The organism is Ohtaekwangia koreensis (genome assembly GCF_900167975.1).
Classification (GTDB): domain Bacteria; phylum Bacteroidota; class Bacteroidia; order Cytophagales; family Cyclobacteriaceae; genus Ohtaekwangia; species Ohtaekwangia koreensis.
In genome coordinates this window covers 5,001-235,686 of sequence record NZ_FUZU01000001.1, presented here as the reverse complement: position 1 = coordinate 235,686, position 230,686 = coordinate 5,001, and the positions used below count along the sequence as shown (strand labels likewise).

At 41.3% G+C, this 230,686-nt stretch carries 192 protein-coding genes and 2 rRNA genes (2 of these 194 only partly in view); 121 read left to right on the top strand and 73 right to left on the bottom strand.

Features of this window, described 5'->3' with window-relative positions:
• From B5Y40_RS00985 to B5Y40_RS00975, 3 genes are all read right to left on the bottom strand, one after another.
• A protein-coding gene (locus B5Y40_RS00985) for a SusC/RagA family TonB-linked outer membrane protein (RefSeq protein WP_159453575.1) crosses the window boundary here: on the bottom strand, positions 1 to 3,111 show its 5' portion. 240 nt of this gene lie to the left of the window's left edge; 3,111 of the gene's 3,351 nt are visible here — the first part of the coding sequence; it begins with the start codon at positions 3,109 to 3,111; its stop codon lies beyond the left edge, outside the window.
• A 189-nt stretch (positions 3,112 to 3,300) separates the two neighbouring features.
• On the bottom strand, positions 3,301 to 4,413 hold the full coding sequence (locus B5Y40_RS00980; RefSeq protein WP_079684845.1) for a FecR family protein: 1,113 nt from the start codon (positions 4,411 to 4,413) through the stop codon (positions 3,301 to 3,303).
• A gap of 288 nt (positions 4,414 to 4,701) precedes the next feature.
• A complete protein-coding gene (locus tag B5Y40_RS00975; protein ID WP_079684844.1) occupies positions 4,702 to 5,319 on the bottom strand; it encodes an RNA polymerase sigma factor in 618 nt (205 codons plus the stop codon).
• Positions 5,320 to 6,121: 802 nt separating this feature from the next.
• Between B5Y40_RS00975 and B5Y40_RS00970 the strand changes: the two genes are divergently transcribed.
• From B5Y40_RS00970 to B5Y40_RS00940, 7 genes are all read left to right on the top strand, one after another.
• Complete coding sequence (locus B5Y40_RS00970) at positions 6,122 to 7,186, top strand: LacI family DNA-binding transcriptional regulator (protein WP_143785555.1); 1,065 nt, start codon at positions 6,122 to 6,124, stop codon at positions 7,184 to 7,186.
• 98 nt (positions 7,187 to 7,284) lie between these two features.
• Positions 7,285 to 8,415, top strand: a complete 1,131-nt coding sequence (gene tgt, locus B5Y40_RS00965) for a tRNA guanosine(34) transglycosylase Tgt (RefSeq protein ID WP_079684842.1) — start codon at positions 7,285 to 7,287, stop codon at positions 8,413 to 8,415.
• 74 nt (positions 8,416 to 8,489) lie between these two features.
• Positions 8,490 to 9,626 carry an LptF/LptG family permease gene (locus tag B5Y40_RS00960; protein WP_079684841.1) on the top strand — a complete coding sequence of 379 codons (1,137 nt, stop codon included), beginning with the start codon at positions 8,490 to 8,492 and terminating at the stop codon, positions 9,624 to 9,626.
• Positions 9,626 to 10,528, top strand: a complete 903-nt coding sequence (locus tag B5Y40_RS00955; protein WP_079684840.1) for a DMT family transporter — start codon at positions 9,626 to 9,628, stop codon at positions 10,526 to 10,528. The genes B5Y40_RS00960 and B5Y40_RS00955 overlap by 1 nt, the downstream gene beginning before the upstream one ends.
• A 41-nt stretch (positions 10,529 to 10,569) precedes the next feature.
• Complete coding sequence (locus B5Y40_RS00950) at positions 10,570 to 11,784, top strand: porin (protein WP_079684839.1); 1,215 nt, start codon at positions 10,570 to 10,572, stop codon at positions 11,782 to 11,784.
• A gap of 211 nt (positions 11,785 to 11,995) precedes the next feature.
• Positions 11,996 to 12,385, top strand: coding sequence for a BlaI/MecI/CopY family transcriptional regulator (locus B5Y40_RS00945; protein WP_079684838.1), 390 nt, complete (start codon positions 11,996 to 11,998; stop codon positions 12,383 to 12,385).
• Complete coding sequence (locus tag B5Y40_RS00940) at positions 12,382 to 14,355, top strand: M56 family metallopeptidase (protein ID WP_079684837.1); 1,974 nt, start codon at positions 12,382 to 12,384, stop codon at positions 14,353 to 14,355. The genes B5Y40_RS00945 and B5Y40_RS00940 overlap by 4 nt, the downstream gene beginning before the upstream one ends.
• Before the next feature lie 53 nt (positions 14,356 to 14,408).
• Here the strand turns inward: B5Y40_RS00940 and B5Y40_RS00935 are convergent, their stop codons facing one another.
• Together B5Y40_RS00935 and B5Y40_RS00930 are read right to left on the bottom strand one after the other, a co-directional pair.
• Positions 14,409 to 15,479 (bottom strand): mandelate racemase/muconate lactonizing enzyme family protein, encoded by a 1,071-nt coding sequence (locus tag B5Y40_RS00935; RefSeq protein ID WP_079684836.1) that lies wholly within the window; start codon positions 15,477 to 15,479, stop codon positions 14,409 to 14,411.
• Between the two features lie 26 nt (positions 15,480 to 15,505).
• Positions 15,506 to 16,585, bottom strand: a complete 1,080-nt coding sequence (locus B5Y40_RS00930; RefSeq protein WP_079687039.1) for an N-acetyltransferase DgcN family protein — start codon at positions 16,583 to 16,585, stop codon at positions 15,506 to 15,508.
• A gap of 120 nt (positions 16,586 to 16,705) precedes the next feature.
• Between B5Y40_RS00930 and B5Y40_RS00925 the strand changes: the two genes are divergently transcribed.
• From B5Y40_RS00925 to B5Y40_RS00895, 7 genes are all read left to right on the top strand, one after another.
• Positions 16,706 to 17,149 carry a DUF2147 domain-containing protein gene (locus tag B5Y40_RS00925; protein ID WP_079684835.1) on the top strand — a complete coding sequence of 148 codons (444 nt, stop codon included), beginning with the start codon at positions 16,706 to 16,708 and terminating at the stop codon, positions 17,147 to 17,149.
• Between the two features lie 12 nt (positions 17,150 to 17,161).
• Positions 17,162 to 17,395: a hypothetical protein gene (locus tag B5Y40_RS00920; RefSeq protein WP_079684834.1), complete on the top strand. Its 234-nt coding sequence runs from the start codon at positions 17,162 to 17,164 to the stop codon at positions 17,393 to 17,395.
• Positions 17,396 to 17,632 carry a hypothetical protein gene (locus B5Y40_RS00915; protein ID WP_079684833.1) on the top strand — a complete coding sequence of 79 codons (237 nt, stop codon included), beginning with the start codon at positions 17,396 to 17,398 and terminating at the stop codon, positions 17,630 to 17,632.
• Positions 17,633 to 17,727: 95 nt separating this feature from the next.
• Positions 17,728 to 18,774 (top strand): dual-specificity RNA methyltransferase RlmN, encoded by a 1,047-nt coding sequence (gene rlmN, locus B5Y40_RS00910; RefSeq protein ID WP_394333173.1) that lies wholly within the window; start codon positions 17,728 to 17,730, stop codon positions 18,772 to 18,774.
• A gap of 60 nt (positions 18,775 to 18,834) precedes the next feature.
• The gene (locus tag B5Y40_RS00905; RefSeq protein WP_079684832.1) at positions 18,835 to 20,730 is read left to right on the top strand and encodes an OmpA family protein; all 1,896 of its coding nucleotides are present in this window, start codon (positions 18,835 to 18,837) and stop codon (positions 20,728 to 20,730) included.
• 128 nt (positions 20,731 to 20,858) lie between these two features.
• Entirely contained in the window at positions 20,859 to 22,181 is a 1,323-nt protein-coding gene (locus tag B5Y40_RS00900; RefSeq protein ID WP_079684831.1) for an ATP-binding protein, read from the top strand.
• A complete protein-coding gene (locus tag B5Y40_RS00895) occupies positions 22,178 to 23,422 on the top strand; it encodes a tetratricopeptide repeat protein (RefSeq protein WP_079684830.1) in 1,245 nt (414 codons plus the stop codon). Before B5Y40_RS00900 ends, B5Y40_RS00895 begins: the two co-directional genes overlap by 4 nt.
• Positions 23,423 to 23,432: 10 nt before the next feature.
• Here B5Y40_RS00895 and B5Y40_RS00890 read toward each other — a convergent pair whose 3' ends face one another.
• From B5Y40_RS00890 to mutL, 3 genes are read right to left on the bottom strand one after another with little or no spacing between them, the layout of a single operon-like run.
• Positions 23,433 to 24,341 (bottom strand): rhomboid family intramembrane serine protease, encoded by a 909-nt coding sequence (locus tag B5Y40_RS00890; RefSeq protein ID WP_079684829.1) that lies wholly within the window; start codon positions 24,339 to 24,341, stop codon positions 23,433 to 23,435.
• 37 nt (positions 24,342 to 24,378) lie between these two features.
• Positions 24,379 to 25,020 (bottom strand): rhomboid family intramembrane serine protease, encoded by a 642-nt coding sequence (locus B5Y40_RS00885; RefSeq protein WP_079684828.1) that lies wholly within the window; start codon positions 25,018 to 25,020, stop codon positions 24,379 to 24,381.
• 43 nt (positions 25,021 to 25,063) lie between these two features.
• Positions 25,064 to 26,872: a DNA mismatch repair endonuclease MutL gene (gene mutL, locus B5Y40_RS00880; protein ID WP_079684827.1), complete on the bottom strand. Its 1,809-nt coding sequence runs from the start codon at positions 26,870 to 26,872 to the stop codon at positions 25,064 to 25,066.
• Positions 26,873 to 27,049: 177 nt separating this feature from the next.
• On the opposite strand from mutL, the gene B5Y40_RS00875 reads away from it, so the two are divergent.
• From B5Y40_RS00875 to B5Y40_RS00840, 8 genes are all read left to right on the top strand, one after another.
• Positions 27,050 to 29,941 (top strand): serine hydrolase, encoded by a 2,892-nt coding sequence (locus B5Y40_RS00875; RefSeq protein ID WP_079684826.1) that lies wholly within the window; start codon positions 27,050 to 27,052, stop codon positions 29,939 to 29,941.
• A 77-nt stretch (positions 29,942 to 30,018) separates the two neighbouring features.
• Positions 30,019 to 31,161: an N-acetyl-alpha-D-glucosaminyl L-malate synthase BshA gene (gene bshA, locus B5Y40_RS00870; RefSeq protein ID WP_079687037.1), complete on the top strand. Its 1,143-nt coding sequence runs from the start codon at positions 30,019 to 30,021 to the stop codon at positions 31,159 to 31,161.
• Between the two features lie 60 nt (positions 31,162 to 31,221).
• Positions 31,222 to 31,845 (top strand): sterol desaturase family protein, encoded by a 624-nt coding sequence (locus B5Y40_RS00865; RefSeq protein WP_079684825.1) that lies wholly within the window; start codon positions 31,222 to 31,224, stop codon positions 31,843 to 31,845.
• Between the two features lie 369 nt (positions 31,846 to 32,214).
• Entirely contained in the window at positions 32,215 to 33,312 is a 1,098-nt protein-coding gene (locus B5Y40_RS00860) for a vWA domain-containing protein (protein WP_079684824.1), read from the top strand.
• Between the two features lie 55 nt (positions 33,313 to 33,367).
• Positions 33,368 to 34,882, top strand: coding sequence for a magnesium chelatase (locus B5Y40_RS00855; RefSeq protein ID WP_079684823.1), 1,515 nt, complete (start codon positions 33,368 to 33,370; stop codon positions 34,880 to 34,882).
• A gap of 223 nt (positions 34,883 to 35,105) precedes the next feature.
• Positions 35,106 to 35,789 carry an AlbA family DNA-binding domain-containing protein gene (locus B5Y40_RS00850; RefSeq protein WP_079684822.1) on the top strand — a complete coding sequence of 228 codons (684 nt, stop codon included), beginning with the start codon at positions 35,106 to 35,108 and terminating at the stop codon, positions 35,787 to 35,789.
• 219 nt (positions 35,790 to 36,008) lie between these two features.
• Positions 36,009 to 37,346 carry a PhoH family protein gene (locus tag B5Y40_RS00845; RefSeq protein WP_079684821.1) on the top strand — a complete coding sequence of 446 codons (1,338 nt, stop codon included), beginning with the start codon at positions 36,009 to 36,011 and terminating at the stop codon, positions 37,344 to 37,346.
• A gap of 128 nt (positions 37,347 to 37,474) precedes the next feature.
• Positions 37,475 to 37,747 (top strand): hypothetical protein, encoded by a 273-nt coding sequence (locus B5Y40_RS00840; protein ID WP_079684820.1) that lies wholly within the window; start codon positions 37,475 to 37,477, stop codon positions 37,745 to 37,747.
• Between the two features lie 26 nt (positions 37,748 to 37,773).
• Here B5Y40_RS00840 and sucD read toward each other — a convergent pair whose 3' ends face one another.
• The 4 genes from sucD to B5Y40_RS00820 all read right to left on the bottom strand — a co-directional run bounded on the left by sucD (position 37,774) and on the right by B5Y40_RS00820 (position 41,987).
• The gene (gene sucD / locus B5Y40_RS00835) at positions 37,774 to 38,652 is read right to left on the bottom strand and encodes a succinate--CoA ligase subunit alpha (RefSeq protein WP_079684819.1); all 879 of its coding nucleotides are present in this window, start codon (positions 38,650 to 38,652) and stop codon (positions 37,774 to 37,776) included.
• Between the two features lie 100 nt (positions 38,653 to 38,752).
• Complete coding sequence (locus B5Y40_RS00830; RefSeq protein ID WP_079684818.1) at positions 38,753 to 39,655, bottom strand: hypothetical protein; 903 nt, start codon at positions 39,653 to 39,655, stop codon at positions 38,753 to 38,755.
• A 120-nt stretch (positions 39,656 to 39,775) separates the two neighbouring features.
• Positions 39,776 to 40,672 (bottom strand): hypothetical protein, encoded by an 897-nt coding sequence (locus B5Y40_RS00825; protein ID WP_079684817.1) that lies wholly within the window; start codon positions 40,670 to 40,672, stop codon positions 39,776 to 39,778.
• A gap of 31 nt (positions 40,673 to 40,703) precedes the next feature.
• The gene (locus B5Y40_RS00820; protein ID WP_159453573.1) at positions 40,704 to 41,987 is read right to left on the bottom strand and encodes a CHASE2 domain-containing protein; all 1,284 of its coding nucleotides are present in this window, start codon (positions 41,985 to 41,987) and stop codon (positions 40,704 to 40,706) included.
• On the opposite strand from B5Y40_RS00820, the gene meaB reads away from it, so the two are divergent.
• Positions 41,986 to 43,110 carry a methylmalonyl Co-A mutase-associated GTPase MeaB gene (gene meaB, locus B5Y40_RS00815; protein ID WP_079684815.1) on the top strand — a complete coding sequence of 375 codons (1,125 nt, stop codon included), beginning with the start codon at positions 41,986 to 41,988 and terminating at the stop codon, positions 43,108 to 43,110. The genes B5Y40_RS00820 and meaB overlap by 2 nt on opposite strands.
• A gap of 1 nt (position 43,111) precedes the next feature.
• Here the strand turns inward: meaB and B5Y40_RS00810 are convergent, their stop codons facing one another.
• Positions 43,112 to 43,300 carry a C1orf53 family protein gene (locus B5Y40_RS00810; RefSeq protein ID WP_079684814.1) on the bottom strand — a complete coding sequence of 63 codons (189 nt, stop codon included), beginning with the start codon at positions 43,298 to 43,300 and terminating at the stop codon, positions 43,112 to 43,114.
• Between the two features lie 103 nt (positions 43,301 to 43,403).
• On the opposite strand from B5Y40_RS00810, the gene B5Y40_RS00805 reads away from it, so the two are divergent.
• Complete coding sequence (locus B5Y40_RS00805; protein WP_079684813.1) at positions 43,404 to 44,540, top strand: ABC transporter substrate-binding protein; 1,137 nt, start codon at positions 43,404 to 43,406, stop codon at positions 44,538 to 44,540.
• Positions 44,541 to 44,591: 51 nt separating this feature from the next.
• Positions 44,592 to 46,709, top strand: coding sequence for a WG repeat-containing protein (locus B5Y40_RS00800; protein WP_079684812.1), 2,118 nt, complete (start codon positions 44,592 to 44,594; stop codon positions 46,707 to 46,709).
• 70 nt (positions 46,710 to 46,779) lie between these two features.
• Here B5Y40_RS00800 and floA read toward each other — a convergent pair whose 3' ends face one another.
• The 3 genes from floA to proS form a co-directional block, all read right to left on the bottom strand.
• Entirely contained in the window at positions 46,780 to 47,787 is a 1,008-nt protein-coding gene (gene floA, locus B5Y40_RS00795) for a flotillin-like protein FloA (RefSeq protein WP_079684811.1), read from the bottom strand.
• 10 nt (positions 47,788 to 47,797) lie between these two features.
• The gene (locus tag B5Y40_RS00790) at positions 47,798 to 48,268 is read right to left on the bottom strand and encodes an NfeD family protein (RefSeq protein ID WP_079684810.1); all 471 of its coding nucleotides are present in this window, start codon (positions 48,266 to 48,268) and stop codon (positions 47,798 to 47,800) included.
• 93 nt (positions 48,269 to 48,361) lie between these two features.
• Entirely contained in the window at positions 48,362 to 49,840 is a 1,479-nt protein-coding gene (proS, locus tag B5Y40_RS00785) for a proline--tRNA ligase (protein WP_079687036.1), read from the bottom strand.
• Between the two features lie 153 nt (positions 49,841 to 49,993).
• Here proS and B5Y40_RS00780 point away from each other — a divergent pair, with 153 nt between their 5' ends.
• Both B5Y40_RS00780 and B5Y40_RS00775 read left to right on the top strand, forming a co-directional pair.
• Positions 49,994 to 51,118, top strand: coding sequence for a hypothetical protein (locus tag B5Y40_RS00780; protein ID WP_143785554.1), 1,125 nt, complete (start codon positions 49,994 to 49,996; stop codon positions 51,116 to 51,118).
• 27 nt (positions 51,119 to 51,145) lie between these two features.
• Complete coding sequence (locus B5Y40_RS00775) at positions 51,146 to 52,657, top strand: OmpP1/FadL family transporter (RefSeq protein ID WP_079684808.1); 1,512 nt, start codon at positions 51,146 to 51,148, stop codon at positions 52,655 to 52,657.
• On the opposite strand, the gene B5Y40_RS00770 is transcribed toward B5Y40_RS00775, so the two are convergent.
• The 3 genes from B5Y40_RS00770 to B5Y40_RS00760 form a co-directional block, all read right to left on the bottom strand.
• Positions 52,647 to 53,147: a shikimate kinase gene (locus B5Y40_RS00770; protein WP_079684807.1), complete on the bottom strand. Its 501-nt coding sequence runs from the start codon at positions 53,145 to 53,147 to the stop codon at positions 52,647 to 52,649. The two genes, B5Y40_RS00775 and B5Y40_RS00770, sit on opposite strands and share 11 nt — an antisense overlap.
• Before the next feature lie 69 nt (positions 53,148 to 53,216).
• Positions 53,217 to 54,326: a BT_3928 family protein gene (locus tag B5Y40_RS00765; protein ID WP_079687035.1), complete on the bottom strand. Its 1,110-nt coding sequence runs from the start codon at positions 54,324 to 54,326 to the stop codon at positions 53,217 to 53,219.
• Between the two features lie 60 nt (positions 54,327 to 54,386).
• Complete coding sequence (locus B5Y40_RS00760) at positions 54,387 to 54,926, bottom strand: DUF1599 domain-containing protein (RefSeq protein ID WP_079684806.1); 540 nt, start codon at positions 54,924 to 54,926, stop codon at positions 54,387 to 54,389.
• 60 nt (positions 54,927 to 54,986) lie between these two features.
• Between B5Y40_RS00760 and folP the strand changes: the two genes are divergently transcribed.
• From folP to B5Y40_RS00740, 4 genes are all read left to right on the top strand, one after another.
• Positions 54,987 to 55,886 (top strand): dihydropteroate synthase, encoded by a 900-nt coding sequence (gene folP / locus B5Y40_RS00755; RefSeq protein ID WP_079684805.1) that lies wholly within the window; start codon positions 54,987 to 54,989, stop codon positions 55,884 to 55,886.
• 52 nt (positions 55,887 to 55,938) lie between these two features.
• The gene (gene cdaA / locus B5Y40_RS00750; protein WP_079684804.1) at positions 55,939 to 56,805 is read left to right on the top strand and encodes a diadenylate cyclase CdaA; all 867 of its coding nucleotides are present in this window, start codon (positions 55,939 to 55,941) and stop codon (positions 56,803 to 56,805) included.
• Between the two features lie 36 nt (positions 56,806 to 56,841).
• On the top strand, positions 56,842 to 60,066 hold the full coding sequence (locus B5Y40_RS00745; protein WP_079684803.1) for a caspase family protein: 3,225 nt from the start codon (positions 56,842 to 56,844) through the stop codon (positions 60,064 to 60,066).
• A 97-nt stretch (positions 60,067 to 60,163) separates the two neighbouring features.
• Positions 60,164 to 60,616 carry a hypothetical protein gene (locus B5Y40_RS00740; protein ID WP_079684802.1) on the top strand — a complete coding sequence of 151 codons (453 nt, stop codon included), beginning with the start codon at positions 60,164 to 60,166 and terminating at the stop codon, positions 60,614 to 60,616.
• Between the two features lie 80 nt (positions 60,617 to 60,696).
• Here B5Y40_RS00740 and kbl read toward each other — a convergent pair whose 3' ends face one another.
• Both kbl and B5Y40_RS00730 read right to left on the bottom strand, forming a co-directional pair.
• Positions 60,697 to 61,893 (bottom strand): glycine C-acetyltransferase, encoded by a 1,197-nt coding sequence (kbl, locus tag B5Y40_RS00735; protein WP_079684801.1) that lies wholly within the window; start codon positions 61,891 to 61,893, stop codon positions 60,697 to 60,699.
• Between the two features lie 2 nt (positions 61,894 to 61,895).
• Positions 61,896 to 62,660 carry a hypothetical protein gene (locus tag B5Y40_RS00730; protein ID WP_079684800.1) on the bottom strand — a complete coding sequence of 255 codons (765 nt, stop codon included), beginning with the start codon at positions 62,658 to 62,660 and terminating at the stop codon, positions 61,896 to 61,898.
• 158 nt (positions 62,661 to 62,818) lie between these two features.
• On the opposite strand from B5Y40_RS00730, the gene B5Y40_RS00725 reads away from it, so the two are divergent.
• Positions 62,819 to 63,766 (top strand): NAD-dependent epimerase/dehydratase family protein, encoded by a 948-nt coding sequence (locus B5Y40_RS00725; protein WP_079684799.1) that lies wholly within the window; start codon positions 62,819 to 62,821, stop codon positions 63,764 to 63,766.
• A 78-nt stretch (positions 63,767 to 63,844) separates the two neighbouring features.
• On the opposite strand, the gene B5Y40_RS00720 is transcribed toward B5Y40_RS00725, so the two are convergent.
• A complete protein-coding gene (locus tag B5Y40_RS00720) occupies positions 63,845 to 65,521 on the bottom strand; it encodes a T9SS type A sorting domain-containing protein (RefSeq protein ID WP_079684798.1) in 1,677 nt (558 codons plus the stop codon).
• 57 nt (positions 65,522 to 65,578) lie between these two features.
• Here B5Y40_RS00720 and B5Y40_RS00715 point away from each other — a divergent pair, with 57 nt between their 5' ends.
• The 9 genes from B5Y40_RS00715 (at position 65,579) to B5Y40_RS00675 (ending at position 76,060) form a co-directional block, all read left to right on the top strand.
• Positions 65,579 to 66,355 (top strand): enoyl-CoA hydratase-related protein, encoded by a 777-nt coding sequence (locus B5Y40_RS00715; protein WP_079684797.1) that lies wholly within the window; start codon positions 65,579 to 65,581, stop codon positions 66,353 to 66,355.
• Positions 66,356 to 66,422: 67 nt separating this feature from the next.
• Positions 66,423 to 67,865: a lipopolysaccharide biosynthesis protein gene (locus B5Y40_RS00710; protein ID WP_079684796.1), complete on the top strand. Its 1,443-nt coding sequence runs from the start codon at positions 66,423 to 66,425 to the stop codon at positions 67,863 to 67,865.
• A 75-nt stretch (positions 67,866 to 67,940) separates the two neighbouring features.
• Complete coding sequence (locus B5Y40_RS00705; RefSeq protein ID WP_079684795.1) at positions 67,941 to 68,945, top strand: sugar nucleotidyltransferase; 1,005 nt, start codon at positions 67,941 to 67,943, stop codon at positions 68,943 to 68,945.
• Positions 68,942 to 70,711 carry a tetratricopeptide repeat protein gene (locus B5Y40_RS00700; protein ID WP_079684794.1) on the top strand — a complete coding sequence of 590 codons (1,770 nt, stop codon included), beginning with the start codon at positions 68,942 to 68,944 and terminating at the stop codon, positions 70,709 to 70,711. Before B5Y40_RS00705 ends, B5Y40_RS00700 begins: the two co-directional genes overlap by 4 nt.
• Positions 70,704 to 71,468, top strand: a complete 765-nt coding sequence (locus B5Y40_RS00695; RefSeq protein ID WP_079684793.1) for a lipoprotein insertase outer membrane protein LolB1 — start codon at positions 70,704 to 70,706, stop codon at positions 71,466 to 71,468. The genes B5Y40_RS00700 and B5Y40_RS00695 overlap by 8 nt, the downstream gene beginning before the upstream one ends.
• The gene (locus B5Y40_RS00690) at positions 71,455 to 72,645 is read left to right on the top strand and encodes a murein hydrolase activator EnvC family protein (RefSeq protein WP_079684792.1); all 1,191 of its coding nucleotides are present in this window, start codon (positions 71,455 to 71,457) and stop codon (positions 72,643 to 72,645) included. Before B5Y40_RS00695 ends, B5Y40_RS00690 begins: the two co-directional genes overlap by 14 nt.
• A 312-nt stretch (positions 72,646 to 72,957) precedes the next feature.
• Positions 72,958 to 73,170, top strand: a complete 213-nt coding sequence (locus tag B5Y40_RS00685) for a Sec-independent protein translocase subunit TatA/TatB (protein WP_079684791.1) — start codon at positions 72,958 to 72,960, stop codon at positions 73,168 to 73,170.
• A 2-nt stretch (positions 73,171 to 73,172) separates the two neighbouring features.
• Positions 73,173 to 74,609: an Asp-tRNA(Asn)/Glu-tRNA(Gln) amidotransferase subunit GatA gene (gatA, locus tag B5Y40_RS00680; RefSeq protein WP_079687034.1), complete on the top strand. Its 1,437-nt coding sequence runs from the start codon at positions 73,173 to 73,175 to the stop codon at positions 74,607 to 74,609.
• Positions 74,606 to 76,060 carry a lytic transglycosylase domain-containing protein gene (locus B5Y40_RS00675; RefSeq protein ID WP_245840449.1) on the top strand — a complete coding sequence of 485 codons (1,455 nt, stop codon included), beginning with the start codon at positions 74,606 to 74,608 and terminating at the stop codon, positions 76,058 to 76,060. Before gatA ends, B5Y40_RS00675 begins: the two co-directional genes overlap by 4 nt.
• Positions 76,061 to 76,153: 93 nt before the next feature.
• On the opposite strand, the gene B5Y40_RS00670 is transcribed toward B5Y40_RS00675, so the two are convergent.
• Entirely contained in the window at positions 76,154 to 77,290 is a 1,137-nt protein-coding gene (locus B5Y40_RS00670; RefSeq protein ID WP_079684790.1) for a GWxTD domain-containing protein, read from the bottom strand.
• Positions 77,291 to 77,412: 122 nt separating this feature from the next.
• Here B5Y40_RS00670 and B5Y40_RS00665 point away from each other — a divergent pair, with 122 nt between their 5' ends.
• From B5Y40_RS00665 to B5Y40_RS00645, 5 genes are all read left to right on the top strand, one after another.
• Complete coding sequence (locus B5Y40_RS00665) at positions 77,413 to 78,189, top strand: class I SAM-dependent methyltransferase (protein ID WP_079684789.1); 777 nt, start codon at positions 77,413 to 77,415, stop codon at positions 78,187 to 78,189.
• Positions 78,190 to 78,288: 99 nt separating this feature from the next.
• Positions 78,289 to 78,879, top strand: coding sequence for an RNA polymerase sigma factor (locus B5Y40_RS00660; RefSeq protein WP_317043552.1), 591 nt, complete (start codon positions 78,289 to 78,291; stop codon positions 78,877 to 78,879).
• Position 78,880: 1 nt separating this feature from the next.
• Complete coding sequence (locus tag B5Y40_RS00655) at positions 78,881 to 79,690, top strand: anti-sigma factor (RefSeq protein WP_079684787.1); 810 nt, start codon at positions 78,881 to 78,883, stop codon at positions 79,688 to 79,690.
• 119 nt (positions 79,691 to 79,809) lie between these two features.
• Positions 79,810 to 83,286, top strand: coding sequence for a tetratricopeptide repeat protein (locus B5Y40_RS00650; RefSeq protein ID WP_079684786.1), 3,477 nt, complete (start codon positions 79,810 to 79,812; stop codon positions 83,284 to 83,286).
• A gap of 218 nt (positions 83,287 to 83,504) precedes the next feature.
• The gene (locus B5Y40_RS00645) at positions 83,505 to 83,996 is read left to right on the top strand and encodes a thermonuclease family protein (protein WP_079684785.1); all 492 of its coding nucleotides are present in this window, start codon (positions 83,505 to 83,507) and stop codon (positions 83,994 to 83,996) included.
• Between the two features lie 340 nt (positions 83,997 to 84,336).
• Here B5Y40_RS00645 and B5Y40_RS00640 read toward each other — a convergent pair whose 3' ends face one another.
• Positions 84,337 to 87,606, bottom strand: a complete 3,270-nt coding sequence (locus B5Y40_RS00640; protein ID WP_079684784.1) for a S41 family peptidase — start codon at positions 87,604 to 87,606, stop codon at positions 84,337 to 84,339.
• Between the two features lie 95 nt (positions 87,607 to 87,701).
• Between B5Y40_RS00640 and B5Y40_RS00635 the strand changes: the two genes are divergently transcribed.
• From B5Y40_RS00635 to B5Y40_RS00620, 4 genes are all read left to right on the top strand, one after another.
• On the top strand, positions 87,702 to 88,076 hold the full coding sequence (locus B5Y40_RS00635) for a co-chaperone GroES (protein WP_079684783.1): 375 nt from the start codon (positions 87,702 to 87,704) through the stop codon (positions 88,074 to 88,076).
• Between the two features lie 66 nt (positions 88,077 to 88,142).
• Positions 88,143 to 88,349: a hypothetical protein gene (locus tag B5Y40_RS00630; RefSeq protein WP_079684782.1), complete on the top strand. Its 207-nt coding sequence runs from the start codon at positions 88,143 to 88,145 to the stop codon at positions 88,347 to 88,349.
• A gap of 101 nt (positions 88,350 to 88,450) precedes the next feature.
• On the top strand, positions 88,451 to 89,914 hold the full coding sequence (locus tag B5Y40_RS00625; protein WP_079684781.1) for an aminopeptidase P family protein: 1,464 nt from the start codon (positions 88,451 to 88,453) through the stop codon (positions 89,912 to 89,914).
• Between the two features lie 160 nt (positions 89,915 to 90,074).
• Entirely contained in the window at positions 90,075 to 91,307 is a 1,233-nt protein-coding gene (locus B5Y40_RS00620; RefSeq protein WP_079684780.1) for a Bcr/CflA family multidrug efflux MFS transporter, read from the top strand.
• Between the two features lie 6 nt (positions 91,308 to 91,313).
• On the opposite strand, the gene B5Y40_RS00615 is transcribed toward B5Y40_RS00620, so the two are convergent.
• Positions 91,314 to 92,450 (bottom strand): helix-turn-helix domain-containing protein, encoded by a 1,137-nt coding sequence (locus tag B5Y40_RS00615; RefSeq protein WP_079684779.1) that lies wholly within the window; start codon positions 92,448 to 92,450, stop codon positions 91,314 to 91,316.
• 51 nt (positions 92,451 to 92,501) lie between these two features.
• A complete protein-coding gene (locus B5Y40_RS00610) occupies positions 92,502 to 92,774 on the bottom strand; it encodes an acylphosphatase (RefSeq protein ID WP_079684778.1) in 273 nt (90 codons plus the stop codon).
• Between the two features lie 166 nt (positions 92,775 to 92,940).
• Here B5Y40_RS00610 and B5Y40_RS00605 point away from each other — a divergent pair, with 166 nt between their 5' ends.
• From B5Y40_RS00605 to B5Y40_RS00595, 3 genes are all read left to right on the top strand, one after another.
• A complete protein-coding gene (locus B5Y40_RS00605) occupies positions 92,941 to 93,282 on the top strand; it encodes a YciI family protein (protein WP_079684777.1) in 342 nt (113 codons plus the stop codon).
• A gap of 92 nt (positions 93,283 to 93,374) precedes the next feature.
• On the top strand, positions 93,375 to 93,806 hold the full coding sequence (locus B5Y40_RS00600) for a nuclear transport factor 2 family protein (RefSeq protein WP_079684776.1): 432 nt from the start codon (positions 93,375 to 93,377) through the stop codon (positions 93,804 to 93,806).
• An 8-nt stretch (positions 93,807 to 93,814) separates the two neighbouring features.
• On the top strand, positions 93,815 to 95,089 hold the full coding sequence (locus B5Y40_RS00595) for an RNA polymerase sigma factor (RefSeq protein ID WP_079684775.1): 1,275 nt from the start codon (positions 93,815 to 93,817) through the stop codon (positions 95,087 to 95,089).
• Here the strand turns inward: B5Y40_RS00595 and B5Y40_RS00590 are convergent.
• Together B5Y40_RS00590 and pnuC are read right to left on the bottom strand one after the other, a co-directional pair.
• Complete coding sequence (locus tag B5Y40_RS00590; RefSeq protein WP_079687032.1) at positions 95,074 to 96,039, bottom strand: AAA family ATPase; 966 nt, start codon at positions 96,037 to 96,039, stop codon at positions 95,074 to 95,076. The two genes, B5Y40_RS00595 and B5Y40_RS00590, sit on opposite strands and share 16 nt — an antisense overlap.
• Positions 96,036 to 96,704, bottom strand: coding sequence for a nicotinamide riboside transporter PnuC (gene pnuC, locus B5Y40_RS00585; protein WP_079684774.1), 669 nt, complete (start codon positions 96,702 to 96,704; stop codon positions 96,036 to 96,038). Before pnuC ends, B5Y40_RS00590 begins: the two co-directional genes overlap by 4 nt.
• A 113-nt stretch (positions 96,705 to 96,817) precedes the next feature.
• Here pnuC and B5Y40_RS00580 point away from each other — a divergent pair, with 113 nt between their 5' ends.
• Positions 96,818 to 97,549, top strand: a complete 732-nt coding sequence (locus B5Y40_RS00580; RefSeq protein ID WP_079684773.1) for a hypothetical protein — start codon at positions 96,818 to 96,820, stop codon at positions 97,547 to 97,549.
• A 13-nt stretch (positions 97,550 to 97,562) separates the two neighbouring features.
• Here B5Y40_RS00580 and B5Y40_RS00575 read toward each other — a convergent pair whose 3' ends face one another.
• Complete coding sequence (locus tag B5Y40_RS00575; RefSeq protein WP_079684772.1) at positions 97,563 to 99,005, bottom strand: aldehyde dehydrogenase; 1,443 nt, start codon at positions 99,003 to 99,005, stop codon at positions 97,563 to 97,565.
• Between the two features lie 3 nt (positions 99,006 to 99,008).
• Entirely contained in the window at positions 99,009 to 99,794 is a 786-nt protein-coding gene (locus tag B5Y40_RS00570) for an SDR family oxidoreductase (RefSeq protein ID WP_079684771.1), read from the bottom strand.
• An 88-nt stretch (positions 99,795 to 99,882) separates the two neighbouring features.
• On the opposite strand from B5Y40_RS00570, the gene B5Y40_RS00565 reads away from it, so the two are divergent.
• The 4 genes from B5Y40_RS00565 (at position 99,883) to B5Y40_RS00550 (ending at position 103,682) form a co-directional block, all read left to right on the top strand.
• Complete coding sequence (locus B5Y40_RS00565; protein ID WP_079684770.1) at positions 99,883 to 100,413, top strand: 3-hydroxyanthranilate 3,4-dioxygenase; 531 nt, start codon at positions 99,883 to 99,885, stop codon at positions 100,411 to 100,413.
• A gap of 91 nt (positions 100,414 to 100,504) precedes the next feature.
• A complete protein-coding gene (locus tag B5Y40_RS29860) occupies positions 100,505 to 100,981 on the top strand; it encodes a methylated-DNA--[protein]-cysteine S-methyltransferase (protein ID WP_079684769.1) in 477 nt (158 codons plus the stop codon).
• A gap of 86 nt (positions 100,982 to 101,067) precedes the next feature.
• Positions 101,068 to 102,333: a kynureninase gene (gene kynU, locus B5Y40_RS00555; protein WP_079684768.1), complete on the top strand. Its 1,266-nt coding sequence runs from the start codon at positions 101,068 to 101,070 to the stop codon at positions 102,331 to 102,333.
• Entirely contained in the window at positions 102,333 to 103,682 is a 1,350-nt protein-coding gene (locus B5Y40_RS00550) for an FAD-dependent oxidoreductase (RefSeq protein ID WP_079684767.1), read from the top strand. The genes kynU and B5Y40_RS00550 overlap by 1 nt, the downstream gene beginning before the upstream one ends.
• 17 nt (positions 103,683 to 103,699) lie before the next feature.
• Here the strand turns inward: B5Y40_RS00550 and B5Y40_RS00545 are convergent, their stop codons facing one another.
• From B5Y40_RS00545 to B5Y40_RS00530, 4 genes are all read right to left on the bottom strand, one after another.
• Positions 103,700 to 104,536, bottom strand: coding sequence for a hypothetical protein (locus B5Y40_RS00545; protein ID WP_079684766.1), 837 nt, complete (start codon positions 104,534 to 104,536; stop codon positions 103,700 to 103,702).
• Positions 104,537 to 104,646: 110 nt separating this feature from the next.
• The gene (locus tag B5Y40_RS00540) at positions 104,647 to 106,086 is read right to left on the bottom strand and encodes an MltF family protein (RefSeq protein ID WP_159453572.1); all 1,440 of its coding nucleotides are present in this window, start codon (positions 106,084 to 106,086) and stop codon (positions 104,647 to 104,649) included.
• 159 nt (positions 106,087 to 106,245) lie between these two features.
• Complete coding sequence (locus B5Y40_RS00535; RefSeq protein ID WP_079684764.1) at positions 106,246 to 107,079, bottom strand: glycerophosphodiester phosphodiesterase family protein; 834 nt, start codon at positions 107,077 to 107,079, stop codon at positions 106,246 to 106,248.
• A gap of 108 nt (positions 107,080 to 107,187) precedes the next feature.
• Entirely contained in the window at positions 107,188 to 110,565 is a 3,378-nt protein-coding gene (locus B5Y40_RS00530) for a TonB-dependent receptor (protein ID WP_079684763.1), read from the bottom strand.
• A gap of 529 nt (positions 110,566 to 111,094) precedes the next feature.
• Between B5Y40_RS00530 and ruvA the strand changes: the two genes are divergently transcribed.
• The 4 genes from ruvA (at position 111,095) to lipA (ending at position 120,375) form a co-directional block, all read left to right on the top strand.
• The gene (ruvA, locus tag B5Y40_RS00525; protein WP_079684762.1) at positions 111,095 to 111,688 is read left to right on the top strand and encodes a Holliday junction branch migration protein RuvA; all 594 of its coding nucleotides are present in this window, start codon (positions 111,095 to 111,097) and stop codon (positions 111,686 to 111,688) included.
• Positions 111,689 to 111,692: 4 nt separating this feature from the next.
• Positions 111,693 to 118,925 carry a T9SS outer membrane translocon Sov/SprA gene (gene sov, locus B5Y40_RS00520; RefSeq protein ID WP_245840448.1) on the top strand — a complete coding sequence of 2,411 codons (7,233 nt, stop codon included), beginning with the start codon at positions 111,693 to 111,695 and terminating at the stop codon, positions 118,923 to 118,925.
• 110 nt (positions 118,926 to 119,035) lie between these two features.
• Positions 119,036 to 119,410, top strand: coding sequence for a glycine cleavage system protein GcvH (gene gcvH / locus B5Y40_RS00515; RefSeq protein WP_079684760.1), 375 nt, complete (start codon positions 119,036 to 119,038; stop codon positions 119,408 to 119,410).
• Between the two features lie 77 nt (positions 119,411 to 119,487).
• On the top strand, positions 119,488 to 120,375 hold the full coding sequence (gene lipA / locus B5Y40_RS00510) for a lipoyl synthase (RefSeq protein ID WP_079684759.1): 888 nt from the start codon (positions 119,488 to 119,490) through the stop codon (positions 120,373 to 120,375).
• A gap of 64 nt (positions 120,376 to 120,439) precedes the next feature.
• Here the strand turns inward: lipA and B5Y40_RS00505 are convergent, their stop codons facing one another.
• Positions 120,440 to 121,024, bottom strand: a complete 585-nt coding sequence (locus B5Y40_RS00505) for a hypothetical protein (protein WP_143785553.1) — start codon at positions 121,022 to 121,024, stop codon at positions 120,440 to 120,442.
• Between the two features lie 78 nt (positions 121,025 to 121,102).
• Positions 121,103 to 122,590, bottom strand: a complete 1,488-nt coding sequence (locus B5Y40_RS00500; RefSeq protein ID WP_079684757.1) for a M28 family peptidase — start codon at positions 122,588 to 122,590, stop codon at positions 121,103 to 121,105.
• 306 nt (positions 122,591 to 122,896) lie between these two features.
• On the opposite strand from B5Y40_RS00500, the gene gcvP reads away from it, so the two are divergent.
• From gcvP to B5Y40_RS00485, 3 genes are all read left to right on the top strand, one after another.
• On the top strand, positions 122,897 to 125,788 hold the full coding sequence (gcvP, locus tag B5Y40_RS00495; protein ID WP_079684756.1) for an aminomethyl-transferring glycine dehydrogenase: 2,892 nt from the start codon (positions 122,897 to 122,899) through the stop codon (positions 125,786 to 125,788).
• 181 nt (positions 125,789 to 125,969) lie between these two features.
• Positions 125,970 to 126,452 carry a DUF3299 domain-containing protein gene (locus B5Y40_RS00490; RefSeq protein ID WP_079684755.1) on the top strand — a complete coding sequence of 161 codons (483 nt, stop codon included), beginning with the start codon at positions 125,970 to 125,972 and terminating at the stop codon, positions 126,450 to 126,452.
• A gap of 60 nt (positions 126,453 to 126,512) precedes the next feature.
• Positions 126,513 to 127,322, top strand: coding sequence for a Cif family virulence factor (locus B5Y40_RS00485; RefSeq protein ID WP_079684754.1), 810 nt, complete (start codon positions 126,513 to 126,515; stop codon positions 127,320 to 127,322).
• 16 nt (positions 127,323 to 127,338) lie between these two features.
• Here the strand turns inward: B5Y40_RS00485 and B5Y40_RS00480 are convergent, their stop codons facing one another.
• From B5Y40_RS00480 to B5Y40_RS00470, 3 genes are read right to left on the bottom strand one after another with little or no spacing between them, the layout of a single operon-like run.
• Positions 127,339 to 128,259, bottom strand: coding sequence for a transporter (locus tag B5Y40_RS00480; protein ID WP_079684753.1), 921 nt, complete (start codon positions 128,257 to 128,259; stop codon positions 127,339 to 127,341).
• Positions 128,256 to 130,703, bottom strand: a complete 2,448-nt coding sequence (locus B5Y40_RS00475; protein WP_079684752.1) for a beta strand repeat-containing protein — start codon at positions 130,701 to 130,703, stop codon at positions 128,256 to 128,258. Before B5Y40_RS00475 ends, B5Y40_RS00480 begins: the two co-directional genes overlap by 4 nt.
• Positions 130,704 to 130,714: 11 nt before the next feature.
• Positions 130,715 to 131,578 (bottom strand): hypothetical protein, encoded by an 864-nt coding sequence (locus B5Y40_RS00470; protein ID WP_079684751.1) that lies wholly within the window; start codon positions 131,576 to 131,578, stop codon positions 130,715 to 130,717.
• Between the two features lie 99 nt (positions 131,579 to 131,677).
• On the opposite strand from B5Y40_RS00470, the gene B5Y40_RS00465 reads away from it, so the two are divergent.
• Positions 131,678 to 132,535, top strand: coding sequence for a caspase family protein (locus tag B5Y40_RS00465; RefSeq protein WP_079684750.1), 858 nt, complete (start codon positions 131,678 to 131,680; stop codon positions 132,533 to 132,535).
• Here B5Y40_RS00465 and B5Y40_RS00460 read toward each other — a convergent pair whose 3' ends face one another.
• A complete protein-coding gene (locus B5Y40_RS00460; RefSeq protein WP_079684749.1) occupies positions 132,536 to 133,903 on the bottom strand; it encodes a M28 family peptidase in 1,368 nt (455 codons plus the stop codon).
• A gap of 8 nt (positions 133,904 to 133,911) precedes the next feature.
• Positions 133,912 to 134,337, bottom strand: coding sequence for a hypothetical protein (locus B5Y40_RS00455; RefSeq protein ID WP_079684748.1), 426 nt, complete (start codon positions 134,335 to 134,337; stop codon positions 133,912 to 133,914).
• Between the two features lie 149 nt (positions 134,338 to 134,486).
• Here B5Y40_RS00455 and sdaAA point away from each other — a divergent pair, with 149 nt between their 5' ends.
• A complete protein-coding gene (gene sdaAA / locus B5Y40_RS00450) occupies positions 134,487 to 135,398 on the top strand; it encodes an L-serine ammonia-lyase, iron-sulfur-dependent, subunit alpha (protein WP_079684747.1) in 912 nt (303 codons plus the stop codon).
• Positions 135,399 to 135,536: 138 nt separating this feature from the next.
• Here the strand turns inward: sdaAA and B5Y40_RS00445 are convergent, their stop codons facing one another.
• The 4 genes from B5Y40_RS00445 to upp form a co-directional block, all read right to left on the bottom strand.
• On the bottom strand, positions 135,537 to 136,490 hold the full coding sequence (locus tag B5Y40_RS00445; RefSeq protein WP_079684746.1) for a phosphatase domain-containing protein: 954 nt from the start codon (positions 136,488 to 136,490) through the stop codon (positions 135,537 to 135,539).
• Positions 136,483 to 137,370: a diacylglycerol/lipid kinase family protein gene (locus B5Y40_RS00440; protein WP_079684745.1), complete on the bottom strand. Its 888-nt coding sequence runs from the start codon at positions 137,368 to 137,370 to the stop codon at positions 136,483 to 136,485. Before B5Y40_RS00440 ends, B5Y40_RS00445 begins: the two co-directional genes overlap by 8 nt.
• Positions 137,371 to 137,436: 66 nt before the next feature.
• Positions 137,437 to 137,847, bottom strand: a complete 411-nt coding sequence (locus B5Y40_RS00435) for a hypothetical protein (protein WP_245840447.1) — start codon at positions 137,845 to 137,847, stop codon at positions 137,437 to 137,439.
• Between the two features lie 95 nt (positions 137,848 to 137,942).
• Positions 137,943 to 138,587, bottom strand: coding sequence for a uracil phosphoribosyltransferase (gene upp / locus B5Y40_RS00430; protein WP_079684743.1), 645 nt, complete (start codon positions 138,585 to 138,587; stop codon positions 137,943 to 137,945).
• A gap of 135 nt (positions 138,588 to 138,722) precedes the next feature.
• On the opposite strand from upp, the gene B5Y40_RS00425 reads away from it, so the two are divergent.
• The 14 genes from B5Y40_RS00425 to atpC all read left to right on the top strand — a co-directional run bounded on the left by B5Y40_RS00425 (position 138,723) and on the right by atpC (position 152,588).
• Positions 138,723 to 139,634 carry a M20/M25/M40 family metallo-hydrolase gene (locus B5Y40_RS00425; protein ID WP_079684742.1) on the top strand — a complete coding sequence of 304 codons (912 nt, stop codon included), beginning with the start codon at positions 138,723 to 138,725 and terminating at the stop codon, positions 139,632 to 139,634.
• 118 nt (positions 139,635 to 139,752) lie between these two features.
• Positions 139,753 to 141,105 (top strand): Gfo/Idh/MocA family protein, encoded by a 1,353-nt coding sequence (locus tag B5Y40_RS00420; protein ID WP_079684741.1) that lies wholly within the window; start codon positions 139,753 to 139,755, stop codon positions 141,103 to 141,105.
• Positions 141,095 to 141,697 carry a DUF1287 domain-containing protein gene (locus B5Y40_RS00415; protein WP_079684740.1) on the top strand — a complete coding sequence of 201 codons (603 nt, stop codon included), beginning with the start codon at positions 141,095 to 141,097 and terminating at the stop codon, positions 141,695 to 141,697. Before B5Y40_RS00420 ends, B5Y40_RS00415 begins: the two co-directional genes overlap by 11 nt.
• 77 nt (positions 141,698 to 141,774) lie before the next feature.
• Complete coding sequence (hpt, locus tag B5Y40_RS00410) at positions 141,775 to 142,338, top strand: hypoxanthine phosphoribosyltransferase (protein WP_079684739.1); 564 nt, start codon at positions 141,775 to 141,777, stop codon at positions 142,336 to 142,338.
• A 102-nt stretch (positions 142,339 to 142,440) separates the two neighbouring features.
• Positions 142,441 to 143,022: an adenylate kinase gene (locus B5Y40_RS00405; protein WP_079684738.1), complete on the top strand. Its 582-nt coding sequence runs from the start codon at positions 142,441 to 142,443 to the stop codon at positions 143,020 to 143,022.
• Positions 143,023 to 143,034: 12 nt separating this feature from the next.
• Complete coding sequence (obgE, locus tag B5Y40_RS00400) at positions 143,035 to 144,024, top strand: GTPase ObgE (RefSeq protein ID WP_079684737.1); 990 nt, start codon at positions 143,035 to 143,037, stop codon at positions 144,022 to 144,024.
• Positions 144,025 to 144,192: 168 nt separating this feature from the next.
• The gene (locus B5Y40_RS00395; RefSeq protein ID WP_079684736.1) at positions 144,193 to 144,771 is read left to right on the top strand and encodes a nucleotide exchange factor GrpE; all 579 of its coding nucleotides are present in this window, start codon (positions 144,193 to 144,195) and stop codon (positions 144,769 to 144,771) included.
• A gap of 43 nt (positions 144,772 to 144,814) precedes the next feature.
• Positions 144,815 to 145,939, top strand: a complete 1,125-nt coding sequence (gene dnaJ / locus B5Y40_RS00390; protein WP_079684735.1) for a molecular chaperone DnaJ — start codon at positions 144,815 to 144,817, stop codon at positions 145,937 to 145,939.
• Between the two features lie 125 nt (positions 145,940 to 146,064).
• Entirely contained in the window at positions 146,065 to 146,964 is a 900-nt protein-coding gene (locus B5Y40_RS00385; protein WP_079684734.1) for a hypothetical protein, read from the top strand.
• Between the two features lie 113 nt (positions 146,965 to 147,077).
• The gene (locus B5Y40_RS00380; RefSeq protein ID WP_079684733.1) at positions 147,078 to 147,989 is read left to right on the top strand and encodes an ABC transporter ATP-binding protein; all 912 of its coding nucleotides are present in this window, start codon (positions 147,078 to 147,080) and stop codon (positions 147,987 to 147,989) included.
• The gene (locus B5Y40_RS00375) at positions 147,982 to 149,283 is read left to right on the top strand and encodes an ABC transporter permease (protein WP_079684732.1); all 1,302 of its coding nucleotides are present in this window, start codon (positions 147,982 to 147,984) and stop codon (positions 149,281 to 149,283) included. The genes B5Y40_RS00380 and B5Y40_RS00375 overlap by 8 nt, the downstream gene beginning before the upstream one ends.
• Positions 149,284 to 149,369: 86 nt before the next feature.
• On the top strand, positions 149,370 to 150,590 hold the full coding sequence (locus B5Y40_RS00370) for a sensor histidine kinase (protein WP_079684731.1): 1,221 nt from the start codon (positions 149,370 to 149,372) through the stop codon (positions 150,588 to 150,590).
• Positions 150,591 to 150,743: 153 nt separating this feature from the next.
• Entirely contained in the window at positions 150,744 to 152,252 is a 1,509-nt protein-coding gene (gene atpD, locus B5Y40_RS00365) for a F0F1 ATP synthase subunit beta (RefSeq protein ID WP_079684730.1), read from the top strand.
• A 90-nt stretch (positions 152,253 to 152,342) separates the two neighbouring features.
• Entirely contained in the window at positions 152,343 to 152,588 is a 246-nt protein-coding gene (gene atpC / locus B5Y40_RS00360) for an ATP synthase F1 subunit epsilon (RefSeq protein ID WP_079684729.1), read from the top strand.
• A gap of 92 nt (positions 152,589 to 152,680) precedes the next feature.
• Here atpC and B5Y40_RS00355 read toward each other — a convergent pair whose 3' ends face one another.
• The 3 genes from B5Y40_RS00355 to B5Y40_RS00345 are packed head-to-tail and all read right to left on the bottom strand — an operon-like array spanning position 152,681 to position 154,321.
• Positions 152,681 to 153,298, bottom strand: coding sequence for a hypothetical protein (locus B5Y40_RS00355; RefSeq protein WP_079684728.1), 618 nt, complete (start codon positions 153,296 to 153,298; stop codon positions 152,681 to 152,683).
• A 6-nt stretch (positions 153,299 to 153,304) separates the two neighbouring features.
• Complete coding sequence (locus B5Y40_RS00350; protein WP_245840446.1) at positions 153,305 to 153,607, bottom strand: DUF6787 family protein; 303 nt, start codon at positions 153,605 to 153,607, stop codon at positions 153,305 to 153,307.
• 21 nt (positions 153,608 to 153,628) lie between these two features.
• Positions 153,629 to 154,321, bottom strand: coding sequence for an RluA family pseudouridine synthase (locus B5Y40_RS00345; RefSeq protein ID WP_079684726.1), 693 nt, complete (start codon positions 154,319 to 154,321; stop codon positions 153,629 to 153,631).
• Positions 154,322 to 154,386: 65 nt separating this feature from the next.
• On the opposite strand from B5Y40_RS00345, the gene B5Y40_RS00340 reads away from it, so the two are divergent.
• Positions 154,387 to 154,956 (top strand): Uma2 family endonuclease, encoded by a 570-nt coding sequence (locus B5Y40_RS00340; RefSeq protein ID WP_079684725.1) that lies wholly within the window; start codon positions 154,387 to 154,389, stop codon positions 154,954 to 154,956.
• Here the strand turns inward: B5Y40_RS00340 and B5Y40_RS00335 are convergent.
• Positions 154,953 to 156,530, bottom strand: a complete 1,578-nt coding sequence (locus tag B5Y40_RS00335; RefSeq protein ID WP_079684724.1) for a peptide chain release factor 3 — start codon at positions 156,528 to 156,530, stop codon at positions 154,953 to 154,955. The genes B5Y40_RS00340 and B5Y40_RS00335 overlap by 4 nt on opposite strands.
• 183 nt (positions 156,531 to 156,713) lie before the next feature.
• Here B5Y40_RS00335 and B5Y40_RS00330 point away from each other — a divergent pair, with 183 nt between their 5' ends.
• From B5Y40_RS00330 to B5Y40_RS00305, 6 genes are all read left to right on the top strand, one after another.
• Positions 156,714 to 157,685 carry an aldo/keto reductase gene (locus tag B5Y40_RS00330; protein ID WP_079684723.1) on the top strand — a complete coding sequence of 324 codons (972 nt, stop codon included), beginning with the start codon at positions 156,714 to 156,716 and terminating at the stop codon, positions 157,683 to 157,685.
• A gap of 22 nt (positions 157,686 to 157,707) precedes the next feature.
• Complete coding sequence (locus B5Y40_RS00325) at positions 157,708 to 158,517, top strand: tetratricopeptide repeat protein (RefSeq protein WP_079684722.1); 810 nt, start codon at positions 157,708 to 157,710, stop codon at positions 158,515 to 158,517.
• Positions 158,518 to 158,570: 53 nt separating this feature from the next.
• The gene (locus B5Y40_RS00320; RefSeq protein ID WP_079684721.1) at positions 158,571 to 159,659 is read left to right on the top strand and encodes a tetratricopeptide repeat protein; all 1,089 of its coding nucleotides are present in this window, start codon (positions 158,571 to 158,573) and stop codon (positions 159,657 to 159,659) included.
• A 210-nt stretch (positions 159,660 to 159,869) separates the two neighbouring features.
• The gene (gene dnaK / locus B5Y40_RS00315; RefSeq protein ID WP_079684720.1) at positions 159,870 to 161,792 is read left to right on the top strand and encodes a molecular chaperone DnaK; all 1,923 of its coding nucleotides are present in this window, start codon (positions 159,870 to 159,872) and stop codon (positions 161,790 to 161,792) included.
• A gap of 248 nt (positions 161,793 to 162,040) precedes the next feature.
• Positions 162,041 to 163,363 carry an aspartate kinase gene (locus tag B5Y40_RS00310; RefSeq protein ID WP_079684719.1) on the top strand — a complete coding sequence of 441 codons (1,323 nt, stop codon included), beginning with the start codon at positions 162,041 to 162,043 and terminating at the stop codon, positions 163,361 to 163,363.
• A gap of 194 nt (positions 163,364 to 163,557) precedes the next feature.
• Positions 163,558 to 164,865, top strand: coding sequence for a hemolysin family protein (locus B5Y40_RS00305; RefSeq protein ID WP_079684718.1), 1,308 nt, complete (start codon positions 163,558 to 163,560; stop codon positions 164,863 to 164,865).
• 26 nt (positions 164,866 to 164,891) lie between these two features.
• Here B5Y40_RS00305 and B5Y40_RS00300 read toward each other — a convergent pair whose 3' ends face one another.
• Together B5Y40_RS00300 and B5Y40_RS00295 are read right to left on the bottom strand one after the other, a co-directional pair.
• Entirely contained in the window at positions 164,892 to 166,118 is a 1,227-nt protein-coding gene (locus B5Y40_RS00300) for a Glu/Leu/Phe/Val dehydrogenase dimerization domain-containing protein (protein ID WP_079684717.1), read from the bottom strand.
• A gap of 45 nt (positions 166,119 to 166,163) precedes the next feature.
• Positions 166,164 to 167,240 (bottom strand): anhydro-N-acetylmuramic acid kinase, encoded by a 1,077-nt coding sequence (locus B5Y40_RS00295; protein ID WP_079684716.1) that lies wholly within the window; start codon positions 167,238 to 167,240, stop codon positions 166,164 to 166,166.
• Between the two features lie 103 nt (positions 167,241 to 167,343).
• On the opposite strand from B5Y40_RS00295, the gene B5Y40_RS00290 reads away from it, so the two are divergent.
• From B5Y40_RS00290 to lptC, 3 genes are all read left to right on the top strand, one after another.
• Entirely contained in the window at positions 167,344 to 168,060 is a 717-nt protein-coding gene (locus tag B5Y40_RS00290; RefSeq protein ID WP_079684715.1) for a type III pantothenate kinase, read from the top strand.
• Positions 168,047 to 169,312: a BamG family beta-barrel-assembly machinery protein gene (locus B5Y40_RS00285; protein ID WP_079684714.1), complete on the top strand. Its 1,266-nt coding sequence runs from the start codon at positions 168,047 to 168,049 to the stop codon at positions 169,310 to 169,312. The genes B5Y40_RS00290 and B5Y40_RS00285 overlap by 14 nt, the downstream gene beginning before the upstream one ends.
• 63 nt (positions 169,313 to 169,375) lie before the next feature.
• Complete coding sequence (gene lptC / locus B5Y40_RS00280) at positions 169,376 to 169,894, top strand: LPS export ABC transporter periplasmic protein LptC (RefSeq protein WP_079684713.1); 519 nt, start codon at positions 169,376 to 169,378, stop codon at positions 169,892 to 169,894.
• Between the two features lie 74 nt (positions 169,895 to 169,968).
• Here the strand turns inward: lptC and B5Y40_RS00275 are convergent, their stop codons facing one another.
• The 3 genes from B5Y40_RS00275 to B5Y40_RS00265 form a co-directional block, all read right to left on the bottom strand.
• The gene (locus tag B5Y40_RS00275) at positions 169,969 to 170,847 is read right to left on the bottom strand and encodes a YicC/YloC family endoribonuclease (protein ID WP_079684712.1); all 879 of its coding nucleotides are present in this window, start codon (positions 170,845 to 170,847) and stop codon (positions 169,969 to 169,971) included.
• A 91-nt stretch (positions 170,848 to 170,938) separates the two neighbouring features.
• Positions 170,939 to 174,229 carry a PD40 domain-containing protein gene (locus B5Y40_RS00270; protein ID WP_159453571.1) on the bottom strand — a complete coding sequence of 1,097 codons (3,291 nt, stop codon included), beginning with the start codon at positions 174,227 to 174,229 and terminating at the stop codon, positions 170,939 to 170,941.
• A gap of 2 nt (positions 174,230 to 174,231) precedes the next feature.
• The gene (locus tag B5Y40_RS00265; RefSeq protein WP_079684710.1) at positions 174,232 to 175,296 is read right to left on the bottom strand and encodes an NAD(P)/FAD-dependent oxidoreductase; all 1,065 of its coding nucleotides are present in this window, start codon (positions 175,294 to 175,296) and stop codon (positions 174,232 to 174,234) included.
• 74 nt (positions 175,297 to 175,370) lie between these two features.
• Here B5Y40_RS00265 and B5Y40_RS00260 point away from each other — a divergent pair, with 74 nt between their 5' ends.
• The 5 genes from B5Y40_RS00260 to B5Y40_RS00240 all read left to right on the top strand — a co-directional run bounded on the left by B5Y40_RS00260 (position 175,371) and on the right by B5Y40_RS00240 (position 182,658).
• Complete coding sequence (locus B5Y40_RS00260; protein ID WP_079684709.1) at positions 175,371 to 176,015, top strand: MBL fold metallo-hydrolase; 645 nt, start codon at positions 175,371 to 175,373, stop codon at positions 176,013 to 176,015.
• Between the two features lie 94 nt (positions 176,016 to 176,109).
• Positions 176,110 to 176,784 (top strand): CDP-diacylglycerol--serine O-phosphatidyltransferase, encoded by a 675-nt coding sequence (pssA, locus tag B5Y40_RS00255; protein ID WP_079684708.1) that lies wholly within the window; start codon positions 176,110 to 176,112, stop codon positions 176,782 to 176,784.
• 12 nt (positions 176,785 to 176,796) lie between these two features.
• Positions 176,797 to 180,195, top strand: a complete 3,399-nt coding sequence (porU, locus tag B5Y40_RS00250; RefSeq protein ID WP_079684707.1) for a type IX secretion system sortase PorU — start codon at positions 176,797 to 176,799, stop codon at positions 180,193 to 180,195.
• A 30-nt stretch (positions 180,196 to 180,225) separates the two neighbouring features.
• Positions 180,226 to 181,392: a type IX secretion system outer membrane channel protein PorV gene (gene porV / locus B5Y40_RS00245; protein WP_079684706.1), complete on the top strand. Its 1,167-nt coding sequence runs from the start codon at positions 180,226 to 180,228 to the stop codon at positions 181,390 to 181,392.
• A gap of 6 nt (positions 181,393 to 181,398) precedes the next feature.
• Entirely contained in the window at positions 181,399 to 182,658 is a 1,260-nt protein-coding gene (locus B5Y40_RS00240) for a M16 family metallopeptidase (RefSeq protein ID WP_079684705.1), read from the top strand.
• 47 nt (positions 182,659 to 182,705) lie between these two features.
• Here the strand turns inward: B5Y40_RS00240 and B5Y40_RS00235 are convergent, their stop codons facing one another.
• Positions 182,706 to 184,436 (bottom strand): MASE1 domain-containing protein, encoded by a 1,731-nt coding sequence (locus B5Y40_RS00235; protein ID WP_143785551.1) that lies wholly within the window; start codon positions 184,434 to 184,436, stop codon positions 182,706 to 182,708.
• Between the two features lie 262 nt (positions 184,437 to 184,698).
• Here B5Y40_RS00235 and B5Y40_RS00225 point away from each other — a divergent pair, with 262 nt between their 5' ends.
• The 9 genes from B5Y40_RS00225 (at position 184,699) to B5Y40_RS00190 (ending at position 195,754) form a co-directional block, all read left to right on the top strand.
• Entirely contained in the window at positions 184,699 to 185,856 is a 1,158-nt protein-coding gene (locus B5Y40_RS00225; protein ID WP_079684702.1) for a formimidoylglutamase, read from the top strand.
• A 39-nt stretch (positions 185,857 to 185,895) separates the two neighbouring features.
• Entirely contained in the window at positions 185,896 to 186,057 is a 162-nt protein-coding gene (locus B5Y40_RS29505) for a hypothetical protein (protein ID WP_159453570.1), read from the top strand.
• Positions 186,058 to 186,246: 189 nt separating this feature from the next.
• The gene (locus B5Y40_RS00220) at positions 186,247 to 188,355 is read left to right on the top strand and encodes a peptidylprolyl isomerase (protein WP_079684701.1); all 2,109 of its coding nucleotides are present in this window, start codon (positions 186,247 to 186,249) and stop codon (positions 188,353 to 188,355) included.
• A 62-nt stretch (positions 188,356 to 188,417) separates the two neighbouring features.
• Positions 188,418 to 188,684 (top strand): DUF493 family protein, encoded by a 267-nt coding sequence (locus tag B5Y40_RS00215; protein WP_079684700.1) that lies wholly within the window; start codon positions 188,418 to 188,420, stop codon positions 188,682 to 188,684.
• A gap of 132 nt (positions 188,685 to 188,816) precedes the next feature.
• Positions 188,817 to 190,814, top strand: a complete 1,998-nt coding sequence (locus tag B5Y40_RS00210; protein ID WP_079684699.1) for a S9 family peptidase — start codon at positions 188,817 to 188,819, stop codon at positions 190,812 to 190,814.
• 43 nt (positions 190,815 to 190,857) lie between these two features.
• Positions 190,858 to 191,094 carry a 4a-hydroxytetrahydrobiopterin dehydratase gene (locus B5Y40_RS00205; protein ID WP_079684698.1) on the top strand — a complete coding sequence of 79 codons (237 nt, stop codon included), beginning with the start codon at positions 190,858 to 190,860 and terminating at the stop codon, positions 191,092 to 191,094.
• A 78-nt stretch (positions 191,095 to 191,172) separates the two neighbouring features.
• A complete protein-coding gene (gene rsmI / locus B5Y40_RS00200) occupies positions 191,173 to 191,853 on the top strand; it encodes a 16S rRNA (cytidine(1402)-2'-O)-methyltransferase (protein WP_079684697.1) in 681 nt (226 codons plus the stop codon).
• A gap of 146 nt (positions 191,854 to 191,999) precedes the next feature.
• Positions 192,000 to 192,797: an inositol monophosphatase family protein gene (locus B5Y40_RS00195; protein ID WP_079687031.1), complete on the top strand. Its 798-nt coding sequence runs from the start codon at positions 192,000 to 192,002 to the stop codon at positions 192,795 to 192,797.
• A gap of 125 nt (positions 192,798 to 192,922) precedes the next feature.
• Positions 192,923 to 195,754: a M16 family metallopeptidase gene (locus tag B5Y40_RS00190; protein WP_079684696.1), complete on the top strand. Its 2,832-nt coding sequence runs from the start codon at positions 192,923 to 192,925 to the stop codon at positions 195,752 to 195,754.
• 85 nt (positions 195,755 to 195,839) lie between these two features.
• Here B5Y40_RS00190 and B5Y40_RS00185 read toward each other — a convergent pair whose 3' ends face one another.
• The 13 genes from B5Y40_RS00185 to B5Y40_RS00125 all read right to left on the bottom strand — a co-directional run bounded on the left by B5Y40_RS00185 (position 195,840) and on the right by B5Y40_RS00125 (position 209,609).
• Positions 195,840 to 196,772 carry a hypothetical protein gene (locus B5Y40_RS00185; RefSeq protein WP_143785550.1) on the bottom strand — a complete coding sequence of 311 codons (933 nt, stop codon included), beginning with the start codon at positions 196,770 to 196,772 and terminating at the stop codon, positions 195,840 to 195,842.
• A 30-nt stretch (positions 196,773 to 196,802) separates the two neighbouring features.
• Positions 196,803 to 197,246, bottom strand: coding sequence for a hypothetical protein (locus tag B5Y40_RS00180; RefSeq protein WP_079684694.1), 444 nt, complete (start codon positions 197,244 to 197,246; stop codon positions 196,803 to 196,805).
• Between the two features lie 342 nt (positions 197,247 to 197,588).
• On the bottom strand, positions 197,589 to 198,446 hold the full coding sequence (gene ypfJ / locus B5Y40_RS00175; RefSeq protein WP_079684693.1) for a KPN_02809 family neutral zinc metallopeptidase: 858 nt from the start codon (positions 198,444 to 198,446) through the stop codon (positions 197,589 to 197,591).
• A gap of 136 nt (positions 198,447 to 198,582) precedes the next feature.
• Positions 198,583 to 199,056 (bottom strand): heme-binding domain-containing protein, encoded by a 474-nt coding sequence (locus B5Y40_RS00170; RefSeq protein ID WP_079684692.1) that lies wholly within the window; start codon positions 199,054 to 199,056, stop codon positions 198,583 to 198,585.
• A gap of 78 nt (positions 199,057 to 199,134) precedes the next feature.
• Positions 199,135 to 201,210 (bottom strand): hypothetical protein, encoded by a 2,076-nt coding sequence (locus tag B5Y40_RS00165; RefSeq protein ID WP_079684691.1) that lies wholly within the window; start codon positions 201,208 to 201,210, stop codon positions 199,135 to 199,137.
• 63 nt (positions 201,211 to 201,273) lie between these two features.
• Positions 201,274 to 202,506 carry a replication-associated recombination protein A gene (locus B5Y40_RS00160; protein ID WP_159453569.1) on the bottom strand — a complete coding sequence of 411 codons (1,233 nt, stop codon included), beginning with the start codon at positions 202,504 to 202,506 and terminating at the stop codon, positions 201,274 to 201,276.
• Positions 202,507 to 202,599: 93 nt separating this feature from the next.
• The gene (locus B5Y40_RS00155; protein WP_079684690.1) at positions 202,600 to 203,931 is read right to left on the bottom strand and encodes a sensor histidine kinase; all 1,332 of its coding nucleotides are present in this window, start codon (positions 203,929 to 203,931) and stop codon (positions 202,600 to 202,602) included.
• A 173-nt stretch (positions 203,932 to 204,104) separates the two neighbouring features.
• Positions 204,105 to 206,639 (bottom strand): cytochrome c biogenesis protein CcsA, encoded by a 2,535-nt coding sequence (gene ccsA, locus B5Y40_RS00150; protein ID WP_079684689.1) that lies wholly within the window; start codon positions 206,637 to 206,639, stop codon positions 204,105 to 204,107.
• A gap of 78 nt (positions 206,640 to 206,717) precedes the next feature.
• On the bottom strand, positions 206,718 to 207,122 hold the full coding sequence (locus B5Y40_RS00145; RefSeq protein WP_079684688.1) for a cytochrome c maturation protein CcmE domain-containing protein: 405 nt from the start codon (positions 207,120 to 207,122) through the stop codon (positions 206,718 to 206,720).
• Between the two features lie 100 nt (positions 207,123 to 207,222).
• A complete protein-coding gene (locus B5Y40_RS00140; protein WP_245840445.1) occupies positions 207,223 to 207,450 on the bottom strand; it encodes a CcmD family protein in 228 nt (75 codons plus the stop codon).
• The gene (ccsA, locus tag B5Y40_RS00135) at positions 207,434 to 208,114 is read right to left on the bottom strand and encodes a cytochrome c biogenesis protein CcsA (RefSeq protein ID WP_221408916.1); all 681 of its coding nucleotides are present in this window, start codon (positions 208,112 to 208,114) and stop codon (positions 207,434 to 207,436) included. Before ccsA (B5Y40_RS00135) ends, B5Y40_RS00140 begins: the two co-directional genes overlap by 17 nt.
• Before the next feature lie 38 nt (positions 208,115 to 208,152).
• The gene (locus B5Y40_RS00130) at positions 208,153 to 208,809 is read right to left on the bottom strand and encodes a heme exporter protein CcmB (protein WP_317043539.1); all 657 of its coding nucleotides are present in this window, start codon (positions 208,807 to 208,809) and stop codon (positions 208,153 to 208,155) included.
• An 8-nt stretch (positions 208,810 to 208,817) separates the two neighbouring features.
• Positions 208,818 to 209,609 carry a hypothetical protein gene (locus B5Y40_RS00125; protein ID WP_079684685.1) on the bottom strand — a complete coding sequence of 264 codons (792 nt, stop codon included), beginning with the start codon at positions 209,607 to 209,609 and terminating at the stop codon, positions 208,818 to 208,820.
• A 73-nt stretch (positions 209,610 to 209,682) separates the two neighbouring features.
• Between B5Y40_RS00125 and B5Y40_RS00120 the strand changes: the two genes are divergently transcribed.
• Genes B5Y40_RS00120 through B5Y40_RS00095 form a run of 6 tightly spaced genes read left to right on the top strand, consistent with a single transcriptional unit; the run spans position 209,683 to position 216,071 of the window.
• Positions 209,683 to 210,708, top strand: a complete 1,026-nt coding sequence (locus tag B5Y40_RS00120; protein WP_079684684.1) for an NAD-dependent epimerase — start codon at positions 209,683 to 209,685, stop codon at positions 210,706 to 210,708.
• Positions 210,709 to 210,710: 2 nt separating this feature from the next.
• Positions 210,711 to 211,961: a nucleotide sugar dehydrogenase gene (locus B5Y40_RS00115; RefSeq protein ID WP_079684683.1), complete on the top strand. Its 1,251-nt coding sequence runs from the start codon at positions 210,711 to 210,713 to the stop codon at positions 211,959 to 211,961.
• A 2-nt stretch (positions 211,962 to 211,963) separates the two neighbouring features.
• Positions 211,964 to 213,094, top strand: a complete 1,131-nt coding sequence (locus B5Y40_RS00110) for a DegT/DnrJ/EryC1/StrS family aminotransferase (protein ID WP_079684682.1) — start codon at positions 211,964 to 211,966, stop codon at positions 213,092 to 213,094.
• Entirely contained in the window at positions 213,087 to 213,671 is a 585-nt protein-coding gene (locus tag B5Y40_RS00105; RefSeq protein WP_079684681.1) for an acyltransferase, read from the top strand. Before B5Y40_RS00110 ends, B5Y40_RS00105 begins: the two co-directional genes overlap by 8 nt.
• 12 nt (positions 213,672 to 213,683) lie before the next feature.
• Positions 213,684 to 214,580, top strand: coding sequence for a Gfo/Idh/MocA family protein (locus B5Y40_RS00100; RefSeq protein ID WP_079684680.1), 897 nt, complete (start codon positions 213,684 to 213,686; stop codon positions 214,578 to 214,580).
• Between the two features lie 45 nt (positions 214,581 to 214,625).
• Complete coding sequence (locus tag B5Y40_RS00095; RefSeq protein WP_159453568.1) at positions 214,626 to 216,071, top strand: flippase; 1,446 nt, start codon at positions 214,626 to 214,628, stop codon at positions 216,069 to 216,071.
• 4 nt (positions 216,072 to 216,075) lie between these two features.
• Here the strand turns inward: B5Y40_RS00095 and B5Y40_RS00090 are convergent, their stop codons facing one another.
• Entirely contained in the window at positions 216,076 to 216,966 is an 891-nt protein-coding gene (locus B5Y40_RS00090; protein WP_079684678.1) for a class I SAM-dependent methyltransferase, read from the bottom strand.
• A 129-nt stretch (positions 216,967 to 217,095) separates the two neighbouring features.
• Between B5Y40_RS00090 and B5Y40_RS00085 the strand changes: the two genes are divergently transcribed.
• The 3 genes from B5Y40_RS00085 (at position 217,096) to B5Y40_RS00075 (ending at position 220,166) form a co-directional block, all read left to right on the top strand.
• Positions 217,096 to 218,289 (top strand): glycosyltransferase family 4 protein, encoded by a 1,194-nt coding sequence (locus B5Y40_RS00085; RefSeq protein ID WP_143785549.1) that lies wholly within the window; start codon positions 217,096 to 217,098, stop codon positions 218,287 to 218,289.
• Positions 218,290 to 218,334: 45 nt separating this feature from the next.
• Positions 218,335 to 219,354, top strand: a complete 1,020-nt coding sequence (locus B5Y40_RS00080) for a glycosyltransferase family 2 protein (protein WP_079684676.1) — start codon at positions 218,335 to 218,337, stop codon at positions 219,352 to 219,354.
• An 89-nt stretch (positions 219,355 to 219,443) separates the two neighbouring features.
• A complete protein-coding gene (locus B5Y40_RS00075) occupies positions 219,444 to 220,166 on the top strand; it encodes an FkbM family methyltransferase (protein WP_159453567.1) in 723 nt (240 codons plus the stop codon).
• Positions 220,167 to 220,175: 9 nt separating this feature from the next.
• Here B5Y40_RS00075 and B5Y40_RS00070 read toward each other — a convergent pair whose 3' ends face one another.
• Positions 220,176 to 221,012, bottom strand: a complete 837-nt coding sequence (locus B5Y40_RS00070) for a hypothetical protein (RefSeq protein ID WP_079684674.1) — start codon at positions 221,010 to 221,012, stop codon at positions 220,176 to 220,178.
• Between the two features lie 411 nt (positions 221,013 to 221,423).
• Between B5Y40_RS00070 and B5Y40_RS00065 the strand changes: the two genes are divergently transcribed.
• The gene (locus B5Y40_RS00065; RefSeq protein ID WP_143785548.1) at positions 221,424 to 222,332 is read left to right on the top strand and encodes a hypothetical protein; all 909 of its coding nucleotides are present in this window, start codon (positions 221,424 to 221,426) and stop codon (positions 222,330 to 222,332) included.
• Between the two features lie 35 nt (positions 222,333 to 222,367).
• On the top strand, positions 222,368 to 223,486 hold the full coding sequence (locus tag B5Y40_RS00060; RefSeq protein WP_079684672.1) for a glycosyltransferase family 4 protein: 1,119 nt from the start codon (positions 222,368 to 222,370) through the stop codon (positions 223,484 to 223,486).
• A 1-nt stretch (position 223,487) separates the two neighbouring features.
• Here the strand turns inward: B5Y40_RS00060 and B5Y40_RS00055 are convergent, their stop codons facing one another.
• The gene (locus B5Y40_RS00055) at positions 223,488 to 224,768 is read right to left on the bottom strand and encodes an O-antigen ligase family protein (RefSeq protein WP_079684671.1); all 1,281 of its coding nucleotides are present in this window, start codon (positions 224,766 to 224,768) and stop codon (positions 223,488 to 223,490) included.
• A gap of 47 nt (positions 224,769 to 224,815) precedes the next feature.
• Between B5Y40_RS00055 and B5Y40_RS00050 the strand changes: the two genes are divergently transcribed.
• The 5 genes from B5Y40_RS00050 to B5Y40_RS00030 all read left to right on the top strand — a co-directional run bounded on the left by B5Y40_RS00050 (position 224,816) and on the right by B5Y40_RS00030 (position 229,498).
• Positions 224,816 to 225,958: a DUF1972 domain-containing protein gene (locus B5Y40_RS00050; RefSeq protein ID WP_079684670.1), complete on the top strand. Its 1,143-nt coding sequence runs from the start codon at positions 224,816 to 224,818 to the stop codon at positions 225,956 to 225,958.
• A gap of 88 nt (positions 225,959 to 226,046) precedes the next feature.
• Complete coding sequence (locus B5Y40_RS00045) at positions 226,047 to 227,111, top strand: glycosyltransferase family 4 protein (protein WP_079684669.1); 1,065 nt, start codon at positions 226,047 to 226,049, stop codon at positions 227,109 to 227,111.
• 57 nt (positions 227,112 to 227,168) lie between these two features.
• The gene (pheS, locus tag B5Y40_RS00040; RefSeq protein ID WP_079687028.1) at positions 227,169 to 228,209 is read left to right on the top strand and encodes a phenylalanine--tRNA ligase subunit alpha; all 1,041 of its coding nucleotides are present in this window, start codon (positions 227,169 to 227,171) and stop codon (positions 228,207 to 228,209) included.
• Complete coding sequence (locus tag B5Y40_RS00035; protein ID WP_079684668.1) at positions 228,206 to 229,066, top strand: 3-hydroxyacyl-CoA dehydrogenase NAD-binding domain-containing protein; 861 nt, start codon at positions 228,206 to 228,208, stop codon at positions 229,064 to 229,066. The genes pheS and B5Y40_RS00035 overlap by 4 nt, the downstream gene beginning before the upstream one ends.
• A gap of 12 nt (positions 229,067 to 229,078) precedes the next feature.
• The gene (locus B5Y40_RS00030) at positions 229,079 to 229,498 is read left to right on the top strand and encodes a hypothetical protein (RefSeq protein WP_079684667.1); all 420 of its coding nucleotides are present in this window, start codon (positions 229,079 to 229,081) and stop codon (positions 229,496 to 229,498) included.
• Between the two features lie 282 nt (positions 229,499 to 229,780).
• Here the strand turns inward: B5Y40_RS00030 and rrf are convergent.
• Positions 229,781 to 229,892, bottom strand: a 5S ribosomal RNA gene (rrf, locus tag B5Y40_RS00025).
• A gap of 154 nt (positions 229,893 to 230,046) precedes the next feature.
• A 23S ribosomal RNA gene (locus B5Y40_RS00020) occupies positions 230,047 to 230,686 on the bottom strand (it continues 2,246 nt past the right edge of the window).

The following is a 230,686-nucleotide window of genomic DNA, read 5'->3' as shown; positions in this document are numbered from 1 at the left end:
GTTCACAAAAATAGAAGATACGTTATTGGAAAGATCGCCATAGTAACGTTGTGATGAAGCATTGTTCTCACCGAAAGTTTCTTCTCTTCCTACAAGTGTAGCTTTATGCAATCCGAATTGATAGCCATAGTAGTCTGTGGCAGAGAATAATTTACCACCGAATTTACCATCGATCAGAAACGACATTGAAAATTGCTTGTATGAAAATTCGTTGTTCCAGCCTGCTGTCCATTTATGATACGCTGAACCGTAAGATTGCAACTCTCCTCTTTGTGGTACACCATTGGCATTTACTACAATTTCTCCATCAGCATCACGCAAATAATCGAACGCCATAATCTGATGCGCTGCCTTTCCTACAATGTGCTGAGTGAAACCATTACCACTGCGCGATTCACCTACTGCCAACGACTCTTGCCCGTCTGCAAGCTTAACAACTTCATTTTTATTAACCGATCCATTCAGTGATGTAATCCATTTGAAATCTGTTTTTTGAACAGGCACTGTTGTTAACAACATTTCAAGTCCGGTATTTTTCAATTCACCTATATTCAGTACAACCGAAGTATAGCCTGATGTAATGGATGCAGGAGCTTTTACAATTTCATCGGTAGATTTTTTATTATACCAGGTGAGGTCTAACCGTACACGATTAGCCAAAAAGCCTAACTCTGTTCCTATTTCAACTTCACTTGCCTGTGAAGGTTTCAGCTCGCTGTTCGGAATCGCGGTGTTGATAATGGTACCAATCGGATAACCATTTACAGTACGTCCATCAATTCCATAGTTCAATACGGTCTGATATGGATCTGTAGCTTGTCCTACTTTAGCATACCCTGCACGAATTTTACCGAAAGTAAATGTTTGTCCAAAGTTCATTAACTCAGAAAACACAAATGATCCACTTACTGAAGGATAGAAAATATCCAATGCAGAAGCTGATAAATTTACACCCGGCACTGCCAATGTAGAGAACCAGTCGTTACGTCCTGTTACGGTTAGATACAGATAATTCTTATAGGCTAATTCCAATGTTCCATATACCGATTGTATCTCCTGATTAAAGTCGGTATAGTTTATAGTTTTATTTTTTGCATTGGTTATACTATAGGTAAACGGAACAGCAAGATCATTACCAATCAATGTTGATGTCTCAGCATCCTGTTTACGCAAGTTCGCCCCTATATTAGGTGTGATCGTTAAATCTTCGTTTACCTTAAATTGTTTACCAATTAAAACATCAGCGTTCAATTCATAGAATTTTGTTGTAGTCTCTGTTATTCTTCCTATAGGAAGGTAGGCTGTTCCGGAAGGTAAAATATTCGTTATACGATCGGTATAAGAATCACGTCCTGCACGGCCTTGAATAAAGAAACCGTTATCAAATGTATAGCGCATCGTCATCGAACCGATGAATCGTTCACGCTTGGTATCATTTACAAATTTCTCTGCTGCAAACCATGGGTTTGTTGCATAGGTGTTATTCGAGAAGACCAGCTCTGTACCATCAGCCTTTGTTCCGGGCTTCAGATCATTAATATCCATACTTGTAGGAAGGAACATTGCCTGGAAATTAGCATTGCCTGCACCATCCGAAAGCAATGGTCTGTTTTCTACATCATCAAGAACATAATTTGCGCGTGCATCTACTGTAAATCTTTTCACCGGAGAGTAATTCACCGATACGTTGAAAGAATTTCTTTTCAGTCCGGCATTTGGCAAGATAGAAGTGTTACGAAGATCACTTGCGGATAAACGAATTCCTCCGTTATCAAATCCTTTACTAAAAGATAGTGTATTTGTAAATGTACTTCCTGTACGATAGAAATCTTCCAGGTTATTTTTGTGTGCAGTGTACGGACGAGATACTCCGTCAAAATTAATTACAGGGGTACCATCAAGTTTTGCTCCCCAACTGCTGTTACCTGCGTCAAGTGCGGCTGTTTGCGTTGCGGGTTTAGTTCCGTTAGAGCCTAAACCATATACATATTGCCAGTCAGTCATATCCATTACCGACTCTGCTACATAGTTTGAATTCAGCTCTATACTACCAGCACCTTTACCACTCTTCGTAGTGATCAGAATAACTCCGGCTTTTGCACGCGATCCGTATAGTGCAGCAGCGGCAGCGCCTTTCAAAACAGAAATCGTCTCAATGTCATCCGGGTTTATATTCCCTATACCATCGCCACGGTCCGCTTCATTTACCCAGCGCCCAACCAACTGTGCACTCTCATTACTCATCGGTACACCGTTTATAACATAGAGTGGTTGATTACTTCCTGTAAGTGTTGAAGCGCCACGGATTACTACACTTGTAGAAGCACCAGGACCACCCGCAACGGAGCTAACATTTACGCCTGCTATTTTTCCAACCAGTGAGTTTGCTACGTTTACTTCACGAGCCTGTGTAAGTTGCTCACCTTTTACTTCTGTAACAGAATATCCAAGTGATTTTCTTTCTTTCTCAATACCCAATGCAGTAACGACAACTTCATTTAATTCTGTAACATCTTCTTGCAATACTATATCTATGGTAGTTCTGTTTTGAACAGAAACTTCTTGTGTAGCATAACCAATAAATGAAATTACCAATACATCACTCTCTGAATTTACATTGATTGTAAATTTACCTTCAGTATCTGTAGATGTACCAATAGATGTACCTTTTAGTAATATAGATACTCCCGGGAGCGGTTGCCCCGTGGCATCTTTAACCGTACCAGACACAGCCACGGGAATGGGAGTGGAACGTGGTGCAGAATCTTTTCCATTTTCGTTTCCGCCTTCCTGACTTACAGGACGAAGCACTATGCGTTTTCCTACGACTTTATAGTTTACTTCGGGGCCAAGCAATGTAGCGAGTACTTCCGTAAGCTTTGCATCTTTAACATGCAGCGTTACGCGTTTCTGATCTTGAACCAGCTCGGGGCTATAGGCAAATTTTACTTTAGCCTGCTCGCTGATCTTGATCAATGCCTGTTGAAAATCTTCACCTTCAACATCCAGAGTGATCTTTCTGTTAAGTACCTCCTGCCCCATGGTATCTACCGCGTAGGCAAATGCCATTGAAAAGGTTGTCAGGAGAATATGGATTAATGTAACTCTCATAAGAAACAGTAATGTTTCTTGAACCGGTTTAGGTTTATTCATAAATTGAAATGTTTTTGTTTTGAAAAGGGCAAAAACTATGGTGCATGATTTTATCATGCTTACCTGAAAGGCTGGTGATGCTCGTAACATCATCGGCCTGTTTTTTTATAGGTATATCTGTAAGCTTTATCTCATAGGCTTCTCAGGTTAAGGTTTAACATCAATTTGGTTGCAACCACCCGCTTCAATTACAATGGCAGTACCTTCTATCGAGTACCTGCCACCGAGTGCGTGACATATAACTTCGAGTTGGTCATAAAGACCTTCGCCATCCATTACATCGGATACCAGCGTACAATTCGCCAGTGCTTCTTTATCATATTTAATCTCTACACCGTAGCTTTTTCCCAATTCACTCAGGATCTGTACCACCTGCGTATTGGTATAGTAATCTTTAGGTAAAGATTGTGGTGCTATAACTTTAGGACTTTCAACAATTTGTTTTACTACACTTTGATCACTGCGACTATAAATAGCCTGAAGGTTTGGTGTGAGTGTTACTTCCTGTACGCTTTTACTCAGGAATCCAGCACCAGCAGGCTTCGCATATACTGAAACTTTGCCAGTGGTTACTGCTACAACAATCTCTTTTGATTGTTGACGCGCCTTTATTCTGAAACTTGTACCCAATACTTTTGTGGTGACTTCATTGGTATATACCAGGAACGGATGCGCAGCATCCTTTGCTATTTCAAAAAACGCTTCCCCTGAAAGATATACTTCGCGTTTTGCATCAAACTTTTCAGGATAACGCACTTCACTTCCCGGCTCCAGAGAGATGACGCTTCCATCATTCAAAGCTATTTTTTGCAATGCGGTGCCTGAATTCGAAATCTTTATCCATTGTTCGGAAGGCTGATCAATAAATGCTGTGGGCTGTTGGGTTTGTTTATACTGTGTATAGAGCAATACGCTCGCCGTGGTGAGCACCACGAAAGATGCCGCTGCATACCAAACACGTTTTAGATATTTACCTGTTGAAGGTGCTTCTATCTGACTTTCGCGCTCCACCCACATTTTCTCAGCTTCACTTTGCGCGCGGGTCGCCAGAATTCGCTGGTATATTGCTTCTGATCTGATTTGTGATTCCAAATCTGGTAATCGCTTTTGCAGCATTTCTACCCGCAGATCTTCAGATATAGTATTCTTTATTTGCGCTTCACATTCTTCTGACTGAATCATCGCCTTCAGTGCAGCACGGTCTTCATCAGACGCAGTATTATTGAGGTAACGTTGTATCAGGTCGTCTAGGTTGCTCATGGGCGATTCGTAATAAAGTTTCCCTTTGGGACATCTATAGGTTCAAATCAAGTTGACTGCGCCTACATTACTAAAGAGTACTTGAGGATGGGCGAAGGTGTAGTGAGGAAGAAAATATTTTTAAGAAATTTCGAAAAAGGATGCCTGACCGAAAATTTATGGATAAGCACAGAGGTATATATCCTTATGTAACAGATCACAAGGGTGCCATCAGATGAAAAAAATGTCATCCGCTGGATACTATATCTTTAGTAGCTACTTACAAGTCGCGCTGAAAGTAATCTACTGCTATGAAATTAAAATCCGGAACAAAACAAACTGTAGTACATACGTACCCACGTGTGGCTGCAGGTAATGGCGAATAAATTGCAATGCCTTTGCCATGTGAGTTTTTACAGTCAGTCTTGAAATATTCAACTGCTTGGCAATTGCTTCATGACTCAGCCCCTCAACCTTAGCAAGTTGAAAAACCTGCTTTTGCTGCGAAGGCAATAGTCCTACAGCTTGCTGCAAGAGTTGTTCATATTGTTTTTCGAGTAACAAATCATCCATCGTATTATCAACGAGAATGCTCTCCTCAGTAAATTTACTTTTCGCGAGTTCTTCAAAAGCCAGCTTACGAAGCGTTTTATAGGTCAGGTTTCGTGCCATGGTCATCAGGTAATATTCCAGATGTAGCACTTCAGTAAACTCAGATCGTTTGTTCCACAACGTGGAAAAGATCTCCTGAACTATATCTTCCGCCAATACAGACGACTTCGTATAACGCTTCGTTACTTTATATATACTTTGCCAGTAACGATCGTATAGCTGTTTAAAAGCAGACTCACTCCCGAGTGCCAGTTCGTGTAGCACACTATTTTCTTGATATGGTGGAAGATGCGCAAGCACAGTTCTTGGATTCACTCAATTTTACATCAAGACATCAGTAGATTATGTATATCACAATCCGACAAACGCCTTTATATATAATTGACTATTAAAGAAAAGAAAACCAGAGAGAAAAATTATAGCGATACAATGCACTATATAATCGTACTGCAATAGCAATATTGCCATACATCATCAATCCATCATAACACAATAAATTTCCTGTTTCCTTCATCGATAACACCTTACGGTGTTTACTACTTCTGTAGAATAGATCACAGCGATTCAAATCCCGAACATAAAACAGGTTGAGCGACTTTAAAAAGTAGGGCAGGAACCACCCTACCCTACTGACTCAACCAAACCAAATGTACTCTAACCTATAAAGTACATCGAGTATTTTTTTTATACCCTGCAAGGGGTTATTGAAGGTATTGTTTCAATTATTATCGGATAGAAAGCTTGTGGATTAATCGATGAAGTACCGTGAACCTCTTTTTTTTGAGAAAATCTGAATCACTAAGGAGAATCCGATACCCCCAAGAAGGCGATGCCTGCGAGGTTATTGGTCATACTGCCTGGAAAGGCAGCATAACTGAGTTTGTAAACGTTTTTCATTTTGGTTTGGGTTTGGGTAAAAAAACTTTCTTCTGCCGGAATTCATGTCTTCAGAATATTCCAACAGTGAATTCGTACATCCAAAGTATAATATGAAAGAAATAAAAGCAAGAAAATTTTTAAAATGTGTGCGCACACATTTAATTTGTGTTCGAAAACATAGAAAAAGCGTATTTTGGTAACGTTTTCGAGTAAAACTTAAAATGAGAGTTTTTTGAATATGGTCGACAAAAATATCCGCATTAAAGACATTGCCAAGCTGGCGGGTGTCTCCGTAGGTACGGTAGATCGTGTATTGCATAACCGTGGCAGAGTTTCACCGGAGGCTTTGAAAAAGGTCACTGAGGTGATGGAGCAAATTGATTACAAGCCTAACCTGATTGCACGTACACTCGGCTCTAATAAAAATTATAGAATCGCGGCATTGCTTCCGGATCCCAAACAAGATCCATATTGGGCGCAATCAAACCTGGGTATCACGCAAGCACAAACCGAGTGGGCACAATACGGTATACAAGTAGAATTATTTTTATTTGACCTTCTTGATAAAAGCTCATTTCAGAAAACGGCTCACCAGGTATATTTAGCAAAGCCTGATGGAATACTGATCGCTCCTATATTCTATCATGAAGCACTCCCTATATTTGAGCTCTTCCGCGAGACAGATATACCGTACGTTCTTTTTAACACCAATATAGCAGAAGCTGCCCCGCTAAGTTTTATCGGCCAGAATTTATACCAGAGCGGACGTGTGGGAGCTGAACTTCTTCACTTCGGTCAACATGAACCGGGTACATTGGCAGTGCTCCATATTGATGAAGATATACATGACTCTGTCCATTTGTTAGAAAAAGAAAAAGGGTTCCGCGAATACTTTCAGGATAAGGGCAAAATCAACTTTACGATCATCGACTTTATTCTGAATCCAAAAGATCCTTCCTTCAACAATCAGCTTGAGCAATTATTGCAAGACAATTCGCTGCGTGGAATTTTTGTAAGCACATCAAAAGGCACTGCCGTGACAGCTTCGTTTTTAGAGAAGCTGGGCAAGAGAGATATTCGATTGGTGGGATATGATATTCTGGAAGAGAACATGAAGTACCTGAAAAGCGGCATCATTGATTTTCTGATCAACCAGAATCCTAAACGCCAGGCATCGTTGGGGATCAGTCACCTCGTAAATCACCTGATGTTTAAGAAGGGAACTCCAGGTACCGATCTTTTCCCGTTGGAAGTCATTACACAGCAAAACGTTGATTCTTATCTCGGATCAGGCATTCATTAACTGAAGGTTTCAGGTTCACGGCTGAAATCAAAGTCGTAAACCTGAAACTTGTGTAGCTAGTCGGACTGATTATTCTATTTTTGCAGCGCAATTGCGCTATGAAATTTCAACTTACAGCAACCGACCCCAAGTCATCTGCACGGGCAGGCGTTCTTCAAACCGATCACGGGGAAATCCAAACACCTATTTTCATGCCCGTTGGTACAGCAGGATCTGTTAAAGCAGTCCACCAACGTGAACTTGAACTGGATATACAAGCACAGATCATTTTAGGAAATACATATCATCTTTATTTAAGACCAGGCCTCGGCATACTCGAAAAAGCTGGTGGTCTTCACAAATTCAATGGGTGGTCGAGGCCTATACTTACCGATAGCGGTGGATACCAGGTATACTCTCTTGCAGCGAACCGGAAAATTGTTGATGAAGGTGTTACGTTTAAATCACACATTGACGGATCAAAGCATCACTTCACACCTGAAAATGTGATGGACATTCAGCGAACTATAGGAGCGGACATCATCATGGCGTTTGATGAATGTACTCCGTATCCATGTGAATATGCTTACGCAAAAAGTTCAATGCAATTAACCCATCAGTGGTTGAAACGTTGTGTAGACCGCATTCAATCTACAGAGCCAAAATATGGTTATGAACAAGCATTGTTTCCCATCGTACAAGGAAGTGTATACAAAGATTTACGCGAACAGTCAGCCGGATTTATAGCATCACAAAATCAGCAAGGCAATGCTATAGGAGGATTGTCGGTTGGTGAGCCTCATGAAGACATGTATGCCATGACGAGTTTGGTGTGCAGCATTCTTCCTAAAGAAAAACCGCGTTACCTGATGGGTGTCGGCACACCTGAAAATATTCTTGAATGTATAGCCTTGGGTATCGATATGTTTGACTGTGTAATGCCCACACGCAATGCACGCAATGGCATGCTTTTTACAACGGAAGGCATTATAAATATCCGGAATGAAAAGTGGAAGGATGATCTTTCACCTATCGATGCGGCCTTGGGTGGTTACGTGAGCACGTTCCATTCAAAAGCATATTTACGCCACTTAATTATCAACAAAGAAATTTTGGGCGCACAAATTGCTTCTATCCACAATCTTACATTCTACCTTTGGCTGGTAAAGGAAGCGAGAAAACAAATTGAGGCAGGAACCTTTGCTGCATGGAAGAATAAAATGGTTAAAACGGTTTCTCAACGACTGTAGTAAAATCTATAGTCTGGGTTAACATGACGTTTATTATATAGCTACTGACTGCAGACTATCGATTATCATTATACATGAAGTTACTCGACAAATATATTCTCAAGCAATTCTTAAGCACGTTCTTCTTCGTGGTGTTGATTTTGCTTGCCGTTATTTCGGTTATCGATATGACCGACAAGATGGATAAGTTTGCAAAAGCGCAACTTACCTCCGGACAAATTTTTGGGTACTACCTTGATTTTATTCCGTGGATCGGAAGTCTTGTAACACCAATCACCATTTTTATAGCCACGGTATATGTATGCTCGCGCATGGCGGGGCGCACGGAAGTAATTGCCATTTTAAGTGCCGGTATAAGTTTCAGAAGAATGATGCTTCCGTATTTCATGGGCTCATTCGTGATTGCGATTTTAAGCTTCGTATTGAACGGATGGATTATACCAAACTCAAACAAATCGAAACTCGCTTTTGAAGTACAATACCTGAAGAATAAATATTACTACGACAAACAAAATATACATATACAGGTTGGCCCGGATGTATACCTCTACATGAAGAGCTACAACAACACAAATAACACAGGCTATCAGTTTACCTTAGAGCGGTTTGAAGACAATAAGATGATCGAGAAGCTTACCGCGAACCGTGTGGAGTGGGACACTACAAAAAAGAAATGGACCTTGCGTGATTGGCGCCTTCATAAAATACAGAGTATATTCGAAAAGACCAGTGGGCCGGAGTCAACTCCGGGATTAGAGACATCGAAGCGCGTAACAGTCGCTGACTCAACAAAAAGCGGAGCAACCATGGATACGGCATTGGTAATTCATCCCAAAGAATTTGAGAGTGACTATCGTAAATACGATGGCATGACGTTGAATGAGCTGAATAAATATATCAAGACACTCCGCTCCCGTGGCTCAACCGGAATTGAAGTATATGAAGTTGAACGCTATACACGCTATACTTCGCCCTTCACTATTTTTATATTGGTATTCATGGGAGTTATAGTGTCTTCGCGTAAAAGCCGTGGTGGAACAGGATTACAAATTGCACTAGGATTCCTGCTGTCCTTTATCTTCATTTTATTTTTTACACTCTTCCGGACGTTTGCGGAAAATGGTTCACTGCCTCCTCAGATCTCTGTGTGGATACCGAACATTATCTTCGGTATAATATCGCTTGTCATGTATAAATACGTTCCGCGTTAATGGCTTCCCGTAACGATTATTTCAAACTTCATTTTATAGTTTTTCTTTGGGGCTTCACTGCTATACTCGGTAAGCTCGTTACAATTCCTGCAGTGGAAATGATTTTATACCGCGCGCTGCTCGCAGCGATCGGCATGTGTATCGTTATCGCTGTCACGAAGGGAACTTTCGCAGTAACCCGCGTTGAATTGATAAAACTTTTGTTGATCGGAGCTATAGTAGCCATCCATTGGGTTGCGTTCTTTGGCTCGGCTCGTGTTTCGAATGTATCTGTGAGTCTTGTTGGGTTTGCAACGAACTCGCTATGGGCCGCGTTGCTTGAGCCATTATTCAATCGCACGCGCATTAAAAAATTTGAACTGCTGCTTGGCCTTGTCGTCATCGCCGGACTATATATTATATTCTCATTCGATTTTCACTATAAGTTTGGATTGCTGCTCGGCATACTCGCTGGCTTTACGTCTGCGTTGTTCTCCGTTTTCAACGCTAAATTTGTGCGCAGTATCCCTGCTTTCACAATTACACTTTATGAAATGATCGGGGTGTTCCTAACCTTGGCGCTGTTCCTTCCTGTGTATAAGAATACATGGGCTCCCGATCACACGCTACATCTCGTTCCTTCGCTAACTGATTTCCTGTATATAGCTATACTCGCAGGGGTATGCTCGGTGTATGCATATTCCGTTGCTGTTGAGCTGATGAAAAAAATCAGCGTGTTCATGATGCAGCTGTCACTAAATCTCGAGCCTCTGTACGGCATCGCGATGGCGATGATCATTTTTAAAGACAAGGAAAAGATGGGCATCAATTTTTATCTGGGCACGTTGATTATTCTTGCAGCCGTAGCTTTATATCCACTCCTAAAGAGAAGATACGATCACCTTTACACAGAGAAAAAGTAGTTATTTTCTTTTCTATTATCTTCGCGCCAAAGTTTACTCTCATGAAACAACGAAGAGAAGGTGCGCTGCTCGTCACGATCATATTTTTTATAGTTTCCACATCCTGCTTCAGCCAGACTAATCCTCCGGTAATTTCTCCGTCACCTTATTTTACATATGGTAAAGGACTTGGCATAACCTCACCCGATAGTCTCTTCATGCTGAACATCCGTTTCAGAATGCAGAACAGGCTCGCGCTTGTTTCTGAAAGTGAAAGTGATCTGGACATTGCCAGTGTGGAAGCGAGAACACGGAGACTTCGTCTTCGTCTGGATGGATTTATATATACCACCAGGCTCACCTATCTGATTCAACTTGCATTTACGCGCTCAGATATGGATTACGATGACACCGGCTTTCCAAATGTGATTCGTGATGCCATGATCCAATATAGTGTGAACGAACATTTTTCGATCGGCCTGGGTCAAACCAAACTCCCCGGAAATCGTCAACGTGTTAATTCATCCGGAGATTTACAACTTCCGGATCGCTCTATCGTAAATTCAACGTTCAACATCGATCGTGATTTCGGTCTTCAGCTATACTATAACAACGCATTCAAAGGACTCGCGTATGTTGTGCGTGGTGCTATATCTTCCGGTGATGGAAGAAATATAACCTCTTCAGATCGCGGGCTTGCCTATACCGGCAGGCTTGAGCTTCTTCCGTTTGGTAAATTCACCAATGGTGGCGATTACTTTGAAGGTGACCTTGCACGCGAACCAAAACCGAAAGTATCTTTTGGCCTTACATATTCCAACAATCAAAACGCCATCCGTACAGGTGGACAACTTGGAAAATTTTTATATGAGTCACGTGATATTCAAACCAACATGTTTGACTTTCTTATCAAATATAATGGCTGGGCTTTTGCCGCGGAATACTTAAGACGCACAACACCGAATCCCATCACTACAAATGAAGATGGTGATCAACGCTTTGTATACGTGGGACACGGACAAAACTTTCAGGGAAGTTATTTATTCAAGAATAATTTCGAACTCGTTGGACGTTACTCACAGGTACGACCTGATACCGATATACAATTACTGGAAGAAAAGATACAGCAGTATACTATGGGGGTAAGTAAATATATACGTGGTCATCGTCTGAAACTGCAAAGCGATCTTACCTATGAAACCAACACCTGGCTATCTGGCACCAACGCAGATCACAATAACTGGCAACTGCGTTTTCAAATCGAAGCCGGGATTTAATCTACACGTTGATCTTTTGTACGAGTCTTTATCTATAATATATAGACAACGACAGTCGCGCTTTTCGTGATTATCTTTTTCTTGAGAGCTTACCATATAGGAGCGTTAAGGTCTCCGAAAAAAAATTTCGAACCTATCTACGAATTTTTTCGTAAAACACTTGCGGGAGTGAATAATCATTCCTAAACTTGTCTACGAAAATATTCGTATCATGTCAAAGAAAAACATTAAACCAACCGAAAAAGAGCTTGAAATCTTGCAGATCATGTGGGAAAAGGGCTCTGTTGTTTCGGTACGAGACGTTCATGAAGCCATGGGTGGCGAAGATTCAAATGGATATACTACCATTTTGAAACTTATGCAGATCATGCACGAAAAAGGTCTGGTGACACGCCAAAAGAATGGCAAGCTGCATCTATATAGTGCAGTGCCTTCACTTGAGAATACGCGGCAGCAGATTCTTGACAAAATGATTAGTACTGTCTTTCAGGGCTCTGCAGCACAACTTGTGATGAGTGCCCTGGGGAATAAAAAATCTTCCAAAGAGGAACTACGCGAGATCAAAAAATATCTTGAAAAATTAGAAGGAGGTGATGTATGAATCTATCTGACTTTCTTTCGTCTTCACTTATAGAAGCTCTAGGGTGGACACTGGTACACTCGCTCTGGCAAGGGCTGATTATTACGGGTATAGTGGTGCTTTCATTAAAGATAGTCCCTTCAAAATTATCAGGCTATAGATATGGGATTGCCCTCACGGGGCTTTTATGCATTGTGTTGGCAACGGCTGTAACTTTTACAAAGCTATATGTATATACTGCTGATGCACCTATCGCGGCACCTTATACATTCTCGTTCACTTCCTTTCAAAGCAGTGTAAGTCAATCACCGGATAGTTTTATAGCCACCACACTATATTTCATGGAAGCGAACATGAAATGGTTTGTTGCCGCCTGGATTGCCGGTGCGTTGCTCTTTATGATGCGTGTTGTTGGCGGCAGTATATATGTATCGGTATTGCGGAAAGAATCTTTACCGATTCACACCGATTGGAATGTTCGCTTGCAAGAAATGGCCAGTGCACTAAACATCCGATATACTATAGCACTCTCCGAATCTGCGCGTGTACATGCACCGGTTGTGTTGGGCTATATTAAGCCACTCATCATTCTGCCAACCGGAATGTTAACAGGCCTTACTACAGAACAACTTGAAACAATCTTTCTGCATGAGCTCATTCACATAAAAAGACATGATTATATCGTGAATCTAATACAGATGTTTATTGAAGCACTTCTCTTCTTCAATCCATTTGTATGGATGATCTCTTCGATCATTCGCGATGAGCGCGAGCACTGCTGCGATGATGCCGTAGTAACCAGAACAGGTAACGTGCGTGCCTATACTTCAGCCTTGGTACAATTGGAAGAAGCCAGACTTAACCAGGCAGGTGTAGCCTTATCACTTGCTGAAAATAAAACTCAGTTATTGAACCGAATCAAAAGACTTATGGAAAAATCAGTAAAAAATTATTCAGGCCGCGACCGCGTTATTCCCATCGCATTAGTAGCCATCGGACTTGTATGCGCATCGTGGATTACGATGACACGTGCCTATAGAGATGAAACCATTCAGGACTCTCCGAATGAAAAAATTACACAGGCAGACACAACGATCAAGAACAAAAATAAGACAGCCCGCTATTCCAAAAAAACAATCACTACAGTTGATGAGAATGGAGAACCACATGAAGAAGCCGAAGAGATTTTCGAAGGAGATGAAGAGCTTCGCCCAGTAGTTGAACCTGTTGATGTAACGCTTACTATACCACCTGTTCCCGATTTCCCGGATTTTCCAGACTTTCCGGATTTTCCAGACTTTCCAGCATTCGCTGCTTTCCCAGATCCAGTTGTAGCACCATTTGATTTCACCTTTCACATGGATAGTATACCGGTACCTGTAATTACCTGGGGAGATAATAACTGGGATCAATTTGCTAAAGAGTTCGAAAACTCTTTCAAAGAAAATTTTGGTGACTTTTATAAATCCCATGAGAAGGATTTTGAGAAAATGATGAAGGATATCAAAGTAAAATATGAATTTGAAAATGAAGCTGAGTTTCGTGCTGAAGCAGAACGGATGCAACATGAAATGAAAAAAAGTGTAATGGAAAGTCAACAAGCGCTTCGTGAACAACAACAAGCCCACGTTGTCAAACAAGAAGCGCTTCGTGAAATGGACCAGGCTTTAGCTATGCAAGGAGAAAATATGAAACGTTGGAATGAAGATATGCAGCGTTGGGAAGAGGCACAGGCAAAACAAATGAAGGAACTTGAAGCGAACATGAAAGTTCTTGAAAATAATATGAAGCACTTTGAAGAAGAACTTCAACAGCAATTAATAAAAGATGGCTATCTCAAGAAAGGTGAAAAGATCAAGAACTTGAATTGGAATGATGATGGTACAATCGAGATTAACGGCAAAGAAATAAAGCCAGCCGACAAGGAAAAGTATCAGAAGCTACACAAGAAATATTTCAAAGAGGACGGCAACATTCACTATGTGAAGTAATCATTAAAGCTATAGCCGATGATTTATATACCAATCATCGGCTATAGCTTTTCCTAAATTCTCTCGACTCCGAGGCCCGGCTTATCCGAGCAATACATATACCCGTCTTTCAATATAAAGCCGCCCTTCACAACATCGCGTGCCAGGTCAAGGCTTCCATCCAGATCTATATACTTGGTGTTTGAGCACGAATAGGCAGCGTGTAATGCAGCGGTTATACTCACGATACTTTCATCGTTACATCCCCAGAAAAGATCGATGTTTTCGTGAAGCCCTATATCTGCAATTTTTAATGCCTGACTTATACCTCCACACTTCATCAACTTAATATTAAAAATGGCAGCTGCCTTGGGAGGCTTTACCAGTTCAATAGCATCCGCTGGTGTGATTAACGATTCATCTGCTGCCAATACATTTCTTACTTCTTTCGGCAGACCTTTCATTTCAGCAATGTCGTGTGCAGGCAAAGGTTGCTCGATCAATTCAATGTTCAAATCGTAAGCACGCCCGTATAGCTCTATAGTCTGGTGTACAGTATATCCCTGGTTTGCATCCACACGAATAACAACAGCATTGCCGAGTTGCTCACGCAGCTTCATCAATCGCTCTACATCTTCGTCCAGGCTATGTCCGAGTTTTACTTTCAATACTTTAAAACCACGCTTGATATAGTCTTGCGCTTCCTTTAAAGTTTCCTCCACATTCTTGATACCAATGGTATTGGATGTAGGAAGCTTCTTTATTTTTTGTCCTAAGAATTTAACAAGTGGTATATCAAGGTATTTTGTAAAAGCATCGTGCAGAGCTATATCCAGCGCAGCGCGCGCAGAAGGATTCTCCGGAAATTTCTTCCATACCTCAAACGTCAGCTGATTGAATTCACGGATATCACGACCGATGAGGAACTCCAGGTTTTTTTCTTCCAATGCTTCCAGACATTGATCCAGTGTTTCGCCTACAACGTATTCACTAGGGTTACCCGAACCAATGCCTGTTAAGCCATTGTCAAGCGTAATCTCAACGAATGCATTTCGCACTTCATCTACTGTTTTAAAAGCAATGGTATAGGGCTTGGTGTTGCCCAGATCTACGCTCCAAACTTTTACATCTTTAATCTTCGTCATTATAATTATTTTTGAATGGATCGTTGTTATAAAACCTGCGCAAGACTTTTCTTGATCAGTTCTTCAAATACAGGTACTAAACTTTCTACACCATCTTCGAGTGGAAGCACTGCTGGTATACCCAGTTGTGTTTCATACTCGCGGGCATATGCACGAGCTTCCTGTTCGCTCATCTTCGCGGTATTGATCGTGAGTGCAACAGTAGGTGCTCCATAAATTCTGATCAATGCAATTTCATCTTTCGGATCAGCAATATAGGCAGGGTAATACTCCATATCTTTATATTGTTTGCGAGCCGGATTATGTTGCAATACAACGGCATCGGCATTGGCCGATACAATCCACTCCGCTCCTGCTGGTCCGCTGGGATTACGAAGAGAAGATTGTCCTTCAATAAAAATGATATCTGGCTTTTCTTCCTGGTAACAGGTAACAACAGCGTGTTCCATTTCACCGGAGATAAAATCATTTAATGTTGAATCGAAAACAAAACCATATTTAGCACCTTGCATCCAACCTGTTTGGCCGGTATAAATCATCTCTGCTTTATACCCAGCCTTACGCATTGCTTCTACCAGGAAGCGCGTAGTAGTACGTTTACCCAAAGCACAGTCTGTTCCGAGCACAGCAATTTTCGGACACTTCACTTCTTTAATTTTGCCAGTCCAGAAATGCAGGTCCTTAAATTTCTTAGGCTTGCGCACATCGATAATCTCTAAACCTTTTTGTCGGGCAAGTTCTGCCAACTCCGGTATATCTGATATATATTCATGCAAACCATTTACAAGATTATATCCACTCTCCAATGCCTCTTTCAGTACGACACGAAGTGAATCTGGAATAACACCACCTTTTGTAGCAACACCCACTACGCAATGTGTAGCTTTCACAGGCGCTGTCGTCATAAAATCGGTGAGTGAAGCATAGACCGGAATATTTCGTTTTCGCCCGTCCAGCACTTCACCGGCATCTTTACCCGGATGTTTACTGTCGATGACGCCAACAATATTAAATCGATCTGTGCCACGGATGAGCCCGTGAGCGGTTTTTGTGCTACCCGTGTCGAGGAATCCACCGGTAATTACAATTGCATTACTTTTTGCCATATTGATATTTGCTTTCTGAAGGGGCGGAATTTCGCGCAATAAAGTGAGTTTTCAAAAGCTGTTGAATGATGAAAGTTAGTGGCTTGAATTTTGAGTATTTTTGATATAAACCTGACGCTTATGAAATCGCCCATAATTCTTTTTATGCTGATGTTCGCACTGTGTTCCATTCATGGTATGGGGCGGGCGCAATCCATTGTTGGTAAATGGCAATTGGTAAAACAAACCAGTTGCCTGGAGGATGATGTTGATGCCAGTGACGACAATACCGGCATGCAGGAAGTGGCAGATGAAATGAAAAGTATGTCGGGTGCTATACCGCAGGTAATTCAATTCAAGGAAAAGAACATGGCGGAAGAGAGTACCAAGATTGTGAGCAGGCGCAAATCCTATAACTCGAAATCGTTTATGTATAAGTTCAATAGCGATGCTCTACATTTCCTGGATAAAAAATCGCATACTATACTGGAGAGCTTTACGGTAGAAAAATTCAGTGCCGATTCACTGATCATTTCAAATGCATCGCGCGTATGCGAAACAAAAATTTTTGTTCGAATTAAGTAATACCTTTATACTATGAAAGTCGCAGAAATTAAAAGTGAGATTCAGAAATTGGTGGAGGTACAGAATGATCCGGATATTCTGAACAATGTGTATGAGATTCTGGAAAAAGCACAAAAGGAAGCAGAGATAAAGGCGACCATGACTGCGCGTGCATTAAAAGCAGAAGAAGATATTAAAGAAGGCAGAGTATATACGATGGATGAATTTCGAGACTTTATAAAAGGTTATATAAAACAAAAACGTTAGGTGAAGATTGTTTTTACGTTACAGGCAAGAGAAAATTTTAAACGTTCAATTGACTTCCTCAAATTTCAGGGAGTTCCCGAAGAAAAGATAGAAGAGATAGCGGAAGGTATTTTAGCGAAGATAGATTCACTTAAGACGCGGCAATTTTTAGGGCAGGCAGAAGACTATCTCACCCATCTCTCAAAACATCATCGCAGATTGATCGAAGGTCCCTATAAAATCATTTTATTATATTGAAAATGAATCGGTTTACATAACCGATATTTTTGATTCACGACAGCACCCTTCGGGCATGAAAGGTTAAAACTTTCTTCCGTACCTTTGCTCTTGTTATGGTGGAGACGGTTTCAAAACGCGATATACGGAAGCTTAAACTGGACGAATTAAAGGAATTTTTCGTGCAGCATGGGGAGAAAGCATTCAGGGCTCAGCAGGTCTATGAATGGCTCTGGAATAAATCTGCCAAGAGCTTTGACCAGATGACGAATCTTTCCATTGGCTTACGCGATATGCTGAAGGAACATTTCACGATCAACCACATCAAGGTTGACAACATGCAGCGTAGCTCGGATGGAACAATCAAGAATGCCGTTACGCTCTTTGACGGCATGGTAGTGGAGTCGGTTCTAATTCCTACAGAAAAAAGAATCACTGCATGCGTTTCCTCTCAAGTAGGATGTAGTCTCGCCTGCAAATTCTGCGCTACGGCAAGATTAAAGCGTCAACGTAATTTAACTCCTGACGAAATATATGATCAGGTAGTGGCTATCAAGGAACAATCGGAATTGTTTTTTGGTCGTCCGCTTACAAATATAGTTTTCATGGGTATGGGCGAACCGTTGCTCAATTACTCGAACGTAATTTCTGCGATTGAAAAAATTACTTCGCAGAAAGGCTTGAACATGGCATCGAAGCGAATCACAGTTTCTACCGTGGGTATAGCAAAGATGATTATGAAGATGGCAGACGATGGTGTGAAGTTTAACCTAGCTGTATCACTTCACTCGGCCCTTGATAAAACTCGTTCGTCTATCATGCCTATAAATGATACAAACCCGTTGGATGAATTAGCCGATGCACTTCGCTATTGGTATGACAAAACAAAACGCAAAGTAACCTACGAGTACGTTGTGTGGAGAGGTATTAACGATACGGAAGAACATGCGCGGGCGCTGTTAAAATTCAGTAAAGTCATTCCTTCCAAAGTAAATCTTATTGAATACAATCCAATCGATGACGGAGAGTTTCAGCAAGCTTCAACAGAGGCACTTGAAATGTATATGCATCTGCTGGAAAGTCATGGCGTGACCACACGCATCCGTAAAAGCCGTGGTAAAGATATAGATGCCGCCTGCGGGCAGTTGGCGAATAAATCGTAAAGATTACATTTGGTTTACTGTTACTAAATAGCATTCCGGCTATTATACTTTTAAAGTCGTATGAAGAAATTTGCACTGGCCTTTTCTCTCACACTGGCCACTATGATTGGCTATGCCCAGATTACCAATCGTGAAAATTACGACATCAAACGTCCGAAGAATATCAATAAAGATTGCAAAAGACTTTATGATGTATTGAAGAACGCTCCTGAAGATGTTCGTTTTGGTACTGTCTTTTCTGGTGATAGTATATTTCTAATCTATAATGACTTCGAATGGTTTTCTAAAATCATTGAATCAAAAAATGATGGCATTGCCGTTGATATCATGCAGAGTAGCCAATACCAATGTGATAATATAAGTCGGTTTGCAGGAAGCTGGTCGCACCGAGGCTTGCTCCTACCTCCTCTTTATCGGGAGGGTATCAAGAAACGAATGACAACCCCTTCCGGCAATGTTAAAATTTTCGCAGGAATGATACCTTCCACTATAAACAAAGAAAATATAGAAGTTAACTACATCCTGTTGAACAATAAAAATCTATGTTATTCATCCAGCATCATCAACCTGGATGTTAACGGATGGAAGTTATTGGAGATGGGAATGTATTACGACACACTTACGCCCGAGAAAATTCAGGAGAAATATAAAGAGCTCAGTAAAACTCTTCATTTCACAATACCTTTTGAAAGGAGCAAATCAGAGTATAAACCGGAGGACATAAAACCTTTGTACGACTCGCTGCAAATCACTGACTATGCCATAAAGACTATTTCAATAAAGGCCTATACATCTGTGGAAGGATCTTATGAAAGAAATCTTAAACTCCAGAATCAACGCGCCCAGAGTATTGTTGCAGCATTGCAATCTTTCCAATCTGAAACAATAGAATCAAGCATTGAAGCTTCAGAGAACTGGGTGGAATTTCTGAATGATATTGCCGCGACCGGATATACCAGTTGGATGACGTTAAATAAAGATGAGATCAAAGAAAAACTTAAGTCACCTACCCTGCTATCAACACTAGAACCTGTTTTGCGTAAGCACAGAAAAGCATTGATTCAGATTACACTTGAGAAACGACTGTCGTATAGGGAAAGCAATCAGGAAGAATTAAAAAAATATTTTCAACAGACTATAGCACAAAAAAATATTGATGAAGCACTTTACCTGCAGCAAATCATATTTTATAAAATTCAAAGGCAGGAAATTCCAGAGCATTTTATTCAGGAGCTAGAAGTACCACCTTCACTGGAGTATGGAAGTTTGCTAATCAATAATGCTTCATTTCTATACGAGAACAATTCTTATGAAGTATTCGAAGCAATCAAAACGTTTGAAGAACTGGACCGCATCATTCCCAGGAATCCAAAAATAAAATACAACCTCTGTGCATTGAAGCTTCAGTCCTGGCTTCAATCAAAAATTCTCGTTGATCCTCCGGTGCTAATGAAAGAAATTGAATCGTTACGAAAAATAGGTATACATGATAATCTCGTCAGAAGATTACTCATCAATTATCATATTATTCTTTCGGAGTCGCATATCCGAAATCGCCATTATGTCGAAAAAGATAAGGCTGTTAAATTCAACTATGAATCATACAAACCATTGCAACTCAAAGATCAGGACTTAGTTAACCTGGCCAAGTATTTTTCTTACTACAGCAAGTTTGATTGGGCTCGAAAAACCCTTGAGCCCCGAATAAAATCGTTGAATGTTTCTGAAGATCTGGTCTTTTACTATTTATCACTTACCATCTATGATAAGCACTACACTTCAGGGCCATCCTACAGAACTATCATGCTTAATGCTATAGACCAAAACAAAGATCGCTTCTGTCACTTGTTTGATCCAGTTGGAAAGGGTGGCATTTCATTTCAACTGCTAGACGATAACTTCATTAAAAAAACGTTTTGCGAGAATTGTCAGGATCTTATGAGAAACAGTCATTAAAATCTATAAACACGAAACAAAAAAAGACTATATCCAGATACAGGAAGTGCTAAGTCTGTAAGGATATCGTGTAAATCGTATTGCGAGAGCTAATCAATCTTTGCATCTTTCAGTCAAATTGTGTCATTATGCAGGACGAACTCATCCAGAATTTACGCGAGGCGCTCAAGCTTTCTCCGCAGAATATTCCATTACGATTAACACTGGCAGAAGCATTGCTTAACAACAAACTGATTCAGGAAGCAGAAGCAGAGTATAAGGTTGTGCTGGAAGCTGAGCCTCAAAATATACAGGCTAAAGCTGGTCTTGCTAAAATTTACTTCGCACAGGAAAAATACTCCACGGCAATTGTTATCCTGGAAGACGTCATCGAACTAAAGCCGAATGATGTCAGTCTACTGATGCTTTTAAGCAAAGCGCTCCTGCGAAATGAAGAAAGTAGTAAAGCGATTGATTATTACAAGCAAGCGCTGCAACTGAATCCTTCCTTACTCGATGATGAGCTCGATCAATACTTCCGCAAGCCTGCCATGCCGCAAGGTGAAGTAGAAGAATTATTGAATTCCATAGAACAAGAAGTTCGTGATATGGAACGACCTACTATCAACTTTGATGATGTAGGGGGAATGACAAAAGTTAAAGAAGAGATCAGAATAAAAATTATACAGCCGCTGCTTCACCCGGAGCTATATAAAGCATATGGAAAAAAAGTAGGCGGAGGTATTTTACTATATGGACCTCCCGGATGTGGCAAGACTCATTTAGCGCGTGCTACTGCCGGGCAAATCAATGCAAGTTTTATATCGGTAGGTATACATGATGTACTCGATATGTGGAGTGGACAAAGTGAGCGAAAGCTCCATGAACTTTTTGAGCTTGCACGCAGAAGAACGCCTTGTGTTTTGTTCTTCGATGAGATCGATGCATTGGGAGCAAGTCGTTCGGACATGCGTCATTCTTCTAGTAAAACATTGATCAATCAATTCCTTACGGAGATGGATGGGTTAGATTCTTCCAATGATGGTGTATTGATCCTGGGAGCAACCAATGCTCCATGGCATCTCGATGCTGCATTTCGAAGACCCGGAAGATTCGACCGTATTGTATTCGTTCAACCTCCGGATGTAGAGGGAAGAAATTCTATCCTGAAAATATTACTAAAGGAGAAGCCGGTTGATAACATTGATTACAACGCACTGGCAAAGCAGACTTCTGATTTTTCAGGAGCAGATCTCCGTGCTGTGATCGATGTTACCATTGAAGAAAAATTAAGAGAGTCATTTGAGAAAGGTATACCTCAACCTATACGTACCAAGGATCTGTTAGCTTCTCTTAAACAAGTTAAGCCGTCAACAAAAGAATGGTTTAATACGGCCCGTAACTATGCGTTGTATGCAAACGACTCGGGACTATACGATGAAATTCTGGAGTATTTAAAAATCAAGAAATGATTCAATCACAATTGGAAAGAGCTCAGCAGCTGGTAACTCAACAACGTTACAAGGATGCCGAGACAGAGCTACGTTCTATACTTGCACAAGATCCCAACAACACGCAGGCGTTGGCGTTGTTTGCTATCTGTCTTTCTGAATTGGACAGGCAACCTGAAGCGATCCAGATAATTCAGAGTGCAATTGGCCAGGAACCGGACAACGACTACTTGCTATACCTGCAGTCTCTGTTTTACTTCAAGGCTGATAAGCTGAAAGATTCCGAGAAATTTATCAGGAATGCTATAGCGTATGATCCTCACAATGCCGATTACCTGGGCTTGCTTGCTGCCATCAAGCTCAACCAAAAAGAATGGAAGGAAGCGCTTGAGTATGCCAACAACGGATTAGAAAATGATCCCGATAATTTGCAGTGTCTTAACGCACGCTCTACAGCACTCTATAAACTTGACAAAAAAGAAGAAGCATATTCTACTATACAGGAAGCCCTTAATAAAAATCCTGAGAATGAATTAACGCATACAAATCTTGGCTGGAGCTTGCTTGAGAAAGGTGAGCACAAAAAAGCGTTGGAGCATTTTCGTGAAGCCTTAAAGATCAATCCGAACTATACATATGCAAAAGCGGGATTGGTAGAAGGACTGAAAGCACGATATTGGTTCTACAGGATTTTCCTGAAGTATTCTTTCTGGATATCAAATTTTAAGGGACAGCAGCAGTGGATCATTATCATCGGACTATATATAGGTGTACGGGTTTTGCGAAATGTTGCAGAGAGTAATCCTGCACTAGCACCTCTTCTTTACCCAATTGTATATCTATATATGGCTTTCGCTATATCTACCTGGGTGATCACTCCGCTTTCCAATTTATTTCTCCGTCTCAATGTTTATGGTCGCTATGCGCTTAGAGAGGAGGAGATCAGTTCATCCAACCTGGTGGGTATATCGCTACTCGTGAGTATTGCCGGTTTTGCAGGATTATTACTTACAGGCAATTTCCTGTTTATGATGCTCGGCATTTTCGGTATCGCCATGATGATTCCATTGTCGTCCATGTATAATCCTGTTAAGAAAAGTTCAAGAACTATACTCATGGTATATACAGGTTTCCTGGCATTGACAGGCATTGGCGCGATGTACGAATTTATGAACACAGGAGAAATAGGAATGCTGTCGAATGTATTCATATTCGGAGTGCTGATCTACCAATGGGTAGCCAACGCTCTGATTGTACGATAAAGAATTAAGATTATTGCTTTTTGCTGGCGTTGAAGAGTTTATCTTTTTCCTCCTTGGTTAAACTCTCATAGCCGCCATCAGAAATTTTATCCAGGATGGCATCAATCTCTGCTTGCGATATGGAGGAGCCCTTTGGCTTGGCGTTTTTGAAAGACGAAGTATCTTCATTGCGATAGGATACTTTTACTTTCAAACGCGGCTTGAAAAGTCCTTTGATCCAATCCAGCGTAGCGGTGATCCAGCCTCCCCAGTTCGAACCTGCCTGCAGTTGCTTAATGTATATAAAGCCAATCAGTGCTCCACCAAGATGGGCAATGTTGCCACCGGCATTTGAACCAACCGACAAAAGGAAAGAAATTGCTATATAAAAAGCTGCTATATACTTTATACGAATTGGCCCGATAAACAAAAGGAAGAAAGTGTACTCCGGAAGTAAGGTTGCTGCTGCTGTAACAACAGCATAGACCGCTGCTGATGAACCTACCAGTAAACTTGGCTGCTGTATAAAAAATGGGACAGTATTATATAGCAGCAAGTATAATGCACCGCCGCTTAATCCGCCTAATATATAAACTGCAATTAGCTTATCACTCCCCAAGTACTCCACAAACAACTTGGCAAACCAATAAAATACCAGCAGGTTAAAGAATATATGAGAAATGCCCACTTCATTAAACTCGTAACTGAAATGGTGAGCGAATGCATATGTTATTAACGTCCACGGCTTCGTAACAAATTCTGAAAGTACAGATGGTAATGTAAATTGATCATATACTATCTGAAAAATTGGTTGAGTCTGAGAAATTTTTGCAACTACATATAAAATCCCCAAAGCCAAAAACACTACCACGTTGATGATGATCAACTGTACATGAGCGTTGTTATACCGGTTAAATGCGTTCTTGAATTCGTCAAACATAGTTCAATCCTATAACAGTCCTTTACAAACTATTTTTTTAACTCCAATCGTTACCACCTTGTTTCCTCCACGCGGAAATTAAAAGAAAAGCAAAAATCACCCCTCCTAAATGAGCAAAATGGGCAACATTTCCGCTTCTATCCATAAAAAAGTTCAAGCCTCCAAGTATCAATACAAGATACTTTGCCTTGATAGGTATAGGAGGAATTAACAACATAATTTCCATGTTCGGAAATATCATTCCAAAGCCCATCAAAATACCATATATAGCTCCTGATGCTCCCATCATTATACCGAAAGTGCCTACTCCAAAAAACAGATCTACTATAATATTGAATACTCCGGCTCCAATACCCGTTACCATATAGAACATCGTAAAACGCTTTGTTCCCCAATGTGATTCAAGCATCGGCCCCATGAACGCAAGACTTAGCATATTAAAGAATATGTGCGTAAACCCGCCATGCACAAACATATAGGTAAAGAGCTGATAGGGTTTAAAACAATCGGTGCGTGTATTCCACATGGATAAAAAACCAGTGATTACATCATTTTGATATGCATATTCAAGACCTCCGAAGCATGCGCTAAAATCCATTCTGGGCGCAATCATTTGAGCAACAAAAACAATTACATTTATAATAATGATACTCCTTACAACCGGTGTGAGTCTAAACATAGTACAGTAGATTAATCTTTGTTACGCTAGCTTTCGCCAGAGGTTATCGAAAATAACTTTCTATTTTATTCAATTCAAAAATAAAAAATGTCGGCTTGCCGTCTGGTGAATAGTTGGATGTTGAACACGCAAACAAACTATCAACCAACGCCTGCATTTCTTCCCGCACCAGCGGCTGCCCTGCTTTCAGAGAAGCGCGCCTTGCAAGTGCCCGCGACAGGTTCTCCTGCAACGGCAATGCAAGCTCCGACTGGTTTGCTTTAAACTGTTCAATTAAACCTTCGAACAGTTCTTTTTCGTTCCCCACATTTACAGAAGCCGGCACACCATTTACAACCAATGTATTCTTGCCGAATACATCAAAGCGAAATCCCAACGCTTCTATCTCCTGCTGCATCTCGAGAGCTAACGCAAAATCTGCTGCGCTAAATGTAATCGCTTGCGGAAATAAACTTTGCTGGCTTTGACCTGATTTATTTTTAAGCTGGTTCAAAAACTTCTCAAAAAGTATCCGCTCATGTGCAGCTTGCTGATCTATAATCATCATGCCCGACCGCACCTGTTTAACGATATAGCGGGCATGAAGTTGGAACAAGGTCTTCTCCTCGGTTGAAGTCGTTTGGGCCGGTTGATTTATTGCACTTTCAAAACGCAACGTATGCACTGCAGGCATTTCATCCTGTTGGCTGACATCAGGCTTTACTTCACGTGCTTCGAAAAGTTTTTCCCAGTTGTCTCCATTGGAGCGGTGAAGTGCTGTACTAAAACGTTCTTCAAAATAAACCTGGTTCGATTGGTTGCTCGCATTATTAAGCTTTGTGATAAAATTAACATCGGCATTAAAATCTATAGCCGGTGTTAAGTTATGGGAGCCGATTGCCTGCCGCACAGCTGCGCGAACTACAGCATATACCGCGCGTTCGTCATCAAACTTGATTTCCGTTTTTGTAGGATGAACGTTAACATCTATATGCTTCGGATCGATCTCAATGAAGAGTACATAAAAAGGAAAACTATTTTCGGTAATCAATCCTTCAAAGGCATTCATCACAGCATGATTCAAATAGTTGCTGCGAATAAATCTGCGATTAACAAACAAGAATTGCTCGCCTCTTGTTTTCCGAGCAAAATCCGGCTTACCAACATAACCCGATACTTTTACATTTTCCGTTTCTTCCTGGCACGTGGCAAGTTGTTCTTTATACGACTTACCAAAAAGACCAACGATACGCTGACTTAATTTTGTTGCAGGCAAATCATATACTAGCTCATCGCCCTGTATAAATGAAAATGATATTTCCGGATGAGCCAGTGCCAGACGCTGAAACTCATCGATGATATGTTTCAGCTCGACAGGATTTGACTTTAAGAAATTTCTGCGAGCCGGTATATTAAAGAATAAATTTTTAACACAGATGTTCGTTCCTTTTTCGCAGGCAACGGGCTCTTGTTTTTTTATGTCTGATCCTTCCACCACGATGCACGTTCCAAGCTCCTGGTCAGCGGGACGTGTTTTCAATTCCACTTGCGCTACGGCTGCAATAGAAGCAAGAGCTTCACCGCGAAAACCCATTGTAAAAAGAGAGAAGAGATCTTCCGCCTTCCGGATCTTCGAAGTAGCATGACGCTCCAGACTCATGCGGGCATCTGTTTCAGACATACCGATGCCGTCATCAATAATTTGCAGCAATGTTTTTCCAGCTTCTTTAATGATGAGTTTTATATTTTTTGCTCCGGCATCAATGGAATTTTCCATCAACTCCTTTACAGCAGAAGCCGGACGCTGCACAACCTCACCAGCAGCAATCTGGTTAGCAATCGAATCGGGTAAGAGCTGGATGATGTCGGGCATGAATGCAAACTTGCAAATTAATGGAAGTACAAAGGTGGCAAATTTTACAGAAGGATTCGCCAGATTTTTAAATCCGGCAGGTGAAATGTTATATGAAATTTACCGTTAAAAATTTAACCGTTAACTTCGCTCATTAAAGTTGGCGCAATCGTTCATTTTTTAAACTTTAATTACCGGATGATTAAGAAGACCCTCAGTCTGTTTGTTTTTATATGTTGTATGGTTCCTGTATTCGCTCAGCTTAAAAAAGAAGCATGGGTGGATAGCGTTTTTAATTCATTGAATACCAATCGAAAAATTGGTCAGTTGTTTATGATTCAAGTGCCTGCGCAGAATGATGCGGCATCGATGAATGAGATCCGTGCAAAAATAAAAAATGAACAAGTCGGTGGTTTGATTTTAACAGGCGGTAATCCTATAGGTCTCGCAAAACTTGTTCGCGAATTTCAGGATAACTCTGATATTCCCTTGCTGGTTTCTCATGATGCTGAAGGTGGTTTAGGGATGAGCATTGATAGTACAGTTGCATATCCATCACCGTTGGTATTAGGAGCCATTCGTAATGACTCATTGCTCTATGAGCTTGGTAAAAGTATAGCGCTGCAACTTAAAATGGTTGGTGTAAATCTGAACTTTGCGTCCACGGTAGAACTGAATTCATCACCAACGCTTCGGTATCAATCTTTTGGAGAAAATAAATACCGGATCACCGGAAAAGCTATTGCCTTCATGAAGGGTATGACGGACCAGCATGTGCTGACCTGCGTGAAGAATTTTCCGGTTCAAAGTATAACTGTATCGGATGTTCAAAAAGACTGGCCGGTTATTGTGCCTACAATCGACACAGCACAGGTATATACTTTCAGAAGACTTTTTGAGAATGGCCTTACGGGATTTATACCCGGCAATAAAGAACTGCCTTTGTTCTACACCAACATGAACCTGGCACGTAAAAATAATTTCTCATCGCAGATGCTTTCATCGCTTTTTATTGGCAAGTGGGTGAAGCAGAACATGAATTACCAGGGGTTGGCTTTCGCTGATCTGCGGAACATCCCTCCTATCAACGAAAAAAACAGCGAAGGTCTCCCTTCCCTATATGCATTGCAGGCAGGCAACGATATTATACTATATCCGGAAGATATCAACATTGCCATTCGTAAGATCAGAAGACAAGTGCGTAGAGATAAACAGTTGGAAGCGCAGCTCGACAACAGCGTAAAAAAAATTCTGGCCGCTAAGTATGATGCCGGGTTATCGCAAAAGACAACGATTGACACAGACAATCTTTTGCTGCGATTGAATTCTCCTCAGGCGCAGTTATTAAATAAAAAACTTCAGGAAGCTGCCATTACTATTCTAAAGAATAGTAACAACGTATTGCCGGTATCTATACTTGACAACAAGCGATTCGTCTATATAACCAGTGACACTACACAGAAGCCGGATGTATTCTTTCATTACCTCTCACGGTATACACATGCAGATCGTTTTACATTACATGATTTGAACGAACTCACCAGACTTGCCGCGACATCACAACGCCTTACGTTCATTATTGGTATATACCCACAGGCTACACTTGAAAGGCTCACGGTATTACAAAAATTATTGGAGCTCTTGAAAAAGCACGAAGTGGTTTTGTGTGATTTTGGCAATGAAGAATTTTTACGAATAGCAGCACAATACCCTACCGTTGTTACAGCCTATACCAATACTCCGGAAATGCTGGAAGCGATGCCACAGATTGTTTTCGGAGCGCTTCCGGCAGATGCGATTTTACCTATGAAGATTAGCGATCAGTTGCAGACAGGGGCAGGTAGCGCTACACCACAAATCAGCAGGTTGACGTATTCTATACCGGAAGATGCAGGTATGGACAGCCGCCTGCTCTGCAAGATCGATAGTATAGCAAAAGAAGCGATTAAAAATATGGCGACACCGGGGTGCCAGGTGCTGGTTGCACGCAACGGAAAAGTGGTCTACGATAAATCGTTTGGATACCTCACCTATGATAAACACTCACCGGTAACAGAGCAGACTATATATGACCTTGCTTCGCTTACCAAAGTATCGGCTACGTTGCAAGCCACGATGTTTATGTATGAGAAAGGCTTGATCGACATCAACAAAAAAGCATCCGTCTATTTGCCGGAACTTCGTAACAGCAATAAGAAAGATATAACCATCATCGATATGCTTACGCACCAGTCGGGGCTGGCACCGTTCATTCCGCTCTGGCCACAAACGATGAAAGACACTACGTTCCTTCCGCAGTTTTATAGTCGTAAACGCGATGCTATACATCCTTTTCCTGTAGCACCTGGTCTATACGGTTCTCAAGCTATGAAAGATTCGGTATGGTCGTGGATCATTCAATCGAAGATGGCCGACAAACCTCCTCGCACTCCATACCCGTACCGTTATAGTGACCTTGGGCTAATGATCATGCAGCATATAGCTGAGAAAGTATTGAACCAACCGCTGGATGATTTCCTCGCACAAAATTTCTATGAACCGTTGGGAGCCTATACCACCCGCTTTAATCCGTTGGATAATTTTTCAACGCAAACTATTGCGCCTACAGAGTTCGATAAGATATATAGAAAAAAAATGATCATCGGAACGGTGCACGATGAACGAGCCGCGATGATGGGCGGTGTAAGCGGACATGCCGGGTTGTTCAGCAATGCTATAGATCTCGCCAAGCTCGGACAAATGCTTTTGCAGGAAGGGTATTATGGTGGCTATCAATACTACAAACCCGAAACCGTACGATTTTTTTCTACTAAAATATATAAAGGTAGAAGAGCCATTGGTTGGGACAGGCCTGTGCAAAGCGAATGGAACAGCCCGACATCTTTGCTGGCGTCACCCCTTACCTTCGGTCACACCGGATTTACGGGAACGTGTATGTGGATTGATCCGGAATTCGACCTTGTATATATCTTCTTATCCAATAGAGTATATCCCGACCGGAGCACCCGGCTAAATAGCGCCAACATCCGTTCACGCATACAAGATGTCATTTATCAGTCCATCTTTGATTATTGTACCCATTCACAATAAATTAACAAAACGTAACGAAACTTACGGAATGTGAATCGGGTTTATGCATGTAACAAAACCAACCACCAGTGGAACAAATTAAAATTGGCATTGTATGCTACCCTACCTTCGGAGGAAGCGGTGTAGTCGCTACGGAACTCGGAAAAGCGCTTGCCCAGGAAGGTCACAAAGTTCACTTCATAACATACTCTCAGCCAACACGGTTAGATTTCCTGAATGAAAATCTTTACTATCACGAAGTTGACTTCCGGTCGTATCCACTGTTTGAATTTCAACCTTACGAATTAGCACTCGCCAGTAAAATGGTAAGTGTGGTAAAAAATGAAAAGCTGGATCTGCTCCATGTACACTATGCTATACCGCATGCTTCGGCTGCCTATATGGCAAAACAGATTTTGCGTTCACAGGGAATTTACATTCCGGTAGTAACAACACTGCACGGCACAGACATTACGCTTGTAGGTAGAGATCCATCGTATGAGCCGGTTGTTACCTTCAGTATAAATCAGTCCGATGGAGTTACGGCTGTATCAGAAGATCTGAAGCGCGAGACCTTTGATTATTTCAAAATACTGAATGATATAGAGGTGATCCCTAACTTTATTGATCTTGAAAAATTCAAGAAGCAAAAGAAAGATCATTTCAAAAAAGCAATTTGTCCGAATGGAGAATCGCTTATCGTTCACACTTCTAACTTCCGGAAAGTGAAACGTATACCGGATGTTATACATGTCTTCGCGAATGTTCGCAGAGAGATTCCTGCAAAGTTGTTAATGATCGGTGACGGACCGGAACGAAACCACGCAGAAAAAATGTGTCGTGAACTGGGCATCTGTGATGATATACGTTTCCTTGGAAAGCTTGAAGCAGTAGAAGAAGTGCTTTCAGTAGCCGATCTTTTCATTATGCCGTCTGAAAAAGAAAGCTTCGGTTTGGCCGCTCTTGAAGCCATGGCATGTGAAGTTCCTGTTATTTCTACCAATACGGGCGGGCTACCTGAATTGAATGTTCAAGGCGTTACCGGATTTATGAGTGCTGTTGGAGATGTGGAAGATATGACACGAAAATCGCTATTTGTATTGGACCCTAACAACCTTCCGCGTTTTAAAGAGAGCGCTTTGAAGCGGGCACAAGAATTTGATATCACAAAAATATTGCCCTTGTACGAAAACTATTATCAAAAAATACTGGTAAAATCGGCAGCAAAAACCGCAGTGTAATCGTTAATAAATTTTGTATGAGGATATTATTTTTTATTCACACAAAGTTTGATTTACGGTATGGAGGCAGACGTACTACCTAAAAACAAGGGAACCAAACAGCTTTTTGAAAATCCTATACTCGAAAAGCTGTCACGAACACACATTTCTATTCCATTGTCTATTTTCTTTTTGTATGCATCTATACTTCTGTACTGGAGTATCACGCATACATCACTTCATCCTATGACAACAACCGGAGTCTTTTTTATAGGACTCATTGCTTTCACCTGGGTGGAGTATATGACGCACCGTCATATTTTTCACATGCGCACCTATACGCAGTTGAGGGTTAAACTTCAATATACTATGCATGGTGTGCATCATGAATTTCCAAAGGATAAAGACAGGCTCGCCATGCCGCCACTGTTAAGTATAACAATTGCTACTATACTTCTTTTGCTTTTCAGATTGGTAATGGGAGATCTTGTATTTGCGTTCTTGCCTGGATTCCTGGTTGGATACGCGGCATACTTATCAGTTCATTATATGGTGCATGCGTTTCAACCTCCCAAGAATTTTTTTAAAGTTCTCTGGGTTAACCACAGTGTACACCACTATAAAGATGGAGAGTTTATCTTCGGAGTGTCCTCTCCGCTTTGGGATTATATATATGGTACGATGCGGGAGAAAAAGACTTCCTGATCTTGAGGTACAGGTACAAAATAGGTAGCCATCCCAATTGGGATGGCTTATTTGTTTAGGTAAATGAGACTATGTGAACTAAATTCGGTTTTTCTTCACTACCTCTTTTTTCTGAGGATTTTTTGCGTAGGTAGCGCAAGTATGAAATCCGCAGGAAGAAAGAATAACGGCTAACAGGGCAATAACAATTACAGATTTTTTCATAAGGTTAGTGATTAACTGTTATTCAAAGATATAATAGTCGTTTTATCGGCACTTTCCGATTCTGACAGAATTCTTACACGTACTCAGAATCTTTTCGGAAATTAAATTTTGAAGCCGAAACAGAAAGTCGAAATTAATGGTTAGAGAGTTATACAAGTAATTTCTATGCTCGGATACAGATTTTCCAAATTCACACCCCTTCAGGACAAAGCGAAAAGCGATTTCGAAAAGTTGCTCAAAATATTCATGCAACTAATCTTAATCACGGCCGGAAACGTTTCTGAGGCATTACAGTGGCTTACAGAAGTAGACCGTCAATACGGTCTGACGAATGATAAATATGGTATCGGTGATTTTATTGACGACCTGAAACGTGACGGGTATATCACCGATGAAGGTCCCAAAGGCGAGTTTAAGCTCAAAGCCAAAAGTGAACAGAGTCTAAGACAGTCGGCTCTCGAAGAGATCTTTGGCAAACTAAAAAAGACAAAACAGGGCGAACATAATACATCGCATAGCGGCCGTGGAGATGAACAGACCACCGAGAAACGCGATTATCAGTTTGGAGATACGGTCGAACAGATTTCTGTAACGGACTCTCTTCGTAATGCACAGATCAATCATGGTCTCGATAATTTCTTCATGACAGAGGAAGACCTTGAGGTAATGGAGAGTGAGTATAAAACACAGACCTCCACTGTACTCATGATTGATATATCTCACTCCATGATACTATATGGAGAAGATCGTATTACTCCTGCCAAAAAAGTAGCGATGGCGCTCGCAGAACTTATCACGAAGAAATATCCAAAAGACACACTCGACATTTTAGTGTTTGGTGATGATGCGTGGCAAATCGAAATTAAAGATTTACCGTATCTTCAAGTAGGGCCGTATCATACCAACACTGTTGCCGGCCTTGAGTTGGCAATGGATATTTTACGCAGGCGAAAAAATGCCAACAAGCAGGTGTTCATGATTACGGATGGTAAGCCGACTTGCATCAAGCAAGGAATCAAGTATTATAAAAACGCATTTGGACTTGATCAGAAAATTTTAAGTACTACCTTAAATCTTGCCGGACAGTTACGAAAATTAAAAATCCCCGTTACTACTTTTATGATCGCTACTGATCCATACCTGAAATCATTTGTGCGCGATTTTACAAAAGCCAATAATGGCAATGCTTATTACAGCAGTCTCGAGGGGCTAGGAAATCTTGTATTTGAAGATTTCAAAAGAAACAGAACCAAGAATTTATAATCACTGCCGATCTTTTTCGGCTCATACTTTTCAGAACTAATATATAGTTATAGCTATGCACCATACATCTATTAAAACCCTCGGAGAATTAAAAACGGCAGGATATACATCGCGATCGATAAAAGAAGAGCTTCGCGAAAATCTGATACAGCGACTTAGTCGCAAGGAAACTGTATTTGAAGGTATATGGGGTTATGAAGAAACCGTGATACCAGATCTTGAAAGAGCTGTACTCGCGGGCCACGATGTAAACCTCTTGGGTTTACGCGGGCAAGCCAAAACAAGGTTGGCGCGACTAATGGTAAAGTTACTCGATGAATATATACCTTTCATTGCGGGCTCGGAGTTAAACGATGATCCATTCAATCCTATATCCAGATACGGAAAAGATAAAGTACATGAATTGGGAGATGCTACTCCTATTGCGTGGTTGCATCGCGATGAACGCTACTCTGAAAAACTGGCAACACCCGATGTATCTATAGCCGATCTTATCGGTGATGTAGATCCTATAAAAGCAGCAACGCTGAAACTGCCATATTCTGATGAGCGCGTAATTCACTTCGGATTAATTCCCCGTTCGAACAGAAGCATTTTTGTGATCAATGAATTACCCGATTTGCAAGCCAGGATACAGGTTGCACTTTTTAACATTTTACAAGAAGGGGACATTCAAATTCGTGGATTCAAAATCAGAATGCCATTAGATATACAATTTGTCTTTACTGCAAATCCGGAAGACTATACCAATCGCGGAAGTATAGTTACGCCATTGAAAGACAGGATCGACAGCCAGATCATTACGCACTATCCGAAGACATTAGATATAAGCAAACGCATTACGCAACAGGAAGCGCGTATTAAACAAGCACAGCGTGCCGCAGTATCTGTAAATGAAATTGCAAAAGACCTGGTTGAGCAGATTGCATTCGAGGCACGCAAAAGTGAATATGTAGATGCGAAGAGCGGTGTATCAGCGCGTCTTACCATTTCAGCATATGAGAATTTAGTCGCTGCTGCCGAACGTAGAAGTATCATTAATGGAGAGAAGAATACCGATATACGGATCGCTGATTTTATTGGTGTAGTGCCGGCTATAACTGGCAAAGTCGAATTGGTATATGAAGGTGAGCAGGAAGGTCCAGGCATTGTAGCACAGAACCTGATCGGCAAAGCACTGCGTACACAGTTCATACATTACTTTCCGGATCCTGATAAATTCAGAAAACAAAAGGAGAAGAGTCCGTATAAAAAAGTATCCGACTGGTTTGGAGAAGGGAATACCGTTGACCTCCTTCATACTATGCCGCAGGCAGAATTTGAAAAAGCATTAAAAGCTATACCGGGCTTGAGTGAACTTATTAACGAATTCCATAAGAATAAAGACCAGGCAACGAAACTATTCATGATGGAATTCGCGCTTCATGGCCTCGCAGAATATAGTTTGATCAGCAAACATAATTTAACAGCGGGTCTTCAATTCAAAGATCTACTTAGCAGCATGTTTACGCTGCCGCGTCCTGGAGAAGAAGAGGATGACGATGATGAGATCGCAGGCGGAAAATTTTAGATAAGCTCAAAACTGGTTTGCTAAGAATAAGCATCCTATATACCTGTCGTTATTGCATGAGGAATGACGGCAGGTATATGTATATCTGACTCAACGTAATTGGCCACACTGCAATCATAACAAACCGTTCTGTCTGCTGGCATACATTTTACCGACATAACCAATAGCTTTACATTCAAAATTTCAAACTTCAAGCATCGGGCTTTAAGTATCCTCTTCTACTATGAAACCTCAGGAATCAGTCACCTTTAATTTACAACAAGTACAGAAGCTTAAGAAGCTTGTTGCAAATGGCGAAGGACTGACGCTTGAATTCAAGCGCAAGGCTGCGTTCCCTGAAAAAATCATTCGAGAGATGATTGCCTTCGCGAATACGAAAGGTGGAATTCTATTAATCGGTATTGGCGATGATCTGAGCATTCCTGGCTTAAAACATCCGGAAGACGAATCGCATGTTATCAAGCAGGCACTAAAGATGTGCAAGCCTCCTCTCCTATACGAGGAGATATATATCCAGGTAAGCAACGGGCGAGCAGTTATTCAGTATGAGATCATGGAGAGTAACAGAAAGCCGCACTATATACTTCACGCTGATCAGTCGAAAGAGTTCTTTGTTCGTGTTGATGACAAAAGCATTAAGGCGAGTCGTGAAGTAAGAGAGATTGCTAAACGTTCTCAGTATAAAAAAGACATCAAGTTCAGCTATGGAGAATATGAACACCTTCTCATGCAATATCTCGATGTGAACAATACGATCACATTAAAAAAATTCATGGAGATCAGCGGACTGAAAAAATTTTATGCTTCTAAAAAGCTAATCTTACTGGTATTGGCAGATGTACTTCGTGTATCTCCGAATGAACGAGGTGATGTTTTCTCGTTAGCGTTTCGATCGGGCAATCGTTAATCGTTAACAGAGATTGTTAACATTGATAACATAACATTCTCAAACGGGTCGTAAAGTTATAAAAAAAGTTTTCTTCTCCACATGCTCACAAATCATAACCTTTTTTTTAGCTTTCATTTAAAACATTGAAGGTTTAATAACGATATCGCATGAAGGTTTTTGATTCTGAAAAATTCACATGTGATCTACTCAAGTCTCACCCTAAGTTCTTTGTGAAGCATGACTAAACTCAAGAAGGAGAAGAAGATCTTCGTACTCGACACATCCGTAATTATTTATGAACACAATTCCATCCTCAACTTTGATGAACATGATGTCGGTATACCGATAACGGTTTTAGAGGAACTTGATAATTTTAAAAAGGGCAACGACACTAAAAACTTTGAAGCTCGCGAATTCATTCGACTGATCGACAAGCTTGCGAAAGATCGCATGCTTCAGGAATGGAACCCTATCAACGGAAAGGGTAAGGGTAACTTTAAGGTATTGATGGACATGCATAGCGCTGTCGATGCCAACAAAGTATTCAATGAAGTGAAGGCTGATCACCGGATCTTAAACGCAGCCCTTCAATTACAAAAAGATGAAAAAGGGAAACGTGTTATCCTGGTTTCCAAAGACGTTAACCTTCGGTTAAAAGCGAAATCATTAGGCCTGCAGGCCGAAGATTATACTACGGGTAAAGTTCAGAATATATCTTCACTATATACCGGCCGTACCGTTGTGGAAGATATAGATGCTAACCTGATCAACCTGCTTTACGAAAAAGGATATTGCCAACCTCAGGAGCTTCTCGGCAAACTCAATCCGCTTAAGAATCATTACTATATATTAAAGAGCGGAAAAAAATCAGCGCTAGCATATTACAATCCCTTCAATGGAATGCTGGAGCATGTGGAGAAGCGCTCGGTATATGGTGTGAAGCCTAGAAATGCGGAACAGACCTTTGCTATACATGCGGCGTTGAAGCCGGATATTAAATTGGTTTCTATTCAAGGAGTAGCGGGTACCGGAAAAACTTTACTCGCACTGGCCGCGGCACTTGAACAAAAACGGGAATATAAACAGATATACCTCGCCCGTCCGATTGTTCCTCTCAGCAATAAAGATATAGGCTATCTGCCCGGAGATATTAAATCGAAGGTAAATCCCTATATGGAACCACTGTGGGACAACCTGAAGTTTATACAGAATCAGTATAGTGAAACAGATAAGGAATATTCCAAAATCACTGAAATGGTGGGTCAGGAAAAATTGGTGATCACACCGCTGGCCTATATCCGCGGGCGGAGTTTATCAAACATCTGTTTTATTGTAGATGAAGCACAGAACCTGACACCGCATGAGGTGAAAACAATTATTACCCGTGCTGGGGAAAATACCAAGATCATTTTTACAGGAGATATATACCAGATCGATACACCCTATCTTGATTCACAAAGTAATGGTTTATCTACGCTGATAGACCGGTTACAGGATCACGAATTGTATGCCCACATTACACTGGAGAAAGGTGAGCGATCAGAGTTGGCAAACCTGGCAAACGAGCTTTTATAAAAGGATATTCTCTGAAGATTTTCAAATTCAGAAATTTTCCATCCCATTCTAGGACTCATACAGAATAAACCCTTGAAATTTCAGCAATTTCAAGGGTTTATAGTTTTGGCCCACTATTAGCCACTGCTATGCAAACTGGAAAGCGTTTTATGATACTTCGTTTTATTTTCAGGCAGATGTCACTTCAAAAGCAAGCAAACTATTTGAAGAAGAAAGGTATTATGCTTGGAACACGCCTTAAGAACGGACGCAGAATTCACATCTATATGCTCCGTGACCTCTTCATTGAGGTACTATATAAGAATGATAATGTGAATGAAGAAGCTGAGCATTTGAATATGCTCCGCGGATTGAATAATCTGAATGACTATCTCGAGAGAGAATTTAAGGCCAGCTTCTAAAGTTTTTTAAAAACTGGCCTTTTATATTATTTCTTGCCAAGAACTTTCAACATAGTTTCGCCAATTTCTGCTGGCGATTCTACTACATGAATTCCACACTCCTGTAGTACACTCATTTTAGCAGCAGCAGTATCCTCTGCGCCACCAATGATAGCACCGGCATGTCCCATTCTTCTTCCGGCAGGAGCTGTCTGACCAGCGATGAACCCTACAACAGGTTTCTTGTTTCCGTTTTCTTTGATCCAGCGCGCAGCAACAGGCTCGTAGTTTCCACCGATCTCACCAATCATTACGATCGCATCCGTTTCAGGATCATTCATTAATAACTCTACTGCATCTTTTGTAGGCGTTCCAATAATAGGATCGCCACCTATACCTATAGCAGTTGATATACCCAGACCAGCTTTTACAATTTGGTCAGCGGCTTCATATGTAAGTGTTCCTGATTTTGATACTATACCGATTCTTCCTTTTTTGAAAACGAAACCTGGCATAATACCAACTTTTGCTTCACCCGGTGTAATAACGCCTGGGCAATTAGGGCCGATCAGCGTTGCGCCTTTATCTACGATATAGCTTTTAGCAACCATCATATCCTTTACAGGGATACCTTCTGTGATCGCGATAATTACTTTGATACCAGCATCTGCTGCTTCCATAATTGCATCTGCTGCAAAAGCAGGAGGAACAAAAATGATAGACACATCTGCACCGGTTTTATCAACAGCTTCTTTCACTGTGTTAAATACTGGTCGTCCCAAATGTTCAGTTCCGCCTTTTGCCGGAGTAACTCCTCCTACCACATTGGTTCCGTACTCAATCATTTGCCCGGCATGGAAAGTACCTTCCGAGCCAGTGAAACCTTGAACAATTATCCTTGAATTTTTATTAACCAGTACACTCATGAACGTTGATTTTTAAGCAGCACAAAAATAGGATAATAAAGCTATCAACCAAACCAACATGAAATACAAAAGGCTGTCTCGCGACAGCCTTTTGTATTGGTTATTTAGAATTTAACGGCTTGTCTTTTAGCTTATTACGTATTAAAAAGTCGTTATATAAATCTCTGTACATCTGTACATCCGGAGCAAGTTTTATGGCTTCCTGGAGTGCTGTTGCTGCATCGATCAGCAAAGAATTCTGCTCGAAGAAACCTGCCAGGATAAGTTTGTTAATCGCTGTGTTATCTTCCGTTTGAGCCGAGATCTCGCTTAACGCATTTTTGATTCTGGCTTTATCGGCTTTCGATAACCGCTTCAATGTATACTTTTCGGATACTTTGTTCTTGTCCGTTTTAGATTCAACAGTGACCAGAATGTTATCTTCATTTGTAAAGCTTGGATCAGAAAGATCTATGCGAAGACTGCTCTCGTTCGCGTCAAGCTTCGCGAGCTCTTCATCAAACAGACTTTTGAACTTCACCGTATAGGGCCCGGGAATCTTTTCAGCATCCCAGTTGATGATTATTACATCATTATAGATCGCAGGATTTTGGGTAGCTGATGGTAAGTATAGCGGAATGATCGAACCGCGATGAACCGCTCCCGTTGCCTGGAGACCATTTGCCTTTTGTGTATTCGAACTCAATATAAAATCTGCATACTTGTTCAATACATTGGCTCCTCCACTCACCTTCGCAGCAAGGTCAGCAACTTTATACTTGCCTGCTTGCTTTACTTCCAGGGGTTTACCGCTGACGTGAACCAACCCTATATATGAGTTTTCAGCGACCTTCAGTTCGTCTGCCGAGTTAAGACTTGAGCCGACTTTTATAGTCTGCCAATCTTTGCCTGCCTTTACTTCGTTTTTTCCTTTGTTTACCAGAACCTTAAACGTATAGTTCTGTGCCATTGCCTGTGCAAATCCAATTAGAATAAATACTACTAGCGCCAACTTCGTTTTCATGACAAATTATGATTAAGGGTTTTTATCGATTCAAAATTAGAACATCTTCCTGATATTTCTTTCCTGAAACGAAGAAGCCGCTTCCACAGCGGCTTCTTCTTATATTTTTTTTCAAAAAATTTAACGTTTCATACCGTTTCTGATTAAAAAATCATCGTACGATTCTTTATAAAAAGCTACATCAGGGGCTAGGCGAATGGCATCTTCGTATGCTGCAACAGCATCGATATATAGATGATGCTCTTCATAAAAGCCTGCCAGCAAGAGTTTATTCAGTGCCGTTTGTTCAGATACATTATTCTGGATTTCACCAAGTGAGATTTTAATTTTATCCTTTTGAGGTTGCGTCAATTTCTTGATCAGTTTTTCTGCAGACTTTTTATTAGGATCTGCTTTGGCAGCAACCTGCACAAGCACCGCATTTTCAGTCGCATATTTTGCATCGCTAAGATCTACGCGAATCGATGATTCAGGAGTTTCTATTTTAGCCAGTTCTTCTCCAAACATGTTATTGATCACAACAATATAGGGCCCTTCAACTTTGCTTGCTTCCCAGGAAATAGCAACCGATGAATTATATATATCTGCATGTTGATTTTCCGGTAATAAAATTTGAATAGCAGTTGCTTCACCGCGGTGTACTGCTCCGGTTGCACTCAATCTGTTTTTCTTAGCTTCTGTTGAATTACTACTGAGTATGAAGTCGGTATATTTATTCAGGACACTGGAACCTCCACTTATTTTCGATGAAAGATCCGCTACCTTATAACTACCAGCTTGTTTCAATTCGATAGGCTTACCTGTTACGTGCATGAGCCCTATATAGGAATTGTCGGATAATTTCAGTTCATCTCCAGACTTTAGAGATGCACCCGTTTTTATAGGTTGCCAGGCATCGCCTGTTTTTAATTCATTGGTTCCTTTTATCACCAGTACTTTAAAAGCATAATCCTGGGCAATGGTAGAGAAGGCTAAAAGGAGAGCGAATAATAAGATGGGTAGGGATTTAGTTTTCATATTTTTGCATTCACGTAAATCAATTTGACTGTTAATACTCCCGGCTGGTTTTAGGTAATCTTTTTTCTATGTTTAGCCAAAGCCGTGCCATCCCAGGCCTTAAAACGTTGAAGTAAAATTCAAAAGAAGGCCCCACAGCCGCGATAGTCGCCAGTGTTAACGTAAGATCGAGTTTGAAGTTCGACTCCGCGAACAACCAAATTGTAAAACCCATCAGCAGCCCGATCTGCAATACCTGGATAAGCAATGACACGCTATCAAACCACAATGGATACCGCTGGTTAAGAACATAAAACAGTGCCACGTTCAGAAAACATAAAATGAAAGCGGTTAAATATGTGGCCCAGTCAGGCAACTCGTTAATATAGTCTTCATTTAAAATGGTAGCGAGAATATTTGCATGTACTACCAATCCAAACATATCCGGATTAGCACGGCCGGCAACTTTATTATTCAAGGGGGTAAAGAACTTATCGCTCCATGAAGGATCACCAAAATAATTCCCTAAAAAACCGAAGATTACAATTTTATCTTTGATCATCTCCGGGAGAAATTCTCCTGTAAAAGGCTGATGTACATCCAGTGCATAAAACATTACCGGATACTTCGTTGTGCCTAAATCTTTTTTCCGAAGCGATTGTATTCGTACGTCCTGAATATCAATATTGCCTCTATAGTTAACGATCTCTTCATACTTATCGCGCATTAATAATTTCACGGCTTTTGAAGAATCATACTTCATTGCCATGCGTACAGCAAAAGCATATTCATTTTTTCCATTTACCTCAACCTTCGGAAAGAATGAACGGCATATCTTCACGTCTTCCTGGTACCGCGCTCCCGTAGGCAAACTTGCATAGCCATGCGCAGCAAAATCCTGAAAAGCCGGATCCGATATTTCTATAGAATCATATACATCAAGGTCCTGCGTTTGAGCCAATGAGTGTGACTGAAGCAACTTTGAAACAAGTACAACATTTCCGGCTTGTTGTATTGCGTTGCTTAGCATGAGGTTGCCCAACGTATCCAATAGCTGCGGACAGTTTACAGTATCGCGAAGCCCCCCCTCACAATCAAAAAAACTATCGACTCCTATTACTCTGGGTTTATGCTGCGCTATAATTGAGATTTGCTGTGCGATCTGCCCGCGCGATAGCCCCCCTATATTTACCAATACAATTCGTTCGTCCACAAGAGGATCAGGGCGAAGGTTTGAGAATGCATAATCGGTAAGTTCAAAATCAGAGAGCGCTTGAGCAATCGGGTCAAAAGCATTGAAGAGTTCAAGTTTGGTTATTTTCGAAATACCCCACATGACTCCAAATACAAAAAAGGTAGCAAGCAAACTGTTAATCAGGAATTTCCACATACAGGTAGCCGTAGTATCTAGTAAATTTAGAAATTTAAATGGTCAATTCTATACTACGTTGAAAGGCTCTCTTAAATCAAAACTTACCATCGATCAGTTGGCGGCAGGCATTCTGCAGGGCGATCGCGTAATCCTCGGTCAGGCTATAACGCTTATCGAAAGCACACGTGCTGCAGACCAGATAACAGGCGCAGCATTATTGGAGAGAATTATTTCGAAAACAGGCCATGCAATTCGCATTGGAATTACAGGTGTGCCCGGTGTAGGGAAAAGTACTTTTATTGAAGCCTTCGGCAAGCATATAATCAGTCAGGAAAAAAAACTTGCTGTGCTTACAATTGATCCGAGCAGCCAACTCACCAAAGGAAGTATACTTGGAGACAAAACGCGAATGGAAGAACTCTCCAAAAATCCAAATGCATTTATTCGTCCTACTGCTTCCGGAAATACATTGGGAGGCGTAGCGCATAAAACGCGAGAGGTGATGTTGCTATGCGAAGCCGCTGGGTATGATGTGATCATCGTTGAAACTGTGGGAGTTGGACAGTCTGAAGTATCCGTTAAAAATATGGTTGACTTTTTTTTACTGCTGATGCTGGCAGGGGCCGGTGATGAACTTCAGGGTATAAAAAAAGGAATCATGGAAATGGCCGATGGTCTGGTAATCACGAAAGCGGATGGCGACAATACAAAAAAAGCAACAGAAGCTATGGCCGAATACCAGCATGCCTTTCACCTCTTTGCTGCAGCTGAATCAGGTTGGACTCCCCGCGTGTTAACGTCCTCCGCTGTTACGGGTGAGGGTATAGAAGAAACCTGGAAAATGATTTTAATATATAGAGATCAGACCATGGCGTCCGGTTTTTTTGATGCTAATCGCAGCCAGCAAAATATAGCGTGGTTTCAGGAATACTTTGACCAGCTCTTAAAAGATGATCTTCAAAAATTTGATTCGCTGCAGAGTATAAATAAAGAATTAATAAAGTCAGTAGGCAATCGCACACTTTCATCGAGGCAGGCTGCGCTTCAATATTTAGCAGCTTATCATGAAGCGATCAGAAATAAATGACTTACTCCTTCTCTGCTTTATCACCCTTTCCTTTTTTAAATCCATAGGGGCAATGCCGGCAACCACTTTTGCAGCAATAGCCACGCTTGAGATGAAAAGCTTCGGTAAAGACAATCAATCCATTTTCCATATAGTGATATATAGAGTCTTTAAAATCATCTTCCCGTTCACTCTTATCTGTGTTGGCCATAATATTCCCGACAAAGAAAACTTAAAATTTATTCTTCTGAAACTTTCGCAGTAGCATACGGAATGAAGTCGTTACCTTGCTTCGTGATTCGAACATCCATCTCATGAAAAAAATTTCATATATAGCCTTTGTACTCCTTACAGGCTGGGCTTGTACACAGAAGAAAGCGGCCGAAAAACAAACTACACGTGAGCAAGATTCATTGCACCTCGAATACGCTGAAGGATTCAAAGTACATTACGATGGTAACTTAAAAATCATAGAAGTGCTTCATCCTTTTCAAGGGGCTACTACAGGGTATACATATTTACTAGTTCCGAAAGGGGAAGATATACCCGCGTATGCGCAAGGCATGAAAGTTATACGAACCCCCATCGCTTCGATCGCCTGCACGTCAACAACCCATATACCATTACTGGATTACATTGGGGAAACGGATAAGCTTACCGGTTTTTCTACTACAGATTTTATAAGCTCTGAAAAAATGAGGGCACGTGTTGATTCCGGAAAAGTAACAGAGCTTGGTATCGACAAAGGTATAAACCTGGAACGTTTAGCCATGCTAAAACCGGATATGCTTATGGGCTATACCATGAGCAGTGATTATGGACAGTTTAAAAAGATAGAAGAACTTGGAGTTCCGGTTGTAATCAATTCTGAATACCTCGAAAAGCATCCGCTGGGTCGCGCGGAGTGGATCAAATTCGTGGCTGTCTTTTTCAACAAAGAGAAAGAAGCAGATTCCATTTTTCAGTTCGTTAAGAAAAGTTACCTAGAGGCAAAGGCTATCGCAGATAAAGCACAGAGCCAGCCTTCCGTTCTTTGTGGTGTAGTATATGGCGATGCCTGGTTTTTACCCGGGGGACAAAATTATGCTTCGAAGATTTTAAATGACGCGCACTGCAAATACCTGTGGAGCGAAGATGCTTCCAACGGATACCTGGAGTTAAGTTTCGAAGCTGTGTATGAAAAAGCAAATCAGGCCGACCTGTGGATTGGCACCGGATCCTATACCAACCTCGCTGAAATAAAAACTGCAGATGAACGCTATAGCCGCTTCAAGCCTTTTCAACAAAAGCAAGTATACACCTACGATGCACGCAAGGGAGCTAAAGGTGGAAGTGAATTTATGGAACTGGGATATTTACGCCCCGATATTATTTTACGCGACCTATTGAAAATAGCACACCCCGAATTGTTGCCTGATCACACTTTATATTTTCATAAGAGGCTCGAATAATAGGAGAAAAAAATCGCCTGTTTCCGTTTATGCTTTCTAACTTTGTATGTGATGAAGGCAGCGAGTTGTACTCTTTGGTTTTTGCTGATCGCATTTTTTTCAGCAGCCAATAATTTCAGTGTTTTTACAGAAAATGGTAAGGCAGGCTTAAAAGATAGTCAAGGGAAGGTTGTTATTCCTGCCCAATACGATGCGTTGGGATGGAGCCATGGCAATTTTTCTGTAGTAGAAAATGCAACGGGTTATAAACTTAACGGACGCTGGGGCCTGATCAGCACGAATAATCGCCGAATCACTAAAAATGATTATGATGAACTTATACCGGGCAACGGGTCACTGTTCATCGCGAAGAAAAATTCCTCATATTCACTTCGCGTCCTTACGGGATGTGTAAGTCTTTCCGGCAGAGAAGTAATTCCATTTGAATATGACGGCATCAGGGTATATCCTCTCCGTGCCGTAGTGTTCACCAAGATCGGCAATCAGTATAAATATGGATTGATCGACTTTGATAATCGCACGATTATTCCACAACAATATCAAAATATATACCCTATCGGAAACCTGCGTTTTGCTGTTGAGAACTTTGAAAACAAACTCGCACTCTTTACGGATGGAGGCAAACAGGTTTTAGGATTCACGATTGATAAAATTTCTCCCTTCACAAAAAATCATGCTGTAATCTATCAGGGAACACAACAAGGAGTGATTGATCTGGATGGCAATCTCAGCGTTCCGCTTAAATATCAATCTATAGCTATACTTGACGATGGCAAGGTAAAGGTTCGCGAACCACATGTATGGGAATTTTTGGATGGGAAGAACAAGCTACTCCAAAAACACCTCGCAGATTCTATAGCACCTGTCGATAAAGACCTTTTAAAAATTACCAAGGGAGAATTGGTAGAGCTAACCGATCAACAACTAAAACCTATTGCCTCCACCGCTTTTTCAAGCATTGGAAATTTTATACGCGACAAAGCTATTGTTACACTCAATAGAAAATCGGGTGTAATTAACAGGCAAGGTAAACTTCTTGTGCAACCGGCTTATGATACAGTGTTGCTCGATGGTAAATTCATTTTAGCAAACCAACGTCAAGGGTTTAAAAACAACTGGGCATTACTGGACAGCATGGGCACACGCCTCACTACTAAAGTATATGAAGACCTGAAGCCACTTCATGAACAGTATTTCGCTGTTCGCAGTAAAGGATCTGCTGGTGCTATAGATGCTAAAGGCAAGGAAATAATTTCATGTGTATACGACTCTTTGCTCCAGATAAAATATGATCTTGCTGTTGTTAAGTTTCATGGACAACAGGGTATTATTAACATGAAGGAAGAATGGATTGTATCTCCACGTTCCAGTAGACTTACCGTTATAACTCCTGACAAATTCGTTGAAGCATCTCCACAACGAAAATCACTTCGATCAATAACCGGGAATACCATTTACTTTACAGAAAATCGAATCGAAGTATTTCCAGACTATATACTTGAATATCTCCCCTCCGGCACTATTTGGAAAATTGGTCTGGATGGAAGAATTGTAGATCGCCAGATATACCCTGATGATATTGAAAAGATCTACGAAGAGAGTGAAGGATTTCGTGCGATCCGCAAAAATGGCAAGTATGGTTTTATCGATTCACAAGGAAGGCTTCGGATCGCAAACCGGTATGAAGGTGTTGCTAAATATAGCGAGGGATTGGCGCCTGCCATGATTCGCGGACGGTGGGGCTATATTAATCGCCAGGATCAAATCGCTATTCAGCCGGTATATGATGAAGTGACTTCTTTTAAGGATGGCATCGCGCTCGTACGTCAGCAACAAGCGTGGGGCATAATTGATAAGACTGGCAAAGTTTTACTCCCCATACGATATCAGCATGTTGAACTACTGCCCACTAAAAACTTTCTTATCCAGGCGAATGGTTTACAGGGCTTGGCTGAAAGCACGGGAAGAATACTTATTCAACCTAAATATAGGACACTGCAAGATGCAGGAAAGGGATTCGCCATTGTAGAACGTGATGGTAAATATGGTGTAATCACCGTGCAGGGTATCAGCACGATTCCATTGATGTATGACTATATCCAATACGACTCGTTCAATGACTTTTTCATTGCTCAGAAAAAATCACTTTGGACAGACTTCAAAAATTAAAATTCAATCCATAAAAAATGCCTGGCTATAAAATATAGCCAGGCATTTTTTACATGAAGTATATATAAGATTACTCTTTCTTCGGACCACCTGTACCAGCACCTGAAGGCTGAGTGCCTTTACCTGAACCAGAAATAGCCTGGCGCATTTCAGTATCAGATTGTACGTTTTGCATTTTGTAATAATCCATAACACCAAGATTACCTCTCACAAAAGCTTCTGCTATTGCTTTTGGAATTTCAGCTTCTGCCTCGATTACTTTCGCACGTGCTTCCTGTCCTTTCGCTTTCATTTCCTGTTCAAGGGCTACGGCCATAGCTCTGCGTTCTTCAGCTTTTGCTTCAGCAACTTTTAAATCGGCTGTTGCCTGATCGATCTGAAGTTTAGCGCCAATGTTAGCTCCTACATCTACATCCGCTATATCGATAGAGAGAATTTCAAATGCTGTACCTGCATCCAATCCACGCGACAATACGAGTTTTGAAATTTTATCAGGACTCTCCAATACTTCCTTGTGAGATTTTGCAGAACCTATAGATGAAACTATACCTTCGCCTACACGTGCAAGAATTGTATCTTCACCAGCACCACCTACCAATTGCGCTATACTTGCACGAACTGTTACCCGCGCTACTGCGATCAATTGTATACCATCGGATGCCACTGCCGCTACCTTTGGTGTTGTAATTACTTTTGGATTTACAGAGATCTGCACAGCCTGAAAAACATCGCGACCAGCAAGATCAATTGCCGTAGCTTGTTTAAAGCTCAGGCTGATATTTGCTTTGTCTGCAGAGATTAACGCACGAATTACATTGGGTACATTTCCACCTGCCAGAAAGTGTGTTTCAAGTTCAGAGGTTGTGAGTTGAAGTCCGGCTTTTGTTGATGTAATCATGGACTCAACAATGATTCTTGGTGGCACTTTCCGGATGCGCATAAAGACGAGCTCAAGCAACCCGACTTTAACATTCGAAAATATTGCTGTGATCCAAAGATTTACCGGCACAAAATACAGAAACAAAAAGAACAGGATAATCCCGCCAAAAACTAAAATGAGTAAAGCAGCTGCTTCCATAGGGTATATATTAATTAATAGGTTCTACAACAATTTGGTTGGAATATATCTGCGTGATCTTTACGCGTTGACCTTGTTCAACATAATTTCCCAACGTTTTTACTTCGAAAGTTTCAGTACCAAATTCGGCTTTTCCAATCGGACGAAGGGTTGAAATGGTGATACCTTCATCGCCAATGTGAAGGCCATTCAATATTCCTTCGTTTACTTTGCTATCACTCGATGACTTCAGGGAAAATCTTGTCCACGCTCCTGTTCGGAAGCTATAGAATAGCGCAATCAATGTAGTGACCAATGTACTTATCAGCACATAGAAACCAACATCACTTCCAAAATGGTTATAGCTAATGATAACTCCGGTTCCGGTGAAAATTAATCCGAGGAGTCCCACCACGGTTGTTCCGGGAATGAATACGAGCTCAACAATAATAAGACCGAGCCCTATCAGCAGGAGCGCCAGTATAATAATCCACATTAACATAAAGCGGGAGAGTCTGAGTATAATCTCAGATGCTAATGTGCGGATTATTTAGCAAACAATTGCACATCAACACCTGAGTATTTAGTCTTTCAATCAATAAGCGCGCGCAAACAACACACGTCTGGTAGAAGGTTTTCCGGAATACATACATACGCCAGCCTCTTCTTTGGCATCCAACGGAATGCAGCGAATGGTTGCTTTTGTTTCTTCTTTTATAGCTGCTTCCGTCTCCTTCGTGCCATCCCAATGAGCGGATATAAACCCACCTTTTTCGTCCAGCACTTTTTTGAAATCAGCATATGTATCAACCTGCGTTGTTACTTCACCTTTAAATTTGAGGGCACGTTGGTATATGTTGCTTTGAATATCATCCAGCAGTTTCGGAATCTGTGCAGCTACTTCGTCAAGCTTCATTACTTGCTTTTCTTTTGTATCTCTGCGAGCAACCTCCACTGTACCATTTTCCATATCGCGTGGCCCGATAGCCAGACGAACCGGTACGCCTTTCAATTCCCATTCGGCAAACTTGAAACCAGGCTTATGTGTATCCCGATTATCAAACTTCACAGTATACCCTTGCTTACGAAGCTCTGAAGAAATCTCCTGAACCTTGTCAGAAATTTTATTCAGTTCATCTTCGGTTTTGAAGATCGGAACAATCACGACATGTATAGGCGCCAGTTTAGGAGGCAACACGAGGCCATCATCATCGGAGTGCGCCATAATCAGTGCACCCATCAGACGTGTACTTACACCCCATGAAGTTCCCCACACATAATCCAGTTTGCCGTCACGATTTGTAAACTGCACGTTGAATGCCTTCGCGAAGTTCTGTCCGAGAAAATGTGATGTGCCCGCTTGCAATGCTTTGCCATCCTGCATCATCGCTTCGATGCAATATGTATCTATAGCTCCCGGAAATTTTTCACCTTCTGATTTTCTTCCTTTCACTACAGGCAGTGCCATAAAGTTTTCAGCGAACTCTGCGTAAACATCCAGCATCTGCGTTGTTTCTTTTACAGCTTCGTTTGCTGTAGCGTGTGCCGTATGGCCTTCTTGCCACAGAAATTCTGTAGTACGAAGGAAAAGGCGTGTACGCATTTCCCAGCGAACAACGTTGGCCCACTGATTGACAAGTATAGGAAGATCACGGTAGGATTGAATCCATTTTTTATAAGTACTCCAGATGATCGCTTCACTCGTAGGACGAACTACCAATTCTTCATCGAGCTGAGCATCCGGATCGACAATCAATTTTCCTTTATTCTGTGGGTCAGCTTTCAGGCGATAATGTGTTACGATGGCACATTCTTTCGCAAAGCCTTCAGCATTTTGTTCCTCTGCCTCGAATAAATGTTTTGGGACGAACAGCGGAAAGTAAGCGTTAGAATGGCCGGTATCCTTGAACATTTTATCAAGCGCCTGCTGCATCTTTTCCCAGATGGAATAGCCATACGGTTTGATCACCATGCATCCCTTAACATCTGAGTGTTCAGCCAGATCTGCCTTCTTCACGAGTTCGTTGTACCACGCGGAGTAATCTTCATTTCGGCTTGTGAGTTCTTTCGCCATGCTGGTATAATTATTGTTTATTTTTGTATCGAACGGCAAATATAATTTTACCGGATTAAATACTGGCTAATTTTTGTAGCTTTATCAACACAAATCCGAACTGTTTTCCGTTTAATGATTGTTAGGATTGTAGACACAAACTCAAAAGGCGCTATGAAAACCAAGATATTATTAAGCTTAGGATTAGTAGTTTTCGCCTCCGCAGCTTTTGCGCAGGTCGAAAATGACGATATGTACTTTAACAGCAAGGATCGCGCGAAGCTGAAAGAACAAAAAGCAGCAGAGCAACAAGCCTATGCGGCTACTGTGAAGAAAACTAAAAAAATGGAAGAAGTGTCGGATGCGAATGACAGTTATGTCAATCCTACTGACAGCTATTCTGCACGCAACGTGAATCCGGAATTCGCGGCACGTTCCAATGCAGAAGTAGCACAAGAAGATAACCAGGATTATTATCTGAATGATTATCAATACCAGACTACCAGCAACTTAAACAACTGGAATAATAATTTTAATTCCTGGTATTCTAACCCATGGTATAACTCAGCATATTTTGGTCCTTCCATCAATAACTGGAATAGCCCATATTACGGATATAACAACGCTGCTTACAGCCCATGGTATGATCCATACTGGAATAACAGTGGTTGGTCTACATCCTTCAGCTACTACTGGGGAAGTTCATGGAATTACGGATGGGGAGGAAACTATAATTACTGGAACAGACCTTATTGTGGTGGTTCATGGGCTTCTGCCTGGGGACCTTCTTATTACGGTTCGGGTTATTATGGAGGATATCCTTCGACAGTCGTGATTGTTAACAACGGAGAGGGTAGTGGCCGCAACGTATCCTATGGCAAACGTGGAGGTGCAGGACGTAGCAATACAATGGTATCCAGCGAACGCTACAATACATCACGTACACGCTCGACAGAAGCAGGACGTAGCACTGCTAATACTACAACGAGTACAAGCGGAAGAACTCCATCGTTATCAACAAACAACAGCAACTCTTCAAACAACAACGAGTACTATAACAGATCATGGAGAAGCAGAAGCTCTTCATCAGGCTCTGGTACAACGCAGAACAGTTCTAACAATACTACGAACTGGAGTACTCCGTCAAGAAGTGGCAATTCATTTGATAACAATCGCTCGAACAACACCTATACTCCTCCATCCAGAAGCAGTTCTTCTTTCGATGGTGGTGGTAGAAGCAGTGGCTCTTCATCTGGTGGTTCATCCTCTGGTGGATCACGCGGCAGAACCAGAAACTGATTTGTAAAAACTGAATCCTTTTTTGTAATGAAAAAAAATATTGGGATAATCCTGAGTGTTATTCTTTTGTCTATAAATTTTGCCTGGGCGCAGAGCTATTCTGAGTCTGCGCTGCTTTTCAGCAGAACACAACCAGCCGGAAGTGCACGTATACTCGGCCTTGGCGGAACACAAACTGCGTTGGGTGGTGACTATAGTTCTGCCTTGTCAAATCCTGCGGGATTGGGAATGTATAACCGTTCCGAATTCACGTTTACACCTGCGCTTACGTTTTATGATACAAAATCTCAATTCAATAATACACCAACGAACGAAAGCACTTCGAAATTTAACATCCCGGGAATAAGCTATGTGATGCACATGGGCCGTGATGATGATAGCCGGGATTACCGGGGCGGATCGTTGGGGATAAGCTTTTCGCGCGTGAATGATTTTAATCGATCAACTATATACCGCGGTCGAAATGAACAAAATTCTATCATCGATTATTTTATCGAACAAGCGAATGGCGACACACCCGATCAGTTCAACGAGGGTGACTATCAATATAATACACCAACCGGATTAGCATACTATAATTACCTTATCGGACCAACTTCCATTCTCGACTCTAACAATCCTGATGATCGATACTTTACCGATGCACCCATCGCATCGGATCAACAGGAAGAAATTTTAACAAAGGGAACTTCCTATCAATGGAATTTTTCGTATGGAGCAAACTTTAAAGACAAGATCTTTTTTGGCGGAGGCTTAGGTATATCAACGCTTCGCTATAAATCACAAAAGACTTTTAGCGAGTCATACGTTGACTCCGATACTATTCAAAGTATGCAGCTTTCCGAAAATCTGAACATCCGCGGATCTGGTGTTAACGTTACTATAGGTGCTATTGCACGGCCTTTCGATTTTTTACAAGTCGGATTGTCATTCACCTCTCCAACATACTATCAGATCACTGAAAATTATGATGCTTCCATGAATACGAGCTGGAATGATTATGATTATTGGGATGGGCAAAAGTACACTAACCTCAACAATGAAAGTGCTTCTACTGATATCGTAACTTCTGAGTACAACCTTACCACACCTTTAAAGCTAAGTGCAGGGGTTGCGTTTATATCGAAGTATGGATTCATTACTGCTGATATCGAGCGGACGAATCCTGCCAAAGCACGCTATAGTTCAGATATATCCGGGATTTCATTCACAAATGAGAACGATGAGATCAAGGCCGCCTATAGCACAGTATATAATTATCGCTTCGGTGCTGAATTCAGATATAATATATTCCGTTTGCGTGGAGGGTATAACGTTCAAGGCAGCACGTTTAAAAACGACAACCTTGACAATAAAATAACAACTGTAAGTGGCGGCGTGGGTGTAAGACTGAAAAAATTCTCTGCAGACTTTGCGCTCATCAGTCGCTCTGCAGATAATTTCTATAGTCCCTATACATTAAATGACTCTACTGAACCGATCGTAAAGATTGAAAACAAGACGCTTACGTCTATGATCACATTCGGTTTTACTTTCTAAGCTGAATAACTTCCAACAGACTTTTTAGTGTTGGATGATGAAGTATAACATGCGCCTGCTGATAGATCGGCAGGCGTTTTTCATATAGGCCTGCAAGGCGCTCTTCTTTTTCTTTTAAATCATTGGCATGTAACAACGGGCGATCTTTATTTGCTCCTACCCGTTTTAAAAGTTCTGCAACGGACACATCTATAAATATACTCAACCCCGATTGACGGATTATCTCTATACCATTATAAAAACATGGCGATCCTCCACCCGTTGCCATTACAAAACTTTTTTCAGATCCGGCCCACTCACGCAACACCTGCGCTTCCGTTTGCCTGAAATGATCTTCACCCAAAGAAGCAAAAATTTCCTTTACAGTCTTACCTTCACGATCTTCAATCTCCTTGTCCTGATCGACGAAAGGAATACCTAATTCACTTGCCAGAGGTTTACCCAGCGTTGATTTACCAGAACCCGGCATTCCTATAAGATATATCTTCATTCTATTATGGGCACTGGAAAGTATATGTATAAAACGCCTATATATACTCCAGTTCTTGTTCTTTGGGGATTACTTCAATAAATCTAACACCTCCGAAGCGGTTGGTGTATCGTTGTGGTGCCACATGCCTTTTACTGTTCCGTCTTGCCACAACGTAATGCCTGGATTAGAGCGCACGATGGTTTTAAGCACGGTAGCATCAACAAAATAATACGGCACCGCCAATTGATATTCGTGACGGAAACTTTCGAATTGCTCCGAACTTGAAGCGGTCAACACCATCATTTCAACTTTGCCATCAAGGTCTTTTACAAGCTGGCGAATCTTATCCATATTTTCTCCCGATGCTTTGGTGGCATCATAGATTACAAAGAATAGTTTCTTTCCTTCGAAAGTACTTTGCGTTACATCTTCACCTTCCAGACTTGAAACAGAATAGTCGGTGATCTTCGCTTTTGTTTTATCTTCATTGGTCTGGCGAACACTTATATACTTATAGACCAGCGTATCGGTAAGGTACTTTTCTGAATGAACTTCTTCTCCATTACCCTTCCGTTGAAATACATATTCAAATACAGGCTGCTCTTGCGGCTGCATCTGCTGTGGAATGTTATTTCCAATTCTATAAGGTCTGAAATCAATAAAAGGTAAATGTTTAATCGCGTAAATTCCTAATACTATACATATAATGGTTGAGGCCAATATAACGGCGTGTCCTTCCTTCGTATGAAGCACAGGTTTATACTTATCGCGAAACCAAAATATATGCAAGATGAATACGATAAGAATAACATCTTTGGTAAACGATTGCCAAGGAGTAAGTTTAATAGCATCACCAAAGCAACCGCAGTCTGTTACTTTATTAAAGTATGCCGAGTAGAATGTCAGGAACGTAAAGAAGATGATGAGCGCCAACAAAATGACAGAGGTTATTCTCACCCTATAGTTGATCAGTAAAGCTATGCCCAGCACTACTTCAAGCACGATCATAATAAAGCCGATCTCCATGGCGTATGACTTGAAGAACAGGAAGAAAGAACCAAAGTCTTCGGCGAATACTTCGAAGTACTCCTCCATCTTTATTTCAGTACCAATCGGATCGTTCAGCTTGATCAATCCTGAAAAAATAAATAATGCCCCTACAAAAAATCGCGAAAACTGATCTATATACTTTCTCATGATATATTCTTTAAGCCTCTCTTCTGTCACTCTTTACAAAGTAGTTTTACGATATATATTTTACGCTGATAATTTAATCAGTGCGAACACCGAGTAATTAATCATATCCTGGTAATTCGCTTTTACACCTTCACTCACCAACGTCTTTCCCTGGTTGTCTTCAATTTGCTTTACACGCAACAGCTTCATTAAAATTATATCGGTGATAGACGTTACACGCATCTCGCGCCACGCTTCCCCATAGTCATGATTTTTATTCTGAAGCAGATCAAACGTTTCAGTCGCAGCTTCATCGTAGAGCGGCTCAAGGTCTTCAAATTTCACATCCAGCGCAGAAGATTTTTCAAGTTTGATTTGTATCAATGCAATGATGCAATAGTTGATGATGCCTACAAATTCATCGCGGATAGGATCATCTACTTTTTGCACGCCTTTTTCCTGTATGCTGCGGATGCGTTGTGCTTTAATATAGATCTGGTCGGTAATCGATGACAGCCTCAGAATTCTCCAGGCAGTACCGTAGTCGCGCGTCTTCTTTTCAAACAGCGATTTGCAACTTGCAATTACCGCTTTGTATTCCTGGGATGTTTTTTCAATCAAGGGTATAATAATTTAGCTCGCAAACTTCTTAATTTGAACGACAATTCCATCATGACGAGCATGAAATCAACTTTCGAAAATAATTTATTTTCCACAAACAAAACACTGAACCTCCACGGACGGCTTGTAGACCTGCGCACACCTAAGGTTATGGGGATTCTGAATGTTACTCCAGATAGCTTTTATGATGGAAACCAGCATTCTACTGAAGCCGCTATCTTAGCACACGCTGAAAAAATGGTGAGGGAAGGCGCTACGTTTATTGATGTTGGCGGCTACTCCACACGACCCGGGGCTGAAGAAATTCCAGTCGCAGAAGAATTGAAAAGAGTGCTGAGCGTAATCAAAGGCATCCGTAGAAATTTCCCGGAAACGTTTATCTCGATCGATACATTTCGTAGCGAAGTGGCGCGCGCTGCCATTGAAGAAGGCGCACATCTCATCAACGATGTATCCGGAGGATCCTTGGATGAAAAAATGTTTGAAACCGTTGCCAGCTTGCGTGTGCCCTATATATTAATGCATATGCGTGGCACCCCGGCAACCATGACGCAACAAACTAACTATGAAAATCTTTTAAAAGACATCATCGATTTCTTCCATCAAAAAATTAACATGCTTCATCAGTTAGGTGTTAAAGATATAGTGGTGGATCCCGGGTTTGGTTTTGCAAAAACGGTCGATCAGAATTTTGAAATACTGAACCACCTTGAGCATTTCAAAATACTCGGCAAGCCTATCCTGGCAGGTCTCTCACGCAAGTCGATGATCTGGCGATCGCTTTCCGTTACGCCCGATGAAGCACTCAATGGAACGACATCGCTCAATACCATTGCATTATTAAAAGGAGCCGGCATACTACGCGTGCATGATGTGAAAGAAGCGATGGAAGCTGTAACCCTGACGAATAAGGTACTGGATCATAAATCCGTTTCCTCTCCGCTAACAACATATCACTAAAACCACCAGCATATAGTCCGGGCCAATTAGTTTTACTTACTTTTGTTACGGAATGATCTTTCTGTTTAAAATAGGATTTCTGGAAGTCAGCTGGGTTGATTTGATCGATATAGCACTCGTGAGTGTTCTGTTGTATCAAATCTATAAACTCATTCGAGGTAGTATCGCAGTAAATATATTCCTGGGAATACTCGCCCTATACCTGGTATACCTGATCGTGCGCGCAGCACAAATGGAATTACTCTCGACTATCCTCGGACAATTCATGGGTGTTGGCGTACTCGCAATGATCATTCTTTTTCAACCGGAGATCCGGAAATTTTTATTAGTCATAGGACGGAGTACAGAATTCCGGGAGAATATATTCAAGACGGTAGCAAACTGGCGTCATCAATATCATGATGATTTTGATATTCTACAGGTAGTAGAGGCTGTTAAAACTTTAAAGGCCACGAAGACTGGTGCACTGATTGTTTTCTCGCGCGATACAGAATTGAAATTCTACGCTCAAACCGGTGATGCACTGGATTCTGAAGTGAATAAACGTTTGCTCATTTCTATCTTCAATAAAAATTCTCCATTGCACGATGGTGCCGTTATTATTCACAAAGGACGCATACGTGCTGCACGTTGTGTGTTGCCGGTAAGCGAAAATGATCACCTCCCTCCTAACTTCGGGTTGCGTCATCGCGCAGCGGTGGGAATGTCGGAAAGTACAGATACGCTGGTGCTCGCTATTTCAGAAGAGACCGGCAGATTGATACTCGCGCGCAACGGAAAATATTTACGCGCGCTGAAACTTAAACAGGTAGAACAAAAGGTATTGGAATACCTGCGCAACGATGAACCCGGCAACTGGGAAGAAATGAAAGAGGAAGAAGAACACGAGTCTACGGAAACATCAACAACGAAAGCATAAATCTTCATACCTTCATGCCACAATATACCTGCAGGCATGAGACTCACCCTTACCACCCTACTTTTAATCGTATCGTTTTTTTCATTTTCACAATCGCTGGAGACCATCGTTCAGAAAGGTCATGAACTCGCGGTTTTTGCTATAGCAACAAGTCCGGATAGTAATTATGTAGCGACCGCGAGCAAGGATAAATCTGCTAAGCTGTGGGACCTGAGTACCGGAAGAGAAGTACGAAGTTTCCTCGGCCACGAAGCATCCGTTACAAGCCTTGAGTTTACCCGCGATGGCAAGACTTTAATCTCTGGAAGTTCCGATAAAACGGTACGGCTATGGGACGTTCTTACAGGAAAAGAACTATACTCTATTACAACACCTGACTATATTACAGATATAGCGATCGATCCGCTGATGCGCTTCTTTGTTCACGCAGGCTATAGCGACTCCGGTTATGGCGATTCCGCCACTGTATATGATTTCAAAACGCGTAAAGCAATTGCCCGGTTTTTGATCGATGCAGATAAAGGTTTGGGAAGTGGTGTTGACGTTGCGATCAGCACGGATGGCAAATGGATTGCATTTGGACAAGACAACCGCAAGGCAAGTCTCTATGAAGTCAACGGATGGAAACTCGCGAAAGATTTTGAATACGAAAAAGATGGTTTCTGTGGAGGATGCGGAACCCGTGTAATGTTTAGCCCGGACAGCAAGGCTATTTATGTTATACCACAGAACGGTAAAGGCAGGAAATATACCCTCGCAAACTTTTCACTTGAACGTGAATATATAAAGGACGATGAAGATCTGAAAGGTATAGCGATTAGTACCGATGGGAAGAGACTCGCGTTTGCCACTGAAAAAAATGTTGCCGTGTGGGACGAGACGGGTAAATCTATAGCTACGCTTCCGGCAACCGAAGGTGAGTTTCACGAAATTGCTTTTACCAACAACAGCAAGCACGTTCTTGGTACCTGTGACAACAACACCGCATTTGCATGGAATTTCCTGAAGCAGAAAAAAGATATAGTACTTACCGGTTTTTTGAATTCTAGAGACCAGGGAGGATTGAATTACGATCCTAATTTTTATTGGGAGTCGGCTATCGCGAAGTTTGTTCGGTTCAAAAACTCCATACTGATTTCAAAGGATGGGAAGACCTTGATTAAAGGCAAATTCGGCACGAAGGTAAAGCGTTGGGATATAGCCACAGGTAAAGCTGTGATGGAATATGTAGGACACAAGAAGGGGGTGTTGTGTTATGATCTTTCAAAAGACGGGCGTAAACTTCTTACCGGTGGTGGCGATGGAAAAATTATGTTATGGGATTTGCAAACCGGAGATTCACTCAAGGTAATTGAAAGTTATCGCGAGCCCATTTTTGATATACACTTCAACAGTGATGAAACCAAAGTGGTGACTTCAAGCTGGGATGCTTCCATGAAGGTTCACGACCTGGAGACAGGAAAGATGCTCACCTATTTTGACTTTCAAAGTTACTCAGCCTATAACATTTTGTTTCACCCCACAGACTTGTATCTAATTTCAGCGCGTCTGGATAATTCTTTGCAGATGTGGGAGATCGATACACGAAAAGAAGTACGGAACTTCATAGGCCACACCGATGTGATCTCATCTATACACTTGAGCAATGACCAAAAAACATTGATGAGTTCAAGTTGGGATGGAAGCATTCGCCTCTGGGATGTTGGCACCGGGTTGATGACGAAAAAACTGAAGGGGCATCGCGGAGCTATACACGTAGCGATCTATAGCACGGATAATAAGCAAATATACTCTGCGGGAGCAGACCGCATCATTCGCGTGTGGGACGTTGCGTCTTCCCAAACTATAAAAACCTTTGAAGGTCACCGTGCAGAAATAACTGCATTGCTTTTTAGCCCTGACAATAAAATGCTGATCAGCCATAGCGTTGATGGCGTTACCAAATTCTGGGACTTGGATAGTGGCAAAGAATTCTTTGAGCACATTCATATTGGAGAAAAAGACTGGATGGTAAAAAATCCGGACGGCTATTTCAACGGTACTGACGATGCGCGGAAATATATACACTTCGTGAGCGGCATGAAGACCTATTCTGTCGATCAATTTTTCAACGAGTTTTATCGCCCCGATCTACTCCCTAAAATTTTTCAGAACCGTGGCAGTGAGAAGAAAGGTATCCAGGGAAAATTAAATAACTCTCCTCCGCCAACCGTAAAAGTAGCGGTGCTTCCCGCTACGCAAGGTAAAGCGGAGCTATATATCAAGATCACCGACAATGGAGCAGGTGCTGAGAACCTGCGCCTTCTTCACAATGGAAAAAGTATCGGTATCAATCGCGGTGAATTGAAATTTCCATCTGCAAAAGGACAATCGACAACCTATAAACAAGTGATCGATCTTGTGGGCGGCCCTAATACATTTTCTGTAGTAGCGAGCAATAAAGACAATGTAGAATCAGATCAACACACCACAGAGATTTTTTCTGAGCATCCTTCAAAAAGCAGCACATGCTATATTTTATCTGTGGGAATCAATGAATATAAAAACGCCAAGCTCAACCTGAATTACGCAAAGCCTGACGCTGAATCATTCAGTAAAATAGTAGATGAGAAGAGTACACAACTTTTTAAGAATATTGAGCTTCATACCCTATACGACAACAATGCCACCCGCCAACATATACTCGACAAGCTTGATGAGTTGAGCACCAAGATTCACCAGGAGGATGTCTTTATATTCTACTATGCAGGCCACGGCAGCATGGTTGACGATAAGTTTTATTTTATACCCACAGAAAACCTGCGATTGTATGATCAATCGTCTCTACAAAAAGAAGCAATTGAAGCAAGCATTCTCCAGGACAAACTCAAGCAGATTAAAGCGTTGAAGCAACTCATTATAATGGACGCATGTCAGTCAGGCGGCTCTGTCGAGTTACTGGCAACACGAGGCGCGGGCGAAGAGAAAGCGATTGCCCAACTTTCGCGAAGTGCAGGTATACATGTGATGGCCTCTGCCGGAAGTGAGCAGTTTGCCACAGAGTTCGCAGAACTCGGGCACGGTCTATTTACATATGTGCTGCTCAAAGCACTTCGGGGCGAAGCCGATGGTGCACCAAAGGATGGCAAGGTTACTATATATGAATTGAAATCATATATAGATGATCAGGTCCCAGAGATGACGCGACAGCTAAAAGGTAAACCGCAGTATCCCTATACCTTTAGTCGAGGTCAGGATTTTCCGGTGGTCATTGAGGAGTAGAAAAAGTATGGGCGTAAGGAAAATTTTCTATTCGGAAACTTTTGTTTAACTTCTGTCGTAATTTTGTCTAGTTCAGTCCTTATTAATTGTAGTAACGATGGTAGAAGCTAGTCCCGTTAAATTTTACTTAGCCAAGTATTTCTTCCTGGCACTTACACTTATTCAGTGGACCGTTGGCGGTATAATTATCATCAACCAGGAATTTAATGCCAAGAGCTTTTTCGTGGCGATGATCTTCTTCACGATCGGGTTGATCTCTCTTTTTATATTCTCCTTCATCAATGATAAGATCAGACGCGTAGCCATTGGAAAAAACAAGATTGTCATTTTAGAAGGGCATCGCAATGTACGCTTCGAGTGGCCTGAAGTTAAATCACTGAAGATCGTTCCCTATCTCAATCTGTATAAACTCCGCGTGAAGGGAAAAAAAGGAAGCATCTATTTCTTTCCGTCCAGCAACATCGACCCTGCTTTTGGATTGCTGAGCAAAGACACTTCGAAGATGGGTGAGATTGTAGAGAAACGGAAGAAGGAATTTGGGATCAAGTAGCAGATATATACTTAGCAGAAATAAAAAACCGCGAGATGGCCGATCAGCCACTCGCGATTTTCATTATAAGGTTATTCTAATTATTTCAACACACCAAGTTCTTTTCCGACTTCAGTAAATGCCTTGATTGCTTTATCGAGGTGATGTTGATCGTGTGCTGCGGAAATTTGTACGCGAATACGTGCCTGTCCTTTTGCTACTACCGGATAGAAAAATCCTATGACATAAATTCCTTTCTCCAATAACCTGTCGGCAAACTTTTGCGCCAGAGGCGCTTCATATAGCATAATCGGAACTATAGGATGCTCGCCAGGTTTTATATCGAAACCTGCCTTGGTCATCTCAGTTCTGAAATATTTTGTGTTCTGCTCGAGCTTATCGCGTAAAGTAGTTGTCTCCGAAAGCATATTGAACACCTCTATAGATGCACCTACAATAGATGGTGCTAATGTATTGGAGAATAAATATGGACGTGAGCGCTGACGCAGCAACGCTATAATTTCTTTTCTTCCGGAAGTAAATCCACCGGATGCTCCACCCAACGCCTTGCCTAGTGTACCGGTAATGATATCAACTCTGCCCGTTACTCCACGATACTCGGGTACTCCCCTTCCTGTTTTCCCTATAAATCCTGAAGAGTGACATTCATCTGTCATTACCAGTGCTTCATATTTATCAGTTAGATCGCAGATCTTATCAAGCTGCGCGATGGTTCCGTCCATCGAGAATGCACCGTCAGTAACAACAACAATTTGTTTTGCACCGGCTGCTCTGGCATCCTGCAATTGCTTTTCGAGATCAGCCATATCATTATGTTTATAGCGGTAGCGCATGGCTTTACACAGGCGAACGCCATCGATAATGGAAGCATGATTTAATTCATCCGAAATGATTGCATCGTCTGCACCGAGCAGCGGTTCAAATACACCACCGTTGGCATCGAAAGCTGCTGCATATAAAATAGTATCTTCTGTCCCCAAAAAATCAGAGATCTTTTTTTCAAGTTCTATATGTATATCCTGTGTTCCGCAAATAAACCTCACAGACGACATTCCAAAACCATGCGTATCTATAGCTCGCTTGGCAGCTTCAATAACCCGTGGGTGTGAAGACAAGCCGAGATAATTGTTTGCACAAAAATTAATAACTTCTTTATTGTCGCTGGTTTTTATATCGGCTCCCTGAGGAGTAGTAATGATTCGCTCTCTTTTAAAAAGTCCTGCCTCACGGATACTCTGTAATTCTTGTTCTAAAACAGGTTGAATTTTTTTATACATGCTTAATCGATTTTTGGTTTTGGGGGTTTAATGACCGGACGCGGTATAGCAGGCTTTGATGCCTTCGCGGGAGGTGTAGTTTCAGCTTGGTTTACATCTGGTGGCTTTGTGTTGTCGGGTAGAGGTACCGTTGTTTCCTCAGTCGGGGTAGCCGGCTCTGCAGAAATTTGCTTGGGCTTTATTACCGGGCGCGCCATCACAGGTTTAGCGGGTGTTGGTTTCGGTGCTGGTAATACTTCCTCTTGTTTCACCTCGGTGCTGTTTACATCCGAAGTTTTTTCAGATGACGATTCCTCTGCTTTGATCGGATTATCCGACACTGGTTTAGGCTTGATAACGGGTCGCGCGATAACCGGCTTGGCCGTTGGCTTCGCGGGTGTCTTCTCTTCTATAGGAGGAGTTTGTTCAGCCGCTGGTGTATCGGAGACTATAGATGGAGGAGGTGATGGCAATTTTGGTTTCACTACCGGGCGAGCGACCACAGGTTTAGGCTTCGCGATTTCCGTGTCCGTGTTTTCATTTGCTATAGGTATATCTTTCGGCTCGGGTAGTTTTGCCTCCACATATTTTAGTACTTCCGGTAGAGCAACGATAGCCTGCAGATATTTTCTCCGGAGTGGATTTATCAGATAAAGCTTTTGTGCCGTGAAGCTGTTCGGATGAACCTGTTCAAACTCTTTCCTCCACGAATCCCAAAGCAAAGGCTCTGCTTTTTTAAAAGCATCCGAATCAATTTTTTTAGAAGATAAATACGCCTCAAAATTCACGGGTGCTAAGTTAATGTAAAACCATTCCTAACGTAAGATAGGCGATTGCTAAATTTTGGTAATTTCGCCCCGCGCATCGAAAGCTGGTTCAGGATACTCGATGAATCCAGGTCAGTTATAATGCGCATGGAAAGGAGTGATACATTACACAATTAACAATGGGCAAACAGCAAATTCTTGTTATTGGAGCGGGAGGACAATTAGGATCTGAATTAACGCAAGGTCTTTGGAATTTACATGGAAAGGAAAACGTAATTGCGACAGACATCAAAGCTCCTCAGGGAATTCTGGCAACTGGCAATTTCGAAATTCTTGATGTATTAAAAGAGGAAGCGTTTTCAGAGTTTATCCGGAAGAACAAATTCACACAGATATATCATCTTGCCGCTGTGCTCTCGGCAACCGGTGAAAAAAATCCGAAGTTCGCCTGGAACCTCAACATGAATAGTCTCATCCAGGTGCTTGACATTGCTGTTGAGTATAAAATAGAGAAAGTATACTGGCCCAGTTCCATTGCTGCATTTGGTCCTACAACTCCAAAAATTAAAACTCCGCAGGATACTGTGATGGATCCCACAACAATTTACGGGATCAGCAAGCAAGCCGGAGAGCGTTGGTGCGAATGGTACTATAAAAATCGTGGACTCGATGTAAGAAGTCTACGATACCCAGGACTGATCGGCTATAAAACAAAACCCGGTGGTGGCACTACAGACTATGCCGTTGATATTTTCTTCAAAGCCTTAACGGATAAAAAATTTGAATGCTTCCTGAAGCCCGATACATATTTACCAATGATGTATATGGATGATGCCGTGAAAGCTACAATTGACCTGATGGAAGCACCCGCTGAAAAAATTAATGAACGAGCGAGCTACAATATTTCGGCGATGAGTTTTTGTCCTTCTGAAATCGCAACGGAAATCAGAAAGCACATTCCGGAATTTGAGATAACCTATAATCCGGATTTCAGACAAGCTATTGCTGATTCATGGCCTCGCTCCATTAACGACTCCGCGGCACGCATCGACTGGGGATGGGAACCGAAATTTGACTTATCAACCATGACACAGGATATATTAAAGAATCTCCCTGCGCTTTTATAGCCTGGTATATATAGACTTCATAAAAAAAGATGGCGACCTTTCGGATCGCCATCTTTTTTTTATTCAATACTCTTATAATTATTTCTTTAGAACCCGTATCGCTTTCTGTCCTGAAGAAGTGAACAACCGTACCAGGTATGTACCGGACTTCATGCTCTGAGGTACTGTTACCGTTGAAGTCATCGCACTCAGATTTTCCTGATATATAGTATTTCCGGAAGCATCTACCAAAGCCATTCTCACTGGTATAGAAACTTCATCATTGAATTCTACTGTGAATGAATCATCAACGATGGTCGGATACAACTTAATATCCTCTTGTGTTCCAATTCCTTCTGCTACAATTACTCCGGAGTATTCAACATATCCATCAAGGTCTACACTTTTCAGACGGTAGTAATTCTTACCAGCCTTTGCAGCACCATCGAAATATGTATAGTATGAATTTACATTCAAACCACCTTTACCTTCTATTTCAGCAACAGCTTGGAAATTGAGATCGCTTCCTGCACGTTCTAATTGGAAGTAATCAAAGTTCTCTTCTGTTGTAGTAGCCCACTTCAGGTTTATACCATTAAAGGCAACACCATCAACCTTGAAATATAGCAACGTTACAGGAAGAGGAGCCAGCGGGCTGCCTGCCAACGCAGCTACCCAATCGTAAAACGGTTTGTCTTGTGCTTTCATAATGGCAACGCTTTGTTTCGTCTGACCTTGAACGGAAGAACCTCCACCGTTCAATGTTATATCACCATCACCATAAAATCCATATGGTATACCTGTGTTACCGTTATTGATCGTACTGCCACCACCGTTAAACGTTATATCTCCATCAATATATACTTGACCACCACTATTAATCGTAAAGAGCGTTCCTCCACCCGTTGCTCTTACGTCACCAAATACTGCCAGACGTCCGTTTTTGTTAATCGTGATATCACCACTTCCCTGCGATCTCAAATCTTGCTTGATAACCATATCGGCATAAGGAGGAGGATTTACATTCGTACCAATTATTAAGTTTTCGTTACTTCCCACAGTAACAGTACCATCAACATACGTTTGGCCACCTGGATTCACATATAGTTTGCCTGAAGAAGGCAAGTCCATAGTGCCCTTCACTCTTAATATACCCGTGTTCGTTGTTACAGAGTTTCCCGATCCTGTAGAAACAAAATTGCCATTTACCTGAATTGTTCCCGTACTTAAATTATTCAGCGCTCCACCTTCCGATACATTTCCGGCAACCGTTATAGAACCGCTGTTGTTCAAAATTGCATCACTGTTATCATTAATATTCAACGTACCTACTGTTACGTTTACGCCCGATTGAAAAGTAACGGTACTGCTATAGTTTATCGTAAGCTTCCCGGTAACAATCAAACTTCCGGAAGTCATATTAAGATCTGTATCATTCAGTGTAAGGTCGCCATAGATAACAATGTTACCACTTGGTACATTGAACGTAGTTTGTGTGAGTGTTAAGTTGTTGGCGTTTGAAGAAGTGCCGCTGGTAAAAGACTTCGCGTTATTCAATGTGATTAGAGAGAATCCATTGATCGAAGTAGTGGAATTGGTAAGTGTTACGTTACCATAAATATTCGCCACGTTCGAAGCCCAATCACCAGGAACAGATGATCCTACCCAAGTAGATCCAGTTGCCCAGTTACCACCTGTGGTGGTCGTGTTGAAGGTAGCCGCATAAATAGTATGCGTTACCAACAAAAGAAGAAGCAATCCAAAACTCTTATTCATAATATCTTTGTCTCTTTGTAAAACCTCAATAAGTTGCACTCAACTTATTCACATCTTATGTCACCCATTAAAACACACAATACTTCTGGAACACTGATCGTAACGGTGTCACGACCAGATGCAATGAATGCACTAAATGTCGAAGTAATTGATGGGCTACACGAAGTTATACAAGAAACCTACCACAATGATGGCACAACAGGAATTATAATTACGGGAGATGGTGATAAGGCCTTCATTGCAGGGGCAGATATTAAACAACTTTCCACTCTAAATAGAGTAGAATCGTTGGAATTATCACGAAAAGGCCAACAATTATTCAAGTTAATCGAAGATTTTCCAAAGCCGGTGCTTGCTGCCGTAAACGGTTTCGCTTTAGGTGGGGGATGTGAACTTGCCATGGCATGCCACATGCGTTTGGCAACGGAATATTCCAAATTTGGACAACCGGAAATCAACCTGGGAATAATCCCGGGATATGGAGGTACTCAAAGACTACCGCAATTGGTGGGTAGAGGCAAGGCCCTCGAGCTCATTTTGACCGGAGACATGATTACCGCCCAAGAGGCAAAATCCATCGGATTGGTTAATCATGTTGTTTCAACAAAAGAAGAATTAATGGAGTTGGCCTTAAAGATCATGTCAAAAATTGCCACAAAAGGAGCTGTTGCTGTCGCCAATGTTATTAAAAGTGTGAACGCAGGATATAGCTTTGAGACGACCGGCTACACAGCGGAAGCCGAACTTTTCGCCGACTGTACTACTACGAGTGATTTTAGAGAAGGCACTTCTGCCTTTATTGAAAAAAGAAAACCAAACTTTACAGGACGTTGATCGTTAGCGAAAGCTCGTTATTCGATATACTACTAGCAGCGAATAACGGAAACTATTCAGAGAAAGCATGAGTAAGATAAAGCGTTTAGCAGGCGAGACTGTTCTTTATGGGTTGGGAAGCATATTGCCACGTTTCCTTAATTTTTTATTGGTTCGTCTTCATACAGGTGTATTTGCACCAGACGCGTATGGGGTTATCACCAAGCTCTTCGCTTACTCCGCGGTGATCAATATAATCTTCATGTTTGGAATGGAAACCGCTTACTTCCGATTTGCCAACAAAGAAGGAGTTGACGAGAAAAAAATATTCAACATTGCACAAACGATAGTCATCTCTATCAGTGCTGCACTTACACTGATCTTCATTGTATTTGCAGCACCTATAGCAGATATGCTTTCCATTCCCGGCAAGTCAGACTACGTGATCTGGCTGGCATTTATACTTTTTATTGACTCGCTGGTTGCCATACCGTTTGCGCGCCTTCGCCTTCAGAAACGAGCTATCAAATTTGTTATTGGTAAGCTTGCAAACATCCTTATTCTTGTAGGGCTAAATATATACTTCCTATATATAGCATTCGACCCCGCGCGTGGTGTTGGCTTTGTCGTGTTGGCAAACCTGATTGCGAATGCTTTTTACCTGGTGTTCTTTTCACGCACACTGCTACAATGGAGGCCGGAGTTTGATCGATCCATGTTCAGGACGATGATCCAATACTCCTACCCGATCATGCTCATGGGCCTTGCAGGCATGACGAATGAAATGTTTTCGCGCCTTACCCTGGAGTGGTGGCTCCCTAAGAATTTTTATCCAGGACAAAGCTCCGAGTATGCACTCGGTATATTTGGTGCCTGCTACAAGTTTGCCATTCTTATGAATCTGGCCATACAAGCATTCCGGTATGCAGCAGAACCTTTCTTCTTCTCAAATGCTTCCGACAAAAATTCGCCACAGCTTTTTGCCAGAGTAAATCATTACTTCATAATTGTTTGCTGCCTACTGCTATTAACGGTCAGTATTAATCTCGATATCCTGAAGCATTTTCTAAAACGTCCTGAATATTGGGAAGGACTTAACATTGTACCGGTCCTTCTGCTTGGATATTTATTTCTGGGGGTATACTATAATTTATCGGCTTGGTTCAAGCTTACAGACAAGACTTATTATGGAACACTGATAACTATTACAGGAGCAGTTATTACGATTGCGGCCAATTATATTCTCATTCCTATTGCCGGATACATGGGAAGCAGTTGGGCTACTTTTATATGTTACTTCTGGATGATGGCGATGTGTTATATACTCGGACAAAAATTCTATCCTATACCCTATAAAGTTATCAGCGGGCTGGCATACATTTTTATTACGATCGCGATAGTCTATTTAGTAAAATCAATAACTATAGAGAACCAATGGATCGCTACAAGCTTTCACGCATTTGTTATCGTACTTTATATAATCATCATTTTTTTAGTGGAAAGAAAATCATTCAGACAAGCCTTACGTTGATTTTTCATTATTTTGCCACAAGATTATTTGCCGAAACAATTTCTCGCTAATAAACTGTAACCCAATCAATCTGTTATGAACATCATTATACCTATGGCGGGCTTAGGCAAACGTCTGCGTCCGCATACACTCACAGTTCCAAAACCATTATTACCGATAGCAGGCAAACCCATTGTTCATCGATTGGTAGAAGACATCGCTAAAGTTTGTCCGGAGAAAATTGATAATATCGGTTTCATCATTCATCCAAGCTTTGGAAAAGAAGTAGAAGAAAATCTGAAAGCAATAGCAAAAGAAGTTGGTGCTGTTGGTAAGATCTACTATCAGGAAAGCGCACTTGGAATTTCACATGCACTGCTTTTTGCTAAAGAACTTTTCAAGGGAAAAATTATTGTCGCATTCGCGGATACATTATTTAAAGCCGAGTTTAAACTTGACACCACAAAAGACGGAATCATTTGGGTGCAACGTGTGGAAGATCCTTCTCAATTTGGCGTAGTGAAGCTGAATGAGAATAAGGAAATTATAGACCTCGTTGAAAAGCCTTCGTCATTTGTTTCTGATCTCGCCATCATTGGTATTTATTTCTTTAAAGAAGGCGAATCACTTGCTGGTGAGATGCAACATCTCATCGATAATGATATCAAAGAAAAAGGAGAGTATCAGTTCACTTCAGCGTTACAAGGTTTGCAGAAGAAGGGTGCTAAACTCATGACTGGTCAGGTAACAGAGTGGCTTGACTGCGGCAACAAAAACGTGACAGTTCAAACCAACGGACGCTACCTGGAATTTATAAAAGACCAAAAACTTATATCCGATAAAGCGAAGATCATTAACTCCGTTGTTATTCCTCCTTGTTTTATTGGAGCAGGAGTTGTGATTGAAAATTCAGTGGTTGGCCCACATGTCTCCGTTGGTGAAAATTCACGTATTACCGACAGTCGGATTACAAGCTCCATCATACAGAAAGATGCAACGGTTACAAGAGCCTTGCTTGATAACAGCATGTTAGGGAATTTCGCTATTTTTGAAGGCTCAACACTGGATTTAAGTGTGGGCGACTTCAATTCTATAGCGTGAGCTCAAGGAAAACGAATATTACCATTCACATCATCCTGTTATTGATACTGCTTGTACCAATGACCGGGCATGGCCAGCGAAAAAAGAAACCTCAGGATGAACCTCAGGCTTCGGGCATCAAGCTCCGTGAAGCAGAGTTTTATTTTACTGAAGGCGAGAAGTTCTTCATCCTGGAAGACTATGCAAAAGCATTGCTATACTATCAGCGCACATTGGAGATTACTCCAGAGAATGCAACCGTACATTATAAGATTGCCGAAGTATTAGCACGCAGCAATCGACAAGAAGATTTACAGAAGGCCGCTCTTAGTATAGAGAATGCATTAAAACTTGAGAGACAGAACAAATACTTTTATTTACTGGCTGCCAACATTTATAATAGCCTTACAAAATTCGATAAGGCTGCAGAAATTTATGAAACCCTTATCAGGGAAGTAAAAGGCAGTGAGGAATATCTGTACGAGCTCGCTGCAGTATATCAATATGCCGGTAAACCAGATGAAGCTATAAAGACTTATAACCGTGCAGAAAGTATACTGGGCATCAACGATATATCTTCTATACAAAAGCAGCGGTTATATCTCGAGCAAGGCAAGAGCAAAGAAGCTATAGCAGAAGGTGAAAAACTGATCAACGCATTTCCGGACGAAGAGCGTTATGTTATGGGCTTTGCTGAAGTGCTTTCGCAGAATGGATTTCGCAATGACGCTGTGCGGTACCTCGATAAATTTGTACAGCAAAATCCGGAAGCCGGCAATGCAAAAATGCTCTTGGCCGGTTTATATAGAGAAACACAGCAGGAAGAAAAAAGCAGACCGTTATTATTGGAATTGTTCGATGATCCTTCGGTAGAACTTACCAGCAAACTCATTATGCTGGGCACCTACAATACTGAACTCGCACAACGCAAAGCAAAGAATACAACGGATCAAAACCTGCAGGATTTCGTTCTCTCTCTATATCAAAAGCTCGAAAAAAATCACGGCAACGATCCACGTGTTCACATTGTAGGTGGTGATCTATACCTTTCCGTTGAAAAAAATCGTGAAGCTCAACAAGAATATGAAAAGGCTATCGACCTTGGTGATGTAAACTTCGAAGTATGGAAGAATCTTCTATACCTTGAAACGCAAGCTGGCCAATGGGACAATGTTATAAGACATGCCGATGAAGCACTGGAGTATTTTCCAAACCAGGGCATGCTTCATTACTTTAATGGCTATGCACATTTCCGTAAACGGAACTATGCCGAAGCGATTGTTTCGCTCGACCAGGCAAAGCGGTTGTCATCTTCCAATACATCGATCGTTGGTGAGATCAACAGCATGTTGGGTGATGCTTACAACGCGAATAAAGATTACGATAAATCTGACAAGGCGTATGAAGAAGCACTTTTAATCAACCCTGATAACAGTGCAGTGCTGAATAATTATAGCTATTACCTGGCCTTGCGCAAAGTTAATCTTGAGAAGGCAGAGAAAATGTCAGCGCACTTGGTCAAAAATAATCCTGACAATCCAACGTTCCTTGATACTTATGCCTGGGTATTATTCACACGTGAAAAATATAAAGAAGCGCGCAAGACAATCGAACGCGCCATTAGTACAGGCAAGGCAACAGCAACTCATTTTGAACATTATGGCGATATTCTTTTTAAGCTGGGTGATGTAAATGGAGCCGTGCAGCAATGGGAAAAAGCACGCGGCCTGAATGCTAACAGTGAAGTCTTAAACAAGAAAATCGCGAACCGGAAAATCTATGAATAAAAGTCTAAGGTTTTTGCTAATCGGTTTATCCATCCTAACGATGGCGTGCAGCAAAAAAATTACCACCACCGCCACTACTCCAACGATAACTCCGTCACGGCCAACGTTGGCTATAGAAGAAATTGACTTTGAATATTTTCAAGGGAAAGCCCGGATGGTGTTACGCGATGCTAAAAAAGAGCGCGAAGTGAAAGCCAACATCCGCGTGAGAAAAGACAGCGTGATCTGGATGACTTTTTCAGTTATCGGTGTGCAGGGTGGCAAGGCGTTGATCAATAAAGATTCTATTACCGTGGTGAGCAATGTCGATAAAGAGTACTACGTATTTGAATACGCTGAACTCTCGAAGCGGTATAATTTTCCAATCGACTACAACGTGATCCAGGATGCATTACTCGGTAATCTTATTCACGACAAAAAAGAAGAAGACAGTATCATACAGGAATCATCAGTCTTTGTTTTAAAACAACAATCCGGTACTGTGAGCGTTGCTAATTTCATAAATGCTGCCAGCATGAAGATTGAGAAAGTGGAGATGAAGGAATCGAATACCAGCAATTCGCTCACTATAAATTACTCCAACTTCCAACCTGTTGGCGAAAAAGTATTTCCATACAACGGCACAATCAACCTGTTTTATAAAGCAGTAAGCGGCTTACTGAATACAACCATTATCTTTGAGTACAACAAAGCTGAAGTAGGTGACAAAGAACTCAAGTTCCCGTTCAACATTCCGAAACGTTATGAGCGCAGGTAAGCTTGCTGTAGTATATATTCTTGTCACTATATGTTGCTTTCAGGCTTCCGCACAGAAATCTAAAAATCAGCTTCAAAAAGAGAAGCAACAGAATCTTGAAAAAATAAAAGAGACCGAAAAGATCCTTTCGGAGACTTCCACCAAAAAGAAGAACTCTCTTGGAGAATTGAATGCTGTTAAACAACGCATTCACGAACAGGAACAGTTGGTAAATTCTATTAAAGGCGAAGTAAGAATTCTTGATTCGGAGATCGGAGAAAACAACGATATCATCCGCGCCCTGGAAGATGATCTGCGGAAGCTGAAAAAAGAATACGCAGCCATGCTCTTCGCAGCACAGAAAGCAAACAACAGCACAACACGTTTAACATTTTTATTTTCGGCAGAATCGTTTGATCAGTTGATCATGCGTCTGCGCTATATGGAGCAATATTCTGAAACAAGAAAACTTCAGGGTGAGCAAATAGAAAAAGTAGCCGAAACGCTGGGTGGACATGTTCGTGAGATTGAAGTTCGAAGAACAGAGAAGAATACACTTCTCTCGGAAGAAGAGAAGGAAAACGAAAATCTTGACAACCTCCGTAAGAAGCAAAACACAATTGTTAAGTCGCTGGAGAAGGAAGAAAAGAAGTTGAAGAAAGATCTGGATGCTACCAAGAAAGCAGTAGCCCAGCTTGATAAACTCATCGAAGACATTATTCGCGAAGAGATGGAACGCGCTTCACGTTCTTCAAAGAAAACAACAGAAGCCGTTGTAGCATTATCATCTTCATTCGAGCAGAACAAAAATAAATTTCCGTGGCCGGTATCTTCCGGTTTCGTTTCACAGAAATTTGGCAGACAAAATCACCCTGTATTAAAAGGTATTATTATCAACAACAATGGCGTTAACATCCAGACCAAAGAAGATGAAAAAGTAAAATGCATTTTCGAAGGAGAGGTTAGTCGTATCGCTTTTATACAAACAATGGGCAACACTGTAATTATAAAACACGGTGATTACCTCACAGTATATGCAGGACTCAAAGAAGTTTTTGTCCGCTCCGGTCAAAAAGTAAATACCAATCAAGATATAGGCAGAATATTCTCTAACTCAGAAGGTGTATCGGAATTACGGTTTCAGATTTTCAAAAATACGACAGCACTCGACCCTCAGACATGGTTAAAAAACATGTGATCTATATACATTAGCAACGCTGTAGTATTGATTGACCGTGTAATTATGATTAATGGTGCTCTTGATCTGAAACCTTCTAAAAACACCTTTTTAAGCATCAGGAACGATTTTTTTATACGCATTAGATGGATGTTAGATTTTCAAATCGTCCATGTAGTAATCCGTGTTAAAATTCAAAAAATTCAACACAAAACTCGCATACGAGTTTCTATAGCAACACTTCAAAGGGAATGCTCCCCTTATACCCTGTACACCTTCGTTTGATCGTACCGTTTTTTGCCCTACTTTTGTATTCGATTAAATCATAAAGCAATGAACGCTACATTATTGTTTCTCAGTGGGGTTGGTTTCCAAGAAATTCTACTCATTGGTCTTTTCGTTCTCGTATTCTTTGGTGCTAAAAAAATCCCTGAATTCATGAAAGGTTTAGGTAAAGGCGTTAAAGAATTTAAAGACGCTGTTAAAGACGTAAAGAAAGAAGTTGAGGACGCTGGTACAACCAGTAAAATTGAAGACGGTAAATAGTGTTGAAAACGTACGCTACATTTCGCGAAATACAGAACGATCTGCAGCAAGGCACTATTTCTTGCGAGGCATTGGTTCAACATCACCTCAGCAACATCAAGAAGAAGGCGCATCTTAACGCATTTTTAAGTGTGTATGAGAAAGAAGCGCTCGAACGTGCTCTTGCAATCGACAAAAAAATAAAGGAAGGTAAAGCAGGAAAATTAGCCGGACTCATCGTTGGGTTAAAAGATGTTTTAGCTTACAAAGATCATCCCTTGCAAGCGAGTAGTCGCGTGCTGGATGGTTTCGTTTCTCAATTTAATGCTACTGCTGTTCAGCGCTTGCTGGACGAAGACGCAATCATTATCGGCCGCCAGAATTGTGATGAATTTGCAATGGGTTCTTCCAATGAAAATTCAGCATTCGGCCCCGTTCTAAACGATGCCGATAATACGCGTGTACCCGGAGGATCTTCGGGAGGTTCTGCAGTAGCCGTTCAGGCAGATATGTGCCAGGTTTCACTTGGCTCGGATACAGGAGGCTCTGTTCGCCAGCCCGCTGCGTTCTGCGGATTGGTAGGATTGAAACCTACTTATTCACGTATCTCCAGATTTGGATTAGTAGCTTACGGATCATCATTTGATTGTATAGGAATTTTCGGAAAGTCTGTTGAAGATGTAGCCTTGGTACTGGAAGTAATTGCAGGAGCCGATGATGCAGACAGTACTGTATCGCAGCAACCCGTTCCCTCCTATACCAAAGAATTATCTCAGTCAACTAACAAGGCATACAAAGTAGCGTATGTGCGTGAGATCGATTCATCCGAAGGATTACAACCTGAAATTCGCGATGCTATAAAAGCAAAGCTTGATGAGATCAGAGTAGCAGGACACTCGGTAGACGTTATCGATTTTCCATTACAGGAATATGTATTGCCAACATACTATATATTGGCAACTGCAGAAGCCAGCTCGAATCTCTCTCGTTACGATGGTGTTCGCTATGGATACAGAAGTTCTGAAGTCACTGATCTGAATTCTCTATATAAAAAGAGTCGTTCCGAAGGTTTTGGAAAAGAAGTACAGAAAAGAATTTTGTTAGGAACATTTGTGTTAAGCGCTAGTTACTACGATGCGTATTATACAAAGGCTCAAAAGGTGAGACGCATCATTCGCGAGAAGACAAAAGAAATTCTGAATAAATATGATTTTATCGTGATGCCCATTACCCCGACTACAGCATTCAAGCTTGGGGAGCATACCGATAATCCACTGGAAATGTACTTGGCGGATTTATTTTCCGTTCAAGCTAATGTAGCAGGTGTACCAGCGATTGCTATTCCCTGCGGAAACGACAAACAAGGATTGCCCATCGGACTGCAAATTATTGCGGATGATTTTGAAGAATCAAAACTTTTACATTTTTCAAACGCATTATTAACCCATGAACTGAAATGAGAAAACAATTTCTCTTAGCAGCTTTCATCACTTTTTCAACTTTATCGTATGGTCAGATTGCAGCACAGCAACCTGATTCAGTAGTGGTGGATTCTCTTGAAGTAGCAACGGCAGAAGAAGAAATGCTGTACAAAGAAGATACAGTAGACTTCGTGTACTTTGCCCTGCCAACCGAACTTGAATATATACCGGGTGATGATGATCCTGCTATTGTACAGGACCGCCTGGTTTGTATCCAGAAGAAAATCCCGTTGCACTACAACGACCGGATCCATGCCTTCATCAATTACTTTACGGTGAAAGACCGTGAGTATACCAAGATGATCATGCGCAGGAAGAATCTTTACTTCCCCATCTTCGAAAAGTATCTGGCGAAATACGGTTTGCCTGATGAGTTAAAATATCTTTCAATTATTGAATCCGGATTGAACCCGCGCGCCATTTCACGTGCACGTGCTGTTGGTCTTTGGCAGTTTATGTCTGCAACCGGTAAATACTATAAATTAGATAATGACTGGTTTATTGACGAGCGTATGGACCCTGAGAAATCTACAGAGTCTGCTTGCCGTTACCTACGCGATCTATATAACATGTTCAACGACTGGGAACTTGCATTGGCTGCGTACAACACGGGCCCGGGCAATGTGAAGCGTGCAATTCGCAAGTCAGGATATAAGCGTTCTTTTTGGGAGATCTATCCAAACCTGCCCAGAGAAACACGTTCATACGTGCCACAGTTTGTAGCCATCACCTATACCATGAACTATCTCGATGAGCATAACTTCTATAACGAAGGCGAAGAAATGCTGGTAACATCGGATACACTACACGTTAAGAATTACCTTCACTTCGAAACATTCGCGAATCTTACCAACGCGTGCCTTGAAGACCTGCAACGCCTGAATCCTTCTATACAGCATAATGCATTGCCGCAAAGCAATAAACATTATGTACTATATGTACCGAAAGAATCTAAAGAACTGCTGGCTTTAAACCGCCTGGCCATTCTGGATTCCGCTTCTAAAGTTGGAAGAAACGAGCTGCAGGTATTGGCGAAGAAAAGCGAAGGAAGTATATATGGACGTGACCGTATGGTATATAAAGTACGAAGCGGTGATGTATTGGGTTCTATCGCGATGCGCCACGGTGTACGTGTAAACGACCTGAAGAAGTGGAACAACATGCGCAGCAATACGATTCGTGTAGGCCAGCGGCTAAACATCTGGCTGAGACAAAGCTCAGCTTCGTCAACATCAGTAGTGGCTTCTGCAAAAACAAATTCCAACCCTATACCTGTGCCAAATTCAAAGACTTACACGGTACAACCTGGTGATACACTCTGGAACATTTCCAGAAAGTTCGAAGGGCTGACTATTGAAAAAATCAAATCCTTGAATAAACTTGACAATACGAAATTACAGCCTGGTCAGAAACTTATAATCGGTATATAGTTACTTGACATACAATACATAAAAAAAGCAGCCAGAAAATCTGGCTGCTTTTTTTATTACCTGCTTTTACGATTCTATTAAATCACGGTTTCATCAAAAGCGTGCGTTCCGCCAGAGGTCAATTACTTCATACCAGGTTTCCTGGTATTTGCGTTCGCGGATCAAAACATAATTATCAGGATCGAATAACGTTGGCGATTTTACAAAGTCGAAAGTAGCCTTAAACAAACTGTTCTTGTAACTCCACACCTCACGATCCGAGAATTTATATACTTCATCGGGCAGACCAAAGACTATATATATCATTCCGCGATCTGTTTTCCATCCTTCTTTATACGATGTAAAAAATTGATTGGACAATTCCACGCGTTTAAAATAACTGCGCATAAACTTCTTTGCACGGTCAGCATCTCCCGTTATACCCAGTATTACTTTATCGAAAGCCTTTTTATCACCACGCGCAATCTTTAGCCTGTCAAACTCCTGACGCGTGCATACATATATAAATGGATCGGCGAGGCTTTCAAGTTTGGTTAATCGTGGATAGTCATGCTGCACCCGAAACGCAAAGCCTTCCGCAGCATTGGTGTCAGTCTGTACCAGGTAAAGTCCCTGTGATGAAAGCGTAACCGTTTGATCACCCTGCACTGTAAAGGTAGAATCGACTTTCAAAGCCGGTGCCACCCGGCCGAGTGCTTCCGAAAAAGCAGGTGTGGCTGCGGGAAATGTATCGTGATAATGCGACACAACTTTAGTGGACGCACTACCATGCAAAGTATAGGAACCGCCTTTAACATAAGGCGAAGTCACTGCTCCGTCCGGTGCGGATAGCCATCCGTTGACGGGATACTTTGGATCCAATACTCTATAAAAAAACCAGGCTTGCTTGGCCGTTATATTTATAACTTTCGCGACCAGAACCTGTGCCGAAGCCGATACCGGAAGCGCGACTTTACCAGCAACGGCATCTCCCGTTACAGTGTTTACAACAGTGCCTTCCTTATCACCGAGTCCGTTACGTGTACTCCATTCAATAGAAAAATCTGTAACGGTGGTGTCACGTCTATGGAGTTTATAAAAGATATCCCACGTAGTGCCCGATCGCACAGATTTAATTTCCAGGGAAACCGGCTGGCCGGGATCATACAGGAAATTATAGTTGATATCCCGAAGAGGTTGCCCGATGGCAACAGAACTCATAGCTACAAACAGTAAAACAAATCGATTCATTGGATGAAAATAAATATAAAAGTACGAGGAACGAAGGGCAGATAACGAATTCAACAACCATCTAAATCTGTTTAAAATTCGTAGGTTATACCTCGCAAATCGTCCTTATCTTTACGGCCGATATGGCTAAAGTATATACGACCGAAATTACCAGCGAGCAGATTGCTTCCGATAATCCTATCCATCAACGTTTATTCAAAGCTTATGTTGTGGCGAAAGATTACATTCAGGGAGACGTGCTGGAGGTAGGCTGTGGTGAAGGCAGAGGAATAGAAACCATCCTGCCTCTTTCAAAAAGTTTTACAGCGGTCGATAAGATTAAGCCCGTTATTGATGAGCTCCAACTTAAATTCCCTACCGGTAAGTTCATCAGCATGAACATTCCTCCGTTGTCGGGCCTCCATGACAATACGTACGATTCCATCGTAAGCTTTCAGGTGATTGAACATATTGAGAATGATTTTCTTTTTCTGAAAGAGATTCACCGTGTGTTAAAGCCCGGAGGTATAGCATTGCTCACAACGCCCAACAGAAAAATGTCGCTTACGCGGAATCCTTGGCACGTGCGCGAATATCTTCCTGAAGAATTAAAGACACTCGCACAAAAGATTTTCAGACATGCTGATATGAAAGGCATTACAGGGAATCCGAAAGTGATGTCGTACTATGAACAGAATAAAAAATCGGTAGAACGCATCACGCGCTTCGATATACTTAACCTTCAGTATAGATTACCCGCATCTATACTGCGCCTTCCATACGAAGTATTGAATCGCTGGAACCGTAACAAGCTTCAGTCATCCGACAATAAACTTGTGACCGATATACATCATGATGACTATATCGTTGTGGATGATGCAACCAACGCACTCGACTTGCTGCTTATCGTAAGAAAATAAAAAGGATTGTTTAAGAGTTTGATTCGGATCATTGAGTTTACTGCAGAACACTTAAACAGAATTGAAAAATCAAAGTTTGTAACAAAGCATAGCTTTTAAATCTGCCTTCTTTTCTTTTTCTTTCATGGAAACATCACTCCGATCAAACCGGTCAAAGTATATATCGAAGAAAAAGATTTAGTAGCGCGTTTACAGGCTAAGGACCGGTCAGCGCTGGAATACTTATATGACCACTATTCCGGTGCACTCTACGGAGTGATTTTCCGAATCCTTAAAAAAGAAGAAATAGCAGAAGAAGTACTGCATGATGTTTTCCTCAAAATCTGGGATAAGTTCGATGCCTACGATGCCTCCAAAGGAAAGCTCTTTACATGGCTTGTAAATATTGCACGCAACCAGGCTATCGATAAAACCCGTTCTAAAGAAATAAGTAAAGACCGGAAAACCAGCGACATCGAAAATGTCGTAAGTAGAATTGAAAAGGAAGAATACAGCGAACAACGTATCGAAGATATTGGTGTGAAGGAAATTCTAAACGACCTTCCGGAGGAGCAACGGTTTGTGGTGGAATATTTATACTTGAAAGGATATACCCAATCGGAACTGGCAGAAGAATTTAACATTCCATTAGGGACTGTAAAGACACGCTTGCGCCTGGCCATGCAGCAACTACGAACGACTTTAAAATAACGTGAACATACACGAATATATATCGTCTGGAATCCTGGAAGCATACGCTTTAGGGGAACTCTCTGAGAAGGAACGGAGCGAGGTGGAGAACAACCTTGCCCTATATCCGGAACTCAGAGAAGAGCTCGCCCTGATCGAAGCAACACAGGAAGAACTTTTAATGCAGGCTGCTGTTAAACCGCGGGACGCTGTAAAGACGCAGCTCTTTGCAACAATCGACCAATCAAACCCTGAAGCAAAAGTTGTAGCGTTCAACGCATCTACAAGCGATACACGTCTCTGGAAATTTGCAGCGGCAGCTTCTGTTTCCATCGCGCTCATTACCTCTTACCTGGCCTATAATTATCATACTAAATGGCAGAACACGCAGAACGATCTCAGCAATCTGATTGCTCAAAGTGAACGTGTAGCCAGCGATTACAACCAGGTAAATCAACGCCTCAATAAAATTGAAGATGACCTGAAGGTTATCGATAACCCAGCGTTTAAACGTGTTATCATGAATGGTACACCAAACGCTCCGGCTTCTTCTGCATATGTATACTGGAATGAGAATACAAAAGAAGTATACCTCAGCGTGCAGAACATGAAGCAGCTCTCCGAAAATAACCAGTATCAATTGTGGGCGATCATTGACGGCAAGCCTGTGGATGCCGGTGTGTTTGATCAGAAAACTGCAGGAGGACTTCTGAAAATGAAAAAGATTGGCTCGGGCGCAGCAACATTCGCAGTAACCATCGAACCACGTGGCGGCAAACCTTCGCCTACATTAGAAACCATGCAAGTGGCTGGAAATGTGGTGAAGAGCTGAAATCAAAATCCCATTCTGCTCTTTTTAACACGTTTACCGGATCAATAAACAGCCTGATCAGGTAATTTCACGAATCACGCTCAGATTTAATAAATTTGTTCAGGACAATAATTGAATCCATGAGAGTACCCTGTTTGGCTGTTGCCTTTTTATTTTTCACCACGTTTTCTTTTGCACAAAAAACTGATTCTCTGCTCCAGGTGCAGTGGGAAACGGCTTTAAAAAAACTCAAAGCGGGTGACTATAATGATGCGTCTGTGCAATTCACACAACTCATCAATTCAAACTTTGCAAACAAAGAAGTATATGCAAAACGCGGCGTTGCATACTATAATCTCAAAGAGTACGACAAAGCTAAAGCAGATTTTGATGAAGCCGTTAAAGCCCGTATCAATACCGCAGAGCTTTTTGAACATCGCGGAAACGCGCGGTATAATTTAAACGATTACCAGGGCGCTGTTACTGATCTGGAGAAAGCTGTTACGATGGGTGCGAACAGTTTCGATACGTACGTCAATCTTGGCAACGGCAAGTTCAGAATGGATAACTATAAAGAAGCCGTCACCAACTACGATAAAGCTATCGCTACTGGAAAAGGCGATGCTATACTCTATAACAATCGCGGTAAAGCAAAATTTGTTTTAAAAGACTATAAAGGTTCGATTGCTGATTTTGATAAAGCACTTGAACTGCGTGCAGGTTACGATAAAGCTATTGAGAATCGCGCGGAAGCACGTTACCTGATACAGGATTGGAAAGGAAGCATTGCCGACTTTGAAAAGCTGATTGCGAGCGGACGTTCTGATTCTGAGTTATATCAAAAAATCGGAACGGCTAAATATACTTTACAGGATTACAAAGGAGCCGCAGAAGCGCTTGACAAAGTTGTGCAGAAGGGCGTAAAGGATAAAGATGTATTCAAGATGCTTGGTTTGAGTATGGCTATCACTGGTAATTGTACAGAGGCTATAAAAGCATTATCTGCAGCAGTATCACTGGGACTTACCGATAAAGAAGTATTCACACAACTGGGAACGTGTCAGTATAAGAACAAAGAATATACTTCAGCGATCGAGTCATTAAGTCGTGCTATTGCTGCGGGCACAAATACCAAGGAAGTATATCTATACAAAGGCAATGCAGAATTTGCACAAAAAGATTTTGATAAAGCCGCCATCGATTTGGAGAAGGCTGTAACCCTCGGAGCGAGTGATGCTGAAGCTTTTAAAAATCTCGGAGATATAAAATTTCTGAAAAGTGATTTTGCCGGAGCAATCCGCAATTATGATAACGCTATTAAGTTAGGCACCAGCGATGCGATTGTATATAATAATCGCGGTAAAGCTAAAATGAATATAAATGATCTGGCGGGCGCTGTCGCGGATTTCGATAAAGCTATTCAACTGAATCCAAACTATACCAAGGCACAGGTAAACCGCGGCACTGCGAAATACGGATTGAAAGATTACGCAGGCGCTGTCGCGGATCTCGAAAAAGCAAAGGCCACGGAAGGAGAAACTCCCGATATGTTAAAGATGCTCGGCATTGGAAATTATATACTCGGTAAAAAAGATGCAGCAAAACCGTATCTCGACAAAGCACTGCAAGCCGGTGTTAAGGACAGCAAGATTGCGCTTTATGCCGGGTACCTGCGCTACGATGCAAGCGACTATAAAGGAACGATAGAAGCACTCACCGCTGCTGAGATGGCGGGTGAGAAAGAAGATGATATACCAATGAAGCGCGGTAAATCTTCGTATCAGCAACGCGAATATACTTCTGCCATCATCGACCTTGAAAAAGTCGTCCAGAAAGGAAAGGCTGACATGAGTATATATGAAGCATTGGCACTCTCCTACCTCGCATCACAAAAAGATAAAGAAGCACTTCCTCATCTTGAAAAAGCTGCATCCCTCGACAGCAAGAACAAAGAGATATACTATCAATTGGGAAATGCGCGCTTTAAGCAAAATGATTTCAGTGGAGCGATTACGGCTTACAACAAGGCTATAACACTAGGCGCCAATGACGAAATTATCTATAACAATCGAGGCAAGGCAAAACTCAATGCAGGCAATGCACGGGAATCAATATCTGATTTTGATCGTGCACTGGGTATCAAGAAAGATTATACGCAAGCATTGAAGAATCGTGCAGCGGCACGTTATCAACTCAAAGAATATGCAAGCGTCATTACCGACCTTGCTATAATCGTAGCACGGAATGAAGCGGGGCCTGAAGATTTTGCAGTGCTTGGCAACTCGAAATATAGTATCAAAGATTATCAGGGAGCTGCTGCCGACCTCACCAAAGCGATCGAGGGTGGCAGTAAAGATGTGAGTATATATGCAGCCCGCGGTAACTCATTATTCGAATTGAAAGAATACGAAAAAGCTATTCCCGATTTCGACAAGGCTATCGCCAGCGGATCTACCGATGCAAATCTTTTTTACAAGCGCGGTGCTTCTAAATATTATCAGCGTGATTTTAAAGGTGCACTTCCCGACCTTGAGAAAGCGATTACCTCCGGAACAAACAACGCGTTGGTATATGACATGCGTGGACATTGTCGCTATGACAGCAAAAGTTTTGACGCGGCCATCACCGATTTTAACCTGGCCATTGAAAAAGATCCCAAGCTTGCTACCGCATACTATCACCGCGGTGACGCAAAGTTCAGCACCAATAATTTACCGGATGCTATAAAAGACTATACACAAGCTATAACGCTTGGCCTGAAAGATGCCGTGATCTATAACAACCGCGGCAAAGCGTATTTGAAACAGGAAAATCTCCAGGCTGCCATTGCTGATTTCACTGAAGCCATCGATCGTAAATCAGACTATATCAAGGCTTACGAAAATCGTGGACAAGCATACTATAGTCTTAAAAAATATGACGAAGGTGTTAAAGACTTCCGCGAGATTGAAAAGCTTACTGAAAAGCCGGAACCCGGACTATATAAACTATTAGGAGATGGATACTACAACACGAAACGGTTTACTCCTGCCCGCGACTACTACGACAAACTTATTGAAGCCGGAGTAAAAGACAAAGATGCATACTTAAGACGCGGCCTCATGCAACTGGAAGCAACCGAGTATCAGGCAGCATTGAGTGATTTTGACAATGCACAAAAGGCAGGAGAAAGTTCGGTTACATTATTTGTAAATAAAGGACGTGCATACCTGGCGCTGGAGAACACAAAGTCAGCGATTATAGAATTGAATAAAGCGATAGAGATTGATCCTAAAAATGTAGATGCACTTTTCAATCGCGCGTATGTAAAAGAATCTATACAGGATTACGAGGGTGCAATCCTCGACTATAACAAAGTAGTTCAACTCAATCCGAATGATGGTATAGCTTTCTATAACCGCGCTACCTGTAAATCGGAACTTGAAGATTACGGTGCTGGTATATCTGACATGGATGAAGCCATTCGTATCGAGCCTAAAAATTCCTCATACTATAAACAGCGTGGCAATCTATACTATCAAATGAACGAAAAAGAAAAAGCATGTTTCGATTGGCGTAAGGCTGTTGAGTTTGGCGATGCAAAAGCCCGATTCCAAATTGACACGTATTGCAAGTGATCCCGATCTGATCATTTCATACTCCCAAAGTAAAAATAAAGAGCTGCTTCATCGAGGCAGCTCTTCGTTTTTAAAGCAGAAACGAAGTTCTATCACACTGGTAGAATTTTTGCTTTACTCTCTTCAAAATCTTACACACGGTACGAATCCAATGTAAATCTTCTTTATCACGGAAGAAGATTCTTCAACTTTCGGCAAGCATTTTAAGAGCAGAGAAAATGAAAAAACTTAACCTGTCACTCCTGATTTTTTTCGCAGCTATACCTGTGCTGGCGAATGATGACATTACCGGGAAAGTAACTACAGTGATTGATGGCAATACAGTAGAAATTCTGGGCGATGATAATGAAAAACATAAAGTAATACTTACCGGTATAGATTGCCCCGAGCTCACGCAAGCATTTGGAGAAAACGCAAAACGCCATCTTGAAAAAATGATGCTCAATAAAAAAGTTGTCGTAAAATTTAAAGGCAAAGACATGTGGGGAAATCGCTTGGCGATTGTATTGATCAAAGGAGAAACAGATCCGCGCATTGATCTTTTAAAAGAAGGACTTGCCTGGACTTCAGAAAGAAATCCCGATCCTGAATTAGAAAACCTGCGCATCCGCGCGCAAGAAAAAAGAAAAGGCCTCTGGAAAGAACCCACCCCCACACCACCGTGGACCTACCGTAGAGAACAAACCATGATGGAAGCAAAATCAAGTTAGAATCTATATAAGATTACTATAGCTCAAGCTCAAACTAAATCTATAGGATCACAACAATACGTACAAATGCTTTACGCATGTGATATAGAACAAACAAAAACATTATCAAGTATACATCCAATAACACATCATCTCGCAAAGCGAGATGAAAAACAAAATGAGAAAGGCTTTCAATCGCTGGCGATTGAAAGCCTTTCTCATTTTAACAATGCGCACCTACAAACTCATCGAGGCACTCACTCCACCCCGCGCATCCAGCACAATACAAATAGAACTTCAGCGCAGTTCGAGACGTACATATATAGCCTGTAACAACACTGCTACAGGCTATATCTATAAATCATCTCACTTCGTATGCCGGTGCCTTTGGCACTGTAAACCCTTTCGTTTTCAGTTGATTTTGTATTTCAACTATGGCGCGTTCAAGTTGAGTATCAACTCCTTTAGCACCTTGCGAGAGATCTTCAGCAACCGCTATATCCGGATCTACACCGTACCCCTCCTTAAACCATGTTCCATCCAGATTATACATACGGAACGTTGGCACCGTTACACCACCTCCATCAATCAATGAAGGTACACCACTGATACCAATCAATCCACCCCACGTTCTTGAACCGATCAGCGGACCTAATCCAGCCTTACGGAAATAATCCGGAAAAGCATCACCACCACTACCACTCCAACCGTTGATCAACATCACCTTCGGTCCGAAGTGACCAGCAGGCGGCCACGGCCAGGTGGCACCATCGCGTATAGCCCAAAATACAACGGGGGGCCTATTCAACAATTCAATAAAGCGATCTGGAATTTGTCCACCACTGTTAAAGCGCTCGTCAATTACCAGTGATTTCTTATCAAGCTGCGCATTAAACTGACGGATCAATTCGTTCTGTCCATCTATACCCGTGCTACGCACATATATATAGCCTGCTTTTCCGCCCGTAGCATCCTCAACACGCTTACGATTTTGTTCAATCCACGCAAGGTGGCGCAAACGCGATTCATCACGCAACGCTTCCACTACAGCTGTTTTTGATCCGGTCCATGATGCAGAAGTATTATAGGTGATCTCAACCGTTCTTCCTGCCAGTCCTTGCATAGCAGCATGCGGCTCCAGTCCGGTAGTAAGCGCCACGCCATTGATGGCAAGTATATAATTACCTTCTTTTATATCTATACCCGGCTGATCAAGTGGTGAACGTACTTCAGCATCCCACGCTGCGCCACGAATTATTTTTTTCACCTTATAAAACTGGCCTTCTGCCTGCCAATCTATACCGAGATATCCCACGGCTAACTGGCGACTATTCTCTTCATCGCCACCACCACGGTATGTATGCGATGCATTTAACTCTCCAATCATTTCACCCAACACAAAGTTTACTTCTTCACGCGTCAAAGCACCTGCCAGCATTTTCAGATACTGCTCTTTTATAGCAGTCCAATTTACACCATGCATACCCGGATCATAGAAGTAATCACGCTCCAATCGCCATGCATCTGTTAAAATCTGTTTCCATTCTTCACGTGGATTTACAAGCAATTGCATTTCATCTGTGCGAAGTCTTTTATCAGCTTTCTGGTTCTCTTCCACTTTCGTGATATAGAAGCTTCCATCTTTTCGAACAAGAATCTTTTTACCATCTGCGGAAACTTCATAACCATCAGCGTTGTCAACTATAGTTTTTGATTCGCGTTTTTCGAAATCAAAAAACTTGACAGGTCTGGTCTTCCCATCAGAACCTGTGTTTGGCAAATGATGGTATAGCAATTTGCCTTTCACCGTTTGAAGGCTTCCGTAATTACCCGGATCTATAGGCAACATCACCAGCCGTGATTCTAATCCATCCAGATCGATCTCCACCGGCTTTACCTTCTCATCTTTCTTATCATCCGATTTATCATCACCATCTTTTTTATTTTTATCGGACGACTTCGCTGAATCGTCTTTCTTATCATCCTTCACATCTACAGCATCATTCTTGGGAGCCAATATAGAAGCAGTGCTTTTCTTCAAAGCTATGGCTGCAATTTTAGTTGAGTTCGGGTATATAAATGTATTATCTATATCACTATACGATGGCTGGAAGAACTGATTCGTTAATACAAAAAGATGCTTTCCTTCGGCATCGAATACAGGATCAAGACAAGTATAGTAACCACTCGTCACTTGCGTGAGTTTTTTGGCAGCATAATCGAATAGAAAAACAGCCTGATGTCCATTGTCAAGATCACGATCGTACGCCAGCCAACGACTATCCGGTGACCAGCTTGCAGAAAAATTCTCAAGCCCAAAATGCATAAGTCGTAATCCACGATCTACATCTATAGTCTGGCTCGAAGCAAGATCATAGATCTTTATCCGCATAGCTTTATCGATAAAGGCAATCTTCTTGCTATCGGGCGACCAAAAGAGATTATAGCGAAACCCTGCACCGTACGTGGTCAGCTTCCGCTCGTTTCCTTCATTCTTCGTATCACGTATAGTCAATTCATATTCACCCGAACGATCACTCCAGTAGGCTATAGATTTACCATCAGGCGACCAGGTAGGGTAACGCTCTGCCACACCGGAAGACTGTGTTACATTTTTAACAAAACCATTTTCAGCCGGTATAGTAAATACTTCACCACGCGCTTCTACCAGCACTCTGTTTCCATCCGGAGAAACGGAAGCATGTTCAATATTTTTCGCGGTTTCTATAGTAGGTTTCAGACTTGCACCATCTGTTACTACTTCTATCTTTACTTCCTGGTGTTTACGCGATGCTAAATTGAAAAGATATAGCTTGCCACCGGTTTCGAACACTATATCTTCTGGTCCGAGGGATGGAAAATGTACATCATAATCTTTAAAGTTGGTGAGCTGTACAAATGCTTTGGAGGCTATATTATACTCCCAAAGATTCATTCGTTTCTCGGCACCACGATCTGACAAAAAGAATATACTGTTGCCATGCCACATTGGTAGCTCATCGGCAGCATCGGTATCAACAGAAATATTTTGTGATGCCATCGTCTCCAGGTTGAACAAATGGATCTCGGCATTCCAACCTCCCCTATATCGTTTCCATGTACGGAATACCTGTGTGCGGAAAGTAACAGCGAGTTGTTTTCCATCCGGTGAAATCGATCCGAACTCTGCATAGGGCAACGGAAGTTTCTCAGGCAACCCACCGGCTACTGTCGTTTTAAAAAACTGGTTGAATCGTTCCCTTCCGCTTTCACGGGGTGAAGCGAAAAGTATTTGTTTGCCATCGGGATACCAGTCAACAATGCGATCACCTAGACCATGATACGTTAAGCGATTGGGTATACCTCCCAGACTTGGTATAACATATACATCATCGTTGCCATCATAATTACCCGTGAAGGCAATTGTTTTACCATCGGGAGAAAATTTTGGAAAAATTTCTACGCCTGCGGGAGAACTGAGGCGATAAGCAAGACCACCGGTTTTGGGCACGACCCAAAGATCATTGGCATACGTGAACGCAATGTGCGTTTGTGAAACATCGGGGTAACGTAGCAAGCCGGCATCAATCTGTGCCGACAGCACATGCACCAACAAGCTAAACAACAAGGTTAATGAGCAGATTTTTTTCATGAAGTTTTAATTAGCATGGGAATTTAAATAAATGCATTTACGGAATTCCTAATGTTTAGGATATTTGCTGCCGAAGAATAAATGTAACAGACAACATGAAGATTACACCGGATAACAAGCTGAAAAAACTAATTGTTGTTGGCGACCGTGTATTGATCAAACCTACCAAGCAAACTGATAAGACCGCCAGCGGACTATATTTACCGCCTGGAGTACAGGAGAAAGAGAAAATCCAGAGCGGCTTTGTAATCAAGGTTGGCCCCGGATATCCGTTGCCTCTTCCGGCCGATGAAGATGATGTATGGAAAGGGAAAGAAGACCTTGTAAAATATTTACCCCTGCAAGCGCAGGAAGGTGACCTCGCTATCTTTCTTCAGAAGGGCGCCATCGAGGTAATCTACGAAGAAGAAAAATATTTCATTGTCCCTCAGGCATCTATACTGATGCTGGAACGCGAAGAGGATTTATAAGAATATATTTGAAAGACCCACAGGCATATTTTTTTTCAACACTCTCTTTAATCTAAATATCATATAATGGCAGGCCTTTCATTTGACGTACTCCGCGCTGGTAAAAAATACCGCCTTATAAATTTCGGCGAGCAACATGAATTCGTCATCGAGAACATTCTGGTAGATGGCGACTTCAAAGTAAAAGACTTGTTGACACTCGAACGCTATAATCTGAAAGAGCTTGTAGAGTATGGTCGTGGAGAGGATTTTATACTCGAAGAAATCGAATAACGAACGGGAAGACCACTCGCCATCGTTCATTGCCGGATATAAAGTCTTGCCATTACAGACAAGATGTTTTCCCGAAATTTAGTAACTCATAATACCTACCCATGAAAAATTTAATTTTCATCATTGCTCTGTTGATTGCCATACCGGGATTCGCACAAAATCCGGATATGCCAACTGATTTTCTGACGAAAGAATTTCACAAAGATCGCAGGACCAAGCTTCGCGAAAAATTACCCACCAACTCGGTTGCTGTTTTCTTCGCTAACGCTGTGCGCAACCGTTCTAATGATGTAGACTATGTATACCATCAGGACCCTGATTTCTTTTACCTCACCGGGTATAAAGAACCGGATGCCGTATTGTTCATCTTTAAGGACAAACAAACTGCTGCCAACAAAACGCAATACGATGAAATCATATTTGTGCAACCCCGAAACGTACAGGCTGAAATGTGGACTGGCCGCAGACTAGGTGATGCTGGTGTTAAAACGCAGCTTGGCTTAGAGCAGGCATTCAACAATAAAGAATTCAAAAAGTATAATGTTGATTTTTCAAAGTTCGATGAGATCTTGTTCTTCGATTTTCAAAATGACGTACGTGATGATCCAAGTGACTCCTCTGATCTATATAGTATGATCGAGCAGTTCAAGGTAAAAGTAAATTATCCTTCCAAAGAGAAAGGACTAACGCTTGCACGCGAGCCAGAGAAAAACAATCTCAACACAAAAGACCTGGAGGCGATCATGGGTGATCTTCGTGGCTTCAAAACGAAGGAAGAACTCGACATGATTCGCAAGGCTGTCAGCATTTCGTGTATGGGACAACGTGAAGTTATGAAAGCAATGAAGCCGGGAATGTCTGAACGTGAGATACAGGGTATACATGAGTTTGTGTTCAAGAAATACCAGGCAGAAGATTTAGGATATCCTTCTATCGTAGGTGCAGGACATAACGGATGCATACTTCACTATATCGATAACTATAAACCAAACATCACGAGTAAAGAATTAATCCTGATGGATCTTGGCGCAGAGTTCCACGGCTATACTGCAGACATTACGCGTACCATTCCGATCTCCGGAAAATTTTCTCCTGAACAAAAACAGATCTATGAGTTGGTGTTGAAAGCTCAAGAGGAAGGCATGAAAGTTTGTAAGCCTGGTGCAACTTTTGGCGATCTGACAATGGCTACACGCGTGGTCATTAACAAAGGATTGAAAGAACTCGGTATCATTAAAAACGAAAATGACGACCACAAGTATTATCCACATGGATGCTGCCATCACATCGGTCTTGATGTACATGACCGTGGTCCGTATGATAAGTTACAGGAGAGCATGGTGATCACTATTGAACCAGGTATCTATATTCCGGATAATGCTGCGTGCGATAAACGCTGGTGGGGCATTGCCGTTCGTATTGAAGATGACTACCTGATTACGAAAGATGGTTACGAACATTTATCAACTGCTGCACCTCGCAAGGTGGAGGACATTGAAGCATTGATGAAGCAACCCAGTGCGCTCGATGACTTTGTTTTACCGGAATTGAAAACCAAGAATTAGGGAATAATATACTCATGCAAAGCAGCCTGTAGACGAAACTACAGGCTGCTTTTTTTATTAACCTTTCAGAAACCGGTTGAAATAATTTCTCCTGAACCATTTATCTCTGAAAAGTCTTTTGCTCTATAGGTGGCATCGTATCTTGCACCGATTTATAATTATGACCCGCAAGCAACACTTCGTTGTTATCCTGATCCTCGGAGCACTTTCAACAATCAGTCCTTTTTCGATTGATATGTACCTGCCCGGATTTCCAGCTATAGCCAAAGATCTCAACACCACAATCGACCAGGTACAATTATCATTGACAAGCTACCTGATTGGTATTGCTCTTGGACAGTTACTCTACGGCCCGTTGCTCGATCGCTTTGGGAGACGCATGCCGCTCTATGCAGGGTTGGTGGTATATATTATTGCATCGTTGGGATGTGCTATGACCAACTCGATTGACGCGCTGATCGCTATGCGCTTTCTGCAAGCTATTGGCGGATGTGCCGGCATGGTAGCATCGCAGGCACTGGTACGTGACTTGTTCCCTATAAATAAAACAGCACAGGCATTTTCATCACTCACATTGGTGATCGCGGTATCACCTTTGATCGCACCTACCATCGGTGGTTATGTTACTGCCGGGTTCGGATGGCATGTCGTGTTTCTGATCCTCGCTTCCGTCATGGCAATCATCATGGGATGTATATATTTCTTCTTACCGGAAGGAAGAACAGCAGATGCTTCTTTGTCGCTGCGTCCGCAGGCCGTGCTTACCAATTTTCTTACCGTTCTCAAACAACAACAATTTCTTATCTATGCTTTCGCAGGAGGTATAGCTACAGCAGCACCGTTCGCTTTCATTGCTGGATCATCGGACGTGTTTATCAATTTATACCATACCAGTGAACAAGAGTACGGATGGATCTTTACCATTGTCGCGTCTGCTATAATAGGCTCAACACAATTGAATCATATACTCTTAAAAAGATATACAAGTCAACAGATCATTAAAGTTACCCTCGTTGTGCAGAACCTGGTGGGTATAGTATTGGTAGTAGGCACTGCGTATGGCTGGTATGATAAATACGAATTGGTAGGCATGATGTTCTTGTTCCTGATCGGCCAGGGATTAACAGGCCCTAACGGGACAGCCCTTGCATTGGCGCCCTTCACAAAATTGACAGGAAGTGCTGCCGCTATACAGGGAAGTATACGCATGGGTGTTGGTGGATTAACCTCAGCTGCCGTAAGCGCACTTCACAACAATACGCCTGTACCCATGGTGGCTATGATGGCATTATGTACCCTGGTGGGGTTATTTATACTGGGCATTGGTAAAGGAACAGTTCGCTATCGTGCACGCAAGCATGAAGTGGAAGAGAAGCCTTCTGTAATGATGTAACAACGGTTAGGCTGAGCGCCATTCCGATGGTGTTTTCCCAGAGATTTTTTTGAATGCCGTGTTAAAGGATGACTTCGAATTATACCCAACTTGTTCAGCGATCTCTTCAACCTTTATATTCGGTTGCTCTTTTAACAAACGTTTTGCTTCTTCTATTCTATAGGCAGCCACCATCTCGAAGAAACTTTTTCCGAGTCCTTCATTAATGGCCTGCGATACTATATGTACCGTTGTGTTCAGTAATTTGGCGAGATCCGGCAACGAGAAACCAGGCTGCAGAAAAGGTTTATCCCGCGTCATAATGGCATCCAGCTTTATCAACAACTCTTTTTGCGTATCACTTGTAAGACTTGAGCTTTTATACTTCTGCGGCTCCACCAGGGTTGTCTGCCGAAAGAAACCAGAGCCCCTGACTACCCGAAAGCTGGTCAGGTATATCATGAATGAAATATAGGCTGCAAACAAATGATCGCCTGTATCATCGATGTTAAAATACTTGACTATATAAATTATCAGCGTTGCTATCGTCATTTGCAATACCCCAGCCCGCAACTTTCTGAGCACAGGATGAACCGGTGTCAACAACGATTCACGTCTGCTCCTGAAAGCCCGAATTACTTCCCATACGCCTAATACAAAGTATATCAACAGACTAAATAACGACATGATGGTATGATGATCGGTGATCCAAAGCCATCGCGGGTCATAGTCTATTGAGACCCGCCGGAAAGGTAGCCCCGGGTGGTATGCATATACCCACGAATTATATTTATAGTCTTCGGACTGGATCAGGAAGGGAATCAATAGAAAAAAATAGACTATCGGGAAAATGTAGTGCAACCATTTTTCCTTCCGCGAAACAGAGCCGTTGATCAGGCTTTTTATCATCAAGTAAAAAGACGGTCCTATCGCGAATGCAAAAGGCTCCGAAAAATCTACCAGGAAAAGGCAATCTGCTATATATCCGGTATACATCAGAAAAATTTCCAGGATGCAAGCCGCCATCGAAAGCAGCATGAGCCCCTGAAAAAAATTAGCATGATTCTGCCGGTTTTCTTTCGATAAAAAAACAAAAGACAAAAACACAGCCTGTACAATGCCGAGAAGAATAAAGACTGCGAAGAGATCGATCTGGTACGGCATTCTCAATAGGTATTCAATGCGCAAATATACTTTCAGGCAGCATGGCAATCATTATCGTTTCACAACGAATTCTGTAAAACCCTTCCAGGTACCATCGTTAATTTCAACATCATCCACGCTTGCCGAGGGAGGTCCCTCCTTACACCACGTGATGAGGTTTGCAAGCAAAACCTCATCAGCCTCTGCTTCTATATAGACAGAACCATCGGGTTCATTGCGCACAAAACCTTTTATGCCCAATCGTTCGGCTTCCGCACGTGCAGAAACCCTGTAATGTACACCTTGCACACGACCCGTAACTTTTAAAGAAATATGCTTTTGCATGATATCAAAAATAAATTCAACAGACTCTGGTTAAAATTCTCTGCCATACTAAACGAACTGAGAAGCCGCAGAATCTTTTTAAAATAAATTTAAGATTCTTTGTCCAGAACCATAAAGTTGCCCCGTCATTATGTAAATTTTGTTCAACCAAAACCATTTTACAATCATGGAAAAGTACATGTTTTTATTTCGTGGTGGCGATCTAAGCCACTTATCTCCTGAAGAGCAGCAAGCCCAAATGCAAAAGTGGTTTGCCTGGGTAGAGAAACTTACGAAAGACAATCGTTATGTAGCCGGCGAAGCTTTGATACCCGGAGGTAAAACACTTTCAGGATCAAAGAAAACCGTTACGGATGGTCCGTTCGCAGAAGGAAAAGAATTAGCCGCTGGCTTTTTTGTAATCCAGGCAAAAGATCTGGATGAAGCCACACAGCTTGCGAAAGATTTCCCTGATTTTGATTTGAATGGAAGTGTAGAGGTACGCGAAGTCATGAAATTTGATATGTAAGAGAATTCTGGCAGCACCAGGAGTTCTTTTGAGAGGAGTCAGCTACAAAACTGACTCCTCTGTTCACTATATATCACTTTCAACTAATTAGTATGAAGCCTACCTATACATTTATCCTGTTCTTTGCAATCACCGCTTGCACATCATCCAATGATAAACAACAACAAAATATAGCCACGATTCAAAACATGTTCGATGCCTTTAACAAGCATCAATGGCAAACCATGTCCGAATACTATATAGAGCGTGCATCGTTTCTCGATCCGTCATTTGGGAAAGATTATGTGATTAAAACTAGGAAACAGACAACCGATAAGTATGCTGAAATGCAAAAGCTTTTCCCCGACATTCACGATGAAGTTATAGCACTTTATCCTTCCGGAGATATAGTTACCGCAGAGTTCATTTCCACCGGCACGTTAAACGACAGCATTTCATTTAAACTTCCGATCGTTGCTGTATTTACTTTAAAAGATGGAAAGATCATCAGAGATGCTACGTATTACGATCAGGAAAATCCATAATTTTATGGATGCCCCAACAAAACGTCAATCAGTTAGTCAGTCACCTCTTCCGGCATGAGGCGGGAAAGATGACCGCTGTATTGACACGATTGCTGGGCTTCGGTTCATTTGATATAGCACAAGATATAGTTCAGGAGACGTTACTCAAGGCGATGTCGGTTTGGGGGTTTAAAGGTATTCCTGATAACCCATCTGCCTGGCTATATACTGTTGCCAAGCGTAAGGCTATTGATGTTATCCGACAACAACGGCTTCATGAGCATCACGAAGCCGTCATTGGAAAAGCACTTCAATCTGAGTGGACACTGTCTCCTGCCGTGAACCAGTTATTTCTGGAGAATGAAATTGAGGACAGTCAATTACGAATGATCTTCGCCTGTTGCCATCCTGCTGTCCCCTATGAATCACAACTGGCGCTCACGCTCAAAACACTCTGCGGACTCAGCACAGCAGAAATTGCTAATGCATTTTTTACCAATGAAGAAACGATAGGAAAGCGCATTTACCGTGCACGCGAAAAGCTCAGGGACGAGAAAATTAATCTGGAAGTCCCACCTCCTGCTATACTTCCCTCACGACTTGACGCGGTATTGCATACACTATATTTGCTATTCAATGAAGGGTATAATTCATCGCATCCGGATGAACTCATCCGTCATGATCTTTGTGAAGAAGCTATACGGCTTTGTCTGCTGCTCACAAAAAATCCCATCACCGCTATACCTTCTGTCAAAGCACTGCTTGCATTGATGTGCTTTCAGGCCTCGCGTGCAGAAGCACGCATCACGGCAGCGGGAGCCATCGTGTTATTAAAAGATCAAGACCGAAAACTTTGGAATAAGGCATTAATAGAACGTGGCAGATTTTTTTTAGAAGCTTCTGCAGAAGGAGATGAATTTTCGGAATATCATATTGAAGCGATGATTGCATCGTGCCATGCGGAGTCAAATACATTCGATGAAACCGATTGGAATAGAATATTTCAACTCTATACTATACTTGCTAGCCTGAAACAGAGCCCCATCATAGAAATGAACAAAGCAATTGCTTTGGGATATGCGCAGTCCAGCGAAGCAGGGTTAGAAGCGTTAACAAAAATCGATGGACTTAACGATCACTATCTATACCATGCTGCCCGGGCCGATTTTTACGCAACGCTCCATAAAAATGAATTCGCGATTCAAGCATATGAACGCGCCTGGGAACTTACGTCTTCAAAAGCTGAACAAGCTTTACTGAAAAAGAAAATGCTAGCCCTATCAGAAGATCAACGTAATAATTGATCAACCACCGTTCTGATCATTGCTTCGCGCACTTCATAAGTACCCGACACAAAGACATAGGGTATATTTCGTTTTTCAAGTGCTTCTCTGAAAACCGCAAGCATCGCTTCGCGCTGATGCCCGAGATCACGCAAATCATCTGCAACCCAGGCTACATCTATATCAAACAAAAAATACAAGTCGTAGTGCACAGCCTTCTCCAATGTATATAGCACTTCCGGTACAGCATGCAGATAATGCTGCGAATAAATCTGTGTAGTGATAGCATCGGTATCGCAAAATAAAATCCGATTGGCAGACTTGGCTTTCTCTTCGATCCGCTCGACGTGTGCATGTCCTATCTTCACGATGTCCTCCAACGAAAAAACATTCGAAGCAATTAATTCACGCGCAACTTCCGGAACAAATTCAGTTTGATATATAGTCGCCATCTTTTTTGCCATCGTAGATTTACCTGTACTCTCCGGCCCGTAGAAACAAATCTTCTTCACGAAATAAGGACGTACAACGGAAGGAATAAAATCCCAATACTGAAATGGATTCTGCCTGATGCGCGATGCAGAAACCGGCAAGCTTTTTCGTTCAGGGTCGAACGATTGATGCAAAGCCCCCAAATGATGCGCAAACGGATCACCATATTCTTCTGAACTAAAGAGTATATCAATGGGTGGATACGTGCGCTTGATGAAATCAGCCCACACTTTTGTGCGCTCGGGTAAAGGCAATGATTCATCGTCAAAATTATCCAACACCATTGCCGGTTTGATGGATGTATACTTCGTGAATAATTCTATAATCCAGGAAAAACGAAGTGAAGGATCAATCACATCGTGAGGAGTATAGCTCATGGAAACGATAAGCTCATCACATTGCTGAGCCGCAAATTTTATCAATGCAATGTGCCCCGCATGGATCGGAAGAAATTTACCAATTACGAGTCCACGCTTCATATACATTGTGGCTGATAGGCGCGATATTCCTTCCACCAGTGCCACAGACCAAACGCGGCAATCACCGTAAACATAAAATATAGCACACTATACAACATGATCCCTTTTACATAGTATAAATAGGTGGCAACAATATCTACAATAATCCAGATGATCCAGCACTCTACTTTTTTCTTGATCATAAAAAATGTTGTAATGATACTCATCACCGTAATAAAGGAATCCGCATAAGGAAATGCACTGGGAATCGGAAAGAAAGCTGGAAACCAATGATGTAGTTGACTTGCCAATGCCCCAAGCACAGCTGTACCTGCCAACCCAGATAAACATATACCTATAAAAGTATATATACCCATGAAGCTGACGCGAAGTTCTTTATTACGATCTTCTTCTCCCGGCCTGGGGTGCGTCCAGCGCCACCAGCCAAGTGCATTGGTTACAAAGAAAAAGATTTGCAGAAACATATCGGGATATAACTGGATCTGATAGTATAGAAAAAAAGACAAAACCACGTTTACAATCCCGATAGGCCAGCTCCATATATTGGCTTTCGCGGATAGCCATACCGCTATAGCTCCGGAAACAAAGCCATAAAATTCCAGGTGGCTCATTTTGTAGCCGAGAACTTCAAATAAAATATTATCAATCCTGAAAAAATCCTGCATCTTTTTTAAAATTTACTCTTATTTTGAGTATCGATTCGCGCAAGTAATACTATAAAAGCGCATCGAACTATCAAAATTAATAATCCCTAACCGCTATACCTCAGTCTATATTCATGAACACCTTCTTCACGCTTATCCTGACGTGCGTCAGCTTGCTTTGTTTTTCGCAAGAGGCCAAACTTCTAACCAATAACCAAGAATGGTATGATGGCAGTATCCTGCTTTCCGATGGTACGGAATTGAAAGGTCTCGTTAAATATAATGACCGAAACAGTGTTCTCTCTTATCTCGATGGTGAGAACACGAAAGCATTCAGTCAGCGAAGTGTTCTGGGATTTGAGTTCTTCGATGAAAGCATTCAGCGACAACGCGTATTCTACACGATACCGTATGAAGATTCTCAAACCGGTGTAAAAAGGCCGCTGTACTTCGAAGTGATACGGGAGTATAAAACTTTTGCTATCCTATCCAGGTATGAACCCTTGGAGACGAAACAGAAAACACAAACTTCGCCCGGTGGTAGTCTTAATGGAATGCCGGCCTACACAAGGACGTCCACACTGGAAATATCTCAAACCGAAACAATTTTCCTGATGCATAAGGATGGCACTATAAAACCATACTTTCGTATAATGAATATAGAGGACGGCACAAAAAATCTTATTACACAAAAGGACACGAAAACAAAGACCAAGATGTTCGATGAAGATTTGCTTGCCGAGTATGTAACAGGGCCGGTATATGATGACCTTCAACGGTATGCGAAAGAGAACAACCTGAAGTTTAAAAAGAAAGAGGATTTTATGAAGATCGTTGCCTACTATGATAGCCTCCGGAAGGAATAGCATCTATACTATATTACAATTTAATACAAACATTTTTCGCCTCGGTAAAAAATCGTAACGCTTCCCAACCACCTTCGCGACCAACACCCGATTGTTTCATGCCTCCGAAAGGTGTGCGCAGATCGCGGACGAGCCAGCAATTCACCCACACGATTCCGCTCTTTACTTCAGCGGCTACACGATGAGCACGCTTCAGGTTTTCCGTCCAGATTGTGGCGGATAGCCCATACGGTGTGCTGTTGGCATATCCAATCACTTCTTCTTCTTTCGCGAAGGGTGTAATGGAAACAACCGGCCCGAAGATCTCCTCCTGGTTGGTACGACACGCACAATTCAATCCGGTGATCACGGTGGGCTCAACAAAATATCCCTGCGCACATCGACCCGATATAGTAACACGATTGCCACCAGTTTCTATCGTTCCTCCTTCTTGTCGCGCAAGATCTATATAGGCCAAAACTTTGTTCATGTGTGCCTCAGATACCAATGCACCTGTATTGGTAACATCGGACAGCGGATCGCCTGTTATCAATGCCTTTGTGCGTTTCACAAATTCATCTACAAACTTCTTATATATACTTTGCTCTACAAAAATCCGGGATCCGCATAAACAGATCTCACCTTGGTTTGAAAAAGAGGATTGTATAGATGTAGTTACGGCCTGTTCAAAATCACAGTCAGCAAATATTATATTGGGATTTTTACCGCCAAGTTCGAGCGAAAGCTTCTTAAACATGGGCGCAGTCGTAGCAGCAATTTTCTTTCCGGTTACTGTGCCTCCTGTAAAAGATATAGCGGGAATTTCAGGATGCTCGATAATAGCCTGACCGGCTTTAGGCCCCAGACCATGTACTATATTTAAGACACCTTTCGGCAACCCTGCCTCTATACAGAGCCTAGAAAATAAAAAGGCAGTCATCGGTGTGAGCTCGGAAGGCTTTGCAACAACGGTACAGCCAGACGCGAGTGCAGGTGCAATTTTCCAGGTAAATAAATATAGCGGCAGGTTCCATGGAGATATACACCCAGCAATGCCAATCGGATTTCTCACCGTATAGTTAATAGCATCTGTACCTGTAACATGCGCTTCGCTGGCGAAGTGAATAGCACCACTGGCAAAGAAACGCATATTGGCAGAAGCGCGTGGTATATCAACAACTTTTGCAAGTTTTACAGGCTTGCCATTATCTATACTTTCCGCCAAAGCAAGCTTATCAAGGTCACGATCAATCAAATCGGCAATCCGCGTTAATATAGCAGACCGCTTTTCAACAGCCATAGTCGACCACTGGATAAATGCAGCTTTCGCTGCGACAACAGCCTTCTCCACATCGTGCTGATCTGAATCCGGAATTACACTATATATCTTTCCCTCGGCAGGACTATAGTTGCTGAGGAACTTTCCGGATATCGGCTCGACCAGTTCGCCATTGATATAATTATAGATCTTCTCCATGCGTTATAAACTCCCCGTGCGGCCTCCATCTACCGGGACATTGATACCATTTATATAGCCTGCTGCCGGAGTCGCGAGGAACGCAATGGCAGCTGCCACTTCATGTGCTTCCCCTATACGTGCTGCCGGAATTTCATTGATCATATCTTGCTTCGCTTCATCAAAAGTCTTTCCGCCCTTCTCTGCCTTTGAAGCAATGAGAGACTCGAGTCGCCCTGTCATAGTAGAACCTGGTAATACATTATTGACGGTAATACCAAACGATGCCAGCTCTAATGACAACGTCTTTGACCAATTTGCAACGGCTCCTCGAATAGTATTGGAAACACCTAACCCTCGAATAGGAATCTTCACCGATGTAGAAATAACATTAATGATTCGTCCATATTTTTCGCGCTTCATTCCATCTACAAATGCCTTTGCTAAAATCTGATTGCAGAGAAGATGATTTGAAAACGCTTTTACAAAATCCTGTATCTGCGCATCAATAGCCTGCCCGGCCGGTGGCCCACCCGTGTTATTTACAAGGATGTGTACGGCGTGTTCAGCTGCATACTTTTTCACTTTGCTTTCGAGCGTTTCCAGTGAATCAAAATCGGCAACTATATACGTGTGCTGTTGATCACCTTGCGTTGATAGCATTTGCAAAACGGCTTTTAGCTTTTCCTCATTCCGGGCAATTAAGGTCACATTTGCTCCCAATAACGCAAGCTCTATAGCAGACGCCTTGCCTATACCTTGCGTGCTGCCGCATACCACTGCACGTTTACCTTTTAAATCAAGATTCATTATTAAAGTATGTAACTGAATTGTTCTTAAATTTAAGAAAGGAATAGATTGGTTGACATACCGCATACAACATTATACATTTATTTATATGACTATTCGCAGACCGTTTAATCTGAATCAATGGATCAAAGAAAATCGTGACCTGTTGAAACCTCCGGTTGGAAATAAAAATCTCTATGCTGATGCCGGTGACTATATCGTTATGATTGTCGGTGGACCGAATGCGCGAAAGGACTATCACTTTAATGAGACAGAAGAATTATTCTATCAACTGGAAGGCGATATCAATGTGCGTGTACAAGAGGATGGCAAGCCGGTAGACATTCCGATAAAGGCCGGAGAAATGTTTTTGCTTCCTTCAAGAGTTCCACATCGTCCGGAGCGTCCTGCCAATTCTATAGGGCTTGTAATTGAGTGTAAACGTCCGGAGAAAGATATAGAGGATGGATTGATTTGGTATTGCGACCATTGCAATACCAAGCTGCATGAATATCGTTTTCATTTGGATAATATTGAAAAGGATTTCATTCCACGCTTCCGCGAATTCTATGGCTCAAAGGAACTACGGACCTGCAAGAAATGCGGAACAGTGATGGAGGCAGACCCACGATTTGTATAGGCAAAGTATAACTGCTATTCTGGAACAACAATTTACTATAACACTACACGTCCCAATGTTGCACCATGCATTGTGAGTATATATACACGACATGAAAGGAATTGGATACTATAGTTCGCCTGTTGGCGATTTTATAATTGAGTCGGAGAACGACAAGATTATCACAATGAATTTTTTAAAAAACTCTCGAGAGGAAGAAGTCCGGACAGCCGTAATCGATCAGTGCATCAACGAGCTGGATGAGTATTTTTTTAAGGGTCGAAAATTCTTCACCGTTGAACTTGATTTCCGCGGATCAGCTTTTCAGGTAAAAGTATGGAACGCGTTGATGACTATTCCCTATGGGAAAACGGTTTCGTATGAAGAGATCGCGCTTCGCGTAGGAGACATCAAATCTATACGTGCTGTTGGCTTAGCAAATGGACAAAATCCTATTGCTATTATTGCTCCCTGCCATCGTGTTATTGGTAAAAGTGGTGACCTGGTAGGATATGGAGGCGGACTCGAAAATAAAGAATGGCTGCTATACCATGAAGGCGCGATTTTAAGACAACTCTCATTATTTTAGTTCCAGCGATGCATTAACTATATATCAAAACTTATCTTTCATCTATACCTCTTAAAAATCCATCTCTCAAAGACTACACTTTAAATATGAAATTTAAGAATACACTTCAGTTCGCTAAACAATCTGACAAAGAAGATACACTTCGTAACTACCGGAATAAGTTTCTGATTCCGAAAGCAAATAACAAGCAGGCCATCTACCTCATCGGAAACTCGCTTGGACTTCAGCCAAAAACAACAAAACAGTTTATAAACGAGGAGCTAGAGGACTGGGCAAAGCTTGGCGGAGAAGGACATGTTCATTCCAGGAGGCCATGGATATACCACCATCAACTTGCCAAGAAAACATTGGCAGGCATTGTAGGCGCTAAACCCTCGGAGGTAATCGCCATGAACCAGCTCACGGTTAATTTACATTTGATGATGGTATCATTTTATACACCGACTACTGAGCGTTATAAAATTATAGTGGAGGCTGGCGCGTTTTCATCGGACCAATATGCATTTGAAACACAGATAAAATTCCATGGACTAAATCCCGACAAGGTATTAATAGAACTTAAACCACGGGAAGAAGAGTTCACATTGCGAACAGAAGATATTGTTAGCGCGATTGAAGAGCATGGACGCGAAGTAGCGTTGGTAATTTTAGGAGGTGTTCAATACTATACAGGTCAATTTTTTAATATACCTAAAATTACAGCCGCGGCTCATAGCGTGGGCGCTATAGCAGGCTTTGACCTGGCACACGCAGTGGGTAATGTTCCGCTAAATCTTCACAAAGACCAGGTCGATTTTGCAGTATGGTGTAGCTATAAATATTTAAACGCAGGGCCGGGTGCAATTGCCGGTGCCTATATACACGAGAAGTATGAAAGCAATACGGAACTGCCACGCTTTGCAGGCTGGTGGGGATATGATGAAAAGGAGCGCTTTGGGATGAAAAAAGGATTCAAACCGATGAAAGGTGTGGATGGATGGCAACTTTCAAATGTACCTATATTTCAAAATGCAGCTTTACTGGCGTCACTAGAAATATTCCATGAGGCGGGTATAAAAGCATTGCGTAAGAAAAGCGTAGCACTTACCTCCTACCTCGAATATATTTTAAAGGACATCGATCCGCTTGAGAACACATTAAAAATCATTACACCTGCTAATCCGGAAGAGCGCGGGGGCCAGCTCTCGATCTTCATGAAACAAAACGGCAAAAAAATATTTCAGCAGTTAAACAAAGCGGGGATCATTGCCGATTGGCGAGAACCCAATGTAATCCGCATAGCGCCTGTTCCGCTCTATAATTCATTTGAAGATATATACAGGGTGGGTGAAATTCTGAACAGCTTAATCTGATGGCAACCGCGAATAAAGCTATCGCTATAGCAGGAGCAGGATTAGTCGGTTCTTTGCTCGCCCTATATTTAAGTAAACGGGGTTATAAGGTTTCGGTATTTGAGCGCAGGGCCGACATGCGAAAGAATACATTACAAGCAGGACGCTCTATTAATCTGGCACTCAGTACACGCGGCCTCAAAGCTCTTGAGGAGGTGGGATTGGCAGATGCTATAAAAAAAGTAGCGATCCCGATGCATGGCCGTATGATGCACGACCTGCAAGGCAATCTTACCTTTCAACCGTACGGTAAAGAAGGACAGTTCATTAATTCTATATCGCGAAGTGATCTCAACATCGTATTGATCAACAAGGCCGAGGCATCCGGTGTTTCTTTTCACTTCAATCAACGTATCACGCATGTTGATACTGACAAGACTTCCATCACGATAATGTCTCCGGAAAATCATATATCAACGCACACATTTGATGTTGTGGTTGGTGCTGATGGAGCTTTTTCTGCTGTACGGCAAACCATGCAATTCTCGGAACGATTTAATTTTTCTCAAGAGTATATAGAGCATGGCTATAAAGAACTTCATATACCTGCCGGTATAGCGGGTGCATTTCATCTTGAAAAAAAGGCACTGCACATCTGGCCACGCCAAAGCTTCATGATGATTGCACTTCCCAACCCGGACGGAAGCTTTACATGTACACTATTCTTTCCCTTTGAAGGCTCTCCTTCCTTTGCAACGCTGACATCCGACCGTGCTATAGAAGACTTTTTCAAGACTACTTTTCCGGATGCAGCGAAGCTGATGCCTTCTCTTCTGGATGACTTTAACAGGAATCCTGCCTCTTCTCTTGTTACTGTAAAATGTTCTCCCTGGGTACGCAACAAAACTTTTCTTATTGGTGATGCTGCACACGCGATCGTTCCGTTTTATGGACAAGGTATGAATGCTGGTTTTGAAGATTGCAGAATTCTAAATGCACTACTGGACAAGCATCATGACCATTGGGATATTGCATTACCTGAATTCCAAAAGCAACGCAAACCTGACGCTGACGCTATAGCGAAACTGGCTCTTGATAATTTTGTAGAGATGCGTGACCTTGTGGCAGATGCAGATTTTTTATTGCGAAAGAAAATTGAAGCGAAACTTCACACGCTATATCCCAAAAAATGGATTCCGCTATACTCGATGGTTACATTTCATGACCACGTCCGATACTCCGAAGCCTACACCATCAGTCGTTTACAAACAAAGATCATGAACGAAGTAATGAGCAGGCCCGGAATACAGGATCAATGGGAGTCTTTGGACTTTAAAGCTATAGCTGAATCACTTCAACGGGAGCTATAGTCCGAGATATCTACATATCAATCTTCTGCTGAAGAGAAGCCACAATTATAAGAGAAAGCATATTTATTGGTGCCTGCCAGATCATCATTCCATACAAGCGACTCAACATACGATGATGTATACACATAAGTAAAATCTTGCGGCTGCTGAACTTCGGGGCCACCGCCTACCGGCACTTCATATATACCTTTACCTGGATTGTTCTTTGAGAAAAGATTCAGGAATGAGATATCATACCGCATTACCGGATAAGACACGATATTACACACCGGAAAGAATACAGGATTACCCACAGCATGTGCCAATAACTTAAACGGATTTGTCTTCTTGTCGTAAGCAGACCCGGTATACCCAGTGAATGGATTGCCATTTACAGTTCCACTTACAAACGTCACATTTCCACTGCCATATGTCAGATCTTTCTGTATTACAAATGTAGGAGGATCACCAGCACCTCCACCATATTCGCTTTCAACAAGATAGTCTACAACCGTTGGAGAAGCGTAGTGAAAATCAAAATGCCTTCGGAATCCATAGGAATCATACACATCCGACTCTACAATACCAAAAGGGCCGTGTGTAAAATCGAAACTATACTCTGGTGCTGGATCACCAGTATATATCTCTGCACTTATCAATTGATCCGATCCGTTGTACTGAAAAAGAATTTTACTTCCTTCAGCTTCGAGCTTCACCAGTCTTCCGGAACTACTGTAGTAGGCTTTATGCCATTCATCTTCCCAATAAACTTTATCGATACGACAAGTGCGACAAGGATGCGATGGATCGCATGACGAGATCAGGATGAGGCAAAGCAATAGCATTGACCCCATCATCATTTTGATGGTTTTCATAAAAAGAGGGTTTTTAAAATTTAACTAAGAAAAGTTATCAAGGTAAAGTTGATTATGCAACAACTTTTAAATACGTTCCAACGCTTACTATATATACAGTATATACTTTGTCAATTTGAAGTTACTACACTTTGAATAGCACTTTCATCAAAAAGATCGTCTTTGATATGTATTTTATACTCCTCATAACGCTCGAAGACATCCTGTATATAGTTTACAGGCTCTTCGCATTTGCAATATCCGGCAGCCACAACAGGGTCACGATAAAATCCAGGATCAGATTTTTTTAGCAGGTAGTATTGTACATTATCATCCCACACGGCAACGCTTTTGTCTTTACCATACTTGCGCAATAGTTTTTTCGCATCCAGTATATGTGAAAGTCCAGCGTTGTAGGATGCTAAAATAAATTTCAGACGTTGCACAGAATCCGGCACAGATTTTTTCCAGTATCGATCCAGGTATTTTAAATAGCTAACACCGGCATTCATGCTTTGCCTTGGATCATTAACATTTTTTGCTCCGAAGCGCTTCGCGGTCTCAGGCATCAACTGCATCAATCCGCGTGCACCTGCCCACGACTCTTCAGTTGGATTAAATTTAGATTCCTGATATACAACGGCAGCGAGTAAACGCCAATCCCACTGCAATTTTTTGGCACCTTCTTTAATGAGATCATCATACGGCGAAAGACGATTACTACCATAAGAGAAGTAGTCACTCTTCATGCGTATCAACGATGTGCGTGGACTTTTAAAGTAGCGATTATAAATTACCATAAAGGTTGGCCTCTTTTTTATCTGAAGCAACCAATCATCAATTTCAGTTAACAACTCTGGAGAATTTTTACGTACAGCCCAAGCAATCTGTTGTGGTATACTTAGCACAGTACTTACATCCAGATTAGGATAATATGCAGCATTCACTTGTGCCATGGTGTGATCGGCAATGGTATAGTCTATCTCACCAACAGAAACTTTTCTGATCAACGATTCACTTTCAGAATTCAGTGTATCTTCTTTAACAAGTATATCTGTACCGATCTCTTCTGACAGATTTTTAATCCGCATCGCGTGACTGGTACCTTTAATGACGTGTATTTCTTTACCTCCCAACGCGGATGGAGTTCGGATGAGCGACGCATTAATCTGATCTTCATTCAACTTGCGCCAGTTCACAGGCTTGCGTTGTACAAGCACCTGGTATGTATTAAAATGCGGCCGTGTAAATGCAACTAATTCCTTTCGCGGCTTATTGATCGTTAGCGGAAAAGCTATAATATCACCTTCACCTTTATTTAATTGATCTATTGCAGATTCTACACCACTGGTGACTTTAATTTTTAACCCAACTTTCAAGTGTTTTGCAAGATCTTGCAGCAATTCATATTCATATCCCATCGGCTTGCCCTTGTATATAAAGTAGCTAATGGAGTTATTATCTACGAGCGCATTTATATAACCGCGTTCGCGAATGGCATGGAGGTCCAGTCTAACCGCCGGTTCAGAAGGAAAAGCTTCTTTTTGAGGCGGATTGCAGGAAATTGCCACGATTGAGAGGAGACAAACTCTCGACCAGGATCGTACTAAAACCAACATAGTAAAATCAAAGTTACGGCTTTCATTTGAAAACAAAAAACCGCAATACAACGGTATATCTATACGCAAATAATTACACTAAATATACCTTACAATAACACTATATATTTCTCATTTCAACTTTTGTGATACATCTACCGGAAAATCTGTAATGAGTATATCAATTTGCTTTTTAGCAATCATTTCCAGATAGAATTCAGCCGGATATATAGCCGCATTATTTCTATTAGATTCACTCGCATCAGTCATCATAGCAATTTTGAACCGCTGAAACTCCTTTATCAATGCTCCCGTTGTAGATGATGTTATATATGCTATTAAACTAGAATTCGATATACCTGATTTCTGAACACTCTTCCACGATGCTTCGTCTTTAGCGAGAAAAGAAATCGCAACCGCATCGGACAAACTATATACCTTTGAAGTCATTGCAGGGTCGAACGTAAGCACAATACATTTTTTAATCAAATCATATCGCGTTACCAATTCAATAGTCTCTTCCCATACATCATCCTTTATATCCAGCATCAACACAACATCGTTTGCTTTCGCATAGGCTAATACTTTTTCAAACGTGGGTATAAGTTCATTCGTTAATTCACCAGATGAAGTTCGCAGGTATAGTGTATTCAGATAGGCGTTACTAAGATCAGAAATCTTGCCAACACCATTGGTAGTTCTATCCACAGTTTCATCGTGCATGACATATAGCGTACCCTCTTTGCTTTTCCGGATATCCACTTCTACTATTACCGGCTTTATGTTACAATGGGATACGGTATATTTAATAGCTATCAATGAGTTCTCAGGTAACTGGTTATAGAAACCTCCTCTATGTCCACAGATTAACACCGTGTCCTTTCCCTTGGATAAAAAATCATGCGGCTGTGCCATCGCTAAATAGTTGAGCACACACAGAACAAAAACAATTGCTTTACTTTTCATCTCGTTAATCGCTTCAAATACATTTAACTATAGCGCTACTATATACAAGACTACAAAAAGAAAAAGGCTCCGAAGAGCCCTTTTCCATATTGAACATTTACGAAAAAACTAGTTTCCAAAGATATAGCGAACACCGACTTGCATCTGCCAAACGTTATCAATGGTAGCGCCTTTGATGAAAGAATCTTTCAGCAATGTAGTTGTACCATCAGATTGTGTTTGCGTTGCCAAACGGTATAGAGGCTGACCTTGTGCGTTAATGCTTGCCACAGTTAACGGACTGGTTGTTGTTGCCTGGTAGCTTACACCCCACTTATCGTTGATAAGGTTACCAACGTTGAGTATATCTGCGCGAAGTTGAATTGTATTTCTTTTTTCTTTCGTTCCGATTTTAACACTGAACTCCTGAACGATAGTCAAGTCAAATCTTGTTAACCAAGGGAAGTAACCACCATTTCTTTCAGCATACTCGCCTCGGCGTGTCTTCAGGTAATCGTTTCCTTCAATGTATGCATCGAATGCTGCTTGTTGATCTGCTGGTGATGCACCTGCAAATGAACTTGAAGCGGCTATAGGAGCAAACAGAAGTTCTGAAGCCTGGTTAGGAACATAAAGCAAATCATTGTTCTGACCATCTCCATTCAAGTCGTTACCACCACCACTGGTTGGGTAAGTATATGAAATTTTAGAACCGCTGGTAGATACCATACCAAGAGAGATTGTAGTAGAACCTCCGATCTTATTTCCATACTCGAGCCTATAGCTTGCGTAACCGCTGATACGATGACGAAGGTCATTATCAGCATATGATGTAGTCAAGTAGTTCTGACCTGCAACGGTAGGTATATTTGCCTGTACTGTACTTCCAACAGATTGAATGTCTTTCGCCATTCCATAGGTATAGGCAACCATTCCACCAAAACCTTTTGTAACTGTTTTCTCCAATTTGAAAGTAGCAGTATAAGAGCTTCCCTTTGTGGTGTTCTTCAACACAAACACGTTAGAAACCTGAGGATTATAGAAACGTGCCTGAGCAACAGTATTGTTAGCACCTGTACCTGAGCTAGCCACACCAGATGCAGGGAAACGATCACGGTCATCAGGTCCTGTAAAATTACGATCGGCAGCCTTGAGGTTAGCATCGATGTAACGCAGACCTTGCACGTTTTTGTTATAGATAAATTCTGCAGTTGCTACCAAGCCCCATGGTAATCTTTGATCAACCGCGATATCGCTCTTCCAGATCATCGGGTATTTTAAATCAGGATCCGTTGCGTTAACAGCATACGGAGCAAGTGTACTGATGTCTGTACTGGTTGGTATTATACCGGAAGGCAGTTCCGTTGGACTAAGTCTGAAAGGATAAGTAACATCGGTTACGTTTATTACAGCGGTATTCACACCGTTGTTTCCGAGCTGGTTAGACACAAGTACTTGTGGTATACGTGATACAAACAATCCGCTACCTCCGCGCAACTGTGTGTTTCTGTCACCTTTCAAGTCATAGTTGAAACCAATTCTTGGCGATATCAGTAAACGTGCTTTCGGAAAAGCACCTGTATTTACTCTATAGTCTTTACCATCTTCATCCTTGAAAGTCATTGCTCCAACAATCGGGTTGTAGAAATCAGCAGCTGTACCGTTGTCGTATGCAAACACATCACCACGGATACCACCGGTTAATTTAAACTGTTCGTTGACCTGGAATTCATCTTGTATATAGAAGCTATAGGTAGATACATTTAGTTTTTGCCATGGCTCTGCACCACCTGGCAACAATGAATAGCGCAGGTTATACTTCTCTACGTTTACAGGAGAAACCCCACCATCCGTATTATTCTTATACGCTAAAGCAGCTTCTTTGAAATCGGAGATCGAGTTATATACATACAAGCCGTTTGATACTGGGAAGAACAAATTGTTTGATGTAAAGAACTCATACGAAAGACCGAGTGTGAAAGTATGTTTACCTAAGAAGTAAGTGAAGTTGTCGGTAATGTTGAATGTAGAGTAATTCAACTTGTTACTTGGCGTGAACGGATCGAAGCCGAGGGTGGTATAAACACTTCCCTGTGGTACATCCAGATCACCATCCAATATTTCGATGGTAGGGAACATACCTGTTTTATACTTACGGTCTTCAATCTGCTTGTTATAGGTAACAACAAGGTTGTTGGCGATTTTACTACCAAAGGTTGAGTTTAGCTCAGCAGCAACAGAACGTGTATTGTCCTGAATTATATAGCCTGTGTTCTCAGGAGAGATAGCCAGAGCACTGTTGGTACGATTTCCGAAACCAGCAGTGTTACTACTGTTACTATCGCTGATACGCTGACCTGATTCAGAATTGTGATGTGAGTAACGTACAGAAAGTTTGTGATGATTATTGATATTATAATCCAGACGAATAATAGCCTTCTTACTGGTAAGTTCGTTATTGAAATTATCAATAGCACCGATGTCGTAATTAAAGTTGGTGCTCATGAAGTTACCAAGATCTACCAGGTCTGAAGCAAGCACGCGTGAAATGTTACCACCCGTGGTTCCGCGATTAGCTTGCCATGTAAGTGCAGGCGTGCTACTTTCAAATTGCTCAGCATTAATAAAGAAGAACAATTTGTTAGGAATGATTGGACCACCGATGCGAACACCGAATGTTTTTTCATCGATGTTAACATTGTTGAGTTTTCTTCCGTCAGCTTTTGTACCAGTCAGGTCATTATTTCTAAAGAGATAGTAAACAGAACCATTTACATCATTTGTACCCGATCTTGTCACGGCATTTATACCAGCACCGGTAAAACCTGATTGACGCACATCGAAAGGTGCTATGTTCAATTGAATTTCATCAAGTGCATCCAGCGATACAGCTGCAGTACCTGTACGACCACCTGCCTGAGCAGAGCTTCCCAAACCAAAACCATTGTTAAATACTGAACCGTCAATGGTAAAGTTATTGAAGCGGCTATCCTGTCCGGCAAAAGAACGTCCGTTGCTGTATGGGTTATACTTTACAATGTCGTTAACTGTTCTGCCGATGGTGGGCAAACTGTTAATAGCTGAATTCCCGTAGGAGATGTCAGCACCCGTACGATCCGAACTGAATATATCATTTCGGTTACCTACTACAGTAACCTCCTGTAATTCTGTACTCTCATCAGTAAGTTTTACATTCAAGTCGGCCTTTGTACCAAGATTAAGATATATATTATCGTAAGCCTGTTCTTTGTATCCAACGAAGGTTACTTTAACAGAATAAGGTCCGCCAACGCGCATACCTGGCAAAGTATAGCGACCATCTGCCAATGTTGTTGTTCCGTAAGTTGTTCCTGAAGGTGTGTGAACTGCCAGAATTGTAGCTCCGGGCAGCGGCTCTCCTTTGGCATCGGTAATGACCCCCGCCATGGAGGATGTTGTAACCTGCGCAAACAAGCTTGTTAAAGCCGTTAGCATCAAGGCTAAGGTTAATGGTAGAATTCTCCTCATACTTTATTGGATTTAGATTAATGGTTTTTAGAGCGCGTAAAAATACCCGAACATCAAGAATTAAACTTTAAAGCACGTTTAAATCTTTCCACAAATTGTTTACAATAAGTTAACAAACCCTCTTGTCAACATACACCATACTCCAGTTAACCTTTTGACAAATAATTATTTAGGCTAATGTTAAAGAAATAATTTCTATTGGTCTGATGACCTCAGAGTTTATTTTGAGGAATTTTTCTTACATCGTTTGCATACCACGATTAGCGGAAAATACTTTTATAAATTCGTTGGTTGTCGCTTTAATTTCTCCTCTAAAACTATTTGAGTTTCCTCTCAACGCTTCAGCTCTTCGATCGGCTATAGGTAATCATCACCCTATTTACCTTACTCCTTTTTAAATTATCCTTACTACTTTCATGAGACGTGCAATGCATTTGCCGGACGCAATTCACTACCTGATCACAGAACTTTTTGGTTTCGATTCTTTTGCAATCTTTGTAAACCCAAAACAACCTCTATTTTTTAAACTATGATCGCATTCCTAAAAGGAAGACTCGTGCATCGAGATCCAACGCATGTTGTGATCGATGTAAATGGCGTAGGCTACCTGGTGCACATTTCGTTGCAGACATTTTCAGATATTAAAGAGCAAGAGAATATAATGCTCTTCACGCACCTCTCCATTCGCGAAGACGCCCACGTATTGTTTGGATTCAGCTGTGAATCCGAGAAGAGACTTTTCCAGCAACTCATTTCTGTAAATGGTGTTGGCCCGAGTACTGCAGTGGTTATGCTTTCCTACATGAACAGTAACGAGCTAAAGTCTTCTATAGTAAAAGAAGATGCAGCAGCACTCCAAAGTATAAAAGGCATTGGTGGAAAAACTGCACAGCGCGTAATTATAGAATTAAAAGATAAGCTTAAGAAAGAAAGTTGGGAAGAGACTCAGACTTCTGTTTCTTCCGGCCCTCACAATACTTTACGTAAAGAGGCGTTATCAGCTTTGCTTACGTTAGGACTACCTAAATTAGTAGCAGAGAAAAGTGTTGATGCCGCCCTGAAAAAATCAGGAAATACCATTACATTAGAAGATTTAGTTAAACAAGCCCTAAAAAACGCCTAGACGTTTGAGAGTCTTTACTCGACAACCCCACGTTGCCCTTAAGCTTGGCCGCCTCGTTATTGCATGGCTCAGCTTCTTCACGCTTACCGATGAAGCTCTAGCTCAACGGCAAGACACTACGCGCGTAAATTCCGACACTACAAAGAATACACCTTATCGTCCTGACAAGCGCCCGACTTACCGACCTGCAGATCGGTATGGAGATCCATTTTCAAATCGCCAAAGTGAATCACCACTTTATCTGAAAGATCCTAATCAGATGAAGCTGGATGTAGAAATAGATACGGCTCAGAATTATACCATCTACGAAAAAATTGGTGATCTCAATTATCGTCCTGCTTCAAGTATGTCGTTTGAAGAATTTAAACAATATCAGGACAGACAAATATTAAAGAGTTATTGGAAAGGGCGAGCGAAGGCGCAGGACGGAGAAAGCCCGGTGAGTGGACGCGGCTTTGTACCTAAAATATTTTTGAGCCCGGTGCTCGACAGAATTTTCGGAGGAAGTTATATAGAGTTAGTACCGCGTGGTTTTGTTACCCTTGACTTTGGAGCATCGTTCCAACGCATGTATAATCCTACACTACCTATACGTCAGCAACGAAATGGTGGCTTTGAGTTCGATCAACAGATCAACATGAGTGTAGTGGGTAAGATTGGAGAAAAGCTTGCTGTTACCGCTAACTTCGACAACAACAACTCTTTCGACTTTCAAAACAACATGAAGGTTGAATATACCGGCTTCAAGGAAGATATACTTCAAAAGCTTGAGATCGGTAACGTGAGCTTGCCTTTAAACAACACGTTGATACAAGGTGCGCAGAACCTGTTTGGTATAAAAGCGCAGATGCAATTTGGGAAACTTAACGTAACTACCATTGCTACTACACAGCGTGGTAAAGCATCGTCTATAGATATAGGGGGTGGTGCCGGCACCAGCGGACAAGGAAGACCTTTTGAAATTATAGCTTCAAACTATGATGATAACCGTCACTTTTTCCTGGGGCAATTCTTTCGTGACAATTATGAAAGATCAATCGCCAATCTTCCACAGATCATCTCGAATGTAAACGTTACGCGTGTTGAGGTATATGTACTCAACAGAAATAACGACACCCAAACGCTTCGCAACGCGGTTGCCCTTATGGATTTAGGGGAAGGCAGAACCATTTATAACAGCGCTGTTGAAAGTAACAACAAATCTGTACCTGCAAACTCAAATGATGCAAATAAGCTTTTTGATTTTTTAACTAAACAAGACCGATCACCTGATGGCATCAACCAGACACTTGAAGGATATTTTGCAGGAGATAACAACAACGGTACTGATTTTGAAAAAATAACCGGAGCCCGAAAACTTAATTCAACGGAATTCACATTCCATCCTCAATTAGGCTATATCACACTCACGCGTAAACTTCAGAATGACGAAGTGTTGGCGGTCGCGTATCAATATACCTATATAGGAAAACCCTATACAGTCGGGGAGTTAACAGAAGATTATGCGAACCGGAAAGATGAAGAAGTTATTTTCCTGAAATTGTTAAGGCCACGCAAGATTGCTATTCGCGATCAATCAAGACGCATCATTCCAACCTGGAATCTGATGATGAAAAATATTTACAACCTGAATGTAAGCCAGCTTTCGCGGGATGGATTTCAATTGCGCATCGTGTATCGCGATGCACGAAGTGGTGTAAACAACCCGCAGTTACAAGATGGTTCTTCGACACTGAAGGATAAACAGCTGGTTGAAATATTAGGACTCGATCGACTCAATCCTGTGAACGACCCGGGGCGTGATGGTAATTTCGACTTTGTAGAAAACATTACAATCAATACGCAGACGGGGGCTATCATCTTTCCATTCCTGGAGCCCTTCGGAGCCGGACTTCGTAAATCTTTCAAAAATGAGCCGACTGAGGATTATCTGATTCAAAAATACTCGTACGATACACTTTATAACGCGACCAAGGCAGATGCAGAATTGTTTGCCACAAAAAACAAATTCTATTTAATGGGAACCTATAGCGCAGGTTCATCAAAAGAAATTCTTATTCCCGGGTTCGGTGTATCGCAGGGCTCCGTAAAATTATTCGCAGGCGGTATACCTCTGAATGAAGGAACTGATTATGTGGTTGACTATACCTTTGGTAAAGTCACAATACTGAACGATGCCATTCTTAGCTCCGGCAAAAATATTGAAGTACAGTATGAGCAATCCGATCCGTTTGCATTTCAAACGCGAAGCTTGTTAGGAACGCGACTCGACTATAAATTAAATGAAGATGTAAATTTAGGTTCTACCTTCTTATACTATAACGAGCGGCCTATCATTAGTCGTAACCAGATCGGCACAGAGCCCGCACGAAATATGCAATACGGCTTCGACTTTAATGTGAATAAGAAAAGCCGCATGCTCACCAAGATTGTAGATGCACTTCCTTTTCTTCAAACGAAAGAGCAATCTACTGTAAACATCACAGGGGAATTTGCGCAGTTAATACCAGGAACTTCCAATGTTATTGATGGTGAAGGCACTGCCTATATAGATGATTTTGAAAATGCCGCAACGCCCTATACATTAATGAACCCTCAAAGTTGGAAGCTTGCAGCTACACCAGAGACTACCAATGGACTATATGGATTGACAGGCGATCTTAAAAGTGTTGAATCCGGATACAAACGCGCCAAGCTTGCATGGTACTCAGTCGACAATCAGTTCTACCGTACCGGTGGAAGATTCAAACCTGATAACATCACTGAAGACGATTTAAAAAATCACTATGTAAGAGCGGTTGGTCCAAAAGAAATATTCCCTAACCGTCAATTGAATCAAGGTATTTTTTATGAGCAGATTTTTGATCTCGCATACTATCCTAAAGAACGCGGTCCTTATAATTACAATCCAGACTTAAATGGTTTCCTTAACAATCCTATAAACAACTGGGCTGGTATAACGACAGCCATTCGTACTGAAGTAGATTTCGATAAAGCGAATATTGAATATATAGAGTTCTGGATGCTCGATCCATTTATTCAAACCAATAATGGTGTAATCGAAGATGGCACCGGAGTTCCGAAGCGTGCAACGGGAGGTAAACTCGTATTCCAACTGGGGAGTATGTCTGAAGATCTCATGCTGGATGGTAAACATGCTTTCGAAAATGGATTACCGCCTAACGGAGATAAAGCAGCGGGGGCTGTTACTCCAAGCCAATGGGGCTATGTTACTTCGCAGCAGTACCTTACAAATTCTTTCGACAACGATCCTAACTCCCGTGTTAATCAAGATGTAGGATTGGATGGTCTTTCTGCAACCGAAGAAGTTGCCAAGTTCGACAACTTCATCAACAGCCCTGGTGTTCCTGCAGGTGAGCGTGAGAGAATTTTAAGTGATCCATCAGCCGATAACTTCCGGTATTACTTCGATACACAGTACGACAATGTGAACGCAAAAATTCTACAACGGTATAAAGACTTCAATGGTCTGGATGGCAACTCTCCTATCATTTCGGGAAGTGACTTGATTGCACAAGCTGCTACTACAATCCCTGACAATGAAGATCTGAACGCTGACAATACACTAAGCGAACTGGAAGAATACTATGAGTATGACATGAACCTGTTACCAGGCCAACTGCGAACAGGTCGTGAATATATAGTTGATGAAATCACCACGAAGGATAACAATTCGGATGAAAGTGTTACCTGGTATTTATTCCGGATTCCGGTACGTGTACCCGAGCGTCAATACGGTGGCATTGAAGGATTCAAGTCTATTAAATATGTACGTATGTTGCTCACAGGATTTAAAGATCCTATCGTATTGCGTATGGCAAACTTCCGCATGGTGGGCAGTCGCTGGAGAAGATATACCAGCAACCTGCAAGAAGGTGGACTTGTACCTGATTATGAAGAAACACAAGATGACTTCATGGTATCGGTTGTGAATCTGGAAGAGAATGGTGCAGGAAATGAAAACAAACCGCCGTATGTTATTCCTCCGGGAGTTGTGCGTGATCGTGATGCTACATCTTCAGTACCTCGTCAACTCAACGAACAATCTTCACAGCTCTGCGCAGATGATATTAAAGATGGTGATGCCCGTGCTATGTATAAGAATATGTCTGTAGACTTATTCAACTACGGCCGAATCAAAATGTATTTCCATGGACATAGTGAAGTTGCTACAGATGATAATCTTCGTGTATTCCTTCGTCTCGGTAAAGATCTGGATTCAAACTTTTATGAAATTGAAATTCCTCTCAAAATTACATCCACTCCAGTCACGGGTGATCTTGAGCGCTCCATATGGCCGGAAGAAAATGAAATCGATCTTGCACTGGATGAACTATATAGATTAAAAGCTGATCGCGATCGTAACAATGTTTCTATGAATCAGTTTTATCCGATTCAGGGAAGAGAAGTAGGACGACATAAGATTCGCATCTTCGGAAGACCTGATTTAACAAGTGTACAGTCACTCATGATTGGTGTTCGTAATCCACGATCGGATGACAAGCGCTCTTTCCCGGTCTGTATCTGGGCAAACGAAATGCGCGTAACCGATTTCAACCGAACTCCCGGATGGGCTGCTAACGCTACGATCAATGCAAAGCTTGCTGACTTCGCTACTATAACGGGAGCCGTTCGTCATACAAGTTTTGGATTTGGTGGTGTAAGCTCCAAGATTTTTGAACGTACACGCGAAGAAGCTACGGGGTATGACATATCTGCGAATGTAAACGTAGATAAACTATTACCGGGTAATACCGGTATCAAGATACCAATGTTCCTCAGTTATGAGAAAAATACGATAACGCCTTTATATGATCCTGCCAACCCTGACTTAAAACTGGACGCTGCGCTGCAGTCCTTTAATGAGGAGCAGCGCGCAAACTACCTCAACATTGTGCGCGACCAGACAGTCGGGCGAAGTATAAATTTTGTGAACGTGCGGAAGACTAAAGTAAAACCTGATGCGCCTTCCCATATATGGGATATTGAAAACTTTGCATTCAGTTATTCCTATAGCGATCGCGTACGCAAAAACTTTAACACGCAGGAAGCACTTCAAAAGCAGCAGAAGGGATCTATAGCATATACCTATAGCCCTAAAGCTACCGGCATAGAACCATTCAAAGACTCTAAAGGATTATCATCACCGTGGTTGAAACTTATCAAGGACTTCAACTTTAGTTTGATGCCCAGTAGTATAGGAGTACGGGCAGATCTGAATCGTTCATTCACGAAAAATGTATATAGAAATCCGGATGGTCAGGGAGGCTTTATTTCATCTCCAGAAAACTTCATGAAGTATTTCACTTTCGATCGTCAATACAATGTGCGTTGGAATTTATCGAAAAACTTATCGCTGGAGTATAACTCGCGGGCCAATGCAATTATTGATGAACCGGATGGTGAGCTTGATACTCAGGAAAAGAAAGATAGTGTGTGGACTAACCTGAAGCGGTTTGGACGGATGAAAAATTTTGATCAGAGTATAACATTGAATTATACTTTGCCTCTTGATAAGATTCCTGCAACGGACTGGCTTGGGGCTGACTATCGTTATCAGGTTAATTACAACTGGAAGGCCGGGCCTATAAATCGTCCTGATAGAGCGGACTCGACCATTGTTGACCTTGATGACGCGTACGATTTCAAAAACACAATTCAGAATAGTCGCGATCAGAATTTCTCCGGAAAGATTGATCTCGTCAGACTATATAATAAGATCAAATTCTTAAAAGAACTTAACACACCGAAGAAACCTTTAACGGCAGCACAACGTGCTCAACAAGCGCGACCACAGGCAAAAGCAGATACGGTAAAAGCTCCTGCAGAAATACCAGGTCTTGTGAAAGGCTTCTTTAGAATGCTCATGTCTGTACGTTCTATCAATGGTACCTATACTTTAACGGAAGGCACTATACTTCCGGGCTTTGCTCCGAAACCAAAATTCATGGGAATGGACGGAGACTGGAATGCACCCGGTTGGGGCTTTGTGCTGGGAAGCCAGGATCCTGATATCAGGAAAAAAGCATCTGACAACGGATGGTTGACAACAAACAGAGAACTATCAATTCCTTTTAGTCAGATCAGGAACGAAAACATTTCGATCCGTGCCAATGTTGAACCAGCTACCGATTTCAAAATACAACTTGATATCAAAAAAGAAGTTACCAGCATGTTCCAATCTATATACCGTGATACGATTACGATTGGCAACGATATATCTTTTGGCGACCTGAGTCCTAACCGCAGCGGTAGCTATAGAATTTCTACGATCAGCATCAAGACGGCTTTCAACTCAAGCAACAGCGATGTAGAGTCGTCTGTATTTAAAGATTTCGAAAACAATCTGCTTGAAATGAAAAGACGATTGGATTTCGCAAGTGGCAGTGAGAACGATACAACTTCGCAGGATGTACTCATTCCTGCATTCATCGCTGCATATACCGGCAGTGATGTAAACACCATGAGTTTATCTCCTTTCCCAAAAACACCACTACCAAACTGGCGTATAGATTATGCGGGGCTTAATAAACTCAGCGCCTTCAAAGATATATTTCAGTCTATAACACTTTCTCACGCATATCAATCGTCTTATTCAGTATTGAATTATAACAACTCACTTGAGTTTTCAGAAACAGAGAAATTAACGCTCGACCGTCCGATCACCGATTATAACACCCGATATTTTCCGAATACAGTGGGAGGTAAACTGGTACCGGTATATGTAATTAGTCAGGTGTTGATCTCCGAACAATTCTCACCGCTGATCGGCATAAATATGCGTACGAAGGGAAGACTCTCTGCTAACTTCCAGTATAAAACGAAACGTGATCTTTCCTTGAACATTTCGAACGCACAGATAACTGAACTAAACAGTAAAGATTTCTCATTCGAATTGGGATATACTAAAAACAACATGAGGCTTCCGTTCAAAACGCAGGGTCGTACCGTTGTATTAAAGAATGATGTTACGTTCCGCATGAACCTTACCGTTGCCAATACGAAAACCATCCAGCGGAAAATTGATGAATTGAACATCGTAACCAACGGTAACATCAACTTCCAGCTTCGTCCGAATGTAAGCTACGTTGTAAATCAAAAACTCAACATTCAGTTATACTTTGAACGCACGATCAACGAGCCGTTGGTATCCAACTCATACCGCAGGGCTACCACACGGTTCGGGGCACAGGTTCGATTCAGCCTCGCGCAATAAAACCTTATCAGGATGCAGGATTCGGCAATGCATGAATCTTGCATCCTGAATACGTTTTGGAACCTATAAACTTTGCTTATTTTTGCCGGCACCTAAAAACGTAATAACTCATGAACATCCCGGAAGGACTGAAGTACACCAAAGACCACGAATGGATTAAAATCGAAGGCACCACAGCAACAATCGGCATTACCGAATTTGCACAAAGTGAGCTGGGTGATATCGTGTATGTTGATATCGCTACCGTAGGTCAGGATGTTGCAGCACATGATATTTTTGGAACCGTAGAAGCAGTTAAAACGGTATCGGATCTTTATATGCCTGTTGCAGGTAAAGTACTGGAAGTGAATCCGATATTGGATGGCAGCCCTGAAAAAGTAAATGAAGATCCTTACGGAGATGGCTGGATGATCAAAGTACAAATCAGCGGTTCTACTGACGAACTTCTCTCAGCAGCACAATACAAGGAACTTATTGGAAAGTAATATCCGTTAAACGTTATCAGTTATCCACGCATTTAGTATGTGGATAATGGATAGCTGATAACGATTAACTATTCATCATGATAGAATTACCCGTCATATCGCAGGAAGAGACCCGCAAGCGTAAGCCAGATTGGTTACGTGTAAAACTTCCGGTTGGACCAGAGTATGCTAAAGTGCGTAAGCTGGTTGACAATTATAAACTTCACACAATTTGTGAGAGTGGTAATTGTCCTAACATGGGCGAGTGTTGGGGTGCAGGAACAGCAACGTTCATGATTCTCGGAAATGTCTGTACCCGAAGCTGCACGTTCTGCGCGGTTGCGACAGGCCGACCAACAGAATATGATATGGATGAACCCAAGCGTGTTGCTGAGGCAATCAAGTTGATGGGTGTGAAACATGCTGTAATCACTTCTGTAAATCGTGATGAATTAAAAGATCGTGGTGCTGAAGTCTGGTATCAGACCGTTGTTGAAACTAAAAAAGTAAGTCCTGAAACAACCATCGAAACATTAATTCCGGATACAAAAGGAAACTGGGACGCGCTCTATCGAATGATAGAAGGCAAGCAGGAAGTAGTGTCACACAACATGGAAACGGTGGGCAGACTATACCGTATGGTTCGTCCACAGGCGAAATATGAACGAAGCCTCGAACAAATAAAAAGAATTCGTGAAGCCGGTATGCGTACCAAGACTGGTATCATGCTTGGCATCGGTGAAACAAAAGAAGAAGTATTCAAAGCAATGGACGATCTTGCCGCTAACGGATTGATGATTCTTACGCTTGGCCAATATCTACAGCCTACCAAAATGCATTTGGAAGTAGCGGAGTTTATTCACCCTGATACGTTCGAAATGTATAAGGAAGAAGGATTGAAACGCGGATTGAAATATGTAGAGTCAGGACCATTAGTACGTTCAAGCTATCATGCCGAGCGACATGTTAATGTTCCTTTGGATTAGCACTCAAATTAAAATGATATATACTGTCTTCTAAGTATATATCATCTTCTATTATCATTATCCTTTATTCGGAAAAATTTCTCAAGTACTCTATATCTCCCTGATCCTTGGGGCGATTAGTAGCTTGCTTTTCCCGAAGTAAATCTTTGGGATGTATTACTTTAAACGTAATGTCAAGCAATGAGCCGGTGTCAGCCCGGTCATAACACGCATCAAAATCAAATGCACTGAAAGCTTTGAGATTTTTTATAGGCTCCACTATAAATCCTGAATCGCCTATAGCAAATTCCGTGAACCCGGGAATTAATTCGAATGATCGTACGGCATCCAAGCCTGCGACACCATGTATCGTTAACACTCGCTTTAGATTCTCAATATTACCGGGCTCATCTTTGATCCAGAGATCGAGATCATGAGTTGCCCGTACGTATCCATGAAATGCCACTGCAAATCCACCAACAAGTATATATTTAACGTCATGATCGGCGAGGCTTTTCAAGAAACCAATTACTTCTTCATTACCTAAGTCAATGGGTACCATTTTATCAAGCTTAACGTTCGAATTATGAAAAGACGCTGCCAGCCTGTTCACCTTCGAAAACAAGTCGAGCCTTTTCTTCTGTTCTGCCTGCGACACTGACATATTCAAAGATAAAGATTATAAGTATAAATGTATAGAATAAAAAAAGCGGGCTCATCACCCGCATTTTTTTCGGTATATACTACCTTACTTTTTATCCGACTGAATGCGTTGTTCTCTGTTAGCAACATCCCATGCTGTATAGAAAACACACTGCGCTCGCCTGGCGAGCAGATCGAATTCAATCTTGCTTACTTCATCGCTTGGCTTGTGGTAATCTTCATGTATACCATCAAAATAAAATACAATCGGTATATTATTCTTAGCAAAATTCCAATGATCAGAACGATAATATAGTCTGTCAGGATGGTTCTGATCGTTATAGGTATAATCAAAGATGAGGTTCGTATATGTCTTGTTATTGCTCTCGTTCAGATTATGCAACTCGGTCGATAATTTATCAGAGCCGATAACATATACGTACGGAGCACTTTCCTTATGCTGTGGATCTCTTCTTCCCACCATATCTATATTCAAATCAACAACCGTACTACTCAATGGGAATACCGGATGCTGTGTGTAGTAGTCCGATCCCAACAAACCTTTTTCCTCACCGGTTACCAGTAGAAATAATATACTTCTGCGTGGACCTTTACCTTCTTTCTTCGCTTGTGCAAATACCTTTGCCAGTTGTATAACTGATACCGTTCCGGAGCCATCATCATCTGCACCATTGTTGATCAAGTCGCCTTCCGTACCGTTTATTTTACCGATGTGATCATAGTGCGCAGAGATCACAACCAGTTCATCTTTCTTATCAGTTCCTTCCAGATACCCCAGTACATTATCACTCTTCAGAACTTTTACATCCACAGAAGTTTTATAGGACACCGAACCCGCTTTAACTTTCTTCAGCGTATTTTCATTTGCGGCCTTTGTAAGTTTTTCACTGGTTGTATTCAACACTTTAGCGGCTACATCCTGAGAAACAAAAAATACACCTGCATTTTGTGAAGCCGCCTCAGGTTTCTTAAGAGACAATACACCACCACCTAAATATTCTTTTAACTGACCTACAAGTTCTTTAAAAGCATTTGCATCTGTGTTATAGATCAACACAACTTTTGCTTTACGCTCACGCGCCAGCGACAACGGGCCGCGAAAATTTTCTTCAGCACCTTGCTGTATCACTACAGCTTTACCTTCTACATTCACCTGGTCGAAATCTTCTTTGCGTCCCTTCCCTGCAAATACTACCGGCACAGATACTTCTCCTCCAGAATCAGAAGAGCCATAGAAAGCTATATCCTGAAAATTTAAAAATTTTGTTTGACCTGCCTTTACATATATATCACCCGGCACACTGGTAAACAGCTCAACCGGCTGATAATAATTTCCCTCCACAGGAGCGGCAAGACCGAAGTCTTCGAAGTTAGCCTTTACAAAAGCGGCTGCCATTTTCTGGCCACGCTTTCCGGTCTCGCGACCTTCCATGGCATCGGATGCCAGTATGGATAAATTTTCTTTTAAATCAGCAGGCGTAATCTGATCACCATATTTTTTAGCGATCGGATCCTGCGCAAGCAAGCTACCAGCTGTTGAAATAGCCAGTACTATGCAAACAAGTTTCTTCATGATTAATGAGTTTGAATTTTCCCAGCAATATGTAGAGGATTTTCGGAATTCAAGAATTGATTTTATAGGAGATGTGTTTTTGAGGAAGTCCGGAAATCGGAGGAGACGGTAAGTCCGAAATCAGAAATTCATAAAGAAAGGAAGCTAGGAATTGTCCGATTTTTTTACCGTTCAAAATATTGATGCTTTACTTTCAGTCTTCGGGACTTTCTGTCTTTCGGACTACAAAGCTATCTATTACCTTTGTGCGCCCATAACTCATGACATTTTGCTCATTAACCTAATACACTGAAAATCAACACGTAAATGAATATTGACTCCCAGTACTCCGAAAAATTTGAAAGCAGACACATTGGTCCGGATGCGCATCAGGTAGAAGAAATGTTGAAGGTCATTAAGGCTAAATCGATTGATGAACTCATCGATCAGACGGTGCCTTCTTCGATTCGTCTTAAAAGCCCGTTGAACCTTCCCGCAGCACAATCTGAATATCTCTTTCTGCAGAATTTCAAAAAGCTGGCTTCAAAAAACAAAATCTACAAATCCTTTATCGGAACTGGGTATTACAATACCATCACTCCAGGCGTTATCCTTCGAAATATTTTGGAAAATCCAGGATGGTATACTGCCTATACTCCTTACCAGGCAGAGATAGCACAAGGAAGATTGGAAGCGCTGATCAACTATCAGACTATGGTAATTGATCTTACCGGAATGCAAATTGCAAACGCTTCATTGCTTGATGAAGGAACAGCTGCTTCGGAAGCCATGCACTTGCTATATGCTTCACGCAAATCTTCGAAGAAGAATGCACATAAGTTTTTCGTTGATCAGAATTCTTTTCCGCAGACGATCGATGTTTTAAAAACACGTGCTACTCCTATCGGTGTAGATTTAGTCGTTGGCGATATAAATACACTTGATATCACAGATGAAAATCTGTTCGCTGTTTTTGTTCAGAATCCAAATGGAAACGGCGAGATCAAAGACTATACTTCCTTCAATGCATCGGCTCATGATAAAGATGTATTCGTAGTGATGGCCGCTGACCTGATGAGTTTGACACTATTGAAATCACCTGGTGAAATGGGAGCTGACGTAGTGGTAGGCTCTTCACAACGCTTTGGTGTACCAATGGGATTTGGAGGACCACACGCTGCATTCTTTGCAACAAAAGATGACTTCAAACGCCAGATGCCCGGAAGAATTATAGGCGCATCTATAGATGCATCTGGTAATCCAGGCTATAGAATGGCGTTGCAAACACGCGAGCAACACATCCGCAGAGAGAAAGCAACCTCCAACATTTGTACAGCACAAGTATTACTCTCGGTAATGGCTGGGATGTACACAGTATATCATGGTGCTGAAGGATTGAAGAAGATCGCAGGTCGCATTCATGCTCTTGCGAAATCACTTGATGGTGGCCTCAAAGCTCTTGGTATAAAACAAGTGAACGAGCATTACTTCGATACGTTAAAGATCGCTGTCGCGGATAAAAAGAACATCGAGCGCGAAGCTGTGAAACGTGAATTTAACTTCCGCTACTTCGAGGACAATCACGTTGGAATTTCATTCGATGAAACATCAACATCGGAAGACGTTAAAACTATTCTTGAAATATTCGCTGCCGCGGAAAATAAAAAAGCAGCAAGTGCTTCTTCTAATGGACATACGCTGAACTGGCCTTCAACGCTGGTTAGAAAATCTGCATACCTGACGCATCCTGTTTTTAATACGCATCATTCAGAACATGAGATGCTGCGCTATATTAAACGCCTTGAGAACAAAGATCTCTCCATGGTACATTCTATGATCTCTCTGGGATCCTGTACGATGAAATTAAATGCTACGGCCGAGATGATTCCCGTAACATGGCCGGAGATTGGAAATATACATCCCTTTGCTCCCGCAGATCAAACACAAGGTTATGCTGAACTTACAACAAACCTTGAGAACTGGTTAAAAGAGATCACCGGATTTACAGGTGTATCGCTACAACCGAATAGCGGAGCACAAGGTGAGTACGCAGGACTTATGGTAATTCGTGCGTATCATGAAGATCGTAAAGAAGGACATAGAACAATTTCATTGATTCCCGCTTCTGCACATGGAACAAATCCTGCGAGCGCAGTAATGGCGGGTATGGATGTCGTTGTGGTAAAGTCAGATGAAGATGGAAAGATTGATGTCGCTGATCTGAAAGCTAAAGCAGAACAGTATAAAGATAAACTCTCCTGCCTGATGGTTACATACCCTTCTACACACGGTGTGTTTGAAGAATCCATCATCGAAATCTGCGAGACCATTCATAAAAATGGAGGTTTGGTATATATGGACGGTGCAAACATGAATGCACAGGTAGGACTCACATCTCCGGCAACCATCGGTGCCGATGTTTGTCACTTGAACCTGCATAAAACATTCTGTATACCACACGGTGGTGGTGGCCCTGGCATGGGTCCTATTTGCTGCAACGATAAACTCAAGCCGTATTTGCCTGGCCATGCCGTTGTAAAAACAGGTGGTGACAAAGCTATACATGCTGTATCAGCGGCTCCCTGGGGAAGTGCCAGCATTCTTACAATCTCGTATGCCTATATAGCCATGATGGGTGGCGATGGATTGACCAATGCAACGAAGTATGCGATTCTGAATGCAAACTATATTAAGAACCGTCTCGAAGCTCATTTTAAAATTCTATATACCGGGTCCAAAGGACGCTGCGCACACGAGATGATTGTGGACTGCCGCGATTTCAAGAAAGCAGGTATAGAAGTAGAAGACATAGCGAAGCGTTTAATGGACTATGGTTTCCATGCACCTACAGTTTCTTTCCCTGTAGCCGGAACGCTGATGATCGAGCCAACCGAAAGCGAGCCGAAAGAAGAACTGGATCGCTTTGTAGATGCTCTTGTAGAAATCAGAAATGAAATACGTGAAGTGGAAGAAGGAAAAGCAGATAAAGAACAAAACGTATTGAAGAATGCGCCTCATACTGCTGCCGTTATTACAGCCGACAACTGGACGCTTCCTTACAGCAGAAGTAAAGCGGCATATCCGCTACCCTTTGTAAAAGAAGCAAAATTCTGGCCAGCCGTAAGTCGTATTGACAATGCGTATGGTGATCGTAATCTTGTTTGCAGCTGTTTGCCAATTGAAGAATATACTTCAACAGAGGAATCAGTTACAGCTTAAATAGTAATAATGATGAAGTCCCTTTTGTTGCTTTGCAAAAGGGACTTTTTCTTTTTACAGGGATTGGTCGTGAGACCCTTAAAGGTGGCATAATTTTATCATTGTATATTTATACATCCGTTCGATCGAATATTCCTGGCAGATTTCCGCGAAGAAAAATTTAGTTTAAGTGAACGCTACTATGAGAAAAATTAAAACGGTATATAAAGGATTAATAGCTGCGCTGATCATCTGCATGATAGTGACGCAGGCCTTTAGTCAGAAGAGTGCCTATAAAGGTTTCCCCTCCCTGGTATGGCCGAAGCTTTACAACATCACGTTCGTAAAAACACAGGACAGACTAGGCGATGTTGACAAGCCTATATTTACGGATGCGGTGAAAGCATTGAATGGAAAGAAGATTACACTGCCAGGCTATATGGTTCCTTTTGAAAATGGACTCAAGGGTAATCACTTTATGTTGTCATCGCTGCCGCTGAATGCTTGCTTCTTCTGTGGTGTTGGCGGGCCTGAAACCGTAGTGGAAGTATTCAGCACTAAACCTGTGGCCTATACCGAGAAGCCCATAGAGATACAAGGCAAGCTGATGCTGAATGACCGGAATCCTGATCAAATGATCTATATACTTGAAAACGCTGAAATACTCGGAGAAGCAGGACTATAAATTCATTCTAAATTTATGGCTATAAAAAATCTCTCTTTGTTTTTGTTATTATTCTTCGCAATGCTTCTTGTACAAGCACAGGAGTTTGCGAACAAAGACTTGCAATCACTTGTAGATGCTGAGCGCGCCTTTAGTCGCATGGCGAAAGACAAAAACACACGCGAGGCTTTTCTTGCAAATCTTATAGATGAATCTATATCATTCTCACCCGGCATTACAAATGCCAAACCCTTCTGGGAAAAACTCCCCATCACAAATGACTGGCTTTACTGGCAACCTGTATATGCTGATATCGCTGCATCCGGAGATTTTGGTTATACTACCGGCCCCTGGAGTTATCGCAAAACAAAAACGACAGCACCAACTACTTTCGGTGAGTATATAACGGTGTGGAGAAAAAAAGCCGATGGGAAATGGAAGGTATTGATCGATGCCGGAATCAGCCATGATTCTTATGATGTTGATGGGCACGCTGTACATACGTCAGCGCTTGCATTACAACCCCGGAAGTATAGCGGCCAAAATTTTAAAGATGAATTAACAGCCGTTGAAGAAGCCTTTATAAAAGAAGTTCCGGGCGATGTTTTAAAAGCCTATACACATCATGCATCAAAAGAAATAAAACTTTACAGACAGAATAAATTTCCATCCTCCGCAGTTGAGGAGGTTTGCAAAACATCGGATGTTATCACCTTTACACCCGAGAAAACTATTGTGGCGTCTTCCGGTGATATGGGCTATACCTATGGAATCGTAAATATAGTAAAGCATGACACTGCCGGAATGCAGAAAACGAACAATGCCAATTACCTGCGCATCTGGAAAAAAGAAAGTGGTATCTGGAAAATTGTAATTGACTTAATCACCTGAAGTTGTTGCTGTATATTTATAGCACCGCTCGAATTCCGAGATTAAATCCCTTCCATCGATTACTGTTTTCACCCGCAAATATATCGTTATAAAAAGTATTTATAGTAAACATGGATGTGAATTGATATTGCAGACCTACTCCATAGGTGAATGATTGTGACATGTGATCAAAATCCCGATCCCAGTTATTCGACATTCCAATCAAAGCAAACGGAAATAAATGTTTATTCAATAAATACGATGCATACACGTTGACGGGACTGGTTATTTCGGTGTTCGCGTAATCATTCTTGAATCTTACCAGTACATCAAGCTGTCCAAATAAAAATACTTTCCGTCCAAGCAAGTGATTATATAACAGTTGCGTATTGAAGGCATACCGATTATCACCCAGGAATATATTGTCCGAACTGGACGTGCTGAAGGGAATCGTAAATGTATTCTGAATCACAAAATTAGCATTGCCTCCAAACGGAATATAGCGCGCACGAATACCAACAGACGTAAGCGCACGCTCGTATTGAATTAATCCTTCATCACTATTTCCTATAACTTTTAAAGGTGAACTTTCCGGATCTATATCCTGCCTGCCAGTTCTATACGATAAATCCAACCCTACATTAAAACGACCAGAAGAAGATATACCATGCGTTACCTGCAGGGTGTTGAATAAATAACTATAGCGTTGACTTATATCCAGCAAAACACGATCAACTGTAAAATATGAATTCGTAGTAAGCAATATATTAGACAGTATAACTTCGGTATAACTCTTGGGCATCATAACAGAAGATACCGCAGGGGTGATACGATCACCCACAAGAAGAGAATCATACACTTCTCTTCTGCTTTGCATTTGTGCATACAAAGTATTACTCGTTAGGATTACCACAAGCGTAACCAGTATAAGAACAGAGTTAGGACGTAATGTTATCATTCGCATTCAAAATCTTTTACTTCGAGTGTTAATTGTTTACCAGACTCCGATGAAATCAATGTCATGTGGTGGTAGCAATATTTCCCAAGGCCAGCATCATAACCACTGGGCGGTGTCCAAACGCCAACATACCGTATACCTGAAATTGTAAACTCAACATAATTATTCACAACACCATCTACTACTGTTTTATCAAAGGAACCTGTTCCATCAACATAACTATCTCCTTTCTGCAGCGTAACGGTTAAAGCACCTCCTTGCGATTCACTGATTAGAAATCGTTCCGGTTCGCTGATCACAAAGAGATTGTCCCATACATTGGAAACAGGCGGAACATAGCCCGCAGGAAGTGACGAGGCAGAAGCACCATTCACAAGCGATACCCCACCCGTTGCAGGAGGTTGTGTAGCGACAAGTTCAAAAGACTTTCCATTGGAAGTTCCTTTCGCAGTAACAACCTTAACACTATACGAGCCCAATGATAGTGAAGCCGGTATAAATGTAGTCACCACCTTCGAAGTGCTGGTCGCTACACTTGCCTCTGTGCTTCCAAATAAAACTTTCGTTGCACCTGTCAGGTTTTTACCTTTGATCAACAAGAGCTGTTCGGTAATATTTTGCACTGCTATAATTTCTTCAATCTCAGGACCGGCTGCTACTGTAAATGTTTTCGCGTTTGACGTTCCTCCCGAATTAACCACTGTAACATTTATAGCACCGGTTACACCGGAGGGAACATTTACGGTAATCGATGTAGCTGTATTGGTAAGTGGCGAGACTTGTGTAGTGTTGAATTTTACTTTAGCCGAATTCAGATTCGTTCCTGTTACAGTTACCGTTGTGCCTGTCGGACCTGATATAGGATTGATTGAAGTAACAAAAGGTGTTACATAAAAATCATTTATGCTAGTCGCAGTTCCCAATGCATTTACCACCGTTATTTTACCCCACGTTGCTGTGGCCGGAACTTTAGCGGTGATCTGCGAAGCTGAGTTAACAGTAAAGTTTGCATTGCCTACATCTATACCATTGAAATGTACGGCTGTGATGTTTGAAAAATTATTACCTGTAATGATAACTGAACTTCCCTGTGCACCGTTCGCAGGACTAAATGATGTTATTGTCGGAGGAACTACTACTGTGAAATTGCTAGTGCTGCTACCGGTTCCTGCTGTGCTGGTAACGGATATCTTTCCCGTTGTTGCTGATGATGGAACTTTCGCTTTGATCTGCGTTGGCGATACTATAGTATAGCTACCAGCTGCTACGGTTGTTGCATTGAACTTTATAGCACTTACATTGACAAAATTAGTCCCTGTTATTGTTACTTCTGTACCTATATTACCACTGGCAGGAGCAAAACCGGTAACGGCAGGAGAACCAATTACCGTAAAGTTAGTAGCACTTGTAGCAGAGCCGGCCAAGGTTGTTACCGTTATTTTACCTGTGACTGCTGTGGCTGGAACCTTGGCGGTTAACTGCGTTGCATTTACCACAGTTACCGTGGTTGCCTTACCCGTACCAAACTTCACTTCTATACCTCCGGCATCAAAGTTTGTTCCATTGATAGTGACCACTGCATTGACAATGCCACTGGCGGGTGTAAAGGTTGTTATCGTAGGGCCATCTTTTACAATAAAGTCAACGTTGCTGAGTGCTGTACCTCCGGGTGTAACTACTTTTACTTTTCCGGTAGAGGCCGTTGCCGGTACAACAGCTTCAAGTTGTGTTGCATTTATTATAGTAAAATCGGCTTCACCGTTTCCAAAGAATACCTGGCTGGTCTCTTCAAAATATATACCGACTATTGTTACTTTTTTTCCTGCAGGCCCTATAGCAGGAGTGATGGAAGATATAGCAGGCTTACCCACTACCGTGAATGTTGCCGCCTCTGACGTTCCGCCTTCTGATGTTATGGTGATATCTATAGCACCCGGCTCAAGACCATCCGGAACATTTACTTTTACTTCGGTCTCGTTTTTAGAAAGGATGTCGGATACGCTGATGGTCCCGAATGTAACAGAAGAAGCTGTTGATAAATATTTACCCTTTAACGTAATCTCCATGCCCGATGAACCTTTCTCGGGATCGATGGATACTATCTCTGGCTGACTGGCGAGTACCTGAAAATTTACTCCTTGTGAAGTTCCGCCATCGGACACCACTGTTACCGTAAGTATACCTGGTGTTAACCCTGCCGGAACAACGGTTACAATTTCAGTATCAGTCTTAGCGGCTATAGATGATTCTACTATACCGAAAATCACTTTGGTTGCCGATGCAAAGTTTTTTCCCACCACCGTAACGGAAGCTCCTACGGTTCCTTCTGAAGGAATCAATTGCGTGATTTCGGGTTTTGGCTTTTCCGGTTCGCTACAGGTAGACAAACCGATAATGATTGAAAGCATTGCTGCTATCAGCGAGAGGGTTTTGCAGTATTTCATGACACTATAGATTATTCCTGACTCAAATCGTAGAGGATTCGATTAGTTCTTCGTTCCAGCTCCTGCAATCGCTTATCCAGCCGGATAACTTCCTCGCCTATATCTTTCGTCAATTCCTTCTTCACTTCCCCCGGACGCTTTACCCGGTTATTGACGATATCATTTATAGTCGTAACTTTTTGATTTAGCGTTAGAATGTTTACACTATGGGTTTCGCCCAACGCATAATCCATCAAACTTTTGAATTCAAGTGTAAGTATATCGCGCTTCCAGAATATACCTACATACTTTTCATAGGTAAGTCTTTCTCTGTTCAGCTTTTCGAACGCGCGGTTATATTGCTCCATAGCATCCGTAAGTTTGGCAAGCGCCTGCCTGCTTTCCATAGCCTGCGGAATTAAAAATTGAAAAGCATCCTTTAGATCCTTCGCTTCATTGATATAGTCTGTTAATGAATTCGCCATTTCAGGGTAAGCTTCATCTTTACTTGTAACGGCTACACTTCGGTTGGTTAACACCAGAGTAGAATTCAATTCCGAGATTTTTGATTTGACGATTGCGCGGACTTCAAAAGTATATTCACCCACAAACGTATCCACGTCTTTCAGTACGTCCCATATAATAACTCTTTCCGTTCCCGGATAAACTGTATTTCCAACTCCGTTACCACTGACATGACGAAGCTCCTGAGCATATTTATCCTTTGAACAATATAGTGCTACTTCAAAAAGCTGATCGTCCTTTGAATCTTCAATGCCATAATGAATAATGATCTTGGAGCCCACGGATTGTGGCGTGATGTTGACAATGCGCTGCGCATATATCCCCTGAAAGGACATGAGCATTACACAGGCAGACACAGTAATAGGTTTCATATTACCAACAGGACAGATTATTAAAGTTAACGTATTTGACTGTTTGCAAAAAATGATTTAGTAAATTTCACATGAAGATTATTAAAAGCCCTACCCGACATGCTACGCCTCGTTTTTATATTCTTATTGATGGCACTGGTGTGTCCTGTTATCGGTCAGCAAATTATAAAGGCACAAAGTAAATCTGCTCATTTTAATATAGTGCCTGTTAAAGATACCGCTACAACTACCGGCATTTCCATTACTACAAACCTTCAGTTTTATGAGCATGAAAAGAAAACGGCCCTGGTGATTGGCAATGGTAATTATACAAATGGTCCGCTTAAAAATGCAGTAAATGACGCTTTGGACATGGCTGCTACATTGAGCGGCAAAGGATTCAAAGTAATTTTAAAGCAGAATGCCAGCCGTGCAGATATGCGGGAAGCAATCCGCGAGTTTGGAACGGAGATTAATGAAGGTGGTGTTGGATTGTTTTATTATTCCGGCCACGGTATACAAGTAGATGGCGTTAATTACCTGGTGCCTATAGATGCCAACGTTGAAATGAAAGCTGAGGTAGCGGAAGAGTGTATCAACGCATCCACAATTCTTCGCGTAATGGAATATTCGAACAACCGGATCAATGTGATTATACTTGATGCTTGTCGCAATAATCCTTTCCGAAGTTTTTCACGTTCCGATGAGAAAGGTATTACAAAAATGGATCCTCCCAAGGGAGCGAAGCAAGGTTCTATCATTGCGTTTGCCACTGCCCCGGGAGACGTAGCCTCGGATGGTGAAGGCAGAAACGGATTATATACCTCCAAACTGTTAAAGTATATGAATACGCCTGAGTTGACATTGGAAGAAGTATTTAAGAAAGTAAGGATTGAAGTTTCCACGGAATCTGCCGGACGGCAAATTCCGTGGGAGAACAATTCCCTTACGGGAGATTTCTTCTTCACAATCAAATAATCACAAGCCGTACTTGTCAATCAAATATACCAGTGCAGCCATCGATGCAGCACCGAGTTCAAGTTCGCGCTTGCTTACTTTATCCAGTGTATCTTCTTTGGTATGATGATAATCGAAGTAACGCTGGGAGTCTGGTAAAAATCCAATGATAGGCACTCCTTGAGGTTGTAACGGACCTATATCTGCACCACCACCTTCATTGGAAAAATCAGACAAGCCATAAGGTTCGAATAGCGGCTTCCAGCTTTTTATTTTAGTGCGCACAGGCTCAGTAGCCGTCATTGTAAAACCGCGTGGTGTAAAACCGCCATCATCTGATTCTATAGCGGCTATATGTTTCTCTTTCTTAAGCTCTGCCAGACGCGCATATTCCAACCCGCCACGCAATCCATTTTCTTCATTCATAAAAAGCACAGCGCGAATCGTACGCTTTGGTTTATAGCCTATAGCTTTAAAGAGCCTTAACACTTCCATGGACTGCACGCATCCAGCACCATCATCATGTGCGCCTTGCGCGAGATCCCATGAATCAAGATGTCCGCCAACCACAATAATTTCATTTGGGAATTCGGTACCCTTTATTTCTGCAACAACATTAAACGATGGAGCATCGGGTAATGTCTCGCAATGAGTCTCAAAGTAAAACTGTATATCTTTTTCTTCTTTCAGAATCTTGCTTAGCAAGTCTGCATGTTTTGTACTGATTGCTATAGCCGGGAGTTTCGGGATATTAAGCGTATAGCGAAGCCCGCCTGTATGCGGATAATCTTCCTGGTTCAATCCCATCGAACGAACAATCACACCGGTAGCACCATACTTGGCAGCTTCTGATGGACCAAGCGCGCGCTGCTCAACGGCACCGCCATACGCCTCAAATGTATTGATCTTGGTAGGATCCATCGGACGATTGAAGAATACAATCTTGCCCTTGATATGTTTCTCACCAAGCTGCTTAAGTTCATCGAAAGTTTTTACCTCAACGATATTGCCTGTTACTCCGGCAGGTCCCGTTCCTACAGACATACCCAGAGCACAAACATTCATTTCAACGACACCGCGCTTCTTTGAATTGATAACGCGACCAACTTCTTTTTGCCCGCGAATCCAATGTGGCACCATGACCGGCTGAAGAAAAACAGAGTCAGAAAAATTTTGCATTTCATGACGTCCCCATTCAACGGCAGCAGCAGCAGAAGGAGAGCCACTCAATCGTGCACCAATTTCCGTAGTAAGATATTCCAGCATCTGGTAACTTCTGCCCCGAGAAAGCTCTTCGCTATAAATTTGCCGGATAGCAGATTCATCTGCGGATTGAGAAAATGCAGGGATGCATCCCATCCCAAAAAGTAATACTAAAAATACACGCATATATAGGTTTAGATCAAGGTTGCAGATTTTAATATATATAAGTGATGGTTCGGGTCCTTATCATTCAGAATAAGTATACCTTCCATCACAATCTGTTTAGTGGTGAATTTGATTTTCTCAACAGCTTCCACTTCCACCACCGTCTCCGGGCCGGCTGCACCACAGAAATAACAAAGATTGAAGGGCAAGGATGACAGCATAAATTTCCCCTGTCCGCCAATCTCCTCGAGTGGAATGATATATCCCTTCAACTTTACTTTCTTTCCCTGAAAAGTTTTAAGATGTTTACTAAATACCGGGACTTCAACATCGTACCCGTTCTTATCTTTTTTATTTTCAAACCCCACCTGTGCCAGCACTTGCCAGAAATTCTGTTCCTGTGCAAACACAGAAGGCACGATCCATAACAGGCAAATAAAAAGGCTCTTTTTCATTCGGCTTCAAGTATAGTCATAAGTTTTGATCGTCCGTATACCGGTCGTATTTTTTGAACTCATTATTCTCTTAAATCGTTCTCAAATTATAACACAACTTGCTGATGCAATTCTAAACCTCGTACTTCGAAAATCTAAACCGGAATTTTATGGCTTTTCTTTTTGAATCATTTGAAAGTTGGAAACAATACAGTGTAGAGAATTCCATGTCGCTTCACAAGATTGTATTGGAGTATGAACATTTACAAAAGGGAAGAAGTGAAAAGGACACGATGGAAGGGCTTGCCAATGCATGGCAAGTGATGAAGGAAGCAGTACATACCGGGCTGGAAGAAGATATGACATCACGCTCGGGCATGATTAACAACGGAGCGAAGAAAGTATATAATTATCCTACTCCGGTTCTATCCAGAGAATTCCAGCAACTCATTGCGCGTGCACTCGCCGCAAAGGAGGTAAACTCCTGCATGGGTAGAATTGTAGCAGCCCCTACTGCGGGTGCAAGCGGAATTATGCCGGGTGTACTCTATACTCTACAAGACATTCATAAAATAGAAGACCAAAAAATTCTGGAGGCAATGCTTATCTCAGCAGGTATAGCATTGATCATGGAACAACGTGCTTCAATTGCCGGAGCCGTTGGTGGATGTCAGGCTGAAACCGGAACAGCAGCCGCGATGGGTGCAGGAGCAATTATATATTGTCTGGGTGGAGATACAGATCAGATCTTTAATGGTGTTGCTATTACGGTGCAATGCATGTTGGGTTTGGTGTGCGATCCGGTAGCAGGATTAGTAGAGATACCATGCGTTGTTCGCAACGCCAGTGCTGCAGCGATTGCAAACAGCTCGGCACAAATTGCCTTAGCCAATGTAAGCAGTGTTATACCGGTGGATGAAGTGATCGAAGCGATGGGTGAAATTGGTTCGAGCATGGAGACGCGTTATAAAGAAACAGCGCTTGGCGGATTAGCCGCCACAAAAACAGGACAAGCCATTGCCAAAAAAGTATTGATCCACACCATCGAAATGTTACCCGATGAGGACGCAAGTAAACTCTAACGTACTATACTATATATAGGGAGACCCATAAAAATCAAACGTCAGGCTTTTGGGATTCCTGACCTTTACATACTTCCGGTCTTTCCTGACCTTCCTGACTTTCTGTCTTTCGAACTTCCGATCTTCCCAACTCTACCACTACATCACCTTCTTCACTTCAAATCCCTTTGGAAAAGATTTATCGTAATAGAAGCCAATGCCCAGTGATTGGAATTTTTGTTCTGCTTCATTGAAGAGTATAGTATCCAACGGCCTTGCTATAGCCTTTCGAATAATAACAGAGCGGATATTCTGTGGAAACTTCTGAGCCGTGCTCAAATATATCTTGAGATCGTTCTGTGTATTGTCGCCGATAAGTATAAATTTCTTATCAGGAAAAAAGAGTAACAATTTTTCAAGTGTGGTTAACTTATGTACATCGCGTTTTAACAGATCTTTTCGTCTGAAGATGTCACGCAGATGTCGCATCTGTTTTAAGAACAGTGGTCCGCGTGGAAAGTTATTGTTTCTTAAAAACCGATAGATAACAGGGTATAGATTCTGCTCGCTGTTGGAGAGATAAAAAGGAACTACTCCTGCTGCAAAAAAATCCTGAATAACCTTCATCATTTCAACAACGGCTTTACGATCCTCCACAGCAGTGAACATAAGCGTGCGGAATTTCAATAGTTTGTTCGGTATATAGGAATGTAAAAGCGTATCATCTATATCCGACACCATAATCTCTGCAGACTCCACAGTATGCATAACACGGCTATACAATCCCTCCACTATATTTACCGGTTGTCCGTCCTCCAGCAAAACGGAAATCAACTCACTTTCCGCAGGCATGTTTTCAATCGTAATGAAAAACGAACCTGAGGCATCCGTTATAGCTCTATAACTACCCATATTAAAAACAAGTTCTATTTCTTTATGACCAAAGAAACGCGTCCGATATAAAGCAAGTATAGAACGAAATGTTCTTCTTCGGCTATACTCCTGAAAACTAAAATCACGCAATGAAGAATACGTAAGCTGTCCGATGGCCATTACTGATTTCCCATTGGACAAAGCATAGAAACTCAACAATATCGGAGATGCCTTACTCACGATTGTCCTCCTGTGTTACGATGTGCAGATACGATGGAAGTATATCTATATGGAGATGATCTATCTGGCCCATATACTCGCCATCAATCTGGAAATCAGTTTTCTGATCGATTGTTATTTCTGCTTTGGCACAACTGATCACATCCGAGAACATATTCTTATCAATGAAGACATTAAATTTTGTAAGCCCTGCTTTAATAGCGTCATCCAACGCTACACGTTCTACGTTACAGATCTCAAATTTGCCATCTGAAACAGAGCCTTGCGAAATATGAATCCCGGTGCCATACATGTGCGCATTCGCAAACGCCATCATATACCCTTCCTTGTGATACGTGCGCTCCGGAGTTTTTATAGTATATTTCAATAGAGGGCTTTCTTTTATAGACTGAACAAGATGTTTCGCGTAGCCTATCATGCCGCTGCCTCCCTCCTCCGTATACCGTTTCACCATGCGCGCGTTGATCCCTATATCCGCGAGGTGTGTACAGTAATGCTTGTTATCAAAACGAAGTATATCTAATGGTTTAACTTTTTTACCAGTCATGCTCAACGTTACAGCGTCCTCCAATCCCTGCGGAAGACCCAGTGCCGTTGCAAGTCCATTTGCGGAGCCGAGTGGAAGTATAGCGATGGGAACATTTTTCCCCATAAGCACACGCGCCACCAATTGAACAGTACCATCTCCCCCACAGGCCACAACCCGATCAGGTTCGTAGTCTTTTAGTTGTGTGAGTATAACATCCTCATCATTTTCTCCGGTGGTATAGCAAAACTTGAAATCCGTACGGGTCTCTCTTGCTTTCTCATGAATAAATAAAATGGCTTTGTCATTACTGGTAGCTCCTGAAACAGGGTTTACTACAAACAGAATTTTCATTTCGGTATCGGCTTTATTTCACAATGCAGTATTGTAAATATTATGCCTGTATATATAACCGTGCTGTTACTTAATCACATCCGGCAGCACTTCGTTGCCAAAGAAATAAATTGTACCGCTAAAAATAACCGACCATATAGCAGCACTTATAAACATATATAGAATCAGTTTGTTACGTGGCGCACCAAAGCTGATGGCGAGTAACGTGCCGCCAATTGGTGTCAGCACTACGGGCGTTAATGCCGCTACACCAGGTAATCCATATTTCTTCCAGATCGTAACAAACCTTCTGTTACGGACCGAAAATTTTTTCTTATTTGGGAAAAAGCGATCCATGACTTGCGTGCGCATAAAATGACCAAAGAAGGCGAATGCAAATACAACGGTCATCATACCCGCCACAGTAACGAGTATCGTTGTGATCAATGTTAAACCTGCAGCATAACCTCCTATAGGCCCAAAAATAAATTTGAGCATGCTTGAAAGATAAACCGGTATTGCCTTGATGATTTCTTCCAACATGGTTTTACTGGTTGTACAATTGGTGTTTACCAGTTTTAAATTTCTGTGATTTATACTTTCGGACCATAGCTCAAGTCTCCGGCATCACCGAGACCGGGTACAATATAGAACTGTTCATTGAGATGTTCATCGATCGCGCAGGTCCAGAGTGAGTATGGCACACTGATGTGTTGTGCTAAAAATTTTATTCCCTCGGGTGCTGCTACCAATGAAACTATATGTAAATGACTGGGCGTGCCTCTTTTCAGAAGCTGTTTAACAGAATCCATTAACGATTTCCCGGTTGCCAGCATCGGATCGACCATGATAACTTCACGAGCGTCCACATAGGGTGTTGAAATATAATCGAGTTTTATATTAACCTCGTGAAGACTTTCTCTTCGATAAGCACCAACAAAACCGCTTTCAGACTGATCAAAAAAATTAATGAACCCCTGAAAGTATGGAAGACCGGCCCTGAGAATGGTGATCAGGATCGGATTTTGCTTTAGTACATTAATGCGTGATTTTCCCAATGGCGTTTCAACAATACACGTGGTATACGAAAGTTTTTTCGAAACCTCATACGCCATAATTTCACCAAGGCGTTCCATGTTCTTACGGAATCGCATCCTGTCTTGCTGAATTTTTTTATCTCTCAACTCAAGAATAAATTGATTTGCTATCGAGTTTTGTTCGCTGAGGTTAAAAACCATAGATGTCACTTTTTTCTAATCAAAATTTAGGATAAAGTTGCACAAGAACTCTGAAAGTCCGAAGGATCCAGATTATATATTCCTTTTGTTTCGGACCTCCAGACTTTTAATTTTCAGACTTCCTTTAACAAAACAATGAAACTACTTCAACAACTCTGCGAAATACATGCGCCTTCCGGAAACGAAATCCGTATGAAGGAATTTTTACTAAAATATATCACCAAAGAAAAAAAGAATTGGAAAGGCAAACCAACCGTTTATCATGGTGACGAATTTCAGGATAACATTATTTTAAAATTCGGGAAACCTCGCACTGCAATTTTCGCACACATGGATAGTATCGGCTTCACAGTACGATACTATAATCAGTTGCTGCCTATAGGAAGTCCTGATGCGGAGATGGGAACCAAGCTTGTTGGTGAAGACAGTCTTGGCCCTATAGAATGCGAGCTTGAATTCGACAAAGACCACCACGCATTCTATAAATTCGGAAGACAGATTGACCGTGGCACAGAGCTCACCTATAAAATAAATTTTCGCGACACCAAAGACTATATAGAGTCCGCTTATCTCGACAACAGACTTGGAATTTATAATGCACTTAAAGTTGCTGAAACATTAAAAGATGGTGTTATAGTTTTCAGCACATGGGAAGAACATGGTGGTGGAGCGGTACCTTATCTTGCTAAATTTATTCATGAACAATGGAATGTAAAGCAGGCGTTGATATCCGATATAACGTGGGTTTCCGATGGTGTTGATCACGGCAAAGGCGTAGCTATTTCGATGCGCGATCGTAACATTCCACGAAGAGCTTTTGTCAATAAAATTATTGATGTAGCGAAAAAACGCAAAGTGCCTTATCAATTAGAAGTAGAAGGAATGGGGTCAAGCGATGGACGCGAACTACAGGTTTCTCCTTATCCATTCGACTGGTGTTTTGTTGGTGCACCAGAACACAACGCACACACGCCCGATGAAAAAGTACACAAGCGTGATATAAAAAGCATGATTGATCTGTATAGCTGGCTTATGAAAGATCTATAGCACTGTAATGTCTCGCTATATTTCACACACCCTTCCGTGTCTTTATACTTTCATTTATATAAAAATGTATTGCAAAGGTTATTTTGTTTCGTGAATTTATAAACAAAAACTAACCATCATGAATTCTACACGCAGAGATTTTATCAGAACGGCAGCGCTCACCGGTGTTGGACTGGCTATGCTCCCCGACTCTATTGCTTTTGCTAAAGATCCAAAAGTAAGATTGGGATTTATAGGTGTTGGCCTCCGCGGACAAAATCATCTCGAGCTTGCCTTACGAAGAAACGATGTTGAAGTAGCTGCGCTATGTGATGTTCAGCAACGTATGATTGATATGAGTAAAGAACTCGTAAAGCAAGCGGGAAAGCCGATGCCACAAATTATTATGGACGGCCCTTACGGTTATAAAAAGTTACTGGAGAACAAAGATATAGATGCCGTGATCATCGCTACTCCATGGGAGTGGCATACTACTATGTGCCTTGATGCGATGAATGCAAAAAAGTATGTAGGCTGCGAGGTGATCACCGGCATGACAATAGAAGAGTGCTGGCAACTTGTGAATACTTCAGAACGCACGGGCATGCCACTCATGATGCTGGAGAATGTATGCTATAGACGTGATATTATGGCTATACTAAACATGGTGCGCCAGAATATATTTGGTGAGATCATTCACTTGCAAGGTGGCTATCAGCATGATTTGCGTGAAGTAAAATTCAATGATGGTAAAAAGCCGTATGGCGGTGGTGCTGAATTTGGCGAAAAAGGTTTTTCGGAAGCGAGCTGGCGGACGTTACATTCCGTGAATAGAAACGGAGATCTATATCCTACGCACGGTATAGGGCCGGTGGCGATGATGATTGATATTAATCGTGGTAATCGTCTTACTGAACTTGTTTCATATTCATCGAAGGCGAGAGGATTGCATAACTATATCAAAAAAGTAGGTGGAGAAAATCATCCGAATACAAAAGTAGAGTTCAAGCTTGGTGACATTGTCACCACGATGATCAAATGCGCAAATGGTGAAACGATTTTATTGGAGCATGACACTAATTTACCCAGGCCGTACTCGCTTGGCTTCCGCGTGCAAGGCACGAATGGTATATGGATGGATGTGAACAAATCAATCTATATAGAAGGACAAAGTAAAGAAGCACATCAATGGGAAAGTGCACAGGAGTGGCTGGATAAATATGATCATCCGCTCTGGAAAAAATTTGGTAATGATGCAGCAGGTGCTGGCCATGGCGGCATGGACTGGTTTGTGTTGAATGCTTTTGTAGAGGCGGTGAAGAGAAAAGTAAATACACCACAAGATATATATGATGCTGTGACATGGAGCGCTATCACACCTTTATCAGAAACATCAATACGATTAGGAGGCGAAACGGTAGAGTTTCCTGACTTCACACAAGGCAGATGGATGTATCGTAAAAACGAATTTGCATTGAACGATGTATACTAAATCAAAAGGTTTTCTTAAAATTCTGATCCTGCTGCTTTTTGTTGGGATCAACTCTGCCGGTATAGCGCAGCAAATATTCTCGAAACGTTTATCGACAGCTGCACTTGAATTAACAAAAACAAAAGTTACATACGACCCCACCTACTTTTCAATTCCATATCCGAATGGAGATGTTCCTGCGGATAAAGGTGTATGTACCGATGTAGTGATTCGTGCTTATAGAAAGCTGGGCATAGATCTGCAAAAAGAAGTACACGAAGACATGGTCAAAAATTTTAAAGTATATCCTGCAAAGTGGGGCTTAAAGACTACTGATAAAAATATCGATCATCGAAGAGTACCAAATCTCATGACATTCTTTTCACGTCATGGTAATGCTTTAAAAATCTCAAACGAACCTGCCGATTATATTCCGGGAGATATTGTATCGTGGGACTTGGGCGGTGGTATCACACACATTGGAATTGTGATTGATCAGAAGTCATCCGATACTTTACGATACCTGGTTGTTCACAATATAGGACGCGGTCAGGAAGTATCCGATTGCCTTTTTCAGTATAAAATCATAGGACATCATCGCTATACGCGATGAATTAGCAGAATTATAAATTCTGAAATTCTACTCCCAAATTCTTTTATCTTTGCGCTCCCTTAACCAAAGGGATGTGTATGCAGATCAAAGATTTACAGTTTAAGCAGTTCATTAACAAATCAAAAATCCAGGAAAAAATCAGAGCACTGGCCTTAGAGATAAACACAGACTATAAAGAAAAAACGCCTGTGTTTTTACCTATTCTGAATGGATCATTCATTTTCGCTGCCGATCTTATCAAGCAAATTGAAGTGCCTTGTAAAGTATCGTTTGTTAAAGTTTCATCCTATGGAGGCGCAGTAAGTTCTTCTGGGCAATTGAAAACACTTATCGGTCTTGAGGCAAGTCTGTTTAACCAGGACGTTATTCTTGTAGAAGATATTGTTGATACCGGCCTTACACTGCAGAAAATTATTGAAGAGCTGAAAGGACTCGGAACGAAATCAGTAGAAGTTGTGAGCTTGCTTCGTAAGCATGCAGCGCGTGAAAAAATGATCAATGTGAAATATATTGGTTTCGACATCGACCATGAATTTGTAGTAGGTTATGGGCTCGACTACGATGGGCTTGGCAGAAACCTGAAGGAAATTTACAAGGCTGTGCCTCTTAAAAACGGTGAAACACCCACAGAAGAGGCATAAAAAATCGTACATCCCGAATCGAAAATCGAAATTTCATTCCTTATCTTCGTCAGCTTAAAATAAATCCAAAACCCATCTCAATCACTATAACCGTAAGCAGAAATGATTAACATTATTCTCTTTGGCCCTCCGGGCGCAGGTAAAGGAACCCAGAGTACCAAGATCATTGAGAAGTATTCGCTCACACACATTTCAACCGGAGATCTTTTCCGAAAACATTTGAAAGAAGGAACACCGCTCGGTCAACTTGCAAAAGGTTACATGGATAAAGGTAATCTTGTTCCGGATCAGGTTGTGATTGATATGGTTGACGACAAGATCAAAGGCAGTGGCTCCATCAGCGGAATTATTTTCGATGGTTTTCCGCGCACCATTCCTCAAGCTGAAGCATTGGATAAATTACTGGAGTCGAAGAAAGCTCCTATAACGATTCTGATCGAACTCGTTGTTCCTGAAGAAGAGTTGAAGAAACGATTAGCAGAGCGCGCCGTAAAGGAAAATCGCCCTGATGATGCGAAGCCTGAAGTAATAGAAAACCGAATTGCTGTTTACAAGGCTGAGACTGTAGCGGTAGCGCAGTACTATAAAGAACACAACAAATATGCTTCGGTAATTGGTGTTGGTGAGATTGAAGCTATATTCAAAAACATCTGCACCGAAATAGATAAAAGTTTACTAGTATAAATCTACACAACGGTGTCTTCTCCTAATTTTATTGATTACGTTAAGTTTTGTTCACGCTCCGGACATGGTGGTGCAGGATGTTTACATTTCCATCGCGAAAAATTTATTCAGAAGGGCGGTCCGGATGGTGGCAATGGCGGGCGTGGTGGCCATATAATTTTACGAGGAGACGCTCAGCACTGGACGTTGCTTCACTTGAAATATCGCAAGCACGTGATTGCCACGAGTGGTAATCCGGGCGAAGAACAAGATAGAACGGGTGCTGATGGCAAAGACGAAATTATTCCGGTTCCACTCGGAACAGTAGCGCGCGATGCCGAGACTGGCGAGATCCGTTGTGAGATCACGGAAGACGGACAAGAATTTATACTTACTCCTGGAGGCCGAGGAGGAAAGGGCAATGCTTTTTTTGCTACTGCTACACATCAGGCTCCACAGAATGCTCAGCCGGGTGAGTCCGGTATTGAAGAGTGGATCGTTCTGGAATTAAAACTTCTGGCAGATGTTGGTCTCGTTGGTTTCCCCAATGCCGGCAAGTCAACGTTACTCTCTGTTGTTTCTGCGGCGAAGCCTAAGATCGGCGATTATCCTTTTACAACATTGACGCCTAACCTGGGCGTTGTGCCGTATCGTGATGATCGTTCTTTTGTAATCGCAGATATACCCGGAATTATAGAAGGTGCTGCTGAAGGTCGTGGATTAGGAATCCGCTTTCTCCGCCACATCGAACGAAATTCATTACTGCTATTTTTAGTACCGGCAGATTCTCGTGACATTAAAACCGAGTATGACATTTTGTTAAACGAACTGCGCAAATACAATCCAGAACTTTTGGATAAGAAAAGATTGCTTGCCATTTCGAAATCCGATATGCTCGATGATGAATTGAAGACAGAAATAAAGAAAGAACTTCCTACGGACCTTCCCACAATTTTCATTTCGTCCATCACAAATCAAGGCATTACAGAGTTGAAGGATCTGATCTGGAAACATCTTCATTAATAGCGATCATCATAAGAAACAACAACATAAAGAATAGAACCTTGCAGCTCTATTCTTTTTTTATGTGATGTCTTTACATCAAAGTCAAAGTGCCAGTTTGACATTAAAACACCTTTGGCAAAATTGTTGACATTTGCGCTTTAATTAATTTACAAAAAAGCCGTTATCATGGGAAATCAAGCACAAGAAAATGATATGAATCAAAACGAAGAGATACTTTCTGAAAACACGGATGAGGTGGCTGACAATCTGCCTGAAACTCCGGCTGAGGAAAACAAAGCCGTGAAAGAAGAAGGACAAGTTGACTCTTCGAAGCTTCAGGCAGAATTGGCTGAGCAGAAAGACAAATACCTTCGCCTGTATTCTGAGTTTGATAATTTCAGACGGAGAACTGCAAAGGAAAAATTGGAGATGGTGCAATCTGCGAATGAGCAATTGATTAAAGCATTGTTACCAGTAGCAGATGATTTTGAAAGAGCAGAAAAATCTTTTAAAGACAAAGAGTCCAAAGAGCTCGAAGGATTTTTTCTGATCTATAATAAATTCAAAAAGACACTTGACCAGTATGGTGTAAAAATAATGGATGCCGGTGCGGGCTCTGAGTTCAACCCAGATCTTCACGAAGCCATTACACAAATACCAACTCCGGATGAAAAGCTGAAAGGCAAGGTCGTGGATGTAGTAGAAAAAGGATATTTATTGAATGATAAAGTGATACGGTTTGCTAAAGTGGTTGTGGGAAGCTAATCCTCAATCCGTTGGTATATCAAAACACTTAACACACTAACACATGTCTACCAAAAGAGATTTTTACGAAATACTGGGCGTAAGCAAGGGGGCTACTCAGGAAGAGATTAAGAAGGCGTACAGGAAAGTAGCGATCCAGTTTCACCCTGATAAAAATCAAGGAAACAAGGAAGCTGAAGAAAAATTTAAAGAAGCTGCAGAGGCATACGAAATATTAAGCGATGCTGACAAGCGTGCCAAGTATGATCGCTTTGGACACTCTATGCCAGGTAGTGGCGGTGGATATAGCGGCCATAACATGAACATGGAAGACATCTTCAGCCAGTTCGGAGATATCTTCGGAGGTGGAGGAGGAAGTCCCTTCGATAGTTTCTTTGGAGGAGGCGGAAATACCGGAAGACGTCAGCGAAAAGGAACCAACCTTCGGATCAAACTCAAGTTATCACTTGACGAGATTGCGAATGGCGTAGAGAAAAAAATAAAAGTAAATCGTCTGGTTCGTGCCGAAGGCGTCACGTTTAAAACTTGCCCCACCTGTCATGGCACCGGGCAGATTAAAAAAGTTGTTAATACGATGCTCGGCCAGATGGTGTCAGCCTCTACATGTTCCTCATGTGATGGCTCAGGTCAAATTATAGACAAGCGTCCAGCCGGAGTTGACAATTCAGGTTTGGTTTCGAAAGAAGAAATTCTGAGTGTTAAAATACCTGCAGGCGTTGGCGATGGAATGCAACTCGCAATGTCGGGCAAAGGTAACGAAGCTCCAGGCGGTGTTGCCGGAGATTTGCTGATCCTGATCGAAGAACAGGAAGATAAGCACCTGAAGCGCGATGGAAATAATCTGATATACGAACTGTATATCAGCGTGATTGATGCTGCCGTTGGTACTTCTGTAGAAGTTCCGTCAGTTAATGGCAAGCTTAAAATCAAGATTGAACCCGGCACGCAAAGCGGAAAAATCCTCCGTTTACGCGGTAAAGGGCTAAAAGATGTGAACGGCTACGAAGTGGGAGACCAATTGATTTATGTAAACGTTTGGACTCCAAAAAAACTAACATCAGAAGAAAGAGCCAAGCTTGAAAGTCTACGCGACTCGCCAAACTTCCAGCCACAGCCAGATGGAAGTGAAAAAGGTTTTTTTGAGCGCATGAAAGAATATTTTAATTAGGATTTTAGCCAACCCTTTTTAAGCAGACCCCGTTTTAACTAGAAATTAAGACGGGGTTTTTCTTTAATTTGGAGTTTAACCTTACACTATGTAACCTACGGACGGTGAGGCCGTAATTATTCAGCATGCATAAGAAGATTTGGTTAACATGTTTCGGAATTGCAATAACGGGGATAGTGTGCGGGCAGATCAAGAAGCAATTCACGGTAGAAGATGCCCAGGCATGTGAAAATATCAAGCTTAGCCTAAGAACTAATAGTGGCAATTGCTATATCAAACCGAGCCAGAATCCGGAAATTTTAAATGTTTTCAGCAATCAGACTGAAACAGACTACGCGCATAACTTCAGAAAAGAAGTAAAAGGTAAAACTTGTGAAGTACTTCTTAACCTCGAAGAGACTCAAACTGAAAGTTTAGGGCAATCTATATCTGCTAACTTTTTTGGCGTGGCGGAAAAAACTTCTGGCGACAAGCTTTGGAAGATGTACCTCACCGATATGAAACCGTATTTCCTTGAACTCAACTACGGCGTAGGAAATGCAAATGTAGATTTGTCGGGTCTTGCTATTCGTAAACTTAAGATCAGTTCCGGCAGCGCTAATGTCAACGTGGGCTACACGTCATCGCTTGAAAATCAAATTGACATGGACACTTTTTTCATCAAGGTGGATTTGGGTTCTGTCAATGTTAAAAATCTTAACCTCTCACGCACGCGTTTTGTAATGGCTGATGTAGGCTTCGGCAATATGACATTGGATTTCAGCAACAAGCCTTTAGTGAAAAATAAAGTAAAGGGTAGCGTTGGTGCTGGCAACTTAACGATCATTCTTCCAAATAAAGAGACTGCTGTTATTGTAAAGATTCATGACTCCTGGCTTTGCAGCGTAAAGGTTCCTTCCAGCCTCACGAAGATCAACGATAACACATTTACGAATGCTGCTTATAGCAAGGATCCTAAAAACGCTTTGACGTTCGACCTTGATGTTTCTATGGGTAACATCATATTCAAAGAGAGCCAACCGTAATCTTCGTTACTGAATTCCATCTTGATCTATTCAAGATTTTAAAACTTTTAATTCTCTTCCAGTAATTCTTTCACGAGTATTGATACTAACTGAACGTATCAAAATCAACCTACGTGGAAGCATTAATTGCCAACAATGTAACCAAGCGCTATACCAATCATACAGCGCTTGACTCGGTGAGCCTCACCATTCCTCAAAAAACAATCTTCGGATTGCTCGGTCCTAATGGTGCCGGTAAAACTACACTCATCCGAATCATCAATCAGATCATCAACGCGGATAGCGGAGAGATTTCGATTTTCGGTGAGAAGCTTCAAGGTAAGCACATCGGCACCATCGGTTATCTGCCGGAAGAAAGAGGCCTCTATAAAAAACTTAAGGTAGGTGAACAGCTCACGTATTTTGCTCAACTCAAAGGCCTCAGTAAAAAAGAAGCCGTTGATAAAAGTAAAGCCTGGATAAAGAAATTCGAAATCACAGATTGGTGGAATAAAAAAGTTGAAGATCTGAGTAAAGGGATGGCTCAGAAAATTCAGTTCATCAGCACCGTGATGCATGAACCTCGCCTGATCATTTTAGATGAACCGTTCTCCGGGTTCGATCCGGTAAACGCACAGCTCATCACAAATGAAATTCTTGAACTGAAAGAGAAAGGATGTACTATCATTTTTTCTACCCACCGCATGGAGACTGTAGAAGATCTTTGCGACCATATAGCCTTGATCAACAAGTCTAAAAAGATACTCGAAGGTTCTAAAAAGCAGGTGAAGGAAATGTATAGAACCAGCACATTTTCAGTTGAACATAAAGGAGCTTTCAGTTTACCTGCCAAGTATGAATTGATCGAACAGAAAAATTTAGAAGATATATATTTCAGATCACTCATTAAAGTGAATGGAAACGAGAGTCCTAATCAACTGATCCGTGACTTAACAGATATTACCGAAGTACACAACTTTATTGAAAAAGTCCCGACCATGAGTGAAATATTTATCACGTTAGTGAAAGGAGGTTCCGATGAATAAGATATGGTTAATTGTTCAGCGTGAATTCCTGAATCGTGTTCAGAAGAAATCATTTTTAATTGCCACGATCCTTATACCATTAGTTTTCCCTGCTATTATCGGGTTGTTGGTGTTTATCGGCAAGGAACAGGATAAGAACAAACGAAAAGAAGTTATTCAGTATATAGATGAATCAAAATTATTCAAGCCTGATTCATCCAAGTATATATTTAAAAAATTTCATGGTTCTGTGAATGAAGGAAAGACAGCCTATAAATCCAACGGTGATTTTGGCTTCCTGTATATACCCGCTATATCTCCATCCAAACCAAAAGGTATAACGCTATACACGAAAATATCACCGAGCATTGACGACATCTCTGCAATTGAAAATCTATTTGAGTCACAACTCAGAGATTTAAAAATGCTGCAGATGAAAATAGATCAGAAACTTCTGGATAGTCTGAAGACGGATGTAAACATTATTACGATAAGTGGTGAGGAGGAAAAATCCAGCAACTCCATGATTCTTGCGGGCATCGGCATGGCCGCAGGTATACTCATGTATATGTTCATCTTCATTTATGGTGCGCAGATTATGCAGGGCATTATTGAAGAGAAGACCAGCAAAGTGGTAGAAGTGATTGTCTCTTCTGTAAAGCCTTTTCAATTGATGATGGGTAAGATCCTCGGACTAGCGTCGGTAGGCCTACTGCAGTTTTTAATCTGGATTATCCTGATGACGACTTTGACCTTTGGGGTTCTTGGCGCTTTGGGTATAGATCCTCCTCAACAGCAAGCCATGCAACAAATTTCCGCGGAAGCGGCTGCACAACAGGCTGCTGCTACATCTGAGATGTCTAAAAACATGGAGCAGTTCATGTCTTTACCGTGGGCGTATATTGGCTCTTGTTTTATATTCTACTTCCTCGGAGGATATTTACTATACGGAGCCTTGTTCGCTGCTGTTGGCTCTGCAGTAGATAGTCCGGCAGAAGCACAACAGTTTATGTTCCCAATCACCATTCCGATGTTGATATCCTATATGAGCTTGTTCATGTTTATACTAAAAGATCCGCATGGGCCTATCAGCGTTTGGCTTTCCATAATACCTATAACATCTCCGATTGCTATGATGGGGCGGATTGGATTTGGAGTTCCGCTCTGGCAACTTGGTCTTTCTATTTTATTGCTGATTGGAGGATTTATATTCACGACCTGGGTGGCTGGAAGAATTTATCGCGTAGGCATTCTGATGCACGGCACTAGAGTAAATTATAAAGTATTAATGAAATGGTTCATGATGAAGAACTGATTTCGCGAAGTCGCTATAAATCGTAATTGATTATAAAGCCAGGTGTAGTGTACATCTGGTTTTTTTATTTACTTTTCACGTTACGAATGAGCAAGCTCTCCTCCATACCTGGCCTTGGCTTTTATCAAAACAACACTGCTGTCAAGTGGGTTGTGCTGGTGGTCTCTGTCCTTATCAGTGCAGGCTCCATTTACTATACTAAAATTCTGGTTGATCAATTAAAAGGACGCGAACGACAGCAGGTGCAACTATACGCCAAGGCAATTGAGTATACCGCCAATGAAGAAGACACCTATGGTGATGTGAATTTCATCGCCCAGGAAATTCTTTTTCAAAACAACTCGATTCCAATTATACAGGCTGATGAAAAGGGGGCCGTATTATCATACAGAAATCTGGATGTTGAAGAATCGTGGTCACAGAAAAGGAAAGATAGCTACCTTCAAAATGAAATGAGCATCATGAAAGAAATCTATGAGCCCATTACAGTAACCTTACGGGATCCTCAGACAAGCGAAGTGTTCGGCACTCAGTATATATTCTACAAAAATTCGTTTCTATTAAAACAACTCATTGCCTATCCATATATACAATTGTCAGTCATCGCCCTGTTTGGGTTTATATCATTCCTTGCCTTTAACTATTCGAAGATGGCCGAACAAAACCGGGTATGGGTTGGCCTTGCAAAAGAAACAGCACACCAGCTGGGTACACCTATATCTTCATTGATGGCTTGGGTAGAGGTGATTCGCGAGGATTCTGACATGCAGGAAAAAGGTGTTGTTGAAGAATTGGAGAAAGACATTCAAAAGCTACGCATCGTTACAGAACGTTTTTCAAGCATTGGTTCAACACCTACATTGAAAAAAGAAAATGTTGTTACACTGATTAACAACGTGGTGAATTACCTGCGCCCCCGTGTTTCTTCAAAAATCAGAATGGAAGTCTTTACCCTCTCCGATAATATCTCAGCTAATGTACACGCACCGTTATTTGAATGGGTGATTGAAAACCTGAGCAAAAATTCGGTTGATGCCATGGGCAATTCCGGCACTATCGCCATTAAAATACTTCGCGGAAATGAAGGAAAAGTATTCATCGATGTTTCCGATACCGGCAAGGGCATTCCGCGTTCAAAAATAGATTCCGTTTTCCGTGCAGGTTTCACAACAAAAAAGCGTGGTTGGGGTTTGGGCTTAACGTTAGCCAAACGAATTATCGAAACATACCACAACGGCAAAATTTTCGTAAAATCTTCCGAAGAGAACCAGGGAACAACATTCCGGATCATATTAAACGCAGCTTGAAAGTGTGCCGGCAGCACATTTTTTTACTGCGCAAACATCTATCAAAAAGCAGTTTTAATTACTTAATAATTAGTCACGATGCCTTTGTACTTCGTACTTAACTGCATACTTTTGCGGTCGATTTCAGAACCCTGATTTATAAAACAACAGACAATGGCAAATATTGGAAAGATCACCCAGGTAATCGGCCCTGTAGTAGATGTAGCCTTTGATGGCGAAGGAGCTAAATTACCGAACATCCTTGATTCCCTTGAAGTAACAAAAGCTGATGGTACCAAAGTAGTTTTGGAATGTCAGCGACACCTTGGCGAAGACCGCGTACGTACCATTTCTATGGAAGGTACTGAAGGTTTGGTTCGGGGGATGAAAGTAACGGATACCGGATCTCCTATTCAGATGCCGATCGGTGAAGATATCAAAGGGCGTCTTTTCAATGTAGTTGGTGAAGCTATCGATGGTATCAAACAACCTAAGGGTGATAAAAAACTTCCAATTCACCGTAGCGCCCCACTTTTCGAAGATCTTTCTACTTCTACTGAAGTTCTTTTTACCGGTATTAAAGTAATCGACTTGATCGAGCCTTATGCAAAAGGTGGTAAGATCGGATTGTTCGGTGGTGCCGGTGTGGGAAAAACTGTATTGATCCAGGAGTTGATCAACAACATCGCGAAAGCTTACTCAGGTCTTTCTGTGTTTGCCGGTGTGGGTGAAAGAACGCGTGAAGGAAATGACTTGCTTCGCGAGATGATTGAAGCCGGTATAGTAAACTATGGTGATGATTTCTTGAAATCACTACATGGTGGCGGATGGGATCTTTCGAAAGTAGATCACGAGAAATTAGCAGATTCAAAAGCAACCTTCGTATTCGGACAAATGAATGAGCCTCCTGGAGCACGTGCTCGTGTGGCGTTGTCTGGCCTTACCGTTGCAGAATATTTCCGTGATGGTGATGGACAAGGAAAAGGTCGCGACATCCTGTTCTTCGTTGATAACATCTTCCGTTTCACACAAGCAGGTTCTGAAGTATCAGCTCTTTTAGGTCGTATGCCTTCAGCCGTGGGCTACCAGCCAACACTGGCAACTGAAATGGGTGCGATGCAAGAGCGTATTACGTCCACTAAAAATGGTTCGATCACATCTGTACAGGCTGTTTATGTTCCTGCCGATGACTTGACTGACCCTGCTCCTGCAACAACATTTGCTCACTTGGATGCAACAACTGTATTGAGTCGTAAAATTTCCGAGCTTGGTATATATCCTGCTGTGGATCCTTTGGATTCTACATCCCGTATCCTTCGCCCTGAAATTGTTGGTGACGAACATTACGATTGTGCTCAGCGTGTTAAAAGCATTCTGCAACGCTATAAAGAATTACAAGACATCATCGCCATCCTTGGTATGGATGAATTGTCTGATGAAGATAAGCAAGTTGTACACCGTGCAAGACGCGTTCAACGCTTCCTGTCTCAGCCATTCCACGTGGCAGAAGCTTTCACTGGTTTAAAAGGTGTGTTAGTAGATATTAAAGATACTATCAAAGGCTTTAACGCAATCATGGATGGTCAATACGATCACCTGCCAGAGATGGCTTTCAACCTTGTTGGTAGCATCGACCAGGCTGTTGAAAAAGGTGAGAAGATTTTGGCTGAAGCAAAAGGCTAATTCTATATACTTAGAAAGATTGGAAGGTTAAGAAATCAAATTTTTCCTTTCAATCTTTTAGTTTAATCCTTCAATTTCCACACAGATTCTATGCATCTTGAAATACTAACTCCGGAGAAAAAAATATTTGAAGGCAATGTTACCATAGCAACTTTCCCAGGTGCTGATGGTTCTTTTCAGGTAATGGATAACCATGCACCACTTATCAGTTTGTTAAAAGAAGGTGTTGTTGAGTATAAAGGTAAAGATGGCGCTCATCAGATTGCTGTTACCGGAGGCGTGGTAGAAGTTCTGAAGAATAAAGTAATTTTATTGGCTGACGGCATCGCTGCTTAAGTCCCTATACATTGACATAAAAAATAACCTCCGGAGAATAGTCTTCGGAGGTTATTTTTTTATATATACTATATCTATTCCTTAGCAGATAACTATTGTCGCACCAACCACTTCACGAGAAACACTACGCCTACTACAATTGCAATTACACCCAATACCCAGAAAGCCTCGTTAATCCCTCCAAATAAAGTTAGGGTTAATCCTACCGCTCCAAAAATGATAGCCATTTTCAAATCACTATCCATGGTGCTGGTGGCATTGTTGGCAGCAACAGTATCACCGGTTCGCTTGGCGTTCATATATCTTTTAAATTGTTTTCTAAGCTCTGCCTTAAATTCCTTGCGCTGACTTTTGGAAAGCTCTTTATACCGCTTTGCAAGGATTGCTGCATTTTCTTTTGCCGCAGCTTCCGCTGTGTTGGTGTTTTTTACTTCTGCAACCTTCGTTGTTTTTGATTTTATAGTGGTTGACCTTATTTTCTCTGAAGGTGCTTCTTCTTCTTTGGCAAGTATAATAGGAGCCGCACTCGCTACCAGGGTTCTCTCTTCCAATAGAAGAGGATGTTCATCTGCAGTGTTATACGCTGGCGTTTTTGTATGATGCTTTCTTCCGCTGTTATAATCGTAGTAATCGAAATTATAGGTATATCTCGGAGACGAGCATGCAGTGACTATCAGGATAGCCCCTGCCATGAATAAAATATTTCTCATAAACCACTACTTTTTTGTTTTTCGAAAAGCAGAAATAATCCTGCCAACGGAGCGTTTTTCGAATTCCCAAAAAAAAGTGAATTGACCTAACAGAAAACCATACCCTAATAAAATCACATTATAGAGGGGGAGAATAAATATATAGTAAAGTATAGAAGCTAACGTTGTGTTGCCATTTTCTCCGGCAAGAAACTGCAGGATAGGTTTTTTGATACCTAAAACTGTAAACCCTGTGCAAGCAAATACAATAAGAACAATTATGACCTGAGAAATACTTTCTAATTTCCAGCGCTGTTTAAGTCTTTCCATCCAAGAAGTATTCGCCATATGTTATTCTATTTCAGGGAAATAATTCCACAACCCTATAGTCGGTACCGGAGCTTCAAAAGTCATCGTTTCTTTCTTCACAGGATGAATAAAAGAGAGTCTTCTGGCATGAAGATAAATACTTCCATTATCGGTTGGTTGATCATCGCCGTATTTTAAATCTCCCTTGATAACACAACCTATGCTGGCCAACTGCACACGTATTTGATGCGGGCGGCCTGTAACCGGATTTACCTGCAATAGCCAATGCCCTGAAGCAGAAGCAAGAATTTTATAGCTTAACTCTGAACGCAACGCTCCTACTGTTTCTTTTTTAAAGGCCGTTGTTTTGTTCTTCTTTTCATCTTTTAAAAGCCAGTGCAATAAAGTGTCTTCGCTCTTGAGAGGTTTGTTAGCAACAATAGCCCAATACGTTTTTGTTGTTTCTTTCTCGCGAAATAACGCATTCATCCGCTCCAGCGATTTAGAAGTGCGCGCCAATACAACGACACCGCTAACAGGACGATCAAGCCGATGAACAACTCCCAAAAATACAGCTCCCGGTTTATTATACTTCGCTTTAATATAGTCCTTACATAACTCAACAAGCGGTATATCACCTGTTGAATCACCTTGTACAAGCACACCACTGGACTTATTGACAACAAGTAAATGATTGTCTTCGTAGAGTACATGAAAAGGCTTCACTGCTGTCATGAGATTTGGCTAGGGGTCAAACTTCTGAAAAAGTTGGTATATTTATAAAGGTTTTTCCCAATGATATGAAAACATTAACGATAGATCGCAGCAAAGAATGGACTGTTGACGACTTTCTGCAACTGGAAGAATCGAGTACTCCTTGTGAGCTAATAAATGGAGAACTCGTTATGTCGCCCGCACCTACACCGTTTCATCAAAATGTATCCAGTAACCTCAATGATTTTTTAAAAGCAGAAGCCAGAAAAAGTGGAGGTATCGTTTTCTTCGCTCCGATCGATCTTTATATCGACCGTAAAAATGTATTTCAACCAGACCTTGTATTTATCTCTGCGGAGAAGAAAAATATTATTACAGAGCGTGGTATTGAAGGCATTCCTGATCTGGTAGTTGAGATCATCTCACCGTCCAACATTTTTACAGATCGCAATCGGAAGAAAAGAGTATACCAGCAAATTGGCGTTCGCGAATATTGGATCGTAGATCCCGCCAACCATACTCTTGAAATATATAGGCACGATCAGGCAGATGCCGACATTCCTCATTTACATGTAGCGAAAGAAGGTGAAGTTTCCTCCACCGTTCTCACCAATCTCAAATTTAACCTGAAGGAGATCTTTACCTTCTTAGATTAAAACTCTGATGTAAAATGGAATTCAATGTCAGGGAAATTATCCTGAACCATTTTTAACCATGCACGCGACTCTGCCATAAACACAAGCTTGTCATCTTTATCACGCGCTATATGTCGTTGTTTGGAGTCGATAAACTCATTTAGCTTTTGAGGATTTTTACTGCTAATCCAGCAAGCCTTATATATATTCTGCGGAACAAATTGACACGATGCACCATACTCGTTCTTCAACCTGAATTGAATTACCTCAAACTGGAGTGCACCTACAACGCCCACCGCTTTTTTCTTTCCGAGTTCATAGGTAAATAACTGCGCTACACCCTCCTCCATCAACTGAAGCAAACCTTTTTCAAGCTGCTTGGTTTTCATGGCATCCATGTTTACTACTTCCTTAAAAATCTCAGGAGAGAAACTTGGTATACCGGTATATATCATTTTTTCTCCTTCTGTCAGGGTATCTCCTATTTTAAGATTGCCTGTATCGTAAAGACCTACTATATCTCCAGGCCATGCCTCATCTACAGTTTCCCGATCCTGCGCCATGAAGGCTGTAGCATTCGAAAAACGAATTCCCTTTGCCTGACGAACATGAAGATAATTATTACCTCGCTCAAATTTCCCTGAGCAAATGCGTAAGAACGCAATACGGTTTCTATGCTTCGGATCCATGTTCGCGTGAATCTTGAAAATGAAACCGGAGAATTTACTTTCAATAGGTTTCACCAGCCTTAACGTTGTCTCACGAGGGATTGGCGGTGGTGCGATACGAATAAAAGTATCGAGTAACTCCTGCACGCCGAAGTTATTAACAGCACTACCAAAAAATACAGGGGCGACCTTTCCAGAAAGATAATCCTCTACATTAAAATCAGGATATACACCTTCTATCAACTCAACATCAGCACGCAGTTGCTTCGCGTTGTTCTCACCTACATAATCATCAACAACTGTATCATTGATATCCTTTACTTCTATACCTTCTTCAACTTTAGTCTTGCTTGGTGTGAACAGATGAAGACTCTTTTCATATAGACTATAAACACCTTTAAAGGTTTTCCCCATGCTGATCGGCCAGCTTAAGGGACGAACCTTGATGTTCAGTTTTTCTTCTACTTCATCGAGCAACTCAAATGGATCACGGCCTTCACGATCAAGCTTGTTGATAAAACAAATCACCGGAGTGTTTCGCATACGGCAAACCTCCATCAGTTTTTCAGTTTGAATCTCAACGCCCTTCACACAGTCGATCACCATGATAACACTATCAACGGCAGTGAGCGTACGGTATGTATCTTCAGCAAAATCCTGGTGACCTGGTGTATCCAGCAAATTGATCTTTACATCTTTATAGTTAAAACCCATCACAGATGTAGCAACCGAAATACCTCTTTGCTTTTCGATTTCCATCCAGTCGGAACGAGCGTGATCTTTTATTTTGCTTGACTTTACCGCGCCTGCTTTTTGTATCGCCCCACCAAACAGCAGCAGCTTTTCTGTCAACGTTGTTTTACCAGCATCGGGGTGACTTATAATTCCGAAGGTCCTTCGTTTTGATATTTCGTGTTCTAAGCTCATAAGAGATAATCGTTATCCGTTAACTGTACCTGCCGTGATTAAAAGTGCTACGGCTCAGGATTAACGAATGGAGGCGCAAAAGTAAGAAAATAGCGTTTTCCTTATCACAACGATTTTGCTTTGTAAAGAAAATCGGGAAATCTTTACAGACATCATTTTCAAAACACGTAAAATATCACTGGAATGCAGTACAGACGCTTTGGAAGAACAAACTGGAATGTAAGTGAAATCGGCTATGGTATGTGGGGATTGGCTGGCTGGACAGGTGCTGACAATCAGGAAGTGGACCAGGCACTGGCGCGCTCTATTGAATTAGGTTGTAATTTTTTTGATACAGCCTGGGGTTATGGCAATGGCAAAAGCGAGGAGATTCTTGGTAAAGTGGTGAAGCAGAATGCCGGAAAGAAGCTATATATCGCTACGAAGATTCCTCCTAAAAATTTCACATGGCCATCGAGGCCTGAGTTCACTTTACAAGATTGTTTCCCGGCATCGCATATCATTGAGTATACCGAAAAGAGCTTGAGGAACCTGAACGTTGATAGCATTGATCTGCAACAGTTTCACGTGTGGGAAGATGGCTGGGCAAACAACGATGAATGGAAACGGGCGATTGAAAAATTGAAAGCCGAAGGAAAAGTGCAACACTTTGGTGTTAGCGTTAATCGCTGGGAGCCAGACAACGTACTGGATACACTAAAAACAGGATTGATCGATGCTGTGCAAGTGATCTATAATATTTTCGATCAAGCTCCGGAAGACAATCTTTTTCCACTCTGCCGTAAACTGGATATAGGTGTCATTGCCCGTGTGCCATTTGATGAAGGAACACTGACGGGTACGCTCACGAAAGATACTGTGTTTCCAAAAGATGATTGGCGCTCAACGTACTTCGTACCGGAGAATTTAAATTCAAGCGTAGACCATGCAGATGCATTGCGTCCATATATACCTACAGGCATGACGATGGCTGAAATGGCCCTTCGTTTTATCCTTTGTAACGATGATGTTCACACCATTATCCCGGGCATGCGCAAAGTGCGCAATGTAGAAGCAAACATCGGCACAAGTGACGGAAAGAAACTTGAGGAATTACTTCGTAAAAAATTGAAAGACCATCGTTGGGATCGAACACCAACGCAGTGGTCACAATAGATTGTCAAGTCGAATCCAGGTCATGGCAAAATCTTTGTCCGTCTTAATAATCGTTTTGCTTATCGGTGACCTTGCCATTTGTCAGGTTAGATTTGCAAGATACTTTCAGGAAAGCCTGTTACCTACAATAGATAACAAATCATACCCTGAAGTGAAGTTCGCATGGAATATGGCGGGAAAAACTCAGGCTGCCATGAACAATGGACTTGCTGAGCTGGGAGAAGATAATCCTGATGTTGCCATTCATAATTTTGATGAAGTTATCCAGCAACTGCCAACTTTTTTACCTGCGTTTTACTACAGAGGTGTCTGCTATAAATTGCTCGAAGACTTTGATAAAGCACAAAAGGATTTTGAAGCGGCTATCGCTATAGATCCGAAAAGCAGCGAAACCTGGATACTGTTAGGTGAAATATACCAACAACGTTTTAAGCTCGAAAAAGCCGAATCCTGCTATGACAAAGCCATCGGTATAAACCCAACTTTCATCCGTGGATACTTCAACTTGAGCATGGTAGAGTTCACCCGCGGCAATACACGTAAGTCGATAAAATACATTGAAAAATGCCATGAACTCGACCCCAAGTTTCCCAACGCTTACTTAATGGAGGGCCTTATTAAGTTCAAAGAGCTCAGTAAAAATAAGAACAAGAATGCTATAGTATACTTTGATCAGGCAATCAGATGCGACTCCCTCTATAGAGAAGCACTCTTCTGGCGAGGCCTGTCATATGTATACCTTGAACAACCAGCTAAAGCCATTGGTGACTGGGATAAACTTGTACTTTATAACCCTGAAAATCCTTTCTTCGTCCCTTACGGGGATTCTTAAATATTGAGCTTGAGAATTTTGACCAAGCCTTTAATGATTTACGAAAGGCTATTATGGCTGATCCTGAAAACGAAGAGCATTTCAGAAGAGGAGAAACGCTGTTAGACAAGCGGATTGATATTCAATATGCCACTTCGTATGCAGTACGGTTTAGCTATGGACTTGATGAAAAGGCAATGAGCTTTTTTAGAAGGGGATTTTGTTTTTTACTCGCTGAAGAAAACAAAAAAGCTATTGAAAATCTTAAGGCCGCTGAGAAAATTCAGCCGTCAGCCACAGTTTATTTTTTGGAAGCATTAGCATTTGAGTATCAGGAAAAGCATGACTCAGCATTTATATACTATGACAAAGCACTTGCATTAGACAACGAAATAGTGGATGCTCATAAGAAACGAGCGATCTATAGATATGAATTAAAAGATTGGGAAGGCGCTTATGCGGATCTTAACGAGATGGCACGTTTACAACCTCAACTTATGCTTACATATAGGTTAAGAGGCTTAATCAAGGCAGCTCAGAAAGATTACTACGGTGCCATCATTGATCTTTCGAGATATCTCAAATCTGACACTGCTGACTTCGAAATTTTAAATCAACGAGGCGTGTGCCGATCGCAGATTGGTGATGAGAGAGGGGCTAATGACGATTTCAGAAAATCACTGAAATATGATCGTTTTAATTGGCGACTTTATGAATATGTATCAAAGAGCTATGTAACGTTAAAAGATACGGCAAGTGCCCTTGAGACACTATCCGAGTATTCAGAAGCTATGCCCGAACGCATTGCTCCTTTTATGTACAAAACTGAATTGTTTTTGGGCCAGCGAAAGTGGGACGATGCTCAACAAATGATTGATCAAGCCCTCAACAGATTTCATCCGGAATATTTTGACAAGCAAATATATTCCCGGGTAATTTTCCTGAAAGGAAAACTCAACTATCACCTCAAGAATTATAGTATATCCATACAAGAATTTAACAAAGCTCTAGACACAAATCCTACCAATATAGAAGCATTGTACTATAGGGGTAAAGCATACATTGGCATGGGCGAGAAAAAACGCGCCATCAGCGATTTCAAAAGACTAAAGCAAATGGGATATGCTGACTCAGAGACGATCCTTCAGTCATTGCTTCAATGATAAAGAGCAACTCTTTTGCAGACAAGAACTGAAGCATCAGGATTCCCGGCCATGCTTTGACAAACCTTAATCCAGCGCGACTGCAATTAAAGTATCGACAGAATAATTATGTCAATGTGTCATATTTTTTCATTAAAAAACTCATTGGCATAACCATTGAAGATCGGGTTTATCGAAGAAGAAAGCTGAAACTAAACACCGAAAAATATTATGGGAAAAATTATTGGAATAGACTTAGGAACTACCAACTCGTGTGTAGCCGTAATGGAAGGTAACGAGCCGGTGGTGATTGCAAATAGCGAAGGCCGTAGAACAACGCCTTCCATCGTTGCGTTTCTTGACAATGGAAAAGGTGAGCGCAAAGTAGGAGATCCTGCCAAGCGTCAAGCCATTACCAATCCAAAGAATACAGTACAATCCATCAAACGCTTTATGGGTAAAAAGTTTGATGAAGTTTCGGATGAAAAGAAAATGGTGTCTTACCAGGTTGAATCCGGAAACAACAATACTGTACGTGTTCGTATTGGTGATCGTTTATATACCCCTCAGGAAATTTCTGCTATGATCCTTCAGAAAATGAAGAGCACGGCTGAAGATTACCTGGGCACAACGGTAACAGAAGCTGTTATTACAGTACCCGCTTACTTCAACGATGCTGAACGTCAGGCTACAAAAGAAGCAGGACAAATTGCAGGTCTTGATGTGAAGCGTATTATCAACGAGCCTACTGCTGCAGCATTAGCGTACGGTCTTGATAAAAAGAACAGCGACATGAAAATCGCGGTGTACGACTTAGGTGGTGGTACATTTGATATTTCTGTTCTTGAACTAGGCGATGGTGTATTCGAAGTTAAATCTACCAATGGTGATGTACACCTTGGCGGTGATGACTTTGATATCAGAGTTATGAACTGGCTTGCAGACGAGTTCAACAAAGAAGAAGGTGTTGATCTGCGTAAGGATCCGATGGCTCTTCAGCGTTTGAAAGAAGCTGCTGAAAAAGCAAAGATCGAATTGTCAAGCTCTATGGAAACAGAAGTAAACTTACCATACGTAACTTCTGTAGACGGTGTACCAAAACACCTTGTGAAAAAATTAACTCGTGCAAAGTTTGAACAACTGGTTGACGACCTGGTTCGCAGAACATTAGAGCCTTGCCGCAAGGCGGTTGAAGATGCAGGTGTTTCTGTATCTGAAATTGATGAAGTAATTCTGGTAGGAGGTTCAACACGTATACCTCGTATCGTTGAAGAAGTTGAAAAGTTCTTCGGCAAGAAGCCTTCGAAAGGTGTAAACCCGGATGAAGTTGTTGCAGTAGGTGCAGCGATACAGGGTGGTGTATTAACGGGTGAAGTGAAAGATGTACTCTTGTTAGATGTAACGCCTTTGTCACTGGGTATCGAAACGCTGGGTGGTGTAATGACCAAACTGATCGAATCGAATACGACTATACCTTCGAAGAAATCAGAGACATTCTCTACTGCTGCCGACAATCAGCCTTCTGTGGAGATCCACGTATTGCAAGGTGAACGTCCAATGGCGAAAGATAACCGTACCATCGGTCGCTTCCACCTGGATGGAATTCCACCAGCACCACGCGGTATACCTCAGGTTGAAGTAACGTTCGATATAGATGCCAACGGTATACTTCACGTATCGGCAAAAGATAAAGGCACAGGTAAAGAACAGAAGATTCGTATTGAAGCATCTTCCGGCTTAACCGATGCTGAAATCCAAAAGATGAAGCAAGAAGCACAAGCGAATGCTGACTCAGATAAGAAAGTAAAAGAACGTGCTGAGAAAATAAATCAAGCCGATTCACTAATCTTCCAGACTGAAAAGCAACTGAAAGAATATGGCGATAAACTTTCTGAAGGCAACAAGACTGCGATTACCGGAGCGCTTGAAAATCTGAAGAAAGCACATCAGGCACAAGACCTCGCAGGTATCGAAACAGCATTGGCTACATTGAACGCTGCATGGCAGGCTGCTGCATCTGAAATGTATCAGGCAACTGGTGGCGCTCCTGATGGAGCTGGCGCAGGTGCTCCTGGTGCTGAAGCAAGTGCAGGCGGTGGTGCTTCCAACAATGTATCGGACGTTGAATATGAAGAAGTGAACGACAAGAAATAATTGTATTCATATCACGATAGATTTAAAACCCTCTGGTTCTCCAGAGGGTTTTCTTTTTATATACTATATATCCATTACAGAACATAGGGCATAGACTGATCAAACCAACCAATGATCCGCGTGTTGATCTACTAACATTAGTTTGCAATCCTCTGAAAAAGAAGCAATTGTTTGTAAAAGGTTGAGATGTTATCGCTAATTATTTTTAATCGCTTTATATATTTGCCCGCTTTAAAAACGCATCGCTTATGCTTATAATGAAATTCGGAGGCACCTCAGTAGGAAAGCCTGAACGCATGAAAAAAATTGCCGAGCTTGTATTAAGTACTCCCGGTAAAAAGATTGTTGTTCTCTCTGCATTATCCGGTACAACCAATGCATTGGTTTCTATCGGTGAACATTTGCTGGCCGGACAAAAAGCTAAAGCCGAAGAAGTAATTGTAGATCTGGAAAAACATTACGAAGCCTTCATTAAAGAATTATATGGAAGCGAAGCGTTCCTCGCCATTGGACAGGAGATCGTAAGCCGTTATTTTATTTTCATAAGATTGCTGGCTGCAGGTCAGTTCGATAATAAGAGCTATCGCGAATTACTGGCCCAAGGCGAATTGATTTCAACAGAACTATTCTATCAACATGTACAGGAACGCAAGATCAGTGCACGTTTATTGCCTGCCCTTTACTTCATGTCGATCGATGAAAATGAAGAGCCTGAATTAGAAAAGATATCCGAGCGCCTCAAGCCGTTATTAAGTTCACTTAACAACATAGAAGTAATTATTACGCAAGGCTATATATGCCGCAACCACCGGAATGAAATCGACAACCTGAAACGTGGTGGCAGTGATTATACCGCGTCACTTATCGGTTCGGCTATACGCGCTGAAGAGATCCAGATCTGGACAGATATAGATGGGATGCACAACAACGATCCGCGCATTGTTAAGAAGACTATCCCTATCTCTGAGCTTACTTTCGATGAAGCTTCAGAGCTTGCATACTTTGGAGCGAAGATCCTTCACCCTTCTACTATTGTTCCTGCCCAGAAGTACAATGTACCCGTGCGCCTGAAAAACACAATGGATGAAAAAGCTTTCGGCACAATCATTACCAGTAAAGGAACCGAAGGCTCGTTCAAAGCAATCGCTGCAAAAGATGGCATCACAGCTATAAATATCAAGTCATCGCGTATGCTGATGGCGTATGGTTTCTTGCGCAGAGTATTCGAGGTATTCGAAAATCACAAAACCTCTATCGATATGGTAACAACTTCAGAAGTTGCTGTATCATTAACCATCGATAACAACACGCATCTTGCTTCTATCGAAAATGAGTTGAAAAAATTCGGGAACATTGAAGTAGATAAAGATCAGGCGATCATCTGTATTGTTGGAAACAAGATCACTGAACAAAAAGGAATGCTTAACAAAATCTTTGATGCACTGGCAGAGATTCCGTTGCGCATGATTTGTAGCGGTGGCAGTCCGAATAACGTAACGGTGTTGGTACACAAACAATACAAAAACAAAGCACTCAATCTTTTAAATGAAGGTCTCTTCGGGCTTAAATAGCCAATAAATATTCCCTGCCCTTACCAATACGAGTAAAGGGCAGGGTTCTTATTAAAAATCCTTACTCAAGTCCTCTTTCACATCGTTGTCCGTAAAAAAAACCGCTTTAGCGTTCAAAATTCGAAGTTTTTAAAATAGTTCAGATAGAAATTGCGCAATCCGTTAACTTTGGGTTTTTAGCAGCACTGCGTTAAATGGTTTTCGATATTTTTCTAACTCTATTTCTGGTTTTTCTGAATGGCTTTTTTGTGGCAGCCGAATTTGCCATCGTGAAAGTCCGGTCATCTCAAATTGCTTTGCAAGAAGGCAACGCTCGCAAAAAAGCAGCGCAAAAAATTATTGATAACCTCGATGGATACCTCGCGGCTACTCAACTCGGTATTACACTCGCCAGTCTCGGACTTGGTTGGGTAGGCGAAGATGTAGTCTCTCAAATTATACTGAGTGTTATTCATGGCCTCGGCTTTACTATAACGGAAGCATTGGCACATCGTATAGCTGTTCCTGTAGCGTTTGCTACGTTAACGATCCTTCACATTGTCTTTGGTGAACTTGCACCGAAGTCTATTGCGATCCGCTATCCTACCCCTACTACATTAGCCGTTTCTGTTCCACTGCAGATTTTCCACTTCGTTTTTAAACCTTTCATTTCCTTATTAAATGGGTTTGCAAACTTTATCCTCAAGTTGTTGGGAATAAAACCTGTGGGCGAACATGAAGAAATTCACTCCGAAGAGGAATTAAAATTGATCATTGCTGAAAGTGAAGAAGGTGGAGCGATTGAAAGTAATGAGCGCGAGCTTATTCAAAATGTATTTGACTTCGATGATCGTATCGTAAAGCAAGTGATGGTGCCGCGAATAAAAATTTCCGGCATCAATGTAACCGCTTCGCTCGATAACGCTATACAGCTGGTAATGAAAGAGGGATACTCCCGTTACCCGGTATATGAAAATAATCTGGACGAGATCAAAGGTGTTGTGCACTCGAAAGATATAGTACATCACTATATCAACAAGACCAATAAAACACTGAGTGAGATTATCTCTCCACCATATTTTGTTACCGAAAATAAAGCTATCGATCATCTGCTTCGCGATTTTCAGAAAAAGAAAGTGCAGATAGCGATTGTGATCAGTGAGTATGGAGGAACAATAGGAATCGTTACGCTTGAAGATATACTCGAAGAACTCGTAGGTGAAATTCAGGATGAACACGATCATGAAGCACAAATCGTAACACAGACGGAAGATACATATCACGTCATCGCCACCTCCTCTATTCATGATATCAATAAAGAGCTCGACAAGCCTTTCCCTGAATCAGAAGAATACGATACCCTGGCAGGTTTACTCTTGCTTCACAAGCCACTTGAAATGCGTGAAGGCGCTGAGTTTAATCTTGGAGGATATGAAATCCGTATTGTCAAAATGAATCAAACACTCCCTGAGTTAGTAGATCTTAAGTTGCTTCCGGATGAAGACAATACTGCAGTCGATTAGCGATTATTCTGGAAATACCTCAACAACTATTTTACAAGTTCTTTCAAGGCAGTTTCAAACGAAGCGCGTGCTATACCGGTCTTTTGATTATTTGCGCTATGCGTTCTTGCGAGTGCCTTCCGTATAGTCTGAGATATATCTTCAAAAATAGACGCATCATCCATCTTCACTTCATTCTCCATAAAGTATGCAAACACGCGGGCCATTCCACAGTTCGCTATAAAATCGGGAATGACAGAAAACTTCTGATCAGCATATAGGCCTGTTGAGCCAAAGAATATTTCCGGATCGGCAAACGGCACATTGGCCCCGCTGGATATAACTTCCAATGAAGAAGACATTCTGTCAACTTGGTCCTTGGTAATCAATCGTGAAGCAGCAGCAGGTATAAAGATCTCAAAGTCAAGATCCCATATTTTCTGATTCACCGCTTCAAAGGAAAGTATATCTGGCGCAATTAATTTATTACCCTGGCGATTCACAACCAATTGTGTGATTTCATCTTGCGTAAACCCATTCTGGTTGATTACACCACCATCGTGACTTATCACACCCACGATCTTTACACCGAGTTGTGACAAATAAAATCCGGCAGCGGCTCCTACATTCCCCCAACCTTGTACAACAGCACGCTTGCCTTTTATATTCCCTCCCCACAATTCGTAGTAATGTTTTACAGCTTGTGCTACACCGTAGCCTGTACACATGTCGGCAACCGTGTATTTCTTTTTCAGTGACGGAGAGAATTGTTCATCTTCAATTACTTTAACAACGCCTTGACGAAGCTGTCCTATACGATTTACTTTTTGTGCCTCAGTAGGTTTATAGTGTCCTGTGAATACACCTTCCTGCGGGTGCCATATACCGACATCTTCTGTAATCGGAATCACTTCATGAATTTCATCTACATTCAGATCACCACCAGTACCATAGTAATATTTCAATAATGGCATTACAGCTGTATACCAACGTTGAAGCACGCCCTGCTTGCGTGGATCTGCAGGATCAAAATTAATTCCCGACTTTGCGCCACCTATAGGAGGTCCCGATACTGTAAACTTTACCTCCATGGTTTTAGCAAGCGATTCCACTTCACGTTTATCAAGACCTTTACGCATGCGCGTTCCTCCGCCTGCAGCACCACCACGCAAGGAATTTATGACAACCCAGCCTTCTGCTTCGGTCTCGCTATCTTTCCATTCAAATACAATTTCGGGTCGCTTGTTTTCAAACTTATGTAGAAGCTCTTTCATGCAAAAATTATATATATAATGATCGGGGCTGCAAGAATAATAAAATTAAAAACCAACCACTAAACCCGAAGAACTATTTCTGGACGCATGTGTAACACTGCTTAAACAGTTAACTTCATTGCGTACACGAAGTATACCCAGAAACGCAAACACCAAAGCTTCTTTGAATTTGATAATATCATCTTCGGGTATAATAAGCGTTGCATGATCGCCACATAATTCCAGTAATCTCAAAATAAAGAAAGAGTTAAAAGCTCCTCCTCCTGTGCAAAATATTTTTGCATTTTCATTAGTTGATAGCACAACGCTGGCAATTTCGGCAGCTGCTGATTCTGTCAAGGTGCGCAACCTGTCATTCAACGAAATCTTTTCATTGTCCAGCAAAGGCTTAATCTGCTTTTCAAAAATCTCCCGACCAAGCGATGGTCGTTTTTTCCGAAGACCGGTATATACCTTTGCCAGTGCTTTCCACAATGCAGTATCTACTTCCCCCTCACCTGCCATGGCACCTTGCGCATCATATTTTTTCCCTGCCTTCGATGCCAGGTAATTCAGTCCCATATTCATAAAGCATACATCGTAAGCAATGCGCTTTCCTTTTACATCCATCGACAGGTTTGCTATACCTCCAAGGTTCAGACATACATCATACTCATTAAAGAGAAATTTATCTCCTGCTGGAACCAACGGAGCACCCTCGCCACCCAGCAACACATCCAGGCTTCTGAAATCATATACCACGGGAACACCACACGCAGCATGCAGCGCCTGTCCATTTCCAATCTGAAAGGTGAAACCACGCGCGGGCTGATGAAATATAGTATGCCCATGCGAGGCGATGAAATCACACTTCAACTTATGTTTCGCGATAAAATCAGCACAAGCCTTCCCTAAAAATTTACCATACGCTATATCCAGCGAAATCAATTCTTCACCAGAAAGATTTTGTGCAGACGACAGTTTATCAATCCAGGAAGCAGGATATTTTATGGTTACAGCTTTTTCAATATCATATTTCCACCCCTTGTCGGTTTTATTGAATTTACAATACGCTATATCAAGTCCATCGAGTGATGTGCCTGACATCAAGCCTATAACTTTATAGTTGTTCTTTGAATCCATATTTTTGAGAGCCGTTATCTGTTTACGGATTAATTGTTAACTGTGTGTACGCGCATGCGAGTGACTTTAACCGACAACGATTAACGGATAACAAAAACGATCCATGAATATAATTGTCGATTACGGTAACTCGTCAGCCAAGGTAGGGATTTTTAATCAGCGTGCGCTGGTTGATAAACATGTCTTCCGTGAAGAAAATCAATTGAAAGATTTCCTTCAAAACTTTTCGGCCGATCATTGCATCGTAAGTTCAGTGAACACGGAGGCTCAGACAATCGCGTCATGGACTACCGCGAAGAATAAATTTATTCTTCATCACACATTGCCTTTACCTGTAAAGAATTTATACGCTACACCACAGACATTGGGTGTTGACAGAATTGCAGGAGTCTGTGGAGCGCAAGATTTTTTTCAGGCAACGAACTGCCTGGTGATTGATGCCGGCACGTGCATTACGTATGATTTCCTGGACAACAAAGGACGCTACCATGGTGGTGGTATTTCTCCAGGATTAACAATGCGTTTTCAGGCAATGCATACGTTCACTGCGCGCTTGCCGTTAGTTTCTGTAACAGAGAATCCCTTATTGATAGGGAACAGTACCGAAACGTGTATGCAGAGCGGAGTGATTCATGGTTTGATAGAAGAAATAGATGGGGTAATTCGCAAGTATTCAGAGAAATTTGACGGTTTAAAGGTGATTTTGTGCGGAGGAGATACAGGTTTTTTTGAAAACAAACTTAAAGCGTCCATATTTGCGAGCCCTGAACTGGTTCTCAGCGGGTTAAACAGCATTTTATTATATAATGTCAGTCGTTAAAAAGTTTTTATTACTGTGTCTTGTTGTCATTGCATCAGCAGAAGTTCGGGGCCAGGCACGCTCACCTTTCACAACGTTCGGGATAGGCGAACCTTACGGGAATGCATTGACGCACAATCAAGGCATGGCTGGCACGGGTGTCAGTCAACCACAATTCTGGTATCTCAATAATCAAAATCCAGCTTTGCTGGTGTTCAATACGCTTACTGTATTTGAAGCCGGTATGGTAGGAGAACGAAGAACGCTTCGAAGCAGTAGCAGCAGCGAAAAAAATACGGGTGGCAATATGGCATACTTGGTGACTGCATTTCCAATCAAGGTAACGAAGTGGACTACTTCATTGGGATTGATGCCCTATACCAATGTTGATTATGAGTATATCCAAACAAAGACTTTGCCTGATGGAGACAACACCACGGCAGAATTTCGTGAATCCGGGTCTGGTGGATTAACACAACTATATTGGTCAAATGGTGTGCGCTTATCAAGAGAGATCAGCGTTGGCTTAAAAGCTACTTATTTATTTGGGCCAATCGAAAATGTATACTCCAATGAGTTACTTAAAACTGATCAGGTTCCCTATATCGTTGCTGTAGAAGAAAAAACATCAGTGTCTGATTTTAGTTTTGGTCTTGGATTTTCATTCAGCCGCGATTCATTGTGGGGAAAAAATTATCGCTTCAGCGCAGGTGCTGTCTATAATTTAAAAACAAATCTTGACGCCAAGAGAAATGATAAATTTTACCGTACAACGGTTGCTGGCGACACAATTGATTCCAACGAACTGAACAATGTATATGGACAAATAAAAATTCCTGCTGCTCTTACTGTTGGTGTATCGTTGAGCCGCGGATTGAAATGGTCTGTATCTACTGAACTCTCTTATCAGAACTGGTCTAACTTCAGCAGTGTAAACAATGACGACAACGGTTTACAGGAATCTTGGCGAGCTGCATTAGGCGGAGAAATAACCCCAGACCCGGTGGCGCTTGGCAGTTACTTGAAACGCTTAACGTATAGACTCGGTGTAAGCATGGAGCAATACCCTTTTTTAGCGAATACGAATACTGTGAAAGACTATGGCATTAATTTTGGGCTTTCATTGCCGGCCGGTCGTTCCAATTTGAATATGGCTTTTAAAGTGGGTAAGCGCGGAAACAAGGACGAGAACATTTTAGAGGAGAACTACTTTAAAGTATACTTTGGAATAACCTTTAACGATCAGTGGTTTATCAAGCGTAAATTTGATTGATCGCTGACATGAACTGATAACTTAAAAGGCCATAGTGAATGCTGTGGCCTTTTCAATTTCATTATGAAACGATATTTACTGCTATTACTTCCTTTCATTGCTTTTGCCTGCGGCAAACAAGAGATCAAAGAGCCTCTTGAGTACAAAGGCCCGTTGCGCGAAGTGGAGAACATGGAGATGTTCTATACAGAAAACGACCGTGTAAAAGTAAAGATGCTGGCAGACCTGGTATATGAATTTCAAAATGGCGACCGTGAATTCCCGAAAGGTATATATCTGGAGTTTTTCGATGAGTTCGGAAAACTTGAATCCACGTTAACTGCTAATAACGCGTACTATTTTAAAGATCAGGATCAATGGCGCGGACGCGAAAAAGTAGAAGTAAAAAATATAGCCAAGAACGAACAACTAAATACTGAAGAACTTTTCTGGAAGCCTGCAGACCAAAGGATATTCACAGAGAAATTTGTTACCATTCGTCAGCAGGGTGATGTGATCTATGGCCAGGGGCTGACAGCTAAACAGGATCTTTCAGATTATGTAATTACGGATCCGGAAGGTGAGCTGGAGGTAAACGAGTAAGCTTTGTATTATACTATATATCAAATAAAAAGCCCACCGTATACGATGGGCTTTTTATATGCCACAACAATCAATTACAAGACGTTGTTTAATTGCTCTTTGATCTTTTCAAGTTCTTCTTTCATAATCACAACGTGCTTTTGAATATCAGCATCGTTAGCTTTTGAACCTATCGTGTTTATCTCACGTCCGATCTCCTGGGAGATGAACCCAAGCTTTTTACCATTTGATTGTTTCTCGGAGATGATCTGTGTAAAATAATCGAGGTGAGATTTAAGACGAACCTTCTCTTCATTTATATCCAGCTTCTCGATATAAAAAATTATTTCCTGTTCAAGACGATTCGTATCAAAGCCTTCTTCACCAAAGAAAGAAACTATATTTCCTTTTAACCGATCGCGAATTCGCTGCACACGTTTTGGATCGAGTTCTTCAACTTTCTTTAATTCCTGTGCGATTACCTGGCCACACTCCTTCAGCATTTTCTCAAGTACACTTCCTTCAGCCTTTCTGAATTGCTCGCATTTCTGGATGGCGTCTAATAACGCAGATTTTATTTTCTCCCACTCGTCATCATTCGATTCTTCCTTGATATTGCTTTGTATAACATCCGGTGAGTTCAATGCTAATTGGAAAAGATTATCATGAGGAGCGATCACTCTGTCAGCAAGTTTCTTCAACTCCTGGTAATACGACATGAACAAGGTTTCGTTATACGATTGCTTCATAGAAGCATCACCATAGCGTTGATATTCTATAGCGATCGATACTTTGCCACGCTCCAGTTTTTCGCTGATCAGATTCCGTATTTCTATTTCGCGGTCTGCGAAAGTTTTCGGGAGCCGTAAGTTTAAATCCAGAAATTTCGAATTCAGGCTTTTGATTTCGACATTGATTTGCAGCCGGCCATCATCGTAAGCAGACTGGCCAAAACCTGTCATTGATTTTATCATAGATTGAAATTATAAAATAAAGGAACGGAAAAAATCCGTTCCCTGAATGTCTGCAAGATAGCAGACGCAAACAATATCTGTAGTCTGTGTATCAGAAATCAAAACCGAGTGTCACGTGCAGCTTGGGATCCCCCACTTCATAGTTCTCAACAGGCCATGCAAGATCCGCTTTTATATAGTAGCCGAGCAACATCGTGCGGAGCCCTACACCATAGCTATATAACCAAGGATTCAGGTAATTTTTGATCTCCGCCTGAAAAGGTCCTTGTGTAATCACATTATAACTTACACTATTGTTAGATGAGAACGGTGGCTTACCTGACCAACTTGTTCCTATATCATAGAACGCAGTAAACTGCATATTCCTGAAAAAGTTAGAGGTGATTGGGCTGCTTACCAATGCGCGAATAAGAGGAACACGAAGTTCAGCATTCAACATCATAACACTGTTTCCGAAGAGCGTACCATAATTGAAACCGCGAAGGTTCGTAGCGTACTCCATGAATAATATATCCTGGTTTGCAGTGGCTACACCCAATGGATTAGGTTGCCCCTTGCTTGTGGTTCCGCTATAACGTGTTTTGTTGGCGATCCAGTTATCCATACCACCCAACATATATACCTTGGGGGAGTTGCCAAAGAATGTTCCCGCATATCCTCTTACTGCCAGAACAATTTCTTTATAGATCTGCTGATAGTGACGCAAGTCGGCAGAGAGTTGTGTAAAGCTGAGATCTTTATTATTCAACCCTTGCTGATGTTGGAATGTGATCTTGCCACGACTTCCTTCTATCAAGTTCAATCCCGTTGTTACAGAGTTGTCATATACCAGTTCAGACTTAACACCTGCATAGTAATTTGTTACGGGCACCGCTGTGGGAGGGCTTGATGGAAAATCTGATTCACCCAGATCAATAGAGCGTGCTGCTGCACCAAATGGTTTTATGGTAAAGCGGATCCGATCAGATATAGGGAGCGCTGCACTAACCTCCAGGCGATTCAAAGTATATTTATAGTCACGGCTTCTCAGGTTATCGCTTGTCTCAATCGTCTGCCAGCGAATTGCCTTTCTGTCAAAGCGAATACCAAAGTCAATAAACGAAGGGAGATACTGAAACTCTGCATATACATCACCGCCCTGCAGATCGACCGGAATCATTAAACCACCAATGAATCTATAGTTCTCCAACATATCGTTCATCTGGGTTTCGATCAACAACCCGAGACTCCGCAGCGGATCCCACACCAACGATGTAACCAGGTTATCAGCGCTGAATTTCGATTCATACGGGAAAGGCCCGGTAATTCTGCTCTTATCTCGCGCTTTCTTGTAGCGTGAAAGGAATGATTCTGTAGGTTGATTTTGCTTTACAACGTCATCTTCAAAAACATAATTGTCGGTGTTAACAACATCCGGTTTTTTCGCGGCCGATTTCGGAATGGAATCCGTCTTTGCTGTCACCGTATCCACCGGTATATTCAATGAATCCTTCTGAGCTGTTGTATCATTTGCTGTCTGCGATTCTTTCAGCCTTGCATTGAGCAAATCTTTAATGCTCATGTTTTTATTTTCTTCCTGCTTGCGTTTTTCACGGATCACACGAGCTTGCTGCAATTCTTTTCTTCGCGTAGCGGGAGTAAATACCTGTTGGTTGATATTAAAGCTGCGCGTTACATAAATGCGTTGCTTTTGATTCTCCATCATCACCATCGCCAGCGTTCCTGTAGAGACGTTGAGGTCATAATTCTTAACACTGGTGGAGTAGTTCGTCACTTGAGTATATATACCATTCGAGCGATTAAACCTGAACAAATTTATTATACCGCGCTGATCGCTCAGGTAATAGAATACATTTTCATCGCTGGCAATAGGGCCGGTATCTTTACTCAGCGTATTGGTAACACGCTTCAACAGAAGTGTTGAGCTGTCGAGATCGAAAACAAAAAGATTATAGTTATTCGTTAACTTTTCGAACGCGGGTTTTGCGTTGGCACGAAGTGTATCGTTGGTACGGTTAGAACTGAATACGATTCGGTTTGTATTCGGTATAAAGGAAGGGTCGAGATCATCATAGAGATCATTCGTTAATCTGCGTACGCGGTCTCTGCGTGCACTTAACAGGAACAGATCACTCTTTCCTTCGAAGTCTGCACTTAAGATTACCAAACGACCATTTCCTGAGAAACTGAAACTACGGATGTTGCTGAATTTTTCGAGGGCACGTGGCTGCTTGCTGTTCGTATTCAGATCGTATAGCCAGAATACATATTCACCATACTTCACACCAATCACCCCGAGTGTGTTGGCATCCGACCACGCAATAAGCGGCTGCCGGTAGTCAACCCGTTGGTTGATCACTTTACTTCCGCCCGAAATAATGGTCTTGTCTTTTCCGCTTTCAAGAGAGCGAATCTTAATTATATACCTGCCGCGGTCATTCTCTGCGTATGCTATATGTCTTCCATCCGGACTTACTTTAACCGTGGTATATTCAGTAGTGCGATTGTTAGGAGATTCAAAAACAGTGGAGTCTCCAGGGCCTACATACGATTTGCTAACCACAGCTTCCATCTCTGAATAGTAGCGCTGCCATTCCGTTAGCATTTGTTTAAAACTGATCCCCAACGTTATCTGTATACTCTTCTCTTCGTTTCGCGTTACACGTGTATAGTTCAGGATGTTGGCCATGCTACTCTTGCCATACTTCTCTGTAATAAAATTCCAGATCGACTGTCCTACTAATGAAGCGTCTTTACCGGAAAGCCGGGTAGCACGTTTCGCTTTTTTTGTACGCATCAATTGACGGATATAGTCATCCATTTCAGCAGTCCATCCTTTCGCAACATATTGTGACGCTCCTGCTACAAACCATTCCGGCAAGCTCATCAGAATAGAGCTTTGAAAAATATCTTTCAGGTTACCGCCAAACATCATCTCATTTACCATGAGTTCGGAGATTTTATACAGCAGTTCTTCTTTGAATTCCTGTGCTGTACCAAGATGAGCTACTTCAATATAAGGTTTGATGAACTCTGTCTCCCCACCGATTTTATTCGTATTACGGTTCAGCCCCATATTACTTTGGCGCAGATCGGACAGCGAATTATATACAAAGACTTTCGTTTTGAAATATGGAGGATAGTCGATCATATCGGTGATGCGATCGAACTCGGCCTCTAAAAATTCGAGTGCCTCTTGTGCTACACCTTTACGCGCATCATAATAATATACATCGAAATTTTCTCCGCTCAGGTATACCCAGTCGAACTGGCGGTATTGAATTCTGTTCTTACCAAATACCTCACGCGCCTGCTGAGCTTGTACCCGCGCAGTAATTACTGTTAATAACAGAACAGCAAATATTACTCTTCGCAACATCATAATCATTTAGGGGAAGTCCAATATACTGATTTATAACGTTCAATGTCCACCAGTTTGTTTAAGGGCGTACCATTTTCCATCCAGCGGATTAAAACATCCGAAAAATACGGCGCCAGACTTACTCCTTTCGTACCAAGTCCATTAAAAATTATTACAGACGGCTGCTCCGGGTGACTCCCCAGAATCGGTCTGCGGTCAGGTGTAGTCGGGCGAAAGCCCCATTCCTGGCTAACGCACTGATATGAAATATCCATTAGGTCTTTAAATTTTTCTTCAAGTTCTGTTTTTGCTTCGGGTGTAATGCCCGGATTTTTATCCTGGAAATTATACGTTGCACCGATCCGCCATTCACCAGACTTCATGCCCGGAACGATGTAAACGCCGCGGTTAACAATAATATTTTCTTCGAATGCTGATTGAATCAGAATAGTCTCGCCCTTCAACGCATTTATCGGAAGCCAGTGAAACCAGGAACTGTTATGCACCCCGTTGCAAAAAATAATCTTTGCAGCCTGGAAATCTTTATAGACTACATGGTCTTGCTGAATGCGCAGATGCTGCTCATCAAAGTGCTCAGTTGAAATATATCCTTCTTTCTCAATCCATTTCCGCACCGCCCCGATATAGCGCGTTGTGCTCAGGTAGCCACATTGTTTCAGCAGTAATCCTCCGAAGGGATCATTCACATAACGAAATGCATTCGATGAAAAAATCTCCTGGATGTACCCTGCATACAAGGGATCTGCGCTTCGGGCCATCCATTCATTTTGTTCTTCCACTGACAAGAAGGGACGATAGAGCGGCATCGGAAAGAAAAATTTTTCTCCTGTTGTCTGCTCTGCTTGTGAATAAAAATTATGGAGGTATGGAAAAAGCGTGTCGGCCATCCACGTCTTCACCATTTTCTTTCCGGTAACCGGATTAAACAAGCCCGCGGCCACACGTGATGAAGTATTATTATCGGGTTGATCGATCACCAGAATTTTACGTCTCTGATTCAACAACTGAATTGCCAATGCCGAACCTGCAAGGCCCTGACCAACTAAAATATAATCTACTGCCTGCACTTAAATACTGCTAAGACATAAAAATGAAAATAAAATAATTGGCCTTCTGAAAAATTCCCGATTATTTTTGGCGCATGCTTCAGCTCCAGACTTTTGTTTTTAATCCCCTACAGGAAAATACGTATGTGTTATTTGATGAAACCAAAGAATGCGTTGTGATCGATCCGGGATGTTATGAAGCATCGGAACAATATGATCTTGCGGATTTCATTGAAACCAATCAACTGAAGGTGGTGAAGTTGCTCAACACACATTGCCACGTAGATCACGTGTTGGGAAATGCTTTCATAAAAGAAAAATATAAAACCAAACTATACATTCACCCTATAGACGAGGCTACACTTAGGGCCGTGAAAGTATATGCGTCTCACTATGGTTTCTTTAACTATCAGGATACGGAACCGGATGCGTTTCTGAAGGAAGGTGAAGCTGTCACGTTCGGGAACCAGTCGCTGGATGTGTTGTTCGTTCCAGGTCACGCTCCAGGACATGTAGCGTTCTATAGTGCGCAGGAAAAAATAGTGATCGGTGGAGATGTACTTTTTTATAACAGCATAGGCCGCACCGATTTACCGGGTGGTAATTTTGACACCTTGATCAACAGCATCCATCAAAAACTTTTCACATTACCCGATGATGTTACAGTATATCCCGGTCACGGCCCGGAGACAACCATCGGTTATGAAAAAAGAACAAATCCGTTTTGCGCATTAACCTGAAGCTTAAACGCTGGTAACAATTACCAAACAACAAATTGCTACATTTGAAATTGCCTTCTCTCGATTTTTGTATTTTGAAATCTGTGTTTGAATTATGATCCGTCATCTTCCCAACTTTCTTACATGTTGCAACCTTATCTGCGGATGTTTAGGCATTGTATTCTTATTGGAAAATCGTGGAGTGCCTGCTGCATATTTTGTATGGGCTGCAGGCTTGTTCGATTATTTTGATGGCTTTGTTGCACGACTATTAAAAGTAACATCCCCGATTGGCAAAGAGCTTGACTCCCTGGCGGACGTTGTAAGTTTCGGAGTTCTGCCTGCACTGGTGATGTATAAATTAATTGGGGAACATAGCAGCAGCGAAGCATTACCCTATATAGGATTTTCAATTGCAGCGTTTTCTGCACTGCGTCTTGCTATTTTTAATATTGATGAAACACAAACAGATTCTTTTAAAGGATTGAATACACCTGCCAATACGCTCTTTATCACATCGCTGCCGTTGCTCCCCGCAAGTATGGGAGCCTGGCTTTATCAGGACTGGGTGCTGGTAGCGATCACGTTGATATTTTCATTGCTGCTCGTTTCGCGCATTGAGATCTTCGCACTGAAATTCAAAAATTTCACATGGGCTGATAACAAAATCAGGTTTACCTTCCTTTTACTGGCGGTATTACTATTGGCTTTATTCCAGATCACGGCAATACCATTTATTATACTTTTATACATTGGCCTTTCGTTAGGGGTCAAAGCATTTTCGAAATAATTTTTTCTTCGTTTGCAATACCGTATTACCATCCGGAACCTGTTCACCCTTTTACTTTTTGTATTTGTAACAGAAGCAAAAAGTCAATCGGCTGTATTGAGCACGGGGAAGTGGTACAAAGTGGCGATCGAAAAAAATGGTGTCTACAAAATATCCTTCAACGATTTTAAAAAAATGGGATTCGATGCGGCCGCGATCGATCCCCGAAAAATAAAAATCTTTGGCAATGAAGGAGGCATGCTACCACAGGCTAACAGCACAGCCCGTCCTGCTGACTTAACCGAAAACGCAATCTTTGTACAAGGCGAAGACGATGGCGTGTTTAATTCTGGCGACTACATTATCTGGTATGCTGAAGGACCCGATCTTGTTCAATATGACGTACAGCGAAGTGTCTTTAAATACGAAAGCAACTTATATAGCACTCAGAACTTTTACTTCATCACGGTAGGCTCAGAGAATGGTAAACGGGTAACGGCCGTTCCTTCCATACCGGGTACATTCCCGGCTATACAATCATTCAATGACTATATATACCATGAAGTAGATACGTATAACGAGCTTGAGTCAGGGAGAGAATGGTTTGAAAGAATTAACCTTGATCAGCAAGCCTATACTACATCTATAGCAGGCATTGTTGATAATTCCGCAATCACTGTCGTCTCAGACGTTATGGGACAATCTACCGCCAGTTCATCTTTCCAACTTTCGTGGAACAACGTTACTATAGCGCAACAATCCATCTCTTCTATCACGGACTCGCAATATGGTATAAAGGGCGTTCACAAGCGTGACACTATTTCCACAAACGCCTCCACGATTGGAGCTTCATCGACAACAAACCAGGAAATCAAATACATCTATACCAAAACCGGAAGCGGCTCCGGGTACCTTGATTTTTTCTTATTGAATGTTGAGCGGAAACTGGCGCTTTACGGTGACCAGACCATCTTCCGTTCGCGGGCGAGTCTTAACAATGCGACCTCCTCCTTTGAAATCGAAAATGCGAACAGCAACACTCTCATTTGGGACATTACGAATCCATACGAGCCAAGCATACAACAATATACTCTTCAAGGAAATAAAGCCTCATTCTCTACGACAACGGAATCGTTGAAAGAATTTGTTGTTTTCACCACGAATATACCGGCACCGGTCTTGATCGGAAGTATAGCGAATCAAAATCTACATGGTCTGTCAACATCTAACCTGGTAATTATAGCGCATCCTGATTTTAAACAGGAAGCATTGCGCTTGGCGTCACATCGCGAAGCGCACAGCGGATGGACCACAGCAGTGGTTACTCCCGAAGAAGTATATAATGAATTTTCATCGGGCAAACAGGATATCTCTGCGATCCGCGATTTCATGAAACATCTTTACGACAAAGGTCCATCTATACTTAAGGCGTTGTTACTCGTTGGAAAATCATCATACGACTATAAAGATCGCGTACCGAACAACACCAATTATGTAGCAACCTACGAATCGAGAAACTCACTTACGCCACTCGAAACCTATTCATCCGATGATTACTTTGGTTTTCTTGAAAACAATGAAGGTAGTTGGAGTGAAGGTATATCCCCTGAAAACCATAGCCTTGAAATTGGCGTGGGGCGCCTTCCTGTTAAAACTGTAGATGAAGCTAAAAATGTTATCGACAAGATCATCAACTACGACACCAATAAAAAAACGTTTGGTTCATGGCGAAAGAACATTGTATTTGTTGCCGATGATGGCAGTAACTCTGACTTCTATACCAGCACGCATCAATCGCAGGCAAACACATTAGCCAACACGATTGAATCTGCGCAAGCAGGTCTAAATGCGAAGAAAATTTTTCTGGGCACCTATACCAAAATCGTTAAGCCGAATGGTGAATCTATACCGGAGGCAACCGAAGATATCATTGACAACTTCGATCGCGGTGCATTAATCATTAATTATACCGGGCATGGCAATGAACGCGTATGGACTGACGAGCAGGTATTCACCAACTTTAACATTGACGAACTCGAAAATACCCGGTATCCATTTTTAGTAACAGCGACCTGTGAGTTTGGAAGACAAGATGATCCTGCACAGATCTCCAGCGCAGAGCTAAGTGTACTTCATCCCAACGGTGGTGCTATAGGATTGGTAACTACCGCAAGACCGGTATATTCATTTACGAACTTCGAATTGAACAAAGCGTTTTATGAGGCGCTCTTTGAAAAAGAATCGGGTCGGTATATTCCCATGGGAGAAGTTTTCCGAAGAACAAAAAACAATAGTATAAGTGGTGTAGGTAATCGTAATTTTTCATTGCTGGGAGATCCATCGATGACACTTGCCATGCCTCCACTGTCTGTAAGTATAACTGATATAAAAACAGCCACCGGCTCTGATACTTTGAAAGCATTGTCAACGGCTGTTGTTAAAGGAGAGATTGTTCATGGTGATGGCAGCCTATATGAAGATTTCAATGGTACACTTGAGGCTACGTTGTTTGACAAGCAAACCGACTTTGTAACCATCGGAAAAAACATTCCGGCATTTTCCTATAAGGAATGGTATAACATTTTGTTTCGTGGAAAAGCTTCCGTAAAAAATGGAACATTCGAATTCAAATTCATCGTACCGAAAAATATGGCGTACGAAATTGCTCCCGGAAAATTAAGTCTATATGCAGCAGATTCATCTCAGTCGCTTGAAGCTGCCGGAGCAACGTCAGATTTTAAAATTGGAAGTAGCGAAAAAAATCCTGCGGCAGACAACACTCCTCCTGCTATACACCTGTATATGGGGGATACGACTTTCACCAATGGAGGTATTGTTAGTCCGGATGTAACCTTACTTGCAAGACTACAAGATGCCAGCGGGATTAATGTATCGGCATATGGAATCGGCAACAACCTCGTGGCTGTACTCGACAATGATGAAATATACCCTGTGAGCGATTATTATATAGCCGATCAAGATGATTTTACAAAAGGATGGATTAACTTTCCGATGAAGGACTTGACGCCTGGTAAGCATTCCATTACTTTAAAAGCATGGGACACTTATAATAATCCGGCTGAAGCCCGTATTGATTTCAGGGTTACGGATGGTGAAGACCTTAAAATTGAAACGTTTGCTAATTATCCAAATCCATTTGAAACTGAAACCACTTTATACTTTACGCATAATCGTTCAGGTGATGATCTCGAAGCACAATTATCCATATATTCGATGACGGGGCAGCAGTTGCTGGCATACTCCTTTAGTATCACAGAAAGCCCCTATAAAGTTGAACTGATGAAATTTGATGGATTAACAGACCTCGGCAAAAAACTTCAACCCGGATTATACTTGGCACGTGTTGCGGTTCGTTCCATAACGAACGGCTCCAAAAATGAGCGGCTTACAAAGCTTATTGTTGTTAATTAATTATCTTTACAACGCTTGAAAAATACGTTAATGAATTTTAGAGTAACACTCGCCATCACTTTTGTGGCCTCTTCGTTTCAATTTGGATTCTCACAAGTTACTAATCCCGGTAACTTAATAGGACAGGATAATGCGATTACAACCGCAGTGCCTTTCTTAGCCATATCTCCTGATGCACGTCATGCTGCGCTCGGTGATGCCGGTGTTGCAACGTCTCCTGACGCCAACTCAGCATACTGGAACGCAGGGAAACTTGCTTTCATCGACAAAAAATATGGAGGAACTCTCTCCTATACTCCATGGCTCGGCAAGATCGTAAACGATATGTGGGTAGGATATTTTTCCGGCTACTACAAGATTAACCGCGAACAAGCTGTTGCTGCATCTATCAAATATTTTGACCTGGGCGATATCACTTTCAATACCGGTCCGGATCCAAGCCAGATCATCGGTGTATTTAACCCACGCGAATTTGCTTTCGATATAACCTATTCCCGTATGCTGACAGAGAACTTCAGTATCGGTGGGTCACTGCGATATATACATTCAAATCTTACAGGAGCTTTTATTCAGGACGCAAAATCTGCTAACGGTGCTGCTGTAGATATAGGCGTTTATTATACCAAGCCTATGCAAGGCGCTAAAAACTCCACGCTTTCAATCGGTGCTGCCATCAGTAACATTGGTACAAAGGTTTCTTATACCGATGCAGACAATAAAGATTTTATACCAACGAATCTAAGATTGGGAACAGCGTATACAACTGAACTCGATCCATTCAACAAAATAACATTCACCGTAGACTTCAACAAACTATTGGTGCCTACTCCAGATCCAAATGATCCTGATGCAAACAAAGATAAATCTATACTCAGCGGTATGTTTGGTTCCTTCTCTGATGCTCCAGGAGGTTTCAAAGAAGAGATAAAAGAAATCATGACTTCGGTAGGTGTTGAGTACTGGTATAATGATCTTTTCGCAGCACGCCTCGGTTATTTTAACGAAGCCAAAACAAAAGGAAATCGTAAGTATATGACTGTAGGTGTAGGCTTCCGTAAAAACCGTTTTGGTTTTGATGTGGCTTATCTGGTGCCTACCAATAAACGCGAACATCCTCTTGCTGAAACTATACGCTTTACCTTGCTTCTGAACATTGATGGAACGCAGGCAGAGAAAACTGAATCTGTTACTGATTAATCCTACATGATTGACCGTAGTATAGCCCCTGCCTTTACAAGGAGTATAGATTTTCAATTAATCCAGCCCGAAGAATTAGTATTACCCAATGGAGCAAAAGCGTTTTTTGTTTCCGGAGGAACACAATCTGTTATTCGGGTTGAGCTGATTCTGAAAGCAGGACGCTGGTTTGAGAGTACGTGGGGAGCGTCTTATTTTTCTTCACAACTTTTATCAAAAGGAACCTCAAAAAAAAGCAGCTTTGAGATCGCACAGCTATTCGATCAATACGGTGCTCATTTTGAAATCAGCCCAGGACTTGATGTAGTTTCGATTTCATTATATACTCTTGCTAAAAACCTGAGTCCAACTCTTTCGCTCGTACGTGAGTTGCTCGAAGATTCTGTTTTTTCCGAAAAGGAAATTGCACAGCTCAAAACGATCTATCTTCAAAACCTGAAGGTAAATAACGAAAAGACGAGCTTTCAAGCATCGAAGCTGTTCCGTAAAAAGTTGTTTGGAGAAAATCATCCGTACGGTAAAGAACTGGAGGCAGAAGAGGTACAGGCATTGACACGTGATCAATTAGCGGAACATTATACCACGTTTGGTAAAGACTTCACAATTCTTGTTTCCGGTAAAATTGATACTATCAGCAGGCAAAATATTATAGATGAACTCTCTGCTCTTCCTTTTGTAGCTGTCGCTGACAAGGAGATTAAAACTGGAACTCCAGATACCTTGCACGAGCGAATTGGTAAGAAGGGCAGTGTTCAATCATCCATCCGTATGGGTACAAAAGCTATAGCACGGGCTCATGCTGATTATGCTTCAGTTTTATTCCTGAATCATATACTGGGTGGATACTTTGGCTCACGATTGATGAAAAACATCCGTGAAGAGAAAGGTCTTTCGTATGGTATATATTCATCGTTGCATACTTTACAACAAGACAACTATACGGTTATTGGTGCGGATGTGAATAACGAAAACCTTGACTTAACTTTCGAGGAAATCCGGAAAGAGCTGAAGCGTCTTCGCACCGAGTTGATCGATGAAGAGGAACTGGAGATTGCCCGGAATCATTTTATCGGAAGCCTTCAGGCAGAGATCACCACGCCATTCGCACATGCGGACAAGATCAAGAATATATACTTATTCGGTGTTCAGAAAGATTACTATCAGAACCTCATCAACAGCATCGACAGTATTCAACGTGAAGAATTGATCGCTATAGCCGCTCAATATTTTTCGGAAGACAAGTTTATTGAAGTCGCTGTCGGCTGATTCTAGAACCTTCTTTATCTATACTATCCATTCTGGACAGAAAGATTTCAATTGATCTCGGGTATCTCCAACTGAACGGTTGTCCCCTTCCCTATTTCAGATTCTATATTGATGTGACCATTCAATTTATCGATGGCCTCTTTTACTATGTATAGTCCCAGGCCCGAACCGGCACCGTCATCGGTAGCGCGATAGAACATTTTATAGATATTGGGCATGTGCTCTTTCTCAATTCCCTTGCCATTATCTTCTATAGCCAGTTTAGCCAACCGCCCATTGATAGCAACGTTTACTTTGATGACCGGATCTTTACCGTTTCGGTAGCGGATAGCATTGGATATAATATTATTCAAAATAACTTTCAACCTCCAACGATCCGAGAAGAAGGGGCCGTCTTGCTCAATATTAATAACGCGCTCCACAGATTTGCCAGTGCTGGTAGCAAACTTCAATTGATTAAAAGTCTCTTCGATCAACGGCTCGAATAAAATCTCTTCGCGTTTCACTTCCAATCGTGAGTTCCGCGACTGGTCCAGGATTTCCTTAATAAAATGATCTTGTTGCAAGGCACTCTTGTTGATCATCTCAAGGTACATATCCTTCATGGCAACATCTTTGTCTACACGTGCCAGGTTAATCAAGCCAAGAACCGATGCTATAGGAGCTCGCAGATCATGTGAAACACTATATACAAAATTATCGAGCTCAGTGTTACGCTTGCTCAACTCCTGATTTGTGCGCTGTAGTTTTTCCTCGGCAATTTTACGCGTTCCAATCTCATCATTCAGTGCCTTTGTTCTATCGAGCACCATGCCTTCCAGGTTCTCGTTAAATTCCTGCAACTGATGCTGTACATCCAGACGCTCCTTCACCGTTGCTGAAAGTATAATGGTGGATATACTGATAACCCCTATAAAGATCTGCAGCAGCAATATAGAATTTGCGGCACCTGCCAATACGAACGGCCCCGAGCCCTGCACAGTAAAGTATATAGAGATCAGTGATACGATCAACACACCGCCAATGGCAACGATCAGTTCGAACCGGAATGCCAGCCACAACAAAAAGGGAAGAGCCAGCAGTGGCAACGCGCGTTGCATCGTTAGCGTCAGGTAATCCACCTGTAACAAGAGATATATAGCAAGCGTACTCAGAAAGTATATACTTACTTCGATCATCCGCGCGGTAGATAATGTTACTCTTACCGGCCTGGCAATCGATAGTATAAAGGGAGTGAATAATAAAATCCCTACAACATTACCAATCCACCATGAGAACAATGTTTCAGATATAGCATCGAGGGATATAACCGCGTTCAAGTATAAACTTGCTGTACCTATAGATGCACCCGCAAGACACATGAACATGGTAACGAACAAAAACCGAAATGCATTCTTCGCATGCTTGAATGGATAAGGATCTCTAATCCACGATTTCACAAGGTAATTCCCTATGACAGCTTCAATCGTATTGCCGATGGCTATAACGCTGCTGATTGTAATAATCGTTTGAGGACCGAGCGCAGGATTATTCCAGTACGCCATGATGTTGGCCACCAGTGCTCCGATGGTTATACCAGGCCATACTGATCGCCCGAGTATAATGAGAAGCGCAAAGGCAATTCCTGAAGGAGGCCATGCCGGCAAAGCCGTAGAATTTTCAAAAGCAAGTAGGTATCCGAGTCGTGCAAAGAGGTAATACAGTAACGCCACACCTATGATTTTCAGGTCAAGGCTGTATTTAAGCGGGAGTTTAAGGGTAGGCATTAATTCTCTCACAATCAAACAAATATATATTCTTAAAATCCATTCCAAGCAATGTAAACAGAAGGAACACACGTTCTGAAAGGCAGACGAACGCTTTTAGGGGTTGAAGCGCCAACGGAAGCATCAACCTAACCTGCCATTGCGTCTGTTTATTGATAAAATGGCTCATTACAGTCATCTACAATTAAAATACAGGTGAGGCAATGATCTTGTGATGAATCGCTATACACTATATTTCTGAATATTTATCTTCACGAAGTTTTTCAAACGCACTATGGATCTTACTATCTTTTTCTCGCCAGTCGATGAATCGCTCTATACTGACATTTCTTCCCCATCCAGCTTTTTAAAAAACATTTCGATATACGGTGATAAGATGCCGGACTATAAGGATTCGCACATCGCTATATTTGGTGTGGAGGAAGAGCGTGGATCTATGCGCAACACCGGCACTGCCTCCGCGCCAGACGAGATCCGTAAAAAATTATATACTCTTAAGAAGGGAGCAGGTGCTTATCGTATCGTAGACCTCGGCAATCTAAAGCCGGGACTTGACCTGGAGGAAACGTACACACGCATCAGCGAAGTCTGCCGAATGTTACTCGAAAGCAACGTATTGCCGGTCATCATCGGAGGTTCGCATGATCTTGACTACGGGCAATATTGTGGTTATGAAACTATGGATAAGCTCGTCAGTTTACTCAACGTTGATGCTTATCTGGATTTAGAAGACAAAGAACAAGGTGCGAGCAATCAACACATCCATCGCATTTTACTTCACGAACCTAATTTTCTTTTCAGCTATACACACCTCGCATACCAAAGCTATCTGATCGACCCACTGTCGGTTTCTATTCTTGAAAAATTATATTTCGAAGCATTCCGTATTGGCCAGATGCGTACGAACATGCAGGAGATGGAGCCTACTATACGTAATGCCGACATGTTATCATTCGATGTTACAGCGATCCGATCTGCTGATGCTCCGGGTAATGCAAACGCTCAACCTTTCGGACTCACGGGTGAGGAAGCTTGCCAGATCTGCTGGTATGCAGGGCTCAATGAAAAGCTGAGCTCACTTGGTTTCTACGAATACAATCCGGAGTTGGATGACGTTCATAAAAAAACTGCTTCAGTGGTAGCAACGATGATCTGGTATTTTATTGATGGATACTATCATCGTAAGAATGAACAGAATTTCCGCAGCAACGATTTTCTAAAATATTCAGTGTCTATGCCTGTAGACCCCGAGGTTATCACATTTTACAAAAGTAAGCTCAGCGAAAAATGGTGGATGGAAGTACCCTATCAAAACGGACGTGAGCGTTATTCACGTAACCGAATTGTGCCTTGCAGCTATAATGATTACCAGGTTGCTATCCGGGGAGAAGTACCTGAGCGCTATATCAGCGCGCTTGCCAAGCTGATATAATTTTTTTCTTCATTCATTTTTCTGAGCACGCTATACATCATGAAACTTCTAGACATCATTATACTTTCTCTGGCCGTAGGATTTTTAATTATTGGCATTCACCAGGTCATGGTACTGGGTATCGGGCAGGCGTATTGGGCGCTGATGATCACGCTCATCCTATTCTTCATCCTCACCCTAAGAAAGCGAACAAAGCGCTGATTTTTTTATTCCAAAACGTCCGAGGAAGAAACGTTTGCATAATTCCTTCGATGGCAGCAAAATTTGCCTTATCTCAGGCGCTTAAAATTCTGCTTTTCAGTACTATTAATAGGATTTTTCTGTTTTTTAAGAACGATGTTTTTCTAATACACAGAACGGGTTAAATTTGCGACTCTTTAAAAATTACTTATGGCATTTATTGGAACATTGCGCAGCAAGATGGGCACCTGGGTGGTGGTCTTCGTATTTGTTGCGATCACAGCATTTATTCTGGGCGACATCTTCAGCGGGAAATCAAATATCCTGAACTGGGGTCGTAATTCGGTTGGTGAAATCGGAGGAAAAGAAGTTTCATACGAAGAATATCAGGCCGTGATTCGCGAACGCGAAGCAAACTGGTTTCTGAACACAGGCCGCGAGCCAGGTGAACGCGATATGCCTTCAATCCGTCAACAGGCATGGGATCTTCTCATCGCCCGTCACGCGATCCAACCTCAAATTGAAAACACCGGAGTTAAGGTTACAGAGGATGAAGTATGGGATATGATCCAGGGAAAAAATGTTGATCAAGGTGTAAAGCAAGCTTTTACCAATCAGCAGACCGGACAATTCGAAGCCGATAAGGTTGTATCATATCTGAATCAGATTAAGACAATGCCTGAGACTTCTGAGCCTCGTATTCGCTGGGAGTTGTTCCAACGCGATCTGAAGCCGGGTCGTGAGCGTATCAAATATGAAAACCTGCTGATCAAATCAACATATGTTACAAAGGCAGAAGCGGAACGCGAGTATCACCTGGCTACAGATGTAGCTGAAGTGAAATATTTATATGTTCCTTACTATGCTATCAGTGATTCAACTGCAAAAGTTACAGATGCTGATTACGAAGCATACTATAACAAGAACAAAGAAAAATTCAAGACAGACGCAACACGCGATATCAAGTATGTAAGTATACCTGTAATTGCCTCTGCGGATGACTCTGCTGCTGTAAACGAAGATCTGAAAAGAGCAGTTGATGAATTCAAGAATTCAACTGAAGATTCAGTATATGCGAGTGCAAACTCGGATGGACAGAATGCTTACGCTAAATATACTCCTGCAACGTTACCTGCATTCCTTTCTGAAGGTGACCTCGTAGAAGGAAATGTAATCGGACCTGTATTGGATGGCGATACTTACAAAGTAGTGAAGGTATCTAAAATCTTTAACGACACTACTCATAGCGCTCGTGCTAAACATATCCTGATCAAGTGGGCTGACGATAGTGAAGCTTCTAAAAAAGAAGCTAAAGAGAAAGCCCGTAACATTCTGAAAGATATCAAAGGTGGTGCTTCATTTGAAGCAAAGGCTCGTGAGTTTGGTACAGATGGTACTGCTTCACGTGGTGGTGATCTTGGCTGGTTCAGCAGCGGACAAATGGTGAAGCCTTTTCAGGATGCCGTATTCAATGCTTCAAAAGCTGGTGTGTTAAATGATGTGGTTGAAACTGATTTCGGTTATCATATCATCGAAGTAACAAATCCTAAAACAAACAAAGCCTATAACCTGGCCATCGTAGAACATCAGATCGTTCCAAGTGATGTTACAACGAACGAAGCTTTCCGTAAAGCAGAAACTTTTGCGGCTGATATATCTGACGTAAAAGAATTCGAAGCGAAGGCACAGAAATCCGGTTTGACTGTACAGGAAGCCAAAAATGTAAGCGCTGGTGACAGACGCATTGGTACATTAGGTGAAGCTCGCCAGATAGTAATGTGGTTATTCCGCGATGCATCGGTTGGTAAACTTTCACAAGTATATGATTTGCAAGATCAAAATGTAGTAGCCATCATGACCGGCGAAGTAAAGAAGGGTTACAAACCTCTTGAGCAAGTGAAAGAAGAAATCACACCTGCTGTGCGCAATGAAGTAAAGAGCAAGTTGATCACTGAAAAATTGAACACGTTAAAAGGTACATTGGAAGAAATTGCTGCCGGATTCGGTAACGATGCGAATGTATATACCAGCAGCGACCTGAAACTTAACAGCAACTCATTACCAACGGTGGGATTCGATCCTCAGGCTGTTGGTGTAGGTTTCTCTTTAGAGAATGGTAAACGCTCTAAACCTGTATCGGGTGACAACGGTGTTGTGATTGTTGAATTGCAAAACAAAACGATCGCTCCTGCACTTACCGATTACAGCCAGTATAAAACTCAACTGGAACAAAACAATCAAAACAGAAGCAGCTTTAGCATTGCAGAAGCAATCAAAGACAAATCTGATATTGAAGACAAACGCTATAAGTTCTTTTAAGACTTCGTATAAAATTTAATGGCTGCGCCTTGACCTTATGGTCAGGGCGTTGCTTTTTGAGTATGGACCAACAATGGCTTGATAACTTCCGCGAAAAACTTGACCAGCATCACAGCTGGCCATCGCTCTACATTTTTAAATTTATAGTACCCACTGGTAAAGAAGGTGAAGTAAAATTACTCTTCCCTAGAAACACCGTGACTGAAAAATTATCAGAGCATGGAAAGTATACCAGTGTCACCGCACAAGTAATGATGCAGTCGAGCGAAGCAGTCATCAACATCTATATACAAGCATCCAAGATTGAAGGGATTGTTGCCGCACTATAGGTCGGCTCTTTACAGTGCCGTTTCATGGAGGATATACTATAGCTCCACTCGTATCAATTAATCCCGCGCTGATAAGATATAGCCTCTCGAATCCATTAAAAATTTGTAAAATAGGATTCGAATCAAAAAGCTATGAAACAAGTCCTACTCTCTGCCTGTCTTCTTTGCATTGCCTTTTCAGCATTCTCACAAAGAGCACTAAATCCATCCGATGTTTACAAGTTGAAATCTGTGTCCGATCCACAGCTTGCTCCGGATGGAAACTGGATTGCATATGTACTTTCAACGCCAGACTCTGCGAAAGATAAATATGACAGTGACATCTGGATGATCAACTGGGATGGGTCAGAGTCCATTCGACTAACAACAAGTGCCGAAAGTGAAAACAGACCACGTTGGTCACCTGATGGCAAATACCTCACCTTCCTTTCATCTCGATACGAAACCAAGTCACCTCAGATCTGGAAACTTGACCGTAGGGGTGGCGAAGCAGTGAAACTTACCGAATTAAAATATGGCATCAGTGATTATGCGTGGAGTCCGGATTCTAAAAAGATAGTACTGATTATTAAAGATCAGGAATCGATCGATGATAAAGACAAAAAGAAAACGACTCCTCCTATTGTGATGGATCGCTATCATTTTAAAAATGATGGTGATGGATACCTTGAACACAAGCGCGACCATCTATACCTATATGATATAGAGACAAAAAAGTTAGATACACTTACACGAGGAGATTTTGATGAGAGTAGTCCAGTATGGTCGCCTGACAGTAAGCGACTCGCGTTTGTAAGTAATCGCACAAGTGATGCCGATCGCAATGTGAATGCTGACATCTGGATAATCGAAGCAAAGAAAGGGTCTACGCCACGTCCGCTAACAACATGGAAAGGTGCCGACACCAGTCCTGCCTGGAGCCCGGACGGCAAGTATATAGCGTATCTGAAATCACGTTCCGAAGAATTCAGTATTTACGATCAACCTCATTTGGCAATGATTCCGGCAGAAGGAGGACAACCCGTTCTGCTCTCGCAAAAAATGGATCGTGATGTTTCGGCTCCGCGGTGGACAGCCGATAGCAAGTCGATCTATACTGTTGTCGATGACGACCGCACGAGCCATATAGTATCATTTGATCTTTCCGGAAACAGTAAAGCTATTACTTCAGGGGAACAAGTATTTTATACACCTCAGGGAGGAATCAACAATCGCTGGGTAGCGGTTTCAAGTGATGCTAAAACTCCGAATGAAATCTATTGTATAGAGAACGGCAAATCAAAAAGACTCACGCATGTGCATGACGATTTCCTGAAGCAGGTAAATTTAGCATCCGTAAAAGGATTTAACTCAACGAGCAAAGACGGAACGATCGTAGGTGGTATACTATATTGGCCATCAGGCAAACCTACGAACGAAAAGTTACCACTTATTTTATGGATTCATGGCGGACCAACATCTCAGGATGATTATGCTTTTGATCTCACATCACAAATGCTGGCTGCAAAAGGATACGCTGTAGCGAATGTTAACTATCGCGGCAGCAATGGCAAGGGCATGGCTTTCAGCAAAGCGATCTATGCAGATTGGGGAAATAAAGAAGTGATGGACTTGTTGGGTGCAGTTGATCATCTTGTAAAAATTGGCGTTGCCGATCCTAACCGGTTAGGTATAGGAGGTTGGAGCTATGGTGGTATATTAACAGACTATACTACTGCCAGTGACTCGCGTTTTAAAGCCGCGGCCAGTGGTGCCGGAAGTGCGCTTCAGTTATCCATGTATGGATCTGATCAGTATACATTACAATATGAGACAGAGTTAGGCGTGCCTTGGAAGAATGCTGATAAGTGGATGAAAGTGTCGTATCCATTTTTTAAGGCAGATAAGATCAAGACTCCAACAATCTATATGGTGGGTGAAAAAGATTTTAACGTGCCGGCTGCTGGTAGCGAACAAATGTACCAGGCATTAAAAACACTGGGTGTACCAACGCAGTTTGTGGTATATCCGGGACAGTTCCATGGCATCTCCGTACCCAGCTATCAGAAAGACCGGCTCATCCGCTGGACAGAATGGTACGACAAGTATATAGGCAATCCATTGAATCAAACCTTGCCGCCAAAAAAATAATGCTTACCTTTTGCCTGTCTGGAAATTCTAAATTGGAAATATTATGGAATGGAAAACAGAAAATAATAAACTAAAGAAGACTTTTAAGTTTAATGATTTCACAGAGGCATTTGGGTTTATGACCCGTGTGGCGTTGATTGCTGAGAAGATGGATCATCATCCTACCTGGACCAACACCTGGAATACCGTAAGCTTCGAGCTTTCAACGCATGATGCCGGCAATATTGTAACGGACCGTGATCGTAAACTCGCAGATGCGATTGATAAGATTGTGTCCTGAGCTATAGCAACACGTTCTTTATCCTGATTCAATTTCGCAATTAATCTATACCAGCTCATTGCGGTATATATATTTATCATGTCTGCACCATCGCTATACATTGTACCCACACCCATCGGCAACCTGGCCGACATCACACTTCGGGCACTTGAAGTTTTGAAATCGGTAGATTTAATATTAGCGGAAGATACCCGTACATCAGGATTCTTGCTGAAGCACTATGCTATAGCGCGTCCGTTGCAAAGCTTTCATAATTTCAATGAACATAAAATCCTCACGAGCCTGATTCAACGTCTGGAGAAAGGTGAAGTGATGGCATTGGTATCCGATGCGGGAACGCCTGGTATATCAGATCCGGGATTTCTTATTATCCGTGCAGCGCTACAGGCAGGTTTGAAAGTAGAATGTTTGCCTGGGCCAACTGCGTTTGTTCCGGCCTTGGTAAAATCAGGATTACCTTCCGACAGATTTGTATTCGAAGGGTTTCTTCCTCAGAAAAAAGGACGTCAGACTTTATTAAAAAAGCTTGCAGAAGAAGAGCGCACCATGATCTTTTATGAATCACCGTATCGACTTGTAAAAACATTGGAGCATTTCAAAGAATACTTTGGCGCAGAACGTAAAGCATCTGTATCGCGTGAGCTGACCAAGATGTTTGAAGAAACTGTGAACGGAACAATTGAAGAAATACTTACTCACTTTCAAGCGAAAGAAGTGAAGGGAGAAATTGTAATGGTTGTAAGTGGTAAAGATGATTGATTACTTCATAAAAGGTATAGATAAAAACATGTGCCACTCTTGTTCATCGACCTTGTCTTGATAGGAAATTAATATACTCAACCGAAAGCATCTTTCCTGAACCATCCTTATATTCACCATCTTAAAGTCAAACGACCATGCATGTTATGAACCTTGAAAGTATTCAGCAAGATGTTATGTCTATCTGTGAAGAAGTAGGAGAATTCATTGAGAAGGAAGGCGCTAATTTCGATCTCTCGCGAGTTGAACAAAAAACCAGTTTTAATAATCTTGTTTCCTATGTTGATAAAGAAGCCGAACGAAAACTCGTTACAGCGCTTCATAAAATTTTTCCGCAGGCAGGCTTTATAACTGAAGAAGGAACGGTAGAGCAATCTAAACAACATGAGTATAACTGGATCATTGATCCATTGGATGGCACTACTAATTTTTTGCATGGCTTACCGATCTTTTCTATCAGTATAGGATTAACGCGAGGTAATGACACAATTCTCGGAGATGTATATCACATCATCCGTAAAGAATGCTTTCATGCTGTTGAAGGGGGCCCTGCCTACTGCAACGACAAAATCATTCGTGTCTCCGCAGTTCCTTCTCTCGGAGAAAGTTTATTGGCAACCGGTTTTCCGTATCATCATTCTACGAAGAAAGATGTATACCTTGATATCATTAAAGAGTTTTTAGAAAAATCGCATGGTATACGAAGACTGGGTAGCGCGGCGATAGACCTGGCTTACGTTGCATGCGGTAGACTGGAAGGATTTTTCGAATATAACCTCAACCCGTGGGATGTCGCGGCCGGTACTTTTATAGTACAACAGGCTGGCGGAAAAGTTACAGATTTTCGTGGGGGGAATAATTTTGTATTTGGAGGCGAACTCTGCGCTGGCAACAACTTCGTTCATTCCGAAATGCTGGAGCTCATCCAAACAAAATGGCATTGATCTGCCAGCACCAAGCTATATATACTATACATTAGAATCACAACTTGCAGCACGGCAAACTGCATGATTTGTACTTTAATACCAGTTCATAATTCAAACCTATAAATCAATTTAAATTTCGTTGCATGACGTACTTGAAACCAAAACTATTCTTAAAACCCTTCGCGCTCCTGACATTGCTGCTTATCATGAGCAATCTGCTCTTGGCACAGGATAAATTAAGCCAGAAAATACCCGTTGACTCAAATGTAAAAATCGGCAAGCTTACCAACGGCCTTACCTACTACATTCGAAAAAACATGAAGCCGGAGAAAAAGGTTGAGCTTCGTCTTGTAATAAATGCAGGTTCTATATTGGAAGACGATGACCAGCAAGGGCTCGCTCACTTTACAGAGCACATGGCATTTAACGGATCGAAAAATTTTAAGAAGAATGACCTGGTATCTTTTCTTCAATCAATCGGTGTAGAGTTTGGTGCAGACCTTAACGCCTATACCAGCTTTGATGAAACGGTATATATACTTCCGATTCCTACCGATAAAAAAGAGAATATAGATAAGGGTTTCCAAATTTTAGAAGACTGGGGAAGCACTATTGCTTTTGAAGGCGGAGAGATTGATAAAGAACGCGGTGTAGTATTGGAGGAGTCGCGCCTTGGTAAAGGTGCACAAGAGCGCATGCAAAAAGTATATTTTCCAAAACTTCTCGAAGGCTCTAAATATTCAGATCGTTTGCCAATCGGCAAAGATGATATCCTCAAGAACTTCAAGTACGATGTCATTAAACGTTTCTATAAAGACTGGTATCGTCCGGATTTGATGGCCGTTGTTGTGGTTGGTGATATTGAAGTGGCCGAAGCAGAGAAGTATATTAAAACGCATTTCGAAAAGCTAAAGAACCCTACCAAGCCACGCCCTCGCATTGAACCTGTTGTACCAGGACGCCAGAAATCAGAAGCTGTTATAGCAACAGACAAAGAAGCTACGAATCATTTTGTCCAGATATACTACTCGACACAAAAGGCTTCACCTGAAAATACAATTGGAGATTACCGAGCCTATATGGTGAGAAATCTTTTTACTAGTATGCTAAGCCAACGCTTACAGGAATTAACGCAGTCTGCTAATCCTCCATTTATTTTTGGAGGAAGTAGTCTAAGCGGGTTTGTCCGTGGCCATGAAGCGTATGCCTCTTATGCTGTGCTCGGCAAAGGTGGTGTTGAGCCGGCCTTAAATGCTATCGTACAGGAAAATGAGCGTGCACGAAAATTTGGTTTTACACCTGCAGAATTAGAGCGCACGAAGAAAACGATGATGAAGGGCATGGATCGTGCCTATAACGAACGTGATAAAACGGAGTCAGAAAATTTTGTCCAGGAATATGTTAATAACTTCCTCGAAAAAGAACCTATACCAGGAATTGAAAATGAATATATATACTACCAGGATTACCTGAACAACATTTCATTGGAAGAGGTGAATCAGTATGCAGCTAAAGTTATACCGGCCACCAATGCTAATAAATTAATAGTATTGACCGGACCTGAAAAAGCTGACTTTAAAATTCCAACGAGCACTGAGTTACTGACTTTAGCAGAAAATGCATCGAAAGTAGAAGTAAAAGCATACGAGGAAAAAGCCGTAGCCGCATCGTTAATGGAAAAAGCTCCTGCTCCCGGTAAAATAACAGCTGAAAAAGAAAATAAAGAACTTAGACTGACAGAACTAACACTTAGTAATCATGTAAAAGTTATTCTTAAACCTACTGATTTTAAAAACGACCAGGTTGTATTTACCGGTTCGCGTTTCGGTGGACAGTATTTATATAGTGCTGCTGATCGCAACAATGCAGAGTTTGCCTCCACGATCGTATCACAGATGGGTATTGATCAATTCTCTCCTGTTGACTTACGCAAAGTTTTGGCAGGCAAAAACGCAAGCATTACACCACGTATTGGTGCTATATCTGAAACTGTGAATGGCCAATCAAGTGCTACCGATGTTGAGACACTGCTTCAGTTAGTACACCTATATTTCACGAGGCCCAGAAAAGATGACGAACTTTTTCAGTCGTTTATTTCCAAGCAGCAAGCTATGTATCAGAATATGGCTGCTGATCCTCAGTTTACATTTCAGGATTCTGTATTTCGTACGCTCTACAAAAATCATCCCTGGGCGCCACGTGTTCCCAAAGCAGAAATATTTGGCCAGATAAACGAACAACGAGCACTGGATATATACAGAGAGCGTTTCGGTGATGCCTCAGGCTTTACCTTTGTTTTGGTTGGAGCCTTTGATATAGCGAAGATCAAACCACTGATAGCAACCTACCTTGGAAGCCTGCCCGCAACAGGAAAGTCGTCTACATTTAAAGATATAGGGCTTCGTCCTGTAAAAGGTTCATTGAAAAAAGAAGTACGAAAAGGCACAGAGCAAAAAAGCTTTATCCGCATGTTCTGGAATGGCGAAGCTCCTTACTCCGACAGCGAACAACTTAAAGTGCAAGCTTTAATAGAGGTATTAAATATTAAACTCATTGAATCACTCCGCGAAGAGATGAGCGGTGTATATGGTGGAGGTATGTTTGGAAACCTGAACAAGTTCCCGTATAACAATTTTTCTATTGGAGCGAGTTTCCCTTGTGGACCAGAGAATGTTGATAAACTGATTGCGGCTGCTCTTTCAGAGATTGAGAAAATAAAAACCACCGGACCTTCAGAAGCTGATCTCAACAAAGTAAAAGAGACCTGGAAGCAACAGTATGAAGTAAATATTAAAGACAACAACTTCTGGGCGCGTCAGCTTATCCAAAGTATTGAGTACGGAAGCGATGCATCGAACGTATTAAGTTATGAAAAGCGAATCGCGGCACTTACGCCGAAAGATGTAAAAGAGACAGCTGCTAAATATCTCGATGCCAAGAATTATATACAGGTTGTACTATATCCCGAGAAATAATTGGATGACTGTATAATTAAGGCTATATATAAAGAAGGCGGCAGATATACTGCCGCCTTCTATTTTAAATACTTAGTAGTTGGTCTTAGAAATAGAACAACAGGTTGATTGAACCACTCAGGTTATCGAGACCGATACCCAATGAAGTTACACCACCATTTCTGAATTCATCAACTTTAACTTCACGTGTTCCTACGCTTGATGCATCCCATGTTTCGGCAGTGATCGTAGCTTTACGTTGTGTTTGGAAGCCCAACATATAGCCGAATTCGCCACCGATAGAAATCTTTGGAGCAAAGAAATATTCAACACCTATAAAACCGCGTGCACCAACCAAAAAGTTAGAGCCTGATTTATCTTCAACAACACGCACTGCTGCTGCAGCTTCGTTTCCGGTCAAGATGTTCTCACCATAACCATAGTTATCAAAGTCATTCGTGATAGGCGCATTAAAATCAGCTGACATTGCATTGCCATAGTCGTAGCTAACTTTTGTATTGTTAAACCCTAATACAAGTTCAGCACCATATACACCTTGAAGACGAGTGCTTCCACGTCTCTTTTCAATACCAGGAGCAATTACGATTGCAGTAGTATTTACTTTCTGCCAGTCTTCTGTAAAAGCAGGGAATGCAGGATCAGGATTCAATTCATTTTGAGATATAACTGCTTTGTTCGTGGCACTACGAATGCCTACGTTAAAGCGGATGCGATACGCAGTATTGGCGTCTTTCATAAGCTTACCGAAAACAGCTATATTATTTGCTGGATTTGAAGCAAACTCAAAATTCGGGCCGTCATTAAAATTATCGTAACCATTAACAAAGTTGCCGAGGTAATCCAGAAACGGATTTGCAGAAACACCGAGTCCCCACTCACCAGCTATTGGCAGATACGCTTCACCTTTCTTTGATCTTAGTACAGGAGCTTCAGACGTACTTGTAGTAGTCGTTACTTCCTGTGCAATTGCTGCTATTGTAAGAACACTAGCGAGCATTGACAAAAATATTTTTCTCATGATTTATTTTTCAGATTTATATATAGCAGATTAATCGTTGTAGTATATATCGCGGATATACTCGCCACCTTTTTCAAGGTCGGCTCCTGTACTGAAATATTCACCTGTAAAAGTCCGGTTTTCTATACCATCATCATAACGAACATCAGCTTTGAAATCAACAAGATGAATGTAAATTTCAAGCTCGCGATTACCGATCTCCACTTCGATAGTATAATTACCATTCGCATCGGTTGTTGTTTCTATGTAACGAACTGATTCGTTGTAATCATCATAGATAGCAGCAATAACTTTCTTGTTTGCTACTTTGTCCCAAGTCTTGTCAGACGTGTTGTTTGTGTAATCGAAATCTGCAAAGACAGTTCCTGTTACAACAGCTTTACCGAGCGGCTGTGGATTAACAGAGTTATCATTGTCACAACTTGTGATTGCAAAAGCAGCCACTACCGAGAGGGTGAGGAAAAGTTTTTTCATAATTTTTATTTTGTTAAAAAAATTTAGTGCGCGAATAAAAAGTATTTCGGCAATATGAAAGCGGCATAAAATGCGCCTTTAACAGAATTTAATTTCAGAAAAAATCAGAAGTATGAAATTTTAACAAGAAGAGCTATGCTTTTCAAAAACAATCAAATACAACGGTGGCCTACACGCAGAATTAAAGTAACGTTAATAAAAATTTAACATATTTTACTGTATATATACTCCCTACAGATAACGCAAAACGAGTTACCAACGAACAAAACTAAAAGAGGTTACAAACAATAATCAGGTTTCGATACTTTATAAAATAACGATATAAAAATGAAGATTCGATAATTACAAACTCGTAGCATTAAATGTATCACCCTGTTTTACATCGCCTGTCTCAAAGCCTTTTCTAAACCAGCGAGCTCGCTGTTCAGATGTACCATGCGTGAAAGAATCTGGAACAACATAGCCTTGTGATTGTTGCTGAAGCCTGTCATCACCTATAGCAGTTGCTGCCTGTAGTGCTTCATCAAGATCGCCAGGCTCTAGAATATTTTGCATTTTATTAGCATGATGCGCCCATACTCCCGCAAAGAAATCAGCTTGTAGTTCGAGGCGCACAGAAAGTTTATTATACTCCTCTTCACTTATCTGGCCTTGCATAGCATGTATCTTATCAGTAATGCCCATCAGATGTTGCACGTGATGTCCTACTTCGTGCGCAATAACATACGCTTGAGCAAAATCTCCAGGAGCCTGAAAACGGCTTTGCAACTCGTCGTAGAAACTCAAGTCTATATATACCTTCTCATCCGGTGGACAATAAAAAGGACCCGATGCTGAACTTGCCATACCACATGCCGACTCCACCTGGTTGCTGAATAATACTAATGTAGGCTCAGCATAATTTGGCAGAAGTTTATTCCACACATCTTCTGTATCTGCGAGTACAGTGGCGACAAATTGTTTTTGTTCTTCCTGCTGCGGAGTCAACTGCACTTGTTGCTCCGTTGTATTGTCACCGGTTGTCACTCCGGTTTGTTCTAATAATGTTAAAGGATTCTTACCCAAAATCAGACTGATCACCACCACGATCACAATTCCCCCAATTCCCAGTCCGCCTTTCGTTAACATACCACCGCCGCCAAATCCGCGGCCGCGTTGATCATCAACATTTGAACTTTGTCTTCTTCCAGTCCAGCGCATACAAATAAATTATAGGTTTAATTCCAGTAGATCGTTCCTGGAGCAACATAAACAATTATGCCATCCTATATCAGAACTTATATGAAGTTAACAATCCTACGGTTAAAAATTACAGACTGGAGCCTAATTAATATAACTATAAAGAGGTATGTTCTTCAAGGGTAACCGGAAGCGTTTTAATCCAGGCATTGATTAATGAACGATCTTCTGCCGTAATTTTTGCTTCATGATGGATCCACAAATAAGAATCAAGCGGCATCCAGCCTTCATTTACAGCATCGGAGATCTCTTCAATTTTATGATTAGCACGTTTTTGAGAATACGTCTTGAACTCAGAGAAATTCAATTCATCCTTTCCTTCATTTACATGATGCGCCATCCACCATGCTATAGGTTGAATGTTGTTATACCAGGGATATGCTGTGTTGTTACTATGACAATCGTAACATTTCTTAATCAGGATCTGATGTACATCATCATTGAGAGCATACACCTTTGAGATGTCGTTTTCTGTAATGAATGGTTCTGAAATATTTTTTTCAGGGCGTATGAACTGGATAATTACCAGCAATACAAGTATACCCAATGCGACTTTCTTTGACTTGCTCATGAGGAACATTTAGTATACTAAAATAATAATTTAGAAGTATAGCCGCCAGGATTTACTTAAAATGCAGAGTATACATCATTAATAACTTCCCCAGTATCTGCGTGAAAACCACTCAATACTTATCAACACGACCAGCACCAGGAATACCCACTTCAGGTTTATCAGGGCTTTATAAGACTCCTCTGTGTGAATAACACTTTTCGCTTGCGCAGAACCAAGGTCACGCTGAAGCACACCAATCTGTGATGCATGATAAAATTTACCGCCTGTATTAGATGCAAGCTTTCGCAGTAAATCAAAATCCGCTGTAAGATTTTGGAGTTCTATTTCACGCTTAACAACAGCAAACTCACCGCGTACCTCTTCATTCTTTTGATTCACAGTGGTGCGTGATTTATACCTGTACACACCCTCACTTAGTCCACCAATCTGGTAGCGGATGTTACCCGGGCTTGTCACATAAGTATAGCTTGTCTTTTTTCCACTTTCATCTGTAAGGTCTATATCTATAGTATTGCCATATACTGGCTCATAAATATCATTATACACCTGGCTCTCAAAGATTACCGGCTCAGTATCCGAGAACTCTTGTTGTACAGGATAGCTTCTGAATTTACGTTTATCTTCCGTTGTTGAAAGGAATTGAATAAGCTTCCCGAACAGCTCATCAAAGGCAGCTGTCTTTTCAGTGCGATCGAATTCATTTAGTCTCCAACGCCAGAGTCCTTCACCTAATAAAACACCAATCTTACGATCATCCTTTACATCCACTGCCAGCAGAGGTTTTTGTGTGGCCAGATTACCAATCCGCTGAAATAATAATGGTGTTGCACTCAGTGCTACATTTATTTTCCCGAAGTGAACGGATAAAGGAGGATAGTCACCGAGTATTGTATTTACCTCGGGTGATAAACTAAAATTTGAAAAAGCAGGATTGACTACAGGGGTAACTTCATCGAACTCACGTGGTATACCTTCGAACTTTACAGGTATACTTTGCTGTGCCAGAAAGCGCAAATCAGTTTGTTGACCAATGACCAACAGCAATGAAGTTTTACTTTTTAAAAATTGCTGAAATAAATTTCTGGTTAAGCCCCGTATGTCAGGAGACTGATGAAACACAACAAGATCAATTTTCTCCGGCTGCAGCATTGAAGCCGGTTGCTCCATGAGCTGTGGAATGTGCAGCAGGAATTCATAATTCGAATTGTTGACCACCTCGCGCAGTGCTTTTATATCAGGATGTGGTGATGCTGAAACGATCAATATTTTTTTCTTACCCTCAACAACTTCAACAAAAACAGAAGCCGCATTATTCCTTGTATTAAATTCTCCTGGCTTTACTTCAACCTGTACATCAAGTTTCTGAATACCTTGATCATTTGCCACCGGCTGAAAATCAAATACCAAGAGCTGATCACCGCTGGATGTTTTACTCTGTTGCTCTACTTGTTTTCCCCGTTGAAGCAATGTAACGCGTATAGGTTGATTGCCTGTATTATGTGTCGCTACCTCTACACGCACCGGAAATTTATTACCTTGATAAGCGATCTTGTTATAGGAGATATTTTTGATCGCTATATCTGTTCGCTGCAGGGAGTCGCCTACACCTATCGTATATACCGGAAAGTTATAGGAAGCATATAAAGGCGTAACGCCTGCGTTGTAAATACCATCGGACACAAGTGTTACACCTGCAATCTTTCGTCCTTCATAACGATTCACAATTTTACGAAGTGCACCATTAAGATCTGTAACTGTTGCATTATAGGAAACATCTATAATTTCCTCACCCGCTAAATTGCTTACTTCAACTTCATATCCTTTTTCTTCCAACTGTTGTCGTGTGGTGTTGATCTGATCCTCCACCTTACGCAATGTTATAGAATCAACTGCCTCCTTTACCGATGCAGAGTTATCATATAGTACTACGAAGAGGGGCTTCTCAAATATATTATTGATCTGTCGAACGATCGGTCCGAGTAACAAGAAGAATAAAGCAAACAGCAACACGGCACGAATGGCCAATAAAGCTCTGTTCCAGGTTTTACTCCAGGGATGACTTGTCCTATATAGAAAAAATGCAAGTCCTATTGCCAGCGCGAGGCAAAGCAGCAAGTAAGCAGGAGACGTCTCAAATATTATCTGTTGCATGAATTCTAATTTAACCGACGATTGAAAATAAAATGAATGATCATCATTTTTCAATCTATACCATCAATAACCATATTTCTCTTTCCATAGCGACCGAAGGTATTTTCTCAACTCTTCTTCGCGCACATTATTGCCAGGCTCATAGAATTTAGTGCCTTTAATTTTATCCGGCAAGAATTCCATATTAACAAAATTCCCTTCATAGCTATGGGCATACTGATATCCCTTTCCATAATCCATATTCTTCATAAGCTTTGTAGGGGCATTACGAATTGCCAATGGAACCGGCAAGTCACCGGTATTATTTACCGCGCTTAGTGCGCTCTCTATTGCCATATAGCTGGCATTGCTTTTAGGCGAGCTTGCCAGATATACTACACATTGTGACAGTATAATTCTAGCTTCAGGGTACCCGATAATATTTACAGCTTGAAATACATTGGTTGCCATAATCAATGCAGTAGGATTTGCATTCCCTATATCTTCTGATGCCAGGATCACCATCCTGCGGGCTATAAATTTTACATCTTCACCACCTTCAATCATTCGTGCCAGGTAATATACCGCTGCATTTGGATCACTTCCGCGGATTGACTTGATGAAGGCTGAAATGATATCGTAATGTTGCTCCCCGCTTTTGTCATATATAGCGATATGCTTTTGAGCAAGTTCCATCACCAGTTTATCCGTTACTACAACATCACCCGGCACAGATTCACAAATGAGTTCTACCAGATTTAAAAGTTTACGTCCATCGCCTCCACTGATGTTCAGCAATGCCTGATGTTCCTTTATTTCAACGTGTCGCTTCTTAAGTTCTTCATCGCGCGTAAGCGCTTGCTGAATCATGGCGAGTAACTGATCTTCACCCAGCGGTCTTAACGTATATACCTGGCTTCGCGAAAGCAATGCAGAGTTCACTTCAAATGAAGGGTTCTCTGTAGTGGCGCCAATCAATGTGATGGTACCTTTTTCAACGGCACCGAGCAATGCATCTTGTTGGCTTTTGTTAAAGCGATGAATTTCATCGATGAATAAAATCGAGCGCGGAGAGTGCTTTGCTTTTTCTATGACCTCCCGCACATCCTTTACGCCCGCGCTTACAGCACTTAACGTATAGAATGGTTTCTTCACTTCGTTCGCGATTATATTGGCAATGGTAGTTTTACCAACACCGGGAGGTCCCCATAAAATCATAGAGGGAATATTTCCGGATAGAATTGCTTTCCGGATTACGCCATTAGGCCCTGTAAGATGCTCCTGTCCTACCAGTTCATCCAACTTCACGGGGCGCATACGTTCAGCCAAAGGCTGATGTGAATTCAACAACACAGTTATTTTTTCTAAAGCTTTGAAGTTACAAAAACCGCTGAAAGTTGGCGCATTCCGTTATATCTTCTTTATCTCTGCATTGTGGACGGGAAGAATAATACGAAATGTACTGCCTTTACTTTTTTCAGATATAACACGGATCTGTCCGCCCAGTAGTTCAATATATTTTTTGGCGATAGACAAACCGAGGCCTGTACCTTCGTAGGTACGGCTTCTCCCTGTACTTTCCTGCTCGAACGGATTGAATATGCAAGGCAGAAATTCTTCGGAGATACCGAGACCTGTATCCATCACTTCAATCGCGAAATAATTCCGGCTCTCGATGAAGTCTGTCGTGATTGCAACGCCTCCCCTATCTGTAAACTTAATACCGTTTACAACAACATTATGAATCACTTGCCGCATCAGATTTTCATCTGCAAGGCAGATCAAGGGAAGAAGCGAAGGAGTGAAACTAAATTTCAGATGTTTATTTCTTGCGAGAGGTTCAAGTGATTTTATTTCATCGTGAACCAATGTATTAACATCTATAACTTTCAATTTCAGATTACTCTGTTCAGCTTCCAGTCGTGACAACTCCAGAATACTGCTAATGGTATTTAAAAGTCGCCTACCACTAAGCTGCTGTATCGCTACATACTTTTTAATCTGTTCATCCTTCGTTTCGATTTCAATCACTTGGCTTATTCCCAGAATTCCATTAATAGGTGTCCTGATTTCGTGTGACATATTGGAAAGGAAGTTTGTTTTTAGTCGCGTCATTTCATCGGCTACTTCTCTTGCCCTTTTCAATTCAACGATGGATTGCCCCAGTGATTTCCGCGCCAGTTCGTACGCTTTGTGATAATGGTATATCAGGTATACTATGATTAAAAAAATCAATACCAGTGTTATAAGTCCTTCTATGAAGGCCATCTGCTGTGGTGGTGTTGAGCGAATGTTTACCCCTATACCTTTCAATATGAAGTGCGTACTTACCGGGAGAAAGTGAAGTATAGAGTATATCAATCCCCACCGGCTTCCTAATGTATGGAATGCAAAAATTATATTACTAACTGTAAGCAGTGCTATAAAAAAGCTATAGTCGTTAAAAAGGTAAATATTAATCGTGTTGTTCGCCCAGGATATGAGGACCAGTAAGTGACAGACGGGGGTTACGCTCTTCTTATACTTGAGATAAAAAAGCAAAGTCACGAACAATCCGATAATCACTAGCCCCTTTACTAATTGATAGTGAAATCCTTTAACAACATAGATTGAGAAAAAGACAACGAGCGCCAGTAATGATACGATTACGATGTTGTACACCAGACGTATGGTTGCTTGCCTTAGTACGTCCGGACTTTGGCGCAGGTAGTCACCAATGAAATACTCACGTAATTGATTCACGCGTTCAATTTTTTTAAGATCTGCATAAATTAAAAAGTACCAGTAAAAACTGGTACTAGAAACAATATTTACGAACGCGGTTTTTATTCCTTGTGAACACCCTATATGACAAGTGGAATGTCGGCTTTGTAGCAATATACCTTTACATCTCTTCCACGATTCAAGGAAGTAGATTACTCCAAGCCCTTTTCTTTCATTTTTCGGAACTCACGGAAACGTCTTGTCATAGCAACACCGAAGCCAACCATTACAACTAACGTTCCGATCCAAAGTATATTTATATAAGGCTTCTCCATTGCTTTTATCACAACCCAATCTTTCTGACGTGTATTGATGCCCACCGTGAATTGTCCGTTCTCCGGATGTATATTCAACAATGAAAAACGCAACCCTAAATCTTTGATCTCATAGGGAATGCGTCCTACCAATTTATCTTTAATCAGAAAAATAGGTTCAGCAACATAATCACCATGTTCGCCCTGAACACGGATCTTTGCCTTTACCGCTACATCTTGTTTCCCGAGTGGAACTCCCTCCACTTCCAGTATACGATCAACGGATTCCAGAATGGTCACATAATCATTCGCAAAAAAATCCTGTGATAGCTTCACGTTTACTTCTTCGAGTTTACTCCACTCTTGCTCTTCCGATGGATTCATCACCGAAGAAACGTGTGTGTATAAATCTGCACCAACGGTACGATAAATATCCGGGGAAGCTAACAGCCCACCCATCTCTTGGTTAATCTGCGCACGTGGATATAGAGTATATTTCTTACCTCCCTTACGAAGCTCTATCTCGAAGAATGTATTTTCTCCCCGTATTTCAATCGTATCACCGGCTTTATAGTTATGATCGTTTACAACGATATTTTGTCCTGCAACGACCTTATCTTTATCAAGCGTTTCTTTTACATCACTCTTCCGTATATACCCTGAATGGTAACGAGGCTCCAGTCGTTCGCCAAAGTATTCAATATCATATCCCCACATGGTGCGCGGTTCATGTACAAACAACAATAGGTTATCACGATTAAAATCTTCACTGAATTCTTTCGAGATCAACATACCTGTGTTATTCAGTGAAACAATTTTGGAGTAGCCTGCAGAGAACATGACACCAATGAGCATAAGCCCTACACCTATATGTGCAATCGCTCCTCCTGATAAGCCGGGGCTTGTTTTAAATAGCGACCCGAGGATTTTTGCATTGGCAACAATGGTAAAGACTCCTGCCAGCGTCAGTAGAATATAGGCTGCGTTATAAACTTTAGCTGTAGTAATAATCAGTGCAAAAACGATAAGTGTAATCAGCGCCGGCGCTGTCAATTCTTTTTTAAGTTTATCTGCATCGATCTTCTTCCACCAGAAGAATTGCCCTATAGCAGAAAGTAAACCTAAGGCTATAGCAAACCATATCTGAAACTTAGAGTAGTAACCGATAGCATCCGCTGGAGGTGCCAGACGCGAATCGACATTTATAAGTCCCATTATTTTATTCATAACCGGAATAGAAGTTCCGGCAATCACCTGAAATCCCATCAGACATAGCGTTGTTGCTCCAATGAAGATCCAGAACTCGCGCGAGTATATAGATGCTTCCTCCTTAGTTGATGGAATTTCTTTCCATCGAACAACACATAAAAAAACAGCAGCGATGAGAAAGAAGAACATATATACCAGCAGCTGTCCTGATAATCCCAGGTCAGTGAATGAATGAACGGACGCCTCTCCCAACACACCACTCCGCGTCAGAAATGTTGAATATAGTATAAGAACAAATGTAGCAATCACCAGAATTACAGAAGCCTTCAGCGCTGTTTCACTATTTCGATACGTGATCATGGTGTGAATGGCGGCTACCAATACAAGCCATGGAACGTATACTGCATTCTCGACAGGATCCCAATTCCAGTAACCTCCGAAGTTCAATGTTTCGTATGCCCAATATCCTCCCATCAGAATTCCAAGTCCGAGAACTGCGCCTCCAAACAACGCCCATGGCAATGCCGGACGAACCCAGTCTTTATATTTTTTAAGCCAGAGACCTGCCATACAGAATGCAAATGGGACTATGGTAAGTGCAAAACCTAAAAACAACGTGGGCGGGTGAATCACCATCCAATAATTTTGTAGCAGAGGATTTAATCCATTACCATCCTTGGGAATAAAGTCCGGTTGCGTTTGGAAGATTGGAGCATCATGCATCACTTCACGCAAGAGTATAAATGGAGAGCTTCCTATTTTAACATCGAACCCCGGAATTACCACGCCTAAAATCATCGAAGCGAGAAATGCCTGAACAAGCGCGAACACCGTCATGACGGGGCCTTCCCAAAATTTATTTGTGTGAATTAATACGATACCGATAATCGTGTGCCAGAACATCCATAAGAGAAAGCTTCCTTCTTGTCCATTCCAAAAAGTAGAGATCAGATAGTAAGTCTGAAGTTTTCTATCGGAGTAGCTATACGCGTAATGATATTCGAAATAATGCTTGGCAATAATGGTATATAATGCGATGCAGATTCCGAGTACAGCTATAGCATGTACATAAAAACTGATCTTGCCATTCAGCAGCCAGAAATCTTTACTCTGCAGATCGTGAGCCGTAGTCGATTTGAAATAAGCGAATGCTGTAATGATTGCCGCTACAAATGAAGTAATAACAAAAAGGTGACCGAGGTCACCAATGAAGTAATGAATCATAGTGAAGTATACATTACGAAGTGCGGAATACTACGTTGAATTATCGTCAACGCATGTCCTTCCGGGTGCTCCGATGTTTTAAACATTGACGTTTTGTTCCTGGTATTTAGAAGGGCATTTGAGAATGATCTTGCTTGCCTTGAATTGATCGCCCTGATAACTGCCAACCACCACTACTTTTTCAGAACGTAGCATATCGGCAGGCATTGGTTCATTATACTCTATCTTCTGCTCTTTACCATTATCATCCACCAGAATGAAAGAAAAAGAAACGCGGTCAACACCTTCCTGAATACCAACTACATGACCTTCAGTATCCTTCTTCAATTGTCCGACTACGTGGATATTATTGTCTTTACCAGCAAGCGCCATATCATAGGCTTGATCGAAATTTACATATGTACTTGCATCATCTGCAGTACTGACAATAATACTGATCGCAATAGCGATAATGACGATAATAAAAATGTGTGATTTTTTCATAGTCTCTCTCCTATTCCCCCTTTTTTGCCCCGCAAAATTAGATACAAAAGCCCAGAAAATCAGGGAATTTATTGAAAAACGAAACAGGAGGAATGAAAGTCTAATGCTTTCTGTCAGAAAGTTGATCTTCGAGTTTTTTCACCTTCCGATCCATCAAAAAAAGATATGCTATCAATCCTGTCAGGATGATCAGAATGATAGAAACGACTACATATATCTTCCCTTCCGACCGCATCGTGTCTGCCATTTGAACTTCAGATTGTGCCTGTACATTCAGTGACAACGCTACCATGAGCACACAAAAAAATGATTTAAGGATTTTTTCCATCTTCTAATTCAAATGTTTTTTCTTCTACAGTTTTAATTCTTATCCGAATTGACACGATCCACAGGCCAATTAAAAACCACCCTACAACAGCAGGATAGAAAATAAATCGCATGCTGCTATCGAGGTCATACATATTAAAACCAGGATTACCTCCACTTCCAGGATGCATAGAACTTTGCATGCGTGGGATAATAAAGATCAGGGGTATCATGGCAGCAAAAGCAAAAATATTATAGACGGCACTTAAACGAGCACGTTGTTCTTCATTTTCAAGTGAACCACGCAATACGAAATATGCCAGGTAAACCAATAAAGCGATGGCTGCACCGTTTTGTTTTGGATCGCCATGCCAGGGCGAGCCCCATGTATAATTAGCCCAGAGCATTCCCGTAAGAATTCCAAGCACACCAAAAACCAACCCTACATTAGCATACTCTACAACCTTTCTATCCAGTGCTGAAGAAGGATTCCGGAGATATTTAACTGCATAAAAAACGGAAATAGAAAACAAGAGTACCATGCCGAACCACATAGGTACGTGAAAATAAAGTGCCCGAATGGTTTCATTCAGGATATTCAACCGGGGAACATCGAATACAAGTCCGGCAATGTGAACATAAAAAAGTAAAGCAATCGCTATTAATTTGAGCCACTGTTTCATAATCGACTGATGACACTTTTGCTAATTGCGGAGTGCCTTTGTTAACTGCGCCAAATATACGGGAAGAGCATATACGCAAGACTGGTTAATATGCAATTTATTGCGAGCAGGTTCAGCAGTTCATCTATACTCGAACTTCTGTCGAGTCCATCGAGCACATTTTTTGTGATCTTGATTGCCATCAACAGTATAGACAATATCACGGGAAAGCTTAACACTGCCATAAGTATATTACTATTATTGGCTTTCGATGCAATGCCGGAGATCAGGCTTAACGATGCTGAAAAGCCGAAAGACGTTAATAAAAGAGTGGTGACAAACAGCCATTTATCCTGAACCGGATTATCAATAAAAATTGAGAACAAACCATAGCCTGCCAGTGAAAGCAACAAGCAAAGCACTGCATTGTAAAGAATCTTAGAGAGGATGATGGCCTGTGGACTAGCTATAGAGTAATAGTAAATGAAAGTGCCTTTCTTCTCTCCGATAAAACTTTTCGCCACGCTGTTGATGACAGAAAAAAGTATGGCCAACCAAAACAAGGCCGACCATGTCGCTTCGTTAATTGAATTTTTCCGTAGACTGAATGTGAGGTAACAAATAAAAATAAGACTGAACAAATAAAGGCCGATACCAGAAATCACAGCCTTACGTCTGAGCTCCAGCGCAAATTCTTTTTGTAATAATGTGAGTATCACTTTAATGGCTATTCAATTTTCAGTACTCTGTTATAATCATTAAAGAATTTAATGAATAACAATAACGTAGCGATAACTAACCCACCGACAAAACCAACAATTGCCGCAATGAATTTAGGTGCTTTGGCGTCCTTTATCAGAGAACCAAAGCCTTTAGCAACGTGTACTGATTGGATGTTATTGAGTTTAATTTCACTCTCGGTACGTATTTTAAAAAGATCAACCGTTTTAGCATAGAGATCAGAGGGATCTACATAAGAAGCCATGGATTTACTATCGGTTTGTTTCTTTATTTGATCCATGAAGGCGATCTCACCATCAATTTTTTCGATCATTTGTTTATAATATATCTGCTGATCTCTTCTGTTTCGTATCACTGGATCTACTGAATTCAAATACTGAACGATTTCCTTTTCAAGTGAAGGAAATGCCTTCGGATCCTTAACAATAGCCGTCACTTTCAAGTTAACACTTTTGGTCTTATCGTTCTGCTCTCCCTGTTCAACATCAAAGTTCAAGGCTAATAAATTCTTCCGCTCATCACCAGATAATCCTGGAATCGAGTCTGCCTTTTCCAATTCATCAAAGATAAACTTAGCCTCATTTATCGAAAGTAAGTCGGTGGTAATCATCATACTGGATGAAAATTTATCATCCGAATTATATGCCATCGAAATTGTAAAGATCATCCCCGCTATAGGGAGAATAGTAAAAATCAACAGGTTATGTTTAATGGCTCGATATACTCTTGCCAAGAGTTCCATTAAATCAATTTCGTCAGATTGCGTTTTTTGCGTCATAACTCGCAAGTTTAAGTGATTTTTACTATACCTCAAATTAGTTAGTTTTGCGGCCTATTTATATTTACGATTTATGTCTTCTGTCCAATCCATTTTAGTTACTGGAGCTGCAGGGTTCATCGGGTTTCACCTGAGCCAAAAACTTCTAAATGCAGGCTATCAAGTATTTGGCCTTGACAACCTGAATGATTATTATGATCAGCGATTAAAGATGTCTCGGTTGGATATTCTGAAAAGCAATAAAAATTTCAGCTTTCATCAACTGGATCTTACTGACCGGAATGCCATTAACAGCCTGTTTTCCGAGCACCAATTTCCTTACGTAGTAAATCTTGCAGCACAAGCTGGCGTACGATATTCTTTAACTAACCCGCACGCGTACCTGGAAAGTAACCTTCATGGATTCTTAAACATCCTTGAAGCTTGCAGACATAACAACACAAAACATTTGGTGTATGCATCATCCAGTTCGGTCTATGGAGCTAATAAGAAAATGCCTTTTTCTGTCCATCATAATGTAGACCATCCTATCTCACTGTATGCCGCTTCAAAGAAGTCAAATGAGTTGATGGCGCATACATATTCCGCGCTCTATAATTTACCGACTACCGGCTTAAGATTTTTTACCGTTTACGGTCCTTATGGAAGGCCTGATATGGCCTTGTTCCTTTTCACGAAAGCAATCCTGGAAAACAAGCCGATTGATGTTTTCAATAATGGTAAAATGAGAAGAGATTTTACATACGTAGATGACATCGTTGAAAGCATTGTAAGACTTGTTCCCCGACCATCCAAACCTAATGCTGAATGGTCTGGCATGACTCCGGATCCGGCTACAAGTTTCGCTCCTTACCGGGTTTTTAATATAGGGAACAATAAACCTGTTGAACTTCTCCGATTTATAGAAGTGATCGAAGAGAAACTGGGGAAGAAGGCTGTAAAAAATCTTCTTCCTCTCCAGGATGGAGATGTACCCGAAACCTTTGCCGATGTAGAAGACTTGCGGCTTGAAGTAGATTTTAAACCTTCTACACCTATTGAAGAAGGTATAGACAAATTCATCAGCTGGTATATAAAGTACTATAACATTACAGTATAAGAATGGAAAAGATTGGAATTATAGGACTAGGATATGTAGGCCTACCATTGGCAGTTGAATTTGGTAAAGTATTACCTGTTATCGGCTTTGATATAAATCAAGATCGCATTGATGAATTGAAGAAGGGTTACGATCGCACACGTGAAGTGGAGCCACAGGAATTAAAATCCTCCACACACCTTCAATACTCCTCTGCGCTTGCAGATTTAAAAGAGGTTAACTATTTCATTGTAACTGTTCCAACTCCAGTCGATGAATTCAAAACACCAGACCTCCGTCCTTTACAAAGTGCCAGCAAAACTGTAGGGAGTGTTCTGAAAAAAGGTGACATCGTAATTTATGAATCTACTGTTTACCCCGGATGCACAGAAGAAATCTGTGTACCTGTGCTCGAAAAAATCAGTGGACTGAAATTCAATGTTGATTTTTTCTGTGGATACTCTCCTGAAAGAATTAATCCTGGTGATAAACTTCATCGTGTAACTACAATTAAGAAAGTTACCAGTGGCAGCACTGAAGAAATTGCAGAGAAAGTTGATCAACTGTATAAAAAAATCATTACAGCCGGAACACATAAGGCTTCCTCTATAAAAGTGGCAGAAGCTGCCAAAGTAATTGAAAACTCACAGCGCGATCTCAACATTGCTTTTGTCAATGAGCTCGCGTTGATTTTTGAGCGTATAGGCATAGATACACATGAAGTATTGGAAGCTGCCGGAACAAAATGGAACTTCCTTCCTTTTAAACCAGGTTTAGTAGGAGGCCACTGTATTGGTGTTGACCCATATTACCTTACCTATAAAGCAGATAGTATTGGATATCATCCGCAAGTGATCCTCTCCGGTAGAAGGATCAACGATAATATGGGAGTACATATAGCCAACAGCGTTATCAAGCTCATGGCACAGCATGAACTACCCATTAACAATGCAAATGTTTTGATGCTGGGAATTACTTTTAAAGAAAACTGTCCTGACATACGCAACAGCAAAGTGGTTGATGTAATTCATGAATTACAAAGCTTTGGAACGAAAGTCGATATTTATGATCCTCAGGCAGACGCAGAAGAGGTAAAGCATGAGTATGGATTGTCATTGGTTCCAACGCTTACTAAAAAATACCATGCTATTATTTTAACGGTCAGTCATAAGGAATTCACAACGCTTGATTTAAAATCTCTTTCACATGAAAGAGCAGTTATATATGATGTAAAAGGCTTTCTGCCAAAATCTCAGATTACAGCCAGACTCTAGCTATGGATACAATTAAAATGGTTGATCTTCATTCTCAATATCTTCGGATTAAGCCGGAGATCGATGAGGCCATTCAACAAGTTTTAACATCTACAGCATTCATTCAAGGTCCGGAAGTAAATATATTCGCTCAGTCTTTATCTCGCTATATAGGAGGAAGTCTTGTTATACCTTGCGCCAACGGAACAGATGCACTTCAAATTGCCATGATGGCATTGGATATGAAACCAGGCGATGAGGTTATTCTTCCCGTTCATACTTATGTAGCGACAGCTGAAGTAATAGCATTGCTCGGGTTAACGCCTGTGTTTATTGATGTTGATAAGGACACATTTAATATAGCCCCAGCGCTATTGGAGTCTAAAATTACAGAGAAAACAAAAGCAATAGTTCCCGTTCATTTATATGGACAATGTGCTGACATGGAGCCTATACTTCACATCGCTGCGAAATATAACTTACATGTCATTGAAGATGTAGCACAGGCACTGGGTGCTGACTATACATTTGCCGATGGCACTACGAAAAAAGCAGGAACTATAGGAACCGTAGGAACTACTTCATTTTTTCCTTCTAAAAATTTAGGATGCTTTGGTGATGGTGGTGCAATCTTTACAAACGATAAAGCGCTGGGAGAAAAGATTAAGATGATCTCCAACCATGGGCAAAAAATAAAATATCATCATGACATCATTGGTGTCAACAGTCGCTTGGACACATTGCAGGCTGCTGTTCTAAATGTAAAGCTTAACTACCTGGATGGTTATGCCCAACGAAGAAACGATGCGGCAACGTATTATGACAAAGCATTAGCATCCATCCCAACTTTAACAACTCCTAGGCGAGCAACAAATTCAACACACGTTTTTCATCAATATACTATACAAGTTTCAGACGGGCTTCGCGACAATCTCAAGTCACACCTCGAAGCGCATGGTATACCAACTATGATCTATTACCCTGTGCCGCTACATTTACAGAAAGCTTATAAGCGTGCAGGCTTTGAAGAAGGTTCTTTTCCGGTCACCGAAGAACTGTCAAAGACAGTTCTATCTCTTCCGATTCATACAGAAATGAAAGAAGAAGAGTTGGAGTATATTTCTGGTACTATCAAAAAATTCTTTCATGGCTGAAGACAAAAAATATTACGCGCACCCTACAGCTGTGATTGATGATGGATGTGAAATTGGAGAGGGCACAAAGATCTGGCATTTTTCACACATCATGCCTAATTGTAAAATCGGAGAGCAATGTAATATTGGCCAGAACGTTGTGATTTCACCGGAAGTAATTCTTGGCAAAAACGTTAAGGTACAGAACAACGTTTCTATTTATACTGGTGTCCAATGCGAAGACGATGTATTTCTTGGCCCATCGATGGTGTTCACGAATGTGACTAATCCGAGAAGCGCTGTGAACAGGAAAAGTCAATATGCAAAGACATTAGTTAAGAAAGGCGCAACCATCGGAGCCAATGCTACCGTTGTCTGCGGACATGATATAGGGGCATTTGCTTTTATCGGAGCTGGTGCCGTGGTTACAAAAAATGTTCCTGACTATGCATTGGTCATTGGTAATCCCGCCAGACAAACGGGGTGGATGAGTGAATACGGACATAAATTAAATTTCGGCGCTGAGGGACTTGCTATTTGTCCTGAGAGTAATGAACAGTATAAACTTGAAAATGGTAAAGTATCAAAGCTTTACTAAACAGAAAACGGCATGAAGAATTTTGCATTGATCGGAGCTGCGGGGTTCATTGCTCCCCGGCATATGAAAGCTATAAAAGAGACTGGCAACAACCTGGTTGCAGCGCTCGATAAGCACGACAACGTTGGAATCCTCGATTCATATTTCCCGAATGCTGATTTCTTCACCGAGTTTGAACGCTTTGATCGACATCTTGATAAATTAAAACGGAAAGACGATAAAATAGACTATATATCTATTTGCTCACCAAATTATCTACACGATTCTCACATCCGTTATGCACTTCGTTATGGTGCAGATGCAATTTGCGAGAAGCCACTGGTACTTAATCCATGGAACCTGGATGCGCTTGCTGAAATTGAAAAAGAAACAGGAAAGAAAGTATATACTATTCTACAATTACGCCTTCACCCAAGTATTATAGCATTGCGTGAAAAAATAAAGAATGGTCCTAAGGATAAGATTTACGATGTCGACCTTACCTACATAACATCCAGAGGCAATTGGTATCACTCCAGTTGGAAAGGTGATGTTTCCAAATCAGGAGGAGTGGCTACTAATATAGGTATACATTTCTTTGACATGTTAATTTGGATTTTTGGTGATGTTAAGGAGAACAAAGTAAATCAACTCACCGATGAAACTGCTTCCGGATTTTTAGAATTATCACAAGCCCGTGTTAATTGGAGGCTAAGCATCGACTACAACCAAATTCCACACGAAATTAGATCTCAGGGCAAGCGAACCTTTAGATCGCTAATGATGGAAGGGGAACAAATTGAATTTAGTGACGGGTTCACAGATTTGCATACAAAGAGCTATGAGGGAATATTAAAAGGGCAAGGTTTTGGAATTATGGAAACAAGACCGTCTATTGAACTGGCCAAGGCGATACGAGCTGAAATATAGCTCCACTTAGCCCCTTATAATATACGCAAATGTACAGATCACAACGTGAGCCAATTAAAGAAAAACGTACTATATAGTCTTACACTTACCTTCTCCAGGTTCTTTTTTCCCATAATTACTTACCCCTATATTTCCAGGGTACTTGGTCCTGATAAAATTGGAATACTAAATTTCTCTGAAAATTACTCAAATTATTTTGTGGTCCTTGCTGCACTGGGAATTCCATTGTATGGTGTTCGTGAAATAGCAAAAATCAAACATAAACCACATCTTCTTAATAAAACTTTCACAGAGATAAGTATCATTCATTTGATATCATCACTCCTGTGCCTAGCGTTTTACACCATTTCAATATTTACCATTCCTTCACTTCACGAACAACTTGGAATTAATTTATTGTTTGGTGCTAATATCCTTATCAATCTTGTCTCCTTTGAATGGTTTCTTATCGGAATAGAGAAATTCAAACTAATTGCACTGCGATCAATGATCACAAAATTGATCCCTATTGTATTAATGTTTGTCCTGGTGAAAGATGAAGGTGACTATATAATTTACCAAAGCCTTAACACACTTGCTTTTTTATTAAATGCTGTAATTAATATAGCCAACATAAGCAGAATCACTACGATTTCTTTTAAAGAGGTTAATATAAAAAGACACCTTCCGCCATTATTCACAGTGTTCTTCAGCGGAGCATTTATACATTTTTACTCAATGATGGATAGTCTGGTGTTAGGATTTGTTTCTAATTATAAAGCTGTAGGATTTTATGCCACAGCTATAAAATTGAACAAAATGATTTGCATGGTCATTGCTTCTGTTGGAAATGTACTTGTACCAAGAATATCCAACCTGATTGCTTTAAATGATACTGATCAAATAGAGTCTGTGTTGCGGAAGTCTTTGTTGTTTACAATTTTCCTAACTGTCCCTTTGGCAGCCGGCCTTTATCTTTTATCCCCAGAACTAATTTTCATCCTGGCAGGAAATGATTTTGAACAATCTATCAAAGCCTCGCAAATATTGTCTCCCATTATTATTTTAATGGGATTGAGTAATGTGTTTGGTATCCAGCTTCTGCTTCCCTATGCAAGAGAAAAAGAACTGTTAAAAATCTTCTTAACTGGAACCGCACTATCACTATTCCTGAATTTGATTTTAGCAAAGAGCTATGGTTATTTAGGTTCGTCCACAGCTACTCTGCTTACAGAACTGATCTTAACAGCAATCACCTTTTACTTTGCCAAGGATATAATTAAACTAAGCTTGCCCTGGAAATACTTTCTCGGATGTATATTATTCTCGCTCTTGTTTTTTCCTTTAATACACTTCATAAGGGAAATGACAGAAGATCACATTAGTATCTTGCTATACTCTCTGATAAGCTGTTCGTCCGTTTATGTAGGGCTACAAGTATTATTCTTCAGACATTATTTTGTCGATGAATTGTTAACCTTCTTAAGAACTATGCTTTTAAAGAAGAATTAATAATCTATTTGATCCTTCTAAAGAAGTCCCTCCTTAATCTTGGACCAAAAATTCCTACCCGTAGTACCTTATATATATTAAGTGCCTGAGATAGAATTTTCTTGACTTGGTATGGCACTAATCGGGCTAAAGAAAACTTCTCTCTACTTTTTTGCATAATCTCGTATGGAGAAAGGCTCTTCTGCTGCCACGATATCTGCTGATAATCGCTTTGATTCGGAACTATTGAAAATATTTCTTTTTCGGCAACTTTACGAGCAACAATAAACAAGTATGACGGGACACCATTTACAAGTTCTACACGCTGCGATACTTCAGCAGGATCTTTTACGGAGTACCATTTAGCTATATAATGATCTTCAAACAAAAGTATATTATCTATTTTGAAGCCGTTCTCCGCGGAGAAAACTCTGAAAAATAATTCCGGACTAAATTGATAGAAGCCATGTCCCATAAAATTATTTGACGGAGTGATCATAATCATTCTCCCATTAAGCTTCACAAGTTCCATACAATTCTTTATCGCCACAGGAAAATTAAAAACGTGCTCCAAGGTCCCCGAGTCTATTACTGTATCGTACTTGTTTTTGTATGAATCTGATATAGGCGAGTTTAAGTCAAGCAACACGGAAGCTCCTTCATAATCTGATATATCAATTGAATCAGTTGCTTTACCACCTAAACATCTAATAAGCGGTTCCCAATAACCATTACCTTCTTTTAAAATTGCTTCCGAGCTGATATGCTTTAATCCAACCTCATCCAGGTTCCGCTGAAGACGAGTGGATGAAACATGAAGACCTTGCCGGCCCAAACATGCGGTATCTCCGAATTCAATGCCTGACGAACGCCATTCGTGTAGAAGCAAACGAGTCATGTTAAAATCAAACGCCATGTATGAAAGAGTTTATAGAGTTTAAAATCTACGTTAAAATCCAATTCTTCTTCTCACCCAGCTTTGCAAAGAAGTGGAGTAATTCTTTTTAATGTCCTCCCGAAGTAAACCCAAATTAAAAATTTTCAATTGAACCAAAAATACTATAATTGTGCAGGAAACAGCCATTTGAGGGTTATGCTTAGAAAATTATTAAGGACGTTTTATCACCGGTCAAAGACAGAAGAGTCAAAAAAAAGATATTCGTTCTTACAGAATTTTGATCCTAAGCATAAGATCAGCCAAAAAATAAATAAAAAAAAGTCCTATACCATAGCCTTCTTACTACCAGGATTGCCCGCCTATAGCGGAGGTATAACAGGAATCTTTAGATTGGGGACATACCTCAGTGACTTCGGACATACAGTTACATATATTGATTGTTCCAACTCTCCCGTTGCAGAATCTAAAAACAATGCAAGAATTAATTTTGAGTCGTATAAAGGAAATATAGTTACGCTTGACTCTATTCAAGAGGTTTTTGATATCGGCATCTGCACGCTCTGGGATACCGCTTATATTCTAAAGCAGTACGATCAAACATTCGGCTACAAAATGTACTTTATTCAAGATTTTGAGCCTTCATTTTATTCTTTGGGAGATCTATACTTTCTGTGTAGGCGAACTTATGAATTTGGATTTCATATGATAAGCTTAGGAGCATGGAATGCACAAAAGATCAGAGATAATTTCGCAAATGTTACTGTGGATACGATCGAGTTCCCTATTGAAACTAAAGTTTATGAAGTAGCAAATAGGGAAATTAAAATTGATAAAAAATTAGATCTCGCTATCTTCATTAAACTTGAACCAAAACGGGCTCCTGATTTAATACCTCAATGCCTGATTCTTTTAAATAAGGAAATGCAAAAAAGAGGGATTGATCTAAATTGCTGGATATTTGGAACAGACATATCACTGGGGATGCCGTTTGTCAAATCAGTTGGCATGCTCAAACATGACAAATTGCAGGAGCTCTATAGAAAATGCCAAATAGGAATAGTAGCGTCTTACACGAACATCTCCTATGTAACTTTTGAAATGATGGCTAGCGGGTTACCCGTTATTGAGTTTAAAGATGGCAGTGCTCCTTCTTTTTTCAAGAGTGAAGAATTAATTCTTGTTGACACGAGTCCTCAGGATTTTTGTGCACAGATTAATTACTATATAGACCATCAGGATTTACTAAATAAAGTTGTTCAGAATGGCCAACAAGCAATTCAGAATAGAACCTGGGAGGCCTCAGCCAAAGTGTTTAATGCAGTAATTGATAGCCTGAAATAAAGCTATTTGTTTCAACACAACACTAAATACACTTACCGCTAATTTGTGGCAAATCATGTTCTTATAATACTGGTTAATTATAAAGGTCATCTCGATACAGTTGAGTGTCTCGAAAGCATTTTCAAGCTAAAGGGTGCAGACTTTAAAGTCGCTATTATAGATAATTCCGAAGACGAAGTTTCTATTGAATATATAACTAATTGGGCACTCGGTAAGATAACAAGTATTTACACACAGTACTCTCATTTAACCTATCCTGTCATTCAAAAGCCTATAGCTTTTCATGTTGGTAATGAGTCCGACACCGACATTCAATTTGAAGAACCGATAACTATTATAAAATCTTCTAATAGAGGATTTGCAGCAGCAAATAATGTAGCACTGAAACATTCCTTAAGACAAAAATTCGATTTTTTTTGGTTGCTTAATAATGACACCGTTATTGAACCTGATTCCCTTTTACAATTATTAAACTGTGCACTTAGAGATAATAAAGTGGGTATCTGGGGAAGTAAACTGCTTCTATATCAAGATCCCTCAACCCTTCAGGGAGTTGGAGGGAGATACAACCAATGGTTTGGTAAGGTTAGTGAGATAGGGTATTTGCAGCAGGACAACAATCAATGGGACTCGAAGAATTTTAGTATGGATTATGTAATTGGTGCAGCCATGTTCATACAAAAGAAATTCCTAGTTGACGTTGGCTTGATGGAGGAAGACTATTTTTTGTACTACGAAGAGCTTGATTGGGCCATCCGCGGTAAAAGAAAAAATTGGGATATGGGGTATTGTTCTAAGAGCAAAGTCTATCACAAAATGGGCTCCTCTATTAATAAAAAACAAAAGAGCGGTTCTTCATTATTGGCCGACTATTATTCTGTTCGAAATCGAATTCTTATTACTAAGAGATTTTTCAGATATGCCTATATTACACTATACCCTGCATTTTCTAAATTTATTATTAACAGAATAATCTTAGGTCAATACTCTAGAATTATAATGTTGTTTAAAATTATATATAGCCCCAAAAAGCATTTTAAAGAGACCCAATATTCAAATAAATGAGAAGATTACGTATTATATTTTATTGGCTATTTAAATCACATAACAATGTAAGCCTCATTGAACTTATTCGATTTACGATAAAACCTAAAGTGAAGGCTGTCGCATCTCGCTTTATCAAAGACATATCTCTTGCGAAATCACTCTACAAAATAAATTTTAACGTCATTGAGTATCCCCTATACTGGCCAAAGGAATATTCGATTGACGGAATTTATCAAGTAACCAGTGAAACTTTTGACAACGATGACTGGCATTATTATCAAAAGAAAAATACCATCATTGAGCATAATGAAATCCTCCTCGATGTAGGTGCCGCGGAGGGCTTATTTGCGTTGAGTGTTGCAGACAAATGCAACCAAATAATTATGATAGAGCCGAATGACCATTTTGCAAAAGCTCTTAAAACAACTTTCCAGCCATTTGATAAAAAAACAACTATCTATAATGTCGCTGTGGGAAGTGCAGAGGGAACCATTGCTTTCAATCAAACTTCGCTGAGTGGAAAGGTGGATTTAAGCGACAATGAAAGCGTTCAAAAATCAATAACAACGGTTGATAAAATAATTGGTGATACACCTATAACCTACCTAAAAGCAGATATCGAAGGGCATGAACTCGAAATGCTAAAAGGAGCGATTGGTACCATTAAAAAGAATAAACCCAAGATCGTTATAACATGCTACCACAGGGAGAATATAGCGTCAGAAATAATTGACTTTATAAAAAGCATTGTACCAGAATATAATCACTACGTGAAGGGAGTTTTTCATGAAGAGGGAAAGCCGGTAATGATTCACTTCTGGAAATCGTAACACGTCCTTCTATACATCAATAGCATTAACAATCTTTTGCCAATCTACCCCAGGCGCAATAGCGACTTTTTCCATATGCGTTGCCATGGAAGGTATAGGCTGCGCAAGTATATATTTTTTACCGAAAACTATCTGCGGCCATCCCTTTATCCAACTTAATAAAAGCATTTTGAAATAGAACCTATCCTTAATCAACATCTTAATTGCAAACAAAAAATCAAAGACATTGAACTTAGTCAAGGCGAACCACAAACTACTATCCCAATTACCATAACAATAACTACGAAGCACTTTCTCTGTCTTCCGTAGCGTTTCTTTAGTAGTTAAAAAGGTTAGGCACGTTGAGGCGGAGGTACGCCAATGAACGTTCTCATGCAAAAGAATTTTATATCGATGCATTGTGTGTATATCCAAAGTGTACGAATCCAAATGATCATATAAAGTGACAAAATGCGCAGACCTATTATTCAATAAAGAAATAGCATTGTTCATCACATCCTCTCTATACACATAATCATCCTCGGCAAAATATACTACTTCAGAAAGGCTTTGAGTCAATAAAATATCAAGCTGCCTGCCAAATGTGGCGAGGTTACCCTCAGCATTGCACCGAACGAACTCAATATCTTCCTTATTGAAATATTCAAGAATCATTGTTTCATATTCGGACGGGCAGTTATCCAGAATAAAAAAAACCTTAGCCTTTAATGTTCCAAGCGATGCTTTAAACGTCTCAACGCCCACCTGAGCTAGCTTGAACTTGTTATCCTGATGTATGAATGGAACCTTCGACACACGTGGGTATATTCGGTATGCAACACAAACGTCATACTGATTATTCTTCATAAAGTCTAAGTATATTTGGAGACAAAAATATCCAATAAGACATTGATTACAACATCAATTGGAAATAGCGACTCCCAACTTCTGCCAGGAAAATACCTTCTCATCAAGAAACGGTCGGTATCATTTTTAATTCTGAGCGTATACTTTTTCCTGCTGGCAACAGTATTTGGGCCCTTTACGTATGAAGGCAAGAATTTTGTGTTTATAGCCTGGACATTTCTTGGAGCCGGCTATCTTCTTATAACAAACAAGAAATTCCCCCTTACTATAGGTTATTCGTTTTTTGTACTTCCTCTTTATTTAGCGTTTAGCTTTTGCTTAAACATTTCACAATCTGAGTTCAACTCATTTATCTATTCGCTTTTCTTTTTATTCGCTTATTACATCTTTATATCTTTCTTTAAACAAAGAATGAGTGTTAAAGACTTTAATGGCATTCTTCTGGTCACTCTGTGTGCTTATTTTATCGTTCTTTTGGCAGGGCAGATTTATGTTAAATTGGGATACTTCAGAGGCAGTAATATCACCACGGGTATAACGCACGATTGGCTAGGTACGCTATACGAAGCGGGACGCGGATTCCGCTACTACTCATTATCCACAGAACCTTCGTATGCTGCATTTATTGTAGTTGTTCTTTTCTATGCTTACATCGAAAGTTCACAAACGAAACTTTCTAAGAAAGGCAACATTCTAATTTGGTTTATCCTGCTCTACATGCTTTTGTTTTTTCAGAGTGCATACGGAGTTATCCTGATGGCTGTCCTTATAATTTCAAAGACTACGCTTCGAAACTCTATTTTTATCATTTTTATAGGCGTAATAATTTTCTTGATTGCAGCAGTAATGAAACAACCTGCCGCGGAAAGAGTCTTTAACCTCATAGCAAACGTAAATCTTTCCAATCTGGAGAATATAGGTTCTGTAGACTATAGTGCATCATTCAGGATTCTGCCTTCTTATTTTTACGTTTCAAAATTTAACTTTTTTGATTTCTACAGTTACCTGGGTTTTGGAGCGGGACAATCAGAAAATTTCTTAATACCTCTGTTATTCGATGTACCTATGGATACATTCCAGGGAGGGTTCATGCCGCAATTCATTTATGACTACGGACTCATATTCGGCTTTATTTTTCTGGTCTTTTTGAGATCGGAAGTTCTACCAAAATTCATATCCTTTGAGTCGTTTGTAATCTTTCTAATGTTGACAAATGCGAATTTTAACACTCAGTTATTCTGGTTTACCATTACCTGTTTCGCACTTCTGAAATTCTACAAGAAACGTAAGCATACAGAATCCACTTCCCGAAAATTCTAACTAAATAATCACGACAAGTTATCTCTGAGATAAAAATGAGGAAAATAAAATTATTTGTTGACGCACATTGGTTTGACGATCCGTTTCAAAGTACTTGTGTCTTTATAAAAGGCCTATATACTGAAATAGCCAATGACGACAGGTTTGAACTTTATATGTCGGCAGTTGACGTTGAGCTTCTAAAAAAAGAGTTCAACTACTCTGACAAAATTCATTATCTAAAATACAACTCTCATTCCAAATACTATAGGCTTGCAATTGACATACCTAACCTGATAAGAAAACACAAAATAGATATAGCGCACTATCAATACGTCTCTCCTTTAATTAAAAACACGAAAGAGATAGTAACAATTCATGACTTATTATTCCTTGACTTTACAAATCTGTTCCCTTGGCATTATCGTACAGTAAAAAATTTCTTATTTAAGCGATCAGCTAAACGATCAGACCTTGTCACTACTGTATCTAATTATTCTTCAAATGCTATTATCAAACACTATTATATACCAAAGAATAAAATCATTTTGACTCCTAATGGAGTGTCGCAAGATTTTTTCAGAGATTTTAGTGAAGCGCCCTTACCGGATATAAAGAGTAGGTATAATCTAAAAAAATACATCCTATACGTAAGTAGAATAGAGCCCAGAAAAAATCACATCTCGCTTGTTAAAGCATACGTAGAAAATAAAATATGGGATGCTGATACTAAGCTTGTCTTAATAGGGCGTGAAGATATTGCCGTAAAGGAGCTTGATCACTATCTGAACGAACTTCCTGAAAGCCTTAAACAAAACATCGTCCAGCTAAAAAATATACCCTTTGAGGAGCTACTGAGCTTCTATAGAAATGCAGCTCTTTTTGTTTACCCTTCTATTGCAGAAGGTTTCGGAATACCTCCATTAGAGGCAGCAGCTTTAAAAACAAAAACTTTATGTTCAAATTCTACGGCGATGTCAGATTTTTCGTTTTTCGGAAATGATCTTTTTCCTCCCTTAGATATTGAAACATTATCGTTGAAGATGGCGGCAAAGCTAAAGGAAGACGATGTTCTCAGAAGAGAGCATCTATCTAAATTTATCCTTGAGAACTACAATTGGAAGGTGATTGCTTCAAATTTCTCGTCAGATATACTCAATCTATTCTCTAAATAATCTATTTATCAAGATAGGTCGATTTAGTTGGTAACGAGCAGCACAGGAAACAAAAGAAAAAGGTAAAGAAGAAGATACCTTTATTGATATTCCATAAGGATTCTGTCATACCCAATAGAATAAAAATGACAAGTAAACACGCAAGAATATTATCTCCGTAGATCTTTGCCAGATGTGATGCCTTAAGAATCAAAGCAGTGAAAAAGGCAAAACCAATTAACCCAAATTCCAATATAACTTCCATCAAGACATTATGTAGGTTGTAGTTGACATAGCCAACATTTAACAAACCGTACTTATCATATACTTTATTTAGGTAATCGGTTTGATCTCCCGTACCAACCCCCTCCAACACTTTATTATCACTATATATTTCCTTGGCTGTAACTTTCCAAAAAGAAAATCGCAACGTTGCCCCTGTATAAGTTGATGCTTTCTGGGTATACTCATCATCCAGGATTCCCGACCAATTTGAATTTAATGAATCTTGAATTCTTGCGCGTGTTACAGGGAAGCTATAAATCACTACTCCACTCATCATAAGAAAACCTACACAAATCAGGATTTTACTACTCCAATGAATAGAGGTTATTCTTTCAAGGAGTATATAACCAATCAAAACAAGAAATATGAATAACGCGGTTTTGGATGAAATCAAAATCAGCATAAAAAAAGAAAATATTATTATACCACCGTCTCGAATTACACTCCATTTTGCCACTCTTTCTTTCGGTATCACTAAAAGTATAATGGTTGCAAAAATTAAATAACCAGCTAAGTAAACTGGATGAAACTTAATGAGATCTGTAAACCCTGTATAGAAAAACACGTTGATGTCCTTAGTCTGCCAATAGCGAATGAATGAGTATATCCCTAGTGCTATAGATACGATAATGGTGAGCCTCGCAAAAAATAATAGAATATTTACCCTCTCCTTTAGGAGAAGTTTTGGATCTATTAAACTGAAGACAACAGGCAATATCAGGAATGGTATTTTTTTATCTAATTCTTTAATTGCAGCGAAATGATTTTCACTATATAGTATCCCAACAATATGAATTGCGTAGTATAAAAGAAAATACGGGAGAATGCTTCTCTTCAAACGAGACCAGGCATCAGAGTATTTTCCAATTAAGAGTACCAATGCCAAGAGGAGAAACATTATAAAGTTACTTATCTTTATTGGCAAAAACATTCCGATGATCGCCAACTTGATCGTCAGGATTATTAAAAAATCCCATCTACCTCTGAGGCGTCCTGTTAAAGTCGTTTGAAGCGTCATTTTTGATTTTATTTGCAATACACTAAACTTGTCTAAAATTACAAAACTTGAAGATTGCGATATTAGGTACTAAGGGAATACCAAATCAATACGGAGGATTCGAACAATTTGCTGAGTATCTATCAGTAGGATTAGTTGAAAGGGGACATGAAGTCACTGTCTACTCACCACATTTTCATCCATATAAAGACAAGGACTTTAAAGGAGTAAAAATAAAACATGTATTCTGTCCCGAAAATATTCTAGGAGGAGGAGCTCACTTTATCTACGACCATCTTTGTCTTTCTGATGCGTACACACATAATGATTTTGATATAATCTTCGAGGCTGGTTATGCCAGCTGTGCTCCTTCATTACAGTATTTCAAATCAAAAAAAAGAAGGCCTCTTGTTTTTACAAACATGGATGGACTTGAATGGAAAAGAAATAAGTGGAATAAGCTGGTTCAGAAACTAACGAAAAGATCTGAAAAGCTCGCCGTGAGCCAATCTCACGTTCTTATCTCGGACAACATTGGCATTCAAAATTATCTTCTCAAAGCCTACAATAAGAACTCATATTTTATCCCTTACGGGGCTGACCTAATTGTTCATCATGATCTATCACTGCTTGGTTCTACAGGGTTAGAACAAAATAATTACTTTCTTGTAATTGCACGACTTGAGCCAGAGAATAATATAGAAGTTATAATAAAGGCTTTTATACAATCCCAATCTAATAGAACACTAGCAATAGTTGGTGGATTGAAGACGAAGCACGCGAAGCAATTATTGAAATATAAAGTTTTGCATTCGAGAATTGTATTCCTCGGGAGTATTTATGATAAGAAGATTCTTGATTCACTTCGTTTTTATTGTAAAGCGTATTTCCATGGACATTCAGTTGGAGGTACCAATCCTTCTCTCCTTGAGGCTATGGCTGATGAGAGCTTTATAGTCGCTCATGATAACGAGTTTAATCGTTCGGTTCTCGAAAATAACGCCTTGTTTTTTTCTGATGAGAATGATTTAGCCGATAAAATTTTAAAAATTCAAAAGGAAAGAGATGACAAATACGAAGTTTTCACAAAAAGAAATATTGACCTCATTCATCAAAAATATAACTGGGAAACAATCATCGATTCTCATGAGAATCTTTTTTTAGCAAGTCTGGAGAGTATACAGAAATCAAACGATTCCATCCAGGCTTGAACCACCGAATGATCTTTAAACGAATTGACATATTAATGTTAAATTAATTAAGGTTTTACATTAGTTTTACGAACTTCTTTTGTGCTTTATGGCCATTCAGCTTGCTGCTGCTACAACTTCTTTTGTTATCGCTTTTTTGATCGTTCCGGTGATCATCAAGTACTCATTGCAAAAAAATCTGGTTGATATTCCAGGTAGAAGGAAAATCCATAAAAAAGTAACTCCATCCATGGGTGGAATTGCAATCTTTATTGGTTTTTTCATTTCCTCTTTAATATGGATTGACATTCAGAGTTGGGGAACCATCAAGTTTATTATGGTTGCTCTGTCTGTTATTTTTTTTATCGGTGTACGTGATGACCTTGTTCCTTTACGCTGGATGATCAAGCTTATGGGCCAAATTATGGCTGCATCACTTTTGATTTTTTTGTTTGATCTTAGAATAAAATCTTTTTACGGTTTATTCGGAGTCTATGAGCTGCCCGATATAATTAGCTACATCCTCACCTATTTCACAATCATCGTTATAACAAATTCCTTTAACTTAATTGATGGGCTTGATGGGCTTGCTGGAACTATTGCAACGCTTTCGTTGATAGCCTTTGGTATCTGGTTTTTCCTGATCGATGACTTTATTTTTTCAGTTTTGTCATTTTCCATGGTGGGCGCAATCTTCGCTTTCCTTATTTTTAATTGGGAGCCTTCCGAGGTTTTTATGGGAGACACAGGTGCTCTTGTAATTGGGATGATGTTAGCTATGCTTACAATTCGTTTTATTGACCTGAACTATAATTTGCCAGAGCATTTTCCGTATCGGTTTAATGCTTCGATCGGCACTGCAGCTTGTTTTATCATCATTCCGTTAGTCGACACTTTACGCATAGTGCTCTTAAGATTACTAAAGAGGCAGTCTCCTTTTAAGCCTGATAAAAGCCACATTCATCACGCTATCATGAGACTGGGAATGACACACAGTCAAACTACATTAGTACTTGGTGGTGCTCATATATTTTACATTTCTCTAGCGCTGCTTTTTCATAATTTTTCAGAGCGCTATATCTTAACCGGTGTCTTAGTACTTTCCTTCGTACTTAGTGTAACGCTGGATCGTCTGATCCTCGGAAGACTATCACCTAAAGAACTGGAAGAGTAAACCCGTTAGGGCAATACATCTCTATATTGTATTTTTGGTGTCGTTCAAATGATGCCCATGCAAGAGAAAATTAAATCGCTTCTTCAAGAAGTAGAAGCTTTTTCAGCAAATGATAAACAAGGTTTAGAAACTTTCAGGCTCCGGTATGTTAGTCGCAAAGGAGTTGTTGGTGACCTCTTTGAGGAATTGAAACAGATACCAAACGAAGAAAAGAAAATCGTTGGTAAAATATTAAATGAACTCAAGCAAGCAGCCGAAGCAAAACTTCTTGTATTAAGTGAACAACTGGAAGCTACCGCATCCTCTAATGTCGATATTGATTTAACTCTCCCAGGCATACCTAACATAACCGGGAATCTTCATCCACTATCATTAACAAGATATAGGATCATTGAGATTTTTGAAAGATTAGGATTCAATGTAGCCGATGGACCAGAAATTGAAGATGATTGGCACAATTTCTCCGCACTTAATTTCCCTGAAAATCACCCTGCAAGAGAAATGCAGGACACATTTTTCATCGAGAAGAAAAGTGGGCGTGACTCACAAGATGTACTTCTTAGAACACATACCTCGAACGTACAGATCAGATTGATGAAATCTCAAAAACCTCCTATACGGGCTATTATGCCTGGCCGAGTTTATCGTAACGAGGCCATATCAGCAAGAGCGCATTGCTTTTTTCATCAGGTTGAAGGCCTGTATGTAGATAAGAATGTTAGCTTCTCAGATCTAAAGCAGACGCTGTTTCACTTTGCCAAGGAAATGTACGGCAAGGACATAAAGCTACGATTAAGACCATCATTCTTTCCGTTCACAGAACCAAGCGCTGAGATTGATGTGACGTGTCTTATTTGTAAAGGAGAAGGATGTGTAGTCTGCAAGCGAAGTGGGTGGGTTGAAATTGCTGGAGCAGGAATGGTTCATCCAAATGTTCTTAAGAATTGCGGTATAGACCCTCAGGAATACACTGGCTTTGCTTTCGGAATGGGGATAGAACGTGTTACACAACTCCGTTATCAAGTAAACGACCTGAGACTATATTCTGAAAATGATATACGTTTTCTTCGTCAGTTCCGCACAAGCAATATTGCATGACAATTGATGGCATAAAAAAGATAGCAGTGATAGGCGCTGGTACTATGGGCCAGGGAATCGCTCAACTTTGTGCCTCTTCAGGTTATACTGTCATGCTTTACGATGTACAGCCGGAGCTTACAAGGGCTGCCATCTCAAATATTCGGAAAAACCTTGAGCTCAATCTTGAGAAAGGAAGAATAACAAGCGATCGGAGAGATAGCACAATCTCGAAAATTGAGGCAATAGGAGATTTTAGAATGCTCCAAGTTGATTTAGTCATCGAAGCTGTAATAGAAAAAGTCGACATAAAGCAGAAAATATTTTCCGAGCTTGAGAAAATCAATGGACAGGATTGCATACTTCTCAGCAATACATCCTCCATTTCAATTACTCAAATAGCGTCTGCTTTAAAATACCCAAGTCGCTTCGCTGGCCTGCATTTCTTTAATCCAGCACCTGTTATGAAACTTGTAGAAATAGTCAGAGGCATTGCAACTGACGACTCCACGGTAAATACGTTAAAAGCTTTTAGCCTTAAAATCTCAAAGTCTGCTGTCCTCACTAAAGATTCTCCCGGATTTATAGTGAATAGAGTAGCACGTCACTTTTATACGGAATCTCTACGCCTACTTGAGGACAATGTTTCCGATTTTAAAAACGTTGATATACTAATGAAATCGACCGGCTTTAAAATGGGACCTTTTGAATTAATGGATTTAATTGGGATTGATATAAATTATTCCGTTACATCGTCCATGTATAATGCCTTTCATCAGGACACTAAATTTAGACCTAGTAGAATTCAGCAACAGAAAATCGAGGCTGGTTTTCTTGGAAGAAAATCAGGTAAGGGCTTTTATTCATATACTACTTAAGAGTTTCAAAACATGTATTGGAGGATTATATTTTTTTTCGTTTTTCTCGGATGCTCTTCTGACTTAAGTGACGATGCAATTCCCTTTGTTAGTTTCCAAGATATAGTTATCAACCTAAACCTTCCTGAGTACAACACATTAAGAACGACAGGACATCAGTATATAAATAACGGTGGAGTAAAAGGTATTATCCTTCACAGAGTAAATACAAATTTATACTATGCCTTTGAGCGCAATTGTTCTTATCAACCTAACAATGCTTGCTCAACAGTCGAGATTCATTCATCAAGTCTATATATGACTGACCCATGCTGTGGTTCTAATTTTGCGTTTGATGGCAGTGTAACAGGAGGTGTTGCATGGAGACCGTTGAGAAAATATGAAACGTCATTAAACGGTTCTGAACTTACAATTACCGATGTAGTTTTGTAATAATTTAGTCAGTCCACTATTCTTTCTGTTTGAAGAGCGCTGATGTATAGTATTTCTGGTTCTTTCAATCTAGCCCAGTATTCTATTGATTTATTTCCCGTAGGCCGTAGATCTATAGTCTAGACTTAAAACAGGGATATGACCGGTATTCTCAAGGGATGAGTTTGTTTCTACCAGATTTATTGCGGGTTACTTCATGTGAGCTTAGTGAATGATGTTTGTGGGCTAGGTTGTAAAACAAAAAAAGCCTTTGGAGGTTATCCAAAGGCTTAGTTAGTAAAAGAAAGGCAACGACTTACTCTCCCAGGTATTATCCCAGTACCATCAGCGCTGGCGGGCTTAACTGCTCTGTTCGGAATGGGAAGAGGTGATCCCCACCGCTATAGTCACCTTAAAATCTTAAAGGTTCGTCACTTATCTAAAAGCAACCCTTTCAATATTTCTTTGACAGTATTGGCAAAAGAGTAGAAGTATTAAAGTTAGTAATGTAAAGCAAGCACATAAGATTGTTTTTCGTTGTTACCCCGGATCCTATTGCTAGAACCCGGGGCCTGAAGCGTTCGGGTAATTAGTACTGCTCAGCTTTGACATTTCTGCCTTTACACCTGCAGCCTATCAACGTCATAATCTCTGACGTCCCTTAATGGAAGTCTCATCTTGAGGTGAGTTTCGCGCTTAGATGCTTTCAGCGCTTATCTCGTCCCAACATAGCTACCCGGCAATGCAGCTGACGCCACAACCGGTACACCAGCGGTTGGTTCAACCCGGTCCTCTCGTACTAAGGTCAAGACCTCTCAAACTTCCTACGCCCATCACAGATAGGGACCGAACTGTCTCACGACGTTCTGAACCCAGCTCGCGTGCCACTTTAATAGGCGAACAGCCTAACCCTTGGGACCTTCTCCAGCCCCAGGATGTGACGAGCCGACATCGAGGTGCCAAACCTCCCCGTCGATGTGAGCTCTTGGGGGAGATCAGCCTGTTATCCCCAGCGTACCTTTTATCCTTTGAGCGATGGCCCTTCCATACAGAACCACCGGATCACTATATCCAACTTTCGTTCCTGCTCGACTTGTCAGTCTCACAGTCAAGCATGCTTATGCTATTGCACTCCACATACGGTTACCAAGCGTACTGAGCATACCTTTGAAAGCCTCCGATACACTTTCGGAGGCGACCACCCCAGTC

Bases quoted from the DNA above. Each gene is read 5' to 3' on its own strand.
- B5Y40_RS00980 (WP_079684845.1), bottom strand. From the start codon at position 4,413: ATGAGCAACCTAGACGACCTGATACAACGTTACCTCAATAATACTGCG.
- B5Y40_RS00970 (WP_143785555.1), top strand. From the start codon at position 6,122: ATGGTCGACAAAAATATCCGCATTAAAGACATTGCCAAGCTGGCGGGT.
- tgt (WP_079684842.1), top strand. From the start codon at position 7,285: ATGAAATTTCAACTTACAGCAACCGACCCCAAGTCATCTGCACGGGCA.
- B5Y40_RS00960 (WP_079684841.1), top strand. From the start codon at position 8,490: ATGAAGTTACTCGACAAATATATTCTCAAGCAATTCTTAAGCACGTTC.
- B5Y40_RS00955 (WP_079684840.1), top strand. From the start codon at position 9,626: ATGGCTTCCCGTAACGATTATTTCAAACTTCATTTTATAGTTTTTCTT.
- B5Y40_RS00950 (WP_079684839.1), top strand. From the start codon at position 10,570: ATGAAACAACGAAGAGAAGGTGCGCTGCTCGTCACGATCATATTTTTT.
- B5Y40_RS00945 (WP_079684838.1), top strand. From the start codon at position 11,996: ATGTCAAAGAAAAACATTAAACCAACCGAAAAAGAGCTTGAAATCTTG.
- B5Y40_RS00940 (WP_079684837.1), top strand. From the start codon at position 12,382: ATGAATCTATCTGACTTTCTTTCGTCTTCACTTATAGAAGCTCTAGGG.
- B5Y40_RS00935 (WP_079684836.1), bottom strand. From the start codon at position 15,479: ATGACGAAGATTAAAGATGTAAAAGTTTGGAGCGTAGATCTGGGCAAC.
- B5Y40_RS00930 (WP_079687039.1), bottom strand. From the start codon at position 16,585: ATGGCAAAAAGTAATGCAATTGTAATTACCGGTGGATTCCTCGACACG.
- B5Y40_RS00925 (WP_079684835.1), top strand. From the start codon at position 16,706: ATGAAATCGCCCATAATTCTTTTTATGCTGATGTTCGCACTGTGTTCC.
- B5Y40_RS00920 (WP_079684834.1), top strand. From the start codon at position 17,162: ATGAAAGTCGCAGAAATTAAAAGTGAGATTCAGAAATTGGTGGAGGTA.
- rlmN (WP_394333173.1), top strand. From the start codon at position 17,728: ATGGTGGAGACGGTTTCAAAACGCGATATACGGAAGCTTAAACTGGAC.
- B5Y40_RS00905 (WP_079684832.1), top strand. From the start codon at position 18,835: ATGAAGAAATTTGCACTGGCCTTTTCTCTCACACTGGCCACTATGATT.
- B5Y40_RS00900 (WP_079684831.1), top strand. From the start codon at position 20,859: ATGCAGGACGAACTCATCCAGAATTTACGCGAGGCGCTCAAGCTTTCT.
- B5Y40_RS00895 (WP_079684830.1), top strand. From the start codon at position 22,178: ATGATTCAATCACAATTGGAAAGAGCTCAGCAGCTGGTAACTCAACAA.
- B5Y40_RS00890 (WP_079684829.1), bottom strand. From the start codon at position 24,341: ATGTTTGACGAATTCAAGAACGCATTTAACCGGTATAACAACGCTCAT.
- B5Y40_RS00885 (WP_079684828.1), bottom strand. From the start codon at position 25,020: ATGTTTAGACTCACACCGGTTGTAAGGAGTATCATTATTATAAATGTA.
- mutL (WP_079684827.1), bottom strand. From the start codon at position 26,872: ATGCCCGACATCATCCAGCTCTTACCCGATTCGATTGCTAACCAGATT.
- B5Y40_RS00875 (WP_079684826.1), top strand. From the start codon at position 27,050: ATGATTAAGAAGACCCTCAGTCTGTTTGTTTTTATATGTTGTATGGTT.
- B5Y40_RS00865 (WP_079684825.1), top strand. From the start codon at position 31,222: ATGGAGGCAGACGTACTACCTAAAAACAAGGGAACCAAACAGCTTTTT.
- B5Y40_RS00860 (WP_079684824.1), top strand. From the start codon at position 32,215: ATGCTCGGATACAGATTTTCCAAATTCACACCCCTTCAGGACAAAGCG.
- B5Y40_RS00855 (WP_079684823.1), top strand. From the start codon at position 33,368: ATGCACCATACATCTATTAAAACCCTCGGAGAATTAAAAACGGCAGGA.
- B5Y40_RS00850 (WP_079684822.1), top strand. From the start codon at position 35,106: ATGAAACCTCAGGAATCAGTCACCTTTAATTTACAACAAGTACAGAAG.
- B5Y40_RS00845 (WP_079684821.1), top strand. From the start codon at position 36,009: ATGACTAAACTCAAGAAGGAGAAGAAGATCTTCGTACTCGACACATCC.
- B5Y40_RS00840 (WP_079684820.1), top strand. From the start codon at position 37,475: ATGCAAACTGGAAAGCGTTTTATGATACTTCGTTTTATTTTCAGGCAG.
- sucD (WP_079684819.1), bottom strand. From the start codon at position 38,652: ATGAGTGTACTGGTTAATAAAAATTCAAGGATAATTGTTCAAGGTTTC.
- B5Y40_RS00830 (WP_079684818.1), bottom strand. From the start codon at position 39,655: ATGAAAACGAAGTTGGCGCTAGTAGTATTTATTCTAATTGGATTTGCA.
- B5Y40_RS00825 (WP_079684817.1), bottom strand. From the start codon at position 40,672: ATGAAAACTAAATCCCTACCCATCTTATTATTCGCTCTCCTTTTAGCC.
- meaB (WP_079684815.1), top strand. From the start codon at position 41,986: ATGACTCCAAATACAAAAAAGGTAGCAAGCAAACTGTTAATCAGGAAT.
- B5Y40_RS00820 (WP_159453573.1), bottom strand. From the start codon at position 41,987: ATGTGGGGTATTTCGAAAATAACCAAACTTGAACTCTTCAATGCTTTT.
- B5Y40_RS00810 (WP_079684814.1), bottom strand. From the start codon at position 43,300: ATGGCCAACACAGATAAGAGTGAACGGGAAGATGATTTTAAAGACTCT.
- B5Y40_RS00805 (WP_079684813.1), top strand. From the start codon at position 43,404: ATGAAAAAAATTTCATATATAGCCTTTGTACTCCTTACAGGCTGGGCT.
- B5Y40_RS00800 (WP_079684812.1), top strand. From the start codon at position 44,592: ATGAAGGCAGCGAGTTGTACTCTTTGGTTTTTGCTGATCGCATTTTTT.
- floA (WP_079684811.1), bottom strand. From the start codon at position 47,787: ATGGAAGCAGCTGCTTTACTCATTTTAGTTTTTGGCGGGATTATCCTG.
- B5Y40_RS00790 (WP_079684810.1), bottom strand. From the start codon at position 48,268: ATGTTAATGTGGATTATTATACTGGCGCTCCTGCTGATAGGGCTCGGT.
- proS (WP_079687036.1), bottom strand. From the start codon at position 49,840: ATGGCGAAAGAACTCACAAGCCGAAATGAAGATTACTCCGCGTGGTAC.
- B5Y40_RS00780 (WP_143785554.1), top strand. From the start codon at position 49,994: ATGAAAACCAAGATATTATTAAGCTTAGGATTAGTAGTTTTCGCCTCC.
- B5Y40_RS00775 (WP_079684808.1), top strand. From the start codon at position 51,146: ATGAAAAAAAATATTGGGATAATCCTGAGTGTTATTCTTTTGTCTATA.
- B5Y40_RS00770 (WP_079684807.1), bottom strand. From the start codon at position 53,147: ATGAAGATATATCTTATAGGAATGCCGGGTTCTGGTAAATCAACGCTG.
- B5Y40_RS00765 (WP_079687035.1), bottom strand. From the start codon at position 54,326: ATGAGAAAGTATATAGATCAGTTTTCGCGATTTTTTGTAGGGGCATTA.
- folP (WP_079684805.1), top strand. From the start codon at position 54,987: ATGAAATCAACTTTCGAAAATAATTTATTTTCCACAAACAAAACACTG.
- cdaA (WP_079684804.1), top strand. From the start codon at position 55,939: ATGATCTTTCTGTTTAAAATAGGATTTCTGGAAGTCAGCTGGGTTGAT.
- B5Y40_RS00745 (WP_079684803.1), top strand. From the start codon at position 56,842: ATGAGACTCACCCTTACCACCCTACTTTTAATCGTATCGTTTTTTTCA.
- B5Y40_RS00740 (WP_079684802.1), top strand. From the start codon at position 60,164: ATGGTAGAAGCTAGTCCCGTTAAATTTTACTTAGCCAAGTATTTCTTC.
- kbl (WP_079684801.1), bottom strand. From the start codon at position 61,893: ATGTATAAAAAAATTCAACCTGTTTTAGAACAAGAATTACAGAGTATC.
- B5Y40_RS00725 (WP_079684799.1), top strand. From the start codon at position 62,819: ATGGGCAAACAGCAAATTCTTGTTATTGGAGCGGGAGGACAATTAGGA.
- B5Y40_RS00720 (WP_079684798.1), bottom strand. From the start codon at position 65,521: ATGAATAAGAGTTTTGGATTGCTTCTTCTTTTGTTGGTAACGCATACT.
- B5Y40_RS00715 (WP_079684797.1), top strand. From the start codon at position 65,579: ATGTCACCCATTAAAACACACAATACTTCTGGAACACTGATCGTAACG.
- B5Y40_RS00710 (WP_079684796.1), top strand. From the start codon at position 66,423: ATGAGTAAGATAAAGCGTTTAGCAGGCGAGACTGTTCTTTATGGGTTG.
- B5Y40_RS00705 (WP_079684795.1), top strand. From the start codon at position 67,941: ATGAACATCATTATACCTATGGCGGGCTTAGGCAAACGTCTGCGTCCG.
- B5Y40_RS00695 (WP_079684793.1), top strand. From the start codon at position 70,704: ATGAATAAAAGTCTAAGGTTTTTGCTAATCGGTTTATCCATCCTAACG.
- B5Y40_RS00690 (WP_079684792.1), top strand. From the start codon at position 71,455: ATGAGCGCAGGTAAGCTTGCTGTAGTATATATTCTTGTCACTATATGT.
- B5Y40_RS00685 (WP_079684791.1), top strand. From the start codon at position 72,958: ATGAACGCTACATTATTGTTTCTCAGTGGGGTTGGTTTCCAAGAAATT.
- B5Y40_RS00675 (WP_245840449.1), top strand. From the start codon at position 74,606: ATGAGAAAACAATTTCTCTTAGCAGCTTTCATCACTTTTTCAACTTTA.
- B5Y40_RS00670 (WP_079684790.1), bottom strand. From the start codon at position 77,290: ATGAATCGATTTGTTTTACTGTTTGTAGCTATGAGTTCTGTTGCCATC.
- B5Y40_RS00665 (WP_079684789.1), top strand. From the start codon at position 77,413: ATGGCTAAAGTATATACGACCGAAATTACCAGCGAGCAGATTGCTTCC.
- B5Y40_RS00650 (WP_079684786.1), top strand. From the start codon at position 79,810: ATGAGAGTACCCTGTTTGGCTGTTGCCTTTTTATTTTTCACCACGTTT.
- B5Y40_RS00645 (WP_079684785.1), top strand. From the start codon at position 83,505: ATGAAAAAACTTAACCTGTCACTCCTGATTTTTTTCGCAGCTATACCT.
- B5Y40_RS00640 (WP_079684784.1), bottom strand. From the start codon at position 87,606: ATGAAAAAAATCTGCTCATTAACCTTGTTGTTTAGCTTGTTGGTGCAT.
- B5Y40_RS00635 (WP_079684783.1), top strand. From the start codon at position 87,702: ATGAAGATTACACCGGATAACAAGCTGAAAAAACTAATTGTTGTTGGC.
- B5Y40_RS00630 (WP_079684782.1), top strand. From the start codon at position 88,143: ATGGCAGGCCTTTCATTTGACGTACTCCGCGCTGGTAAAAAATACCGC.
- B5Y40_RS00625 (WP_079684781.1), top strand. From the start codon at position 88,451: ATGAAAAATTTAATTTTCATCATTGCTCTGTTGATTGCCATACCGGGA.
- B5Y40_RS00620 (WP_079684780.1), top strand. From the start codon at position 90,075: ATGACCCGCAAGCAACACTTCGTTGTTATCCTGATCCTCGGAGCACTT.
- B5Y40_RS00615 (WP_079684779.1), bottom strand. From the start codon at position 92,450: ATGCCGTACCAGATCGATCTCTTCGCAGTCTTTATTCTTCTCGGCATT.
- B5Y40_RS00610 (WP_079684778.1), bottom strand. From the start codon at position 92,774: ATGCAAAAGCATATTTCTTTAAAAGTTACGGGTCGTGTGCAAGGTGTA.
- B5Y40_RS00605 (WP_079684777.1), top strand. From the start codon at position 92,941: ATGGAAAAGTACATGTTTTTATTTCGTGGTGGCGATCTAAGCCACTTA.
- B5Y40_RS00600 (WP_079684776.1), top strand. From the start codon at position 93,375: ATGAAGCCTACCTATACATTTATCCTGTTCTTTGCAATCACCGCTTGC.
- B5Y40_RS00595 (WP_079684775.1), top strand. From the start codon at position 93,815: ATGCCCCAACAAAACGTCAATCAGTTAGTCAGTCACCTCTTCCGGCAT.
- B5Y40_RS00590 (WP_079687032.1), bottom strand. From the start codon at position 96,039: ATGAAGCGTGGACTCGTAATTGGTAAATTTCTTCCGATCCATGCGGGG.
- pnuC (WP_079684774.1), bottom strand. From the start codon at position 96,704: ATGCAGGATTTTTTCAGGATTGATAATATTTTATTTGAAGTTCTCGGC.
- B5Y40_RS00580 (WP_079684773.1), top strand. From the start codon at position 96,818: ATGAACACCTTCTTCACGCTTATCCTGACGTGCGTCAGCTTGCTTTGT.
- B5Y40_RS00575 (WP_079684772.1), bottom strand. From the start codon at position 99,005: ATGGAGAAGATCTATAATTATATCAATGGCGAACTGGTCGAGCCGATA.
- B5Y40_RS00570 (WP_079684771.1), bottom strand. From the start codon at position 99,794: ATGAATCTTGATTTAAAAGGTAAACGTGCAGTGGTATGCGGCAGCACG.
- B5Y40_RS00565 (WP_079684770.1), top strand. From the start codon at position 99,883: ATGACTATTCGCAGACCGTTTAATCTGAATCAATGGATCAAAGAAAAT.
- B5Y40_RS29860 (WP_079684769.1), top strand. From the start codon at position 100,505: ATGAAAGGAATTGGATACTATAGTTCGCCTGTTGGCGATTTTATAATT.
- kynU (WP_079684768.1), top strand. From the start codon at position 101,068: ATGAAATTTAAGAATACACTTCAGTTCGCTAAACAATCTGACAAAGAA.
- B5Y40_RS00550 (WP_079684767.1), top strand. From the start codon at position 102,333: ATGGCAACCGCGAATAAAGCTATCGCTATAGCAGGAGCAGGATTAGTC.
- B5Y40_RS00545 (WP_079684766.1), bottom strand. From the start codon at position 104,536: ATGAAAACCATCAAAATGATGATGGGGTCAATGCTATTGCTTTGCCTC.
- B5Y40_RS00535 (WP_079684764.1), bottom strand. From the start codon at position 107,079: ATGAAAAGTAAAGCAATTGTTTTTGTTCTGTGTGTGCTCAACTATTTA.
- B5Y40_RS00530 (WP_079684763.1), bottom strand. From the start codon at position 110,565: ATGAGGAGAATTCTACCATTAACCTTAGCCTTGATGCTAACGGCTTTA.
- ruvA (WP_079684762.1), top strand. From the start codon at position 111,095: ATGATCGCATTCCTAAAAGGAAGACTCGTGCATCGAGATCCAACGCAT.
- gcvH (WP_079684760.1), top strand. From the start codon at position 119,036: ATGAACATCCCGGAAGGACTGAAGTACACCAAAGACCACGAATGGATT.
- lipA (WP_079684759.1), top strand. From the start codon at position 119,488: ATGATAGAATTACCCGTCATATCGCAGGAAGAGACCCGCAAGCGTAAG.
- B5Y40_RS00500 (WP_079684757.1), bottom strand. From the start codon at position 122,590: ATGAAGAAACTTGTTTGCATAGTACTGGCTATTTCAACAGCTGGTAGC.
- gcvP (WP_079684756.1), top strand. From the start codon at position 122,897: ATGAATATTGACTCCCAGTACTCCGAAAAATTTGAAAGCAGACACATT.
- B5Y40_RS00490 (WP_079684755.1), top strand. From the start codon at position 125,970: ATGAGAAAAATTAAAACGGTATATAAAGGATTAATAGCTGCGCTGATC.
- B5Y40_RS00485 (WP_079684754.1), top strand. From the start codon at position 126,513: ATGCTTCTTGTACAAGCACAGGAGTTTGCGAACAAAGACTTGCAATCA.
- B5Y40_RS00480 (WP_079684753.1), bottom strand. From the start codon at position 128,259: ATGATAACATTACGTCCTAACTCTGTTCTTATACTGGTTACGCTTGTG.
- B5Y40_RS00475 (WP_079684752.1), bottom strand. From the start codon at position 130,703: ATGAAATACTGCAAAACCCTCTCGCTGATAGCAGCAATGCTTTCAATC.
- B5Y40_RS00470 (WP_079684751.1), bottom strand. From the start codon at position 131,578: ATGAAACCTATTACTGTGTCTGCCTGTGTAATGCTCATGTCCTTTCAG.
- B5Y40_RS00465 (WP_079684750.1), top strand. From the start codon at position 131,678: ATGCTACGCCTCGTTTTTATATTCTTATTGATGGCACTGGTGTGTCCT.
- B5Y40_RS00460 (WP_079684749.1), bottom strand. From the start codon at position 133,903: ATGCGTGTATTTTTAGTATTACTTTTTGGGATGGGATGCATCCCTGCA.
- B5Y40_RS00455 (WP_079684748.1), bottom strand. From the start codon at position 134,337: ATGAAAAAGAGCCTTTTTATTTGCCTGTTATGGATCGTGCCTTCTGTG.
- sdaAA (WP_079684747.1), top strand. From the start codon at position 134,487: ATGGCTTTTCTTTTTGAATCATTTGAAAGTTGGAAACAATACAGTGTA.
- B5Y40_RS00440 (WP_079684745.1), bottom strand. From the start codon at position 137,370: ATGAAAATTCTGTTTGTAGTAAACCCTGTTTCAGGAGCTACCAGTAAT.
- B5Y40_RS00435 (WP_245840447.1), bottom strand. From the start codon at position 137,847: ATGCTCAAATTTATTTTTGGGCCTATAGGAGGTTATGCTGCAGGTTTA.
- upp (WP_079684743.1), bottom strand. From the start codon at position 138,587: ATGGTTTTTAACCTCAGCGAACAAAACTCGATAGCAAATCAATTTATT.
- B5Y40_RS00425 (WP_079684742.1), top strand. From the start codon at position 138,723: ATGAAACTACTTCAACAACTCTGCGAAATACATGCGCCTTCCGGAAAC.
- B5Y40_RS00420 (WP_079684741.1), top strand. From the start codon at position 139,753: ATGAATTCTACACGCAGAGATTTTATCAGAACGGCAGCGCTCACCGGT.
- B5Y40_RS00415 (WP_079684740.1), top strand. From the start codon at position 141,095: ATGTATACTAAATCAAAAGGTTTTCTTAAAATTCTGATCCTGCTGCTT.
- hpt (WP_079684739.1), top strand. From the start codon at position 141,775: ATGCAGATCAAAGATTTACAGTTTAAGCAGTTCATTAACAAATCAAAA.
- B5Y40_RS00405 (WP_079684738.1), top strand. From the start codon at position 142,441: ATGATTAACATTATTCTCTTTGGCCCTCCGGGCGCAGGTAAAGGAACC.
- B5Y40_RS00395 (WP_079684736.1), top strand. From the start codon at position 144,193: ATGGGAAATCAAGCACAAGAAAATGATATGAATCAAAACGAAGAGATA.
- dnaJ (WP_079684735.1), top strand. From the start codon at position 144,815: ATGTCTACCAAAAGAGATTTTTACGAAATACTGGGCGTAAGCAAGGGG.
- B5Y40_RS00385 (WP_079684734.1), top strand. From the start codon at position 146,065: ATGCATAAGAAGATTTGGTTAACATGTTTCGGAATTGCAATAACGGGG.
- B5Y40_RS00375 (WP_079684732.1), top strand. From the start codon at position 147,982: ATGAATAAGATATGGTTAATTGTTCAGCGTGAATTCCTGAATCGTGTT.
- B5Y40_RS00370 (WP_079684731.1), top strand. From the start codon at position 149,370: ATGAGCAAGCTCTCCTCCATACCTGGCCTTGGCTTTTATCAAAACAAC.
- atpD (WP_079684730.1), top strand. From the start codon at position 150,744: ATGGCAAATATTGGAAAGATCACCCAGGTAATCGGCCCTGTAGTAGAT.
- atpC (WP_079684729.1), top strand. From the start codon at position 152,343: ATGCATCTTGAAATACTAACTCCGGAGAAAAAAATATTTGAAGGCAAT.
- B5Y40_RS00355 (WP_079684728.1), bottom strand. From the start codon at position 153,298: ATGAGAAATATTTTATTCATGGCAGGGGCTATCCTGATAGTCACTGCA.
- B5Y40_RS00350 (WP_245840446.1), bottom strand. From the start codon at position 153,607: ATGGAAAGACTTAAACAGCGCTGGAAATTAGAAAGTATTTCTCAGGTC.
- B5Y40_RS00345 (WP_079684726.1), bottom strand. From the start codon at position 154,321: ATGACAGCAGTGAAGCCTTTTCATGTACTCTACGAAGACAATCATTTA.
- B5Y40_RS00340 (WP_079684725.1), top strand. From the start codon at position 154,387: ATGAAAACATTAACGATAGATCGCAGCAAAGAATGGACTGTTGACGAC.
- B5Y40_RS00335 (WP_079684724.1), bottom strand. From the start codon at position 156,530: ATGAGCTTAGAACACGAAATATCAAAACGAAGGACCTTCGGAATTATA.
- B5Y40_RS00330 (WP_079684723.1), top strand. From the start codon at position 156,714: ATGCAGTACAGACGCTTTGGAAGAACAAACTGGAATGTAAGTGAAATC.
- B5Y40_RS00325 (WP_079684722.1), top strand. From the start codon at position 157,708: ATGGCAAAATCTTTGTCCGTCTTAATAATCGTTTTGCTTATCGGTGAC.
- B5Y40_RS00320 (WP_079684721.1), top strand. From the start codon at position 158,571: ATGGCTGATCCTGAAAACGAAGAGCATTTCAGAAGAGGAGAAACGCTG.
- dnaK (WP_079684720.1), top strand. From the start codon at position 159,870: ATGGGAAAAATTATTGGAATAGACTTAGGAACTACCAACTCGTGTGTA.
- B5Y40_RS00310 (WP_079684719.1), top strand. From the start codon at position 162,041: ATGCTTATAATGAAATTCGGAGGCACCTCAGTAGGAAAGCCTGAACGC.
- B5Y40_RS00305 (WP_079684718.1), top strand. From the start codon at position 163,558: ATGGTTTTCGATATTTTTCTAACTCTATTTCTGGTTTTTCTGAATGGC.
- B5Y40_RS00300 (WP_079684717.1), bottom strand. From the start codon at position 166,118: ATGAAAGAGCTTCTACATAAGTTTGAAAACAAGCGACCCGAAATTGTA.
- B5Y40_RS00295 (WP_079684716.1), bottom strand. From the start codon at position 167,240: ATGGATTCAAAGAACAACTATAAAGTTATAGGCTTGATGTCAGGCACA.
- B5Y40_RS00290 (WP_079684715.1), top strand. From the start codon at position 167,344: ATGAATATAATTGTCGATTACGGTAACTCGTCAGCCAAGGTAGGGATT.
- B5Y40_RS00285 (WP_079684714.1), top strand. From the start codon at position 168,047: ATGTCAGTCGTTAAAAAGTTTTTATTACTGTGTCTTGTTGTCATTGCA.
- lptC (WP_079684713.1), top strand. From the start codon at position 169,376: ATGAAACGATATTTACTGCTATTACTTCCTTTCATTGCTTTTGCCTGC.
- B5Y40_RS00275 (WP_079684712.1), bottom strand. From the start codon at position 170,847: ATGATAAAATCAATGACAGGTTTTGGCCAGTCTGCTTACGATGATGGC.
- B5Y40_RS00270 (WP_159453571.1), bottom strand. From the start codon at position 174,229: ATGATGTTGCGAAGAGTAATATTTGCTGTTCTGTTATTAACAGTAATT.
- B5Y40_RS00260 (WP_079684709.1), top strand. From the start codon at position 175,371: ATGCTTCAGCTCCAGACTTTTGTTTTTAATCCCCTACAGGAAAATACG.
- pssA (WP_079684708.1), top strand. From the start codon at position 176,110: ATGATCCGTCATCTTCCCAACTTTCTTACATGTTGCAACCTTATCTGC.
- porV (WP_079684706.1), top strand. From the start codon at position 180,226: ATGAATTTTAGAGTAACACTCGCCATCACTTTTGTGGCCTCTTCGTTT.
- B5Y40_RS00240 (WP_079684705.1), top strand. From the start codon at position 181,399: ATGATTGACCGTAGTATAGCCCCTGCCTTTACAAGGAGTATAGATTTT.
- B5Y40_RS00225 (WP_079684702.1), top strand. From the start codon at position 184,699: ATGGATCTTACTATCTTTTTCTCGCCAGTCGATGAATCGCTCTATACT.
- B5Y40_RS29505 (WP_159453570.1), top strand. From the start codon at position 185,896: ATGAAACTTCTAGACATCATTATACTTTCTCTGGCCGTAGGATTTTTA.
- B5Y40_RS00220 (WP_079684701.1), top strand. From the start codon at position 186,247: ATGGCATTTATTGGAACATTGCGCAGCAAGATGGGCACCTGGGTGGTG.
- B5Y40_RS00215 (WP_079684700.1), top strand. From the start codon at position 188,418: ATGGACCAACAATGGCTTGATAACTTCCGCGAAAAACTTGACCAGCAT.
- B5Y40_RS00210 (WP_079684699.1), top strand. From the start codon at position 188,817: ATGAAACAAGTCCTACTCTCTGCCTGTCTTCTTTGCATTGCCTTTTCA.
- B5Y40_RS00205 (WP_079684698.1), top strand. From the start codon at position 190,858: ATGGAATGGAAAACAGAAAATAATAAACTAAAGAAGACTTTTAAGTTT.
- rsmI (WP_079684697.1), top strand. From the start codon at position 191,173: ATGTCTGCACCATCGCTATACATTGTACCCACACCCATCGGCAACCTG.
- B5Y40_RS00195 (WP_079687031.1), top strand. From the start codon at position 192,000: ATGAACCTTGAAAGTATTCAGCAAGATGTTATGTCTATCTGTGAAGAA.
- B5Y40_RS00190 (WP_079684696.1), top strand. From the start codon at position 192,923: ATGACGTACTTGAAACCAAAACTATTCTTAAAACCCTTCGCGCTCCTG.
- B5Y40_RS00185 (WP_143785550.1), bottom strand. From the start codon at position 196,772: ATGAGAAAAATATTTTTGTCAATGCTCGCTAGTGTTCTTACAATAGCA.
- B5Y40_RS00180 (WP_079684694.1), bottom strand. From the start codon at position 197,246: ATGAAAAAACTTTTCCTCACCCTCTCGGTAGTGGCTGCTTTTGCAATC.
- ypfJ (WP_079684693.1), bottom strand. From the start codon at position 198,446: ATGCGCTGGACTGGAAGAAGACAAAGTTCAAATGTTGATGATCAACGC.
- B5Y40_RS00170 (WP_079684692.1), bottom strand. From the start codon at position 199,056: ATGAGCAAGTCAAAGAAAGTCGCATTGGGTATACTTGTATTGCTGGTA.
- B5Y40_RS00165 (WP_079684691.1), bottom strand. From the start codon at position 201,210: ATGCAACAGATAATATTTGAGACGTCTCCTGCTTACTTGCTGCTTTGC.
- B5Y40_RS00160 (WP_159453569.1), bottom strand. From the start codon at position 202,506: ATGCGCCCCGTGAAGTTGGATGAACTGGTAGGACAGGAGCATCTTACA.
- ccsA (WP_079684689.1), bottom strand. From the start codon at position 206,639: ATGATTCATTACTTCATTGGTGACCTCGGTCACCTTTTTGTTATTACT.
- B5Y40_RS00145 (WP_079684688.1), bottom strand. From the start codon at position 207,122: ATGAAAAAATCACACATTTTTATTATCGTCATTATCGCTATTGCGATC.
- B5Y40_RS00140 (WP_245840445.1), bottom strand. From the start codon at position 207,450: ATGGAAAAAATCCTTAAATCATTTTTTTGTGTGCTCATGGTAGCGTTG.
- B5Y40_RS00125 (WP_079684685.1), bottom strand. From the start codon at position 209,609: ATGACGCAAAAAACGCAATCTGACGAAATTGATTTAATGGAACTCTTG.
- B5Y40_RS00120 (WP_079684684.1), top strand. From the start codon at position 209,683: ATGTCTTCTGTCCAATCCATTTTAGTTACTGGAGCTGCAGGGTTCATC.
- B5Y40_RS00115 (WP_079684683.1), top strand. From the start codon at position 210,711: ATGGAAAAGATTGGAATTATAGGACTAGGATATGTAGGCCTACCATTG.
- B5Y40_RS00110 (WP_079684682.1), top strand. From the start codon at position 211,964: ATGGATACAATTAAAATGGTTGATCTTCATTCTCAATATCTTCGGATT.
- B5Y40_RS00105 (WP_079684681.1), top strand. From the start codon at position 213,087: ATGGCTGAAGACAAAAAATATTACGCGCACCCTACAGCTGTGATTGAT.
- B5Y40_RS00100 (WP_079684680.1), top strand. From the start codon at position 213,684: ATGAAGAATTTTGCATTGATCGGAGCTGCGGGGTTCATTGCTCCCCGG.
- B5Y40_RS00090 (WP_079684678.1), bottom strand. From the start codon at position 216,966: ATGGCGTTTGATTTTAACATGACTCGTTTGCTTCTACACGAATGGCGT.
- B5Y40_RS00070 (WP_079684674.1), bottom strand. From the start codon at position 221,012: ATGAAGAATAATCAGTATGACGTTTGTGTTGCATACCGAATATACCCA.
- B5Y40_RS00065 (WP_143785548.1), top strand. From the start codon at position 221,424: ATGAGTGTTAAAGACTTTAATGGCATTCTTCTGGTCACTCTGTGTGCT.
- B5Y40_RS00060 (WP_079684672.1), top strand. From the start codon at position 222,368: ATGAGGAAAATAAAATTATTTGTTGACGCACATTGGTTTGACGATCCG.
- B5Y40_RS00055 (WP_079684671.1), bottom strand. From the start codon at position 224,768: ATGACGCTTCAAACGACTTTAACAGGACGCCTCAGAGGTAGATGGGAT.
- B5Y40_RS00045 (WP_079684669.1), top strand. From the start codon at position 226,047: ATGGCCATTCAGCTTGCTGCTGCTACAACTTCTTTTGTTATCGCTTTT.
- pheS (WP_079687028.1), top strand. From the start codon at position 227,169: ATGCAAGAGAAAATTAAATCGCTTCTTCAAGAAGTAGAAGCTTTTTCA.
- B5Y40_RS00035 (WP_079684668.1), top strand. From the start codon at position 228,206: ATGACAATTGATGGCATAAAAAAGATAGCAGTGATAGGCGCTGGTACT.
- B5Y40_RS00030 (WP_079684667.1), top strand. From the start codon at position 229,079: ATGTATTGGAGGATTATATTTTTTTTCGTTTTTCTCGGATGCTCTTCT.